The sequence below is a fragment of the Pseudomonas migulae genome (assembly GCF_043225285.1).
In the GTDB taxonomy this organism is placed as follows: domain Bacteria; phylum Pseudomonadota; class Gammaproteobacteria; order Pseudomonadales; family Pseudomonadaceae; genus Aquipseudomonas; species Aquipseudomonas migulae_C.
Genome location: NZ_CP171224.1, coordinates 5,013,465 through 5,239,740 on the forward strand (window position 1 = coordinate 5,013,465; position 226,276 = coordinate 5,239,740).

204 protein-coding genes, 2 tRNA genes, 3 rRNA genes and 1 pseudogene (2 of these 210 only partly in view) are annotated in these 226,276 nt (G+C 60.1%); 120 read left to right on the plus strand and 90 right to left on the minus strand.

The features are described 5' to 3' along the window. Positions 1-278, minus strand: partial view of an ATP-binding protein gene (locus ACF6ZU_RS22995; protein WP_392887272.1) — the beginning only. 2,548 nt of this gene lie to the left of the window's left edge; only the first 278 of its 2,826 coding nucleotides appear in the window; the start codon lies at positions 276-278; its stop codon lies off the left edge, out of view. Positions 279-753: 475 nt separating this feature from the next. Here ACF6ZU_RS22995 and ACF6ZU_RS23000 point away from each other — a divergent pair, with 475 nt between their 5' ends. The 3 genes from ACF6ZU_RS23000 to ACF6ZU_RS23010 all read left to right on the plus strand — a co-directional run bounded on the left by ACF6ZU_RS23000 (position 754) and on the right by ACF6ZU_RS23010 (position 3,701). Further along, positions 754-1,329, plus strand: a complete 576-nt coding sequence (locus ACF6ZU_RS23000) for a flavodoxin family protein (RefSeq protein ID WP_392887274.1) — start codon at positions 754-756, stop codon at positions 1,327-1,329. Positions 1,330-1,362: 33 nt separating this feature from the next. Further along, the gene (locus ACF6ZU_RS23005; RefSeq protein ID WP_392887276.1) at positions 1,363-2,187 is read left to right on the plus strand and encodes an alpha/beta fold hydrolase; all 825 of its coding nucleotides are present in this window, start codon (positions 1,363-1,365) and stop codon (positions 2,185-2,187) included. A gap of 71 nt (positions 2,188-2,258) precedes the next feature. After that, positions 2,259-3,701, plus strand: coding sequence for a catalase (locus ACF6ZU_RS23010; RefSeq protein ID WP_392887278.1), 1,443 nt, complete (start codon positions 2,259-2,261; stop codon positions 3,699-3,701). Here ACF6ZU_RS23010 and ACF6ZU_RS23015 read toward each other — a convergent pair. Further along, positions 3,698-3,904: a hypothetical protein gene (locus tag ACF6ZU_RS23015; protein WP_392887280.1), complete on the minus strand. Its 207-nt coding sequence runs from the start codon at positions 3,902-3,904 to the stop codon at positions 3,698-3,700. The two genes, ACF6ZU_RS23010 and ACF6ZU_RS23015, sit on opposite strands and share 4 nt — an antisense overlap. Before the next feature lie 86 nt (positions 3,905-3,990). Next, positions 3,991-4,407 (minus strand): helix-turn-helix domain-containing protein, encoded by a 417-nt coding sequence (locus ACF6ZU_RS23020; protein WP_392887282.1) that lies wholly within the window; start codon positions 4,405-4,407, stop codon positions 3,991-3,993. Positions 4,408-4,614: 207 nt separating this feature from the next. On the opposite strand from ACF6ZU_RS23020, the gene ACF6ZU_RS23025 reads away from it, so the two are divergent. The 6 genes from ACF6ZU_RS23025 to ycaC all read left to right on the plus strand — a co-directional run bounded on the left by ACF6ZU_RS23025 (position 4,615) and on the right by ycaC (position 10,494). Further along, positions 4,615-5,598 carry an MBL fold metallo-hydrolase gene (locus tag ACF6ZU_RS23025; protein ID WP_392887284.1) on the plus strand — a complete coding sequence of 328 codons (984 nt, stop codon included), beginning with the start codon at positions 4,615-4,617 and terminating at the stop codon, positions 5,596-5,598. A 31-nt stretch (positions 5,599-5,629) separates the two neighbouring features. Continuing rightward, positions 5,630-6,550, plus strand: a complete 921-nt coding sequence (locus tag ACF6ZU_RS23030; RefSeq protein WP_392887286.1) for a LysR family transcriptional regulator — start codon at positions 5,630-5,632, stop codon at positions 6,548-6,550. A 415-nt stretch (positions 6,551-6,965) separates the two neighbouring features. Beyond that, on the plus strand, positions 6,966-7,382 hold the full coding sequence (locus tag ACF6ZU_RS23035) for a DoxX family protein (RefSeq protein WP_392887288.1): 417 nt from the start codon (positions 6,966-6,968) through the stop codon (positions 7,380-7,382). Next, complete coding sequence (locus tag ACF6ZU_RS23040) at positions 7,375-7,965, plus strand: antibiotic biosynthesis monooxygenase (protein ID WP_392887290.1); 591 nt, start codon at positions 7,375-7,377, stop codon at positions 7,963-7,965. Before ACF6ZU_RS23035 ends, ACF6ZU_RS23040 begins: the two co-directional genes overlap by 8 nt. Next, entirely contained in the window at positions 7,962-9,800 is a 1,839-nt protein-coding gene (locus ACF6ZU_RS23045) for an amidohydrolase (RefSeq protein ID WP_392887292.1), read from the plus strand. Before ACF6ZU_RS23040 ends, ACF6ZU_RS23045 begins: the two co-directional genes overlap by 4 nt. Positions 9,801-9,867: 67 nt before the next feature. Then, positions 9,868-10,494: an isochorismate family cysteine hydrolase YcaC gene (gene ycaC / locus ACF6ZU_RS23050; protein ID WP_392887294.1), complete on the plus strand. Its 627-nt coding sequence runs from the start codon at positions 9,868-9,870 to the stop codon at positions 10,492-10,494. Between the two features lie 126 nt (positions 10,495-10,620). On the opposite strand, the gene ACF6ZU_RS23055 is transcribed toward ycaC, so the two are convergent. Both ACF6ZU_RS23055 and ACF6ZU_RS23060 read right to left on the minus strand, forming a co-directional pair. Next, on the minus strand, positions 10,621-12,054 hold the full coding sequence (locus tag ACF6ZU_RS23055; RefSeq protein ID WP_392887295.1) for a mechanosensitive ion channel domain-containing protein: 1,434 nt from the start codon (positions 12,052-12,054) through the stop codon (positions 10,621-10,623). 183 nt (positions 12,055-12,237) lie between these two features. Then, positions 12,238-13,257, minus strand: a complete 1,020-nt coding sequence (locus ACF6ZU_RS23060) for an alpha/beta hydrolase (RefSeq protein ID WP_392887297.1) — start codon at positions 13,255-13,257, stop codon at positions 12,238-12,240. A 157-nt stretch (positions 13,258-13,414) separates the two neighbouring features. Between ACF6ZU_RS23060 and ACF6ZU_RS23065 the strand changes: the two genes are divergently transcribed. Continuing rightward, a complete protein-coding gene (locus ACF6ZU_RS23065) occupies positions 13,415-14,311 on the plus strand; it encodes a LysR family transcriptional regulator (RefSeq protein ID WP_392887299.1) in 897 nt (298 codons plus the stop codon). Positions 14,312-14,447: 136 nt separating this feature from the next. Here ACF6ZU_RS23065 and ACF6ZU_RS23070 read toward each other — a convergent pair whose 3' ends face one another. From ACF6ZU_RS23070 to gspG, 3 genes are all read right to left on the minus strand, one after another. Continuing rightward, positions 14,448-15,071 (minus strand): hypothetical protein, encoded by a 624-nt coding sequence (locus ACF6ZU_RS23070; RefSeq protein WP_392887300.1) that lies wholly within the window; start codon positions 15,069-15,071, stop codon positions 14,448-14,450. A gap of 150 nt (positions 15,072-15,221) precedes the next feature. Next, entirely contained in the window at positions 15,222-16,409 is a 1,188-nt protein-coding gene (locus tag ACF6ZU_RS23075) for a type II secretion system F family protein (protein ID WP_392887301.1), read from the minus strand. Between the two features lie 12 nt (positions 16,410-16,421). Beyond that, positions 16,422-16,871, minus strand: coding sequence for a type II secretion system major pseudopilin GspG (gene gspG, locus ACF6ZU_RS23080; RefSeq protein ID WP_392887302.1), 450 nt, complete (start codon positions 16,869-16,871; stop codon positions 16,422-16,424). Positions 16,872-17,065: 194 nt separating this feature from the next. On the opposite strand from gspG, the gene ACF6ZU_RS23085 reads away from it, so the two are divergent. The 20 genes from ACF6ZU_RS23085 (at position 17,066) to ACF6ZU_RS23180 (ending at position 39,689) form a co-directional block, all read left to right on the plus strand. Continuing rightward, on the plus strand, positions 17,066-17,674 hold the full coding sequence (locus ACF6ZU_RS23085) for a lytic transglycosylase domain-containing protein (RefSeq protein ID WP_392887304.1): 609 nt from the start codon (positions 17,066-17,068) through the stop codon (positions 17,672-17,674). A 324-nt stretch (positions 17,675-17,998) separates the two neighbouring features. Beyond that, positions 17,999-23,833: a manganese-oxidizing multicopper oxidase MnxG gene (gene mnxG / locus ACF6ZU_RS23090; RefSeq protein WP_392887307.1), complete on the plus strand. Its 5,835-nt coding sequence runs from the start codon at positions 17,999-18,001 to the stop codon at positions 23,831-23,833. A gap of 243 nt (positions 23,834-24,076) precedes the next feature. Further along, positions 24,077-26,029: a cytochrome D1 domain-containing protein gene (locus tag ACF6ZU_RS23095; protein ID WP_392887309.1), complete on the plus strand. Its 1,953-nt coding sequence runs from the start codon at positions 24,077-24,079 to the stop codon at positions 26,027-26,029. Positions 26,030-26,042: 13 nt separating this feature from the next. Further along, a complete protein-coding gene (locus tag ACF6ZU_RS23100) occupies positions 26,043-26,699 on the plus strand; it encodes an SCO family protein (RefSeq protein WP_392887311.1) in 657 nt (218 codons plus the stop codon). Beyond that, entirely contained in the window at positions 26,696-27,316 is a 621-nt protein-coding gene (locus ACF6ZU_RS23105) for an SCO family protein (protein ID WP_392887313.1), read from the plus strand. The genes ACF6ZU_RS23100 and ACF6ZU_RS23105 overlap by 4 nt, the downstream gene beginning before the upstream one ends. A 10-nt stretch (positions 27,317-27,326) precedes the next feature. After that, positions 27,327-28,877, plus strand: coding sequence for an ABC transporter substrate-binding protein (locus ACF6ZU_RS23110; RefSeq protein ID WP_392887315.1), 1,551 nt, complete (start codon positions 27,327-27,329; stop codon positions 28,875-28,877). Between the two features lie 15 nt (positions 28,878-28,892). Beyond that, entirely contained in the window at positions 28,893-29,855 is a 963-nt protein-coding gene (locus tag ACF6ZU_RS23115; protein WP_392887317.1) for a peptidylprolyl isomerase, read from the plus strand. A gap of 222 nt (positions 29,856-30,077) precedes the next feature. Further along, positions 30,078-30,611 (plus strand): response regulator, encoded by a 534-nt coding sequence (locus ACF6ZU_RS23120; RefSeq protein WP_392887319.1) that lies wholly within the window; start codon positions 30,078-30,080, stop codon positions 30,609-30,611. An 83-nt stretch (positions 30,612-30,694) separates the two neighbouring features. Beyond that, positions 30,695-32,401, plus strand: coding sequence for a GspE/PulE family protein (locus ACF6ZU_RS23125; RefSeq protein ID WP_392887321.1), 1,707 nt, complete (start codon positions 30,695-30,697; stop codon positions 32,399-32,401). Next, complete coding sequence (locus ACF6ZU_RS23130) at positions 32,382-33,185, plus strand: hypothetical protein (protein ID WP_392887322.1); 804 nt, start codon at positions 32,382-32,384, stop codon at positions 33,183-33,185. The genes ACF6ZU_RS23125 and ACF6ZU_RS23130 overlap by 20 nt, the downstream gene beginning before the upstream one ends. A gap of 1 nt (position 33,186) precedes the next feature. After that, positions 33,187-33,732 carry a PilN domain-containing protein gene (locus ACF6ZU_RS23135; protein WP_392887324.1) on the plus strand — a complete coding sequence of 182 codons (546 nt, stop codon included), beginning with the start codon at positions 33,187-33,189 and terminating at the stop codon, positions 33,730-33,732. Further along, a complete protein-coding gene (locus tag ACF6ZU_RS23140) occupies positions 33,719-34,267 on the plus strand; it encodes a GspMb/PilO family protein (RefSeq protein WP_392887326.1) in 549 nt (182 codons plus the stop codon). Before ACF6ZU_RS23135 ends, ACF6ZU_RS23140 begins: the two co-directional genes overlap by 14 nt. Further along, positions 34,267-34,782 (plus strand): hypothetical protein, encoded by a 516-nt coding sequence (locus tag ACF6ZU_RS23145; RefSeq protein WP_392887328.1) that lies wholly within the window; start codon positions 34,267-34,269, stop codon positions 34,780-34,782. The genes ACF6ZU_RS23140 and ACF6ZU_RS23145 overlap by 1 nt, the downstream gene beginning before the upstream one ends. Next, the gene (locus ACF6ZU_RS23150) at positions 34,779-36,614 is read left to right on the plus strand and encodes a secretin N-terminal domain-containing protein (protein WP_392887329.1); all 1,836 of its coding nucleotides are present in this window, start codon (positions 34,779-34,781) and stop codon (positions 36,612-36,614) included. The genes ACF6ZU_RS23145 and ACF6ZU_RS23150 overlap by 4 nt, the downstream gene beginning before the upstream one ends. Positions 36,615-36,616: 2 nt before the next feature. Further along, a complete protein-coding gene (locus tag ACF6ZU_RS23155) occupies positions 36,617-37,090 on the plus strand; it encodes a type II secretion system protein (RefSeq protein WP_392887331.1) in 474 nt (157 codons plus the stop codon). Positions 37,091-37,094: 4 nt separating this feature from the next. Further along, the gene (locus tag ACF6ZU_RS23160) at positions 37,095-37,469 is read left to right on the plus strand and encodes a type II secretion system protein (RefSeq protein WP_392887333.1); all 375 of its coding nucleotides are present in this window, start codon (positions 37,095-37,097) and stop codon (positions 37,467-37,469) included. Next, positions 37,444-37,983 (plus strand): type II secretion system protein, encoded by a 540-nt coding sequence (locus tag ACF6ZU_RS23165; RefSeq protein WP_392887334.1) that lies wholly within the window; start codon positions 37,444-37,446, stop codon positions 37,981-37,983. The genes ACF6ZU_RS23160 and ACF6ZU_RS23165 overlap by 26 nt, the downstream gene beginning before the upstream one ends. Then, positions 37,980-38,369, plus strand: a complete 390-nt coding sequence (csgE, locus tag ACF6ZU_RS23170; RefSeq protein ID WP_392887335.1) for a curli production assembly/transport protein CsgE — start codon at positions 37,980-37,982, stop codon at positions 38,367-38,369. The genes ACF6ZU_RS23165 and csgE overlap by 4 nt, the downstream gene beginning before the upstream one ends. Further along, the gene (locus ACF6ZU_RS23175; RefSeq protein ID WP_392887337.1) at positions 38,366-38,800 is read left to right on the plus strand and encodes a curli assembly protein CsgF; all 435 of its coding nucleotides are present in this window, start codon (positions 38,366-38,368) and stop codon (positions 38,798-38,800) included. The genes csgE and ACF6ZU_RS23175 overlap by 4 nt, the downstream gene beginning before the upstream one ends. A 31-nt stretch (positions 38,801-38,831) precedes the next feature. Continuing rightward, positions 38,832-39,689 carry a CsgG/HfaB family protein gene (locus tag ACF6ZU_RS23180; RefSeq protein WP_392887339.1) on the plus strand — a complete coding sequence of 286 codons (858 nt, stop codon included), beginning with the start codon at positions 38,832-38,834 and terminating at the stop codon, positions 39,687-39,689. A gap of 851 nt (positions 39,690-40,540) precedes the next feature. Here ACF6ZU_RS23180 and ACF6ZU_RS23185 read toward each other — a convergent pair. From ACF6ZU_RS23185 to ACF6ZU_RS23200, 4 genes are read right to left on the minus strand one after another with little or no spacing between them, the layout of a single operon-like run. Then, positions 40,541-41,986 (minus strand): curlin, encoded by a 1,446-nt coding sequence (locus ACF6ZU_RS23185; RefSeq protein WP_392887341.1) that lies wholly within the window; start codon positions 41,984-41,986, stop codon positions 40,541-40,543. Between the two features lie 28 nt (positions 41,987-42,014). Then, positions 42,015-42,476, minus strand: a complete 462-nt coding sequence (locus ACF6ZU_RS23190) for a curlin (protein ID WP_392887342.1) — start codon at positions 42,474-42,476, stop codon at positions 42,015-42,017. A gap of 59 nt (positions 42,477-42,535) precedes the next feature. Beyond that, the gene (locus ACF6ZU_RS23195) at positions 42,536-44,785 is read right to left on the minus strand and encodes an Ig-like domain-containing protein (RefSeq protein ID WP_392887343.1); all 2,250 of its coding nucleotides are present in this window, start codon (positions 44,783-44,785) and stop codon (positions 42,536-42,538) included. Between the two features lie 35 nt (positions 44,786-44,820). After that, positions 44,821-46,167, minus strand: a complete 1,347-nt coding sequence (locus ACF6ZU_RS23200; RefSeq protein ID WP_392887346.1) for a hypothetical protein — start codon at positions 46,165-46,167, stop codon at positions 44,821-44,823. Positions 46,168-47,183: 1,016 nt separating this feature from the next. On the opposite strand from ACF6ZU_RS23200, the gene ACF6ZU_RS23205 reads away from it, so the two are divergent. The 6 genes from ACF6ZU_RS23205 (at position 47,184) to ACF6ZU_RS23230 (ending at position 56,128) form a co-directional block, all read left to right on the plus strand. Then, entirely contained in the window at positions 47,184-47,396 is a 213-nt protein-coding gene (locus ACF6ZU_RS23205) for a hypothetical protein (RefSeq protein ID WP_392887348.1), read from the plus strand. Positions 47,397-47,641: 245 nt separating this feature from the next. Then, positions 47,642-49,090 carry a sensor histidine kinase gene (locus ACF6ZU_RS23210; protein WP_392887349.1) on the plus strand — a complete coding sequence of 483 codons (1,449 nt, stop codon included), beginning with the start codon at positions 47,642-47,644 and terminating at the stop codon, positions 49,088-49,090. Between the two features lie 185 nt (positions 49,091-49,275). Next, positions 49,276-52,083 carry a multicopper oxidase domain-containing protein gene (locus tag ACF6ZU_RS23215; RefSeq protein WP_392887351.1) on the plus strand — a complete coding sequence of 936 codons (2,808 nt, stop codon included), beginning with the start codon at positions 49,276-49,278 and terminating at the stop codon, positions 52,081-52,083. Next, positions 52,080-53,123: an SCO family protein gene (locus ACF6ZU_RS23220; protein ID WP_392887353.1), complete on the plus strand. Its 1,044-nt coding sequence runs from the start codon at positions 52,080-52,082 to the stop codon at positions 53,121-53,123. Before ACF6ZU_RS23215 ends, ACF6ZU_RS23220 begins: the two co-directional genes overlap by 4 nt. A gap of 100 nt (positions 53,124-53,223) precedes the next feature. Continuing rightward, positions 53,224-54,720: a sensor histidine kinase gene (locus ACF6ZU_RS23225; RefSeq protein ID WP_392887355.1), complete on the plus strand. Its 1,497-nt coding sequence runs from the start codon at positions 53,224-53,226 to the stop codon at positions 54,718-54,720. Next, the gene (locus tag ACF6ZU_RS23230; RefSeq protein WP_392887356.1) at positions 54,689-56,128 is read left to right on the plus strand and encodes a sigma-54-dependent transcriptional regulator; all 1,440 of its coding nucleotides are present in this window, start codon (positions 54,689-54,691) and stop codon (positions 56,126-56,128) included. The genes ACF6ZU_RS23225 and ACF6ZU_RS23230 overlap by 32 nt, the downstream gene beginning before the upstream one ends. Here the strand turns inward: ACF6ZU_RS23230 and ACF6ZU_RS23235 are convergent. Continuing rightward, entirely contained in the window at positions 56,119-56,511 is a 393-nt protein-coding gene (locus tag ACF6ZU_RS23235; RefSeq protein WP_392887358.1) for a hypothetical protein, read from the minus strand. The two genes, ACF6ZU_RS23230 and ACF6ZU_RS23235, sit on opposite strands and share 10 nt — an antisense overlap. Positions 56,512-56,681: 170 nt before the next feature. Between ACF6ZU_RS23235 and ACF6ZU_RS23240 the strand changes: the two genes are divergently transcribed. The 6 genes from ACF6ZU_RS23240 (at position 56,682) to ACF6ZU_RS23265 (ending at position 62,844) form a co-directional block, all read left to right on the plus strand. Continuing rightward, complete coding sequence (locus ACF6ZU_RS23240; RefSeq protein ID WP_392887361.1) at positions 56,682-57,494, plus strand: class I SAM-dependent methyltransferase; 813 nt, start codon at positions 56,682-56,684, stop codon at positions 57,492-57,494. Between the two features lie 174 nt (positions 57,495-57,668). After that, positions 57,669-58,337 (plus strand): ABC transporter ATP-binding protein, encoded by a 669-nt coding sequence (locus ACF6ZU_RS23245; RefSeq protein ID WP_392887364.1) that lies wholly within the window; start codon positions 57,669-57,671, stop codon positions 58,335-58,337. A gap of 1 nt (position 58,338) precedes the next feature. Then, a complete protein-coding gene (locus tag ACF6ZU_RS23250) occupies positions 58,339-60,810 on the plus strand; it encodes an ABC transporter permease (RefSeq protein WP_392887365.1) in 2,472 nt (823 codons plus the stop codon). Next, on the plus strand, positions 60,800-61,867 hold the full coding sequence (locus ACF6ZU_RS23255) for a lipocalin-like domain-containing protein (protein WP_392887367.1): 1,068 nt from the start codon (positions 60,800-60,802) through the stop codon (positions 61,865-61,867). Before ACF6ZU_RS23250 ends, ACF6ZU_RS23255 begins: the two co-directional genes overlap by 11 nt. Positions 61,868-61,930: 63 nt before the next feature. Further along, positions 61,931-62,173, plus strand: coding sequence for a hypothetical protein (locus tag ACF6ZU_RS23260; protein ID WP_392887369.1), 243 nt, complete (start codon positions 61,931-61,933; stop codon positions 62,171-62,173). A 92-nt stretch (positions 62,174-62,265) separates the two neighbouring features. Further along, on the plus strand, positions 62,266-62,844 hold the full coding sequence (locus ACF6ZU_RS23265) for a hypothetical protein (RefSeq protein ID WP_392887371.1): 579 nt from the start codon (positions 62,266-62,268) through the stop codon (positions 62,842-62,844). 326 nt (positions 62,845-63,170) lie between these two features. Here the strand turns inward: ACF6ZU_RS23265 and ACF6ZU_RS23270 are convergent, their stop codons facing one another. The 7 genes from ACF6ZU_RS23270 to ACF6ZU_RS23300 form a co-directional block, all read right to left on the minus strand. Continuing rightward, a complete protein-coding gene (locus ACF6ZU_RS23270; protein ID WP_392887373.1) occupies positions 63,171-64,274 on the minus strand; it encodes a DUF6708 domain-containing protein in 1,104 nt (367 codons plus the stop codon). Continuing rightward, positions 64,271-65,374 carry a DUF6708 domain-containing protein gene (locus ACF6ZU_RS23275; RefSeq protein WP_392887375.1) on the minus strand — a complete coding sequence of 368 codons (1,104 nt, stop codon included), beginning with the start codon at positions 65,372-65,374 and terminating at the stop codon, positions 64,271-64,273. The genes ACF6ZU_RS23270 and ACF6ZU_RS23275 overlap by 4 nt, the downstream gene beginning before the upstream one ends. Before the next feature lie 36 nt (positions 65,375-65,410). After that, the gene (locus tag ACF6ZU_RS23280; RefSeq protein WP_392887377.1) at positions 65,411-68,731 is read right to left on the minus strand and encodes a toxin VasX; all 3,321 of its coding nucleotides are present in this window, start codon (positions 68,729-68,731) and stop codon (positions 65,411-65,413) included. Next, on the minus strand, positions 68,728-69,627 hold the full coding sequence (locus tag ACF6ZU_RS23285) for a DUF4123 domain-containing protein (RefSeq protein ID WP_392887379.1): 900 nt from the start codon (positions 69,625-69,627) through the stop codon (positions 68,728-68,730). Before ACF6ZU_RS23285 ends, ACF6ZU_RS23280 begins: the two co-directional genes overlap by 4 nt. After that, a complete protein-coding gene (gene tssI / locus ACF6ZU_RS23290; protein ID WP_392887380.1) occupies positions 69,620-71,662 on the minus strand; it encodes a type VI secretion system tip protein TssI/VgrG in 2,043 nt (680 codons plus the stop codon). Before tssI ends, ACF6ZU_RS23285 begins: the two co-directional genes overlap by 8 nt. Before the next feature lie 131 nt (positions 71,663-71,793). Beyond that, complete coding sequence (locus tag ACF6ZU_RS23295) at positions 71,794-72,309, minus strand: Hcp family type VI secretion system effector (protein WP_007919523.1); 516 nt, start codon at positions 72,307-72,309, stop codon at positions 71,794-71,796. 157 nt (positions 72,310-72,466) lie between these two features. After that, the gene (locus ACF6ZU_RS23300; RefSeq protein WP_392887385.1) at positions 72,467-72,697 is read right to left on the minus strand and encodes a hypothetical protein; all 231 of its coding nucleotides are present in this window, start codon (positions 72,695-72,697) and stop codon (positions 72,467-72,469) included. A 23-nt stretch (positions 72,698-72,720) separates the two neighbouring features. Here ACF6ZU_RS23300 and ACF6ZU_RS23305 point away from each other — a divergent pair, with 23 nt between their 5' ends. Beyond that, a complete protein-coding gene (locus ACF6ZU_RS23305) occupies positions 72,721-73,398 on the plus strand; it encodes a type 1 glutamine amidotransferase domain-containing protein (protein WP_392887387.1) in 678 nt (225 codons plus the stop codon). 58 nt (positions 73,399-73,456) lie between these two features. Here ACF6ZU_RS23305 and ACF6ZU_RS23310 read toward each other — a convergent pair whose 3' ends face one another. The 3 genes from ACF6ZU_RS23310 to ACF6ZU_RS23320 form a co-directional block, all read right to left on the minus strand. Next, positions 73,457-74,833, minus strand: coding sequence for a VOC family protein (locus ACF6ZU_RS23310; RefSeq protein ID WP_392887389.1), 1,377 nt, complete (start codon positions 74,831-74,833; stop codon positions 73,457-73,459). A gap of 110 nt (positions 74,834-74,943) precedes the next feature. Continuing rightward, positions 74,944-75,900, minus strand: coding sequence for an alpha/beta fold hydrolase (locus ACF6ZU_RS23315; RefSeq protein WP_392887391.1), 957 nt, complete (start codon positions 75,898-75,900; stop codon positions 74,944-74,946). Positions 75,901-75,922: 22 nt separating this feature from the next. Then, positions 75,923-77,377 (minus strand): flavin-containing monooxygenase, encoded by a 1,455-nt coding sequence (locus tag ACF6ZU_RS23320; RefSeq protein WP_392887393.1) that lies wholly within the window; start codon positions 77,375-77,377, stop codon positions 75,923-75,925. 193 nt (positions 77,378-77,570) lie between these two features. Between ACF6ZU_RS23320 and ACF6ZU_RS23325 the strand changes: the two genes are divergently transcribed. Continuing rightward, complete coding sequence (locus ACF6ZU_RS23325) at positions 77,571-78,644, plus strand: diguanylate cyclase (protein WP_392887395.1); 1,074 nt, start codon at positions 77,571-77,573, stop codon at positions 78,642-78,644. A 27-nt stretch (positions 78,645-78,671) separates the two neighbouring features. On the opposite strand, the gene ACF6ZU_RS23330 is transcribed toward ACF6ZU_RS23325, so the two are convergent. From ACF6ZU_RS23330 to ACF6ZU_RS23355, 6 genes are all read right to left on the minus strand, one after another. Further along, positions 78,672-79,310, minus strand: coding sequence for a transposase (locus ACF6ZU_RS23330; protein ID WP_392887397.1), 639 nt, complete (start codon positions 79,308-79,310; stop codon positions 78,672-78,674). Then, on the minus strand, positions 79,307-80,086 hold the full coding sequence (locus ACF6ZU_RS23335) for a hypothetical protein (protein WP_392887398.1): 780 nt from the start codon (positions 80,084-80,086) through the stop codon (positions 79,307-79,309). Before ACF6ZU_RS23335 ends, ACF6ZU_RS23330 begins: the two co-directional genes overlap by 4 nt. Positions 80,087-80,468: 382 nt before the next feature. Further along, positions 80,469-80,648: a hypothetical protein gene (locus ACF6ZU_RS23340; RefSeq protein WP_392887399.1), complete on the minus strand. Its 180-nt coding sequence runs from the start codon at positions 80,646-80,648 to the stop codon at positions 80,469-80,471. Between the two features lie 604 nt (positions 80,649-81,252). Then, positions 81,253-82,122, minus strand: a complete 870-nt coding sequence (locus ACF6ZU_RS23345) for an oxaloacetate decarboxylase (RefSeq protein WP_392887401.1) — start codon at positions 82,120-82,122, stop codon at positions 81,253-81,255. Positions 82,123-82,274: 152 nt separating this feature from the next. Further along, a complete protein-coding gene (astA, locus tag ACF6ZU_RS23350; RefSeq protein ID WP_392887402.1) occupies positions 82,275-83,309 on the minus strand; it encodes an arginine N-succinyltransferase in 1,035 nt (344 codons plus the stop codon). 55 nt (positions 83,310-83,364) lie between these two features. Next, positions 83,365-84,381, minus strand: a complete 1,017-nt coding sequence (locus tag ACF6ZU_RS23355; protein WP_392887403.1) for an arginine N-succinyltransferase — start codon at positions 84,379-84,381, stop codon at positions 83,365-83,367. Positions 84,382-84,916: 535 nt separating this feature from the next. Between ACF6ZU_RS23355 and ACF6ZU_RS23360 the strand changes: the two genes are divergently transcribed. Together ACF6ZU_RS23360 and cobF are read left to right on the plus strand one after the other, a co-directional pair. After that, a complete protein-coding gene (locus tag ACF6ZU_RS23360; protein ID WP_392887405.1) occupies positions 84,917-85,486 on the plus strand; it encodes a histidine phosphatase family protein in 570 nt (189 codons plus the stop codon). Between the two features lie 2 nt (positions 85,487-85,488). Beyond that, complete coding sequence (gene cobF, locus ACF6ZU_RS23365) at positions 85,489-86,244, plus strand: precorrin-6A synthase (deacetylating) (RefSeq protein WP_392887407.1); 756 nt, start codon at positions 85,489-85,491, stop codon at positions 86,242-86,244. 108 nt (positions 86,245-86,352) lie between these two features. On the opposite strand, the gene ftrA is transcribed toward cobF, so the two are convergent. After that, entirely contained in the window at positions 86,353-87,327 is a 975-nt protein-coding gene (ftrA, locus tag ACF6ZU_RS23370; RefSeq protein ID WP_392887409.1) for a transcriptional regulator FtrA, read from the minus strand. A gap of 101 nt (positions 87,328-87,428) precedes the next feature. Between ftrA and ACF6ZU_RS23375 the strand changes: the two genes are divergently transcribed. Then, entirely contained in the window at positions 87,429-87,857 is a 429-nt protein-coding gene (locus tag ACF6ZU_RS23375) for a rhodanese-like domain-containing protein (protein WP_392887410.1), read from the plus strand. A 94-nt stretch (positions 87,858-87,951) separates the two neighbouring features. Here the strand turns inward: ACF6ZU_RS23375 and ACF6ZU_RS23380 are convergent, their stop codons facing one another. Beyond that, on the minus strand, positions 87,952-88,590 hold the full coding sequence (locus tag ACF6ZU_RS23380) for a type 1 glutamine amidotransferase (protein ID WP_392893888.1): 639 nt from the start codon (positions 88,588-88,590) through the stop codon (positions 87,952-87,954). 174 nt (positions 88,591-88,764) lie between these two features. On the opposite strand from ACF6ZU_RS23380, the gene ACF6ZU_RS23385 reads away from it, so the two are divergent. The 3 genes from ACF6ZU_RS23385 (at position 88,765) to ACF6ZU_RS23395 (ending at position 91,757) form a co-directional block, all read left to right on the plus strand. Continuing rightward, a complete protein-coding gene (locus ACF6ZU_RS23385) occupies positions 88,765-89,544 on the plus strand; it encodes an ABC transporter substrate-binding protein (protein WP_392887412.1) in 780 nt (259 codons plus the stop codon). A gap of 203 nt (positions 89,545-89,747) precedes the next feature. Continuing rightward, positions 89,748-90,860 (plus strand): succinylglutamate desuccinylase/aspartoacylase family protein, encoded by a 1,113-nt coding sequence (locus tag ACF6ZU_RS23390; protein WP_392887413.1) that lies wholly within the window; start codon positions 89,748-89,750, stop codon positions 90,858-90,860. A gap of 180 nt (positions 90,861-91,040) precedes the next feature. Continuing rightward, positions 91,041-91,757 (plus strand): alpha/beta hydrolase, encoded by a 717-nt coding sequence (locus ACF6ZU_RS23395; protein WP_392887415.1) that lies wholly within the window; start codon positions 91,041-91,043, stop codon positions 91,755-91,757. A gap of 3 nt (positions 91,758-91,760) precedes the next feature. On the opposite strand, the gene ACF6ZU_RS23400 is transcribed toward ACF6ZU_RS23395, so the two are convergent. The 4 genes from ACF6ZU_RS23400 to ACF6ZU_RS23415 form a co-directional block, all read right to left on the minus strand. Then, positions 91,761-92,321, minus strand: coding sequence for a hypothetical protein (locus tag ACF6ZU_RS23400; RefSeq protein WP_392887417.1), 561 nt, complete (start codon positions 92,319-92,321; stop codon positions 91,761-91,763). 70 nt (positions 92,322-92,391) lie between these two features. Then, positions 92,392-92,718, minus strand: coding sequence for a putative quinol monooxygenase (locus tag ACF6ZU_RS23405; protein ID WP_392887419.1), 327 nt, complete (start codon positions 92,716-92,718; stop codon positions 92,392-92,394). A 28-nt stretch (positions 92,719-92,746) separates the two neighbouring features. Next, the gene (locus ACF6ZU_RS23410) at positions 92,747-93,421 is read right to left on the minus strand and encodes a glutathione S-transferase family protein (RefSeq protein ID WP_392887421.1); all 675 of its coding nucleotides are present in this window, start codon (positions 93,419-93,421) and stop codon (positions 92,747-92,749) included. A gap of 84 nt (positions 93,422-93,505) precedes the next feature. After that, complete coding sequence (locus tag ACF6ZU_RS23415; RefSeq protein ID WP_392887422.1) at positions 93,506-94,297, minus strand: hypothetical protein; 792 nt, start codon at positions 94,295-94,297, stop codon at positions 93,506-93,508. 157 nt (positions 94,298-94,454) lie between these two features. Here ACF6ZU_RS23415 and ACF6ZU_RS23420 point away from each other — a divergent pair, with 157 nt between their 5' ends. The 3 genes from ACF6ZU_RS23420 to ACF6ZU_RS23430 all read left to right on the plus strand — a co-directional run bounded on the left by ACF6ZU_RS23420 (position 94,455) and on the right by ACF6ZU_RS23430 (position 96,708). Beyond that, on the plus strand, positions 94,455-94,988 hold the full coding sequence (locus ACF6ZU_RS23420; RefSeq protein ID WP_392887423.1) for a chalcone isomerase family protein: 534 nt from the start codon (positions 94,455-94,457) through the stop codon (positions 94,986-94,988). Positions 94,989-95,102: 114 nt separating this feature from the next. Beyond that, entirely contained in the window at positions 95,103-95,450 is a 348-nt protein-coding gene (locus tag ACF6ZU_RS23425; RefSeq protein WP_392887425.1) for a hypothetical protein, read from the plus strand. Continuing rightward, positions 95,389-96,708, plus strand: a complete 1,320-nt coding sequence (locus ACF6ZU_RS23430) for an Nramp family divalent metal transporter (protein WP_392887427.1) — start codon at positions 95,389-95,391, stop codon at positions 96,706-96,708. The genes ACF6ZU_RS23425 and ACF6ZU_RS23430 overlap by 62 nt, the downstream gene beginning before the upstream one ends. Before the next feature lie 85 nt (positions 96,709-96,793). On the opposite strand, the gene ACF6ZU_RS23435 is transcribed toward ACF6ZU_RS23430, so the two are convergent. After that, positions 96,794-97,696 (minus strand): LysR family transcriptional regulator, encoded by a 903-nt coding sequence (locus tag ACF6ZU_RS23435; RefSeq protein ID WP_392887429.1) that lies wholly within the window; start codon positions 97,694-97,696, stop codon positions 96,794-96,796. 110 nt (positions 97,697-97,806) lie between these two features. Here ACF6ZU_RS23435 and ACF6ZU_RS23440 point away from each other — a divergent pair, with 110 nt between their 5' ends. Both ACF6ZU_RS23440 and ACF6ZU_RS23445 read left to right on the plus strand, forming a co-directional pair. Then, entirely contained in the window at positions 97,807-98,559 is a 753-nt protein-coding gene (locus ACF6ZU_RS23440) for an SDR family NAD(P)-dependent oxidoreductase (protein ID WP_392887431.1), read from the plus strand. Positions 98,560-98,581: 22 nt separating this feature from the next. Beyond that, positions 98,582-99,184, plus strand: coding sequence for an NADPH-dependent F420 reductase (locus ACF6ZU_RS23445; protein WP_392887434.1), 603 nt, complete (start codon positions 98,582-98,584; stop codon positions 99,182-99,184). Between the two features lie 182 nt (positions 99,185-99,366). On the opposite strand, the gene ACF6ZU_RS23450 is transcribed toward ACF6ZU_RS23445, so the two are convergent. From ACF6ZU_RS23450 to ACF6ZU_RS23460, 3 genes are read right to left on the minus strand one after another with little or no spacing between them, the layout of a single operon-like run. Beyond that, entirely contained in the window at positions 99,367-100,548 is a 1,182-nt protein-coding gene (locus tag ACF6ZU_RS23450) for an acetyl-CoA C-acetyltransferase (protein WP_392887437.1), read from the minus strand. 11 nt (positions 100,549-100,559) lie between these two features. Beyond that, the gene (locus ACF6ZU_RS23455) at positions 100,560-101,225 is read right to left on the minus strand and encodes a CoA transferase subunit B (protein ID WP_008021761.1); all 666 of its coding nucleotides are present in this window, start codon (positions 101,223-101,225) and stop codon (positions 100,560-100,562) included. Positions 101,226-101,261: 36 nt separating this feature from the next. Then, positions 101,262-101,960 (minus strand): CoA transferase subunit A, encoded by a 699-nt coding sequence (locus tag ACF6ZU_RS23460; protein WP_157713071.1) that lies wholly within the window; start codon positions 101,958-101,960, stop codon positions 101,262-101,264. 263 nt (positions 101,961-102,223) lie between these two features. Between ACF6ZU_RS23460 and ACF6ZU_RS23465 the strand changes: the two genes are divergently transcribed. Then, entirely contained in the window at positions 102,224-103,123 is a 900-nt protein-coding gene (locus ACF6ZU_RS23465) for a LysR substrate-binding domain-containing protein (RefSeq protein ID WP_392887441.1), read from the plus strand. A 117-nt stretch (positions 103,124-103,240) separates the two neighbouring features. Here the strand turns inward: ACF6ZU_RS23465 and ACF6ZU_RS23470 are convergent, their stop codons facing one another. Together ACF6ZU_RS23470 and ACF6ZU_RS23475 are read right to left on the minus strand one after the other, a co-directional pair. Then, complete coding sequence (locus ACF6ZU_RS23470; protein WP_392887443.1) at positions 103,241-104,083, minus strand: NAD-dependent protein deacetylase; 843 nt, start codon at positions 104,081-104,083, stop codon at positions 103,241-103,243. A gap of 131 nt (positions 104,084-104,214) precedes the next feature. Continuing rightward, positions 104,215-105,261, minus strand: coding sequence for a class I SAM-dependent methyltransferase (locus tag ACF6ZU_RS23475; RefSeq protein WP_392887445.1), 1,047 nt, complete (start codon positions 105,259-105,261; stop codon positions 104,215-104,217). A 399-nt stretch (positions 105,262-105,660) separates the two neighbouring features. Between ACF6ZU_RS23475 and ACF6ZU_RS23480 the strand changes: the two genes are divergently transcribed. From ACF6ZU_RS23480 to ACF6ZU_RS23490, 3 genes are all read left to right on the plus strand, one after another. Further along, positions 105,661-106,995 (plus strand): acetamidase/formamidase family protein, encoded by a 1,335-nt coding sequence (locus ACF6ZU_RS23480; protein WP_392887447.1) that lies wholly within the window; start codon positions 105,661-105,663, stop codon positions 106,993-106,995. 143 nt (positions 106,996-107,138) lie between these two features. Then, the gene (locus ACF6ZU_RS23485) at positions 107,139-107,978 is read left to right on the plus strand and encodes a DUF692 domain-containing protein (RefSeq protein ID WP_392887449.1); all 840 of its coding nucleotides are present in this window, start codon (positions 107,139-107,141) and stop codon (positions 107,976-107,978) included. Continuing rightward, positions 107,971-108,726: a DUF2063 domain-containing protein gene (locus tag ACF6ZU_RS23490; RefSeq protein ID WP_392887451.1), complete on the plus strand. Its 756-nt coding sequence runs from the start codon at positions 107,971-107,973 to the stop codon at positions 108,724-108,726. The genes ACF6ZU_RS23485 and ACF6ZU_RS23490 overlap by 8 nt, the downstream gene beginning before the upstream one ends. Positions 108,727-108,862: 136 nt before the next feature. On the opposite strand, the gene ACF6ZU_RS23495 is transcribed toward ACF6ZU_RS23490, so the two are convergent. The 5 genes from ACF6ZU_RS23495 to ACF6ZU_RS23515 form a co-directional block, all read right to left on the minus strand. Then, a complete protein-coding gene (locus ACF6ZU_RS23495) occupies positions 108,863-109,810 on the minus strand; it encodes a phosphatidate cytidylyltransferase (RefSeq protein ID WP_392887453.1) in 948 nt (315 codons plus the stop codon). After that, positions 109,807-110,406, minus strand: a complete 600-nt coding sequence (locus ACF6ZU_RS23500; RefSeq protein ID WP_392887455.1) for a lysophospholipid acyltransferase family protein — start codon at positions 110,404-110,406, stop codon at positions 109,807-109,809. The genes ACF6ZU_RS23495 and ACF6ZU_RS23500 overlap by 4 nt, the downstream gene beginning before the upstream one ends. Further along, complete coding sequence (locus ACF6ZU_RS23505) at positions 110,393-111,025, minus strand: CDP-alcohol phosphatidyltransferase family protein (protein ID WP_392887457.1); 633 nt, start codon at positions 111,023-111,025, stop codon at positions 110,393-110,395. Before ACF6ZU_RS23505 ends, ACF6ZU_RS23500 begins: the two co-directional genes overlap by 14 nt. A 116-nt stretch (positions 111,026-111,141) precedes the next feature. Further along, positions 111,142-112,449, minus strand: a complete 1,308-nt coding sequence (locus ACF6ZU_RS23510; RefSeq protein WP_392887459.1) for an ATP-binding protein — start codon at positions 112,447-112,449, stop codon at positions 111,142-111,144. Further along, a complete protein-coding gene (locus tag ACF6ZU_RS23515) occupies positions 112,446-113,186 on the minus strand; it encodes a response regulator (RefSeq protein ID WP_392887461.1) in 741 nt (246 codons plus the stop codon). The genes ACF6ZU_RS23510 and ACF6ZU_RS23515 overlap by 4 nt, the downstream gene beginning before the upstream one ends. A gap of 306 nt (positions 113,187-113,492) precedes the next feature. On the opposite strand from ACF6ZU_RS23515, the gene ACF6ZU_RS23520 reads away from it, so the two are divergent. From ACF6ZU_RS23520 to ACF6ZU_RS23530, 3 genes are all read left to right on the plus strand, one after another. Beyond that, positions 113,493-113,753 carry a DUF2790 domain-containing protein gene (locus ACF6ZU_RS23520; protein WP_392887463.1) on the plus strand — a complete coding sequence of 87 codons (261 nt, stop codon included), beginning with the start codon at positions 113,493-113,495 and terminating at the stop codon, positions 113,751-113,753. A 48-nt stretch (positions 113,754-113,801) separates the two neighbouring features. Further along, positions 113,802-114,056: a hypothetical protein gene (locus ACF6ZU_RS23525; RefSeq protein ID WP_392887466.1), complete on the plus strand. Its 255-nt coding sequence runs from the start codon at positions 113,802-113,804 to the stop codon at positions 114,054-114,056. 143 nt (positions 114,057-114,199) lie between these two features. Further along, positions 114,200-115,411: a cytochrome c biogenesis protein DipZ gene (locus tag ACF6ZU_RS23530; RefSeq protein WP_392887468.1), complete on the plus strand. Its 1,212-nt coding sequence runs from the start codon at positions 114,200-114,202 to the stop codon at positions 115,409-115,411. 28 nt (positions 115,412-115,439) lie between these two features. Here the strand turns inward: ACF6ZU_RS23530 and ACF6ZU_RS23535 are convergent, their stop codons facing one another. Beyond that, positions 115,440-116,417, minus strand: a complete 978-nt coding sequence (locus tag ACF6ZU_RS23535) for an AraC family transcriptional regulator (protein WP_392887470.1) — start codon at positions 116,415-116,417, stop codon at positions 115,440-115,442. Positions 116,418-116,598: 181 nt separating this feature from the next. Between ACF6ZU_RS23535 and ACF6ZU_RS23540 the strand changes: the two genes are divergently transcribed. Together ACF6ZU_RS23540 and ACF6ZU_RS23545 are read left to right on the plus strand one after the other, a co-directional pair. Next, complete coding sequence (locus tag ACF6ZU_RS23540; protein WP_392887472.1) at positions 116,599-116,868, plus strand: DUF4242 domain-containing protein; 270 nt, start codon at positions 116,599-116,601, stop codon at positions 116,866-116,868. A gap of 33 nt (positions 116,869-116,901) precedes the next feature. Continuing rightward, complete coding sequence (locus ACF6ZU_RS23545; protein ID WP_392887474.1) at positions 116,902-117,714, plus strand: class I SAM-dependent methyltransferase; 813 nt, start codon at positions 116,902-116,904, stop codon at positions 117,712-117,714. Positions 117,715-117,959: 245 nt separating this feature from the next. Here ACF6ZU_RS23545 and ACF6ZU_RS23550 read toward each other — a convergent pair whose 3' ends face one another. The 3 genes from ACF6ZU_RS23550 to pcsA all read right to left on the minus strand — a co-directional run bounded on the left by ACF6ZU_RS23550 (position 117,960) and on the right by pcsA (position 120,266). Then, positions 117,960-118,886, minus strand: coding sequence for a universal stress protein (locus ACF6ZU_RS23550; RefSeq protein ID WP_392887476.1), 927 nt, complete (start codon positions 118,884-118,886; stop codon positions 117,960-117,962). Between the two features lie 264 nt (positions 118,887-119,150). After that, a complete protein-coding gene (locus tag ACF6ZU_RS23555; RefSeq protein WP_392887478.1) occupies positions 119,151-119,537 on the minus strand; it encodes a DUF488 domain-containing protein in 387 nt (128 codons plus the stop codon). A 6-nt stretch (positions 119,538-119,543) separates the two neighbouring features. After that, on the minus strand, positions 119,544-120,266 hold the full coding sequence (gene pcsA, locus ACF6ZU_RS23560; protein WP_392887480.1) for a phosphatidylcholine synthase: 723 nt from the start codon (positions 120,264-120,266) through the stop codon (positions 119,544-119,546). Positions 120,267-121,444: 1,178 nt separating this feature from the next. Between pcsA and ACF6ZU_RS23565 the strand changes: the two genes are divergently transcribed. Further along, complete coding sequence (locus tag ACF6ZU_RS23565) at positions 121,445-122,164, plus strand: tellurite resistance TerB family protein (RefSeq protein ID WP_392887482.1); 720 nt, start codon at positions 121,445-121,447, stop codon at positions 122,162-122,164. Positions 122,165-122,231: 67 nt separating this feature from the next. Here ACF6ZU_RS23565 and ACF6ZU_RS23570 read toward each other — a convergent pair whose 3' ends face one another. Continuing rightward, positions 122,232-122,672, minus strand: a complete 441-nt coding sequence (locus ACF6ZU_RS23570) for a cupin domain-containing protein (RefSeq protein WP_392887484.1) — start codon at positions 122,670-122,672, stop codon at positions 122,232-122,234. A gap of 193 nt (positions 122,673-122,865) precedes the next feature. Here ACF6ZU_RS23570 and ACF6ZU_RS23575 point away from each other — a divergent pair, with 193 nt between their 5' ends. From ACF6ZU_RS23575 to ligD, 3 genes are read left to right on the plus strand one after another with little or no spacing between them, the layout of a single operon-like run. Further along, positions 122,866-124,239, plus strand: a complete 1,374-nt coding sequence (locus ACF6ZU_RS23575; RefSeq protein WP_392887486.1) for an iron-containing redox enzyme family protein — start codon at positions 122,866-122,868, stop codon at positions 124,237-124,239. 10 nt (positions 124,240-124,249) lie between these two features. Beyond that, positions 124,250-125,233 carry a methyltransferase gene (locus tag ACF6ZU_RS23580; protein ID WP_392887488.1) on the plus strand — a complete coding sequence of 328 codons (984 nt, stop codon included), beginning with the start codon at positions 124,250-124,252 and terminating at the stop codon, positions 125,231-125,233. Positions 125,234-125,244: 11 nt separating this feature from the next. Beyond that, positions 125,245-127,803, plus strand: a complete 2,559-nt coding sequence (ligD, locus tag ACF6ZU_RS23585; protein WP_392887490.1) for a DNA ligase D — start codon at positions 125,245-125,247, stop codon at positions 127,801-127,803. Between the two features lie 108 nt (positions 127,804-127,911). On the opposite strand, the gene ACF6ZU_RS23590 is transcribed toward ligD, so the two are convergent. After that, positions 127,912-128,196 carry a DUF3303 domain-containing protein gene (locus tag ACF6ZU_RS23590; RefSeq protein ID WP_392887492.1) on the minus strand — a complete coding sequence of 95 codons (285 nt, stop codon included), beginning with the start codon at positions 128,194-128,196 and terminating at the stop codon, positions 127,912-127,914. Positions 128,197-128,398: 202 nt separating this feature from the next. Beyond that, on the minus strand, positions 128,399-128,800 hold the full coding sequence (locus ACF6ZU_RS23595; RefSeq protein ID WP_392887494.1) for a hypothetical protein: 402 nt from the start codon (positions 128,798-128,800) through the stop codon (positions 128,399-128,401). A gap of 298 nt (positions 128,801-129,098) precedes the next feature. Between ACF6ZU_RS23595 and ACF6ZU_RS23600 the strand changes: the two genes are divergently transcribed. The 5 genes from ACF6ZU_RS23600 (at position 129,099) to ACF6ZU_RS23620 (ending at position 134,072) form a co-directional block, all read left to right on the plus strand. After that, complete coding sequence (locus tag ACF6ZU_RS23600; RefSeq protein ID WP_392887496.1) at positions 129,099-129,596, plus strand: hypothetical protein; 498 nt, start codon at positions 129,099-129,101, stop codon at positions 129,594-129,596. Between the two features lie 395 nt (positions 129,597-129,991). Beyond that, the gene (locus ACF6ZU_RS23605) at positions 129,992-130,549 is read left to right on the plus strand and encodes a polysaccharide biosynthesis/export family protein (RefSeq protein ID WP_392887498.1); all 558 of its coding nucleotides are present in this window, start codon (positions 129,992-129,994) and stop codon (positions 130,547-130,549) included. Between the two features lie 26 nt (positions 130,550-130,575). Further along, positions 130,576-131,691 carry a hypothetical protein gene (locus ACF6ZU_RS23610; RefSeq protein ID WP_392893890.1) on the plus strand — a complete coding sequence of 372 codons (1,116 nt, stop codon included), beginning with the start codon at positions 130,576-130,578 and terminating at the stop codon, positions 131,689-131,691. A gap of 20 nt (positions 131,692-131,711) precedes the next feature. Next, positions 131,712-133,271, plus strand: coding sequence for a GumC family protein (locus ACF6ZU_RS23615; RefSeq protein WP_392887500.1), 1,560 nt, complete (start codon positions 131,712-131,714; stop codon positions 133,269-133,271). A gap of 69 nt (positions 133,272-133,340) precedes the next feature. Continuing rightward, positions 133,341-134,072 (plus strand): CpsD/CapB family tyrosine-protein kinase, encoded by a 732-nt coding sequence (locus ACF6ZU_RS23620; RefSeq protein WP_392893892.1) that lies wholly within the window; start codon positions 133,341-133,343, stop codon positions 134,070-134,072. 44 nt (positions 134,073-134,116) lie between these two features. Here the strand turns inward: ACF6ZU_RS23620 and galE are convergent, their stop codons facing one another. From galE to ACF6ZU_RS23635, 3 genes are read right to left on the minus strand one after another with little or no spacing between them, the layout of a single operon-like run. Next, on the minus strand, positions 134,117-135,094 hold the full coding sequence (galE, locus tag ACF6ZU_RS23625) for a UDP-glucose 4-epimerase GalE (RefSeq protein ID WP_392887502.1): 978 nt from the start codon (positions 135,092-135,094) through the stop codon (positions 134,117-134,119). A gap of 44 nt (positions 135,095-135,138) precedes the next feature. Beyond that, positions 135,139-137,739, minus strand: a complete 2,601-nt coding sequence (locus tag ACF6ZU_RS23630; protein WP_392887504.1) for a glycosyl hydrolase family 5 — start codon at positions 137,737-137,739, stop codon at positions 135,139-135,141. 4 nt (positions 137,740-137,743) lie between these two features. Continuing rightward, the gene (locus tag ACF6ZU_RS23635) at positions 137,744-139,279 is read right to left on the minus strand and encodes an O-antigen ligase family protein (protein WP_392887506.1); all 1,536 of its coding nucleotides are present in this window, start codon (positions 139,277-139,279) and stop codon (positions 137,744-137,746) included. Positions 139,280-139,379: 100 nt separating this feature from the next. Between ACF6ZU_RS23635 and ACF6ZU_RS23640 the strand changes: the two genes are divergently transcribed. The 14 genes from ACF6ZU_RS23640 to ACF6ZU_RS23705 all read left to right on the plus strand — a co-directional run bounded on the left by ACF6ZU_RS23640 (position 139,380) and on the right by ACF6ZU_RS23705 (position 155,202). Further along, positions 139,380-140,762: an oligosaccharide flippase family protein gene (locus tag ACF6ZU_RS23640; protein ID WP_392887508.1), complete on the plus strand. Its 1,383-nt coding sequence runs from the start codon at positions 139,380-139,382 to the stop codon at positions 140,760-140,762. Positions 140,763-140,972: 210 nt separating this feature from the next. Beyond that, positions 140,973-142,415, plus strand: coding sequence for an FAD-dependent oxidoreductase (locus tag ACF6ZU_RS23645; RefSeq protein WP_392887509.1), 1,443 nt, complete (start codon positions 140,973-140,975; stop codon positions 142,413-142,415). Positions 142,416-142,546: 131 nt separating this feature from the next. After that, positions 142,547-143,674: a glycosyltransferase family 4 protein gene (locus ACF6ZU_RS23650; protein ID WP_392893894.1), complete on the plus strand. Its 1,128-nt coding sequence runs from the start codon at positions 142,547-142,549 to the stop codon at positions 143,672-143,674. A 102-nt stretch (positions 143,675-143,776) separates the two neighbouring features. Continuing rightward, positions 143,777-145,153 carry an oligosaccharide flippase family protein gene (locus tag ACF6ZU_RS23655; RefSeq protein ID WP_392887511.1) on the plus strand — a complete coding sequence of 459 codons (1,377 nt, stop codon included), beginning with the start codon at positions 143,777-143,779 and terminating at the stop codon, positions 145,151-145,153. Positions 145,154-145,274: 121 nt separating this feature from the next. Next, on the plus strand, positions 145,275-145,892 hold the full coding sequence (locus ACF6ZU_RS23660) for an acyltransferase (protein WP_392887513.1): 618 nt from the start codon (positions 145,275-145,277) through the stop codon (positions 145,890-145,892). Continuing rightward, positions 145,885-146,841: a glycosyltransferase family 2 protein gene (locus ACF6ZU_RS23665; protein ID WP_392887515.1), complete on the plus strand. Its 957-nt coding sequence runs from the start codon at positions 145,885-145,887 to the stop codon at positions 146,839-146,841. Before ACF6ZU_RS23660 ends, ACF6ZU_RS23665 begins: the two co-directional genes overlap by 8 nt. Before the next feature lie 8 nt (positions 146,842-146,849). Continuing rightward, positions 146,850-147,374, plus strand: coding sequence for a serine O-acetyltransferase (locus ACF6ZU_RS23670; protein ID WP_392887517.1), 525 nt, complete (start codon positions 146,850-146,852; stop codon positions 147,372-147,374). Positions 147,375-147,405: 31 nt separating this feature from the next. Next, a complete protein-coding gene (locus ACF6ZU_RS23675) occupies positions 147,406-148,383 on the plus strand; it encodes a glycosyltransferase family 2 protein (protein ID WP_392887519.1) in 978 nt (325 codons plus the stop codon). Between the two features lie 7 nt (positions 148,384-148,390). Beyond that, positions 148,391-149,392, plus strand: a complete 1,002-nt coding sequence (locus ACF6ZU_RS23680) for a DUF535 family protein (RefSeq protein ID WP_392887521.1) — start codon at positions 148,391-148,393, stop codon at positions 149,390-149,392. A gap of 11 nt (positions 149,393-149,403) precedes the next feature. Continuing rightward, positions 149,404-150,606, plus strand: a complete 1,203-nt coding sequence (locus ACF6ZU_RS23685) for a glycosyltransferase (protein ID WP_392887523.1) — start codon at positions 149,404-149,406, stop codon at positions 150,604-150,606. Beyond that, positions 150,603-151,790: a glycosyltransferase family 2 protein gene (locus tag ACF6ZU_RS23690; protein ID WP_392887525.1), complete on the plus strand. Its 1,188-nt coding sequence runs from the start codon at positions 150,603-150,605 to the stop codon at positions 151,788-151,790. The genes ACF6ZU_RS23685 and ACF6ZU_RS23690 overlap by 4 nt, the downstream gene beginning before the upstream one ends. After that, a complete protein-coding gene (locus ACF6ZU_RS23695) occupies positions 151,790-152,524 on the plus strand; it encodes a WecB/TagA/CpsF family glycosyltransferase (RefSeq protein WP_392887527.1) in 735 nt (244 codons plus the stop codon). The genes ACF6ZU_RS23690 and ACF6ZU_RS23695 overlap by 1 nt, the downstream gene beginning before the upstream one ends. 353 nt (positions 152,525-152,877) lie before the next feature. Continuing rightward, positions 152,878-154,020 (plus strand): hypothetical protein, encoded by a 1,143-nt coding sequence (locus tag ACF6ZU_RS23700; RefSeq protein ID WP_392887529.1) that lies wholly within the window; start codon positions 152,878-152,880, stop codon positions 154,018-154,020. A 57-nt stretch (positions 154,021-154,077) separates the two neighbouring features. Beyond that, a complete protein-coding gene (locus tag ACF6ZU_RS23705; RefSeq protein ID WP_392887531.1) occupies positions 154,078-155,202 on the plus strand; it encodes a glycosyltransferase 61 family protein in 1,125 nt (374 codons plus the stop codon). A 988-nt stretch (positions 155,203-156,190) separates the two neighbouring features. On the opposite strand, the gene ACF6ZU_RS23710 is transcribed toward ACF6ZU_RS23705, so the two are convergent. From ACF6ZU_RS23710 to ACF6ZU_RS23720, 3 genes are all read right to left on the minus strand, one after another. Next, a complete protein-coding gene (locus tag ACF6ZU_RS23710; RefSeq protein ID WP_392887534.1) occupies positions 156,191-157,615 on the minus strand; it encodes an undecaprenyl-phosphate glucose phosphotransferase in 1,425 nt (474 codons plus the stop codon). 266 nt (positions 157,616-157,881) lie between these two features. Next, a complete protein-coding gene (gene grxC / locus ACF6ZU_RS23715; protein WP_392887537.1) occupies positions 157,882-158,133 on the minus strand; it encodes a glutaredoxin 3 in 252 nt (83 codons plus the stop codon). A 29-nt stretch (positions 158,134-158,162) separates the two neighbouring features. After that, positions 158,163-158,681: a carboxymuconolactone decarboxylase family protein gene (locus ACF6ZU_RS23720; RefSeq protein ID WP_392887539.1), complete on the minus strand. Its 519-nt coding sequence runs from the start codon at positions 158,679-158,681 to the stop codon at positions 158,163-158,165. A 134-nt stretch (positions 158,682-158,815) separates the two neighbouring features. Here ACF6ZU_RS23720 and ACF6ZU_RS23725 point away from each other — a divergent pair, with 134 nt between their 5' ends. Next, positions 158,816-159,631, plus strand: a complete 816-nt coding sequence (locus tag ACF6ZU_RS23725) for a cupin domain-containing protein (protein WP_392887541.1) — start codon at positions 158,816-158,818, stop codon at positions 159,629-159,631. 198 nt (positions 159,632-159,829) lie between these two features. Here the strand turns inward: ACF6ZU_RS23725 and ACF6ZU_RS23730 are convergent, their stop codons facing one another. Beyond that, positions 159,830-160,648 carry a hypothetical protein gene (locus ACF6ZU_RS23730; RefSeq protein ID WP_392887543.1) on the minus strand — a complete coding sequence of 273 codons (819 nt, stop codon included), beginning with the start codon at positions 160,646-160,648 and terminating at the stop codon, positions 159,830-159,832. Between the two features lie 157 nt (positions 160,649-160,805). Further along, positions 160,806-161,984 carry a GGDEF domain-containing protein gene (locus tag ACF6ZU_RS23735; RefSeq protein WP_392887545.1) on the minus strand — a complete coding sequence of 393 codons (1,179 nt, stop codon included), beginning with the start codon at positions 161,982-161,984 and terminating at the stop codon, positions 160,806-160,808. 276 nt (positions 161,985-162,260) lie between these two features. Here ACF6ZU_RS23735 and ACF6ZU_RS23740 point away from each other — a divergent pair, with 276 nt between their 5' ends. Then, on the plus strand, positions 162,261-162,740 hold the full coding sequence (locus tag ACF6ZU_RS23740) for a VOC family protein (protein WP_392887546.1): 480 nt from the start codon (positions 162,261-162,263) through the stop codon (positions 162,738-162,740). Between the two features lie 29 nt (positions 162,741-162,769). Here the strand turns inward: ACF6ZU_RS23740 and ACF6ZU_RS23745 are convergent, their stop codons facing one another. Next, entirely contained in the window at positions 162,770-164,113 is a 1,344-nt protein-coding gene (locus ACF6ZU_RS23745; RefSeq protein WP_392887547.1) for an MFS transporter, read from the minus strand. Positions 164,114-164,532: 419 nt separating this feature from the next. Between ACF6ZU_RS23745 and ACF6ZU_RS23750 the strand changes: the two genes are divergently transcribed. The 4 genes from ACF6ZU_RS23750 (at position 164,533) to dld (ending at position 170,231) form a co-directional block, all read left to right on the plus strand. Beyond that, the gene (locus tag ACF6ZU_RS23750; protein ID WP_392887549.1) at positions 164,533-165,564 is read left to right on the plus strand and encodes a TRAP transporter substrate-binding protein; all 1,032 of its coding nucleotides are present in this window, start codon (positions 164,533-164,535) and stop codon (positions 165,562-165,564) included. Next, a complete protein-coding gene (locus ACF6ZU_RS23755) occupies positions 165,561-167,444 on the plus strand; it encodes a TRAP transporter large permease subunit (protein ID WP_392887551.1) in 1,884 nt (627 codons plus the stop codon). The genes ACF6ZU_RS23750 and ACF6ZU_RS23755 overlap by 4 nt, the downstream gene beginning before the upstream one ends. A gap of 13 nt (positions 167,445-167,457) precedes the next feature. After that, complete coding sequence (locus ACF6ZU_RS23760; protein ID WP_392887552.1) at positions 167,458-168,252, plus strand: SDR family NAD(P)-dependent oxidoreductase; 795 nt, start codon at positions 167,458-167,460, stop codon at positions 168,250-168,252. A gap of 254 nt (positions 168,253-168,506) precedes the next feature. After that, the gene (gene dld, locus ACF6ZU_RS23765) at positions 168,507-170,231 is read left to right on the plus strand and encodes a D-lactate dehydrogenase (RefSeq protein WP_392887554.1); all 1,725 of its coding nucleotides are present in this window, start codon (positions 168,507-168,509) and stop codon (positions 170,229-170,231) included. Positions 170,232-170,339: 108 nt separating this feature from the next. Here dld and ACF6ZU_RS23770 read toward each other — a convergent pair whose 3' ends face one another. From ACF6ZU_RS23770 to ACF6ZU_RS23795, 6 genes are all read right to left on the minus strand, one after another. Continuing rightward, positions 170,340-171,668, minus strand: a complete 1,329-nt coding sequence (locus tag ACF6ZU_RS23770) for an OprD family porin (protein WP_392887556.1) — start codon at positions 171,666-171,668, stop codon at positions 170,340-170,342. Between the two features lie 115 nt (positions 171,669-171,783). After that, positions 171,784-172,179, minus strand: coding sequence for a PPC domain-containing DNA-binding protein (locus ACF6ZU_RS23775; protein ID WP_392887558.1), 396 nt, complete (start codon positions 172,177-172,179; stop codon positions 171,784-171,786). Next, positions 172,176-172,727 carry a hypothetical protein gene (locus tag ACF6ZU_RS23780; protein ID WP_392887561.1) on the minus strand — a complete coding sequence of 184 codons (552 nt, stop codon included), beginning with the start codon at positions 172,725-172,727 and terminating at the stop codon, positions 172,176-172,178. Before ACF6ZU_RS23780 ends, ACF6ZU_RS23775 begins: the two co-directional genes overlap by 4 nt. Then, positions 172,727-174,304, minus strand: a complete 1,578-nt coding sequence (locus ACF6ZU_RS23785; RefSeq protein ID WP_392887562.1) for an acyl-CoA synthetase — start codon at positions 174,302-174,304, stop codon at positions 172,727-172,729. The genes ACF6ZU_RS23780 and ACF6ZU_RS23785 overlap by 1 nt, the downstream gene beginning before the upstream one ends. Continuing rightward, positions 174,301-175,470, minus strand: a complete 1,170-nt coding sequence (locus ACF6ZU_RS23790) for an acetyl-CoA acetyltransferase (protein WP_392887564.1) — start codon at positions 175,468-175,470, stop codon at positions 174,301-174,303. Before ACF6ZU_RS23790 ends, ACF6ZU_RS23785 begins: the two co-directional genes overlap by 4 nt. A gap of 244 nt (positions 175,471-175,714) precedes the next feature. Further along, the gene (locus ACF6ZU_RS23795; RefSeq protein ID WP_392887565.1) at positions 175,715-176,623 is read right to left on the minus strand and encodes a LysR family transcriptional regulator; all 909 of its coding nucleotides are present in this window, start codon (positions 176,621-176,623) and stop codon (positions 175,715-175,717) included. A 152-nt stretch (positions 176,624-176,775) separates the two neighbouring features. Between ACF6ZU_RS23795 and ACF6ZU_RS23800 the strand changes: the two genes are divergently transcribed. Together ACF6ZU_RS23800 and ACF6ZU_RS23805 are read left to right on the plus strand one after the other, a co-directional pair. Continuing rightward, positions 176,776-177,846 carry a sigma-54-dependent Fis family transcriptional regulator gene (locus ACF6ZU_RS23800; protein WP_392887566.1) on the plus strand — a complete coding sequence of 357 codons (1,071 nt, stop codon included), beginning with the start codon at positions 176,776-176,778 and terminating at the stop codon, positions 177,844-177,846. Positions 177,847-177,933: 87 nt separating this feature from the next. After that, on the plus strand, positions 177,934-178,716 hold the full coding sequence (locus ACF6ZU_RS23805) for an SDR family NAD(P)-dependent oxidoreductase (protein WP_392887567.1): 783 nt from the start codon (positions 177,934-177,936) through the stop codon (positions 178,714-178,716). Between the two features lie 47 nt (positions 178,717-178,763). Here ACF6ZU_RS23805 and ACF6ZU_RS23810 read toward each other — a convergent pair whose 3' ends face one another. The 4 genes from ACF6ZU_RS23810 to ACF6ZU_RS23825 all read right to left on the minus strand — a co-directional run bounded on the left by ACF6ZU_RS23810 (position 178,764) and on the right by ACF6ZU_RS23825 (position 182,144). Further along, on the minus strand, positions 178,764-179,702 hold the full coding sequence (locus ACF6ZU_RS23810; protein ID WP_392887569.1) for an AEC family transporter: 939 nt from the start codon (positions 179,700-179,702) through the stop codon (positions 178,764-178,766). 69 nt (positions 179,703-179,771) lie between these two features. Continuing rightward, on the minus strand, positions 179,772-180,569 hold the full coding sequence (locus ACF6ZU_RS23815) for an SDR family NAD(P)-dependent oxidoreductase (RefSeq protein ID WP_392887571.1): 798 nt from the start codon (positions 180,567-180,569) through the stop codon (positions 179,772-179,774). 60 nt (positions 180,570-180,629) lie between these two features. After that, positions 180,630-181,418 carry a phytanoyl-CoA dioxygenase family protein gene (locus tag ACF6ZU_RS23820; protein WP_392887573.1) on the minus strand — a complete coding sequence of 263 codons (789 nt, stop codon included), beginning with the start codon at positions 181,416-181,418 and terminating at the stop codon, positions 180,630-180,632. Between the two features lie 27 nt (positions 181,419-181,445). Further along, on the minus strand, positions 181,446-182,144 hold the full coding sequence (locus ACF6ZU_RS23825; RefSeq protein ID WP_392887574.1) for a GntR family transcriptional regulator: 699 nt from the start codon (positions 182,142-182,144) through the stop codon (positions 181,446-181,448). Between the two features lie 102 nt (positions 182,145-182,246). Between ACF6ZU_RS23825 and ACF6ZU_RS23830 the strand changes: the two genes are divergently transcribed. After that, positions 182,247-183,278, plus strand: a complete 1,032-nt coding sequence (locus tag ACF6ZU_RS23830) for a TRAP transporter substrate-binding protein (RefSeq protein WP_392887576.1) — start codon at positions 182,247-182,249, stop codon at positions 183,276-183,278. 114 nt (positions 183,279-183,392) lie between these two features. Here the strand turns inward: ACF6ZU_RS23830 and ACF6ZU_RS23835 are convergent, their stop codons facing one another. From ACF6ZU_RS23835 to ACF6ZU_RS23845, 3 genes and pseudogenes are all read right to left on the minus strand, one after another. After that, on the minus strand, positions 183,393-185,519 hold the full coding sequence (locus tag ACF6ZU_RS23835; protein WP_392887578.1) for a TonB-dependent receptor family protein: 2,127 nt from the start codon (positions 185,517-185,519) through the stop codon (positions 183,393-183,395). A 129-nt stretch (positions 185,520-185,648) separates the two neighbouring features. Further along, complete coding sequence (locus ACF6ZU_RS23840) at positions 185,649-185,948, minus strand: hypothetical protein (RefSeq protein ID WP_392887580.1); 300 nt, start codon at positions 185,946-185,948, stop codon at positions 185,649-185,651. Between the two features lie 87 nt (positions 185,949-186,035). Next, positions 186,036-186,389: pseudogene (locus ACF6ZU_RS23845) on the minus strand (LysE family translocator); the annotation flags it as partial. Positions 186,390-186,593: 204 nt separating this feature from the next. On the opposite strand from ACF6ZU_RS23845, the gene ACF6ZU_RS23850 reads away from it, so the two are divergent. The 7 genes from ACF6ZU_RS23850 (at position 186,594) to ACF6ZU_RS23880 (ending at position 193,560) form a co-directional block, all read left to right on the plus strand. Then, the gene (locus ACF6ZU_RS23850) at positions 186,594-187,193 is read left to right on the plus strand and encodes a DUF4157 domain-containing protein (RefSeq protein WP_392887582.1); all 600 of its coding nucleotides are present in this window, start codon (positions 186,594-186,596) and stop codon (positions 187,191-187,193) included. Between the two features lie 395 nt (positions 187,194-187,588). After that, a 16S ribosomal RNA gene (locus ACF6ZU_RS23855) occupies positions 187,589-189,125 on the plus strand. 82 nt (positions 189,126-189,207) lie between these two features. Further along, a tRNA-Ile gene (locus ACF6ZU_RS23860) sits at positions 189,208-189,284 on the plus strand. Between the two features lie 28 nt (positions 189,285-189,312). Next, positions 189,313-189,388, plus strand: a tRNA-Ala gene (locus tag ACF6ZU_RS23865). A 235-nt stretch (positions 189,389-189,623) separates the two neighbouring features. Beyond that, a 23S ribosomal RNA gene (locus tag ACF6ZU_RS23870) occupies positions 189,624-192,515 on the plus strand. 145 nt (positions 192,516-192,660) lie between these two features. Then, positions 192,661-192,776 (plus strand): 5S ribosomal RNA (rrf, locus tag ACF6ZU_RS23875). The 16S, 23S and 5S rRNA genes sit together here with 2 tRNA genes alongside, the layout of an rRNA operon. 88 nt (positions 192,777-192,864) lie before the next feature. Further along, positions 192,865-193,560 carry a tRNA (adenine(22)-N(1))-methyltransferase gene (locus tag ACF6ZU_RS23880; protein WP_392887584.1) on the plus strand — a complete coding sequence of 232 codons (696 nt, stop codon included), beginning with the start codon at positions 192,865-192,867 and terminating at the stop codon, positions 193,558-193,560. Positions 193,561-193,565: 5 nt separating this feature from the next. Here ACF6ZU_RS23880 and ACF6ZU_RS23885 read toward each other — a convergent pair whose 3' ends face one another. The 4 genes from ACF6ZU_RS23885 to ACF6ZU_RS23900 all read right to left on the minus strand — a co-directional run bounded on the left by ACF6ZU_RS23885 (position 193,566) and on the right by ACF6ZU_RS23900 (position 196,064). Continuing rightward, positions 193,566-194,018 (minus strand): hypothetical protein, encoded by a 453-nt coding sequence (locus ACF6ZU_RS23885; RefSeq protein ID WP_392887585.1) that lies wholly within the window; start codon positions 194,016-194,018, stop codon positions 193,566-193,568. A gap of 101 nt (positions 194,019-194,119) precedes the next feature. Then, positions 194,120-194,959 carry a glutathione-dependent disulfide-bond oxidoreductase gene (gene yghU / locus ACF6ZU_RS23890; RefSeq protein WP_392887587.1) on the minus strand — a complete coding sequence of 280 codons (840 nt, stop codon included), beginning with the start codon at positions 194,957-194,959 and terminating at the stop codon, positions 194,120-194,122. Positions 194,960-195,017: 58 nt separating this feature from the next. Continuing rightward, entirely contained in the window at positions 195,018-195,320 is a 303-nt protein-coding gene (locus tag ACF6ZU_RS23895; protein WP_392887588.1) for a DUF1330 domain-containing protein, read from the minus strand. Positions 195,321-195,395: 75 nt separating this feature from the next. Beyond that, positions 195,396-196,064 carry a type 1 glutamine amidotransferase domain-containing protein gene (locus tag ACF6ZU_RS23900; protein ID WP_392887590.1) on the minus strand — a complete coding sequence of 223 codons (669 nt, stop codon included), beginning with the start codon at positions 196,062-196,064 and terminating at the stop codon, positions 195,396-195,398. A gap of 145 nt (positions 196,065-196,209) precedes the next feature. On the opposite strand from ACF6ZU_RS23900, the gene ACF6ZU_RS23905 reads away from it, so the two are divergent. Continuing rightward, positions 196,210-197,118, plus strand: coding sequence for a LysR substrate-binding domain-containing protein (locus tag ACF6ZU_RS23905; RefSeq protein ID WP_392887592.1), 909 nt, complete (start codon positions 196,210-196,212; stop codon positions 197,116-197,118). 5 nt (positions 197,119-197,123) lie between these two features. Here ACF6ZU_RS23905 and ACF6ZU_RS23910 read toward each other — a convergent pair whose 3' ends face one another. Further along, positions 197,124-198,077, minus strand: a complete 954-nt coding sequence (locus ACF6ZU_RS23910) for a LysR family transcriptional regulator (protein ID WP_392887594.1) — start codon at positions 198,075-198,077, stop codon at positions 197,124-197,126. A 122-nt stretch (positions 198,078-198,199) separates the two neighbouring features. On the opposite strand from ACF6ZU_RS23910, the gene ACF6ZU_RS23915 reads away from it, so the two are divergent. The 4 genes from ACF6ZU_RS23915 (at position 198,200) to ACF6ZU_RS23930 (ending at position 202,318) form a co-directional block, all read left to right on the plus strand. After that, positions 198,200-198,940 (plus strand): AzlC family ABC transporter permease, encoded by a 741-nt coding sequence (locus tag ACF6ZU_RS23915; RefSeq protein ID WP_392887595.1) that lies wholly within the window; start codon positions 198,200-198,202, stop codon positions 198,938-198,940. Then, entirely contained in the window at positions 198,937-199,263 is a 327-nt protein-coding gene (locus ACF6ZU_RS23920) for an AzlD domain-containing protein (RefSeq protein WP_392887598.1), read from the plus strand. Before ACF6ZU_RS23915 ends, ACF6ZU_RS23920 begins: the two co-directional genes overlap by 4 nt. 159 nt (positions 199,264-199,422) lie before the next feature. Next, entirely contained in the window at positions 199,423-200,835 is a 1,413-nt protein-coding gene (locus tag ACF6ZU_RS23925; protein WP_392887601.1) for a DUF1254 domain-containing protein, read from the plus strand. Between the two features lie 31 nt (positions 200,836-200,866). Then, positions 200,867-202,318, plus strand: a complete 1,452-nt coding sequence (locus ACF6ZU_RS23930; RefSeq protein WP_392887603.1) for a DUF1254 domain-containing protein — start codon at positions 200,867-200,869, stop codon at positions 202,316-202,318. Positions 202,319-202,453: 135 nt separating this feature from the next. On the opposite strand, the gene ACF6ZU_RS23935 is transcribed toward ACF6ZU_RS23930, so the two are convergent. Then, positions 202,454-202,726 (minus strand): hypothetical protein, encoded by a 273-nt coding sequence (locus ACF6ZU_RS23935; protein ID WP_392887606.1) that lies wholly within the window; start codon positions 202,724-202,726, stop codon positions 202,454-202,456. A gap of 522 nt (positions 202,727-203,248) precedes the next feature. Between ACF6ZU_RS23935 and ACF6ZU_RS23940 the strand changes: the two genes are divergently transcribed. From ACF6ZU_RS23940 to ACF6ZU_RS23955, 4 genes are all read left to right on the plus strand, one after another. Continuing rightward, positions 203,249-205,105, plus strand: coding sequence for a hypothetical protein (locus ACF6ZU_RS23940; protein ID WP_392887608.1), 1,857 nt, complete (start codon positions 203,249-203,251; stop codon positions 205,103-205,105). Between the two features lie 497 nt (positions 205,106-205,602). Then, a complete protein-coding gene (locus ACF6ZU_RS23945; protein ID WP_392887610.1) occupies positions 205,603-207,441 on the plus strand; it encodes an AAA family ATPase in 1,839 nt (612 codons plus the stop codon). Further along, complete coding sequence (locus ACF6ZU_RS23950; protein ID WP_392887613.1) at positions 207,438-208,358, plus strand: sensor histidine kinase; 921 nt, start codon at positions 207,438-207,440, stop codon at positions 208,356-208,358. Before ACF6ZU_RS23945 ends, ACF6ZU_RS23950 begins: the two co-directional genes overlap by 4 nt. After that, entirely contained in the window at positions 208,339-209,769 is a 1,431-nt protein-coding gene (locus tag ACF6ZU_RS23955; RefSeq protein ID WP_392887615.1) for a phosphotransferase, read from the plus strand. The genes ACF6ZU_RS23950 and ACF6ZU_RS23955 overlap by 20 nt, the downstream gene beginning before the upstream one ends. Before the next feature lie 341 nt (positions 209,770-210,110). On the opposite strand, the gene ACF6ZU_RS23960 is transcribed toward ACF6ZU_RS23955, so the two are convergent. Beyond that, a complete protein-coding gene (locus ACF6ZU_RS23960) occupies positions 210,111-211,016 on the minus strand; it encodes a LysR family transcriptional regulator (RefSeq protein ID WP_392887617.1) in 906 nt (301 codons plus the stop codon). A 109-nt stretch (positions 211,017-211,125) separates the two neighbouring features. On the opposite strand from ACF6ZU_RS23960, the gene ACF6ZU_RS23965 reads away from it, so the two are divergent. Next, positions 211,126-211,965 carry a hypothetical protein gene (locus ACF6ZU_RS23965; protein ID WP_392887620.1) on the plus strand — a complete coding sequence of 280 codons (840 nt, stop codon included), beginning with the start codon at positions 211,126-211,128 and terminating at the stop codon, positions 211,963-211,965. A 154-nt stretch (positions 211,966-212,119) separates the two neighbouring features. Beyond that, the gene (locus tag ACF6ZU_RS23970; RefSeq protein ID WP_392887622.1) at positions 212,120-213,088 is read left to right on the plus strand and encodes an ABC transporter substrate-binding protein; all 969 of its coding nucleotides are present in this window, start codon (positions 212,120-212,122) and stop codon (positions 213,086-213,088) included. A 53-nt stretch (positions 213,089-213,141) separates the two neighbouring features. Here ACF6ZU_RS23970 and ACF6ZU_RS23975 read toward each other — a convergent pair whose 3' ends face one another. Next, the gene (locus ACF6ZU_RS23975) at positions 213,142-213,798 is read right to left on the minus strand and encodes a glutathione S-transferase (RefSeq protein WP_392893896.1); all 657 of its coding nucleotides are present in this window, start codon (positions 213,796-213,798) and stop codon (positions 213,142-213,144) included. A gap of 171 nt (positions 213,799-213,969) precedes the next feature. Between ACF6ZU_RS23975 and ACF6ZU_RS23980 the strand changes: the two genes are divergently transcribed. Beyond that, complete coding sequence (locus tag ACF6ZU_RS23980; protein ID WP_392887624.1) at positions 213,970-214,542, plus strand: TetR/AcrR family transcriptional regulator; 573 nt, start codon at positions 213,970-213,972, stop codon at positions 214,540-214,542. A 65-nt stretch (positions 214,543-214,607) separates the two neighbouring features. On the opposite strand, the gene ACF6ZU_RS23985 is transcribed toward ACF6ZU_RS23980, so the two are convergent. After that, positions 214,608-216,017, minus strand: coding sequence for a DUF1254 domain-containing protein (locus ACF6ZU_RS23985; protein ID WP_392887626.1), 1,410 nt, complete (start codon positions 216,015-216,017; stop codon positions 214,608-214,610). Between the two features lie 410 nt (positions 216,018-216,427). On the opposite strand from ACF6ZU_RS23985, the gene ACF6ZU_RS23990 reads away from it, so the two are divergent. Both ACF6ZU_RS23990 and ACF6ZU_RS23995 read left to right on the plus strand, forming a co-directional pair. After that, complete coding sequence (locus tag ACF6ZU_RS23990; protein WP_392887627.1) at positions 216,428-217,618, plus strand: patatin-like phospholipase family protein; 1,191 nt, start codon at positions 216,428-216,430, stop codon at positions 217,616-217,618. A gap of 144 nt (positions 217,619-217,762) precedes the next feature. Then, positions 217,763-218,062 carry a hypothetical protein gene (locus ACF6ZU_RS23995; protein WP_392887629.1) on the plus strand — a complete coding sequence of 100 codons (300 nt, stop codon included), beginning with the start codon at positions 217,763-217,765 and terminating at the stop codon, positions 218,060-218,062. 141 nt (positions 218,063-218,203) lie between these two features. Here ACF6ZU_RS23995 and ACF6ZU_RS24000 read toward each other — a convergent pair whose 3' ends face one another. Together ACF6ZU_RS24000 and ACF6ZU_RS24005 are read right to left on the minus strand one after the other, a co-directional pair. Further along, the gene (locus ACF6ZU_RS24000; RefSeq protein WP_392887631.1) at positions 218,204-218,599 is read right to left on the minus strand and encodes a VOC family protein; all 396 of its coding nucleotides are present in this window, start codon (positions 218,597-218,599) and stop codon (positions 218,204-218,206) included. Positions 218,600-218,995: 396 nt separating this feature from the next. Further along, entirely contained in the window at positions 218,996-219,910 is a 915-nt protein-coding gene (locus ACF6ZU_RS24005) for a LysR family transcriptional regulator (protein WP_392887633.1), read from the minus strand. A gap of 107 nt (positions 219,911-220,017) precedes the next feature. Here ACF6ZU_RS24005 and ACF6ZU_RS24010 point away from each other — a divergent pair, with 107 nt between their 5' ends. Next, positions 220,018-221,130 carry an alkene reductase gene (locus ACF6ZU_RS24010; RefSeq protein ID WP_392887636.1) on the plus strand — a complete coding sequence of 371 codons (1,113 nt, stop codon included), beginning with the start codon at positions 220,018-220,020 and terminating at the stop codon, positions 221,128-221,130. Further along, complete coding sequence (locus ACF6ZU_RS24015) at positions 221,121-221,663, plus strand: ester cyclase (protein ID WP_392887638.1); 543 nt, start codon at positions 221,121-221,123, stop codon at positions 221,661-221,663. Before ACF6ZU_RS24010 ends, ACF6ZU_RS24015 begins: the two co-directional genes overlap by 10 nt. 79 nt (positions 221,664-221,742) lie before the next feature. Here the strand turns inward: ACF6ZU_RS24015 and ACF6ZU_RS24020 are convergent, their stop codons facing one another. From ACF6ZU_RS24020 to ACF6ZU_RS24035, 4 genes are all read right to left on the minus strand, one after another. Next, positions 221,743-222,765 (minus strand): transketolase family protein, encoded by a 1,023-nt coding sequence (locus ACF6ZU_RS24020; RefSeq protein WP_392887640.1) that lies wholly within the window; start codon positions 222,763-222,765, stop codon positions 221,743-221,745. Further along, positions 222,762-223,610 (minus strand): transketolase, encoded by an 849-nt coding sequence (locus tag ACF6ZU_RS24025; protein ID WP_392887642.1) that lies wholly within the window; start codon positions 223,608-223,610, stop codon positions 222,762-222,764. The genes ACF6ZU_RS24020 and ACF6ZU_RS24025 overlap by 4 nt, the downstream gene beginning before the upstream one ends. 17 nt (positions 223,611-223,627) lie before the next feature. Continuing rightward, positions 223,628-224,926: an MFS transporter gene (locus ACF6ZU_RS24030; protein WP_392887644.1), complete on the minus strand. Its 1,299-nt coding sequence runs from the start codon at positions 224,924-224,926 to the stop codon at positions 223,628-223,630. Positions 224,927-225,024: 98 nt separating this feature from the next. Continuing rightward, complete coding sequence (locus tag ACF6ZU_RS24035; protein WP_392887646.1) at positions 225,025-225,774, minus strand: SDR family NAD(P)-dependent oxidoreductase; 750 nt, start codon at positions 225,772-225,774, stop codon at positions 225,025-225,027. Positions 225,775-225,973: 199 nt separating this feature from the next. Here ACF6ZU_RS24035 and ACF6ZU_RS24040 point away from each other — a divergent pair, with 199 nt between their 5' ends. Then, positions 225,974-226,276: the beginning of a LysR substrate-binding domain-containing protein gene (locus tag ACF6ZU_RS24040; protein ID WP_392887648.1), read on the plus strand. 612 nt of this gene lie beyond the right edge of the window; 303 of the gene's 915 nt are visible here — the first part of the coding sequence; it begins with the start codon at positions 225,974-225,976; the stop codon falls past the right edge of the window.

Consider the following 226,276-nt stretch of genomic DNA (forward strand, 5'->3'; position numbering starts at 1 on the left):
ACGATGTAGCGCTGACCGGCCTGACCATCGCCGAGGGCCTTGCGCAAGGCGGCCATGTGCACCCGCAGGTTGATGTCCTCGACCACGCTTTTGGGCCAGACCCAGGCGATCAGCTCTTGCTTGCTGACCACGTTTCCGGCGTGTTCCAGCAGGATCAACAGAATGTCCATGGCACGCCGACCCAGGCGCAGGGGCTGGTCGGCCTCCATCACCAGACGTTGTCCGGGATAGATCCGGTAGGGGCCGAAATGGAGGGCCTGTTCGGGTGGAAGGGTCAACGGGTTGCTCCTGCTTGCAGCCGTCTGGTACGGGGGTTGTGAGCATATTCGTCAGGTTTGTTCATTCGCGCAATGCGCTGGCCAGCTGACTGCAGGGTGTTCACCTGGACTGGCGGTTTCCGATCCTCAACGTTCTTCGCGGTTTTACTGGGCGCGGTGCGGGTGCCCAAGGCGTCGGGGTTTTTGGCGCGCCAGGGAAAATTAACAACGTTTAACTCGTGCAGGGTCTGGTCTACGCCCAAAACTCCAGCACCGCAACTGCTCAACCTGTAGGAGCCGGCTTGCCGGCGATTGCGATGTACCAGTCGCCGACAACTTCGACTGATGCACCGCAATCGCCAGCAAGCTGGCTCCTACAAGGGTTTTGGGGATGTTCGCTAGAAGTGATGGGCTGTCAGGCCGCCATCGCGAGCAGGCTCGCTCCCACAGGGGGCAGTGTTGTGAAAGGGGATTTATTCGTCATGAGGACGACGGAATGAGCAACGTAGTGGTGGTCTATCACAGTGGCTACGGGCACACCCGTGTCATGGCCGAGGCCGTGGCCCAAGGCGTCGAGCGGCACGCGGGCAGCACCTGCCAGCTGATTTCGGTCGAGGACGTCGAGCAGCACTGGGAGCGCTTGCACAACGCCGACGCGATCATCTTCGGCGCGCCGACCTACATGGGCAGCGCCTCGGCAGCGTTCAAGGGTTTCATGGAAGCCACCGCGGCGTTCTACCTCGCCCAGCCCTGGCGCGACAAGCTCGCGGCGGGCTTCACCAATTCCGGCTGCCTGTGCGGCGACAAACTCAACACCTTGCTGCAGATGGCGGTGTTCGCCGCGCAGCATTCGATGATCTGGGTGGGCCTCGATCTGCTGCCGGCGCGCTCCGGCACTGGCGTGTTCGATGGCCAGCTGAACCGCCTCGGCAGCTCGCTGGGCGCCATGGCGCAGTCGAACGTCGAACAGTCCCCCGAATTCGCTCCACCCGCCGAAGACCGCTGCACCGCTGCGCATCTGGGCGAGCGCGTCGCGCGGCTGGCTGAACGCATGAGCCACTCACCGGTTTGATTCACCCCCAACCCTCGCTACGGAGACATTTGCATGAGTACGTTCACGACCCGAGACGGCACCGAGATCTACTACAAGGACTGGGGCACCGGTCAGCCCATCGTCTTCAGCCATGGTTGGCCGCTGAACGCCGATAGCTGGGAATCGCAGATGATCTTCCTCGCCTCGAAAGGCTATCGGGTCATCGCCCACGACCGTCGCGGTCACGGTCGCTCCAGTCAACCGTGGGCCGGTAACGACATGGACACCTACGCCGATGACCTGGCGCAACTGATCGAATTGCTGGACCTGAAAGATGCCGTGCTGTTCGGCTTCTCCACGGGCGGTGGCGAAGTGGCGCGCTACATCGGTCGCCACGGCACCGGGCGTGTGGCCAAGGCGGGGCTGATTTCCTCGGTGCCGCCGCTGATGCTCAAGACCGAAGCCAACCCTGGCGGCCTGCCGATCGAAGTGTTCGACGGTATTCGCCAGGCATCCCTGGCCGACCGTTCGCAGCTGTACATCGACCTCGCCAGCGGTCCGTTCTTCGGCTTCAACAAACCCGACGCCAAACCTTCTCAGGGCATGATCGACTGGTTCTGGATGCAGGGCATGACCTCTGGCCACAAGAACGCTTATGACTGCATCAAGGCGTTTTCCGAGACCGATTTCACCGAAGACCTGAAGAAGTTCGACATCCCCACGCTGGTGGTGCACGGCGACGCGGACCAGGTGGTGCCGATCGAGGCCGCCGGCATTGCTTCGGCAAAACTGGTGAAAGGTTCTACGCTGAAGGTCTACCCCGGCGCGCCCCATGGCTTGACTGACACCCACAAGGATCAGCTCAACGCTGACCTGCTGGCGTTCCTCAAGGGTTGATGTGCCCTCGGCGCGGGCGTAGATCCGCGCCGTTCCTGCTCCTGATGAGCCGAATCCTTCGAGTACAGACCATGAAAAAGCTGACCAACGCCACCGGCGCACCGGTGGCCGACAACCTCAATATCCAGACCGCCGGCCCTCGTGGACCGGCGCTTTTGCAAGACATCTGGCTGCTGGAAAAACTCGCGCACTTCGACCGTGAACTGATCCCGGAACGCAGGATGCACGCGAAGGGGGCGGGGGCCTATGGCACCTTCACGGTCACCCATGACATTACCCGCTATACCAAAGCCAATATCTTCAGCGCAGTGGGCAAGGAAACGCCGCTGTTCGTGCGCTTTTCCTCGGTGGCCGGCGAACGCGGCGCGGCGGATGCCGAGCGTGATATCCGGGGTTTCGCGGTGAAGTTCTACACCGACGAAGGCAACTGGGACATTGTCGGCAACAACACGCCGGTGTTCTTCTTCCGTGATCCGCTGCGTTTCTCCGACCTCAACCACGTGGTCAAGCGCGACCCACGCACCGGCCTGCGCAACGCCACCAGCAACTGGGATTTCTGGACCCTGCTGCCCGAGGCGCTGCACCAGGTGACCATCGTGATGAGCGATCGCGGGATTCCCACCAGCTTCCGCCACATGCACGGTTTCGGCAGCCACACCTTCAGCCTGATCGACCGCGACAACAAACGCGTCTGGGTGAAGTTTCATTTTGTCTGCCAGCAGGGCATCGAAAACCTCTCGGACGCCGAGGCTGAAGCGGTGGTCGGCAAGGACCGCGAAAGCAATCTGCGGGATTTGTACGAAGTCATCGAGCAGGGCAATTTCCCGCGCTGGAAGCTGTGCATTCAGGTGATGACAGAGGAACAGGCCAACACCTACCGGCATAACCCGTTCGACCTGACCAAGGTCTGGCCGCACGGCGAGTTTCCACTGATTGACGTGGGCGTGATGGAGCTCAATCGCAACGCCGAGAACCACTTCGCCGAGATCGAGCAGGCGGCGTTTTCGCCTGCCAACGTGGTGCCGGGGGTGAGTTTCTCGCCGGACCGCATGCTCCAGGCGCGGCTGTTTTCCTATGGCGATGCCCAACGTTATCGCTTGGGGGTGAATTTCAATCACATCCCGGTCAACGCGCCACGCTGCCCGACCCATAGCTACCATCGTGACGGCGCCATGCGCACCGACGGCAACCTGGGAGGCACCGCCAGTTATTTCCCGAACAGTGTGGGTGAGTGGCAGGATTCTCCAGAGTTGTCTGAACCGCCGCTGCCGCTGGAAGGGTTTGCCCAACACTATGATCACCGGCTGGAAGAGGATCATTACGAGCAGCCGGGGAATCTGTTTCGCTTGCTGGATCCGGTGCGCAAACAGCTGCTGTTCGACAACACCGCACGGGCCATGAACGGCGTGCCGCAGGCGATTCGTCAACGCCATATCGACAATTGCACCAAGGCTGATCCTGCGTACGGGTTTGGCGTGGCCGAGGCGTTGGAGCGGTTGGTGCCGTTGGGTTAGCACGCGATCGGCTTGCCGGCGATGGCGTCCGCAAAATCGCTATCGCCAGCAAGCTGGCTCCTACAGATTTTGCGTGATGCCCAGATCCCGAACATTCCCCCGCCCCCTGTAGGAGCCGGCTTGCCGGCGATGGCGCCCGTGAAATCGCCATCGCCAGCAAGCTGGCTCCTACAGATTTGCAGCGTGCCGACTTTTTCGAACATTCCCCCGATCCCGTAGGAGCTGGCTTGCCGGCGATGGCGTCCGTGAAATCGCCATCGTCGGAACGCCGCCCGCAGCAAGCTGGCTCCTACAGATTATTGCGCGCCAGCGGGCGTACGGCCCGGCAGCGCCAGGCGAACGGGTTGATGCCTTCGCTGCGGGTGAAGATGTGGCAGAAGTGCGCCTGATCGCAGAAGCCGCATTCGAGGCTGATCTGGGTGAGACTGAGGTCGGTGCTCTGGATCAATTGCTTGGCGCGGGCGATGCGCTGCTGGCGAATCCAGTCCTGGGGCGAGAGGCCGGTGCTGCATTTGAAGGCGCGGGAGAAATGACTGCGCGAGAGCGCACAGGCTCGCGCCAGTTCGGTCACTTCGACGGTCTCGCTCAATCGATCCAGGATCAGCTGCTTGGCCAGGCTTTCACGCCACGGGGTCAGGCCGCCGGTGGTTTTCTTTGGCGTTTCAGTGATTGCCGCGCGAGCGGCGTTTTGCTGGGAATGAGCCATGACAAATGTCCGTGTCGGTGAGCTTCATTCTTGGTCGCGGCGCTCTGACCGGCGAGTTAAACGTTGTTAATTCTGCTGCTGTGCAACGGCGCACAACATCGCTAACTCAGCACATTGCTGCAATTTCCAGGACGTGTTGGCGTGCATGATCGGTGTCATTCGGCGGACCCTAGGGGCTGCTTTTATGACTCGATCAAAGGTGACGGCATGAAACATTCTCTGGTGGGCGCGTTGGGCCTCGCGATGGCCTTGGTGTCAGGAATCTCTGCGGCTCAAGCGCCGGCGCAAGTCGGCACCCAGGCGCCCGGCTACTTCCGCCTGGCGGTGGGCGACATTGAGGTGACGGCACTGTTCGATGGCTACAACGACCTGTCGCCGAAACTGCTCAAGGGCCTGACCCAAAGTCAGATCCGTGCGTTGCTGGCTCGTCGCTCGATTGAAACCCCCGGCGTACAAACCGCGTTCAACGCGTTTCTGGTCAACACCGGCAAGCAACTGATACTCGTCGACACCGGTGCCGGCCAGTGCATCGGCGCCACGGCCGGCATGCTCTCGGACAACATGAAAGCGGCGGGTTACGAGCCTTCGCAAGTGGACACGATTCTGCTGACCCACCTGCATCTGGACCATGTCTGCGGACTGGTCGATGGCGAGAAAAAACCGATATTCGCCAATGCCACGGTCTACGCGGCGAAGGCAGAAGCCGATTACTGGCTCGATCCTCAGGCGCTGGCCAAAGCCCCCGAGGGCGCCAAGCCCTATTTCAAGATCGCCCAGGATTCCACGGCACCCTATGTCGCGGCGGGGCGTTTCAAGACGTTCGACGCCGGCCAGTCGCCGGTGCCGGGTGTCGAGGCCACACTGGAAAGCGGGCACACGCCGGGCAGCACCACGTATCGCTTCACCTCCCAGGGCCAGAGCATTCTGTTCATGGGCGATCTGGTGCATAACCTCGCAGTGCAGTTCCTGCATCCGGAAGTCTCGATCGGCTTCGACGTCAACAGCCAGCAAGCGATCAAAAGTCGCGCCAAAGTGTTCAGCGATGCCGCAGCGAGCAAGACCTGGGTGACCGCCGCGCACCTGCCGTTTCCGGGCATCGGTCACATCGCCGCAGAGGGCAAACACTTTCAGTGGGTACCGGTTGAATACGGCCCGTACAAACGTGCGGCCAAAGTTCCGCTGATCGAGTAAAGTCCGAAGCCCTCACAAGGAAACCGTGCCTATGAACCGTAACGATCTGCGTCGCGTCGACATGAACCTGCTGGTGATTTTCGAAGCATTGATGTTCGAAAAGAACCTGACCCGTGTCGCTGAAAAACTGTTCATGGGCCAGCCGGCCGTGAGCGCGGCGCTGGGGCGGTTGCGGGATCTGTTCGACGATCCGTTGTTGTTGCGCAATGGCCGGGGCATGGAGCCGACCGCGCGGGCGTTGGCGATTCTCAAGGAATTGCAGCCGGCGATGGATGTGATTTCCGGGGCGGTCAGCCGCGCGAAGGAATTTGATCCGACGACCAGCTGCGATGTGTTTCGCATTGGTTTGTCGGACGACGCCGAGTTCGGTTTGTTTCCACCATTGTTGCGGCAACTGCAGGAAGAGGCGCCGGGGATCGTGGTGGTGGTGCGTCGCGCCAACTACCTGCTGATGCCGGCCTTGCTGGCCTCGGGAGAAATCTCCGTGGGGGTGAGCTACACCACGGATTTGCCGGCGAATGCCAAGTGCAAGAAATTGCGCGACATTCCCTGCAAGGTGCTGCGCGGCGACAAACGCCCCGGGACGCTGACCCTCGACGAATATTGTGAACGACCGCATGCCATGGTGTCGTTCTCCGGTGACCTGAGCGGCAACATCGATCTGGACCTGGCCAAGGTGGGCCGCAGCCGTCGAGTGGTATTGGGCGTGCCGCAGTTCAGCGGGTTGCGTGCGTTGCTCGCGGGCACTGAAATGATCGCCACCGTACCGGATTATGCGGCGTGCGCCCTGGTGGAAGGGTGTGCGTTGCGGGCTGAGGACCCACCGTTTCCCATCGATGCCGCGCAGCTGTCGATGGCCTGGAGCGGGGTGCACGACAACGATCCGGCGGAGCGCTGGTTGCGCTCGCGGATCAGTGAGTTCATGTCCCGGCCTCTACCGCTATCTGCCTGACCGTGGCGGCCTTCGGGCCGACACCATTCTCCCCGGTGTAACCGCTCCCCCTGTAGGAGCCGGCTTGCCGGCGATGGCGATTTCACGGACGCCATCGCCAGCAAGCTGGCTCCTACAGTTGATCGGTATTCGACGGGCCATTGTGGGAGCGAGCCTGCTCGCGAAGGTGGCTTGCCAGCCAACCAAATTCCTCCAGATATACCCAATCCTAGTAGGAGCCGGCTTGCTGGCGATGGCGGTCTCGAAAACACCACACCCTCCGAAATTTTTCGCCAGCAAGCCGGCTCCTACAAGGTCTGTGCGATGCCTGTGAAAAAGAGCACGTACATTCAATTTTCCCCACCTCGCTCCCTGCATTATCGAATGACGTCCCGGCGCTCTGACGCCGGTGGTTTTTCATTCGTGCAGGTACCCCATGAACGCTTCGCGATGGGATCAACGGGCTCAGGATACCGGGCTGCTTTTTTTGCGGGTCAGCGGCGGTTTGTTTCTGCTATGGGTGCACGGTTTGCCCAAGCTGCTTAACTACAGCGCTCAACTGCAGGTCATCGAAGACCCTTTTCACCTCGGCGCGAACGTCACGTTGATGCTGGCGATATTTGCCGAGGTGCTGTGCCCGCTGCTGATCATCGCCGGGATGTTTGTACGGTTGGCGTGCCTGCCGATTTTGTCTGTGCTGCTGGTCGCACTGCTGGTCGTGCACCCGCAATGGAGCCTCGATGAAGGGCAGTTCGGCTGGCTGCTGTTGATCCTGTTCACCAGCCTTCTTATCGCCGGGCCGGGACGGCTGGCGCTCAATGTCCGATTCGCCGGAGCTTTGCGTTATGCCTGAATCTCATCCTTTCGAAGAAGTCGTGACCCTGGTCATCAAGCACCGGGTCAAGGCCGGTTTTGAAGCACCCTACGAAGCCTGGCTGCGCAATATCGTCAGCATCGCCGGCAAGCAGGACGGGCACCTGGGCGTGGACGTGATGCGCGGTAAAAACGCCGGGCTCGACACGTACACCTGCGTGCTTCGCTTTTGCTCCACCGACGCCATGCAGCGCTGGCTCGATTCGCCGCAGCGCCTGGAGCTGGTCAAGGAAGCCACGCCGATGCTCGCCGATGGCGACCAGACCGAGGTCAACCCGGTCAAGGAATTCTGGTTCGCCCCGCAGGCTGAAACCGGTTCGCCGCCGCCGCGCTGGAAGCAGGCCATGGTGACGTTGCTGGTGATCCTGCCGCACACCTTGCTGGTGCCGCTGATCTGGGGCCCGCTGCTGCGGCTCAATGCATTTCTGTCCAATTACGTGGTCGCCACGTTCCTGATCACGCTGACCATCGTCGTTTCGGTGGTGTACCTGTTCATGCCGATGGCGACGCGTTTGTTTGCGCCTTGGCTGTCCCCCTCCACTCAGCCCAAGGAAACGCGATGAACGCCGATCTGATTTTGTTCAATGGCCAATTTCATACCGTTGACCGTGAAAACCCGCGCGCCAGTGCTGTCGCCATCCGCGATGGCCGCTTCGTCGCGGTCGGCACCGACGCCGAAGCCATGGCCCTGCGCGGCTCCGGCACCCAGGTCATCGACCTCAAGGGCCGCTGCGTCATTCCCGGCCTCAACGACTCGCACTTGCACCTGATCCGTGGCGGCTTGAACTACAACCTCGAGCTGCGCTGGGAAGGCGTGCCGTCGCTGGCCGATGCGTTGCGCATGCTCAAGGACCAGGCCGATCGCACGCCCACGCCGCAATGGGTGCGCGTGGTCGGTGGCTGGAACGAATTCCAGTTCGCCGAAAAGCGCATGCCGACCCTCGAAGAGCTCAACCAGGCCGCACCGGATACCCCGGTGTTCGTGCTGCACTTGTACGACCGCGCCTTGCTCAACCGCGCTGCGTTGCGCGTGGCCGGTTACACCCGCAACACGCCGAACCCACCGGGTGGCGAGATCGTCCGCGACAGCAACGGCGAGCCGACCGGCATGCTGGTGGCCCGTCCTAACGCGATGATCCTGTACTCGACGCTGGCCAAGGGGCCGAAGTTGCCGCTGGAATACCAGGTCAACTCGACCCGCCAGTTCATGCGCGAACTCAACCGTCTCGGCCTGACCAGCGCCATCGATGCCGGCGGTGGTTTCCAGAATTATCCGGACGATTACCAGGTGATCGAGCAGTTGGCCAAGGACCAGCAACTGACCGTGCGCATCGCTTACAACCTGTTCACCCAGAAGCCGAAAGAAGAGCTGACCGACTTCAAGAACTGGACCAGCAGCGTGACCCTGCACCAGGGCGATGATTACCTGCGACACAACGGTGCCGGGGAAATGCTGGTGTTCTCGGCGGCGGATTTCGAGGACTTCCTCGAACCGCGTCCGGACCTGCCGCAGACCATGGAAGATGAACTGGAGCCGGTGGTGCGCCACCTCGTCGAGCAGCGTTGGCCGTTCCGTTTGCACGCCACCTACAACGAATCCATCAGCCGCATGCTCGACGTGTTCGAGAAGGTCAACCGCGACATCCCGTTCAATGGTTTGCCGTGGTTTTTCGACCACGCCGAAACCATCACCCCGCAGAACATCGAGCGGGTGAGGGCGCTGGGCGGCGGCATTGCGATTCAGGATCGCATGGCGTTCCAGGGTGAATATTTCGTCGAGCGTTACGGTGCCAAAGCCGCCGAAGCCACGCCACCGATCAAACGCATGCTGGCCGAAGGCGTGCCGGTCGGCGCCGGTACGGACGCAACCCGGGTGTCGAGCTACAACCCCTGGACCTCGCTGTACTGGATGGTCAGCGGTCGCACCGTCGGCGGTCTTGAACTGCACGCCGAGGGGCTGTCCCGGCAGACCGCGCTGGAACTGTTCACCCATGGCAGTGCCTGGTTCTCTTCCGAGCAAGGCAAGAAAGGCCAGATGAAGGTCGGCCAACTGGCTGACGTCGCCGCCCTGAGCGCGGACTTTTTCAGCGTCGACGAAGAAGCGATCAAGTGGATCGAATCGGTGTTGACCGTTGTCGGCGGCAAGGTGGTGTACGCCGCCGGAGATTTCGAAAAACTCGGGCCGGCCAGCGTGCCGGTGCTGCCGGACTGGTCGCCGGTGGTCAAGGTGCCGGGTCACTGGCGCCCGACCTCGCCGATACAGGCGCAGGTTCACCATTGCAGCGGCCCGTGCGGCGTGCATGCCCACAGCCACGAAAAGGCGCGTTTGTCGAATGCGCCGGTCAGCGATTTCGCCGGTTTCTGGGGCGCCTTCGGTTGCTCGTGCTTCGCCTTCTGACAATCAGACAAGCGCCGGCCCTGTGGGTCGGCGCGCAATGTAATACCCATCCATCGAGGAGTTTCACATGAGCAACGTTCCTTACAAGCGCCTGAACAAAGACGATGCCGTTGTCCTGCTGGTCGACCACCAGACCGGTCTGATCTCGCTGGTTCAGGATTTCTCGCCGAACGAATTCAAGAACAACGTGCTGGCCCTGGGCGACGTGGCCAAGTTCTTCAAGCTGCCGACCATCCTCACCACCAGCTTCGAAAGCGGCCCGAACGGCCCGATGGTTCCCGAGCTGAAAGAGCAGTTCCCGGACGCGCCGTACATCCCGCGTCCAGGCCAGATCAATGCCTGGGACAACGAAGACTTCGTCAAGGCCGTCAAAGCCACTGGCCGCAAGCAACTGATCATCGCCGGTGTCGTGACTGACGTTTGCGTGACTTTTCCGACGCTGTCGGCGCTGGCCGAAGGCTTTGAAGTGTTCGTGGTGACCGACGCTTCGGGCACGTTCAACGAAACCGTACAGCAAGCTGCCTGGGCGCGCATGGCGGCGGCGGGCGCTCAACTGGTCAACTGGTTCTCGGTGGCGTGCGAGCTGCAGGGCGACTGGCGCAACGACATGGAAGGCCTGGCGAACTTGCTGTCACCGCGCATTCCTAACTATCGCAACCTGATGAACAGCTACTCCGTACTCACCTCGAAGTAAGTCCGCCCATCCCCTGTGGGAGCGAGCCTGCTCGCGATGGACTCGAGGACGCCGCGTTTATCCTGGTAAAACGCGTTACCGTTAACGACCATCGCGAGCAGGCTCGCTCCCACATTTGGATTTGCGTCATGCCTGGCGTTTTTGCAGCCAGCTCAGGAATCCGCCTTTCTTGATTGGCACCGGTTTCGCCAGCAACGCCAGCCGGCTGTTCTGTTGCCGGACCGCCTGCAACTTGTTCAACGCCCGACCCACTTCAACCCGCTGCTCCATGCAGTGGCGGGTCAGGGATTTGTCGATCCGGTAGATGATGCACGACGTCAACGCGGTGAATGTCGCTTGCGACGGCGTGTCGGTGAGGATGCTCTGTTCACCCATGACCTCGCTCGGTCCCATGCGACCGGCCTCGGTTTGCCCGGCACCGTCCGGCACAGTCGCGCTGACCACCCCGGTGGCGATGACCATCAGGCTGTCCGGCACTTCGCCCAACTCCAGCACCACCTGACCGGCCGTGTACTGCTGCGCAACCATCGATTGCGCCATTTGATCGCGCTCGTCCTCGCTCAGGGAACGGAAGACTTTCACCTCGTCCAGCAAGGCCCGCGCGCGGGTCGTCGGTTCGATTACGCCGTCGAGCTGCCGGGAAATACCCGCCGCTTCGAGGTGCCGATGGGCGAGGTCGAACAGTTGATTGCGCACTTCGCTTTTCTTGCCGAGCTCGGCGATGAAACCGCTGGCCACGTATTCGGACATGGTTTCGCCGGCCTCTTTCAGCACCGCTTTCGGCGCCGGATTGAGCAGCAGGCTGCTGCTGCCCTGGAGCGTGCGATCCAGTGCATCCAGCACCCGACGCGGGCGGATGTGGTTCGGCACCTGGATGCTGATCGACACGCCATGCATGTTGCCGGGGCGGCTGAGGTTGACGATCTTGGCCTTGGCCGCGACCGAGTTCGGCACCACCGCCGTACTGCCGGCGCTGGTCAGCAAGTGAGTGGCGCGCCAGTCGATGTCGAGTACCTTGCCCTCGACGCCGTCGATCACGATCCAGTCATCCACCTGATACGGCTTGGTGGTGTTGAGCACGATGCCGGAAAACACGTCGCTCAAGGTGCTTTGCAAGGCCAGGCCGACGACGATTGCCACCACGCCGGAGGTGGCCAGTAGACCTTTCACCGGCAGTTCCAGCACATAACCGGCGGCGGCCACGATGGCGATCAGAAACACCAGTGCGCCGATGACGTCCTGCAACAGCCGACCGCTGTGACCGATGCGGCGCATCAGCACCAGGCCGATGACTTCGGTGAGCACGCGTGCGGCGTACAGCCACCAGAGAATTCCCAACGCTGTCGCGCCCAGTTGCGCCACGCGATCGTCTGCCAACAGTGGCGCCTGCAACGGGCTGACGCCGGCGTTGATGATCACCGCGCTGAACATCAGGAACAGCGCCAGGCGCACACCGACCCGGGCAACGCGATGCTTGAACGGCGCGACGTGCCAGAGCACGGCGTCGATCACCAGCAGCAAGACACTCCAGGACAGCAGATGACCGTAGATGAGCGACATGGAAAAACTCCGGAATAGATGTTTTTGTAGGAGCCAGCAAGCCGGCTCCTACAGGGGATCGGGTTCACAAGGTCAAACTGTAGGAGCGAGCCTGCTCGCGATGGAGGTTAACGATAAAGCGTTCATTCAGGCTGCCCGCGTTATCGTTGGCGTCCATCGCGAGCAGGCTCGCTCCCACAGGACTCAGTTCAGATGAGTCTTGAGCTCCAGCGCGGCCTGACGCACCGCCGCTTTCACTTCCGGAATCTGGCTCAGCGGGTTCAGCAGGCCAAAGTCGTGGATCATGCCGTTGTAGCGCACCGCCGTGACCGGTACACCGGCCGCATCGAGGTGGCGGGCATAGGCTTCGCCTTCGTCACGCAGCACGTCGAACTCGGCGGTTTGCACCAGGGCGGCAGGCAACCCTTTGAGCTGTTCGGCGCTGGCCCGCAATGGCGAGGCATGGACCTGCGCACGCTCGGCCTGATCGGTGGTGTAGTTGTCCCAGAACCAGTTCATCATGCCCTTGGTCAGGAAGTGCCCCTCGGCAAATTGCTGGTACGAGCCGGTGTCGAACCCGGCGTTGGTCACCGGCCACATCAGCAACTGGAAGCGCAGCGCCGGGGTTTTCTGTTCCTTGGCCATCAACGCCACGACCGCGGCCATGTTGCCGCCGACGCTGTTGCCGGCTACCGCGAGGCGCTTGCCGTCGACGCCGATGTCCTTGCCATGTTCGGCTACCCAGCGGGTCGCGGCGTAAGCCTGGTTGATCGCGGTCGGGTAGTGCGCTTCCGGCGACGGGGTGTAATCGACATACACCGCGACGGCGCCGGAGCCGACCACCAAGTCGTGGATCAGACGCTGGTGAGTCGGGTAATCGCCCAGCACCCAGCCCCCACCGTGGAAGAACATGAACACCGGCAATTCACCCTTGACCTTGGCCGGACGGACGATTTTCAGGTTGATGGTTTGCCCGTCGACCTTGATGGCGCGGTCGCTGACGTCTACACCCGACAGGTCTACCTTCACCGAATTCTGCGCACCGGTCAGTACCGCGCGAGCGTCTTTCGGGCTCAGCTGTTCAAGCGGCTTGCCACCCCCGGCGGCGAGTGCTTCGAGGAACGCCTGGGTGTTGTGCTCGACGCCCGGGCTGCCCGCGGCAAAAGCGTTGCCAACGGCGAGGGCGAGGAGGGAAGCGGTCAGGGTTTTCTTGACGAGGTTCATGGGGTAAATCCTTTTTAGTTAGTTAGAAGTTGATTACCTAAGGGTCAGGTGGCTGCTGGCATTTCAGGCCTCAGCAACACCGTGGACACAGATTAATAGGGTGCCTGAAAGGGAAAAAGCCGCTATAAAGCGTTTAACTGTCAACCAAGGCGTGACAATGAACCCGTTCGAAGACATGCGTATTTTTTGCCAGGTGATGGACTCCGGCAGCTTCACCGCGGCGGCCGATCAATTGGGCCTGTCGAAGCAGTTCGTCAGCCGGCGCCTGATGCAGCTGGAAGAGCGTCTGGGCGTGCGTTTGCTCAACCGCTCGACACGGCGGCTGGACGTGACGCCGCTGGGCCAGAGCTATTACGAATCGGCGCTGCGCCTGCTCAGCGAAGTCGAGCAGGTGGAGCAGGGCATCGCCGGGCAGACCACCGAGCCGCGCGGGACTATCCGGGTGAGTGCGCCGTTGTCGTTTGCGCTGGCGCACCTGGGGTGTCTGTTGCCGGTGTTTTTGCAGCGCTATCGCGAGGTCACCGTGGAGGTGGACTTGAGCGATCGCCCGGTGGATTTGCTCGGCGAGGGATATGACCTGGCGTTGCGCATTGGCACCCTGGAAGACTCGACGCTGATTGCCCGGCGCATCGCCTCGATCCAGCGGGTGTATTGCGCCAGCCCGGCTTACCTGGCGGAGCGCGGGACGCCGCTCAAACCCGAGGACCTGCACGCGCACGACTGCCTGCCGTACGGGCATGGTCGTCAGGTGCAGTGGCGTTTTGCGGGGCAGGGCAAGCCGCTGGTGGTGAATGTCACCGGGCGGATGCGGGTCAACAACGGGGAGCTGCTCAAGGATGCGGCGATTGCCGGGATGGGGATTACCTATCTGCCGACGTTCATCGTCGGGGCGGCGCTGAAGGATGGACGGCTGGTGCCGGTGCTGGACGAGTTTCGCACGGATCCGCTGACCTTGTCGGCGGTGTACCCGCAGCATCGCCAGCGTTCGCGACCGGTGCAGGCGTTGGTGGAGTTTTTGCGTGAGCGGCTGGATCAGCGCGAGGGCGGTCTCTAGGTTCACACAATCCTTGTAGGAGTGAGCCTGCTCGCGATAGCGGTGTATCAGTCAACATAGTGTTATCTGACAAACCGCTATCGCGAGCAGGCTCACTCCTACATTGGATTTAGGGTGGTCTTGAGATCAGCGGTGATCAGGACCTTCTGTCATCCCCCGGTTCGCCACCGACGTGCACGCCGCGGTCATCGCCGATTTCACCGGCGCGGTGAACGCCGTGGTCATCACCGATTTCACCGGAGCGATGAACGCCGTGGTCATCGCCGATTTCGCCGGCGTGATGCACACCGCGGTTGTGGCCGATTTCGCCGGCATGGTGAACCCCGCGGTTATGGCCGACTTCACCGGCATTGTGAACGCCGTGATCGTCTCCCGGTTCGGCATGGGTGCCGCTGCGACCGGATGAGGCGGTGTTGCCGGAATGTCCCGAGCCATGGTCGCTGCTGCTGTGACCGCTGGCGCTATTGCCGCCGCTTCCACTGTTGCCGCCACTGCCGCTACCACCGTGACCGCCGCTGTTGCCGCCATTGCCGCTTCCGCCGTGACCGCCGCTGTTGCCGCCACCACCGTGACCGCCGCCATTGCCGCCACCACCGTTTCCGCCGCCGCCGCCACCACCGCTACCACCGCCACCACCGCCACCACCACCATCCTTGGCCTGAGCGCTCGATACGCCGGACAGGCTATCCGGAATCAATACGGTAGACGCCGACAGGACCGCGCCAATCGCTACTGCCAACAAGAGCTTGTTGATGTGCATGTCGTTCTCCGTTTTCTTATTCAGGTTGGAACGTTGATGAACACTGCAACGTGCTGATCGATTCAGTGGGAGAACACCGCAACGCGCGGATTAATTCAGTTGCAATGTCGTTGAACGATGAACGGTACAACTCGACCTTGTCCCAAGGGTTCAGTGAATGCTCGAGGCCAGTTCGAAAATCGGCATGTACATCAGGATCACGATGACCCCGATCAGCAGGCCGATGAAGGTCATGAGCAAGGGCTCGAACAGGCGCACGAACCATTCGATCCAGCGGCTGATTTCCTCGTCGTAGAAGTCGGCGCTGCGTTCCATCATTTGCCCGAGGTTGCCGGACTGTTCGCCCGCCCGCAGCAGGCGCAGGGACACCGGGGTGACCAGGTGGTTGAGTTCCAGCGCGGCCGACAGCGATTGCCCCTCGCGCACCCGCTCGCAAGCCTGGTCCAGGCGTGTGCGGGAGGCCACGGTCAACAGGCCGCGGACCATGCCCATGGCCGTGACGAGCGGGATGCCGCCCTGCAGCAGGATGCCCAGCGAGCGGTAGAAGCGCGCCAGTTCGTACATGAATATTCGCTGGTGGACCGCCGGGAGTTTTTCGATCACCCGGTCCACGCCCCGGCGAAAGGCCGGTTGGCGTTGCAGGAAGGCGAGGGCGACGATGATCGCCCCCAGCCCGCCGAAAAATTCGAGCTGGTGGGCATGCAGGAACATCCCGCTGCTCATCAGGATCTGCGACAGCCACGGCAGGTTCGAGCCCAGCCCTTCGAACACCAGGCTGAAGCGCGGCACCACGTAGCCCATCAGGAACAGCACCACGCCACCGCCCACCACCAGCAACAGCATCGGGTAGATCGAGGCGCTGACGATCTTCTGTCGAACCTCGTCCATGCGCTGGCGATAGCTGACATAGCGGCCCAGGGCATCACCCACGGCGCCGGTTTTTTCGCTGGACTGCACCAGTGCCACGTACAGAGGCGGGAACACCGCTGACAGTTGACCCAATGCCTGGGAGAACGATTTGCCCTCGTACAGCAGGCGCACCAGTTCACTCAAGGTTTTGCGGGCCTGGGGCGCGGTTTCCTTTTCCGCCAGGCTTTCCAGGGCATCGATCAATGGCAGGCCCGCGTTGAGCAGGGTGGTCAGTTCCTGGCTGAACAGCACCAGGTTGAACGACTCGCGCTTTTGCAAACGCAGTGCCCGCCAGTGCCGCTCGGCTTGCAGGCTGAGCACCCGCAAGCCCTGGTCTTCGACGATGTGCCGGGCTTCGCTGTCCCCTTGGGCCTCGACGGTCATCGAGACCACGCCGGCCTTGCCCACGGCCTTGAGATGAAAGCGCATGGTCGCCTCCCGTCACTGCCAGCTGGTGACTTCGGCGTTTTCGCCTTCGCCGCCGGGTTGGCCGTCCTTGCCCATGGACAGCAAGTCGTACTCGCCGTTTTCGCCGGGGTAGCGGTAGGTGTAGTTACGGCCCCACGGGTCCTGGGGCAGTTTTTTCTGCAGGTACGGGCCCGTCCAGCGAGTTTCGTCGCTGGGTGCGGTGACCAGCGCCTGCAAACCCTGTTCGGTCGACGGGTAGTGGCCGACCTCCAGGCGGTACAGGTCCAGTGCCTTGCCCAGGCCTTCTATTTGCGCCTTGGCCACTTTCACTTCGGAGCGGCCCAGCTGGGCGAAATACTTCGGCGCGACGATGCCGGCCAACAACCCGAGCACCACCAGCACCACCAACAGTTCGAGCAGGGTGAACCCGCGCTGGGTTCGCGGTGAACCGTTACGCAGGGCACAACACAGACGCTGATTCATGATGACCTCACACAGTCGGCAGAAGGGTCGCCCTGCGGCTCATGCAATTGCCATGCTCACCCCCACTCACCTTCCTGAGACCCCCGTAATACGGGGCTTTTGTCTTCCGGCACAGTGCTTGCGTATGGCTGGTTTACTACCGGCCATTGGGGCATTACCCCCATTTTTCGGGGTCGGTCAGGGGAGACAGAAGAATGAAAACACTCACCACAGGACTGCTCGGCTGTGTGTTGTTGGCAGGCACAGCCCAGGCCGATGTATTCGTTTCCTTGGACAGTAAAGGCAGCTACGTCTTGTCCAATGTCCACCGTCCCGGTCGCGTCTATGAACGGGTGATTCATGAGCCCGAAAAGGCGCTGGTCAGCCTTGATCAGCAGCCGCAATTGATCGCCACCCGACCCTATGCCGAGCTGGTCTCGGCGGCCGCCACGGCCAATGAATTGCCGGCGGCGCTGTTGCATGCGGTGATCCAGGCCGAGTCCCACTACGACTCGGGCGCAACGTCAGCGAAAGGCGCGGGCGGGCTGATGCAATTGATGCCCGACACCGCCCGCGAGATGGGTGTGGCCAACGTCTACGACCCCAAGGCCAACATCCAGGGCGGGGCCAAATACCTCAAGCGCCTGATGACCCTGTTCGACAACGACATCGCCCTTGCCGTGGCGGCCTACAACGCCGGACCGCAAGCGGTGCTGAGCCGTGGCGGGGTGATCCCGCCGTTCGCCGAAACCCAGCGTTACGTGCCTAGCGTGCTGCGCCAGTACCGCCGCTTGCAGGGCCTGGCCGAGGATGCGCCGCTGTGATGGGGGGTTGGCCCCACATGTGGGGAACCACGCCTTGCACGAAATCCCATTGTGGGAGCGAGCCTGCTCGCGAAGGTGTGTCATCCGACTTCTCTGCTGCTGACACACCTTCGCGAGCAGGCTCGCTCCCACAGGGTACAGGCGTTTCAAAGTGGAATTGGCGTCAACCCGAAAAGTGGGGATTGGGTGGGGAATATCCCCCGACTTATCAAGTCGTTTACATAAGTGCATGAAAAACAAACATATTATTTATGGCATAGGGATTGCTCTGGGGGATTTGTCGAGAACCATTCCCTGTGAGCACCCACAGCGAGGCCCATGATCATGACCGGCATACCCCACGCTCATCACTTGGTTAACCTGCTGTTATTTCTTGCGCCGCTGCTCGGCATCGAGCTCGCTGAGGCCGCGGTGCGCTGCGAGCGCAATCTGGTGGCGAACGTCGTGGCGCTGGACCAGCCGCTGATGTTCAACCGCCTCGGCGCACAGAACGCCAACGGCATGATGTTCGCCCTGCGCCGTGACGTGGTCGATGACCATGACATGCCGCTCTCCCAGGGAGGCGCGGCGGTGCCGGGCAAGGTTTCGCTGCGGCCCGACAAGCGTCCGCGTCCGCTGGTATTGCGCGTTGCCGCCGGTGACTGCCTGACCGTCAACCTGCAGAACCTGCTGGCCTATCAGGCCAACCCCGGCAGCCACGACGATGGCGAGGAAGAAGAAGGAGAGATCGAAGGTGAAGTCGAAATCGGCGCAGCCGAAGACTTCAAGGTCGACGAGCAAGTCACGGACCGGCATGTCGGCTTCCAGGTCAATGGCATGCAAGCGGTCAACAGCATCGACGACATCTCGTCCTACACCGGGCGCAATGCCAATACCCTGGTGGCCCCCGGTGCGAGCCGTTCCTATACCTTGTATGCCGAGCGTGAAGGCGCATTCGCGGCCAGCAGCCGCGGCGCGACGTTCGGTGGCGAGGGCGATGCAGGCAACGTGGCCAACGGCCTGTTCGGCGAAGTGGTGGTCGTGCCCAAGGGCGGTCGCACCTATCGCAACACCCTGACTGAAGAAGAAATGCGTCTGGCCAGCACCGGCCGCACCCCCGCCGGGCAACCGATTGTCGACTACCAGGCCCGCTACCCGCAGCGCGAACCGTGGATTCGTGAAGGCAAGGCCGGTACGCCGATCATCAACATGGTCGACGGCAATGAAATCATCTCCAGCGAGAGCGACGCGATTGTCATGGGCAGCAACGCCGACGGCAGCTTCCCGGCGTCGACCTATCCGCTGGAAGCCATCGGCAAACGCAACCCCGCGCTGCCGAACCGGCTGGAACCGTTCCGCGATTTCGCGTCCCAGTTCCAGGATGAAACCGCTGCGACCCAGGCCTTTCCCGCGTACTGGGAAGACCCGGTCATGGCCCATGTGCTGGAACCGACCCGCGACTCGTTCATGATCAACTACGGCTCCGGCGGCATGGGCGCCGAGGTAGTCGCCAATCGCCTGGGCGTCGGGCCGATGCACGATTGCCTGTCCTGCGCCTACGAAGAATTCTTCCTCAGTTCCCATACCGTTGGCGACGTGGCGATGCTGGTGGACGTACCGGCCAACGCCGGGCTGGAAAACATCCGTCCGGGCGAAACTCCTCGCGCCGATCAGGTCGGGGTCAAGGCGACGATGGCGCTGTATCCGTCGGAGCCGGCCAACGTCAACCACAGCTACATCGGTGACTTCGTCAAATTCCGCAATACCCACAACGGCCACGAGCAGCACATCTTCCACCTGCACGGGCATCAGTGGCTGTTCAACCCCAACGATGACAACTCCGACTACGTGGACGCCCAGGGCATCGGGCCGGGCGCCGGCTACACCTATGAAATCGCCAACGGCGGTTCGGGCAACCGCAACCGGGTGGCAGGCGATGCGATCTATCACTGCCACTTCTATCCGCATTTTGCCCAGGGCATGTGGAGCATGTGGAGGGTCCACGATGTGTTTGAAGAAGGCACGCGGCTGGAAGTCTCGCAGCAAGGTGCCGACGGTTATCACAGCGAACCCTATGCGCTGCGCAGCGGCAAACCGGCCGCGGGTGCCCGGGCTTTGCCCGATGGCGAGATTGTCGCCGGCACGCCGATTCCCGCTGTTGTGCCGTTGCCGGGCAAGGCCATGGCGCCCATGCCTGGCAAAGTCGCGGTCGTGCCGAAAATCGGCGAGACCCTGGTTGCAGCCAATGACGACGATGATGAAGAGGAGGGCGACGATGACGACGGCGAACACCATGGCGGTGGCGCTCAGGCCATCGGCTCCCTGGCGCTGGTTGACCGCAGTGAAGCCAACCGCAATGCCGACGGCAGCCTGAAAAACCCTGGTTATCCGTTCTGGATCGGCGGCATGGAAAGCTCGGTCGGCCAACGCCCGCCAACCCCGCCGCTGGACATGCTCGACGCCGCCAAGGCCCAGGCCTTGAAAGGCAGCGGCAATGCCTTGTGGGCGAACCTCGATCCGGCGCAGTCCGGTGGTTGGGACGGCGGTCTGGGGCGTCATTCCCTGGACGGTTTCTCCTCCGGCGGCGAGGCGCACACCGTGACCACTTCGCTGGATTTCTCCAAGGAAGTGACCCGCGCCAAGCCGCTGTACCTGCCGGAAGAGGGCACCGAAGTGGAACAGGCCGCCATGGCTTTCCACGCGAAAAAAGATCACCCCAGCTTTGCCGTGCTGCCTGGCAATCAAATCGTTGCGCGTGCCTTCCGCACGAACGGTGCGTTACCTACCGCCGGTGCGCCGTACTACGAACCGTGCATGGACGACCGGCAAAAACGCCTGACCAGCAACGCCGGTATCGGTGAGTTTGCCAGCGGCGAACGGCTCGACGGCATGTCTTACAGCGGGTCCTCGACCTTCACGGCCGACCGTCCACGGGTCTACAAAGCGGCGAACATTCAGTTCGACGCGGTGTACAACAAGGTCGGTTATCACTTCCCGCAAGCCCGCATCCTGGCACTCTGGGAAGACGCCTGGCCGGTGATTACCAAGCAGCGTCCGCCAGAGCCTCTGGTGATGCGCATGAACACCTTCGACTGCGTGCAGTACCAGCAAACCAACCTGGTGCCGGCCATTTATGAAATGGACGACTACCAAGTGCGCACGCCGACCGACGTGATCGGCCAGCACATTCACCTGCCGAAATGGGACCTGACGGCGGCCGACGGTTCGGCCAACGGCTGGAACTACGAGGACGGCGTGCTTTCCCCCGGTGCGGTGCAAGAGCGCATCCACGCCATTCGCGAGTTCAACCAGTGTGAAAGCGCCGATCCGCGAGACGGCACGGCCGCCTGCCCGAAAGCCAAAAACCATCCGTACTTCGGTCAATTCGGCCGGGCGGACTGGGTCGGGGCGCGCACGGCGATGCAGCGCTGGTTCGTCGATCCGGTGATCAACACCAAAGGTGTCGACCGTGGCCTGGGGACCATCTTTACCCACGACCACCTCGGCCCATCGACTCACCAACAGATCGGTCTGTACGCCACCGTGCTGGCCGAGCCGGCCGGCTCGACCTGGTTCCACGCTGAAACCGGCGAGCCGTTGTACAGCGGCGCGCGTCAGGACGGCGGGCCAACTTCGTGGCAGGCAGTGGTGTCCACCGGTGACCTGGATGGCGACGGCAAGAACGACAGCTTCCGCGAGTTCTTCCTCGAGTACAGCGACTTCCAGCACGCCTATGAAGCCGGTGTGTATGTGGGCGCCGGCCCGAATGGCGTGCCGAACCCGCAAGCCTTCCCGGCCACCGCGGACAGCTTCCGCTACGCCATCAATCCGCCGGTGCGCAACAATGCCAGCACCTTGCTCGATGGCATCATCGAAGTGCAAGGCGGCATGGTGCCGGGTTGCCCAAGCCGGCCGTGCCCGCAAGCGATCTCGGTCGATGATCCCGGCATGTTCGTGGTCAATTACCGCAACGAACCGCTGGCCCTGCGGGTGTATGACCCGAACAAGGTCGGCCCGGACGGCAAGCGCGGCATGCAGGCCGACGGCCTTGGTGGCGACCTCGCGTACGCCATGCAAAGCCGCACCGACCGGGCGATTCCGGCGATGAACCTGGCGCCCAACCTGGTCACTGCGGCCACCGGCCCAACCGGCGGCACCACCTTGTTCCCGCCGCACATCAACCGTGGCGGCGCCGAACCGGGCGACCCGTTCACGCCGATGCTGCGTACCTACACCGGTGACAACGTGCGGTTGCGGGTACACGCTGGCGGTCATGAGGAGGAGCACAACATCACCTTGCACGGGGTGAAATGGCTGCAGAGCGGTTCCGGCTTCGGCAACAGCTCCAACTCCGGCTGGCGGGCGTCGCAGATGGTCGGCATCTCCGAGCAGATGGGCTTCAATGCGCCGGTCTCGATGCTCTCCAGTTCGGCGGCGACTACCGGGGATTACCTGTACTCGATGGACGCTTCCATCGAAGGTTACTGGAACGGCATCTGGGGCGTGATGCGCAACTACACGGCCCAGCGCAGCGACCTGTTCGCCGTGCCGAACAACCCGAAACCGGCGGGCATGCGCAACACCGTGGCATTCGATGGCTCTTGCCCACGGATCAGCGCCAACCCGAATGGCATCGGCACCCGGCCAACCGTGCAACGCAACTATGAAGTGGTGGCAGCGCTCGCCAACGACATCTTGCGCAATCCGTTGAACCTGACCATCGGCGATCCAGCCGGCGTCGGCCAACACGTCGGTGGGCCGTTGAATGCGGCGGGTGGCACCCTGGTGTTCAACTCGCGGCCGGTCAATATCCCGCAGGTCACTGTGGTTGATCCGGAAGATGGCGAGACCATCACCATCGGTGGGCAGAGCGGGCCGTTGCATGATCCGACCGCGATTCTGTATGTGCGCAAATCCGACCTCGACCCGAGCACCGGCAAGCTGAAAGCGGGTGTACCGGTAGAACCACTGGTATTGCGCGCGGCAGCGGGTGACTGCATTAACGTCACCCTGGAAAACCGCTTGCCGATGATCATGCCTGATCTGACCCAGACGGCCGTGATGCAAGGCTTGGTCAAGCGTGATCGCAACAGTGGCCAGGGCTCGACCATCTTCACCAACAACCTGATTCGTCCGTCCAGTCATGTGGGTTTCCATGCGCAGCTGCTGTCGTATGACATTACGAAATCCGACGGCACCAACGTGGGCGCCAACCCGATCCAGACCGTGCCACCACGGGTCGGCAACACCGGTGCATATCCGACGCGTACTTATCAGTACTACGCCGGGCATCTGGAGCGTGAAGGCAAACCGATCACGCAACTGGGCCGCAGCGTCGACAACATCAACGCCACGGCGGTGGAGTTTGGCGGGTTGAACATCACCCCGGCGGACCTGATCAAACAACCGCAAAAAGGACTGGGTGGGGCGATGAGCATTCTGCCGATCGGTGCGACCTGGGTTGAGGACGCGCGTAAAACCAACGCGACCGTCACAGCACCGGGGCAGGCTGTTTACCGCGACTTTGCGATGGTCTGGCAGAAAGCGTTGAACATACGCTGGGCCAACGGTCGGCCGGTGGAAGGTATTGCTGCCGAAGGTTTCGGGGTTCCGACCGATCCGCAGGACAACTCGAGCATGGCCATCAATTACAAGGCAGAGCCGCTGTGGTTCCGCTTTGGGCTGGCGCCGGATGCGCCGTTCGGTCACGCCGACGGTGCCGGTTACGGTGATATGCCGAACGCGCACATGGCCTACAGCAATGCGCTGATCGGCGGCGACCCACAAACGCCGGTGCTGTATGTGAAACCGGGGCAACCGTTCCGTACGCACATCCTGATGCCGAGTGGTGGCAGCCGCGGTACGACGTTCCAGCTGGACGGTCACGTGTGGTCGGTCAACCCGTTCCAGTCGGAGAAGAGTGACACCGGTGGTTACCCGATGAGTACGCCAGGCGTGGGGTCGGTGCGGTTTGGCTACAACCCGATGTCGATGTACATCGGCGCCCGTGAAAGCGTCTTGCCGGCGGCGCACTTCAGCTTCATGCACCCGAGCGCCGGGGGCAGCAACGCGATACCGGGCGACTACCTGTTCCGTGATTACGCCGCCTACGGCAACACCGCCGGGCTGTGGGGATTGCTGCGGGTGACCAATGAACCCGAACCGGCGCCGGCGCCATAGGCATTGAACGACGCTGACCTGTAGGAGCCGGCTTGCCGGCGATGGCGGCCTGGAGGGCGATGCAGGGTTTGAGGCCCTCATCGCCGGCAAGCCGGCTCCTACAGGGGATCGGGTTCACAAGGTTCCAAATTGTAGGAACCGGGTTCACAGGGTTTCAAATTGTAGGAGCTGCGATGCGGCGGCCCGACTTGCCAGCGATGGCGTCCGTAAGACAGGCACAGATCTGTAAGGGGAAAGGCTGATATGAACAGAACTATTGGAACTGCCGGATGTGCGCTGGTTGTCGCCGTGGCGCTGCTCTGCCTGGGCGTCTGGCGCACGGCGCCCTCGGCCATGCTCAGCGAGGTAGCGCTGCCAGACACCTGGAGCGGCCAGACCCTTGAGCGCGACGGTGTCTCGGTCGGGCTGGAGCTGCGTTCATTGGCGGGGGACGGCGTACTGCGTGAAGGCGAGTTCGCCGACGTGCTGTTCCGGGTCAGTGACAGCACCTCGGGCCAACCCCTTTCCGGGGTCAACCCCGGTGCGTGGCTGGACCCGGAAGCCGTTGCCGCCGACCAGGCCCAGGGCCGTGAAAAGAGCTGCAAGTCCCGGGTCGGGGTGTTCCTGAAATCAACCATCGGCGCACGCCCGCTGCTCGACCTGAACAGCTACTTCCTGCTGGTGATGAACCGCGACGCCAGCGTCTCGGTGGTCGATCCATCGGTCTCGGTGGGCGGCATCACCAGCACGCTGGCGCGCATCGACATCAAGCAACCGCCGATGGACTGGGTCACGCCGAAAGACAACAAGCGGGTATTTGTGTCGATGCCCACCGCCGGTGAAGTCGCCGTCATCGACAGCGAGCAATTCAAGGTGCTCGACTCGGTGGCGGCCGGCAGCAACCCGGTGCGCCTGGCCTTGCAACCGGACGAGCGCCTGTTGTGGGTCGGCAACAATGCGTCGACGGCCGAAGCGTCCGGCGTCACCGTGATCGACAGCCAAAGCCTCAAACCCCTGAAACACCTGGCCACCGGCCGCGGCCATCACGAAATCGCCTTCAGCAAGGACAGCCGTTTCGCCTACGTTAGCAACCGCGACGACGGCACCCTGAGCATCATCGACATCGCCAGCCTGACCATCGACAAGCAACTCAAGACCGGCTCGAACCCGTTGTCGGTGGCGTACTCGCCGCTGTCCGGCGCGGTGTACGTGGCCGATGGCAAGGACGGCACCATCACTGTTGTCGATGCCGCGAGCCAGTCGGTGCGTCGGGTGATCAAGGCCAAACAAGGCCTGGGCCCGATGGGTTTCAGCGCTGACGGGCGTTTCGGCATCGTGCTCAACACCCTGGAAAACCAGGCCTCGGTGATCGATGCCGCCACCGATTCACTGATCCATCAACTGGACGTCTCCGCCGAACCCTACCAAGTGGTGTTCACCAAGGCCTACGCCTATGTGCGCGGGCTGGCGTCGCCCAAAGTGACGATGATCAACCTGTCATCGCTCGGTGAAGGTCGTCAGCCGATCAGCCAGGGCTTCGAAGCCGGGCCGCAAGCGCCACGCCTAGCCGGCGACCTGCCACTGGCGTCGAGCCTTGCGGTGTCGCGGGATGACAACGCGGTGTTCGTGGTCAACCCGGTGGACAACACCACCTATTTCTACGCCGAAGGCATGAACGCGCCGATGTCCGGCTACCCCAATCGCGGGCAGGTGGCGCGAGCGGCCATGGTCATCGATCGCAGCCTGCGCGAAGTCGAACCGGGGCTGTACAGCGCACGGATCAAACTGCCCAGCGCCGGACGTTTCGACGTGGCGTTCCTGCTCAACCAACCGAACATCGTCCATTGCTTCACCGCCCTGGTTGAACCGGACAAAAGCCTCGCCCGGCACCCTGGCGTGCCTAAAGTCGAGTTCCTGCTCGACAAGTCCACCGCCGAAATCGGCAGCCCCTACACCGTGCGTTTCCGCATCGTCCAGGGCCAGCACAAGACGCAGCGCAGCGGCGTGAAGGATGTTCAGGTGCGTTACTTCCGCGCGCCGACCTCGCATGCCCGGGAAGTCGCTGCGCTTGAGGTGGCCAACGGGATCTATGAAGCCCCGGTGACCCTGGAGCGGGACGGCGCCTGGTACCTGCACGTACGCGCCGCGTCCCTCGGCGCCGGTTTTGATGACAAGACTTTTGCCAGCGTTCGGGTCCTGCCCGGCGATGCCCACTGAAGAGGAAATCGACATGAACCGATTCGCACCCCGTGGACTGCTGACGTTCTGCCTGTTGGCCGCCGGTATCGGGCAAGCCCTGGCGCACTCGGCGGATGAACATGCCGGGCACGAAATGCCGGCCAAAAGTGCCCGCGCCGAAACGGCCCAGGTCAAATTCGCCGACGTGGCGCTGGTGGACCAGAGCGGCAAGCCGGTGCGCCTGGAAAAAGACCTGGTGACCAACAAAATCGTGGTCATGAGCTTCATCTACACCAGTTGCACCACGGTCTGCCCGGTGGTGTCGTCGATCATGGGCAAAGTGCAGAAACAACTGGGGGCGCGGGTCGGCACCGAGGTGCAACTGGTGTCGATCAGCATCGACCCGCAGCGCGATGACGCCGAACGTCTGAACGACTACGCCCGCAACTTCCAGAAGGGCCCGGGCTGGAGCTGGCTGACCGGCAGCACGCAATCGATCAACGCCACCCTCAAAGGCCTCGGCACTTTCAGCGGTGACTTCAAGAATCACCAGCCGCTGATCCTCGTCGGCGACGGCAACAGTCGCCACTGGACGCGCTATTACGGCTTCACCGACCCGGCCGTGCTGACCCGGGAAGTGGAAAAACTCAGCGGCCAGCGCAATGCCCACGCCAAGCACACCGCCATCGCCATGGAGCAGCAACCATGAGAGCCACCGAGTGGGTTGCCCTGAGCCTGTGCTTCTGGATATTCAGCTCGATGGCCTTCGCTCACGAAGACCACGAAAAACCTGCGCCCACCGTGGCCGCCGCCCAACCGGCGGGCGGCACGCGCGATGCGAAAACCTGGTTTACCGACACGCCGCTGCAGGATCAGAACGGCGAGACCCTGCGGTTCTATAGCGATGCGCTGCACAACCGCGTGGTGCTGTTGAACGTGATTTTCACCAGTTGCACCGATGCCTGTCCGCTGATCACCCGCAAGCTCAAGGAGGTGCGTGAGTTGCTGGGGGACAAGGCGGACGGCATTACTTTCATTTCCCTTACCAGTGATCCGCTGCGGGACACGCCGGCGGTACTCAAGGCTTACACCTTGAAGCAGGGCGTCAATGGGCCCCACTGGCTTTTTCTTACGGGCGACAAGGCCCAGATGGACCTGGTGCTGGGGCGTATCGGGCAGATCGTGCCGACGCCCGAACAGCATTCGACGCAACTGATCGTGGGTGACGTGGCCAACAAACGCTGGAGCAAGATTCGTCCCGATGCCCCGGCTGCCGCCATTGCCCAGCGCTTGCAGTTGCTGACAATGCCCGTGGCCGGCCGCTGAGCCCCGCACCATGAAAGCCTCCCTGATCCTTGGCCTGTTCCTGATCGGCAGCCTGCATTGCGCCGCCGCGACGCTGCCCTTGAGCCCTGACGAAAGTGCCGGCAAACGGCTGTACCGCGAGGGTGTGTCGGGCAGCGGTGAACCGATCATGGCGCGGGTCGGGGCGTCGGGCATGTTGCTGCCGGCGACCAGCCTGCCGTGCGCCAACTGTCACGGCAGCGATGGTCTGGGCCGCCCCGAAGGTGGGGTGCGCCCGCCGGAGCTGAGCTGGTCACGACTGACCGGCCCCTACGGCCAACGGCAAATCAATGGCCGCAACTACCCGGCGTACACCGAAGGGACCCTGGCGCGGGCGATCCAGGAGGGACGCGATCCGGGCAACAATCGCCTCGACCCGGCGATGCCGCGGTTCGTGCTGTCGATGAACGATCAGCGCAACCTCACGGCCTACCTCAAACGCCTGGCCGATGACCGCGATCCCGGCCTGACCCCGGACAGCCTGCACCTGGGCACGTTGCTGCCCAGTCAGGGGCCGTTGGCCGAGGAGGGCGCGACGGTGGCCGCGGTACTCAACGGCAGCGTGGCGCGAATCAACAAGGCGGGGGGCATTCATGGCCGGCAGTTGCGCCTGACGATCCTCGATCCGGGACCGGACCGCTTCAGTGCCGAGCGGGCGCTGGATCAGTTGATCGATCAGGAGCAGGTGTTCGCACTGATCGCGCCATTGGCTCCGGCACTCGACTCGCAGATGGCTTCGCGTCTGGAGCAGGCGGGCATTCCGCTGATCGGCCCGCTCTCGCTGCAAGGCACCGCACAAGCCAGTCGGCAGATTTTCGAGCCGATGCCGGGGGTTCGCGAGCAACTGATCGCCCTGGCCGATTACGCCTCCGGCAGTTTGCGCGTGCTCCAGGGGCCGACGCTGATTACCTACACGGACGACCCCGGCCAACAGCTGGCGGCGCAGACCCTCGGCCAGTACCTGCAAGATCACGCCTGGCAGAATGTCAGCCTCAAGGCTTACGACGCAGCACAGGGCGAACTGCCGTTGGGCTCGCGCTCGGTGTTTTATCTGGGCTGCGGCGGCGACTTCAGCCTGCTCGCCGCGCGGTTGCAGACAGCGGGGCAGGTGCCGTACCTGTTCGCCATGTCGAATCAGGTGGCGGGAGACCTGTTGCAGGTGCCCAGCGGTTTTTCCCGACGGGTGTTCCTGTCCTATCCGTTCGTTCCCAGCGACTGGACCCGGGCCGGGCGCCTGGCCCTGACCCAGGTGCGCGAACAGCAAGGGCTCGGCGGCCAGCACTCGGTGCTGCAAGTCGGCGCGTTCAGTTCGATGCTGCTGCTCAGCGAAGGCATGAAGCAGGCCGGGCGCGACGCCAGCCGCGAGAAGCTGATCAATGCGCTGGAAGGCCTGCATGACTTCGATACCGGGCTGACCCCGCGGCTCAGCTTCGGGCCGGGCCGTCGCCTGGGCCTGAACGGCGCGCATATCGTCACCGTGGACTTGCCCGACCAGCGTTTCTATCTGGTCGCCCCTTACAAATCCGTTACCGCGACACCCTGACCGGAGGCCTCGATCATGACGCTCAAGACTCTGATGGTCCTGCTGACCCTGATGGCCCTGTGGCTGCCCATGGCGTTCGCCAGCAATGGTCCGGCCGCCGCGCGGGTCAATGGCGAAGAGATTTCCGAGTTTCGCCTCGAGCGCTATTTTGCCGAGTACCTGGAGGACCAGGGCCGGGCGCTCGGCAGCATTCGCAATCCCAAGGCCTACAAGCAACTGCGGCAAAAGGCCCTGGACGCGCTGATCGACCGCGAGCTGCTGTGGCAGGAGGCGGTGAAGCGCGGCGTGGTGATCAGCGATGCCGTCGTGCAACGCCAGGTTGAACAGACCCGGCAGGCTTTGGGCGGAACCGAGAGGTTCGCCCGGCGCCTGGAAGACGCCGGTTTCGACGAGGCCGGTTTTGTCGAATACACCCGTCAGGAACTCGCGGCCCAGCAGGTGTATGCCGAATTGACCCGCGTCGACGGCCCGGACGAAAAGCAGGTCCGCGCGTTTTATGAGGAGCACCGCGCCGAGATGAACCGGCCCGAAGCCGTGCAGGCGCGGCACATCCTGATCAAGGTGCCGCCGCAAGCCGATACCGCCACAGTCGAAGCGGCACGGCTACGCTTGGTAGAGATGCAAGTGAAAATCAGCCAGGGTGAGGACTTCGCCAGCGTGGCCCGCAGCGGGTCTGAAGACGCTTCGGCTAGCGAGGGCGGAGATCTGGGCTATTTTCCACGTGGACGCATGCTGCCTGAATTTGAAGCAACAGCGTTTGCCCTGGCGACGGGGAAGGTGAGTGAACCGGTTCGCACACCACTGGGCTGGCACTTGATAAATGTACAGAACCACTCGGAGGCAGCCGATGTCACAGAGGAGCAGGGACTTGCGATGGTCAGGGCGTTCCTTGCCCGACAGCAACAGGCCCAGGCTCGTCTCGAGGTTCTGGCGCAATTGCGGTCGAGCAATCGAATCGAACGGATTGACGACGAATGAAGCTTCCCCCCCAATAGTGGGGAAAAGCTTCAGGCCCATTCCGTGTGCGTCCCCGCCTTTGGGGGAGGCTGTACTCGGGCGAAAAGGCTTTTTTATGAAAATCAAACACATGCAGCGGTGAAACAACCGGCGATCAGCCTGGCATGAAGTGTGCGTTAGCCTCGGTAAGGCGGGCACTTTGCCAGGTTCGGAAATCGGACCTGCGGTTTCAAGGAGTCCACCTTGTTAAACAAAGTACTGGTTGTCGAAGACGAACAGCTTCTTGCCGAAAACCTCAAGGATTACCTTCAGGCGCAAGAACTGGACGTCCGGATTGCACATGACGGTGCGACGGGTATCGGCGAAGCCGAACGGTTTGCACCCGATGTGATGGTGTTCGATTACCGCTTGCCGGACATGGAAGGTTTTGAGGTGCTCGATGCCATCCGCCGGAACAGGAATTGCCACTTTGTGCTGATTACCGGGCACCCGACCGCTGAAGTCTGTGAGCGGGCCCGGCAACTGGGAGTCAGCCATATCCTGTTCAAACCCTTTCCGTTGGCGGAATTGGCCCGTGCAGTCTGCGATCTTCTGGGGATGGAGCGCGAACCCAAAGCGGGCGTGGGCACATCCGAAGGTTTCGTCGAACGACGCCAGAGCAGGACCGAGAGTTTCCCGCTGCAGTTGTACGACGGCAGTTGGGTGCTGGCGGATCGTCGACGAAGTACCTCGACGGCCATGGCACCAGACGACGAACAATTGCTCACCGGGGAGTAGTGGCGCGACAAGCCGTTGCGGTAATGCCGTAATTGCTCGCCGCGTCGACAGGGCTCAAAGCCCCCGGCGTTGGAGAGCAAGCCATGGACCGTCTATCCCTTGCCGTTGAACCGGCGCAGTTGGAACCCGTACCGTCGCGCTTTTCCAGTGAGCAATTGGCCCAGGCACGATCACTGGCCGCCAGTTCCGGCGAACGGATGCTCGAAGCCCTTGGGGAATTGTGCGAACTGGCCCCCATGCCCTTCATCCAGTGCCTCGGCGCCACCCTGCATTACCCGGTGCTCGACACCGACAACCTGTTCAAGTCCACTCCCGTATTCGATCGGGTCACCCTGGCCCAATGCCTCAAGCGCGAATTCATCCTGCTACGTCACGACGATGCGGTGATCGGTGTGTTTGCCGACCCCTTCGACACGTCGCGCCTGGCCTGGATCGATGACTGCCTGCACGGCGCGCCGCTGTACCTGGTGCATGCCGACGACCTGAAGGCGTACCTGGCGCGGCACGAAGAAAGCTTCCACGCGGTGGAATCGCTCAACGCCCAGGCCGACGCCAACATCGAAACCGACACCCTGCAAAGCCTGTCACTGACCAGCATCAGCGAGGACGCCAGCGTCGTCGTCAAGCTGGTCAACTCGACCCTGTACGACGCCTTGAAAATGCACGCCAGCGACATCCACCTGGGCACCACCGGCACTGGCCTGGTGATCAAGTACCGCATCGACGGCGTGCTCAACAACATCAGCAAGATCCAGGGCAGCGAGTTCGCCGAACAGGTGATCTCCCGGGTCAAGGTCATGGCCGAACTGGACATCGGCGAGAAACGCGTGCCCCAGGACGGTCGTTTCAAGATCGGCATCAGCGGCCGGCAGATCGACTTCCGGGTGTCGATCATGCCGAGCATTTTCGGCGAAGACGCGGTGTTGCGGGTGCTCGACAAACAGGACCTGGCGGACAAGGTCTGCGGCGTGCAATTGCAGGCGCTGGGCTTTGAAGACGAAACCCTCTGCCAACTGCGCAGGCTGGCCGCCGAACCCTACGGCATGGTGCTGGTGACCGGCCCCACCGGCAGCGGCAAGACCACCACGCTGTACGCGATGATCACCGAGATCAACCACGGCGTGGACAAGATCATCACCATTGAAGACCCGGTGGAATATCAACTGCCGGGCGTGCTGCAAATCCCTGTGAACGAAAAGAAAGGCCTGACCTTCGCCCGCGGCCTGCGCTCGATCCTGCGCCATGACCCGGACAAGATCATGGTCGGTGAAATCCGCGACCCCGATACCGCGCAGATCGCCGTGCAATCGGCGCTCACCGGGCACCTGGTGTTCACCACCATTCACGCCAACAACGTGTTCGACGTGATCGGCCGCTTCACCCAGATGGAAATCGACCCCTACAGCCTTGTTTCCGCACTCAACGCCGTGCTGGCCCAGCGTTTGATTCGCCTGGTCTGCACCACGTGCAGCGCCCCTTGCCAGCCGAGCGATGATGAACTGCGCGACTCGGGGCTCGATCCGCAAAAAGTCGGTCACTACCACTTCGTGCATGGCAAAGGTTGCGGCCATTGCCGCGGCACCGGGTACCGCGGGCGCACGGCGATTGCCGAGCTGCTGCACCTGGACGACGAGCTGCGGCAGATGATCGTCGAGCGCCAGCCGATCTCGAAAATCAAGGCCCATGCGTGCAAACGCGGCTTGCGCCTGCTGCGCGAGTCGGCACTGGAACTGGTTCAGGAAGGGCGGACCACGCTCGAGGAGATCAATCGTGTCACTTTTGTCTCGTGATCGTTTTATCGCCGTCATCGGCGCCAGTGGGGTCGGCCTCGGTCAGCGCCGGGGCAATGAAACCCTGTGGCTGGGCAGCGTCGGTTTCATCGACGAAGGCTTCCATGCCTGGACCGTGGCGCTGGACACCCTCGACCATCTGCTGGCCGATCACACCCGCGCCGGTGCCGAGTTGAGCGTGGTGATTTCCGGGCACTTCAGCCGCTTCTGCCTGGTGCCCTGGAGCGAGCAGATCAGCCGCCCTGACGAACTGCTCGGTTTTGCCCAACTGTGCTTCGAAGACCTGTACGGTGCGCCGACTCAACCCTGGGCCCTGGTGCTCTCGGCAGAACCAGCGGGTTACGACCGGATCGCCAGCGCACTGCCACAAGATTTGCTGGCCCGCCTGCGGACCCTGGTCAGCGCCCGTGGCCTGCGTTTGAAATCGGTGCAGCCGTACCTGATGGCGGCGTTCAACCACTTCGACAAAAGCTTCAATGCCGGCGACTTTCTGTTTGTGGTCGCCGAGCCGGTGCGCAGCGTGTTGCTGCTGGCCCGGGAAGGTCGCTGGACCTCGGTGCGTTCGGTGGGCAGCAGTGACAGCGACGCCGCGCTGAGCGCCTTGATCGGTCGCGAAAGCCAGTTGCAGGCCTCCACCAGCGAACGTCCCCTGAACGTCTACCTGCATGCCCCGGCGCGCATCGACGTGCAACCCGACGTACCCGATGTGCACTTGCGCACCCTCGAAGAAGGCCGGACACCCGTACGCGATTGCCTGTACGTGATGTCCCGGGCGGTGGCCTGACATGCGCGCCCTCAACCTCGATTTTCAGCCGCGTCGCCGCTCGGGCCCGTTGGGCTGGAGCCTGCTTGCCGGCGGCGTGGCACTCGCGCTGACCTGCTTGCTGGTTCAGCAACACCTCAGCGAAGAGATCGCGCAACAGCAGGGTCACCTGCAAACCACGCAACGCGTCCTGACCGGCGACACCGGCGCCAAGGTCAGCCTGACCCCGGCGGAAACCCGCGAGCAGGCACAGAACCTGGCCGAGATGCGCAAGGTCTCGCAGCAACTGCGCCGGCCCTGGGAAAGCCTGTTCGCCATGCTCGAAGCCATGCCGCGGGACAACATCGCCTTGCTGACCCTGACGCCGGACGCGCGCAAGGGCCAGGTACGGATCAGCGCCGAGGCGAAAGACCTCGATGCGATGCTCGATTTTCACCGTCAACTCGAAGCCAGTGACGAGCTGTCCGATGTGTCGCTGCTCAGCCACGAGATCGTGGCCAACGTGCCGGAGCACCCGGTGCAATTCAACCTGTCGGCTAGCTGGGAGATTGGCGATGCGAATCCCTAGATTGATCGTCCACGAATACCTGCAGGGCCTGGGCGTTCCCGGTCTGGCGGGGCTGGCGATGCTGTTGCTGGCGTCGGTCTATGGCCTGGCGGGCCTGATGCACGACTGGCAATCGCTGCAACAGCTCAGCCAGCAGACCCGTGATGCCAGCGACTACCTGGCCAAGGTCGAAGACGGCAGCATCGCCGCACCGGTGGTACCGCAACGGCAGCTCGATGATTTCCGCAGCAAGCTGCCGTCGCAACCTCAGGCCACCGTTGCCATCGACAAGATCTACGCGCTGGCTGCCCAGGAGCACATCACCCTGGCGCGCGGTGAATATGCCCTGGGCATCGACCCCAAGACGCACCTGGCGCGTTATCAGATTCTGCTGCCGGTGCGTGGCAGCTACCCGCAACTGCGGCGCTTCCTGCATGCCTTGCTCGGCCAGTTGCCGGCGGTGGTGGTGGAGGACGTGGAGTTCCAGCGCAAGAAAATCGCCGACACCGACCTGACCGGGCGGATCCGCATGACCCTTTACCTGTCGAGGTCATGATGAATACCAAACGCGTAGCAGGATGGGTGGGGTTCTTCGGCGTCGCGGCGGCGCTGGCCTGGTTGCCCGATTACTTGATGCCGGCCGATGAGGGCGATGCCAGCGTCGCCGTGGTCGCCCCGGGCAGCAGCAAAACCCGTGGCGCGCTGCCTGCCGCCCCGGCGGCGGGTAAACCGTTGGTGGTGAAAGACCTCAGCCCGGCCGGCGACCTGTTCGCCGCCCGCAGCTGGAAAGCCGCACCGGTCCTCGCCAGTGTCACTGAGCAACCCGTCAACCCGGTCCCGGTGGTGCAAGCCCCTGCTGTACCACCGATGCCTTTCCAGTTTGTCGGGCGCATGGATGACCGTTCCGATCTGCAAGTGTTTTTGCAGAACGGCGAAAAAATATACGTCGTACGCAAAGGGGATGTGATCGACGAAACCTGGCGGATCGAGGGCATTTCCGATGCGGAACTGAGCCTGGTCTACCTGCCTTTGCATTTGTCCCAGACCTTGTCTGTGGGGAGCGCGCCATGAACAGATCCCGTTTGATGATGAGCCTGTGCCTGTGTGCCGGGCTGGCCGCGTGCAGTTCGGCGCAGGTCGCCAACAAAGAGGCGTCCGAGCTGACGGAGCAGGGACAATACGAAGCCGCGCTGGCGCGTATCCAGGAAGGCTTGCGCGAAAATCCGCGCGATACCGATCTGCACCTGGCACTCAATACCACCCGCGTCAAAGCGATCAACGCGCTGTTGACCGAAGCCGACACCGACCGTTCGCGCCGGGATTTTTCCGCCGCGCGGGTGAACTACAGCCGGGTGCTGACCATCGAGCCGAACAACCGCCGTGCCCAGGATGCGATGCGCCAGCTCGACTACATGCGCAGCCTGGATGAAAAACTCGAACTGGCCCGTGGCGACCTGCGTCGCGGCGACATCTACGGTGCCGATCGCCAGGTCAAACAGATCCTCGAACTCGACCCGAAAAATGAAGGCGCCCTGGAACTGCAAAGCAACATCCGCCTGGTCCAGAGCCGCAACGTCATCCCGTATCCACAACTGCGCACACGCCTGGAACGGCCGGTGACCCTGGAGTTTCGCGACGCCAACCTGAAAACCATTTTCGAAGTGCTGTCCCAGGTCGCCGGGTTGAACTTCATCTTCGACAAGGACCTGCGCCCGGACATGAAAGCCACGATCTTTGTGCGTGACGTGCGCATCGAAGACGCCGTGGAACTGCTGCTGCAACAGAACCAGCTGCATCAGAAAGTGGTGAATGAAAACACCTTGCTGATCTACCCCGACTCGCCGCAGAAGCTCAAGGATTATCAAGAGCTGGTGATGCGCACGTTCTACCTGACCAGCATTGATGCCAACACCGCGCTGAACATGGTCAAAACCATGCTCAAGACTCGCGATGTGTTCGTCGATGAACGCCTCAATACCCTGACCATGCGCGACACCGAAGACGCGATCCGCATGGCGGAAAAACTCCTGCAGTCGCAGGACCAGTCCAACCCGGAAGTGGTGCTGGAAGTGGAGGTGATGGAAGTCGCGACCCAGCGGATTCTCGACCTCGGCCTGCAATGGCCGAACACCTTCGGTGTGGTCAACAGCGACGGTTCGCCGGTGTCGATTCTCGATCAATTGAAAGGCATCGACTCCAGCCGGATCACCATCTCGCCTTCGCCGCAGGCCAAGATCAATGCTCAGGACAACGACATCAACACCCTGGCCAGCCCGACCATTCGCGTCAGCAACCGCGAGCAGGCGCGCATTCACATTGGTCAGCGCGTGCCGATCATCAGCGCCACCTCGGTGCCGTCGACCCAGGGGCCGGTGATCACGGAAAGCGTCACCTACCTGGACGTCGGTCTGAAGCTGGAAGTGCAGCCGACCGTGCACCTGAACAACGAAGTGGCGATCAAGGTCGCTCTGGAAGTGAGTAACGCCACGCCGCTGGAACCGACCCGCCAGGGCACGATTCCGGTGCAGGTCGACACCCGCAACGCCCAGACCACCCTGCGCCTGCATGACGGTGAAACGCAGATCCTCGCCGGCCTGATGCGCAACGACCATGGCGCCACCGGCAACAAGATTCCGGGCTTGGGCGACATCCCTGGCCTGGGCCGGTTGTTCGGCAGCAACAAGGACAACGTCAGCAAATCGGAACTGGTGCTGTCGATCACCCCACGGATCGTGCGCAACCTGCCGTACCAGAGTCCCTCGGACATGGAATTCCCCACCGGCACCGAAACCAGCATGCACATTCAGGCCCCGGACCGCCGCATGGAAGCACCGATTCAGAACGAACACATCGACCGGCCGGTGGCGGCGGCGACGACCCAAGTATTTATCGAGAAGCCTTGATCATGAACGCCTCGCAACGCGGTTTTACCCTGATCGAAGTCGTGGTGACGCTCGCCCTGGTCGGCCTGTTGGCCGGCATGGCCGCGCCGCTGACCGAGACCGTGGTGCGCCGGGGTAAAGAACAGGAACTGCGCACCGCGCTGTACCAGATCCGCGATGCCATCGACGCCTACAAACGCGCGTTCGATGCCGGTTACATCGAGAAGTCGCTGAACAGCAGCGGTTATCCACCGAACCTCAAGGTACTGGTGGACGGCGTGCGCGATGTGCGCAGCGCCAAAGGTGCGAAGTTCTACTTCCTGCGTCGCGTGCCCCATGACCCGCTGCGGCCGGTCAAGCGTGACGACGAAGGTGGCTGGGGCTTGCGCTCCTATGACAGCACGGCTCAAAACCCGCGGGAAGGCGAGGACGTCTTTGACGTTTACTCCCAGGCACGCGGCAAGGGGCTTAACGGCATCGCCTACCGGGAGTGGTGAGCTTATGCGTCGGGAAAAGGGGTTTACCCTACTGGAATTGATGGTGGTCATGGCAATCATCGCGACCCTGATGACCATCGCCTTGCCGCGCTATTTCAATAGCCTCGAGACCTCGAAAGAGACCACGTTGCGCCAGAGTCTGTCGGCGATGCGCGAAGCGCTGGATCACTACTACGGCGACACCGGGCGCTATCCCGATTCGATCGATCAGTTGGTGGAGCAGCGTTACCTGCGCAATCCACCGATGGACCCGATTGCCGAACGCAAGGACCTCTGGGTGTTGGTCGCGCCACCGGAAGGTGTACCGGGCGGGGTCGCGGATATCAAAAGCGGAGCGACCGGGAGGGCGCGTGATGGCAGCCTTTATTCCGAGTGGTAAACCGGCGGGTGAGGGTGGTTTCACCTACCTGGGCGTGCTGTTCCTGATCGTCGTGATGGGCATGGGCCTGGCCAGTGCCGGCGAGTTGTGGGCCACCGCGTCGCGCCGTGATCGGGAGCGTCAGTTGCTTTGGGTCGGCACCCAGTACGCCCAGGCATTGCGCAGCTATTACCGCAGTTCGCCGGGGCTGGCGCAGTACCCGAAAGCCCTTGAAGACCTGCTGCAGGACGAGCGTTTTCCTAACCCCAAACATCATCTGCGGCAGCTGTATCCGGACCCGATTGGTGGTGGCGAGTGGAGTTTGATGCGCGGTTTCGACGGACGCATCACCGGCCTCAACAGCGCGTCCACGGACAAGCCTTTGAAGCAGGCGGATTTTCCTACCCAGTGGTCGGATTTCAACGGCATGGCCAGCTACAAGGACTGGCAATTCGTCGCCGAGAAAGCCTTCCTCGATGGCACCTCGGGGCCTGCCAAGGGCCAGTCGAAATCAGCCCAGGCGTTGCAGCCATGAACCGCTTCTGTGTGGCCGTGATCCTGATGCTGGCGTCCGCTGCGGCCCCGGCCGGCGAAGAGGACGAAATGATGGGTTTCATCGTCGATGACACGATCTCGCACATCGGCCACGACTTTTACTACTCGTTCAGTGAACGCCTGCGCGCCACCAGCCCGATGGATTTCAACCTGGTGGTTCGCGAACGACCTTCGGCACGCTGGGGCGCACTGGTGACCGTGGAATATCAGCAGCGTTTGGTTTACCGGCGGTTTCTGCCGCCGAACACCGTGGAACTCAAGGACGAGGCCTATGACGCCGCCGACTGGGTTCGCGGGCAGATCGTCCAGCGCAAGCTGGAAGCCATGTTGCAGGACACAACGGACCTTGAGAGGGACGAATTATGAAAACAAAAATGTTCTCGCAGCGCTCCGGGCTGTCATGGGCGGGGCTCTGCCTGCTCGGGCTCGGCAGCTGTGGCCTGGTCCAGGCCACGGAGCTGGTCTACACGCCCATTAACCCGTCGTTTGGCGGCAATCCGTTGAACGGGACCTGGTTGCTCAACAATGCCCAGGCCCAGAACGACTACGACGATCCCGACTTGAAAAAACGCACGGCCGCGGCCGGGACGTCGGCGCTGGAGCGGTTCACCAGCCAGTTGCAGTCGCGGTTGCTCGGGCAGTTGCTCGACAACATTTCCGCGGGCAACACGGGGAGCCTGACCACTGACGCTTTTATCGTCAACGTCGTCGACGACTCCGGGCAGTTGACCATCGTCGTGACGGACCGAGCGACCGGTGAAGTCTCGGAAATCCAGGTGAGTGGCCTGGCCCCTTGACGGGGATTCGGGTGGATGGGGAGTGAAGGACATGAAAAAAATAATCTTGCTAGGGCTGATGTTGGCGACATTACAAGGGTGCAGTCTGCGCGAGCCGGTCGGGGCTGAGCAGGACACCGAAACCCCGACGCTGACACCGAGGGCTTCGACCTATTACGACTTGATCAACATGCCGCGACCCAAGGGCCGGTTGATGGCGGTGGTCTATGGTTTTCGCGACCAGACCGGTCAGTACAAACCGACCCCGGCCAGTTCGTTTTCGACCAGCGTGACCCAAGGTGCGGCGAGCATGCTGATGGATGCGTTGCAGGCCAGCGGCTGGTTTGTGGTGCTGGAGCGCGAGGGGCTGCAGAACCTGCTGACCGAGCGCAAGATCATCCGCGCCTCGCAAAAGAAACCGAATACGCCGGTGAATATCCAGGCTGAATTGCCACCGCTGCAAGCGGCGAACATGATGCTGGAGGGCGGGATCATCGCCTACGACACCAACGTGAAAAGCGGTGGGGAAGGGGCGCGCTACCTGGGCATCGACATTTCCCGGGAGTACCGCGTGGATCAGGTCACGGTGAACCTGCGGGCGGTGGATGTGCGCAGCGGGCAGGTGCTGGCGAATGTGATGACCAGCAAGACCATCTACTCGGTCGGACGCAGTGCCGGGGTGTTCAAGTTCATCGAGTTCAAGAAGTTGCTGGAGGCGGAGGTCGGGTACACCACCAACGAGCCGGCGCAGTTGTGTGTGCTGTCGGCGATCGAGGCGGCGGTGGGGCATCTGCTGGCGCAGGGGATCGAGCGGCATTTGTGGCAGGTCGCAGGGGACAATTCGCCTCAGAGCAGCGAGACGCTCGACCGTTACCTGACCCAGAACAAGATCGTGCCTGAAGAGGAGTGAACCTGAGCGAGCTGGTTTTGTTTCTCATGCGGACCCTGGCGGCCTGATAGCCGACCAGGCTCTGCATATTGTGGGAGCGAGCCTGCTCGCGAAGGCGCCCCGACAGCCAACCCACTCTCGCGGCTACCCCCGCACCCACTGTAGGAGCCGGCTTGCCGGCGATGGCGCCCAGACAGCCAATCCACATCTCGCGGATGTATCCGAAACCCCCTGTAGGAGCCGGCTTGCTGGCGATAGCGCCCTGACAGCCGACCTATCTCTTGTTGGCCGCGTACATATCCATTCCTGCGGTAACGGCCACCTAGGGTTTCGCCCTTACGGCGAGTCCCTTTTGTCAAACGCCACAAAAGGAACCAAAAAGTCTTGCCTCAGCGTCCGGCCCCTCGCTTGGGCTCGGCGTTCCCTCGCTCCGGTCCTGCTCCGTGGGCGGCTAGCCCGGCATCCATGCCGGGCTGCCCACTGCGCAGAACCTCCACTCGGCCTCCCGAAGGGGCGGGCAGATCAAGATCAAAAGCTGCAGGCGAGCTAACGCTCGGCCTGATGAGTGGTGAGAAGCAAAGGCGTACGCGATTCCGTGTAGGAGCGAGCCCTGCTCGCGAAAAACGTCCAGGCACCGCGCTCATTCAGACAACCCGCGTCATCGTTAACGTCCATCGCCAGCAAGCTGGCTCCTACAGTGTTGACCGTGTGAACCCGATTCCCGTGTAGGAGCCGGCTTGCTGGCGATTGCGGCCTTATTGGCGGTGAGGATCTGAAGCCATCATTGCCAGGGAGCCATCCCCCGACAAAAAAAAGCAGGCACAAAAAAACCGCGATCCCCACAAAGAGATCGCGGTTTTTGTTCCTCGCAATTACTGCTGCAACACCGCCGCCCGGTTATCCGTGCCCAACTGTTGAATGGTCGCCATCTGGGTCGTGCCGCTCTGGTCAACCGTGGCAATGTTCCCGGTGCCGCCCTGGGTCACGTAGGCCACGTTCATGGTATCAGCCTGTTTCACAGTGATCTGGTTGTCGCTGCCCCACTGTGCAGTGTTCGCCTGGTTGCCGGTGCCTTCCTGGTTGAAGTCGGTGCTGTTGCCGGTACCGTTGCTGCTGCCTGAGGCCAGGTTGTTGGAGCCGCGCTGGTCGGCGATGAGGATGTTGTCGCTGCCGTTCTGGTCGAAGTACAGCTCGTTGTAGTTCTCGGTCTGGCTGACCGTGGTTTTGTTGCCGGTCCCTGTCTGGTTGGTGGTCATGATGTGGCCGACGCCGTCCTGGGTGAAGTTGGCAATGTTGGCGCTGCCGGTCTGGTTGATGGTTGCGCGCTGGTTGCTGCCGAACTGGCCGCCTTTTTGCGGACCTTTCCAGTTGCTCGCGTAGACCTTGTTGTCGCTGCCCACCGACGTGGCGTTAAGTGTGTGACCTTCGCCGGTCTGGTAGGTGAAATGCGTGTTGCCCGTACCGGTCTGGTACAGCGCGATGGTCGAACCGGTGGATTCGAACTGGTCGGCATAGATTGCGTTGAGGTCGCCAACCTGGAAGACCTGGGCCGTGTTGTTTTCACCGAAGCTTTGGTCGACCACGGTTTCGTTGGTCATGCCGATCTGGTCCACGGCGGCGGTGCTGCCGGTCTGGCCGTCCTGCCAGACTTCGGTGCCGTTGCCGTCGCCGAGCTGGTTGATGGTCAGGTTGCCGCCGATGCCGTTGCGCTGGTCGCCGTAGGCATAGTTGTTGGTGCCGTTCTGGTTGATGTCGATCTGACCGCCCATGTGGAAGATCTGTTCGGCGGTGGCGTAGTTGGTGCTGCCGTACTGGATGATCATCGCGTTATTGGCGGTACCGATCTGGATCTGTTCGATGTTGGCTTCGTTGCTGTCACCGAACTGGAAGGTCTGGCCCGTCGTGCCTTCCTGGCTGTCCTGATAGACGAACGAGAAGTTGCCGGTGCCTTCCTGTTGTTGTCGCACTTCACCGCCACCTACGCCGATGGACTGGCTGGCATGGCTGGTGTTGAAGGCGCCGCTCTGTTGCTGGGTGATCTTGCTGTTGTCTTCGAACAGTTGCTCGGCGTAACCGGCGTTGAATTCGCCGCTCTGCAACTGGTCGATGGTGCTCGTGGCCGTATCCTGCACGGCCGCCGCGTCGTTGCCCTGGCCAAGTTGCTGCTGGAAGGCGGAGCTGAACGGTGCCTGGGTCTGCTTCACGTCAGCGACGTTGGCGGTACCGGTCTGGTCCTGGGTGGAAAGGCTGTCGTCGGCCAAGGCCTGGGCACTGACAATGACCAGGATGGCGGCGGTGAGGGGCGTCAGTTTGAACATGATGAAACCTCCAAGGTGGTGCAGTGCTTTAGCGGTATTGTTTGACCGAGACGCTCATCCCGTTCCCCGACTGGCTCACGGCGCTGGAAAGCCCCGTGCCGGCCTGATCGATGCTGGCGTCGTTGTTGTTGCCGTTCTGGGAAATCTGCGCGCGGTTCTGGCTTCCGGTCTGGGTGATCGAGGCCGAGTTGCCTGAACCTTGCTGATTGATCATCGCCATCAGGTCGCTGCCTTGCTGCAGGATGTAGGCTTCCTGATTGCTGCCTGACTGGACGATGGTGCCGAGCAACGACTGACCGTTCTGTTGCACGAGCGCCACGTTGGCCTGGCCGTTCTGATTGATCAGCGCTTGCTGGCCAATCGGCGGTGGCAACTCGCCGAGGTCGGCGCCGAAAGCCAGGTCGTCGTTGTCCATCAAATCGTCGGCGCGCGCACCCGCACTGCTGCAAAGCAGAAGCAGGCAGAGCAGGGCGGCGGTCGACGTTTTCATGGTGTTGTCCTTGGGTAAGAGGCCGGCCCCATCAACCACGTGGCTGATGGGGCGAGGACTCAGTTGGAGATCACCGCTACCGAGCGGGTGGTGCCTTGGGACGAGGTGATGGTGGCGGTCGGGTTCGCCGACGGAACCACCGTAGTGGTGTTGTTCACCGTCAGCCGCCAGCGACCGGTCACCGGCACCGTGGTGGTGCCCAGGGTTTGCAGCCCGGTCGGGGTGGAAACCTGAACGGTGATGGTGTTGCCGGTGGTCACCGACGAGGTGCCTGCGAAGTCCCAGGTGAAGCGGTTGTTGGAACGCGCCGAGACCGTTGCCGTCGTGACCGCGAAGGTTTCTGCCGGTGGCCGTGGCGAGACTTGCACCGTGACCGTGGCTGGCGACGCCGATACCGCACCGAAGTTGTCCCGGACGAAGTAGGTGAAGGTCGTGGTGAACGCCGTGGTCACGGTGGCCGGTGGGGTGTAGGTGAGCACGGTGCCGTTACTGCTGACGCTGCCGCGGTTTGTCGGTGGTTGGGAGAAGCTGGCGATAGCGAGCGGCAAGTTGCCTTCCGGATCGGTGTCGTTGGCCAGCACGCTGATCGGCACCGCTACGCCCAGGGTTGCGACGCTGTCAGCGACGGCCGTTGGAGCCTGGTTAGGCGCTACGGTAATGGTCACTGTCGCCGGGGTGACCGAAGCCAGGCCTTTGATGTCTTGAGCCTTGTAGGTGAAGGTCGCGGTCAGTGGCGCATTGACCACGGCCGGTGGGGTGTAGACCACCGCTGTGGTGCCGCTCAATGCCACAGTGCCCTGGCCTGGAGCTGGTGGGGTCAGCGCGGTGATGCTCAGCGGCACGTTGCCGTCCGGGTCGCTGTCGTTGGCCAGCAGGGAGAGGGTGATCGGCACGCCGAAGCTGGTGCTGGCGTTGTCGGCCACGGCGAGCGGCGCCTGGTTTTCACCGGTGTTCGGTGCCGTACCGACTACGACCACAGGTTCGGTGTCGTTGCCGCCAGCGGCGGATTTGATCGTGACACTGGCCGGTGGCTGTGCCAGATCAGCAACGGTCAAGCGCTGCAAGGTCCCGGTTTTGGTCAGCCGTCCGTAGCCTTGGGCGACCATGTCTGGCACCTGCACTTCATCCGTCGAAGTGGCTTCGATCAGCAGGCTGTGATTGCTCCAGTTGTAGCGTGCGGTCTGGATTTTCACGATGTCGGTGACTTTGCTCGACACTGCCGTTGGCCGGTTGGTGCCACTCGGGTCGGTAGCGGTGACCACCACCACGGGTGGAACGGTGCTGCCGGTCAGGTGCTGGGCAAAGAACTGGCCGGTGTTGTCACCGGTCATGCTGACCAGGCAAGGCGACTGCGGTGGTCCGGGAACCAGCGGCACGGTTTCGCGGAAGCACAGGCTCGAGCCGTTGGTTGACTTGCCGAAGACTTCTACCCGGGTACTGCTGGTGCCAGGACCTGTAGAGGTGCGGCGGTAAGTGGCGCGGCCGATTTCCACCGGGGTCTGCGCACGGCTGTCGAGGATTTTGCCGGACACGGTAAACAGGGTGGTCTGGATGGTCCCGGCCGGGCCCTGGACCCGCAGGAAGTTGTTATTGAACGGGCTGCCGGTGACCGCTTCAGAAAGGTTCGGATCGCCCACGAACCGCTCGATGGCGCCGGTGTCCGGGTTCACTTCGGTGTACGGACCATTGACGCTGCGCAGGAAAGGCCCGACGTCGCCATTGAGCGCACCCGAGAAGTTGCCCGGTGCGCCGATACCGATGTCGCGGGTGATGTTGATCGCCCGACGGCCCGGTGTGGTGACGTTGACCGTTTCCACGCCGTACGGGTGGGTGATGGTGTAGGTACCCGCGACCGGCACGTTCACCCGCAGGCGAATCCGCGCGAAGCTGGCCTGGTCGCCATCGATCGGGTCTTCCGCCGTGAAGGCCGCTTCGATCCCGGCCACGTAGGCATCCACGCCATAGCCGCCGACATCGTTGATGCTGGTCTCGGCGAGAAACCAGAACGCTTCCGGCGGCCAGTTATCCGGGAACACCATCGGCAGGGTGTCGTCGAAGAAGCCCGGTTCCGGGTTCAGGATGCACATGTAGGACGGCGCGCCAGGCGCACTGGGTACCCGCGAGCTGGTCGCCCGCGACTGGCACAGTTCCAGCGACAGCAGATCGCTGTCCTGATACCACATGGGGAATTTCCCCGTGGCGAAGGTGTAGGGGCCGGTATCGACGGCAGAGAGTTGCGCGAACGCACTGCCGGACAACGAGAGAGTCAGCCCGAGCGCGTTGAGCGCGAAGCGTGGCCACTTGTTCATGATGCCTCCTGATGCGGATCTGGGCATGAGAGCGTTCATTGCACGATGACCACTTCTTCGGTATCGGTGCCGCCATTGGATGACGTCACCCGAACCTTGGCCGGTGGAATCGGCGAGATGCCGGTCGACAGCGATTTCTCTGCGCCGTTGCCACTGAGGGCGCCGATGGCGACACCCGTGCCGGAGGTGACGGTGAGTATCGGTGGCGATGTTTCATCGCTGGTCGACGCCACGACTGTGATCTGCCCGCTGTTCAGGCTGTACTCGGCCCGTGAGATCACCACCAGGTCGGTCAGCGGCATGGTCAGGGAGGTCGGTGTGCTGGTGGGGATGGCCAGGTGGTTATCGGCTGTCACCAGCAAGCTGCTCGGCAACGTCGGGTTGGTGGCCGATTGGGCGTACCAGTGGCCGGTGGTGTCGGCTTCGGTCATGTTCAGCACCGGGCTGTTGCTGTCCACGGTCACGGTGGCCGGTGGCGGCGGGGCCAGGACAAACACATCCTGCTGGGCCACCGGCGCGCTGCTGCCCGCCTTGCGCGAATAGGTGCTGCGTTCGGCGATGATCGGAGTGGGGCGGGCCACCGTCGACAACCGGCCGGAAATGGCCATCACCGTCGTGCGCAAGTCCAGCCCGTTAGGCCCTTCGATGCGGATGTAGTTGGTGTTGAAAGGACTACCGGTGAACGCCTCTTCGATGTTCGGATCGCCGACGAATTTGTCGGCGGAACCGGTGACCGGGTTCGTCTCGGTGTAGGGCCCGTTGACGCTGCGCAGGAACGGGCCGATGTCAGACTTGAGTGCGCCGTCGTAGGTTTTCGGCGTGCCGATGCCGATGTCGCGGGTCATGTTGATCGCGCGGCGCCCGGGGGTGTCGACGTTGAAGACGTCGACGCCGTAGGGGTGGGTGATGACATAGGTGCCCGCCGTGGGCACGTCGACCCGAATGCGGATCCGGCCGAAACTGACCTGGTCGCCTTCCACCGGATCTTCAGCGGCGAAGGCGGCTTCGACGGCGCTGACGTAGGTCAGGTCGATGCCCCGGGCCGCGTCGACGATGGAGCCGTCGCCGGTGAACCAGAACGCTTCATCGGGGAAGTTGGTCGGGAAAACGATGGGTTGGGTGTCATCGAAAACCCCGGGCGTGGGATTCAACAGGCACATGTAAGCCGGCGCACCGGGTGCGCCGGCAACCCTGGAACTGACTGCCTTCGACAGGCAAAGATCAAGGGTCCGACCATGGGAGTCCTGATACCAGGAAGCAAAGTTTCCGTTGGCGGGAACATAGGGGCCGGGGTCGACAGCAAACAGCGCAGCCTGGGCGACGCCTTGAGCCAGAGCGGACACGACCAGAGCGATCGCGGTTTTGGACAGTAAAGGGTGCATGAGTATTCCCTCTATCAGAGACCTGCCCCGTGGGGATGGGTCAGTTGAGGACGCTTCGGCAACTTCCATACCAATCACGGAAAAACTCCGGCAGAGGCCCGGCGCTGCGGCGTGTCACGCATTTACGGAGGTCTCGACCGCGAACCGGCCAACGGGCAACTGTCCCCAGCATTGGGGGTAGGTGGGGGCAATGGGGAGGGGGGATGTCTACGGGGGACACCGATCAACTGTAGGAGCCAGCTTGCTGGCGATGGACGTCAACGATGACGCGGGTTGTCTGGATGAACGCGGTGCCTGGGCGTTTTTCGCGAGCAGGGCTCGCTCCCACAGGGGATCGGGTTCACACGGTCAAAAATTGTAGGAGCCAGCTTGCTGGCGATGGACGTCAACGATGACACGGGTTGTCTGGATGAACGCGGTGCCTGGGCGTTTTTCGCCAGCAAGCCGGCTCCTACAGGGATCGGGTTCACACGGTCAAAACTGTAGGAGCCAGCTTGCTGGCGATGGACGTCAACGATGACGCGGGTTGTCTGGATGAACGCGGTGCCTGGGCGTTTTTCGCGAGCAGGGCTCGCTCCCACACGGGGATCGGGTTCACACGGTCAAAACTGTAGGAGCCAGCTTGCTGGCGATGGACGTCAACGATGACGCGGGTTGTCTGGATGAACGCGGTGCCTGGGCGTTTTTCGCGAGCAGGGCTCGCTCCCACACGGGGATCGGGTTCACACGGTCAAAACTGTAGGAGCCAGCTTGCTGGCGATGGACGTCAACGATGACGCGGATTGTCTGGATGAACGCGGTGCCTGGGCGTTTTTCGCGAGCAGGGCTCGCTCCCACACGGGGATCGGGTTCACACGGTCAAAAATTGTAGGAGCCAGCTTGCTGGCGATGGACGTCAACGTTGACGCGGGCTGTCTGGATGAACGCGGTGCCTGGGCGTTTTTCGCGAGCAGGGCTCGCTCCCACACGGGGATCGGGTTCACACGGTTGAAATTGTAGGAGCCGGCTTGCTGGCGATGGACGTCAACGATGACGCGGGTTGTCTGGATGAACGCGGTGCCTGGGCGTTTTTCGCCGGCAAGCCGGCTCCTACAAGGGATTGGGTTCACACGGTCAAAACTGTAGGAGCCAGCTTGCTGGCGATGGACGTCAACGATGACGCGGGTTGTCTGGATGAACGCGGTGCCTGGGCGTTTTTCGCCGGTAAGGGATTGGGTTCACACGGTTGAAATTGTAGGAGCCAGCTTGCTGGCGATGGACGTCAACGATAACGCTGACTGTCTGAATCAACGCAGTGTCTGGGCGTTTTTCGCCGGCAAGCCGGCTCCTACGGTTTGATCGGGGCATCAGCGGAAACGACATGGCATTCAATTCCGCGGGGCGATCAAGGGTGGGGAAAAAGTGGGGACCCAAGGTCGGGCAAACCACCATGAGTGGGCTATAACCAATGGGGGGAATCGCCGAGAAGTAGCCCATGAACATGCCGACACAAACACTCCAGTCCGAGGAGGGCGACATCCGCCTGAGCTCGCGCAAGCAGCCATTCAACCTGCTGCGCTGGTTTTCGCTCATCAGCATGGCGGTGATCGGCACCGTGGCCGTGGCACTGGGCGCCGTGTCCACGCGATTCGTGATCACCGAGAGCGTGCAGCGCGACGCCTTGCTCACCTCGCAGTTCATCCAGGCGATCGCCTCGGCCGAAGTGCGCCACGTCTCCATACCCAATGTACGCACCATGGGCGAACTGCTGGACCCACGCCAGGACCGCAACTTTCCCGACGTCGACCCGCTGGCACGCGCCAATGCCCGGGGTGAATTCCTCGACCACATCGAACACTTGCCCGACGTGATCCTGGCCAACATCTACGCCCCCGACCGCATGGTGATCTGGTCAACCAACCCGGCCCTGATGGGCACCACCATCGAAGCCGACGAAGACCTCGACCACGCTTTCGAATTCAAGACCCCGGTGTCCGCCAGCTACCACGACGTGGACGAGGCGCGCATGGAGCAGAAGTTTGTCACGCCGCCGGAATACATCTTCATTGAAAACTACATCCCGCTGTTCGATGCCGAAGGCAAGAACGTCACGGCAATGGTCGAGATCTACAAGGAACCCAAGGACCTGATCGAACGCATGGAACGCGGTCTGGTGCTGATCTGGCTGGCCACCGCCATGGGCGGCGGCCTGATCTATCTGGGGCTGTACTGGATCGTGCGGCGGGCGGCGATTCTGCTCGCGGTGCAACAAAAACAACTGATCACCAACGAAACCTTTGTCGCCCTGGGCGAGATGTCGTCGGCGGTGGCCCACAGCTTGCGTAACCCGCTGGCGACCATTCGTTCCAGCGCTGAACTGGCGCTGGAATTCGACAGCGGCCCGGCGCACAAAAACATCTCCGACATCATTGGCCAGGTTGATCGCATGTCGAAGTGGGTCAGGGAATTGCTGCAGTCCCTGCGCCCGCTGAACGACGAACCTGAACCGGTGAACCTGGTGGCAGCGTTGCATGACAGCCTGCTGGCGTTCGAACAGCAGATCGCCAAGGCGGGGGTCAGCGTGGTGTTCGAGCCCCAGGAAACGCCGATGGTCCTGAGTCAGCAAATGCAGTTATCGCAGATCCTCAACAGCCTGCTGGCCAATGCGCTGGAGGCCATGGACAGAGGCGGCACACTGACCATCACCCTGGAACCGAGCGGCCCCCGAGGCGTCAGTGTGGTCATCAGCGATACGGGCAAAGGCATGAACGAGGAACAACGCAGCATGGCCTTCCGGCCGTTCTTCACCACCAAGCAAGGCGGGCTCGGTGTCGGGCTGGTGCTGGTCAAGCGGATCATGGAACGCTGTGGCGGCCATGTGAGCCTGGAAAGCCGGGAGGGCGAGGGCACTTGCGTCCGTCTGTCGTTCAAGCGGCTTCCCTGAAAACGGGGGTGAACTTTGCCCGTTAGCGGGTGTCATTCCCCAGTCTTTTTTTCGGGTATGGCACATTGATGTTGATAAGCCATTGTTTTTTTGGTGATTAATACTTTTGTATAAAGTTGTTACAAATCTGGCGAGTTCCTTGCAAAACCCCCATCACCCCCTTCATGACTTCGAGGCGGCTGGTGATGGACAGAAAAGCGCGGCACCCCTTCAAATGGTTTGGCCTCCTGACGCCGCTGAGCGTCCTTCTGACAATGACGCTGGGCACAGCGACACTCCGCGCCAGCCCCATCGATGATGAGCGACAGCCCGAACCGACCGACCCTTCAGCGTACTACGACGAACCGGCTGACGAAGCCGCGGCGCTGAGCGCCATCCTGACCATGCCCGAGGCCAACGAAGACTCCTTCGATTTGCCTGATGGCGTCAAAGGTACGCGCGATACAACGCGGGTCGAAAACAAGCTGCCACCGGCGCAGCAGACCAGTTTCAATTACCCCACCAATGGCAAGCCGAGCCCGTTGTTCGGCGCTCTGCCGTTCACCCAGCAGATGGTGCTGTTCGAGGAGTTCGGACCGGAAAAACTCGACCCCACCACCCCGGCGGCACCATTGCCGTTTCCACCGGCGGCCATCGGCCCGCTGCCGCAACAGGACCCCACCAGCGCGGCGCGCAGCGCGCCACCGAGCGTGGCCCTCGATACTTTCCTGCGCCAACCGGGGCTGACGCCGTTCCCCAGCCAGTACTCCAACGTGGTGGACCGCAACCCGTGGCAGGCGCAGATCGAATATTTCCTCAATCGCCACATTGGCTCGTCCGCTGAAGGCCGGCCGCCAGGAAAGGGCTGGTCGCATCAGCGCTGGAACGAGTTCTACCCGCAACTGGCCTACAAGACCGTGCAGACCGGTGCGCGAGTCAACGGCGGTTTGCGCGATGACCGGCAAATGCACCACTACGCCGTAGGCGAGTTCGGCCCCGGCGGTCTCTACCACAACGTCGCGGGTGTGCCGGCAACGGACGGTACGGCCAAGGGCGTCGATGCGCGTTTCCACCCGAACATGCCGGTGCAGAACCACAACTCGGTGTGGACCTTCGACGGCACTTTGCCGCCCAAATTGTTGATGGTGCGTTACGGTCAGCCGGTGTTGATGCGTCATTACAACGGCTTGCCGATCGATCCGTCCGCCAACATGGGCTTCGGTCTGCACACCATCAGCACCCACGAACACAACGGTCACGCACCGGCGGAAAGCGATGGCTATGCCAACGCGTTTTTCTTCCCGGGGCAGTACTACGACTATCGCTGGCCGATCCAGCTCGCCGGTTACGACAGCATCAACACCAAGGCTGAAGATCCACGAGCTGCGTTCCCCTGCTCGCCGGGCGAAACCCTGTGGACCAACGACATGAGCCCCAGTCTCAAGACCTGCGACCACGGCACGATCAAGATCCGTGGCGACTGGCGCGAGACCATGAGCACCCACTGGTTCCACGACCACATGCTCGATTTCACCGCGCAGAACGTCTACAAGGGCAACGCGGCGATGATGAACTACTACAGCGCCCTGGACCGCGGCAACGAATCGGTGAACGACGGCGTCAACCTGCGTTTCCCCAGCGGCAGCGCCTTGCCGTGGGGCAACCGCGACTACGACGTCAACCTGGTGTTCGCCGACAAGGCCTGGGATGCCAATGGTCAGTTGTGGTTCAACCCGTTCAACACCGACGGCTTCCTCGGTGACCAGGTGCTGGTCAACTGGCAATGGAAACCGACCCTCGATGTGCGGGCCCGCAGCTATCGGTTCCGCATGCTCAACGGCTCGGTGTCGCGGTACTACAAACTGGCGCTGGTGCGGGAAATCAAGGGCAGCAGCGGCGAGTTCCAGGGGCCGAAAGGCTCGGGCGTTTCTTATGCCCGGGTGCCGTTCCACATGATTGCCAACGACGGCAACATCATGGAACACAGCGTGCCGTTCGACGGCACCATGGACCTCGACGCCGACGGCGACAAGCAGAACCACAACGCGATCCTGCCTACTCAGGGCATTGCCGAGCGGTTCGACATCATCGTCAATTTCGCCAAAAGCGGGATCAAGCCGGGGGACAAGGTTTTCTTCGTCAACCTGCTGGCTCACGACGATGGCAAAGGCCCGAAAGAACCGATCTCCCTGGCCGACGTGCTGTCCGAGAAATACCTGGCGGTGATCAAGCAAACGAGCAAAGGCCCGCAGTGGGACCGGGGTGATCCGGCCGTGGGCAAGGTGTTGCAACTCAACGTCAAGGCCTACACCGGTCAGGACCTGGCCATGGACCCGGCCGCGTATGAACCGGCGAAACCGGGCAAGGCTGAAGGCCTGGTGATGATTCCGCTGAAAATCCACCGCGACAATGCGGCCGACAAGGTCCTGCTGTCCCAGGCCCGTCACCGCACCTTCACGTTCGGCCGTTCCGACGGCACCGATGAAGCACCGTGGACGGTCAAGACCGATGGTGGCTTCGGTTTCCACATGGACCCTCGGCGCCTGAATTCGGCGACCCAGTTGAAAACCGGCCCGACCGATGCCGGCGTCAGTGGCTTCGGCACCCTGGAAGTCTGGAACATCAAGGCCGGCGGCAAGGGCTGGAGCCATCCGGTGCACGTGCACTTCGAGGAGGGGATCATCCTCAGTCGCGGCGGCAAGGCACCACCGGAATGGGAAAAATGGGCACGCAAGGACGTGTATCGCATCGGTTCGGAAAACGATGGCCTGGACAGCGTCGAGATGGCGATCAACTTCCGCGAATTCGCCGGGACCTACATGGAGCACTGTCACAACACTCAGCATGAGGACAACTCGATGCTGCTGCGCTGGGACATTGAAAAACCCGGGCAATTCCAGTTGATGCCGACACCGTTGCCGAGTTGGGATGGCGTGCGTTACGTCAATTCCGCCGCGCTGCCGACCTTCCGCAATGGCGATGGCTTTGGCCCGCAAGTTAAGGTGCAAAGATGATCCGCCGGGGAGCCGACAAGCCACCGCATACGCCGCGCTCCCGCGCCCTGAGCATGCACCTGATTCTGCTACTGGTGACGTTTCTGCTGGTCAGTCAGGTGCTGCTCGCCCATGAGGGCGCGCTTGAAACTGCCGTGCCGCCGACCGAGTCGGCGACACCCTGGGGCGGCGATTATTTCCCCAACACCCTGCTGACCGACCAGGACGGTCGGCAGGTGCATTTTTTTGATGACCTGATCAAAGACAAGGTGGTGGTGATCAACTTCATCTTCACCTCGTGCAGCGATTCCTGTCCGCTGGAAACCGCGCGCCTGCGTCAGGTGCAAAAGCTGCTTGGCGACCGGGTGGGAAAAGACATCTTTTTCTACTCGATCAGCATCGATCCCTTGAGCGATACCCCCGAAGTGCTCAAGACCTATGCCCAACGGTTCAAGGTCGGGCCGGGCTGGCAGTTTCTCACCGGGGAATTCGACGCCGTCACCGACCTGCGCAAAAAACTCGGGCTGTTCATCGAGGGCGTCGATAACGGCCGCAACAAGGACCACAACCTGAGCCTGATCGTCGGCAACCAGGGCACGGGGCGCTGGATGAAAGCTTCGCCGTTCGAAAACCCGTGGATCCTCGCCGATCAATTGGCCAACACCTTGCAGAACTGGAAGCACGCCAGTGCCGAAGAAAGCTACGCCAATGCGCCGGAAATCCGCCCGCCGAGCAACGGCGAAGAATTGTTCCGTACCCGCTGCGCGTCGTGCCATAGCCTTGGCCCGCAAGACGGGCAAGGCATCGGCATGCGCAGCATCGGCCCGGACCTGATCGGCGTGACCCGCCAGCGCAATCCGGCGTGGCTCAATCGCTGGATCCGCGAACCGGATCGCATGCTGGCCGAAAAGGACCCGATTGCCCTGGAACTGTTTCAGCGCTTTGACAGAGTACCGATGCCCAACCTGCGGCTGGACGAAAAATCCGCGCAGTCCATCGTCGAATTCCTGCAGGAGGAAACCGATCGTCAGCAACCCTTGCAAGCCGCGCAGGTGCCGTAGCGGCTAATTACAATCATTGAGCCATCGGGCTTGAACAATGCCACCTACACTGATCCGAAACTCCACTGAAAGGCTCCATGCCGGAACCCGGGAAGCCACCATGCAGATACTGGAACAACCAAAAGTACCTGCGCCGTCGAACACGCTGGCGGGGGATAGCTCGGGCTGGCGTGGCCGTTTCAACCTGCTGCGCTGGTTTTCCCTGGGCAGCTTTCTGATCATCGCCGGCGTCGCGCTGGCGCTGGGTTACATTTCAACGCGTTTCGTGGTCGAAGAGAGCATCGAGCGTGATTCGATGCTGACCGCGCAATTCGTCCAGGCCATCGGCGATGCTGAAATCCGCCACGCGTCGATCACCCCGAAAAGAACCATGGGCGAAATGCTCGACCCGCGCCAGGATCACGCCTATCCCGACGTCACCCCGGAAGCCCGGGCCGCTTCGCGCACCGAGTTTCTCGATCACGTGGACCATCTGCCGGACCTGCTGTTGGCCACGGTGTACGCCCAAGATCGCACCGTAGTCTGGTCGACCAACCCTGAACTGATCGGCGTGCGCATCGAAGACGACGAGGAACTGGACGAATCCTTCGAAATGAAGGAGCTGGTGTCCACCAGTTACCACGAGATCGATGAAGAACGCCCCGAACAACGGCTGCTGCGGGAACCTGAATACCTGTTCATTGAGAACTACATCCCGATGTTCAATGCCGACAAAAGCAAAGTGATCGCCATGGTCGAAATCTACAAGGAGCCGGCGGACCTGGTGGAGCGTATCCAGCGCGGCTTCAAGGCCATCTGGTTCGCGACGTTGCTGGGTGGCGCGGCCATTTACCTGGCGCTGTTCTGGATTGTGCGGCGGGCGGCCAAGCTGCTGGAGAGCCAGCAAAAACAGCTGATCGCCAACGAAACCTTCGTGGCGCTGGGGGAGATGTCCTCGGCCGTGGCCCACAGCTTGCGCAACCCGCTGGCGAACATCCGCTCCAGTGCCGAAATGGCCCAGGAAATCGCCAGCCAGAGCGCGCAGAAAAACATCGGCGACATCATCAATCAGGTCGATCGCATGTCGCGTTGGGTTCGAGAGTTGCTGGTGTCGTTGCGGCCAGTGAATGACGACTACGAAGCGGTGGACCTGATGCTGGCCATCGACGACACCCTGAGCGCTTTCGATGCGCTGATCAGGCGCTCCAACGTTGAAGTCCGCTTCACGCCACAGGTCTGCCCACCGGTCGTCAGCCAACAGGTGCTCCTCACGCAAATTCTCAATAGCCTGTTCGCCAACGCCCTGGAAGCGATGCCCAAGGGCGGCGAATTGAGCATACAGGTCGAGTCGCCGCGCCCCGGGCACGTGCGCATGACCTTGAGCGATACCGGCAAGGGCATGACCAAACAGCAGCAACAAATGGTCTTCAAGCCGTTTTTCACCACCAAACAAGGCGGGTTGGGCGTCGGCCTGGCCCTGGTCAAACGAATAATGGAGCGCTTCGAGGGCTCGGTCGAACTGACCAGTCAGGAGCAGGAAGGAACCCGCGTCAGTCTCAACTTTAAAGTGGCAACGGGAGGGGAATATGGAGCACAGCATTCTGCTGGTCGAGGATGACGAACTCCTCGCCGAGAACATTCAGACCTACCTTGAACGCAAAGACTTCGAGGTGACGGTCTGCCACTCGGCTGAAGAGGCGCTGGAGCAAATGAGCACGTTTGCCCCGGATGTGGTGCTGACCGACAACTCGCTGCCGGGCATGAGCGGTCACGATCTGATCCAGAAGCTGCGCATCAGCGCGCCGGATCTGAAAGTGATCATGATGACCGGTTACGGCAATGTCGAAGACGCCGTGGTGGCGATGAAAGAAGGGGCGTTCCATTACGTCACCAAGCCGGTGGCGCTGCCGGAACTCAAGTTGTTGCTGGACAAGGCCCTGGCCACCGACCGGATGGAGCGCACCTTGTCGTTCTACCAGGAACGCGAAGCGCAAAAGTCAGGCGTCCAGGCCCTGATCGGCGAATCAGGCCCCATGCACTACCTGAAAAACACCATCGGGCAGTTGCTCGACGCCGAGCGCCGAATGGCCAACGCCGATCTGCCGCCCGTGCTGGTGGAAGGCGAGACCGGCACCGGCAAGGAACTGGTGGCCCGGGCGCTGCACTTTGACGGTCCGCGCAGCAAGGGCCCGTTCATTGAATTCAACTGCGCGTCGATTCCGTCCAACCTCGTGGAATCGGAGCTGTTCGGCCATGAGAAGGGCGCCTTCACCGATGCCAAGGACCGCCGCGTCGGCCTGGTGGAAGCGGCGGATGGCGGCACGCTGTTTCTCGATGAAGTAGGGGAAATGGACCTGCTGCTGCAAGCCAAGCTGCTGAAGCTGCTGGAAGACCGGACGATTCGCCGGGTCGGTTCGGTGAAGGAGCGCAAGGTCGACCTGCGGGTGATCAGCGCCACCAATTGCAACCTCGAACAGATGGTCCAGCAAGGCAAGTTCCGCCGCGACCTGTTCTTCCGCCTGCGCATCATCTCGATCAAGGTGCCGCGCCTGTATGCCCGGGGCGAAGACATCCTGTTGCTGGCCCGGCATTTCCTCGCCGTCCACGGCAAGCGCTATGGCAAACCGAACCTGCGTTTCAGCGATCAGGCCGAGGAGCTGATGCTCGGCTACAGTTGGCCGGGCAACGTGCGCGAATTGCGCAACATGCTCGAACAGACCGTGCTGCTGGCTCAGAGCGACATCGTTGCCGCCCACCAGTTGAACGTCTGCATGAGCCTGGTGGATGAGCCGCTGGCGATGCCCGAGATCTCACATCACCATCACCACAGCGAGCCACGCCCGGTCTACAACGGCACAGAGTCGATGAACCTGCCGGAAGTGGAGCGCGACATGGTGCGCAAGATGCTCGACAAGACCGACTGGAACGTCACCAAGTCCGCGCGCCTGCTGGGGTTGAGCCGCGACATGCTGCGTTACCGGATCGAAAAACTCGGCCTCGCGCGCCCGGACAAGCGTCAGTGGTAGACCGGCGTCGCCTGCCCCTGTCGACTGAGACAGGCCAGCAGGCAGGTCGGGTCGACGACTTCTTCGTTGACGTAGACACCGCGCTCCTCGTCGTAGGAACGGATGAACACCCGAACGGTCGCATCCGCGACCGTCGGCAACCGTGAGTCGGAGAACACGTGCTCGCTGGAAATCGGAATGAAATCCAGCGGTGCCGTGGGGATGTACGAGCGTGGCGGCACCGAGCTCAGGGTCGGCGGAACGGGATGGGCGAACGGCTGGTTGTTGCCGTAATAGTTGAACTCGCTGCTGTACTCGGACGGCGGCGTCAGTTCATCGGCGTGAACGGCCGTGGTGGCGGTCAGGCAGAGGGCGAATAACAGCGGCATGGCGGTGTGTTTCATGGCGGCACCTGCGAACTCGGTATACACGCATTTCCCCAAGGCCATTAACTATAGCCGTCGTACGTGTGCGTTGCCGGCTTACAACATTCCAACAAACGCCACATGGGTTTTCATCAAGCGCTGATCTAGACTCGGGCCGGTTTGAATCAACCCGAATTCTGGAGCGTGCAATGGAAATGCCGACAAAAGAAACCGCCATCGCCAGCAATCGTGATGCGTGGAATGACTCTGCCCGACACCACCGGGACAATCCTGAATGGCCGTCATTACTGGAGGCCGTGGCACTGGGCGACTTCAGCTGTATCGACGAGACGTTGCGCGGTGTGCTTGAGCAGGTCGGCGTCGACGGCAAGGACGTGGTGCAACTGGGCTGCAACAATGGCCGCGAAAGTCTTTCGCTGTTTGCGCTGGGGGCCCGCAGCGTTGTCGGTGTCGACCAATCGGCGGCGTTTCTCGAACAGGCCCGGGAGCTGGCAACCCGTTCGCCCCACGCACCTGAATTCATAGAGGCCGACATCCACCGTCTCCCGACCGAGCTACATGCGCGATTCGACGTGGCCCTGATCACCATCGGCGTATTGAACTGGATGCCGGATATCGGCGAATTCTTCCGCCACGTCGCCCGCACCCTCAAGCCCGGTGGCGCGCTGGTGGTGTACGAAACCCACCCGTTCCTGGAAATGGTCGACCCCGAGTCAGACGATCCTTATCGCCTGGCGACCTCCTACTTTCGCAAAGAACCGTTCGTGCAGGACCAGCCGATCGTCTACGAAGGCAAGATCGAACAGCCGGCGGCGACGTCCTACTGGTTCGTCCACACCCTCGGCGAGATATTCACCGGCGCCATTGAAGCGGGGCTGCAGATCAGCCATTTCAAGGAGTATCCGCATTCCAATCGTGAAGAGCTCTATGACCGTTACCAGCAACGGGAGGCGCAGTTGCCGTTGTGTTTTACGTGGGTGGGGGTGAAGCGCGGCCAGTAAAATGAGTTGCCTCCTTCGCGAGCAGGCTCGCTCCCACACTTGATCTGTGCCATTGGGAGATCCAATGTAGGAGCGAGCCTGCTCGCGAAGGGCCCTGGCATTCAGCGCAAAATTGAGATCTGCCCCAACCCGGCAGCTATCCTTTGCCCCATATCCCCTCAAACAGGTCCCCCCATGCTTTCGGTCCAAGGCGTCTTCAAAAGCTACGCCACTCCGCAAGGTCCGCTGCCGGTGTTGCAAGGTGTCGACCTGACGCTGAAACCCGGCAGCAGCCTGGCGCTGATGGGCGAGTCGGGCAGCGGCAAAAGCACGTTGCTGCACCTGATCGCCGGGCTGGACAAGGTCGATCGCGGCAGTATCCGCAGTGGCGAGCATCAGCTTGAACGGATGAGTGAAGGGCAACTGGCGAACTGGCGGCGCACCGAAATCGGCCTGGTGTTCCAGCAGTTCAACCTGATCGGCAGTTTGCGCGTGGAGGACAATCTGGCGTTCCAGGCGCGGCTGGCGGGACGGCACGATGCGCGCTGGCAGGCGCATCTGGTCAAGCGGTTGGGGTTGGGAGATGTGCTGCGGCGTTATCCGGAGCAACTGTCCGGCGGCCAACAGCAGCGGGTCGCATTGGGTCGGGCGCTGGCCTCGCAACCCAAACTGCTGCTGGCCGACGAACCCACCGGCAGCCTCGATGAAGCCACCAGCGATGAAGTGTTGAAGTTGTTGCTGGAACTGCTCGACGACAGTCCGACCACGTTGTTGATGGTCACCCACAGCCCGCGAGTGGCGGCGCGGCTGGCGGAGAAAGTGGTGCTGCAGCGCGGTCGTCTGGCTGACGCGGACGAGCGCTGAGGTGCGGGTTTTTCGCGAAACCCTGCGCGCGCTGCTCAGTCACTGGCGACAGCACCCGGTGCAGTTTTTCAGTGTGCTGACCGGGCTGTGGCTCGCCACCAGCCTGCTGACCGGGGTGCAGGCGCTGAACAGTCAGGCCCGGGAAAGTTACGCGCGGGCCAGTCAGTTGATTGGCGGCGAACCCCAGGCCAGCCTCAGTGCGCCCGGCGGTGGGACGTTTGCCCAAGCGCTGTTCGTCGAGCTGCGACGGGCGGGTTGGCCGGTGTCGCCGGTGTTGCAAGGGCGGCTGACGCTCAAGGGGCACGAAGACCAGCGTTTGCAACTGATAGGCATCGAACCGGTGTCGTTGCCCACCGGTTCCGCGGTGGCTGGACGGGCGTTGGCGATCGAACAGGTCGTCGAGTTTTTCAGCCCGCCGGGCAGCACCTGGATTTCGCCGCAGACCTTGCAGGCCTTGGGGTTGCGCGAAGGCGATCGCCCTTACAGTGTGAGCGGCGTGGCCTTGCCGCCCCTGCGCGTGCAAACCGACATGGCCCCCGGTTTGTTGCTCGTGGACATCGGCTTCGCCCAGCAGATTCTCGGCCTGCCGGATCAACTCTCGCGTCTGCTTCTGCCCAAGGATTTCACCGCGACACTGCCGGAACGGTACAAGGGGCAGCTGCAATACAAGAGCAGCGGCGAAGAGAACAACCTTTCGCGCCTCACCGAAAGCTTTCACCTGAACCTCGATGCCCTCGGGTTTCTCTCCTTTGTCGTCGGCCTGTTCATCGTTCACGCGGCTATCGGGCTGGCACTGGAGCAGCGTCGCGGCCTACTCAGAACCTTGCGCGCCTGCGGCGTCAGCGCGCGCCGGTTGATCGCATGCCTGGCGATTGAATTGGGCGCACTGGCGCTGATCGGCGGTCTGTTTGGCGTGGTCAGCGGCTACTGGCTGGCCAGCGTGCTGTTGCCGGACGTCGCCGCCAGCCTGCGCGGCTTATACGGCGCCGAGGTGGCGGGGCAGTTGAGCCTCAGTCCAACGTGGTGGTTCAGCGGTATCGGCCTGAGTTTGCTCGGCGCGTTGCTGGCCGGCGCCAACAGCCTGGTGCGCGCAGCGCGTTTGCCGTTGCTGGCCCTGGCGGATCCGCAAGCCTGGCATCAGGCCCACGCGCGCTGGTTGCGACGCCAGGGGTGGGTCGCGGCGTTGGCAGGGCTGATCGCGCTGCTGGCGTTGGTCTTCGGCGACAGCCTCGCCAGTGGATTTGTGCTGATGGCCGCACTGCTGATCGGTGCTGCGCTGGCCTTGCCGGTGGTGCTCAACACCGTGCTGAACCTGGTGCTGCATCGCAGCCGTTCCGTGCTCGGCCAGTGGTTTCTCGCCGATTGCCGCCAGCAATTGCCAGCCCTGAGCCTGGCCTTGATGGCGCTGCTGCTGGCGCTGGCGGCGAACATCGGCGCCGGCAGCATGACCGCCGGTTTTCGCCAGACATTCAGTCACTGGCTCGAACAGCGGTTGACCGCCGAGCTGTACATCAATCCGCAAAACCCGGCCCAGGCCCGAGAACTGCAAAGCTGGCTCAAACAGCAACCCGCCCTTGGCGCGGTGCTGCCCAACTGGCAGGTGTCGATCCAGTTGCAGGGATGGCCAGCGGACGTTTTTGGCGTGATCGATCACCCGACCTATCGCCAGCACTGGCCGCTGTTGGAAGCCCTGGGCGATAACCCGTGGGACCGGCTGGCCAAGGACGACGCGCTGATGCTCAGCGAGCAACTGGCGCGGCGCCTGAAAGTCCGTCTCGGCGACCACCTCACGCTGCCTACGCCGACGGGGCCGTGGTCGCCGCGGATCGTCGGGATTTACGCCGACTACGGCAACCCCAAGGGACACATCCTGGTCAACGTCGACCACCTGCTGCGTGGCTGGCCCCAATTGACGCCCAATCGCTTCAACCTGCGCATCGAACCGCCGCTGATTCCGGCATTCCTGAAAACCCTGCAGACCCGCTTCGCCCTGGACGACAGCCGCATCGTCGATCAGGAGCGGCTCAAGGGCTGGTCCACCCAGGTTTTCGAACGCACTTTCGCCGCCACCGCCGCGTTGAACAGCCTGACCCTCGGCGTCGCCGGTGTGGCGCTGTTCATCAGCCTGCTGACCCAGAGCCAGAGCCGCCTCGGACAACTTGCACCGCTGTGGGCACTGGGCGTGACGCGCCGACAATTGATGTTGCTCAACCTAGGGCAAACCTGGTTGCTGGCGGTGCTGACGCTGGTGCTCGCGTTGCCGTTGGGCATCGCGCTGGCGTGGTGCCTGGACACGGTGATCAACGTTCAGGCTTTCGGCTGGCGCCTGCCGTTAATGGTATTCCCGTTGCAGCTGTTGCAGTTGATGGGGCTGGCGTTGCTTGCGACTTTGATGGCGTCGGCGTGGCCGCTGTACTCGCTGTATCGCACGCAACCGGCGGATCTGCTGAGGACGTTTGCCCATGAGGATTAAGCTTGGCGCGTTGCTGCTGATGCTGTTGTTGAGTGGTTGCGATAACTCGGCACCGGTTGAAAAAGGCTTTGCGGGCCTTGGTAATGAAGCCGCCGCATTCACCCCCGTGGTGCCTGGGCGGGAGTTCAGCTTTCCCGCCGATCACGGTCCCCACGACGGTTTTCGCATCGAATGGTGGTACGTCACCGCCAACCTCAAGGACGATCAGGGTCGCGAGTTCGGCGTGCAATGGACGTTGTTCCGCAGTGCATTGAACGCCTCGCCCGAAGTGCCGGGCTGGGAAAACCAGACAATCTGGCTGGGCCACGCGGCGGTGACCTCGGCGACGGCGCATTACGCCGCAGAACGCTATGCCCGTGGCGGCGTCGGCCAGGCCGGGGTAAACGCGCAGCCGTTCAATGCCTGGATCGACGATTGGCAGTTCGGCAGTCAGGGGCCGGATGGACTGGTCGATCTTCAACTTAGCGCGCGTGACAAGGGATTCGGTTATGCGTTACGACTGACGTCCACGCACCCGCCGGTGTTGCAGGGCGACAAAGGTTTCAGCCAGAAATCCGAACAGGGCCAGGCGTCGTACTACTACAGCCAGCCGTTTTTCCAGGCCAGCGGTACGCTGGACATCGACGGCCAGACGTATCAGGTCAGCGGCCCGGCGTGGCTCGACCGCGAGTGGAGCAGTCAGCCGCTCACCGCCAACCAGAGCGGTTGGGACTGGTTCTCCCTGCACCTGGACAGCGGCGAACAGGTAATGCTCTACCGCATGCGGCAGAAGAACGGCGAGCCGTACCTCACCGGCACCTGGATCGACGCGAAAGGGCAGACGCAGTTACTGCATGCCGCCGATATCAGCCTCACCCCCCAAGACACCGCCAACGTCGCCGGCCGTTCGATGCCAGTGCGCTGGTCGATCAGGATTCCAGCCAAACAACTCTATATCACCATCACCGCGCTCAACCCCAACGCCTGGATGGATTTGCGCATTCCCTATTGGGAAGGACCGGTGCGCCTCAGCGGCAGCCACGGGGGGCAGGGCTATCTGGAAATGACGGGTTACTGAGCCGGAACTCTCGGCAACGCGGCGTCCTCCTAATTCAACAACGCCCGTTCACAGGAGCCCGCCATGAGTGACGACCTCACACCACCCGACCTCGCCGCGTGGCAGCGGCTGTTCGAAGACAAGGCCTACTGGCAGCAATCCCCCGACGCCCATTACGCCGAACTGTTGCGAGTGGCCGACGATTTGCTGGGGCAGGGCACCATCGACCTCGACCAGTGGCAGGCGCTGAAGGACAAGGCCGAACAATCACACAAAGACTCGCCCGCCGTGAACGTGGCTAACGAAGTCGACGATCCCGAAGCCTGAACGCGAACAGCGTCTATGCTCACTGGCACGCACGGCGCTGACACTTGATGTCGAGCCGTGCGCTGCCATCCATCACAGGGAGCGTACCGCTTATGAAACTTCACGCACTGACCAAAGCCATCACCCTCGCCACCGTGCTGTCTGCCGCCAGTTTCAGCGTCATCGCCGCGGACATCCCGCTGTCCGCCGTCGTGGAAAAGGACCAGGTCACCACCAAAGTCCTGGCCGTCGACGCTGCCAAACACCAGGTCGTCCTCGAGGGCGCTGAAGGCCGTCAGGTTCATGTACAACTCACTGACAAGGCCAAGAATCTGGACAACCTGAAAGTCGGGGACAAGGTCGACATCGAAGTGACCCACTCAGTCGCCTCTTACCTGGACACCGACGTCGACAAAGGCTTGCCAGGCTCCACCGAACGCACCGGCGAAATCCGCGCCACCAAAGACAACCCCAACCCGGGCGGCGAGGCTTACCGTCAGATCCAGGTCCAGCTGAAAATCACGGCCATCGACCTGAAGAAAAACCAGGTGACCTTCGAAAACCCGGCGGGCCAGTCGAAAACCGTCAACGTCGAAAGACCTGAAATCCAGAAAAAACTGAAGGATTTGAAAGTAGGGCAGAGCGTTGTCGTGACGTACACCGACATCTTGAAAGTGACCACTCAGCACTAAAGTCGAGTATTAACTCTATACATTGATTGCTCTTGTACAACTTACGTGTACAGGAGTAATCAGTTTTATGGCCTAACTGGTGAGTTTAAGGGATGTATGTAATTCATATTTAAGATGTCATTCAATCATTGCTCAATAAATTTCATGTTATAGGCGCGGACACAGGCGGAAAGTTCTATTAAAATACCCGCCGTTCGCCCAGTGGCAGGGCTCTTTACCAGTGCATGGATTGCCGAGGCCATTACACTGGGCGGACACCTTTTTTCGGGGTTCATTAGATCTCTAAAGCCTACCCTTGGTGATTTGTAATTTCTGCAACGCCACCTCTAGATCGCCCGTTTTCCGTTGTTAGTTTTTCGATCAGAGTTCTTGCTGGCATCGAAGTACGTCATGAAGTTCTCGCCCTGGGCAAAGGCCTTTTCAATTTTTGCGCTTTGCAGAATCAACTCGGTACTCGGTTGTACCCATTGCTCCGGTGGCAGTGGTTTCGACCAGTCGGCAATCGAATTCGGCAGGCTTTTCATGCTGTAGCCATGGTCCCACTCGGCGACCCAGTAAGGGAAACGCCACCACGTGATGACGTGGGACAGATACCACCAGCCAACACCAATGACCGAACGCTCTTTGTGCCGATACTCTTCGTGCATGTCAGCACGTTCTTGATCGAAGGTGTGGCGGCCTTCGTAAGGTGCCACGCCGGGGCAGTATTGCGGTCCTTTTTCCATATAAACGCGGATCGCTTCCCACTCGCTCAAACCATGGATGGGTGTTGCTACGCTTTGGTTTACGAAATGTACTTTGTCGAACTTCGGGTCATCGAACGACATGCCTAAGGTGTAGGTGCTCACTATGCCTACGCCGGTTGAGCCGGTACTGATCGATATCCAAGCGACCAGTTCTTCCCATGGCTGGATGACGGGTTCGTCGTAGTTGTTGGGAAAAAAGCAGACTTCGCGGCGTTGGCGGTTGAAGCGTATGGGGCGGGTTCGGGATTTGGTGAGTGTGGAACTGATGACAACATACACCCCTAAAACTGCTGCACCGGCGGTTCCCCAAGCGCCGATGGCGGCGCCAGTGGGGAAAAACTCCATGAAAATGTATATAAATGTTCGGCCGTAGGGATCGCCGATACTCATCAGACCTGCGATGAAAGGTCCTACTATCCAACTGACAATCAACAAGAGCATCGCGCTCGCGATCATAACTCTGGTTTGAAAAGCTTTATTGAAGTTACTACTACCTACATCGAGATAAGCATCGTTGATTTCAATAAAACATCCGCCTAAGTCCATGGGTGTCTGCCCAGTAGGGACGGGTAATGGTGAAAAAAATACTGCCTCACCGGTAGCGAAATGTCGGGACTCACCGGCAGTAGGGCGCTGGTTTTTCAAGTCCCACCGATCAACGGGCTGATTGATTTCTGCGCTCATAAAGCCGAGTTATCTACTGACTCTTTTGTCCGGGCTTCATTTAAGTTTGTGTTGAAGTACGCCATGAAATCCTGTCCTTTAGCGAAGGCGTTTTCGATCTTGGCGCTTTGCTCTTTCAAAGCTTGGCTCGGCTTCGCCCACTGCTCAGGCGGTAGAGATTTTGACCATTCAGCAATGGATTCAGGCAGAGACTTCATGCTGAAACGATGGTCCCATTCCGCGACCCAGTACGGAAAACGCCACCAGGTGATCAGGTGTGTCAGGTACCACCAGCCAACGCCTAATGCTGAACGCTCGTTGTGCTGGTATTCCTCATGCATGTCTTGTCGTTCTTTATCGAAGGTGTGGCGACCTTCATAGGGTGCTTTGCCAGGGCAGAACTCCGGGCCTTTTTCCATGTAGACACGTATGGCTTCCCATTTGCCTAGTCCATGAATAGGAGTCATGACTTCCTGTGTTAGAAAGTGCACCGTTTCGGCCTTGGGATTATCTATGGCCATGCCAAAGGTGTAGCTACTGATTACGCCTACTCCTGTAAATCCGGTACTGACGGAGATCCACGCAACCGTGTCTTCCCAAGGCTGGATCACCGGTTCGTCGGAGCCCTTCGGGAAGTAACAAACCTCTCGGCGTTGACGGTTAAATCGAATAGGCCGGGTACGGGCTTTGCTTCTTGTGGTGCTGATAATCGCGTACAGGCCAATCAGTGCTGCTCCCCCTCCACACCAGAGCGCTAGTGATATTCCGAACTCAAAAAAATCGTTGAAGTAAAACCAAAAGCTTCTGCCGAATGGATTTATGAATGCCGCGAAGCCCATCAAGGTTGGGAGAACAAATAGGCAAACGATAACTACGACTGTCGGGAGTGACACAGCTAATCGTGCTTGGAAAGACTTGGTGAGATTGCTGCTGCCCAAGTCCAGATAGGTGTCGTTGACTTCAACAAAACTACCGCCGAGATCCATTGGGATTTGCCCGGTAGGAACTGGCAGCGGTGAGAAAAATAATGCTTCACCTGTGGCAAAACGACGAGTTTCCCCTGCCGTGGGACGGTGGTTTTTGAGGCCAAGTTCGACTTGCTGTTCAGGTTTGGATGGCATGCAATTCAACCGAAGAAATGTAGGCGGGTTAGGCAACTAAAGGGAGTCGCTAGTTATTAGCAACCAAGGGGCATCCGTGGTACGCGTCTTTAACACAGACACTGATTGGAGGAGTTTGCCATTCTGCGCGTTTAGGGTCGTGGTTTCGAATCGCTTCTCTCGGAAAGATTTATCACCGGCTACGGGGTGGTAGCGTAAAACGACGGCAAGGCCATGCTGGGCGTTAGCTTCGTGTTGGAATATTTCCAAGCCCAGCTTGAGAGGTTCGTCCGGGGCACCTAGCAGATTGAGTTGATAAAGCAATGGTTCGCTCCACGCTTCCCAGTCATTGCGCTGATGGTTAGTCAGCCAGTAAGCACTGAGGCCGAGACTGACGTCTTCCAGATCATTGGCTGTCATCCCCGGTACGCTCAAGATGGCCATGGGCTTGCTGTTTACTTGCTGTAGGGCTATCTGCGGAGCGGCAGTAATATTTGCTAACATCAAACGCTCCTCCGCAAGACTTCGGTTTGCGCTCTGCTTGCCCCAAGGACCTTTAAGCAGCCATTTATCCAGTTCAGTCTTATTATTACGGTTGTATAGCCATTCACCACCCAATTGGAGTCCTGTCAGGACTAGGCCAATCAGGTTGGCCCGTGCTGCGACGCTGAGCAATTTACCGCCAGCCGTAACCCATGCGAGAGCGCGCGCCTGGCTTACATTCGTCATAGCTTCAAACGTGTATTGAACTGTTCGTGCAGTTGCCCAGCCATTGACAGCTAGTTGGCCGGAGTCCCCAGCCAGCGTCATGCTCGCCCCAGCTAGCTTGGCGCCATCTCCCGACCGTAAAGCTTCGGTCCACCTCGCGGCAGACCCTTTTTCTCCGTACAAACCCGTGCCTGCGGCAATAGCGCCAAAAAGGTATGAAAACGGCCCCAATACTCCTGTAATTTTGCCTAATTTGGCTGCTAATCCGATTTTAGCTGCGGCACTCGCATAGTTTTCAATTGCGACAGAAAGGCCGGTAATGGCAATTCCTTGAGCTGCGGCAATAGTCCCCCCAATCATTGAAAAAAAAGCATTTGCTACAGCCAACTTGTCGGAGAAGTCCGCTTCTTTTTTTCTAGCAAATTCACTATAAACAGTCGCAAAGCTGATGATTTGCAGAACCGCTGCCGCTGAAGAAAACAAATCCCCTCCAGCTGATGCGAAAACCGCCTTGCTTATTCCTTTGGAAGGGCGCTTGAGCCGATAGTCATCGGCCATCCGCTCAAACTCAAGCACCTGAGCATTGTTAAGCCCTTTGATCTTGAAAGCAGCCTTACCCGGCCCGTCACCAACAGGGCTCATGGCCTGAGCTACCCGCCCTTCAAGTGGAGCTACCGTCTGCTGAATGGCTTTGCGGCGGGATACCAAAGTTTTGTAACCGCCTTTTGGTGACCTGCCTTTACGTTCGTCGGCCAGGGTTTGCCGAATCTGATTTTTCAGCGAGGTCATTTGCTGGCGCAGATCTGTCAGTTTGGCTATATCAGCTTTGAACGCGGCAATTTGATTCGCAGAGGCAAACTCCAACGTAATACCTCCCTTACCGAAGGCTCGCAGAACATCTATCCAGGCCGAGCCAGGAATTTGGCGCAATACTTTTGCTGGATCTAGCGGCTGACCACTGCGTAGCGCTTGCATGGCCTCATCCAACGCTCCTGCCAGGCGTAATTGCTTTGCCGGTTCATACGCCGTGTCACGCAACTGACCGAGCACAATGCCGTTTTCACTCAACTGCATTGCTGCTGCGAGATTCTGAGTGAGCAAATTGCCAAATTTTCCGCTGAGTGCCTGTGCACCTTGATAGTCGTCCTTGACCATATAGGTATCGCGCAGGGACTTAATGAAAGATGTAACCTTTGCGTGCATGTCCTTCTGATCAGTCAAGCTCAACGTAAAGAAGGTTGGTACGGTAAAACCCGGTTGTTTCTCAAGCAAATCGGCAAGCTTTTCAGTCGCTTTATCCGTCCGGCAAATATCTCTCATACAGGCATATTCAGTAGCGAGAGTCGTGTCGAGTTGATCGCCAAATTTTGGGTCGAAATACCAGGCTGAGCGTTGGAAGCGTTCTTCACTGATCAGACTCGCGCGATCGTCACTGATCAGATCCAGCCGTTTGTTCCAACGACTGAGTTGGGCGCGTTGCTGTTTCAGAAAAGCTTCCATAGCGGGCCGATCGATCAGATCGTTGATGCCTTGTTGTCCCATTTTCGCGCCGTCGAGCGCGTCATCCGCATTGTCCTCGATGGTCTCGATCAGGTCTTCGTACTTGGAATGCAAAGGTCCAAGACTCGTACGCATCCGTGACTTTGAAGCTGCAATAGCCCCGCGATGCGTACCTGCACCGGAATACTGGGTTTGATTTTTAACGTTGACGTAGTCGACGATGGATTGCCGCTGTTCTTCGCTTGTTTCGTCTTTGAGTTTGGCAAAACGAGGGTCGCCTTGGGCGGCATTCAGAATGGTTTCGCCGGTTACGGTGTACAACGATTCAATGTAGCAACCAAACACATACTTCTTTTGATTGGCTTCAGCATCACTCCAGTCGCTGATCCAGCCAGTGACCAAATCCTGATGCTCAGCAAGATCGCGCAGCACACCTAGGTCATCCTGTACGACCAAGTACAGATGGTCACGCTCGTTTTCTGCCTTGACTTGCTTTTTGAGCGCGCCCAACTGAGTTTTCTTGAAGTGCGACGCTTGCCCCCAGAGATAGTCTTTGCTTTCCTCAGGTTTGGCACCCGTAACCGCCGGCTCCTTACTCGGCTGCTCCGCGACCTCCGCAATCCACTTCTCCGCCTGACTCGGCGTCAACAGATTAGCCGCGCCTTTCTCCGGATCAGCCTTGGTCAGGTCCACTGCCTGCATGAAGTATTCACGCTCGGACTTGTGCTTGATGACCTGCGCGCATTTGGCGGCGGTCCATTGCACTTCGGAGTAGTTGACGTAGAGCTTGCTCAAACGCGGGAAAACCAATACGGCTTCGCCCACGTTGCTTTCACGTTTGTTGGCGGTGATTTCGCCTTTTTCCCACAGCAGTTGGGTCACGATGCCGTTCTGGATGCGGTATTCGTGCATGACGGCTTGAGGTTTCTTGTCGACGATGACGTAGAGCCATCCGTCGCGGATCAAGCGAATGCCCAATGGGCGGGAAGTGGTTTTGTAAGGCATCGCCAATGCGCTGGACGGGTCGAGTCGTTCGACCAGACCGTAGCGCAGAGGGATGAGCTGGATCTTGGCCTTCATCAGGGAGCAACCGCCCATGGCGCACTTGCCGTCGTCTTGGCTTTTTGCAACGTTGTTCGGGCTTTTGCCGGCCGATGTTGGCGTGGTCATCCTTGATTCCTGTGCAGGGTTTCGGCCCGTTCCTGGGCAATATCAGCGACCCGTTCGAGTCGCTGAGCGGGCGTTTGTTCCGACGGGGACTTGAGTATTGCGTCCAGGTCCGGATGCTCCTCCAGCGCTCGCTCACCGAGGAACCCGTGAATGTTGGCGTAGAGGGTGATGTCGAGTTCGGTGTTGAAGCCGCGATCGTACGAGGTCGAGGCCAATGCGTGCAGGTGTTCCCAGCGGTGCAACGGCATCGATTGTGCCTGATAGGACGGAAAGTATTCGTGCATGTGTTGGTCGAGGCGCAGGACGATGCTGCGGAAATTCACTTCGTCCAGTTGGCTGAGTTGCTCGTCGCTCAAGCGGTAGCGTTTGCGGTGGTTGGGCTCGGGGGCGTTGCCCGGTCGCTGGTTGATGTGCCAGCAGCCCAGTGCCGCGTCGGCGGCGGCGATCTGTGAGCAAGGGCCAAACAGGGTAGGATCCTTGAGGCTCTCGGCGTGGCTGAGCAATGCGTGGGCCACGGCTGGGTCGGCGATGCGCAGCAGGACTTCTTCACCCTGAGGGTGCATGACGCTGGTCAGCCAGCGGAAGTGCTCGACCATTTGCGCCCAGGTTTGATCGCTGAACACCAGGTAGCCCCATTCCTGGCGGGGCTCAGCCAGAAACTTTGCGAGGATGGGATTGTTCTGGGTTTTTATCTGGACAAGGCACGGCGAGACGTCACCCAACTCGGCCCACTGCGTGCCGAGGTAGAGTGGCTCGAACACCGGATCGTCCGACCATTGATAAATGTGCTGGGGCAGTTTTTCGACGCTGACGCCATCCAGCAGCAAACCGACGGTGCCATTCCACGGCAGGCCTTGGGGCAATCCGTTTTCCAGTGGCCAATCGGACTTAAGCATTTTGTGCCTCCAGCTTGGCCTTCTCGCAGATCGCGCAGATCGGCTTCTTCTGCATCAACGCTTGCCGCTGTGCGGGCACCAACAATTGCCCGGCCTTGTCCGCATCCGCCTGCTTCAACGGCCCCGGCAACAACGGCGCGGCCCCCGTCCCACTGCCCGGACTGCCGCCGGAGTTCATGTTGATCGCCGGCCCGCTCATCGTCACGCCACCGGCGTCGATCTTGATGAAGCTGCCGCCGCCGATCAGGGTCAGTTCGCTGCCGGCTTCAAGCACGACTTTCATGCCGCTGCTCAGGTGGATTTCCTGGCCGGCCTCGATGAATTGCCCGGTACCGATCTTGATGTGCTGGTTCACGCCCACGGTCAGGTGGTCGTTGGCGCAGGTTTCGACTTTGCGGTCTTCGTAAACGGTGTGATGTTCTTCGGCCTTGAACTCGCTGTAGCTGTTCTTCTCCACGGTGTCGTGGCGTTCGTTGCCGACGCGGATTTTCTGGTCGTGTTCGACGTTTTCGTCCCAATCGCGCTGGGCGTGGAGGAAGATCTGTTCCTGGCCTTTCTTGTCTTCGATGCGCAGTTCGTTGAAACCCGCGCCACCGGGAGAGCTGAGGGTTTTGAAGGTGGTGCGGGTCTTGTTCGCCGGCAGGGCGTAGGGGACGACATTTTCCTTGTGGTACAGGCAGCCGCTGATCAGCGGTTGGTCGGGGTCGCCTTCGAGGAAGGTGACCAGCACTTCCATGCCGATCCGCGGGATGGCGATGCCGCCGTAGTGAGCACCGGCCCAGGCGGAGGAGACGCGCAGCCAGCAGCTGGTCTTGTCGTCGGCCTGGCCTTCGCGGTCCCAGTGGAATTGCACTTTGACGCGGCCGTACTGGTCGCAGTGGATTTCTTCACCTTTGGGGCCGGTGACCACGGCGCTCTGGCTGCCGAGAATGCGCGGCTTCTTCTGTGTCAGCGGCGGACGGTTCGGCACGTCCCACGGGGTGGCCTGGAAGCGGTTGCGATAACCCTGATGGAAGTCGTCCTTCAGATTGGTGGTGTTGCTGGTGACCGATTCTTCCAGCACCTGCGGCTGTTTGCCTTCATGCAGGACTTCGGTCAGCAGCCACAAGTCGTTCCACTTGGCTTTCGGGTGTCGGGTCAGGGCCAGGAAGTGGCCGCTGACCAGCAACGGCTGATCGCTTTTGCCTTCAGCCAGCTGGAAGTCGCTGCGATGACGTTCGAGGGCACGTTTGGCCAGGTGCTTGCCGCGCTCACGGTCGACGAAACGACCGGGGTAATCGTAGTCCTCGAGATCGGGCAGGGCGTCGCCGCGGTTTTCGCTTTCAAGGGTGAGTCGTGGCTTTTCGAAGTCGTAGTCGCGGCGGGTGATGCGGCTGGTGCGGGTTTCCAGGCGCAGGTCGAAGCGCTTGATCACCGGGTCGTTGGCAACCATGCCGGAGTCTTGCTGGTAGGCCACGGGGGCGAGTTTCGGGAACACCGTCTGGTCATCGCCGAACATCAGTTTGTGGGCCGTGGCGCTGTGCTGGAAGTGGTAGTGGATACCTTCTTCCTCGCACAGGCGCTGGACGAACTGCAGGTCCGATTCATCGTACTGGACGCAGTAGATACGCTCGGGATAAATCGCCCCGACCTTGAATTCGTAGGCGTTGCTCTGGATGCCGTGCTCTTCGAGGACCTGGCCGATGATTTTCGGCACGGTGAGGTTCTGGAAGATGCGTTGATTGATGCGGTGCGCGAGGTAGGACAGTTGCGGGCGCAGGGTCACCGCGTAGCGGGTCAGGCGTTTGCCGGAATCACCCTGGGTCGCGCGATAGATTTGCCCGTGAATGCCGCTGCCGTCGGGCGAGAGCTGCAAAAAGGCCGGTTTGTGCAACAGGGTTTCGAGGTCCAGGGACGGCTTTTCACTGACCAGTTCCACCTCAAACACAAACGGCTGGCTGATGGCTTCCCGGCCTTGCAGGGACAGGACCTGGAAGTCGCTGGAAAGCCCTTCGATAGTCAGGGCAAAGTGAGTCTGATTGGCCGGCGCGAACATCCCTTGTTCCTCGTGCTGTGGAGCGGCGTTCGTCGACAACCGCCAGGCGGTTCAACGCACGCGAAATTCTGGAGGGGCGTAAACAACATCGACCAGCAGAGCTGGCCGATGCTTGTAACGATCAGCCGTAATTAAACGACTGGAGCACGCCAATCATCGGAACCCGAAGTACCGGATACTTCGTGGGTCCAGGTGATTTTGCGGTAGGTGAACTGCACTTCTTCCAGGTGGGTGAAGTGCGAGTTGCCTGGGTCCTGGCAGTTGTGCATTTTGTTGTTGATGGCGACGATGATCGCGTCTTCCAGTTTGGTGGTGTAGTAGTGCTCTTGAGTACCTTGAGCCGAAGTACGGAACCACTGGATAACGATTTCGCTCATGCGCTCGCCGGAGGTCAGGGCCGCCTGCAGCAGTGGCGAAGCCTTGTCGTAGACCTTGGTGATCACGACTGGCTTGTGGACGCGCTGACCGGTCGGTTGGCCGGATTGCGGGTCACGCGGGATGATCACGTCGTGGCTGAAAGCCTGAACCATGACCTGGTCTTCGTGGCCTTCCTGGTAGGTGTTGCCAACGGAGTCGGCGGTGAAGGCGCCGGCAGTGATCAGGCCTTGTTTTTCGCCAGTGACGGACATGTACGCTGGTGTTGCCATGGATGCTCTCCTTGCTGAAAAAAGTGAGGTGCCCGGGAGGCGGTATCGCCCGGTGGGTACATGGTTGTTATCAAGGTCCGTGCCAGAAAGGTTTAAAGCTTTATAAATCATGGTCTTGCGATGGGATTTTGTCTGCGGGAAGCTTTTCGGGCATCAATCATCGTGGGATGTGCGCAAGAAGTTGCGCAGTGCTGCGCAACTTCTTGCGCACCGGGTTCAACCCCCTGATAAACGGGGTATTCAGCACTGAAGATGGGACGAACCCAATAACGGATTGCGCAACTTCTTGCGCATCAAGGCGGCTGGCCATCGCTGAGTGCGACAGCGTGAAAGGTGCAACGAACGGCGCAGCCCGGTGGTCAAACCCTGCGCTGAGGTAAATGAACATTTCCCGACTTCAAGGAGCGCGACATGAAAATCCTGATGGTTCTGACGTCCCACGATCAATTGGGCGATACCGGTAAGAAAACCGGCTTCTGGCTGGAAGAATTCGCCGCACCGTATTTTGCTTTCAAGGATGCCGGCGCTCAGCTGACGCTGGTTTCACCCAAGGGAGGCCAGCCGCCGCTGGACCCCAAAAGCGACGAGCCCGACGCACAAACCGCGGCCACCGATCGCTTCCGCAAAGACTCCGCAGCCCAGGCTGCCTTGGCGTCTACCGCGCTGCTGAGCAGTGTGCGAGCCGAAGATTACGACGCCGTTTTCTACCCCGGCGGCCATGGCCCGTTGTGGGACCTGACCGAAGACAAGAATTCCATCGCGTTGATCGAGGCGTCGTACAAGGCCGGTAAACCGGTAGCGTTGGTCTGCCATGCGCCAGGTGTGCTGCGCCACGTCAAGGGGGCGGATGGCCAGCCGCTGGTCAAGGGCAAGCGGGTGACGGGCTTCACCAACTCCGAAGAGGAAGCGGTGCAGCTGACCAATGTCGTACCGTATCTGGTGGAGGACATGCTCAAGGAAAAGGGCGGGATTTACTCCAAGGGTGATGACTGGGCGAGTTACGTGGTGACCGACGGGTTGTTGCTGACCGGGCAGAACCCGGCATCGTCCGAAGCCGCGGCGCAAGCGCTGCTGACGAAACTGAAATAATCACGATTGCCCAAAACCCTGTAGGAGCCGGCTTGCTGGCTCCTACAGTACGTGGTGATCAGCGCAGCGCTGCAATGGATTCCTCAATCGAGCGCCGCTGCGTCTCGGCATACAACCCCAGCTCATCGATGGTCGGGCATCCCAGCGCCTTCTCGAACGCATGCCGGTTCGAGTGCTCGCCATAGTGGGTTTGCGCCGCATCCCCCAGGTTCGACTGAAAAATCCCCGCCGCACTGACCGGCAGGAAATCTTCGTACACCAGCGGTTCCACTCGCAGATAGCCGTTGCCGAGCAAATCCTCCAGCGCCGCTTCCCGAATGCCCACCGCCGACAGGCCTTTTTCCGTCACGAAGTAGCGGAAGTACGCCAGTCCCTGTTGGCGCATGCCTTCAAAGGTGTCAGGGAATTCGCCAAAGTGCTGCGTCATCAGCGCGTTATAGCGTGCAGCATTGCCTTCATTGGGGAAGTCCTTGAGTTCGTCGCGGGCGGCGTTGAGCAAGCGGTCATAGAGTGCCCGACCCTTGGGGGTGAGCGCCGCGCCGCGCTGCTCGATCTCACCGAAACGTGCGCTGTGGCTGCCGCGGCTTTCAGCTTGATCGGTGAACGCAACCGGTTCGTCCAGGGCCTTGAAACTTGTCTGGCGCAGCAGGATCGGGCACTGCCGGCGGGGCGGGCCTTCGATCACGGCTTTGGGGGTGATGTCGTGGGCCGGCATTTGTGCCTGGACGATGTCGATGTCCAGGGTGCGCGGTGTCAGGTGGTTGATGTGCGGGCCTTTGAACGCCACCACGTCAGCGATCAAACGATGCTGGGCGCTGAGCTGCTGGTATTGTTCGGCGGTAACGGTGGCGCTGTGATGCCAGCGGAAGGTTTCCAGCGCCTGCAACACGAAGTCCTGCGCGTCCTGCTCGCTGAGCCCGCCCTCGGCTTCCGCACGTTCGATGAGGGTCAGCGCCGAGGGGGTGAAGATCGTGCGTTTATCCAGCACCGATTGCGCAAAGGCGCGCAGCTCCGCGTCTTCGATCAGCTCCAGGCGCAGCAGCGAGGTAAACACCCTGAACGGGCTGACCTGCAACGCTGCTTCATGCACCGCGCGAAACGCCGTGGAATGCACCGGAACGCCGGCCGGCGTCAGGTCGTAATAGCCGACAGGCTGCATGCCCATCACCGCGAACAGGCGGGCGAGGGTGGCGAGCTCATTGGCCGTGCCCACACGAATCGCGCCATGGCGCTCCATGTCCAGGCGCTGGATTTCGCCGGTGCTGTCCAGCTGCCGGGCGATCTGCGGGTCGCTGTCCAGCACATGGCGGTTGGTGTGTTCCACCAGCTCCATCAGCGCGCCGTACAGCGGCACTTCTTCGCGGTACATGTCGGACATCGCTTTGGAGAAGCGTTGGCGGATCAGGTCAGGGCTGACAAAACGTGGGTGGCTCATGAAAAGATTCCAGGCGCGGTGACGTGAAGGATGGGAGAAAAGATCGCAGCCTTCAGCGACGCCGACAAACGAAGAATCTTACGGACTTCATTCTGCAAAGGACTGCATCCTCAGTGCATCCGCTGGTCCTGAGGGCTTTCCAGGCGCTGGGATGCCAAAAACTCCCGATACAGCCGCGCCGAACCGGCCGGTGCCTCGACCATCGGCATATGGCCGACGCCTTCCCAGATTTCCACCCGCAGGTCTTCGATACCTTTGCTCCAGACCGCCACGCTGCTGACGTCGATCAAGCGGTCCTTGCGCCCCCACAGCAACAGCGCAGGGCACTTGATGTCGGCCAGTTTCGGTTCCATCGGCGGGCTGGCACGAAAGTCTCTGAAGATCTCTTCCAGTTCATCCCGTGACTGCTCGTAACGCTGGGCGATGGCGTCCAGCACGACGCCGGGTACCCACGGCGGCTCGGCCATGGTCATGGCGTAGAAACGCCGGAATTCTTCGCGGGAGTTGATCAGGAACGGGTTGTGCCCCTTGGCCAGATGGCGTTCGAGGTCGCTGACTTCGGGGGCGGTGACGCCCGCCGGGTCGATCAGGGCGACCGAGGCAATACGGTCCGGGTAAGTCGCCGCGAGCCACGCGGCCATGTAGCCGCCCATCGAATTGCCGATCACATGCACCTTTTCGACGCCGCAGACGTCGAGCAACTGGATCATCCGCTTCGCCTGCAGCGGAATGTCATAACCGCCACCTTCCTTGAAGCCGGTTTCGCCATGCCCGGCGATGTCGGGAATGATCACCCGATAGGTGCCGACGAAATGCCGGGCGAAGCGCAGCCAGATATTCTTGTCGGCGCTGTAGCCATGAAGCATCAGCACGCTGCTCGACGCTTCGTACGGCCCGCCTTGCCAGGTCGAAACGGTCATTTCGGCAATCGGCACGACAATCTTGTGCAGCCGGTACAGCTTGGCTTCGGCCGCCATGTTCAAGTCATAGAGCCAGTAACCGATGGCCGGGTAGCTCAACCAGCTCCAGGCCGCGAAAACCGCGAGTGCGACAACCAACAAAAGCATCAGACGTCTCCCTTTTCTCTGATCAGGACAGGATGTGGTCGGCGGGTTTCAGCGTCCGGGTCAAGCGGTGGTAGCTGAAACTGAACCCTGGAAACATGGCGATCACATGGCCGCTCCTGCTTTGATACCAACTGTGGCAGCCTCCGGACTTCCACACCGTGCGTTCCATTTCACGGTGGATCATTTCAGTGTAGGTACGTTCTGCCTCGGGGCGTACTTCGATGCTGCGCAAACCCTGTTCTTTGAGCGTACGAATGCAATCCAGAATGTAGTTCATCTGGGATTCGATGATAAACAGCGCGGAAGTGTGGCCGATCCCGGTGTTGGGGCCGGTGACGATAAACAGGTTGGGGAAGTCCGGCAGGCTGGTGCCGAGGTACGCGCGTGGATAGGTCGCCCAGAAATCCCGCAGCTGCTTGCCGTTTTTTCCGCTGACCGGGTAGGAAATCACCCCGTCGGTGGCGTCGTAACCGGTGGACCAGACGATCAGGTCCACGTCGATGTGTTGGCCGTCCCGGGTGACGATGCCGGTTTCATCGATGGCCGCGATGCCCTGTTCACGGCTGTGCAAGGTCACATTGTCGCGGCCGAGCGCCGGGTACAGGGTGCTGGAGACGATGACCCGCTTGCAGCCGATGGCGTAGTCCGGCGTCAGTTTTCGTCGGAGTTCCGGGTCGGGCACTTGCCGTTTGAGGAAACGCAAAGCGTGTTGCTGGACCATGCGGATCGCCGGTTTCGAGTATTTGAAGGCAATCACCCGGGTTTCGAATTGCCAGTAAATCATCCAGCGCAGCAGTTTGTAGGCGGGTTTAAGGCCCAGCAGCCAGCGCTGGAACGGCCCGAAGGCACGGTCGCCCCGGGGCAGCACCCAGTGTGGAGTGCGCTGGAAAACATGCAAATGCGCGACGTCCGGGGCGATGGCCGGAATAACCTGCGCCGCGCTGGCGCCACTGCCGACGATGGCGACGCGTTTTTGCCGGTAGTCGTAGGAATGATCCCAGTTGTTGGTGTGAAAGGTTTTGCCCTTGAAGCGTTCCTGCCCTTCGAAGTGTGGGACGACCGGTTGGCTCAGCGGCCCCGTGGCATTGATCAGGAACCGCGCGTAGAACGTGCCTTTGGCGCCGGTGTGCACGGCCCAGTGTTTGGTGGCGTCGTCCCATTCGACGTGTTCGACATTCGCTTCAAGTTCCACTCTGTCACGCAGGCCGAATTGATCCACCACGTACTGCGTGTATTGGTGGAGTTCGGCCTGTTCAGCGAACATCTGCGTCCAGCGATAGGGTGCGAAGGACAACGAATAGAGCGGCGAGGGCACATCCACGGCTGCGCCAGGGTAGGTGTTCTGGCACCAGGTCCCGCCGAAGAAGTCCCGTCGTTCCAGCAGGCGAAAATCATCGATGCCTGCCTTGAGCAAATTGATCGCCGCGCACTGCCCGCCGAAGCCGCTGCCGATGATCAACACCTGGAAAGTCTGCATGGGCCGCCTTTTTAATCGTTGCCTGTTGAATCCTCCCTTCATGTATAGCCAAACATTCGGCGCACGCCTCGCGGTAATACCGGGATATTCAGGGTGCCGGCCGGTGATGGCTATTTGACGTCGCCCTGTTAGACTCCCAGCACACCTGAAAACCCGGTGTGAGCAGGATTCATTCAGTGGTACAGAGGCTCCTATGGGAAAAACGGGAGGAAAAGGACTTTCACTGGCGAGGAGGCTTTACGCATCGCGAACCCTGGGGCTGATCCTGGGATTGTTGTGTGTCGGCGCAGCAATGTATCCGCTCGATCCGGCACCGTGGGTCTGGGGGTTGATGGTCATCAACGGTGTTTTCTGGCCGCATGTTGCTTATCAATGGGCGCGCCGGTCACCGGTTCCCTATCACGCCGAACACCGTAACCTGTTGGTCGATGCTTTTCTTGGTGGCGTCTGGGTCGCGGCGATGCAGTTCAACCCACTCCCGAGCGCGGCGACGCTGGCCATGATGGCGATGAACAACGTCGCGATTGGCGGCTTGCGGTTCATGCTGGCCGGGGCCGCTGCGCAAGTCCTCGGGATCGGCGCCGGTCTTGTGGTTTTTGCCCCGGCGTTCGTCCCCGAAACCAGTCAGTTTCAGCTCTATGCGTGTTTACCGTTGCTATGCCTGTACCCGATGGCCCTCGGCTGGATCTGCTTCCGTCAGGCCTCCACGTTGGGCCGGCACAAGCGCGAGTTGCTGGCCCTGAGCCGCACCGACAGCCTGACCGGACTGCTGAATCATGGCGCCTGGAAAGACCAGCTGGAAGTCGAATTCCAGCGCTGCAAACGCCAGCATCAGGGCGGGGCGATCGCGCTGATCGACATCGACCACTTCAAAGCCATCAATGACACCTATGGCCATGTCGCCGGGGACATTGTGCTGCGCCAGTTGAGCAAGATGCTCAAGCAGAACCTGCGGGCGACCGACGTAGCGGGTCGTTATGGCGGTGACGAGTTTTGCGTCATCCTGCCGGACCTTGCGCTTGATCATGCGGCGGTCGCCATGGATGCCCTGCGTGATCGCTTTGCCACCCTCGGTTACGAGCAGAGCCCGGCATTGGAGGTCAGCCTGAGCATTGGCCTTGCCGCTTTCAACCCGGCGCACAGCGAAGCAATGCTGTGGCTCAACGACGCCGATCAGGCGCTCTACGAAGCCAAGTCCACCGGGCGCAACCGCGTTATCTGCAGCGGCGATGGCACCTCCCGTCATGAACTGCTCGATTCGGTCTAAAACCCTGCACAAATCCGTCGCAGGAGATCACCCCGCCCCCAGCAACGACAATGTGTGTTCGTAGAACGCTGTTTCCTGTGTCGCGATGCCGGGATACGTGGGCAAGAAGTCCTCGTCGAAACACCAGGCCTGGGCGGTGGTCGTGGGGGGCGCATGAATGATCAGGCTCAATGAAGCAGACATCTCCCGGGGCGGCAGTTGCCGGTGTACTTCGTAATACGGTTGCATGTGCAGCACTTCGCCCAGGGCGAGTTTTAAAGTTGTTTCTTCGCCCAAGGGAGGGCGAATACCGGCGCGTAATGGCTGCTGGTCCAGGATCTTGCGTTGAACGGTGGTGTAACCATCGCCGCTGTAACCCACCGCGTAAATCTCGAAATCGTGGCTGTGGTTTAAGTGGTAGATGAACGTTTCACTTTCGTCGTGGCTCGACACTGGAGCCCAGAAACCCAGGCGGACACTGTAGGCGTCCGAGGAATGCAGTACAAACGCGTAGGCGTTGTACAAACTGTTCTTGGTGCTGTATCCGTCACGCTGAAGGGTGTTGTAAAGATGTTCGCTCAGTAACGTTCGGTTGGTGGCGAGTTCTCGAAGGTCCGCGATGATGCGTGATTGGTCATGCTGAAGGTCGTACGTGTTCATGCGTTCGACAAAGCGGGTTAATTTCATGCCATCTCACCCATGTGCTGATCCAGCAGGTCATTGAGTCGGGTGTTTTGCAGTTTTCTTAACAGCGGCGCATAGCCCAGTGCTGTGGCCGGATTGTCCCGATGAATCATCTGGAATGCCTTCCAGGCGACAGCGGGGTGATAGTGGTAAATCAGCTCCTCGGCCACTTTTCTCGCGCCGGGATCCCGGGCCGCTTCCAGCAATTCCAGGCTGACCAGGTAGCGGGCAGCGCTGTTGTCATGGGGGAACCAGCCGATTTTCTGTAATGACATGCGATCGAAAACGCCAATGTCGGCGCTTCTGTCAGGAAAGTTGAGACTGCCGATGAATGCCGGATGTCCGGCGTCTTCCGTATTGCTGTCAAACAGGGTGGTTGTACCGTCGATGAACAACGGGTTGTTGGTATCGACGATGACCTGCTCACCGCGAGTCAGATGTTCCTCTTCGAGTGTGTACAGTTGAATGGGGAACGACGCTGCGTTGATCGCAAATAAAACACTGTTGCCAGGCACGGAGTAGAGTTGCTCGGGCGCCGGGGCGTTGTCTGGTGCCTTGAGACTGATATTGCCGCTTTCGTTGCAATGCAAAGTTAATGTGCCCGTATGGGTATTGGTCAGTTTCATGATCTTGGCACAATGAGACGGATCAAAAACGAGTGCTGTCTTTTTAGGTAACTGCTCTGCCAGATTTTTTATCTCGATATTCATATTGAGTGCCTTGATGCCCGTAATAAGTTGTGCTGGCGTCAAGTCACGGTTGAGCAGTGTTTTTATCATGAGGGCTTCGTCTTTATTTTTATGAGGTGGAGCGGGTTGTGTTGCTGTTTTTTTGCCGTTCTTTTTATCAAATACCGTGACCGTTAGCGGACGTCAGCAGCTAAACATGGTGCCCACCGACGTCCAACTAAAAAGTAGACAGTGCTGTCAGGCAGTTTCGGATATTTCGCTCAATTGCCAGTAGCACTTGATTTGGTGGAGGTTGCCAACATTAAGCCGGGGTGTACTTCCCCAGCAGTCGATGACGTGGTGTTTTTTGATCGGCACCGGTATGACGTTTTTTTCCGCGTGAAAGAGTGGTGTTCTGGACCAGTGGGTGTCTGAAGTTTGCATTGAGTCCTCGCTATTCCGGGTTCTAAGGCTGGAGTCAGCTATAAGAATTTCAGTTCTTGTCCGACAGGTTCCAGAATTTCTTGATTTCGTGGAGGTTACCCAGGTTAAAACGCAGACCGTCTGGCGTGGGGCAGTTGGTCTTGGATTCGCAGACTGTCGGTGTGGTGATGATGTTGGCGCCAGCGTGTAACAGGGCAGCATTTTGCCAATTACCAGTGACAGGTTTCATGGGCGTTCCTTGTTGTTTTAGATTGATAAAGGTTATGCGTGTCGCGGTAAAGCTTCAGGCAGACATCAGGTTTGTTGTCACTAATGCCTGCAATTGTTGAAGAAGTGGGTGCTTTATTTGACGTCGTGGATTATTTGGTCGAGTCGTCAGTCACGTTCCAGAATTGCTTGATTTCATGAATGTTGCCCATGTTGAAGCGGGGCATAACACCACTGCAGTTAATTTCGTTGTCGGATTTTGCTGGCGTGGTGATGACTTTGTTTTCGCAGCGTAGTAAGGGGGGCGGTTTGCCAGTTTCTGGTTGTCATGGGTATTTCCTTTTTTATTTTGAGTTGGGTCATTCAGTGTCAATCCAGCCTGGAAATAGCAATGCTGTTGTTTTCAGGGTTGGAAGTCTTTGTGTTTGACGGTTTTAAGATAAGGGGGTGCGATATTTGATATCAACTATTGAGTTGTTATCAGATATTGGTGTTTGTTTGAGGGTGTGTATTTTTAGCAGGAACAACTGATAGCCATTGCGCACGAATCCCGTGCAACCCTGCCGGTGACATTGCGTCTACCGGCCGAATCACACGATGCGTCAGGAGCCGAAGTCAGTGAATCCTTATTCCTTGACGCTCATGAACTCCTCCGCCCAACGGATGTATTCCTCGGGCTGGGTGTAGGTATGCGTCAGTTCGGTCGCGCTCAGGTCTGACGTCTGGGTGAAGATTTGGCGTTGTTCGCGCAGGCTGTCATACGTTGCCTTGATCGCCGCGAAGTAAGCGCCATGCCCGTCAATGGTGACCCGTACACCCAGTTCGGCCAGGCGATCATCGTCGCGCAGCAGCGGGTTGCCGTAGGTGACCAGCATCAGCGGAACGCTCAGGTGCTCGGCGATCTGTTCCAGATGATCGAAGTCACGCACACCGACCATGCAAATCCCGTCAGCACCGGCTTTCTGGTACTGCTGGGTGCGGCTGATGACTTCCTGCACCGGCAGGATCCCGGCATTGGTGCGAGCGATGATCGCCATCTCGGTATCGACCCGTGCTTCCAGCGCCGCGCGAATCTTGCCGACGCCTTCGGCGACGCAGATCAGGTCGGTGGACTTGCGGCCGAATTGCGCGGGCAGCAACGTGTCTTCGATGGTCAGGGCGGCCACGCCGGCGCGCTCAAGTTCGACGATGGTGCGCATCACGTTGAGCGCGTTGCCGTAGCCATGGTCGGCGTCGGCGATGAACGGGAGTTGAGCAACGCGGCCGATGCGGGTGGCTTGCTCGGCGAACTCGCTAAGGGTGATCAGGGCAAAGTCGGGGGCACCCAGGACCTGCAACGAGGCGACCGAACCGCCGAGGATCCCTACTTCAAAACCCAGGTCCGCCGCGATGCGTGCCGACATCGGGTCGAAAACCGATGCGGTGTGATAGCACTTGTTGGAAGCGAACAGTTCACGGAAATTGCGGCGCAAATCCTGATGGGAAAGCCTGGACATATAAGTTCCACCAATACAAAGGAATGGAAGGGCTTGAGCAAGAGTGTCAACGCCGAAGATACAAAAGGCTATCACGCCACAGGGGGGAGAATGATGACGATTTTGTCGGGCAGGCTAATCGGAAGCGATCCTGTGAGGAGGTCGCACGCCTGTCACGCGGCGACCGCCTGCTGCTGTTGATTGAGCAACGGCACCGCGCGGACCGAGTCGCCAGGCTGCAATTGCAGGCGCTTGGCGGTAAGCCGGTCAACGATCAGGCTGTTGCCCACCAGACGGGCCGGGGCGGCGGTGATGCGGCAGTTTTCCAGTCGGCGATTGTGGATCAGCCAGACCGGAGCCTGCTCGTCCGGCGTGCCGATGGCCAGTATCAGCGCCTGGCTGTCACGCACGGTGCGGATTGTCGACAGCGGCGCCTCGATGACCGGACCGGCGTCGAAGATATCGATGTACCCTTTGTGGGTGAACCCTTCGGCCGTGAGAATTTTCAGTGCCGGCTCGGTATTGGGATGAGCCTTGCCGATCACCGCCTGGGCCTGCTCGGTGAGGAGGCAGGTGTACAGCGGTTGGCGAGGCATCAGTTCGGCAATGAACGCTTTGCTGCCCAGGCCCGACAGGTGGTCCGCGTGGCTGAACTCCATTTTGAAGAAGTGTCGGCCCAGGCTGTCCCAAAACGGTGAGCAGCCTTGCTCGTCGGCGCGACCACGCAATTCGGCGATGAGCTTGTCGCCGAACAGATGGGCGAACTCGGCGACAAACAGCAAGCGTCCCAGCGACAGCAACCGACCATTGCTTCCCGTGCGTAGATCCGGGCGCAGGAACAGGGAGCAGAGTTCCGATTGTCCGGTCATTTCGTTGTTCAGGAACAGCGTCGGGATCTGCCGTTGGATGCCGAGGTCCGGTGACGAACTGACCGTCAGCCCGACCCGATAGTTGTACCAGGGCTCGCGCAGGCCAACGGCCCCTGTCAGTGCGCTGACACCCACCAGACGCTGGTCGTCGTCTTCGAGCACGAACAGGTAGTCCGCGTCGGCCCGCTCGACCTGTTCGGCGAATGTCCGCTGGGCCCAGCGCAGCCGGTGGGCGAGGCGGTCCTCGTTGGCGGGCAGGGTGGTGAGCCCCGGACCGGCCTGCCGCACCAGTGCCAACAAGGCTGGCAGGTCGGTGACGTGTACCGGGCGGACGATCATGGTGCAGTTCCTTCTGCAGACGGGTTTGCCCGCCGGGCTTGGGGCCGGGACATACTCACAGGGCGACCACCCGGACCTGATGGCCTTCGGTCACGTTCAGGGCGGTGCACATCTCGGCGCTCAGGGCCACGGGGCGTCCGGCGTTGTAGTCCAGGTCGGCGACGATGGCGCGATACTCCTTCAACGAATCGTTACTCACCAGATAGCGACCGTGAGCATCGATGTCCTCACTGATTGTGGCCGTATCGGTCCGGCTTTGCGCGATGGAACGGATGCCGGCCAGGCGCGCGTACAGGGTTGGCCCGCCGTCGAACAGGTCGATGTAACTGTTGGTCTCGAACCCCTCGCGTTCAAGGATATCGAACGCTTCCTGGCCATCGGGGTGGATGCGCCCGATGCAGTCCTGCGCCGCCTGGGGCAGCATCGGCACGTAGATCGGGTATTGCGGCATCAGCTCGGCCAGGAAAGTGCGGCTCTCCAGCCCGCAGAGACGCTCGGCCTCGGGATAGGGCAAATCAAAGAAGTGTTTGCCCAGTGCATCCCAGAATGGCGACTGGCCTTCGTCGTCGCTGTAACCGACGATCTCGGTGATCACCGCTTCGGCAAAGCGCGGCGCGTGCGCGGCGATGAACATCAGTCGGGCCCGCGACAGCAGTTCGGCGGCCGGTGTGCCCACGAACGCTGCGTCGATGTGAAAGCCCCGCAACAAGGTATGGCCATTGAGGTCCTGGCATAACGACAACGCCGGCACGCCGTGTTCGATGTTCAGCTCCCGCGAGGCACTGGTGAAATGGCGGTTGCGCAGACTGTAGAAGGGTTCGTTGAAACCGGCCGTGGCGAGGATTTCCGAGCAGCCTGCCAGACGCTGACGGGGCAGGTCCTCCAATACGAAAAAGTAGTTCTCCGGGCCCTGATTGTGCACGTCTTTATCGAATGAGGCGCAGGAGTCCAGAATCCGCTCGCGCAAGCGTTCGGTATCGTCTGGCAACGAGGTGACGCCGACCAGGCTTTCGCGCGCCAGCCGCTGTAGCTGGGGCAGGTCGGTTAACTCCACTGGGCGTAAGACCAGCATGGATGCACTCCTGTATCAAAGGGTTCGGCATTGGGCACGAACCTGACTATCACTGTCGGTTTCCACGCATTGAATCGGCGGTCGCCTGATCGCCTGGCGCCGCTCTTTTTTTCCAGTCAGCCATTATTTGAAGAAGCACCGCATCGACACAGGGTGTGTTGAGTGGCCGGTCGGAATTCTGACAACGGAGGCGGTGGTTCATAACGCTGGAAGAGGTATCCGGGCTCCTGCTGGATGGGGAAGAGTGTTTATGTTTCTTGATCCGTTACGGCAGTATTTATTTAACCCGCGCCACATGTCTAGTGAATTTTTGCCTGGCCCTTTCAGCCCCAAAACGGGGCGAAAGGGCCGTGCGTTGGGGCTTACACGGATGTCGATCAGCCTTGTAGGCCCTCGCTGACATTGATGTCAGAGAAGGCCGTTTTTCTAGGACGACCGTTGTAACGAAATGCCCCCATTCGCCTTTCTTGCGGCACAATTGCCCTCGGATAATTGACCTGATGCCGTTTCTCTTCCTTCAACCGAGTGATCTTTCGTGCTGGCGACCCGTTTAACCCTGATGTGCCACGCTCGAACCGTCGCACAGAAATTGGCGTGTTTTCCTACGGATGAGCCGGTTGAGATGGATTGGCAGTCGGCAGAGGGTTCGCTTCGCTCCCGTTTCAAGGGAACGCCGCGCCTGGTCAGCGGCCCGGAATTGCGAGCCCGACAAACCGCTGCGTTGTTCGGCGCCGAGGTGGAAATCATCGAAGCGCTGAGGGATTGCGATTTCGGGTGCTGGAAGGGGGCGCGAATCGACGATCTGCAGAAGTCCGATCCCGAGTCGCTGCAGGCCTGGCTCGACGATCCACAGTCGGCGCCACACGGTGGCGAATCCGTGGCTCAGCTCGGCGAGCGAGTGGGCGCTTGGCTGTCCATGCTGGAAGCCACACCGGGACATATCGTTGCAATCACCCACCCGTTCGTCATTCGCGCGGCGTTGACGCACGTGTTGCAAAGTCCGGCATTCAATCTGATCGATGTCGAGCCACTGTCAGCCATCGAGCTACGGTTCAATGGTCGCTGGCGCCTGCGTTTGTCGGGCACTGGCCTTGAGGGTTTCTGATAATGAAAAAACTGATGATCATCGGCATCGGTGCCGGCAACCCCGACTACATCACGATGCAAGCCGTGAAGGCGTTGAACCGGGTTGATGTGTTTTTCCTGATGGACAAGGGCCAGAGCAAAGACAAGCTGATCGACCTGCGTCGCGAGATTTGTGAACGCTATATCAACGACCACGACTATCGCTTCGTCGAGGCCCATAGCCCGGAGCGCGAGCGTGGCGATGTGGACTACAAGGCCAGCGTAGAAGATCTGAACCTTGCCAAGCAGCTGACCTTCGAACGGCTGATCAATGAAGAAATGTCCGACGGCGAGTGCGGCGGATTCCTGGTGTGGGGCGACCCGGCGCTGTACGACAGCACCATTCGAATCCTGCAGGCGATTCTGGCGTCGGGGCGATGTGCCTTCGAGTTTGACGTGATCCCCGGCATCACCAGCGTTCAGGCGTTGGCGGCGCAGCACAAAGTGCCGCTGAACCGCATCGGGCGTTCGATTGAAATCACTACGGGCCGGCGATTGGCGGCGGGGCAGGTGAGTGATGCCGACAGCCTGGTGGTGATGCTCGACGCCGAAGATTCCTACCATCAGGTGGAGGATCAGGAGACGGAGATCTATTGGGGCGCGTATCTGGGGACGCCGGATGAGATCCTCATCAGCGGCCGGCTCAAGGACGTGGCGGATGAGATTGAGCGGGTACGCAAGGCGGCGCGGTTGGCCAATGGGTGGATCATGGATACCTATCTTTTGCGCAAGCCTTGAGTTCTTCTGTGTCTGGGCGGGCGCCATCGCGAGCAGGCTCGCTCCTACAATTGAAATGCATTCCCCCTGTGGGAGCGAGCCTGCTCGCGAAGGGCCCGCAAACACAGCTCAAAAATGTGCTCTGACCTCCCGCCCAAACCGCTCCCGATACACCGACGGCGGCACACCGACGACATTGCGAAACGCCACCCGGAAGCTTTCCACCGAGCGATAACCGCAGCGTTCGGCAATCTGTTCTGTGTTCTGCCCACTGCTTTCCAGCAACTCGCGAGCCCGCGCCAGGCGCTCATGCTGCAACCAGGACTTGGGCGAAAAACCGGTGGCTTCTGTAAACCGGCGCAGGAACGTCCGTTCACTCATGGCCGCCTCACTGGCCAGGTCGCGAACCTCCAGCGGGTCATGCAAACGTTCCCGGGCCCACTGCATCACGCGTGAAAGATCGCTGCGCGGCGTAGGACTGACCGGCGTCGGAATGAACTGCGCCTGACCGCCGGTGCGTTGCGGCGACATCACCAGCCGCCGTGCCACTGAGTTGGCGACTTGCGTGCCGAAGTCCCGTGCCACCAGGTGCAGGCAGGCGTCGATGCCGGCCGCGCTGCCGGCCGAGGTAATCAGTTGGCCGGAGTCGACGTAGAGCACGTCCGGGTCCACCAGAATGTTCGGGAAACGCTCGGCCAGCTCTGCGGCGTAACGCCAATGGGTGGTGGCGCCGTGACCGTCGAGCAAGCCGGTTGCCGCCAGCACGAACACGCCCGAGCAGATCGACAGCAACCGTGCGCCCCGTGCATGGGCCTGGCGCAGGGCGGTGACCAACTCTTCCGGCACCGGGGCACTGCGATCACGCCAGCCCGGAATGATGATGGTCCGGGCGTCGGCGAGCAGTTCCAGGCCGCCGTCCGCCAGCACCTGAATGCCGCCCATGGCGCGCATCGGGCCCTGGTCCACGGCAGCGATCCGGTGTGCGTACCAGGGAAATTCGAACTCGGGCCGCGCCAGGCCGAAAATCTCCACGGCGATGCCGAATTCGAATGTACAGAGGCCGTCGTAGGCGAGGATGGCGACCAATCCAGGGGTGGGCTGCATTTGGCGGAAAGTTCCCGGTGAGTGTCTTGTGCGCCACTTTAGCCGCAAGTGCGCCGCGGATAAAGTCGTCTCACACCCACCGAGACTCTGGAGTACGCCCCATGACCAGCCTGGTTCGCCTGATTCCCGCCGCCCCATCGGCCATTGCCCTGATGCATTTCAGCAACCGTCTGACCTTTGAAACCGATTGTTCCGACGTTCACAGCAGCCAGCAGGCAGGCGATGTGGATTTTGTGCTGATGGACGTACGCGGTCCGCTGGCGTTCGAGCGCGGTCACGTGCTGGGTGCGATCAATCTGCCGGGACGCTTGCTGACCGCCGAGGCGTTGGCCGGTTATGCCAAATCCACGCTGTTCGTGGTGTATTGCGCCGGGCCACATTGCAACGGTGCCAACAAGGCGGCGGTGAAGCTGGCGGCGCTGGGTTACCCGGTCAAGGAAATGATCGGCGGGGTGACCGGGTGGCTGGATGAAGGGTTTGTGCTGAGCACCGAGGTGCAACGACCAACCGCCATTGGCTGCGACTGCTGATCCAGTCCGTGTAGGAGCCGGCTTGCCGGCGATTGCGGTCGTTCAGACGATAGACGCGTCGAATCATCCACCGCCATCGCCAGCAAGCTGGCTCCTACAAATTTGCAGTGGACCACCAATCATCGAGCGTCGCCTCAAGCCATTGAAATACGGCGGCATGCGCGGCGCTTTCCGGCTCGCCCCGTGGCAATGGCGATTCATCCCCAAAGTGCTTATTCAGCGTTGCCACCGATTCGGCATTCCACTCCGGATGAAACTGCAACCCCACCCGCGCAGGCCCCGCGCGATACATTTGCTGCGCGCATTGATCGCTGCTCGCCAGCAGCTGCGCACCGGGCGGCAGGTCGATAGCGTCTTCGTGCCATTCCAGCACCTTCAATACCTGGCCATCGGCAAAGCAAACTGGCGTCCAGCCGGTTTCGGTCCGATCCATCCTGCGCACGTTCCCGCCCAGGCTTAGCGCCAGCAGCTGCGCCCCCAGACAAATCGCAAACACCGCCGCGCCCTGATCGAGGCATCCCGCCAGCCACTGACGTTCCGCGCCCAACCACGCCGGCCCGGCGTTGGATTCATAAGGGCCGCCCAACAAAATCAGGGGTTGTGCACTGACGGGCGGCAACTGGCCCAGATCGGCGCGAAAGACATTCAGCGTCAACCCGCGCGACCCGGCCCACTCGGCAATCGCGCCCGGACCTTCGGCGGGGTGGTGCTGGATCAGGTTCAGTCCGCGAATCTCATCGTTCATTCAGTTCGCCTTTTTTATAAGTATTTGTCGCTTATGCACAATTTACCCGCCTGAAGCCGCTCTAGACTGCCGGCCACTTCGGTCTTCTCCAACAAAAAAGCTCTGACCGAAAGCTACCAATCGAACGCTGCCAATAAAAGTCTCCGCACACGGGAGTTATAAATGAAGAAGCTAGTGATGTTCGGTGCCCTGGCACTGTCGATGTTGTCCCTGACCGCTGTGGCCGATGACGCCAAGCCGATCCGCATCGGTATCGAAGCCGGTTACCCGCCATTCTCGATGAAAACCCCTGACGGCAAGCTCACCGGTTTCGACGTCGATATCGGCGATGCGCTGTGCGAACAGGCGAAACTGAAATGTGTGTGGGTCGAGCAAGAGTTCGACGGCCTGATCCCGGCATTGAAGGTCAAGAAGATCGACGCGATCCTGTCGTCCATGACCATCACCGACGACCGTAAGAAGAACGTCGATTTCACCATCAAGTACTACCACACCCCGGCGCGCTTCGTGATGAAGGAAGGCACCGACGTGAAAGACCCGCTGACCGAGCTCAAGGGCAAGAAAGTCGGTGTACTGCGCGCCAGTACCCACGACCGTTTCGCCACTGAAGTGCTGCAGCCGGCCGGTATTGTCCTGGTGCGTTACGGCTCCCAGCAGGAAGCCAACCTGGACATGGTCTCCGGTCGCCTCGACGCGATGCTGGCCGACTCGGTCAACCTCGACGACGGTTTCCTGAAAACCGACGCAGGCAAGGGCTTCGCATTTGTCGGCCCGACCTACGAAGACGCCAAGTACTTCGGCGGCGGCGCCGGTATCGCCGTGCGCAAGGGTGATACCGAGCTGGCGGACAAATTCAACACCGCCATCACTGAAATCCGCGCCAACGGCAAGTACAAGCAAGTGCAGGACAAGTACTTCAATTTTGACGTTTACGGCGAGTAATCCGGCCGTATAAGAAAGTGGCAACCGTGAAGGCGGTTGCCACTTTTTTTATGTTCTCTTTAATGAAATGAGAACCCTGTAGGAGCGAGCCTGCTCGCGATAGCGGTGTATCAGCCAACATTTGTATCGACTGACACACCGCTATCGCGAGCAGGCTCACTCCTACAGGGGATCTCTGTGTTTTGATATTCAGGAGTCGTTTCATGCAACGCATCGACCACCCATTGCCCTGGAGCCACCTGGGCACCGAACGCACCCTCAGCGTGTTTCGTTACGGCACCGGCGCGCGTAAGGTCTACATCCAGGCCAGCCTGCACGCTGACGAATTGCCGGGCATGCGCACCGCCTGGGAACTGAAAAAACGCCTGGCCGAACTCGAATCCCAGGGCCAGTTGCAAGGGGTGATCGAACTGGTGCCGGTGGCCAATCCCATCGGTCTGGACCAACACCTGCAAGGCAGTCACATGGGCCGCTTCGAGCTTGGCAGCGGCAAGAATTTCAACCGCTCGTTCGTTGAACTGAGCGCGCCGGTCGCTGAACTGATCGGCGATCAGCTGGGCACCGATGCCCAGGCCAACATTGCGTTGATTCGTCAGACCATGGGCCAAGTGCTCGATGATCTGCCTGCACCCAAGTCGCAGCTGGAAGCCATGCATCGCTTGCTGTTGCGCCACGCCTGTGACGCCGACATCACCCTCGATCTGCATTGCGATTTCGACGCGGCGATTCACATTTACGCCTTGCCGCAACACTGGCCGCAGTGGCAACCGTTGGCGGCACGCTTGAAGGCCGGCGTGGCGCTGCTGTGTGAAGACTCTGGCGGCAGCTCTTTCGACGAGTCCTGTTCTTCGCCATGGTTGCGCCTGGCCAGGGCTTTCCCCGAGGCGGCGATTCCACCCGCGAATCTGGCGACCACACTCGAGCTGGGCAGCATGGGCGATACCCGCGTCGATCAGGCTCAGGCCAACTGCGAGGCCATTCTCGGGTTCCTCGCCGAGCAGGGTTTTATCAAGGGCACCTGGCCGGCGGCACCGAGTGAATGCTGTGAAGGCATGCCGTTTGAAGGCACGGAGTACCTGTTTGCGCCGCATCATGGCGTGGTCAGTTTTCTGCGCGAGGCCGGTGAATGGGTGGAGCAGGGCGACGCGCTGTTCGAGGTGGTCGACCCGTTGCATGACCGCGTCACAACCGTGCGCGCCGGCACCAGTGGCGTGTTGTTTGCGATTGATCGCGGGCGCTACACGCAGCCGGGTACGTGGCAGGCGAAAGTCGCGGGGCGTGAGGCGATTCGGGTTGGCAAGTTGATCAACGACTGATCGGAATGCTTTGGTGTCGTTGATATTGTCATCGCGAGCAGGCTCGCTCCCACAGGGGAATGCATTTCAACTGTGGGAGCGAGCCTGCTCGCGATGACGGTATCAGCAGCTCCGCGAGTGCATCGGCAGCAGGAGATGTTAGGCTCAACCCCGAATCCTGCGCTCTGTGAAGGAAGGTTTATGTTTAAGGTTCTCGCTCTGCTGACACTCCTGGCGTCCACCGCCGCCCACGCTGAAACCCCGCTGCACACCGATCTGCCGCTCAAGTACCTGGAGCAGGCCCATCCCGATTCCGTCAATCAGCCCCTGGTTATTTTCCTCCACGGCTACGGCAGTAACGAACAGGATCTGTTCGGCATCAAGGATGAGTTGCCGGCCCGATACAACTACCTGTCGGTGCGCGCGCCGATCGTGATGGAAGAGGGCAGCTATCAGTGGTTTCGCAAGAAAGGGGAAGGTGCCTACAACGGCGAGACGGATGATCTGAAGGCCGGCGGCAAGGTCTTGCTGGACTTCGTCGCACAGGCGGCGAAGAAATATCACACAGAGCAGAACAAGGTTTACCTGGTGGGCTTCAGTCAGGGCGCGATCATGTCCTACGAGGTCGGGCTGCGTCACCCTGACGCTGTGGGCGGGATCGCGGCGTTGAGCGGGCGGATCCTGCCGGTGCTCAAGTCTGAACTCAAAGCCGATGAAAAACGCCAGCAGTTGGCGATTTTCATCGGGCACGGCACCGCGGACAAACGTCTGCCGTTCAACGACGGCACCGAAGCGAACAGCCTGTTGCAAAGCCTGTCACTCAAACCTGAGTTTCATGCCTACCAAGGCGTGGGCCACAACATCAGTGCCGAAGAAATGCAGGACCTGAACGCGTGGTTACAGCGCCTCAACCCCTGAGCCTTACTTGCCGGAAACGATCTGTTTAACCAGAGCCTCGTGGCCCGCATTGTCGCTGAGACGGGAAATCACCTGAACCAGCGCCATACGGGTGCCCGAGGCGGCCATCAGCGTGGTATCGAGGGTTTTGCCACCGCCCTGGGTGGCGATGCTGTCGAGCTGGCGCAGACCTAGGCCTGTGCCTTTCTGGGTCAGGCTTTTTTCACTGAGCTTGGTGAAATCAGGCAATGCCTTGGCCTGTTGGGTGGCGAAGTCGGCCGAGGTGCCGTCGAGGAAGCCACCGTCGTTGTCCTTGACGTTGGCGCCACCGGGGATGGTGTTTTCAGCGGCGATGACCACGGTTTTGGTGGTCTCGTTGGTGTACATGGTGCCGCTCGCGCCAGTCGCGTCCGCCGGAAGCGGATTGGAAACGAAGCCCTTGGGCAGGGTGAACTTGAATTTTCCGCCCAGCATCGAGACGTTCTGCGCCGGCGCTGTCTCTTTAGCCGCCTGCGCATTCAAAGCCCCCAGGCTGGCAACCGCAGCCAGCAGCAGGACAACGGCTTTTTTACTCAACAAAAACATTCTGAATCTCCAGGGATGATCGCGCTTTGAGGGCGATCATCCCATGGAATCCTTTTTGTAGCAGCTGCGTTCAGACGGCGCGGCGTGCTGGATAGCTCTCGATCACATCCAGAAACTCGATCCGGCGATCGCTGGCCAACAACTCCGGCAACAGCTGTTCATAGTCCTGGCGATACGGCTTGCTCAGGTGGCGCGCGATGAAGTCTTCCTTGCTGCAATTCCAGGTTTCGTAGAGCACCAGGGTGTTCGGCTCGTCCTGCAACTGGTGGACCCAGGTGTTGACGAAGTCCGGCTCGGCCGACATCTGGTGAACCACGTCGAGCAGGCGCTCTTTGGTTTCGGCGAAACGTTCCGGTTTGGCTGGCAGGTAAACGATAAACGCGACTTGATCACTCATTTCATCACCTTCGCATGCGGGGAATGGGTTACTGCGCCTGGTTCTGCGGGAACAGGTTGCGACGGGTTTCTTCGTCGAATTCCGCTTTCAGCACCAGCTTCTCTTTGAGGCCGTGAGCCCGCACGGCCGCAGGGCGGGCGCTGATTTCGTCGAACAGGCGCTTGACGTTCGGGTAGGCCGCCAGGCCATTTTCGCCAAGGATGTACGGCGCGTAGTTGGCCCAGCCCCACAACGCCATGTCGGCGATGCTGTAGGTGTCGCCGGCCAGGTATTGATGGTCGGCCAGGCGCTCATCGAGTACGCGGTAATGACGCTCGACTTCTTTCAGGTAGCGGTTTTTCGCGTAGGCCAGGTCTTCCGGTGCGTGGTGCAGGAAGTGCACAGCCTGGCCGGAAAATGGCGACAGGCCGGTGGCGATGAACATCAGCCACGACAGCAGTTCGGCCTGGCCGGCGACGGTTGTCGGCAGGAATTGCTGATGTTTTTGCGCGAGGTGCAGCAGGATCGCTTGGGAGTCGAACACGGTGGCATCGCCATCGACCAGTGCAGGTACTTTTGCGTTCGGGTTGATCGCCAGGAAGGCTGGCTGGTGTTGCTCGCCCTTGAAGGTGTCGACGCCGATCAGCTCGTAGGGCGTTTGCAGTTCTTCGAGCAGCAGAGCAACTTTCATCGGGTTTGGCGAAGGGTGGAAAAAGAATTTCATGGTGTAGGCCTCAGTGAGTGGTTGGTCGGTAACTGAGGCTTATGGTGGGCGAAACCTGTTCGATTGACGTACGGGGTTTTTGTTCTACTCGTTCGAAATAGTTGAACGGGTTGTCGGCGTTGCCACTGGTTTGGCCAGCAGGCGCCGGGTGACGCCGAGCATGGCCACGGACACTGCGACGCCCAGGCCGAAAGCCTTCAGACCCATGCCTGGCAAGGTCAGCGCCAGGACCAGGCAGAACGCGCTGAACGAATACATGCCGGTGGCCGTGGCACGCAACAAGGCTGCGGTGAACGCCGGGCCACGGGTTTGCTGGGAGAACACCGCCATCACGCTGCCCAGTACCGGGAACACCGCGAGCAGACCGCTCCAGCGTTCGCCGACGGTACTGGCCAGCCAGGTGACCGCGAGCGTGAGCAGGGCGCCGGCAATCATGCGCAACAGCAATTTGTCGGACTTGGGCGCCGGTCCCGAAACGATCGGCTGCACCTTGGGAAACAGGTATGGCGCCGCCAGGAGCGCGGTCGCGGCGGCGATCACCGAGAAGGTCAGCGACGGTGGAATCACCGACAGGACCACGGCAGCCGTCGCCCAGACCAGCAGCGAAACCACCAGCGCCCAAGGCCATCCGGACCGTTGTGCGACCTGGGCATAGGTCACGCAGAAGGCAATCATCGCGAACATCGCGGATAACGCCGCCGTCGCCGATTGCGCGGCGAACACTTCGCCTTGCTCGATGGCGAGGAAGAACAGAATCGGCCCGACCACCACCGGCAGCCCCGACAACCACCCGGCGACGCTCGGCCCCCAGCGCTTGCCCGCGAGGGAGATCAGTAGGAGAAATCCGGGAATGACCAGCAGTTTGAGCAGCAGCACGAAGGCGCCTCCGACCTGTGTGAGGCGGCAACGTTAGCACTGCCGCGGACAGATTGCTGCAAGGATTGTCGATTTTTGTATACAAAGCTGCATGCTTGTACCGCAACGCATTTTGCGTATAAGTATCAGCATCCATTCGCGCTGAATCGAGCCGATCATGAACCGTCTCCACTCACCTTTACGTCATGGCCTGTGGCTGTTGGTTTTGCTGGGCGGCCAGGCATTGGCCAATTGGCAGGACACGCTGCCCGGGGCGCGGATCATTGGCACGGGCGAGTTCCGGATGTTCGGGTTCGACGTCTATAACGCGCGTTTGTGGAGTGCCGCGCAGCCGTTTGTGAGCGACCAGCCGTTTGCCCTGGAGCTGATTTATCAGCGGCGGATTTCCCGGGAGGATCTGGTCAAGGCCAGCGTCAAGGAGATCAAGCGTTTGTCGGGGACGTCGGTCAGTGCCGGGCAACTGGCGCAATGGCAGGCGCAGATGCAGGAGGCGTTCGTCGATGTGGAGGCCGGGACCCGGCTCACCGGGGTTTATCTGCCGGGGCAGGGCGCACGCTTTTTTGTCGGCCAGCAGTTGCTGTACGAAGTGAAGGATCCGGTGTTTGCCCGGGTGTTTTTTGATATCTGGCTTGATCCGCGTACGAGCAATCCCGAGTTGCGGGAGCAGTTGTTGGGCATTGCCAAGCCCTGAGCATCACCGCGATTGCATTTGATCTTGTAGGAGCAAGCTTGCTCGCGATGGTCGTTAACGATAACGCGTGCTTCCTGATTAAACGCGGCGCTCTTGAATTAATCGCGAGCAAGCTTGCTCCTACAAGATCAAGATCAAGATCAAGATCAAGATCAAGATCAAGATCAAGATCAAGATCAAGATCAAGATCAAGATCAAGATCAAGATCAAGATCAAGATCAAGATCAAGATCAAGATCAAGATCAAGATCAAGATCAAGATCAAGATCAAGATCAAGATCAAGATCAAGATCAAGATCAGGAGCAAAAGCAATCACGTTGTTCTTTTGCGTTTTGCCGGTACACCGAAAAGCGCGAAACGTCTAAGCTGCCTCCTCCCGCCGGTTTTCTGGAATGTTCGCGTGAAATTCACTTTGCCCAAAGTTGCCACGGCGCCGTTTTGCCCGCCGGAAGTGGCCGGTAGCGTCGCCGTTGATCCTCGCGCGTCATTCTTCAAACGTGTCTTGCGTTTCGCCGGTCCGGGCTTGCTGGTGTCGATCGGCTACATGGATCCGGGCAACTGGGCTACGGCCATCGAGGCTGGGTCGCGTTTCGGTTACAGCCTGTTGTTCGTGGTGCTGCTGGCCAGTCTGGCGGGGATGGTGGTGCAGTGCCTGTGTTCGCGCCTGGGCATCGCTACCGGGCGAGACCTCGCGCAATTGTCCCGCGAGCGCTACAGCACGCGGACCGCGCGTACGCAGTGGGTGCTGGCGGAAATCTCGATCATCGCCACCGACCTCGCCGAAGTGCTCGGCTGTGCCCTGGCGTTCCACCTGCTGCTGGGTTGTTCGCTGACGGTCGGCATTGCGCTGACGGCGTTCGACACCTTGCTGGTGCTGGCCCTGCAAAACCGAGGCTTCCGTCGACTCGAAGCGATCATGCTGGTGCTGGTGAGCACCATCGGCGTGTGCTTCTTCGTTGAACTGCTGTTGATCAAGCCTTACTGGCCGGACGTCGCTCGCGGGTTCACGCCGTCGCTGTCCGCCATCGGCGATGCTGCGCCGCTGTACCTGGCCATCGGCATTCTCGGGGCCACGGTGATGCCGCATAACCTGTACCTGCACACGTCGATCGTGCAGACCCGGATGATCGGCAAGGATCTGGCCAGCAAGCAGGACGCGGTGAAACTGGCGCGCATCGACACCATCGGTTCCCTGGCGCTGGCGCTGCTGGTCAACGCGGCGATCCTGATTCTCGCGGCAGCGGCCTTCCACAAGACCGGTCATACCGATGTAGTGGACATCCAGGACGCTTACCACTTGCTCGATCCACTGGTCGGCGGCGCCCTGGCCAGCGTGCTGTTTGGTGTGGCCTTGTTGGCGTCGGGCCAGAGCTCGACGTTTACCGGGACCATCGCCGGGCAGGTGATCATGGAGGGTTACCTGAACCTGCGGATTCCTTGCTGGCAGCGGCGCCTGATTACCCGAGGGCTGGCGTTGATCCCGGCGTTTATCGGCGTCTGGCTGATGGGGGATAACGCGATCGGCAAGTTGCTGGTGTTGAGCCAGGTGGTGCTGAGTCTGCAGTTGCCGTTTGCGTTGTATCCGTTGATTCGCATGACCAATGACCACAAGTTGATGGGGCCGTTTGTGAACCGGCTGCCGACGCGGGTGTTGGCGTGGGGGTTGTTTGCGGTGATCAGTGGGGCGAATAGCTGGTTGATTTTCCAGTTTTTGGGGTGATTGATCGGGCCTCATCGCGAGCAGGCTCGCTCCCACAGTTGGACTGCATTTCCCTGTGGGAGCGAGCCCTGCTCGCGATGAACGATTACACGGTACCTGCCTGAAATGCATTAACGACAAAATCGATAAACACCCGGGTCTTGGCCGGCATCAACGTTCGGCTCGGGTAATACAGCGAGATCGGCCCCGCATCGGCGTGCCAGTCCGGCAGCAGCCTCACCAGTTCCCCACGCTCAATGTTTGCCGCCACGTCCGGCAGCACCAGCAGCGTTACCCCCAAACCCAGTACCGCCGCCTCGCGCATGGCCGCAGGGTCATTGAGCACGATGCTCTCGCTCAGGCTGGCCGACGCTTCATGCCCGGCGCCGTCCTGCATGACCCACTGCCGAATCCGCCCGGTGCGAACGCCGCGCATGACGATGCCGTCGAGCCGATGCAAGTCCGCAGGGCTGTCGGGCAACGCGCGCCCGGCGAGGTAAGCCGGGGAGGCCACCGCCACCACATGCGCCGCCGCCAATGTGCGCGACACCACCCCCGGCGTTAATTCGAAACCGCCGCCAATGGCCGCGTCATAGCCCTCGGCAATCAAATCCACGGGGCGGTTTTCGAAGTGCCATTCCGGGCGAATCAACGGATAACGCGCCAGAAATGCCGGCAGCAGCGGCAGGATATGGCCTATGCCAAAGGTCGGTGCAAGGCTCACTTTCAACACACCCGCCGGCTCGCCCCGGTCGGTGGTCACCGCGCTGATCGCCGCCTGCAATGCTTCAAGATTGCCACCGATGCTGGCGAGGAAACCTTCCCCGGCTTCGGTCAGGGACAGCTTGCGGGTCGAACGCTGGAACAGCCGTACGCCGATGTTGCGTTCGAGCATCGCCACGTTGCGACTGACCGCCGCGGGCGTCAGGGCGAGCAAGCGCGCTGCGGCGGAGAAGCTTCCGGTCTCGGCGCTGCGCACGAAGGATTCGAGGTTGGCGAGGGTTTCCAAGGTTTACACCTGCTATCAATGCTTGAAGATGATTCAAGCCATTACCCGCTAATCAAGGGCTAATGGCAAGCGCAGTATTCACTCCATCCCAATCACGGAGTGACACATCAATGACAACTTCCCACCTTCCTCTGGCCGGCAAAACCGCTTTGGTGACCGGCGGCTCACGCTCGATAGGCGCTGCGATTGCCAAGCGTCTGGCCGCTGACGGCGCCAACGTCGTGCTGACGTTCAGCGCCTCGCCGAACAAAGCGTTCGAGGTGGTGCAAGCCATCGAAACCGCAGGCGGTCGCGCCTTGGCCGTCGCGGCTGACGCCGGTGATCCGGTGGCGGTGCGTGCCGCCGTGACGCGCACGATCGAGGCGTTCGGCAGCATCGACATTCTGGTGAACAACGCCGGCATCGCCCTCGGCGGACCGATCCAGGACATCAGTTTCGACGACTACCAGCGGATGATCGCGGTCAACGTCACCGGCGTGTTCGTCGCCACTCAGGAAGCGGCGCGGCACATGAAGGCGGGCGGGCGGATCATTCACATCGGTTCGTCGATGACTCACTACGCCGCGTTCCCGACCGCTTCGCTGTACACCCTGACCAAAGGCGCCATCGCTGGTTTCAACCGCAGCCTGGCCCGTGATCTCGGCCCGCTGGGCATCACCGTCAACACCGTTCACCCCGGCCCGACCGACACTGACATGAACCCCGATGGCGGCCCGGTGAGCGAAATCGTCGGCCCTGGCATCGCTGTCGGGCGTTATGGCAAACCCGAGGAGATCGCCAATGTCGTGGCGTTCCTCGCCAGCCCGGAAGCGGCGTTCGTGACCGCTGCCGACATCATCGCTGACGGCGGCTTCACCGCCTGATTACTTTTTTGAGGAGAGCATCATGAGCACAATCGGAATCATCGGCGCCGGCGCTATCGGCGCAGCGTTTGCCCGCGCGCTGTCGCGGCAAGGCATTGAAGTGGTCATCGCCAACAGCCGCGGGCCGGAAACCCTGGCGTCGCTGGTGGCAGAACTCGGTCCGACGGCACGCGCCGGGACCCGTGAAGAAGCGGCAGCACAGCCGATCGTTCTGGTGGCGGTCAACTGGTCGAAGTTGCCGACCGCACTCGCGGGGCTGCCGGACTTCGGCGGGCGCATCGTGATCGACGCCAACAACTCGATTGAAGCGCCGTCGTTCAAGGCCGTGGATTTGCAGGGCCGTATGTCTAGCGAAGTGTTCGCCGAATGGGTGCCGGGGGCGCGGGTGGTAAAGGCGTTCAATCACCTGGCGGCGCGTTTGCTGGAGAGCGATCCGGCGGCGGAGGGCGGTCGACGGGTGCTGTTCGTGTCGGGCGATGACGCCCAGGCGAAAGCTCAGGTGGTCGCGTTGACCGAGCGTTTGGGGTTCTTCGGGATTGATCTGGGGGAATTGAGTGTCGGCGCGCGACTGGTGCAGTTTCCGGGCGGTCCGCTGCCGGCGTTGAACCTCGTAAAATTCGCCTGAACGCAAACCCTGTAGGAGCCGGCTTGCCGGCGATGGCGCTGGAACAATCGACATTGATGTCGCCTGACACGCCGCTATCGCCGGCAAGCCGGCTCCTACAGAAATGCTCCCTCGCTCGAGAGTGAGGGGTGTTGCCGGACGGCGCGGATCTTCGTGGGTCCCCGCACCGCCCGTTTAACGCTTTAAACCCGTTCCAGCGCCAGTGCCACGCCCTGACCGCCACCGATGCACAAGGTGGCGAGGCCTTTCTTGGCGTCACGCTTGATCATCTCGTGCAACAAGGTCACCAGCACACGGCAACCCGAAGCACCAATCGGATGGCCGAGGGCGATGGCGCCGCCGTTGACGTTGACCTTGTTCAAGTCCCATTCCAGGTCCTTGGCCACCGCCAGGGATTGCGCGGCGAAGGCTTCGTTGGCTTCGATCAGGTCCAGTTGATCGATGGACCAGCCGGCCTTGTCCAGGCAACGGCGCGTGGCCGATACCGGGCCGATGCCCATGATCGCCGGGTCCACGCCCGCGTTGGCGTAAGCCGCGATTTTTGCCAGCACTGGCAGGCCCAGGGCCTTGGCTTTGTCCGCGCTCATCAGGATCACGGCGGCGGCGCCGTCATTCAGCGACGAGGCGTTGCCGGCGGTCACCGAACCGTCTTTCTTGAAGGCCGGTTTCAGTTTGCCGAGGGACTCGGCGGTGGTGCCGGCACGCGGTTGCTCATCGGTGGCGAAGGACAGCGGATCGCCCTTGCGCTGTGGAATCAGGATCGGCGTGATCTCGTCGACAAAACGCCCTGCTTCGATAGCGGCCGTGGCTTTCTGCTGCGAGGCGGCAGCGAAAGCGTCCTGCTGTTCGCGGCTCAGGTCGTACTTCTGCGCCAGGTTCTCGGCGGTGATGCCCATGTGGTAATCGTTGAACGCATCCCACAAACCGTCGCTGATCATGGTGTCGACGATTTGCGCGTGACCCATGCGCAGACCGGTGCGCGCGCCCGGCATCACGTAGTTGGACAGGCTCATGTTTTCCTGGCCGCCGGCAATGATCACCTCGGCGTCGCCGCAGCGGATGGCCTGGGCGCCCAGGTGCAGGGCCTTGAGGCCCGAACCGCAGACCTTGTTCAGGGTCATTGCCGGGACGGCGAACGGCAGGCCGGCCTTGATCGAGGCCTGGCGCGCAGGGTTTTGCCCGGCGCCGGCGGTCAGCACCTGGCCCATGATCACTTCATCGACTTCAGCAGGGTCCAGGCCGGTTTGCGCCAGCAACTGGCGGATCACCGCAGCGCCGAGGTCAACCGCGGACACATTGGCCAGCGCACCCTGGAAGCTGCCGATGGCAGTACGGGTGGCGGCGACAATGACGACTTCTTGCATGGAATGATTCCTCACTGGGCAGCGAACTGCATTTCCGGAACGTGGTCCGGCACGATCAGTTTACCGGCGGTCTTGGCGACGATCTCTTCGACGCTGACGCCCGGTGCACGCTCTTTGAGAATGAACGCGCCGTTTTCGATTTCAAGGTACGCCAGGTCGGTCAGCACGCGCTTGATGCAACCGGCGCCGGTCAGCGGCAGGCTGCATTGGGACAGGAGCTTGGACTCACCGTCCTTGGACGCGTGGGTCATGATGACGATGATGTTGTCGGCGCCGGCCACCAGGTCCATCGCACCGCCCATGCCCTTGACCAGTTTGCCGGGGATCATCCACGAGGCGATGTTGCCTTGCACGTCCACTTCAAACGCACCCAGCACGGTCAGGTCGACATGACCGCCGCGAATCATCGCGAAGGACTCGGCCGAGGAAAAGATCGACGCGCCGATGCGTGCGGTCACGGTTTGCTTGCCGGCATTGATCATGTCGGCATCGATGGTGTCTTCAGTCGGGAACGGACCCATGCCCAGCAGGCCGTTTTCCGACTGCAGCATGACTTCCATGCCTTCGGGAATGTAGTTGGCGACCAGGGTCGGAATGCCGATGCCGAGGTTCACGTAGAAGCCGTCCTGCATTTCGCGGGCGACGCGTTGAGCCATTTGTTCGCGGGAAAGTGCCATTGTTGTTATTCCTTCATTCGGTCCGGGGGCAGGGGATCACTTACGCACGGTGCGCTGTTCGATGCGCTTCTCGAACGTGCCGCAAATGACCCGGTCGACGTAGATGCCAGGGGTGTGGATCTGCGCCGGGTCCAGCTCGCCGGGTTCGACGATTTCTTCGACTTCGACCACGGTGATTTTGCCGGCGGTGGCGGCCAGCGGGTTGAAGTTCTGAGCGGTGTGGCGGTAGATGACGTTGCCGAAATGGTCGGCTTTCCAGCCTTTGACGATGGCGAAGTCACCGGTGATGGATTCTTCCATCAGGTACTTGCGGCCCTTGAATTCGCGCACTTCCTTGCCTTCGGCGACCGGAGTGCCGACACCGGTGGCGGTGAAGAATGCCGGGATGCCGGCGCCGCCCGCACGCATTTTCTCGGCGAGGGTGCCTTGGGGGGTCAGGATGACTTCGATTTCGCCTTTGAGCAGTTGCTCTTCGAACAGCTTGTTTTCGCCGACATAGGAGGCGACCACTTTGCTGATCTGGCGGTCGGTCAACAGCACGCCGAGGCCGAAACCGTCGACGCCGCAGTTGTTGGAGACGACGGTGAGGTCGCGTGTGCCCTTGCGCTTGATCTCGGCGATGAGGTTTTCCGGGATCCCGCACAGGCCGAAGCCGCCGGCGATCACGGTCATACCGTCTTCAAGACCTGCCAGAGCTTCCTCGTAGGAACTCACGCGCTTGTCGAAACCTGCCATATGCACCTCTTTTATTCTTTGTGGGCGGCTGGCTAGCCGTATGGGTTGAAGTGTCTCGCCGGGGGATTTATTTGTTAAGTTGATTTTTAAGGTTGATTGATAGATAAAACTCACCAATAAACCCTGTAGGAACGAGCTTGCTTGCGATGATCGTTAACGAAAACGCGTGTTGATTGGCTTAATGCGGCGCCCTTGAGTCCATCGCGAGCAGGCTCGCTCCTACAGAAGAATGCCTCTGTGCCCATTACTGGAGCAGTTCAACCATGACAGTCAAGCAGATCAGGGCTTTTTTAGCCGTGGCCCAGAGCCTGAGCTTCGCCGTCGCCTGCGAACGCCTACACCTGTCGCAATCGGCGTTGAGCCTGACCATCAAGGCGCTGGAAGAAGGCCTGGGCGGGCGCTTGTTCACTCGCAACACGCGCAATGTGGCGCTGACCGCCGAGGGCGAATCCCTGGTGCCACTGGCCCGGCGCCTGATCGCTGACTGGGATAACGCCGAGGATGAGCTGCGCCAGCGTTTCACCCTGCAACGCGGGCGGGTGACGCTGGCGGCGATGCCGTCGTTTGCCGGCAACCTGCTGCCGCCGATCCTCAAGACGTTTCGCGCGCGGTACCCGAAGGTCAATGTCACGGTGAACGACGTGATCAACGAGCAGGTGCTGGAAATGGTGCGCGACCGCCAGGTCGAGTTGGGGGTGGCGTTTGAGCCGACCCAGAGTTCGTCGCTGGCTTTCACGCCCTTGTACATGGACCGGTTTGTCGCGGTGGTGCCGCTGGATTCGCCTTTTGCGGAGCGCGCAGACATCGATTGGCAGACGCTGCTTGAACAACCGTTTATTACCTTGCAACGACCGTCCACGGTGCGGGTGATGCTGGAAGAGCACTTGCAGGCCCGCGGGATGAAGTTGCCGGTGGAGTTCGAGAGCCATCAACTGGCGACGGTCGGCAGGATGGTCGCCAGCGGTCTGGGCGTGAGCGCGGTCCCGGCGCTGTGTGCCGGGCAGATGCGCGAACTGGGCGCGCGGTGCATCACGTTGCACGACCCGGTGGTGGAACGGGCGATTGGCGTGTTGACCAAGCCTGGGGTCGAACTGTCGGCGGCGGCGCAGGCGTTGTTCGATATTCTCAAGGAAGAAAACCTGGGCGAGCGTCTCGCCCTCTAATTTACGGTTGTCCCCAATCCCGTAGGAGCCGGCTTGCCGGCGATGGCGTCCGTGAAGGCGCTGCAGGATTCAAGACCGCCATCGCCGGCAAGCCGGCTCCTACAAGGTTGTGTGGGGTCAGGGTGTGAGGCGCTGGGCCAGCAACGGCAGCAGTTTTTCGCAGGAGGCTTCTATCTTCATATCGAGGAGGTCATCCGCCCGGGTCTTGCCGAGGTTGATCGCCAGCAACGGCTTGCCCTGATCCGCCACGGCCCGGCACAGACGAAACGCCGAATACGCCATCAACGAAGACCCGACCACCAGCAACCCCGCGGCTTTTTCCACCGCTGCCATCGCCTTGGCCGCTGTGACCTGCGCCACGTTCTCACCGAAAAACACCACATCCGGTTTCATCCGCTCGCCCGCGCAGTGCGGGCAATGCGGCACCTGAAACCGCGCCTCGAACGCAGAATCGAGCAAGGTGTCGCCATCCGGCGCCTGCACCGCGTCGACGCCGGCCAGGTAAGGGTTCTGCGCTTCCATCACTTTCTGGATCGAATCACGCTCGCTGCGCTGCCCGCAGTCCAGACACAGCACCCGGTGCAGGCTGCCGTGCAGTTCGATCACGTCGTGGCTGCCGGCCTGGTCGTGCAGGGTGTCGACGTTCTGGGTGATGAGCCCGCTGATCTGTCGGCTGCTTTGAAGGCTGGCGAGGGCTTCGTGCGCCACGTTCGGCTGGGCCAGGCGCACCCGCGGCCACCCGAGCATCGCCCGCGCCCAATAACGCCGCCGGGATTCCGGGGCTGAGAGGAATTCCTGGTACATCATCGGTTGCCGGCCGCGACGTACGCCCTGGTTGTCGCGGTAGTCCGGAATGCCCGACGGGGTGCTGATGCCGGCACCGGTCAGGACCACAAACGGTTGGTCGGTCATCAACTGCTGAAGCCGGTCGAGTTGTTCGCGGGTGCGGCTGTCGAGCATGTTCAACACTCCGGTGGGCCAGGGGTGTTTGCAGGGTAGCACTGCCGATCACCCTTGTAGGAGCCAGCTTGCTGGCGATGGCGATCTTACGGACTCCATCGCCGGCAAGCCGGCTCCTACAGGTTTGGGGGTTACTTACGGGCTTCGAGGATCAGGTTGAACGGGGTTTCGGTCGCCCGGCGGAACGTCTTGAACCCGGCCTCCGTGAACACCTTGCGCAATCGCGCTTCACCGGCCTGCGCGCCGAGCCCGAGGCCGACTTCCTGGGACAGCGAATTGGGCGTGCAGATGAACGTCGACGCGGCGTAGAACAACCGGCCAACCGGGGTGACGTTGTCGTCGAGCTTGTCGTTGGCGAACGGCTCCACCAGCAGCACCGTGCCGTCCGGTTTCAGCGACTCGTAGGCATGTCGCGCCGCGCCCACTGGGTCGCCCATGTCGTGCAGGCAGTCGAAGTAGCAGATCAGGTCGTAATCGTCGCCGGGGTAGCTTTTCGCTGTGCCCTGGAAGAACCGCGCCCGACCAGCCACGCCGCCTTCTTCTGCGCGCTGGGTGGCGACGGTGACGGACGGTGCGTGATAGTCGAAACCGACGAACCGTGAGTCCGGAAACGCCTGGGCCATGATCACCGTCGAGGCGCCATGCCCGCAGCCCACGTCCGCGACCTTGGCGCCGGCTTCCAGTTTGGCGACCACGCCTTCCAGCGCCGGCAACCATTCGGCGACCAGATGCGCCTTGTAGCCAGGGCGGAAGAACCGCTCGGTGCCGTTGAACATGCACGGATGGTGATCACCCCAGGGCAGGGCGCCATTGCCGCGCATGGCTTTGACCAGTTTGTCCTTGTCATGGAAAAACGACGCGACCACCCCGATACCGCCCGCCACGTAGACCGGGGAGTCTTCGTTGGCCAGCGCCAGGGCCTGTTCTTCCGGCAGGCGGAACTGGCCGTCGCGGTGTTCCATGTAGCCGGAAGCGGCGTGGGCGCTGAGCCATTCGCGCAGCAGGCGGGCGTTGCAGCCGGTTTTGTCGGCGAGTGCTTCGGGGCTGATCAGCTGGCTGTCGGCCATGGCCCGGTACAGTCCGAGCTCTTCGCCGAGGATGACATTGGCGAGCATGGCCGCGCCGCCCATGTCGTTCACCAGTTTGCCCATGAAATCGTTGAGTCTGGCCTCGTCCATCACGTGTGCTCCTTTGGCAGGATCACGGTCCAGAGGCAGGTTTTCCGAGGCTTGCGCCTCTGGGCGGTGGTCGCAGGAATGAACAGGACGGAGTGTGGTCCTGTGTGCGTTAAGTTTAGTCCGGGCCACCTGCGTCGCCGTCCGGAGTGACGAAAGAAATCTTTGACCCGACACCGAACCCCGTAGGAGCCGGCTTGCCGGCGATGGCGTCCTTGAAATCGCCATCGCCGGCAAGCCGGCTCCTACAGAGTTCAGTGGTGTGTGTATCTCACTGTATCCAGCTCCCTTCTCGATACAGTTTCCGGCATTACCCGACCATCCCCGAACACAGCCCAGATACAAACCTGCGATCAACTGTCCAGGCCGTTTGGCACCCTATACACCGTGAAGGGGACAACAATGACCACGCTCCTGCCTGAAACCGACCTGCAATCCACCCCCGTCAACCGCCTGCGTGTTGACCAATACACCAACGGCCTGATCGGCCCGAGCCAGCCGATGCTCGGGCCTCTGGCCGATGGCGGCACCCTGATCACCGGCACGCCGCCGGGCTGCTGGGGGCCGATGATTACGCCCGCCTTCGAGGGCGGCCATGAAGTCACGCAACCGGTGGCCATCGCCGGCGCTGAAATCGGCGACGCCGTGGCGATCAAGATCAAAAGCATGCGCGTCACCTCGCTGGCCACGTCTTCGGGCGTGATGAGCTTTGTCGAGGGGCGCTACAACGGCGATCCGTTCGTGTCGAAATTCTGCAGCAAATGCGCCACCGAACACCCGGCCAGCCACGTCGAAGGCATCGGTGAGGATTCGATTCGCTGCAACAACTGCGGCGCCGAAGTCAGCGCGTTCCGTTTCAGCCACGGCTACGTCATCGTCTTCGATGCGCAGAACCAGGTCAGCCTGACCGTCAATCAGGACGTGGCCAACCAACTGGCGGGCAATGCCTCGGAAATGTCGGCGCTGCCGGAGTTCGCCGCCCAGCATTCGATCCTGTCCCTGGCCCGCGCCGACATTCCTGGGGTCGCCGCGCACATGCGCCCGTTCCTCGGCAACATCGGCACCACGCCGTCCCGGGATTTGCCGGACTCGCACAACTGCGCCGATTTCGGCCAGTACCTGATCGGCGCGCCGCACCGTTTCGGCATGACCCGCGAGGAACTGCACGCGGCCAAGACCGACGGCCACATGGACACCAACTCGATCCGCGAAGGCTGCGTACTGATCTGCCCGGTGAAAGTGCCGGGGGGCGGGGTCTACATGGGCGACATGCACGCCCAGCAGGGCAACGGTGAAATTGCCGGGCACGCCACCGATTGCTCCGGGGAAACCGAAGTCCAGGTCGAAGTGATCAAGAACCTCACTCTGGAAGGCCCGATCCTCCTGCAAAACCTCGACGACCTGCCGCCCATGGCCCGGCCGATGAACGCCACGCAACGGCAGAAAGTCCGTGAGCTGGGCGAGCGCTGGGGTCAGCATGACATCGAAGACAGCGGCCCGATCACCTTCATCGGCAGCGGCGAAAACCTCAACGTCGCGGTCGAGAACGGCCTGAAACGCGCCGCGTCGGTCACCGGCCTGCCGTACGACGAAGTGCTGAACCGCGCGACCATCACCGGCTCCATCGACATCAGCCGCTTGCCCGGCACCGTGCGCGTGACGTTCCTGTGCCCGATGAACGTGCTGGATCGCATTGGCATCGGCCATCTGGTGCGCGAGAAATACGACCTGGCGTAACGCCCGGCGGCGGGTCTGTACCGAAGTGTGTACAGACCCGCCGACGTTACAAACCCCGCGATTTTCTGCCAGCACGCAACACAGACCCGATACACCGCTCGGCTTAACTGTGATTACGTTCTGACTACCTTGAGATCGATACCATGCAGACTCCCATCACCTCAGCGAAAGCGACCGTCGGGCTTGGCCTGCGTCGTGGTTTGATGAAGGACCTCCAGGCCGCCCCGGCGGGCGATTTCGACTTCCTTGAAGTCGCGCCGGAAAACTGGATCGGCATCGGCGGCGCCCATGGCGCGGCATTGCGGGCCTTGGCCGAGCGTTATCCGTTGTCCTGTCACGGCCTGTCGCTGTCGCTGGGTGGACCGGCGCCGCTGGATGTCGCTTTTCTGCAAGAAGTCCGGGTTTTTCTCGATCAATACCAGGTGCCGCTGTACAGCGAGCACCTCAGTTACTGCAGCGATGACGGTCATTTGTACGACCTGTTGCCGCTGCCCTTCACCGAAGAAGCGGTGCATCACGTCGCCGCGCGCATTCGCCAGTCCCAGGACATCCTCGGCCGGCGCCTGGCGGTGGAAAACGTCTCTTACTACGCCGCGCCACAGCAGGACATGGACGAGCTGACCTTCACCAACGCGGTGCTGCGCGAAGCCGACTGTGACCTGTTGCTCGACGTTAACAATGTGTACGTCAACTCGATCAACCACGGTTTTGATCCGCAGGCTTTTCTGGCGGGCATCGATTCCGGGCGGGTGGTGGCGATGCACGTGGCCGGGCATTTCGATGAGTCCGACACCTTGAAAATCGACACCCATGGCGCGTCGGTGAAACCGGTGGTCTGGTCGTTGCTGGCCGAGGCTTACGCCCGGTTCGGCGCGCAACCGACGTTGCTGGAGCGGGATTTCAATTTCCCCGCGTTCGCTGAACTGGTCGCCGAACTGCAAACCATCCGCCGCCTGCAGGCCGAGGGGGTGACACGTGGATAAATCAGGCCTGTTTCAACAGCAGAACACCCTGGGTCGATATCTTCGTGACCCCGATCACTGTGCGCCGCCGGCCGGGATGGATGTGGCACGGGCTCAGGTTTACCGCGACCTGATTTTCAACAACCTGTCGATGTTGCTCAGCGGCACGTTTCCGGTGCTGATCAAGATTCTTGGCGACGAGCACTGGCGTTCGCTGGTGCGCCTGTTCCTGCGGGACTACCGCGCACACACGCCGAAATTCGGTGAGATCGCCGAGGAGTTTGTCGGGTTTCTCGCCGCGCAGCCGTCGGCGCTGAACGATGGGCCGTGGCCGCCGTTCATGGTCGAGCTGGCGCATTACGAGTGGGTCGAGATGGCGTTGCAGCAGTCCGAGGCCGAGCCGTTGCCGGCGAGTGATGTGGGCTTGCTGCTGGAGCGCCCGTTGCAGGTTTCACCGCTGGCGTGGCCGTTGGCGTATGCCTGGCCGGTGCAGTTGGTCGGGCCGGATTATCACCCCGAAGCGCCACCGGCCCAGCCGACGTTGCTGCTGGTGCGTCGGGTCGAGGACTGGAGCGTGAAGTTTTCCGAATTGAGCCCGTTGGCGTGGCGGCTGCTGCAGCGGGTTGGTGAGTTTCCACAGTTGAACGGGCGTGAGCAGTTGGAGGGGTTGGCCGTCGAGGCAGGCGCCGCCGGCTCGCAGGATTTCATCGACAGCGGGGCGGCTTTGTTGCGGCAGATGCACGGCGAAGGAGTCATTGGCCTGCACTGACACCTGTAGGAGCCGGCTTGCCGGCGATGGCGGTGCAACATTCAACATTGAGGTGCCTGACACACCGCTGTCGCCGGCAAGCCGGCTCCTGCAGGTTGTGGTGTGTCAGGCATCAGGGGTGTGTCAGTGTTGGTGGTTACGGGGCGGAGAAGAAGTACCGCGTCAGGTGGAAGAAGATCGGGGCTGCGAAGCAGATCGAGTCCATCCGGTCGAGCATGCCGCCGTGGCCCTTGATCATCGTGCCCCAGTCCTTGGCGCTGAGGCTGCGTTTGATCGCCGACATGACCAGGCCACCGAGGAAACCCATCACCACGATGACAAGCGACATCAGCAGCGACTGCCAGAAACTGAATGGCGTCATCCAGAACATGCACCCGCCAATCAGCGTGGCAGACAGACCGCCACCGACCAGGCCTTCGACGGTTTTCGACGGACTCACCAGCGGCGCAACCTTGTGCTTGCCGAAGAGTTTGCCGAACACGTACTGCAACACATCACTCAGTTGAACCACGAACACCAGATAGAACAGCAACAGTGCGTTCTGGCCCTGGAAGCCTTGCAGATCGAGCAGCAACAGCGCGGGCGCGTGGCTGATGCAGTAGACGCAAATCATCACCCCCCACTGGATTTTTGCCGCCCGCTCCAGAAAGGCGTCTGTGTCCTGGCTCAGCACCGCAATCGCTGGCAGCAGCAGGAACGCGTACACCGGAATCAACAGCGTAAACAGTGAATACCAATGCGTGCCGATCAATACGTACTGCAGCGGAATCAGTATGAAAAAAGCCGAAAACAGCGCGTTATGGTCGCCGGGCCGCGTTGGCGTCAGGGTGATGAACTCCCGGAGCGCGAACAGTGAAATGAAGCCGAACAGAATGACCGTCGCATTCCCGCCCAACAGGTAGGACACGAAGAAAATGATCACCATCCCCCACCAGGCATTTACGCGCTGGTTGAGGTTTTCGATGGTCGAGATCGAGCTCTCGGTCTTGGCGCGCCCGGCCAGCAGGCGACCGGTGAGCGAGGCCACCGCGAGCAGACAGGCAATCGCAAAAAAGAACCACAGGAACTTGGTTTCAAGAGTCATTTCGACAGCCTCACAATGGCGTCACGGGCGCGTTCAAGGAAGGGCTGTTTTTCTTCTCCGGCAATCCGCTCCAACGGGTTGCCGATGCGGATCGTACAGATGATCGGCAGCGGCACGTGTTTGCCCTTGGGCATAGAGCGGTGCAGGTTTTCCAGATAGATCGGCACCAGGTCGACATCCGGGAAGGTTTCGCTCAGCCGGTAAAGCCCCGATTTGAATTCGCCGGGCAATGCCTGGCTGGACCGCGTGCCTTCCGGAAAGATGATGATCGAATGACCGGCGCGCACCACATCGAAGATAGGTTCCAGCACGTTGACGCCGGGCGCGGGGTTGCGGTCGATCAACACCGCATTCAGGCCTTTCTGCGAGATGTACGACAGGAAACGGTTCTTGCCCCAATAATCCTTGGCCGCCACCGGTTTCACGTTCACCCGTGCCTCGGGAGGCAGGGCCGCAATGATGGCGAGGGTGTCCATGTGGCTGGTGTGGTTGGCGAAATAAATGCGCTGGCGCGACAGGTCCGGCGGGCTTTCCCAGCGGGCCGTGACGCCAATCAGGAAGCGAAGAACGGAAATCAGCGCGTTACTGATCCACATGAGCGGCCCCTTTCAGTTGTCTGGCGATGGCCAGCGTGCGCGTGACGCAGGTGGCGGCGGAGCCGAGGGTGATGATGATCAACGCCATCAGCAGCACGTAGTGACTGGCGTAAACGCTCGCCTCGACGGCATTCAGCAGCAGCCCGACCGTCATGACCGCCATCCGGTGTTGCTTTGCCATCGGGCCTATGAAGCTCTGCGGCAGGCCGATCGAACCGCCGAACACCCGGACGTAGGCCGTCAGTGCCGCGAACAGCGCCGCGCACCAGCCAAGGTCCGGCCAGCCAATGGCATAGCCGAGCCCGACCAGCAGCAGGCTGTCGGCGATCCGGTCCGGGAATTCGTTGTAGAGACTGCCAATGTCGGACTTCTTGCCGCCCTCGATCGCAACCATTCCGTCGAAGAGGTTGCACAGCAAGCGCAGTTGAATGCCGATGGCACAGAGGAGGGAGCCGGCAATGCCGTTGTCGATGTTGAGCGCCGCGATGCCGACGAAGGCGAAGGCGATGCTGGCCACGGAGATCTGGTTGGGGGAGAGGTCCCTTTTCACCAACCGGTTGGTGATGTATCGGGCCCATCCCGCAGAACGCGTCTTGATGGGTCTTCTGTTTTCATCCATTTGCAATATCCATATCACTTTGTAGGAGCCAGCTTGCTGGCGATGGGCGCTAACGATAACGCGTTTATCCAGATAACACGCGTTATCGTTAGCGCCCATCGCCGGCAAGCCGGCTCCTACAGGGTTTTGGCGGGGAGCTTCAGCTCTGCGCAGAGGCCGCCGCCCTCACGGTTGCTCAGGGTCAACGACCCGCCAAGGGCCAGCGCCAGTTGCTGGGCAATCGCCAGGCCCAGGCCGGTGCCGCCGGTGCTGCGGTTGCGGGAGTTCTCCACACGGTAGAACGGCTCCATGACATGGGCCAGTTCGTCTTCGGCAATCCCGGGGCCACGGTCCATCACCTTCACCGACAGTTTGCCGCCAGGCTTGGACTCCACCTGCAACTCCGCCGCACCGGCGAACTTGAGCGCGTTGTCCGTCAGGTTCACCAGCACCCGACGCAAGGCGTGGGGGCGGGTGTCGATCACGGTGTCGCTTTTGCCGCTGAGCTGCACGTCCTTGCCCATGTCCTGATAGTCGAACACCAGGCTGTCGAGGAACGAATCCAGGTTGGTGCGGCGGCTCTCTTCGGTGGCGCCGTGGACGCTGCGGGCATAAGCCACACCTTCACGCACCAGATGCTCCATCTCACCAAGGTCATTCCACAGTTTTTCTTTTTCGCTGCAGTCGTCCATCAACTCGGCACGCAGTTTCATCCGGGTGATCGGGGTTTGCAGGTCGTGGGAAATCGCCGCCAGCAGTTGCATGCGTTCTTTCAGATAGGCCGCGATCCGCGCCTGCATCTCATTGAAAGCCATGGCGGCATGGGCGACTTCGGTCGGGCCTTTTTCATCCAGGTGCACCGGGTGGGTATTCGGGTCGAGGTTTTCCACTGCCTCTGCCAGGCGGGTGAGCGGGCGGATGGCGATGCGCACCGCCAGCCAGGTGCAGAGGATCATCAGCGCCAACTGGCCAAGCAGAACGATCGGCAACCATGGCGACAGCGGCACCATCGAAGGGCGCACGTCGATGGTCACGGGGCTGCCGTCGGCCAGCTTCAGGTGTACCTGGAAGTGTTTGATCGGGCCGGGAATGTCGGTCACGGTCATCGGGTAATCCTTGCCGATGGCGTCCTTGATCGAGGTCACTGCAATCGGCGTGTCGCGCATGGCCGTGCCCGGCGAGCCTTCATCGAGCAAGTAGCGGTAGTTGCGCCGCTCCAGCTGTTGCAACCAGCTCATGCGCTCTTCGGCCGGCAAGCGGTCGAGGATGGCGATGGAGGTCGAGACGTCGGTTTCCAGGTTGCCCAGCATGGTGTTTTTCGCGCTTTCGTAGCGCTCGTAATACTGCGCACCGAAGGACAGCGCCTGCGCCAGAATCAGGCCGATCAGAAAGATCAGCGACAGCCGCGAGGCGAGGGTGCGGGGCCAGTGCATCGAGAGCTTCATGACGGCGCACCGAGGACTTCGACCGGCAGGGAGAACACATAACCCTCGCTGCGCACGGTCTTGATGTAGGCCGGTTCGCGCGCGTCGTCGAGCAAACGCTGACGCAAGCGGCTGACCAGCAAATCGATGGAGCGGTCGAACAGATCGGCGTCGCGGCCCTGGGTCAGGTTCAGCAACTGGTCGCGGTTGAGCACCCGTTGCGGATGATCGAGGAACACCCGCAACAGCCGGTATTCCGCGCCGCTGAGGGCGACCATGGTGCCGTCGTCGTCGAGCAGGTGGCGGGCCGAGGTGTCCAGGCGCCAGCGACCGAAAGCCAGCAGGCGACCGCTTTCGGTGACCACCAGGTTCGGCGGCAACATCCGTGTGCGGCGCAACACCGCGTTGATCCGCGCCAGCAGTTCGCGGGCGGCGAACGGCTTGACCAGGTAATCGTCGGCGCCCATTTCCAGGCCGATGATGCGGTCGGTTTCGTCGTTGCGCGCGGTGAGCATCAAGACCGGCGTGGCCTTGTGTTTGCCGGCGCGGATCTCGCGGCACAGCATCAGGCCATCGTCGCCCGGCATCATGATGTCGAGCACGATCAGGTCGACCGGCGTGGTCTCCAGGAACGAACGCATCTGCCGACCGTCCGCGACGACGGTGGTGCGCAGGCCGTTCTTCTTCAGGTAGTTGCCTACCAGCTCTCGAATCTCGCGGTCATCGTCGACGATGAGGATGTGATCGACATGTTCCATGGGGCCAAGCCTCTGTAAATGGGGGATGACGCACAGTCTATCGAGCCTTTGCCCGCTCGCCCGCTGCCCTTTGTATTGCAGTGTATCTGGTGCGTCGACGGATACACATGGACGCAAAAACCTCGAATTTCCACGGTTTTGTATCGCTCTGTATCGGCAGGCCACTCTGATACTTACCGATTTACACGCGCCGGTTTTCGACACAGACGAGATACCTCGGGGCTTTCTAATAGGTTCCATCGAGGCAAACCCAACCGCCTCGGCTCAATTGAACGACCTACCCATTGAAGCCTTGAGGAAACCGCCATGAACACCAAAGCCATCTACGCCGCTTGCCTGTTTGCCGCCCTGAACATCTGCACCTTGTCGGCCCGTGCCGAAGCGGACGTCAGCGCCAAAACCTACAGCTACGGCACGCACCTGGACATCAAGAAAGTCGTGTCGCTGACACAGGACGCTTCGAACACCTGCGGGATTGTCGATGCCCAGCTGACCTACCTGGATTCCCAGAACAAAACCCAGGTCCTGGACTACCGCAAATTTGCTGACTGCAACTCAGACAACTGAGTCCTTCGCTGACCGATTGCCAATCCCCCTTGAGACAGGAAGAACATCATGAACAACGTCACTCGCTACTTGACCGCCGCTGCCTTCGCCCTGGCCGGCGCCGCTGCCCACGCCAACGCCGCCGTTGAACAAAGCGGCTGCGGCAGCAGCACCTGCTTCCAGCTGACCCCGGTGAACGAGCAGGGCGCCCACGACTTGCTGGTCCAGGACGGTTCGGACCGTACGCCGCAAGGCCAAATGGTTGCCGAGAACGGTAGCAGCCGCACGCCGCAAGGCCAGCTGCTGGATGAACAAACGGCCTGAAGCCACACCGTCCCCTGTAGGAGCCGGCTTGCCGGCGATGACGGCAGCACATTCAACATCGATGTGACTGAACGATCGCAATCGCCGGCAAGCCGGCTCCTACAAGGACGTGTTGCCACCCTTTAATGTAATAGGTGACCCCCATGTTCCTGATCGCTTTCCTGGGCGGCATATTGACCGTCCTCAGCCCCTGCATCCTTCCGGTCGTGCCGTTCCTGTTCGCCGGTGTCGACCGCACGCGCTCGTCGATCCTGCTCACCCTCGGCGGCATGGTCCTGACCTTCGCCCTGATCTCCAGCCTGGCCGTGGTCAGCAGCGAATGGGTGATCCAGGCCAACAACACCGGTCGCCACGTCGCCCTGATCGTCATGGGCCTGTTCGCCCTGTCACTGATTTCCGCGCGGATCGGTGGCTGGCTGGCGCGTCCCTTCGTACTGCTGGGCAATCGCCTCGACCCAAACACCCGCAAAATGTCCGGCCCGCTGGGTTCGGTCATGATTGGCGTCGCCACCGGTCTGCTCTGGGCCCCGTGCGCCGGGCCGATCCTGGGCGTGATCCTCACCGGTGCAATGCTGCAAGGCGCCAACGCGCAAACCAGTCTGTTGCTGGTGGCCTACGGCTTGGGCAGCGCGCTGTCCCTGGGCACGCTGATCTTCGCCGGTCGCGGCCTGGTCAATCGCTTGAAAGCGTCGATCCCGGTCACCGGTTGGTTGCGTCGCGGTGCCGGGTTCGCTGTGCTGGCCGCGGCAGTGGTGATTTCCACCGGTGCCGACAAGACCCTGCTGGCCGGCATTTCGTCCGAAGGCGTCAGCAGACTGGAGAAAGGTGTACTGGAAAGCGTGCCGAAAGTGGTGGATTACCTGGTCAGCAAGGTCAAGGCCGACTCGATGCTGGACAATGCCCAAGGCCCGATGCCGTCGCTGTCCGGCGCCGTCGAATGGATCAACTCGCCAGCGCTGAGCAACGACTCGCTCAAAGGCAAAGTAGTGCTGGTGGACTTCTGGACCTACGACTGCATCAACTGCCAGCACACCCTGCCGTACGTGAAAGACTGGGCGAAGAAATACGAGAAGGACGGTCTGGTAGTAATCGGCGTCCACACTCCGGAGTACGGCTTCGAGCGCATCATCGGCAACGTCAAGGATCAGGTGAAGAAGCTCGGCATCACCTACCCGGTGGCCATCGACAACAACTACACGATCTGGCGCAACTTCGATAACCAGTACTGGCCCGCTCACTACCTGATCGACGCCAAGGGCCAGGTGCGTTACACCCACTTCGGTGAAGGCAGCTACGACACCCAGGAGCAAGTGATCCAGCAGTTGCTGCAGGAAGCCAAAGCACCTGCCGCCTGAATCACCCCGCAACTCAATGGCTCACAGGCTACGCGCCTTGGGCCATTGTCTTTTTCTCCTGGCCTCGCCGCCATGCCGCGGGCGGTGCGCCGAACTCACGTCGAAACGCGCGGCTGAACGCCGTGTCCGTCTGGTAGCCGACCTCTTCAGCGATCCGCAGCAACGAGCTGTTACTGCTGCGTAACAGATTGGCCGCGAGCAACATCCGCCATTGCGTCAGGTACAGCATCGGCGAAATCCCCACCAGTTGTTGAAAGCGTTCCGCCAATACCGATCTTGACGTGCCGGCGGTGCGCGCCAGTTCATCCAGGGTCCAGGCGTGACAGGGTTTGGTGTGCATCGCATTGAGCGCGGCGCCGACGATCCGGTCGCCGGCACCCGCCAGCCAGCCGGTTCGACCTTCACCCTGTTCGTGCATGTACAGGCGCAGCACCTCGATGAACAGCACCTCGGCCAGTTTGGCCAGTACGCCTTCGCCGCCGGGCCTTGGCGAGCGTGCTTCCGCCAAGGCGTAACGCACCGACGATTCCAGCCAGTTGCCGGCATCCGAGCCGCGTACATTGACCCGCACGATGGCCGGCAAGCCGGTCAGCAACATGCCCGCCAGTCGCGTATCGCACGCCAGATAACCGCACACCAGCCGCGTCACCGCGCCGCCTCCGCCATAGCTCAATTGTCGCGGACGACGCGCCAGCACCACGTCCAGTCGTGCACCTGAGGCGGGTTTCAGACCGGGCTCGGAGCTCATGCGGTGGGCATCGCCCTGGGGAAACACCACCACGTCGCCGGCGGTCAGCAGCAGGGGCGGATCATCGCCGAGTTCGACGTAGCACTCGCCCTCGGTGATCAAGTGGAAGATCACCACCCGTTCCGCGCCGGGCTCCAGAAAGGGCGCGGCGGTGTCGGCACTCGGCGACTGGTAGCACCAGGGCGCGGTGAACCGGGCGTTGATGAAAATGGCGCCGACCAGGCGGACGACGCGCAGGGTCTGGGACAGGGCATCCATGGGGCTTTTCCCCTGTTGGCGAAGTGTTTTTGATTGTGAGCCTGTCTCGGCGTAACGCAAAACCTCCGGACGATCGGGCAGGGTTGACCGACGATCGGGCAGGACGCCTCCGGCCAGCGGCGCGATAGTGGACCCACAGGGCGACAGACCCTGTCATCAATAACAAGAATGAGAGGTTGCCATGCCAAAGTTCGTCATAGAACGCGAGATTCCAGGCGCTGGAACACTGTCAGAAAGGGATTTGAAAGCCGCTGCGCAAAAGTCCTGCAGGACGTTGCGCGACCTGCCTGAGGTGCAATGGCAGCAGAGTTATGTCACCGCAGACAAACTCTACTGCGTGTACCTCTCGCCCAACGAGGAGTTGATCAGGGAACACGCCAGGCAGAGCGGTTTTCCGGCCAACAGTATTTCCCGGGTCACCACCATCATCGATCCCACCACGGCAGAATAAGCCGGGGATGCAGTCTGTAACGGAGCGGATTTAATGAGTACACCCATTGATCTCACTGCCCTGAAAAACCGTCAGATGGCCTCCTGGGCCAGTGGCGACTATGCCGTGATCGGCACCACCCTGCAGATTGTCGGCGAGCAGCTCGCCGAAGCCTGCGACCTGCTGTGCGACGAGCGCGTGCTGGACGTCGCCGCCGGCAACGGCAATGCCACGCTGGCCGCCGCGCGTCGGGGCGGGCATGTCACGTCCACCGACTACGTGGCCGCACTGCTGGAGCGCGGCGAAGACCGGGCCCGGGCAGAACGCCTGGAAGTGACCTTCCAGGTGGCCGATGCCGAAGCGCTGCCGTTCGAGGCGGGGAGCTTCGACCTGGTGCTGTCGACCTTCGGTGTGATGTTTGCCCCGGACCAGCCCAAGGCCGCCGCCGAACTGGCGCGGGTTTGCCGCCCAGGCGGGCGGATCGGCCTGGCCAACTGGACACCGGAAGGCTTTGTCGGCCAGATGTTCAAGACCCTGGGCCGCCACCTGCCGCCACCACCGGGAGCGCAGCCGCCGTCGAACTGGGGAAGCGAGGCATGGTTGCATTCGCAGTTCGATGAGCGGGATTTCCTGCTTCAGGTGACACGCCGGTTCTTCAACTTCCGTTATCGCTCGGCGGCGCATTTCATCGACACGTTCCGCACCTGGTACGGCCCGGTGCACAAAGCGTTCGCGGCGTTGCCACCGGAAGGGGCGAAGGCGCTGGAAGATGATCTCACCGAGTTGATCAACCGCCTGAACCGAGCGGGAGACAAGTCGCTGGTGGTGCCGAGCGAATACCTTGAAGTGGTGATCACAAGGCGCTGACGCACACTTTGTAGGAGCCGGCTTGCTGGCGATGGAGTGTCAGTCGACATCTCCTTGGCTGGCATACCATCGCCAGCAAGCTGGCTCCTACAGGGTTTTGTGTGAATCCCGGCACTCCCGATCCCTTGTAGGAGCCGGCTTGCCGGCGATGGCGTCCCAGAGGGTTGTACAAATTTCAAGACCGCCATCGCCAGCAAGCTGGCTCCTACAGGGGGGCGTGTGAAGCTAGACGAGCCTGCGTTCGCTTATTCGTCCAGCCGTTCGGTGTACACCACCCAGACACTGCATGGCATTTTGTACAGCAGGTGTTCCACCGTGCTGCCGATCAGCCGTCCGAGGCCGCGATGGCCGATCCTTCCCATGACGATCACGTCGATATCAAAGGCGTCGGCATAGCGCGTCAGGACTTTGGCCGGGCTGCCCATGATCATGTGCCGCTGCTGCGGGGCGATGCCGTTGCGTTCGGCGAGTTCGTGGAAAGCTTCTTCCTGGCAATCGAACAGGGTCCTGGCCTTGGTCGAGGAGAAGAACGCCGAACCGTTGTCGAAGCCGAACTCGTCGGCGCTGATGGACGACAGGTCGTAGGCGTACACCACGTCCAGCTCGGCGTTGCAGGCGCTCGCCAGTTTCGACGCTTCGTGAAGGATGCGGTCGTTGAAGCTTTTATAGTGATCGTCGCGATGGAACGGGTCGACCGCCGCCACGATCCGCCGGGGCAGGGCATGTATCGCGTGACTGACGAAATGCAACGGCACCGGGCATTCGCGCAACAAATGGACATCGAGAGGGGTGAACACGAGGCGTGACAGCCTCGACTGATGTTCCAGTGCCTTGATCAGCACGTCCATGGGCTGTTCTTTGAGGTGAATCAGGATTTCTTCCAGCGGATGTTCGACCCACGTCACCTCGGTGGTGACCTGCACGCCGATCTTGCGCAGAGGCCGGGCCTGGTCCTCAAGCCATTGCCGGTGTCGGTCGATGTAACCGAGGCGCATCTGCTCAAGGGCTTGTTCATTGACCAGGCTGGCGGTCGCCAGACCTTCCAGATAATCGAACGCCACGATATGCAGCGCCGCGTCTTCAGCCTTGGCCAGCGCCGCGGCCCGGTCGAAGGCGGGGCTGTGTTCCATCAGGGGTGAGGCGACCAGCATGAAACGTGATTGCTCAGACATGACAAACCTCCCGTGAATCAACGAGCAGGTGCGGCATCTGCCGGGACTCAACCGCCCGAGATGCATTCATTCGACAGGCATTCAATCCTTCAAGTATTGACCATGATCAAGCGGCTGTCCGTCAGAGGGGCGTTCGTGCGCTAACCCCCTCCCGACAACCACGCGCACCCTTGTAGGCGCCGGCTTGCTGGCGATGGCGTCAGTGAAATCAACGCAAAATTGAAGGCCGTCATCGCCGGCAAGCCGGCTCCTACAAAAGATGCTTTAAACAACCTTTGCGTCGCGTGCCACCAGCAACTCACGCAAAACGGAGCGATGGCAGTGCGCCTCGTCCTCGCAGTAGCACCCGACGGCCATCGAAGTCTGATGGGATAGAGCGGCCAGCAAGTCGAGCAACTGGCTGGCGGCGGGATGATTCATCTCAGCCTTGAACTTGCGCCGAAACCCGTCCCAGGCCTTCTCGTCTGCCGCAGCTTTCGCTTCTGCCACCAGCTCCGCACTGGGCGACAGCAGCGGTTGCCACACATCATAAAAGTCACGGCTGGCAAACTCGGCCTTCGGCACGCCCCTTGGCGGGCGGCGCACAGTGCCGAGGCGCAGCCCTTCACCAGGCCGGCGCGGGGAACCGGGTTGCACAATATGGATGGGCATGACGATTTACCGGTGCCGCGAGCCGTCAAACCACTCCAGTGCTGTACGCCAGATGCAGATCCCCAGGAAGTACGCGGACATCAGCAGCCACAGCCCCATCACCAGCGGGTTGATCACCGGGTGGTTGATCACCAGCGACAAGCTGCACAGCAGCCAGATGGCGGTTACGGCGATGTTGATCGGCATGAACCGGCGTACGCGGAACGGGTGCAGGAACTTCATCCGGGTCACGGTCAGCAGCGCCAGGCCGATGACGGTGAGCAGGGTGATCCATGGCGACGGGGCGATGATGTACAGGCACAGCGCGACCACGTTCCAGGCGGCGGGGAAGCCCTGGAAGTAGTTGTCCTTGCTTTTCATGTTGACGTTGCAGAAACAGAACAACGACGAGACCAGGATCAGCGACACGGTCAGCAGCAACGTGTAGTCCGGCAGGGGAATGTAGCGATAGATGAACAACGCCGGAATGAACACATACGTCAGGTAATCGATCACCAGGTCGAGGATCGAACCGTCGAAACTCGGCAGCACCGACTGGACATTGACTTTGCGCGCCAGCGCGCCATCCAGCCCGTCGACGATCAGGGCGACGCCCAGCCACAGCAGGCAGTTGGTGGGCTGGTTTTCCAGCAGGGCGAGCGTCGCGAGGAAGGCGGTGACCACGCCCGTGGCAGTAAAACCATGGGCGCCCCATGCTTTGAGCCTGGCGATGTGTAGGGTGGATATCACGGGGGCGTTCTCCAGAAAGTGAAGCAAGCCAGTCATCACCCTCGTTGATCGAGGGCGGCGGCGAACCGGGTCGGGGTTGCAGGTATCGACCGGGAATTCGCGAATAAGGTTCACCGTTTGTAAATCTTAGCTGGGGTGGCAAAAAATACTCTGGATTAATGTTTGTGCTGGTCGGTGTGCATATCCATTTCTGCGGTAACGGCGACTGGCGGTTTCGCCCTTACGGCGAGTCACTTGGAAGAGCGCCAAGTAACCAAGCGCTTTTGCCCCTTTCGTTCGGTGCCTCGCCCAGGCTCGGCATTCCCTCGTTCCGGTCCTGCTCCGTGGGCCCGCCGCCATCGGCCATCCATGGCCGGGGGCGGCTACCGCGGCATCCTTGCCGCGGTGCCCACTGCGCAGAACCTCCACTCGGCCTCTCGAGGGGGCGTGCACCGCAAGATCAAAAGCCAAGGCGAGCTAACGCTCGGCCTGATGAGTGGTGAAAATCAAAAGCGTACGCGGCCCCCTGTAGGAGCCAGCTTGCTGGCGAAAAACGCCCAAACACCGCATACATCCAGACAGCCCGCGTCATCGTTAACGACCATCGCCAGCAAGCTGGCTCCTACAATTTTGATCGTGTGAACCCAATCCCCTGTGGGAGCGAGCCTGCTCGCGAAAAATGCCCGGGCAACGTGTGAATCCAGACAGCCCGCGTCATCCTTAACGTCCATCGCGAGCAGGCTCGCTCCCACAGGGGGAATGCGGTCAAGCGGAGAGCCAGGTCGGCTTTAAGGCCGCCTCGGCGGTTGTGGCGGTGGTCGCCCCCTCGAGAGGCTGAGTGGAGGTTCTGCGCAGTGGGCAACCCGGCATGGATACCGGGTTAGCCGCCCCCGGCCATGGATGGCCGATGGCGGCGGGCCCACGGAGCAGGACCGGAGCGAGGGAATGCCGAGCCTGGGCGAGGCACCGAACGAAAGGGGCAAAAGCGTTTGGTTACTTGGCGCTTTTCCAAGTAACTCGCCGTAAGGGCGAAACCAATAGCCGCCATCACCGCAGCAACGGATATGTACACCAACCCCCCAATAACCAACTTCAGTATTAAAGAAAGGACAGAGACGTCAGCCAAACGGTAATGGCGCAACCGCGTACGAGGACTATCGTTGCCTGACTGGATAACTCCAACCGATGAGGACGTCGTCATGAACACCAGCGATTTGCTCGAACAACTCCTGCGAGCCGGACAAGGCTCGATGACACAGCAGGGAGGCGGCGCACCTCAAGGCGGCATCGGCGGCGGCCTGGGTGGATTGCTCGGCGGCCTGCTCGGCGGCGGTGGCGGTGGCGGCGCAAACAGCGGCCTGGGCGGTTTGCTCGGAGGTTTGCTGGGCGGTGGCTCAGCTTTGGGCGGTTCGACCCAACAGCGCTCGGGCGGCGGCACCAACTACGCGGCGCTGGCGTCCCTGGGCATGATGGCTTTCCAGGCCTATCAGGCGTGGCAACGCAGCCAGGCAGCGGCACCGCAACAGGCGCCGCGCACCGTGGATCTGCTGTCCGGCCCCGAAGTCGAGGATCACAGCCATGCCGTCCTGCGCGCACTCATTGCAGCAGCCAAGGCCGATGGCCGGATCGATGATGCCGAAAAACAGATGATCAGCACGGAAATCGGCCGCCACACCGATGACCCGGAGCTTCAGCAATGGCTGGATGACGAAGTCGCCCGGCCGCTGGATGCCGCCGATGTCGCGCAGGCGGCGACGGACCCGGCGATGGCGGCGGAAATGTACCTCGCCAGCGTGATGCTGGTGGACGATCAGCAGGACGCCGAGCGCAGCTACCTGGATGAACTGGCGGCGGCGTTGCAGATTGATCCGGAATTGCAGGTGCACCTGGAGCAGCAGGCCAAGGGTGGTGTTGCTTAAATCTATCGCCAGCAAGCTGGCTCTTGTCGGAGCCAGCTTGCTGGCGATAGCGCCCTCGAATCCTGCATCAACCTTTCGGAACCAAAAACGTAACCCCATGCGCCTCGGCAATCTCCAGTATCCGCGGTAAATCCTCCGGCATCCTCAACCGATCCACCGCCGCAAAAAACCGCCCACCCCGGGGATCGGACACCACGCCGATCATCTTAGCCGTCGTGCTGACATTCCGGTAAGCATGAATCGTCCCGCCGGGAATATGCACATAACCGCCCGCCGAAACCGTGGTGGCAGTGCCCTCGACCGTCACTTCCACCTGGCCGTCAATCACATAGAAAGCCTCATCCCAAGGATGAAAATGCGCGGGTGGGCCGCCACCCTGAACACCTTCCTGAATGTGCATCTCAAAGGGTTTACCCGGATCGCCGCCCGCGAGAATGGTGATCGCCTCGCCAACGACATTGACCGGTCCCGGGGTTTGGTCGGGCCGGATGACGTGAACCGTTCGCATGATTGCTCTCCGGAGGGGAACCCACACCGCTTGAGTATATTCACTCCCGTTCACGCCGGCTGCGGCGGTGCAGGCCCGTCTGTCAGGGCATTCTCAACCCCGATTGAATTTTTCTCCGGGCCAATCGCTCTGCTGATGTAGAGACGTGTTGATTGAGCGTCCTGCCATTGCCCCAAGAGCGAGAGATGCGCCCATGACTGCCTTGACACGCCTCGAAACCGGACACGCCGTCCCGACCACCGGAAGCCTGAAGCATTGCTATGAACAGCTGCTGCTGGGCGACGATGCAGAGCAACGCCGGGCACTCGCCCGATCCGTTCTGGAAACCCAGCTGCAACGGGCGGCGGACCTGCCCAAGGAAATGCCGGAGGACGTGTCGGCCCTGCAATCCTTCGTCGAACAGCACTGCGCCGACGTCGCACGCCAGTACGCGGATTACCTGAGCGCGCGCAAGCAAGGTGGTCCACGGCAGTTCTTCAGCAACAAGGCGCACGCGCTGTATTTCCTGCAAGCCGTCAGCCCGACGAAGCTCGTGGACGGGGCCTGGTTGTACGGCCTGTTGCCGCGCTGGCGCGACCCGCGTTTCGAAGGGCTGATCGGCACTTACCTGGAAGAACTGGGTGAGGGCAACCCGGCGCAGAACCATGTGGTGATCTACCGAAAACTGCTGGCAGAGCTGGGTGTTGACGGCACCGGCGCCATCGAAGACGAACGTTACCTGCAAGGCGCCATTCAACTGGCGCTGGGCGAAAGCGCCGACGCCTTTTTGCCCGAGGTGATCGGCTACAACCTGGGTTACGAACAACTGCCGCTGCACTTGCTGATCAGCGCCTATGAACTCGCTGAACTGGGCATCGATCCTTACTACTTCACGCTGCACGTGACGATCGACAATGCCAGCACCGGGCATGCGCATAAAGCCGTGCAGTCGGTACTGCAACTGCTGCCGATTGAAGGTGATCGCGAAGATTTCCTGCGCCGGATTTCGCTGGGTTACCGGCTCAACGACCTGGGGCAGGGCAGCCGCGCGATCATCGAATCGTTCGATCTGCATGCTGAAGTGCTGCGCATGCTGGAGCGCAAACGTCCTTTCGGCCAGCACATGCATTCCGACTATTGCCGGTTTGAAGGCAAGACAGTCAATCAATGGCTGTCGGCGCCGGAACAACTCCCCGGTTTCCTCGCCGCCTTGGAAAACAAGGGCTGGATCAAACGTCATCAGGACCCAAAGCAGAGCCGCTTCTGGCAACTGATCCAGGGCGACGGCGCAGCGATGTTCGGTGTGTTCAGCCCTTATGAAAAACAACTGTTGCACGACTGGATCGCCGGCGACTGGGCGCCAGAGCATTCATCGCCCGCGTTTCGTCGCGGCACACCTGGCGCAGTCGAAGCCGACCTGCCCGCCGATGATCCCGATATCCAGGCCCTGCAATCCGCGCTCGAAGGACGGGCGGCCCCCGAGCAAATGCAGACGTTGATCCCGTGGCTGTCCGCCCATCGACACGCCCATCCTGCCGGCCTGATGGCGACACGTCGGTTCATCGAACTCAAATCCATCCTGCGCTAGGGGGCCCGGCATGAATCTGGAACAACAGTTGAATGCTGCCGATCTGGCCTTGCTGCAATTGGGACGGCGCTTGCAGGCCGACGGTTATCGCTTCGTCACGCCAACTCCGCTCACCCACCAGCGAGTCAATGACCGCGCGTTCGGCCAAAGCGCCCGCACGCTGCGCGAAGTGTTCGGCTGGTCACGGTCGTTCGAGCCGGGCCTGTTGTCCGCGGACGAACAGCGCCAATTGCAACAGGCGGGGGTGCTCGAAGAGAGCAATGGCCGGCTGAAAAGCCACGTGCGCTGGTCCAGTCTCGATGACTTGCTGTTCGTGCATTCCGGGTTCCCCACCGACAGCGCCGACGCCGTGTTCTTCGGTCCTGACACCTACCGTTTCGCCCAATTGATTCACCGCCATCTGCAACAGAATTTCGCGCCCATCAGGCGCGCCGTGGACATTGGCTGCGGCGCGGGTGTCGGTGCCATCGTGATTGCCCGTGCGCGAAGGGACGCCGAGGTGCTGGCGGTCGACATCAACCCGGCGGCGCTGCGCCTGACGGCAGTGAACGCCGCGCTCGCCGAAGTGGCCAACGTCAGTATCGAAGCCAGTGATGTGCTGCAGGATGTCGATGGCAGTTTTGACCTGATCGTCGCCAATCCGCCCTACATGGCCGATCCCGCCGAACGCGCCTATCGCCACGGTGGCGGGGCGTTGGGTGCGCAATTGTCGGTGCGGATTGTCGAGCAGGCGTTGAACCGGTTGAACCCCGGCGGTTCGTTGGTGCTGTACACCGGCGTGGCGATGGTCGACGGTTGTGATCCATTCCTCGCCGCGTTGACGCCGTACCTGGACACGGCGCGGTTTGGCTGGATCTATCACGAAATCGACCCCGACGTGTTCGGCGAAGAGCTGTTGACGCCCGGCTACCAGCGGGTGGAGCGGATTGCGGTGGTCGCGTTGGTCGTGACCCGGATCGGACCGGGCATTGGCGGCCACGTCGAGTCAGCCTGAGGGAGTAAGCCATGAGCAAGAATCTGGATGACTACAACCGCATGCGCGATTTTTCGGCGACCTCCGAACCGGCCGCCAAACACCCGGCCAGGAAAACCACGAAAGATCACGCCTTGCAGTTTTGCATCCAGAAACATGACGCCTCGCGCCTGCATTATGACTTTCGCCTGGAACTCGATGGTGCGCTGAAAAGCTGGGCGGTGCCCAAAGGCCCGTCGCTGGACCCCAAGGTCAAGCGCCTGGCGGTGCACGTCGAAGACCATCCGATTGATTACGCCACGTTCGAAGGCAGCATTCCCGAAGGTCATTACGGTGCCGGTGACGTGATCGTCTGGGACCGTGGCGTGTGGATTCCCCAGGAAGACCCGGCCAAGGCCTACGCCAAGGGCAAGCTCAAGTTCGAATTGCAGGGCGAAAAGCTCGGCGGCCTGTGGAACCTGGTGCGCACGCACATGCCGGGCAAGCAGGAACAGTGGTTTCTGATCAAGCATCAGGACAGCGCGGCCAAGCCTGAAAGCGATTACGACGTGGTCACCGCCGAACCGGACAGCGTGCTCAGTGACCGGACTCTCGTGCCAAAACAATCGAAAGCCGCCAGCAAGCCAAAACCCATCAAGAAACCGGCGCGCAAGGTGGCGGCCCAGACGAAGTCGGCGCAACTGACCGGCGCGCACAAAGCGAAACTGCCGGACCTGATCAAACCCGAGCTGGCGACGCTGGTGGAGAAGGCTCCGGATGGCGAGTGGAGCTATGAGATCAAGTTCGACGGCTACCGGATCATGGCCCGCATCGATCATGGCGAGGTCAGGCTGTTCACCCGTAACGGCCATGACTGGACGCACAAATTGCCCAGGCAAGCTGAGGCGCTGGCGGCGCTGCAACTCGAGTCCGCCTGGCTCGACGGCGAAATGGTTGTCGCCAACGAGCAGGGCGTGCCGGACTTCCAGGCGCTGCAAAATGCCTTCGACTCGGGTAACAGCGGCAACATTCTTTACTACTTGTTCGACATGCCTTATCTCAATGGCGTCGACCTGCGTGAGGTGCCAGTCGAAGAGCGGCGGGTAGCGCTGGCGACCGTGCTCAAACCCGGTGAAGACCCGTTGTTGCGATTCTCCGACGCATTTGCTGAAGAACCGGAGGCCCTGCTCAACAGCGCCTGTCAGATGCGTATGGAAGGGCTGATCGGCAAGCGCTTGGGATCGGCTTACGTGTCGCGGCGCAGCAGCGACTGGATCAAGCTCAAGTGCAAACATCGACAAGAGTTCGTGGTGGTCGGCTACACCGATCCGAAGGGGTCGCGCCACGCGTTTGGCGCGCTGCTGCTGGGCTTGCATGACCGGGACAGCGGTGAGCTGCGTTACGCCGGCAAGGTGGGCACCGGCTTCAATGAGATGACACTTAAAAGCATTTATGAGCAACTGAAGCCGTTGCGGGCGAAGAAGCCTTCGGTGGTCAATCCACCCAGCGGCTTTGACGCGAAAGGTGTGCACTGGCTCAAACCCGTTCTGCTGGCGGAAATCGCCTTCGCCGAAATGACCAAAGACGGTTCGGTGCGTCATGCCGTGTTCCATGGCCTGCGCGACGACAAACCGGCCAAAGACATCACTGAGGAGCGCCCCAACGTGGTGAAGAACAAACCTGCCGCCAAAAGCAAAGCGGCACCGGCCCCGTCACAACTCGGACTGGGTGAAGGCAAAGTGCGGATTACCCATCCCGACCGGGTCATCGACGCCAGCAGCGGCACCACCAAAGTGCAACTGGCGGAGTATTACGCCAGTGTCGCTGAATGGATACTGCCGGAGTTGAAGGACCGTCCCGTGGCATTGGTTCGCGCGCCGGACGGCATTGCCGGCGAGCTGTTTTTCCAGAAGAACGCCGAGCGCCTGGCCATTCCGGGTATCACTACGTTGGACAAGGAACTCACCGGCCAGCCGATCATGATCATCAACAGCGCCGAAGCCTTGATCGGTGCGGTGCAGATGAGCACCGTGGAGCTGCACACCTGGAACGCCACCTCGGCCAATCTCGACAAGCCCGACCGCTTTGTCCTCGATCTCGACCCGGACCCGGCGCTGCCGTGGAAAAGCATGGTCGAGGCGACACAACTGACGCTGTCGGTGTTGGATGAGCTGGGGCTCAAGGCGTTCCTGAAGACCAGCGGCGGCAAAGGCATTCACCTGGTAGTGCCGCTGACCCGCAAGCTGGGTTGGGATGAGGTGAAGGATTTCAGCCATGCCATCGTCAGCCATATGGCCAAGTTGTTGCCGGAGCGGTTTTCCGCAGTGTCGGGCCCGAAGAACCGGGTAGGGCGAATCTTCATCGACTACCTGCGCAACGGCCTCGGCGCCACGACGATTTGTGCCTACGCCGCGCGCACTCGCGAAGGGTTGCCGGTGTCAGTGCCGATCTTTCGCGAAGAGGTGGGCGAGCTCAAGGGCGGCAATCAGTGGAACATCCACACTGTGCATGAACGCCTCGCTGAAGTAGGGAATGAGCCCTGGGCTGATCTGAGGAAAACCAGGCAGAGCATCACTGCCGACATGCGCCGGCGGGTCGGCATGAAAAAATAGCTCTCACCGCCGCTCTTGCGGGAGCGAGCCTGCTCGCGAAGAGGCAATCCCAGTCGACACCAATCCCGCCTGAGACAATGCCCCACAGGCTCGCCATACCGGCCTCGTTTATTGTTTGCCGGCGACGACCGCCGCCAGCAGCGGCGCAGCCTGTTCATCGGTGAGCGCCGCATGGACGTGCATGTCCATCAGGTCATTCCATTGCAGCACCCACTTCTGAATCAGTACGACGTCATCGGTTTCGGCGACGCCAAAACCGGTTGAGCCGCCAACTGCATGCCAGCGGCCCAACATTTTGACGCCTGCGGGCGGTGCCCCCTTGGTTTCAAGGAAGCGCTTGATCACGCTGTTACGGTTTTCCGGGCAGATCGACCAACTGACCATGAATAACATTTGCCACCTCCTGCTACGGACTGGCACCTGTTGCTCTTCGCGCGCCTGGCTGGCGCCGGGACCACGGCCACGCCTGTTTCCCTCTCATCCTGACGGGGTAGAAACCATTTCTCCTGGAGAAGGCATAGCAGCGCGCGGCGGTTCGCGTATGACCGCTGATCCTCTTTCGTGGCAGTGGAAAAGGCGGCAGGGCGATCGGCCGTCAAGCGTCGCGCAGCAGGTCGTTGGCGTTCAGCAGTTCGTAGGCGATTTCCGGGCGCTTCTCCAGACCGTGGCGGATGGCGGTCGGGATTGCCTGGCGGGTTTTGCGGCACAGGCCCGGCTGTTCGCCGATGGTGATGGCGATACCACGCATGGTGCGGACTTCGTTGAAACCGGGTGCGATCTCTACCCGGATGCCCAGTTGCTCGAACATCCGCTGCTGCATTCGTTCGAGGTCGCTCAGGCTCTGGAGGTTTTCCAGGCGTTCGATCAGGCGTTTTTCCTCGGCACGCGTCAAAAACAGGATACGCAGATCCGCGCCCGGTGTTTCCAGCAGCGGTTCACGCTCGCAGGTGCAGGCACCGGGCGGGCAGGGTTGGCGGATCGGCAGCGAGGTTGTCATAGCGCTCAATCATAGAGCGCCCTGCGACGATTTGCCCATAGCCTTTTATGACAGGTTCGCGTCATTGAGGCAGGGGGAAAAAAGCCACTTCTGAAGCAATTCATAGGCATAGCGCGCCCATCCTCGAACGGCCTTTAACGTCGTTAATTTGACGCCATCTGCTACGGTTTTTTATTTTATTTTATTGTCGTGACGGGCTATTGACGTACTGGCTATGTGCTTATAGTCTGCTTCAAAACCGGTAGCGATTCCTTCGTCCGACAACAGAAAAAACCTCAGTGTGCAGGGAGGCGGTCTTATGCGTAAGTCACTTGTCCTAAAATGCGTTTTGTTGTCGGTGCTCTTTAATGGTGCGGCGATTGCCACTGCGCAGGCGAGCAATTTGGCCCATGAAATTAGTCGCATAGGCAATTCCTGCGAAGAATCCGGTGCTCAGGTGGGCATGGCCGTTGAAAAACAGGGTGGGGCTCCCTTTACTGTCGGTGAGGGCCTCGGCGCTCCAACTTCAGTCGGTGATACTTACTTCACCGATAATACAAAAGATCAGTTAAACAGCCTCGTTGAGTCGGCTTCCAAAGTGGGGGCGACCGTCAATAGTTCTTCCTGCGACGGATTAATGGCGGAACTTGCCAACAGCAAATTCGCGGCGAATACAGATGCGCAAAGTAAGGTTCTGGGTGGTGTATCCGAAGCCTTCGTCAATCAACCGAACGCGGTTTCGCTGCCTGCAGCAGCCTGGTTGTTCTCGTCCGCACTGTTGGGTTTTGTAGTGGTCGCCAATCGCCGGAAGGTTTAATGGCGTTACGCTTTTGTTGATGACTATATATAGCAAGGGCAGTAGCGCTTGATATCAATTTGATACTTTTATAGTGGCACCGTAATAAAAGCTTTATTGAGTGTGTTTGGCGATGTAGTTGCTGAATGACGGACTCTGAAGATTAGGGTGCTATTAATTTGGCGTACAAGCATCGGGGGCAATATGTTTGATTACAAGTTGCTGTTATGTAAAAAACTCCCTTTCCCGATGCCTGCCATACAGGCCGTTCTCTCCTTGGGCCTGCATAAACTGGCCGCCGTCAAACTCGAAAAACCGCTCCTTCAACGTTTCCTCGACGTGAGCATGCGTGAGCGTGATTTGCTCCCGTTTTTGTGCAAAACTCCTTGCAAGGCTATCTAGGCGGAGGGATCCCGATGTTGCGTTTCTGGTTACCAGTGGTCTGCGCACTGGCAGTAGTACCAAACATTTCCAATGCGGCCGAAAACGACGCGGCTTACCGGCTGAGTCCGGGTGACAAGCTTGCGGTTTCCGTTTGGGGCGAAGACAAGCTCAAACAGGATGTCATCGTTCTTCCCAACGGCAGCATTACCTTTCCATTGGCTGGGCAGGTCGACGTAGCGGGTCTGGATACCACCGCTGTCGAAGAAAAAATTGCCGCCAAACTCGTCAAGTACATACCTGATCCCCAGGTGAGCGTCGTTGTCACGGGCACTGAAGGCAATCTTGTCTACGTGCAGGGCAAGGTGCTGAAGCCCGGCAGTGTCCATCTGACAGGCCGGACGTCGGTGCTGCAGGTGTTGAGCATGGCGGGCGGACTCGACAAGTTTGCTGCCAAGAATGACATCAAGGTCGTACGGCTCAATGGGTCGAAACAACAGATCCTGCCCGTCGATTACAGCGAGTTGATGTCCGGTAGCGACATGACCACCAACTACATTCTAGAGGCCGGCGATACGCTGGTAGTGCCTTAGCCTTGCGCGATGTTCGGGGGATTATCGTGCATACGCTGAGGACGACCCGGATTGCAACGGCAATCCTGATCCTGCCTTGTTCTGGTATGGCGCAGGCGGCTGTCTGGCAATCGTCCATCGCGGTGCCTTCGACGGTCGAGTACGACAGCAATCCGACGCTGGCGACCAGTGGCGAGAAGGGCGTGACGCGTACCATCATCGCGCCCGATTTCAATCTCGTGGGGACGTCCGGCCGGGATGAATTCCAGTTCGGCCTCGGCGTGTACGTCGTGCGTTCGTCCGATACGTCAATTGTCACGGACCGTGAAGATCCCCGGCTGAAGCTGGGGTGGCAACGCGAGACTGAAACCGGCGCCTTCGGGCTGACGGCGAGGTATGAAGAAAGCTCGACGCTGTCCTCGACGGTTCAGGAAACCGGCGTAGTCGTTCCCGATGGCACGCAAAAGATGACGTCGCTGGAGGGCAATTGGCGCACGGCGCTGAGCGAGCGCGGGACCCTGTCTAACGACATCGAATACAGGCACGTCACTTACGACATTGATTCACTGACCAATTATGACGAGCTGTCGAACCGCGTGAGCTATACCTATGCGTGGAGCGAGCGCATGGAGCTGTTCACCCGTTTGGGCGTGAAGCGCTATGAGCCCGATAATGGATTGACCGCGGTCTCCTCGAACAGCTACACCCCCGATGTCGGCATGAACTATCAGTTCTCCGAGCGGCTCAGGGGGACGGTGTACGTGGGGGTCAATGAGGAATCCAATGCGGACAGCGGTCCGAGTGCGCAGGGCGGTCTGAGCTTGAACTACAGCGGTGAACGTGTGGATGCGGGCGTCGACGCCAGTCGAAATACCATTGCCAGCGGTGACGGTGGTTTCGTCGAGGTGGATAGTTTGAGCGGTATCTGGAGCTATGCCATCGATGAGACCCGACGCGCCGGTTTTGCTGCCTCCTGGCAAGACTCCAAGGGCCAGACGCCTAACACCCTGCGCAATTACAGCGCCTGGTTTAGTCAGGAGCTCTCGCCTTTTTGGATCGCACGCCTATCCTACACATACAAAGAGCGCCAGCAGGATAGCTTGCCGGATGCTACTGCAAACGTCGTCGGGTTGACGGTAACTTACAGTTACCCCGGTTTCTGAAATTCTGTTGTGTGAGAAATATGGCCTCTGAATACGAAATGTCGGTCAACGACTACATCGCTATCATCAAGCACCATGCTCTGCTGTTGATCATCAGCGGCGCGGTCATACTCGGTGCGTGCGTTGCAGTCGCAATCTCCCTCCCACCCACGTTCGAGTCATCCGGCACGATTCTGATCGAATCGCAGCAGATCTCGCCTGATCTGGTCGCCGCGAACAACAACACCTTTGCCGACGAGCGCATCGAAGTCATTCGCCAGCGTGTGATGACCCGTGAAAATCTGGTTGCGATCATCGACAAATACAATCTGTTCTCTGCGTCGGGCCGGCAACTGAGCGTTTCCGATAAAGTCGAGGAGATGCGCAACGCGATTGGCGTCACGCTCGTCAGCGCTGCGGTCAAGGGGCGCGGTGAAGTGACGATCGCGTTTCGTCTTTCCTTTGAGGATCGTTCGCCAGAAATCGCCAATAAAGTGGCTAACGAACTGGTCACGCTGTTCCTGAATGAGAACATCAGGCAGCGCACCGAGCGCGCCAGTGAAAACACCGAGTTCGTCAAGCAAGAGGCCGACAAGCTCGAGGTTGCCCTGAACGCCCAGGACAATCTGGTGGCGGACTACAAGCAGAAGCACAGTGATGCGCTGCCCGAGCACCAAGAGTTGCGCATGAGCATGTTGGCGCGCGCCGAAACCGAGCTCAAAGAGGTCGAGCGTGATTACAAGTCGGCTCGTGAGGAACTGCGTTTCAACGAGTTGGAGCTGACCTCCGCTGCTGCGGGCGTGGCCAAGCCCGGTGCAGTTGCCGCCGCTGACAAGCCACAGGATCTGGGCAGCCTCAAGGCGGAATATGCCCGTTTGTTGACGCTGTATACCGAAGCTCACCCCGATGTGCGTGCCGTGAAACGCAAGATTGCCGCACTTGAGGCGAACAAGTCGTTGGCGGGAAGTTCGGCCGCGCCTGTCAGCATGGACGTAGCCAAGGCTCAGACGCAGATCGCCGCCACCCAGGCGCGTATCCAGTCGCTGGCCGATCAGAAACAGCAGACGCTGAAGAAAATATCCGAGTACGAAGCACAGATTATTGAAACGCCTCAGGTCGAGCGCGGCCTGATCACGCTGATGCGCGATCATGAGAACGCGAAGAAGAAGTATGAGGAAATGCGCGCCAAGGAAATGAGCGCAAGAATTTCCGAAAGCCTGGAACAGGAAAACAAAGCCGAGCGGTTTGTTCTTCTCGAATCACCACTGATGCCCGAAAGGCCGATCAAACCGAATCGCAAGAAAGTGGTTGCGATGGGGCTGGTTCTCGCCCCCGTGGGCGCCGGTGCACTGGTGATGCTGCTTGAGCTGATCAGCCCGCGGGTACGAGGTGCGGAAGCACTGGCCAGCGTGCTGGGCAAACGTGTATTGGTCTCCATTCCCTACATTCACACCCGAGCGGAACTGGCACGCCGCAAGCAATGGCGAGTGCGATTGCTCATCAGTGGACTCGTGATTTTCGCGATCTTCCTGGTGCTGCTGCACTTCCTCTACATGCCCCTGGATCTTTTGATTTTCAAAGCTCTGGGCCGGTTTGCATAAGGAATTATAGTGATGGACATTATCAAGCCCGATGCCGACAAGGCCGAGCAACCGACCTCGTCGAAAGCGATGACACCGACCGGGCAGTCAGCGGGGCTGAATGCGCTCAGTTACGTGCAAACCAAGGTTGTCCCGTTGCGCCCCGACCACCTCGAGCGCCACCGCATTGTCGCGTACAACAAGAATTCGAACATGGGCGGGGCTTTCGATCTGCTGCGTACGCAAGTTCTGAAAATCATGGAAGAGAATGGCTGGCGCACGCTGGCCATCACCTCGCCAACACCCGGGGCCGGCAAGACGGTGCTGGCCATCAACCTGGCAATGAGTATCGCGCACCACACCACCAAGACTGCACTGCTGGTGGACTTCGATTTGCGTCGTCCTACGGTGGGGGCTTGCCTGGGCTTGCCCATGGAGCAATCGCTCAACGAACTGCTGAGCAATAAAGCCGAGCTGCATGATGTGCTGGTCAACCCGACCTTGCCGCGCTTTGTGGTTCTGCCGACTCGTGAGCCGATCCCTCTCTCCACCGAGGTGCTGTCATCGCCAGAGGTGAGTGACCTGGTGTCCGATCTGCGCGAACGCTACAACTCGCGGATCGTGATTTTCGACCTGCCGCCCATCCTGAGTTCGGACGATGTCATCACCGTCCTGCCGAAATTCGATTGCGTGTTGCTGGTGGTTGCCAATGGCATGAACAGCAACAAGGAAATCGAGGAAAGCCTGCATCACCTGGGGGCTGCCAATCTGATTGGTACGGTGCTGAACAAGGCCGAACCGCAAAACCGCTCTTACTACTAGAGCGTCACCCCCTGGCGCCGGGCATTACGCGACAGCGCTGATGCCTAGTGCCAAGGGTGTTTCCTTTCCCAGGCCCATGCGTGCGTCACGATCTGTTCGAGTGACGCGTACTGCGGTTGCCAGCCAAGAATTGCGTTGGCCCTTTTGGGGTCGGCTACGAGGCGTGGCGGATCCCCGGCGCGGCGCGGCGCATAGCTTACATGGATATCCTGGCCCGTCACCCGGCGTGCGGTGTCTATCACCTGTTGCACCGAAAATCCTTGGCCGTTACCGAGGTTGAACGCCGTGCTTGCTCCGCCAGCCAACAGATAATCTACGGCCAGTGCGTGTGCTGCGACCAGGTCGGCGACGTGGACGTAATCGCGAATACAGGTGCCATCGGGCGTGTCGTAATCCCGACCGTAGACGGTGATGGACGCGCGTCGACCAGAGGCTGCCTGCAGGATCAGTGGCAGCAGATGGGTTTCCGGTTCATGGCGTTCACCCAGCTGGCCTTCAGGGTCTGCGCCGGCGGCGTTGAAGTAGCGCAGACAGACCGACTTGAGGCCATAGGCGCGATCGAAATCCTCCAGCACCTGCTCGACCATCCACTTGCTGCGGCCATAAGGATTGATTGCAGCCTTCGGGTGGTCTTCGTCGATCGGCACATACACCGGGTCGCCATAAACGGCAGCGGTGGAGGAAAAGATGAAATTCCTGACGTTCGCACGAACCATGGCTTGCAGCAGCGTCAGGGTGGCGGACAGGTTGTTTTGATAATACTTGGCCGGCTCGGTAACGGATTCGCCGACCTGTATGAATGAAGCGAAGTGGAACACCGCGTCAAAATGATGAGCGGCAAACAGATCGTCAAGGGCCTGTGAGTCGGCGATATCCAGTTCGACCAGCTTCCCGCCCGTCAATGCGCTGCGATAGCCCGTGGAAAAATTGTCGGCGACCACCAGGTCGTGGCCGGCGCGCAGCAGCTGTTTGACCATGTGCGAGCCGATGTAACCTGCGCCACCCACCACCAAAAAATTCATCCTGTCCTCCTGGAGCTAATACTGTGCAAACGCACATTCTGACATCAGCGAGCAGCACTTTTCCTTAAAAACAACCAGCCGGATGCCTGCTGTCCATCGAACTTGATGGTGTAGCGGCCATCCGCGTAGGTGGCGGGCAGCTTTTTCAGTTGCGCGGTAAACAACGTCAAGCCCGGCGGTGCCTGAATGCTCAGCGAGCCGGCCAGTGGCTCCACATAATAGGGTGGTCGTTCTTCTTCATTTGGAACGGCGCGGGCACCCAGCGAAATCATCAGGTCCTGGGATTGGCCCAGAGGCGTGTCGTTCAGGCTTTGCACCACCACACTGGCGTTCGCAGTCGTCGCATTCACTTGAATGTTGCCGAGGCTGATCGACTCGCCACCGATCCAGCCGGTGGCTGCCTGGGTACGCGGCGTGTTGATGGTGTAAACGCCGCGTTTCCAGTTGCGCTTCAGTTCACCGGTGTCGGAAATGGACTCGCTGGCATTGGCGTCCAGCAGCGACTGGCCAGGATCATGAAACACCTGGGCATCGCTCGCGCTCGCACCCGTCTGCAGCCACGGCAGTTCCGGTGTCTGTGGCATGGCGATTTGCAGTTTGCCTTTCTCCATGGCGGTGCGCAGCAACACGGAGTCGGTGGGTTTGATCGATTGGTTGAACAGGGTTGCCGGCGTCGGCGCGAAGACATAGGTGGTCTTCGCCTCACTGACGTCGCCGCGGCGGTAAAGCAGGGCGGCGGCGGGGAGGGTGGCCAGCAGCGCAGGGTCGTTGTAGGCGTTCCAGTTGCCGACCGTCATCCACCCACCGGTCATTCCATCCTGGGTGTAGGCATATTGCATCAACGCATCCCAGCCCTGATAACTGGCGGTGCCGGCCATGTAGAGGGGCACCGAGTGGCGATCGGGTGTCGGAAAGGGCTCGCTGTTCCACTCGGTGACGGTCAGTGGTTTGCCGGTCACCTGGCCGGCGCCGATCCAGTTGACGATGCCGGGGGTGGTGAGCGGGTTTTTCTCGAGCTGGCCCACGCCGCCGTAGCTGTGGACGTCGATGATGTCGCCGGAGGTCAGGGCCGGCAGGGCGTTGAGGCCATCTCCGCCCCAGCTGCTGGTCGTGGCGATGGGCACCTTCACGCCCAGATCACGCATGTGCTTGATCATGTCGACGTTGAAACGTCGTTCCAGATCGTTGAGGAACATTTTCGAGGGGCCAAACTCCCAGGCGCGCCAGGTCTGGTTTGCGGACAGTTTGTGCTGGCTGGCAAACGCCTGTGCCTCGGCCATGTAAACCTTGCTGTGCTTGGGCACGTCCTTGTCTGGCAGCAACGCATTGCCAAAGTGATTGGTGAGGTCGTTTTCGTTGGTGATCAGCATTGCGGCGATCGCCGGATCGTCTTTGTAGGCGAGGCCGGTGAAGGTGTTGACGTGGGTCAGGTAGTCCGCCGCGAAGCGCTTCATCGCTTGTTGAATGGTGATGTTCACATAGTTATAGCCTTTGAGGCCGGCGTTGCCATGTTCATCTTTTGGCATCTCTTCGAAGCCATAAATGTTGTCTTTGGCCGTAAACGCTCGCTCGACGTGCATGTCGAGCCAGACATAAATGCCCTCGTCTTTCAGGCACTTGATCCACCAGTCGAGTTTTTTCAGCGACTCCGGGCTGGGGCGTGAGGTGTCAGGATTGGGCGCTGCGCCGAAAATATTCGGGCCGACCCACGGGGAATCATGGTGGTGCAGACGCACGAGATTGAAACCCAGTGCGGACAGGCGTTTGGCCTGCAGCTTGATCTCATCCTCCGGCGTGCTGAACAGTGCGTAAGCCGACACGTTGGTGCCCCAGAAGCGCGCCGGCGTATTGTCGGCGAACACCAGCTGCTCGCCGGAGGCTTTGACGAAGCCGCGTTTGCCGGCCGGTTTTTCGCTGGCGTTCAGGAAGGTCAGGTCGACCGGCGAGGTCTTCCAGTCGATCTTGTCGGTCGGCCAGGTTTTTGGATCGGCCAGGCCAAAACGCTCGCTGGTGGTGGGGCCGAGGGGCACGTCACCGGAGACGGTCAGGGTCGCCTTGAAGTTCTGGTGGCCGGGCTTGATCGAGTCTTTGTAGAAAAAAGCCCGTATTTCAGAGCCATCGCCCGGTTCAAGGAATACACGCGCCAGCGCCGGCTCGAAACGCATTTCGACGCGTCGGCCTTGTGCATTGCCCCAGGCCCAACCCTTGTTGTCGGCCAGTAAGACCGGCTTGCCCATGTCCCCGTTGAACAGCGCCGGGTCGAAGTTGAACACGAAACCGCCACCGATCACGTCCGGCTTCGCACTGCGTGCGTCCAGGGCGACATCCCAGGTCAGTTGCTGCGCACCTTCCTTCCGGATTTTTGCAGCCAGATCGAAATCCAGCGTCTGGTTCTGGCCGACGAGGGAGTAGTTGTAGGGGGCGTTGGTCGTGAACTTCGTTGGAAAAGACGTCCAGCCGTAGTTGCTTTCAAAGAACACGAACGAAGACGCCATGGCGGGGCTGCCGCCATACATCAGGGTGGGCAGGCCGCTTTTTTCATCGACACTGGCGACCCAGTCGGAAGCCCAGGTGTTCAGTGGCCAGACAACAACAGACAACAAAACCGGAAGCAGCAAGCGGGTGCGGCGGAAAAAATGGGCCATGGGTTTACCGGAGTTGGAGGTGGGCACTCGCAGTGACTGCAGGCGAGGTGTGTTTGCTGCGCTTGAGGTTTCGCGCCATCTGGGCATAAGCAACGCCCAGTCCGGCAACCGACCAGTACACCACGGGGATCACCGTGATGCTGCTGACGGTAAAGATGGTGACCAATATGCCAGCGAGCGTCGCGAAGAGTGCTCGTCCAAGCCGACGCATTTCATCGTCTTTGTTGGGGAACGCGCGCATGCCCTTGCGAATGCCGTACAGCGCCGTAGCGAAAAAGCCCACGAAAGCCGCCAATCCAATCAAACCGTAGGAAAGCGCCACGCCTAGGTAGGTGTTGACGATGTCGATGATCCCTTCGCCCTGAATCATGGACTGCATTTCGGGCGTGTTGCGGTAGTCAAAGGCGCCCAGCCAGAGGTTGCGCTGGATAACGATCATGGAGTTGTCGAGCAGGCGTTCGCGGTAAGTGATGTTCTCGACATCCACCGAACCAATGAACGGCAGCAGGTCCAGCACTTTTTGCCCGCCGGGCACGATCGCCAGCACGGGGAGGGCGAGTACGCCGACCAGCGCCAGCAGCATCAGGCGTTTGACCGCGCTCCTGCCGGTGGCGATGTAGACCATGAGCATCGCCGCTGCACCAATCCACGGACCACGGGACAGCGGCGCAAACAGTCCGCCGGCGAGCAGGAGAGCACCGAGGCGTTGCTGAAGGCGACTGCGCACGCCTTCCTGCAAAAACAGGTAGAAACCGATCGCCGTGCTGATGACCAGTCCCAACGCAATCGCCTGACCGGTGGTGACGCTGGCCCTTAGCAAGCCCCCTCGGCTCAGGTAGCTGGACATTTCCCATTCCATGCCCAGGGCATTGATGAGTGCGCTGTAGAGCAGCCAGTTGCGGGCAAATTCGAAAAGCCCGATCAGTGACATCGCCATGGCCGCCAGGACGAAGGCCAGCAGCGCATCCTTGAAGTCGCTGAGGTTTTTCAACGCCCGGCTGGCGACGTAGTAAGGCAGGAAAACGTCGGTGAACTGGTAGAGCGTCTGGCGCAACGTGTCGGTGACGGTGGTTTCGCGCAGTAAAAGCAGGCTCGTCATGATCAGGTAGGCGGCCAGCAGCTTGTCTGGCCAGGTACGCCCGAACCCCAGTGTGTCGGCTCGCCTGCGCAATGAGAAAAACGCTGGCAGCAGGACGCACAACGCCAGCAGCCGAACATAGTTGAGGTCGAAAAAATAATTCATCAGGCCGAAGCCGGGAATTCGCGCCTGGGCTGGCGGGACCAGGAACATCAGAATAAAAAACAGTGAAACGGGGTTATGTTCGCGTTTTTGTGCGACGCTCAGGATGACCGTCGTGACGGCTGCATACACCCAGAAACTATGGGAAATAAAAGCCAGGATGGTCAGCACGAACCACAGATTGCGCCGACGGGTGAAGTCGTTTTGAGGAATCAGATCGACTGCCGCCCGGCGTGCCATGGCAAAGACAACGCCGGCAAGCACCAGGATGACGACTAACGCGCGAATGTGTTCAGGCATGGGTTATCTGGCTTGCTTGATGGGTGAATGACAGATACTAGTAGAATGGCAAAGTGCGACTATAGTACCTTTTTGTGTCATTGAGTCCGGGGTTGTTGTGATGCCGCCAGCTGATTTATCGCCATCGTTGAGCCTGCGCAGGCGAGCAATATTTGCCGGGGTGTGGAATCTGGGGGCGCTGGTGACGTCTCAGGCCATTCGCCTGGGGGGCAATCTGATCATGGCCCGTCTGTTGATGCCGGAAATGTTTGGCATCATGGTCATCGCCACCACCGTCTCGGTGGTCCTTCATTTGCTGTCCGATGTCGGCTTTCGCCAGAACATCATCCAGAGTCCGCGGGGCGACGATCCGGCGTTTCTCAATACCGTGTGGACGGTGCAAATCATTCGGGGCTTCATCCTTTTCGCCTTCACATTGCTGATCGCGGGATTATCCTGGTTCACCCAACTTATCCATATGTGGTCGGAACATTCCACCTACGCCGCACCGCAGTTGCCGTTGGTGCTGGCCGTGACGGGGATTTCCGCGATCATCTACGGCTTCCAGTCGACCAAGGTCGATGTCGCCGTTCGCGACTTCCAGCAGAAAAAGGTCGTGCTCGCCGAGTTCGCGTCTCAACTGGCCGGCCTGCTGGTGATGCTGGTCATCGGTTATTTCACCCGGTCGATCTGGGCGCTGGTGGGTTCCGGCCTGGTCGCCGCTCTGGTCATGACGCTGCTTGGACATTTCTGGTTTCCGGGGGCGCCCAACCGCCTGCACTGGGATCGCTCGGCGCTTCAGGAAGTGGTGGTCTTCGGCCGTTGGATGTTGCTGTCTTCGGCGGTGGGCGTACTGGCCATGAACGGTGATCGCATCTGGTTCGGCGGCACCATGTCGGCCAATGAACTGGGGGTCTTTTCGATTGCCGTGCTGATCCTCGGTGCGCTGCAACTTGGCATGGCAAGGTTGCTCGGCGCTGTGGCACTGCCAGCCTTCAGCGAAGCGGCCCGAACCAATGACATCCCGCGGCTGCATGTCTTGTATGACCGCTTCAAATTGATGTTCGATCTGGTCTCTCTGTTTCTCTGCGGGTTTTTCTGGGTCATCAGTCCGCTGCTGATCAGCCTTTTGTACGATGAACGTTATGCCGACGCCGGCCACATGCTGGCTATTCTTTCGTTGTCTTTTTTCACCTGGCGCTTCGCCGTGGCGCACCAGGTCTGGCTGGCCCTTGGGCTTACAAAGTACCAGGCCATGGATAACATCATCCGTGCCGTCTCGTTATGGGTGTTGTTGCCGCTGTTGCTGGCGATGGGTGGCGTGGAGTATGCGATCTGGGGTGTCGCCCTGCATGCCTTGCCAACGTTGATTCTGGTGGTATACGTCAATCGCAAGGTCGGTTTGTTCAATCTCAAGCGTGAACTCATCGTCCTGCCGATGGCGTTGGCAGGACTGGTGTGCGGGGAAATGGTGCTGGGGTTGGCCGACTGGTTCTTACATTGATATCGGGGAGCTTTGAATCATGAATGAACTTGATTTGAGTACCTCTGCGATGGACCGCAGAGAGTTCCTCCAGGCGTGTGCCTTGTTGAGCCTTGGGGGGCTCATCTTTGGATGCTCAGAGGCCGTTGCCCGGCCTGCCGTCGTGAAGTCCGAATACATTGTCGTCAACGGATGGGTCCTGCCAGCCCAGCACTTTCAGCCAGCGCAAACATGATCAAAGACTACCAATCGCACAAAGAGCTGCGTGATTTTTATGACGTCTGCATCATCGGTGCGGGGCCGGCCGGCATTACGCTGGCCTTGCGTTTAGCCGGTAAGGGCAGACGCGTGCTGCTGCTGGAGGGCGGGGGGCACGAGTATTCGCAAAACTCGCAAAACCTCTATCTGTGCCCATCGACCGGCCTTGAGGTCTACGCAGAGGAAACCCGTCTGCGTTATCTGGGCGGGACGTCCAATCACTGGTCCGGGCGTTGCCGTCCTTTCGAACACTCGGATTTCAGCGTGGCGCCTCCCGTGAACATGCCCGGTTGGCCCATCGCGTTTTCCGAGATGGAGCGTCATCTGCCGCAAGCCATGGCGATTGTGGATCTTGTGCCGCAATCCGCCTTCAAGGCCATCAACGCGTCGCTGGACGGTGCCGACTTTGAAGCGGATCGTTTCCTGCTCAGCCCGCCGACGCGGTTCGCGCAGAAATACGCCAGGGAGCTCAACGAGACCGAGGGGCTTGATGTCTTCATCAATTGCAACTGCGTCGATCTCGAGTTTGACAGCAAGTCCGGGCGCATCGCGACGATCGTCGTGTCGGACTACGAATTGCGTCAAGAGCGAGTCAAGGCAAAACAGTTCATTCTGGCGACGGGTGCGATCGAGAACGCCAGGCAACTGCTCAACAGCGAGTCGCTGGTAGCGGGCGGCATCGTCAGAGAGGACGGACTGGTCGGCAAATGTTTCATGGAACACCTGAATGTCGAGCTCGGTACCTTCATCCTGAAAGACGGGCAGGAGAAGAATTCGCGAGAGTATTTTACGACCGATGCCTTCGTCATGGCGCACAAGGCCGGTAAAGGGAACGTTGCCATCTCACTGGTATCAGAAGTCAAAACCTACGGGCGAATGGCGGCGATCAAGAGCTTTTTCGAGAACCTCGTCTGCGATGTGGGCGTTGAGCAAAAGATCGAATTCATTACCAAATTTGACTGCCCTGGCGATGGCGTGATCGGCACGTTGATCGAGCAGTTCCCCAACCCCGGCAGCCGTGTTTCGTTGCTCGCTGAGCGAGATGCATTGGGGATGCGCAAGGCGACGGTTCACTGGGAATTGAGTCCGGCAGACCGGGATACCGTCAAATCCATTGGCCTGGAAATGGCCAAGTGTTTCGCTGACACCGGGTTGGGCCTTGTCAAACTGGAGCAGTGCGTTTATGACGAGACGGTGCCATTGAAGGTCAACCCCCATGCTCATCACATGGGGACCACGCGGATGGCGGCAGCACCGGAGTTCGGGGTGGTCGACGAGAACTGCAAAGTGTTCGGCGTCGAGAATCTTCACATCGCGGGCAGCAGCGTCTTTGCGACGGGAGGTGCGAGCAATCCGACGATGCCGCTTTTGCAGCTCGCACTCAGGCTGGCTGAGCATATGGAGACTATAAGTTAGGTGTATTGGTTTTTTCCTGATTGATGCTCGTCTGGATGTGGCTTGATAAAAAGTTGCCTGGCTGGATGTGTATTGGAATTTAGTAGCCAGCCTCCGGTGTTCAGGAGGGAAATGGAGATAGTCTTTTGAAAGTGACTTTTGTATTGAGCGTGGCGAGCATGTCGGGCGGGATTCGCGTCGTTACTATCTACGCCGAGGCATTGGTCAGAGCCGGACACGAAGTGACCCTCGTTTCGCTGCCTTATCCTGCCATTCCGCTGCGCCGAAAGATCAAGAGCTTTGTCACCGGTAAAGGCTGGCTGGAAACCCCGGTCATTCCATCCTATCTGGACGATATGGATCTCGATCACCGTGTGGTCGAGAAATACCGGCCGATTGTGGAGTCGGATGTTCCGGATGCCGACGTGGTCATTGCCACCTGGTGGGAAACGGCTGAATGGGTCAATGCCCTGAGTCCGGCCAAGGGCGAGAAAGTGTATTTCGTGCAAGGGCATGAGGTGTTTCCTTTCTGCCCGATCGACAGGGTCATGGCAACGTACAAAATGCCCCTGCACAAAATCACCATTTCCCAATGGCTGGCGGACTTGATGCGCGTGGAGTATGGCGACGCTGATGTCGATCTGGTTCCGAACAGCGTCGATCACCAACAGTTCTTCTCTACACCAAGGGCGAAACAGCCGCGCCCGACCATCGGTTTCCTGTATCACGAAACGCCATTGAAGGGGCTCGACGTGACGCTCGAAGTCATTTCGGCGCTCGAGAAAAAATACCCGACGCTGCGTGTCATTTCCTTTGGCAGTTTTGCGCCCACGGGGTTGTTCCCCTTGCCGGCGAGTGTCGAGTTCCATCTGGCTCCGGATCAGGAGCATATTCGCGATCTCTACACACAATGTGATGTCTGGCTCGCATCAAGCCGCAGTGAGGGCTTTAATCTGACGGCAATGGAAGCCATGGCCTGCAGGACGCCGGTGGTATCAACGCGGACCGGATGGCCGATGGAAGCAATATCCAGTAAAAACGGTGTGCTGGCAGATATCGACGATACTGACGCGCTGACTGCGGGCGTCGAGCATCTGTTGAATCTGGATGACTCGCAATGGCGTACGGTTTCAGAAGCGGCGTTTGAAACCGTGGCGTCGAGTTCCTGGGAGAAATCCGCAACATTGTTTGAAGCGGCGCTTGGCAAGGCGATTGGAAAGCGTTTGTCCGAGAAGCGGATCGCTACGCCGCAGCCTTCTGTCGTGGCGGGGCGGGGGTGATGATCGACGTTGCCTGCGCACTCGGCCGTTTCACCTTTATAAGCAGAATGGCAAAGTGCGGCTGTCAGACTTTTTCTTGTCCTTTAGTCCGGGGTTGTTGTGATGCCGCCAGCTGATGTATCGCCATCGTTGAGCCTGCGCAGGCGAGCGATATTTGCCGGGGCATGGAATCTGGGCGCACTGGTGGCCTCTCAAGGCATTCGTCTGGGCGGCAACCTGATCATGGCCCGTCTGCTGATGCCGGAGATGTTCGGCATCATGGTCATCGCCACCACAGTCTCGGTGGTGCTTCATCTGCTTTCCGATGTCGGTTTTCGCCAGAACATCATCCAGAGCCCGCGGGGCGACGATCCGGCGTTTCTCAACACGGTGTGGACGGCGCAGATCATCCGGGGGTTTGTCCTTTTCGCCTCGACCCTGCTGATTGCGGGCTTCGCCTGGTTCGCCCAATACATCCACATGTGGTCCGAGCACTCCACCTATGCGGCGCCGGAGTTGCCGTTGGTGCTGGCCGTCACGGGCATTTCCGCGGTCATCTACGGTTTTCAGTCGACCAAGGTCGACGTGGCCGTTCGCGACTTCCAGCAGAAGAAAGTGGTGCTCGCCGAGTTCGCGTCCCAGATTGCCGGATTGCTGACCATGCTGGTGATCGGTTATTTCACCCGCTCGATCTGGGCGTTGGTGGGCTCCGGATTGATCTCCGCCCTGGCGATGACGCTGCTCGGTCACTTCTGGTTTCCGGGGTCGCCCAACCGTCTGCACTGGGATCGTTCCGCGCTCCAGGAACTGGTCGTCTTCGGCCGCTGGATGCTGTTATCGTCGGCAGTGGGCGTGCTGGCCATGAACGGTGACAGGATCTGGTTCGGCGGGAGCATGTCGGCCAGCGAACTGGGGGTCTACTCCATTGCCGTGCTGTTTCTGGGGGCGTTGCAAATGGGTATGCAGCGGCTGCTCGGGGCCGTGGCGCTGCCGGCGTTCAGCGAGGCGGCACGGGTCAATGACACCGCGCGGCTGCACGCACTGTATGGCCGCTTCAAATTGATGTTCGATCTGGTCTCGCTGTTTCTCTGCGGGCTGGGCTGGGTCCTCAGCCCGTTGCTGATCCATCTTCTGTACGACGAGCGTTATGCCGGCGCAGGGGATATGCTGGCGATTCTTTCGCTGTCCTTTTTTACCTGGCGCTTTGCCGTGGCGCATCAACTCTGGCTGGCCCTGGGGCTGACCAAGTACCAGGCGATGGACAACATTATTCGCGCGGTCTCGTTGTGGGTGCTGTTGCCATTGTTGCTGGCCGTGGGCGGTGTGAAGTACGCGATTTGGGGGGTTGCCCTGCACGCCTTGCCGACATTGATCCTGGTGGTCTACGTCAACCGCAAGGTGGGCTTGTTCGATATCAAGCGTGAGCTCGTTGTCTTGCCGATGATCGTGGCAGGCATCGTGTGCGGGGAGTTGGTGTTGCGGCTGGCGAACTGGTTTTGACCACAGGCGACAATGGTCATGCCGGACGGCGGCGCGGGGGCTACGCTTAGGGGCACGAAACAAGAATCAGGGGACTCGAACCCTGGCGCAGGCGTTTATTTGAATTTTTGGGGCTGACAGGATGATTGGTCTACTGAAGCGCGCTATCGCTCATTTTGCCAGGAACACGGGACGTGGAACCTCGCTCTATAAGCGGCTGTGCAAACCGGACGGTTTTGAATGGGCTCATTTCCTGGTTCGTTGGAGATCCTTGCACTCCATCGGTGAAAACGTGTGGATCAATGTCGGGTGCAACATCACCGACCCTTCACTGGTGCGCCTCGGCAACAATGTCGGTTTATCCGATTGCACGCTGATCGGGCACGATGCCTCGGTCGCGCTTCTCAACGTGCGCTACGGGACCAAACTGGATTCCGTCGGCCCGATCGACATCCTCGATAACGTATTCATTGGCCACGGCGCGATCATCCTGCCGCGGGTGAAGATCGGTCCGAATGCGCTGGTCGCTGCCGGCGCGGTGGTGCTTCGGGATGTTCCGCCCGACGTCGTGGTCGGGGGCAACCCGGCCAGGGTGATCTGTACGCTGGAGACGTTGTTGAAGAACGTTGAAGAGCGATGCGCCGAATATCCGTGGATCGACCTCATCCGCGAGCGTAACGGTGAATTTGACCCGGTCCTCGAATCGAAGCTCAGAGTCATGCGAGCTGAATACTTTTTTGGTGAAAAATCCAATGGCTAGTGCTCCCCTGGACGTGTTGGTCGTTAACTACAACACCGCGGGCCTGTTGCAGCCCATGTTCGATGCGTTGCGCCAGCCCGACAAAACGGATCAGGCGCGCTATCTGGTGGTGGACAACGCCTCTGTCGATGACTCGCTGGAATGCCTGGCCGCTGTTTGTCCCGAGGCCTTGTTAGTAGCCAATGAAGACAATGTCGGTTTTGGTCGTGCCAACAACCAGCTGGTTGAACACCTGCAGGGCAAATACGCGCTGTTGATCAATACCGATGCCTTCGTGGCCCCGGATACCCTGAACAAGACCCTCGACTACATGGAGGCGCACCCGGATTGTGGTGTCCTCGGCGTCCGGCTGGTGGGTCGGGAGGGCGACTTGCAACCCTCGTGTCGCTATTTTCCGACGCCGTTGAACGTCTTTCTTTCACGCGCCGGGCTTGAGCGTTTTTTCCCGATGGTCAAGAGAGTCGATGACATGGCGTGGGACCATGGCTCGGTCCGCGAGTGCGACTGGGTGCCTGGCTGCTATTACCTGATTCGTCGTGAAGTCATCGACAAAGTCGGCCTGTTCGACCCGCGCTATTTCCTTTACTACGAGGAAGTGGATCACTGCAAACGCGTGAAGCAGGCGGGATGGAAGGTGGTTTTCTACCCGCACACCACCGTAGTGCATATCGGTGGCGAGAGCGCCAAGTCGGTGGATGAACTCAATGTGGCCAGCCGGCAGATTCCCAAACTGCAAATCGAAAGCGAACTTCTGTATTTCCGCAAACACCACGGTGTAGCGGGTTTGGCCTGGCATATGTTTCTCGTGTGCCTGGGTGACCTGATTCTGGCGCTCAAGGCTGTCTTGAAAGGCCGCGGCCGGGCCGCCATCGGTGCGTGTTGGGAGCATGTCCGGGTCACCTGGGCACTGTTGCGTGACACCAAATTCGCTAGCCAACCAACACGGTAGAGTCATTTATGTTCGAAAACATACGCGCGGACTTGCGTGCCTATGAAGGTGACTGGGGTGCTCAGGGCTTCTGGGTGATGCTGGTCTACCGTTTTGGGCGCTGGCGCTACGGGGTGCGACCGGCCTTGTTGAGGAAGTTGTTCTCGTTTATCTACAAGGTGCTCTTCAAGCTGGTGCAGATCGTGACGGGTATCGAACTGCCGTGCGAAGTGGTGGTTGGACGCAACTTTGTCATCGATCATTTCGGCGGAATCGTCATCAGTGGCTACGCGCAGTTTGGTGATGACTGCCGGATTCGCAACGGCGTCGTCGTGGGCCTGAAGAATGTCCAGGAACCCATCGCGCCGGTCATCGGCAACAACGTCGATATCGGCTCCGGGGCCAAGGTGCTGGGCAATATCCGCATTGGCAACAACGTGGTGATTGGCGCCAATGCCGTGGTGTTGATCGACGTCCCGGATGACTCCATCGCCGTGGGCGTTCCCGCGACCATCAAGAAACGACAGCCCGTACAGCCAAAGGAATGCTCATGAACGTTTTCGGTTGCCAGGCAAGGTGAACGCCTTGGTCAATGGCATTGGGGTCGTGGTGATCGGCCGCAATGAGGGCCAGCGGCTCGAGCGTTGCCTGGCGTCGCTGATCGGTGCGGCGGACGCAATCGTCTATGTCGACTCCGGCTCAACCGATGGTTCGGTGGCGATGGCCCGGGCGCTGGGGGTTGCGGTGGTCGAGTTGGACATGACGATCCCGTTCACGGCGGCCCGGGCCCGCAACGAAGGGTTCGCCTGTGTGCAAGGCTTGCTGCCGACGTTGCGTCATGTGCAGTTTGTCGACGGTGATTGTGAGGTTGTCGCCAGCTGGTTGCCCCGGGCCCAGGCTTTCCTCGACGCGCGGCCCGAGGTGGCGGTGGTCTGTGGCCGACGCCGAGAACGCTTTCCCCAGCGCTCGATTTACAACCTGATGTGTGACATCGAATGGGATACGCCGGTGGGAGAGGCCAGGGCGTGTGGCGGTGATGCGTTGATGCGCGCGGATGCCTTCGCCGACGTCTCCGGGTTTCGCGCCGACCTGATTGCCGGCGAAGAGCCGGAGTTGTGTGTTCGTCTACGGGCGAAGGGTTGGAAAGTCTGGCGCCTGGACGAGGAAATGACGTTGCACGACGCCGCCATGACCCGATTCGGCCAATGGTGGAAACGCACGTTGCGCGGTGGCCACGCGTTTGCCGAGGGTGCATCGCTGCACGGGGCAACGGCCGAGCAACACTGGCGACGTGAATCGCGTCGGGCCTGGTTCTGGGGATTGGGTGTGCCGCTGGCAACGCTGGTCGCCTGTGCAATGGTGGGGGCGGCGGGGCTAGTGTTGTTGCTGATCTATCCATTGCAGGTGGCGCGTCTGGCCCGCAGGGGAGGCAGATCGACACGGGAGAACTGGCTGTTGGCGTTCTTTCTCGTGTTGGGAAAATTTCCCGAGATGCTCGGGCAGGTCAAATTTCTTTTGAACAGATTCGGCGCCGGCAAGACGGCCTTGATCGAATACAAGTGAGGCGTTCATGGATTATTGGCTCACCCTCCGAAGCTTGTTGAGGCTCAACATCGGCATTACGCCGAGGGCCGTGAAAAACCAGCTCAAGGTCCCGCTCCTGGTGGCGAATAACCGGCCGGCCCTCGAGCTTTTTTCGTCGCGCATGTCCAAGTCGCTGGGCGCGAACGGCCTGCAAACCCTGGGGACGGATTGCCTGGGCGTCGTTCAATGGCCCTACGTCAGCAAACGATGGGATGCCGAGGAACGGCTGAGTGCCATCGCCTCCCATTACGAAGTGGTGACCAAGAGCTGCCCGAAACTGGTGTTGTCGGGGCGCAATCAAAGCCTGACCGTGGCCGACTTGTCCGAGTGGGCGGCGGATTGCTCCCTGGTGCTGGACCGTCCGAAATGGTTCATGCGCGAAGGGGAGTTGGTGCTGAACCTGTTTCAGGCTGACCTGCGAATTGCCTCGCTGGCCTTCACGCTGCGTCACAGTGATGCCGGCGTCGGCCTGTTCATCGGTGCCGTCCAGGGCATTCACAAAGGCGTGGACAGTGACACGTCCCTGACCATCTACCGTGATCTGACCAAGGCGTTCGAAGGCCTGCGCCCGAGAAGCCTGCTGATCGAAGTCATCAAACACATGGCGGTCAGGCTCGGCGTCGACAAGCTCTACGCCGTGACGGATGAGTTTCGTCATCATCGTCACCCGTATTTTGGCGCGGAAAAATCTCAGGAACTGGCGGCCAACTACGACGTGATCTGGTTGGAACACGGGGCGACGCCGTCCGAGCACGAAGACTTTTTCGAGATTCCCCTGGCGCCGTCCATCAAGCCGCTCGAAACCATTGCCGCGAAAAAACGCGCCATGTACCGCCGACGTTATGAGTTGCTGGAGAGCACGTTCAAGAAAGTCGACAACCTGTTGATCGGCAGCGGCGCAGCGATTCCCGCCACGCAGGATGATGCCGCCGATATACGTGCTGGCGGGGCAACGCCCACCGCCGTCACCACCCCCAACGATCTTTAAGTCCGGTCCCTATGCGCATCGCCTACTTCATCAATCAATACCCCAAGGTCAGTCATAGCTTTATTCGTCGCGAGATTCTGGCGTTGGAACGCCAGGGCTTCGAAGTGCAGCGCATTGCCTTGCGTGGCTGGGACGGCGAGTTGGTGGATGCCGAGGACATGTCCGAACGCGACAAGACCCGCTACGTGCTGGAGGGCGGAGTCAAAGAGCTGTTGTTGCCAATGCTGCGGGTATTGCGGGCGACGCCGGGACGTTTTTTTTCGACGCTGTGGCTGGCATTGCGCATGGGCCGGCGCGCTGATCGCTCCTGGCCGTACCATCTGATTTATCTGGCCGAGGCGTGCCGTCTGCTGCCGTGGTTGCAGGCATTCGGCGCCGAGCATGTGCATGCGCATTTCGGCACCAACTCCACTGAAGTGGTGATGCTCGCCAACGCGCTTGGCGGGCCCGCGTACAGCTTCACCGTGCACGGTCCGGAAGAGTTCGACAAACCGCAGTTCATTCATCTGGGCGAGAAAGTCCGGCGCGCGGCGTTTGTCGCGGCCATCAGTTCCTATGGCCGCAGCCAGCTGTTTCGCTGGGTCGATCATGGGCACTGGGCAAAGGTGAAGATCGTCCATTGTGGGTTGGAGCGAGCGTTTCACGATGTGCCGGCGACGCCGGTGCCGTCCGTGCCACGGTTGGTTTGTGTCGGGCGCTTGTGCGAGCAAAAAGGCCAGTTGTTGTTGCTCGAGGCCGCTCGAATCCTTGCGGCGAAAGGTGTGGCTTTCGAAATCGTGCTGGCCGGCGATGGCGAAATGCGCGAACAGATCGAAACCCTGATTGCCCGGCATGGCTTGCAGGCACAGGTCCGGATTACCGGCTGGATCAGCAGCGAGCAGGTGCGCGCGGAAATCCTCGCGGCGCGGGCCCTGGTGTTGCCGAGTTTCGCCGAAGGCTTGCCGGTGGTCATCATGGAAGCCATGGCATTGCGCCGCCCCGTCCTGACGACTTATGTGGCAGGCATTCCCGAGTTGGTCCGGCAGGGTGAGAACGGCTGGCTGTTTCCCGCTGGCACCGTGGAGGAACTGGCGGCGGCGCTGGAGGACTGCCTGGCGCAACCTGTCGAAGTGTTGCAGCGAATGGGCGAGGCGGCGTATCAACGGGTGCTGGAGCGGCACGACATCGATACCGAAGCGGCCAAACTGGCTGATTTATTCAAGGCGCAAGCATGATCACATTACTGGGCTGGTTGTTCAGCGTCGTGTTGGTACTCATCGTACTGCCGGTGTTGGTGCTGTTTGTTCAGGTGTTGCTGGCCTGTCTGCCTGCGCGGTCGCAACGGACCCCGCAGGGCCCGCGACCACGGGTGGCAGTGCTGGTGCCAGCGCACAATGAATCCTCGGTGATCATTGCGACGATCAACAGCATTCGCCAGCAACTGCTGGAGGGCGATCGTCTGGTGGTGGTGGCGGACAATTGTTCCGACGACACGGCGGCGGTAGCCCGCGCGGCTGGCGCCGAGGTGGTAGAACGCAGCAATGACGAACTGCGCGGCAAAGGTTATGCGCTGGAGTTCGGCACGCGCCATCTGGCGGGCGATGCGCCGGACGTCATGATCGTCATCGATGCCGATTGCCAGTTGGGGGAGGGCACGCTTTCGCGCCTGGCCTTGCGCTGCATCGATTCCGGGCGGCCGACCCAAGCACTGGATCTGATGCACGCGCCAGCCGGTGCCGGGTTGAAAGTCCAACTGGCCGAATTTGCCTGGTGTGTGAAAAACCGGGTGCGACCGCGAGGCTGGACGTGGCTGGGTTTGCCCTGCCCGCTGATGGGCACGGGAATGGCTTTTGTCTGGAAGGACCTCGCGTTGATCGAGTTGGCCAGCGGCCATATCGTCGAAGACCTGAAGATGGGGCTGGATTTCTGCCGCGCCGGCAAGCCGCCGCTGTTTTGTCCCGATGCGCTGGTGACCAGTTATTTCCCGCGCAGTGACGAAGGCCTGGCCAGTCAGCGCACGCGCTGGGAGCATGGTCATCTGGGGGTCATCCTCGGGGATGCGCCAAAGTTGTTCGTGGAATCGTTCCGCCGGCGTAACTGGAGCCTGCTGGCGATGACCCTTGATTTGTGGGTGCCGCCCTTGGCCCTGCTGACGCTGATCCTGGCCGCGGGGTTCATCCTGTCATGGCTGATTCTGCTGCTCGGTGGCCCTTCGGCACCGGCGGTCATTTCTACCGCCGGGATGGCCATCCTGGGTGTGACGATCCTGCTGGCCTGGAGCCAATTCGGTCGCGCAATCATCTCGTTTTCAACATTGATGTATGCACCGTTCTACGCGCTGAAGAAAATCCCTCTGTATCTGGGGTTTCTGCTCAAGCGCCAGGTCGAGTGGGTGCGCTCGAAACGGGATGATCATTGATGAGCGCGTTGACCTGGCTGCGCCGTTGGCAAACGATCGTCCAGAAACTGCGGGTGGTCAGCGATTCTGCTGACGAACAGGCATTGATTGAAGCGTTGTCCAGAACGGAAGCGGCAACCGTTGTTGGATTCGTCAATGCCCACGCCATGAACCTGGTGAGCGCTAACGCCGACTATTACGACGCACTGTCGGCGGCGGACGTGTTACTACGCGATGGTTCCGGCATGGCCATCCTGTTTCGCCGGCTCGGCCGGGAACCCGGGCTGAACATGAACGGCACCGATCTGATCCCGAAATTACTGGCCGCCTTCAAGGGGCGGCGCGTGGCGTTCTGGGGAACGGAAGAGCCGTACCTTAGCAACGCGGTGCAGCACAGCGAAGCGACGTTCGCGGTTGATGTCGTCTCCGCCCACCATGGTTTCGACCCGGTGGAAACCTACTTGAACCTGGCCCGGCAATATCAACCGGAACTGGTGGTGCTGGGGATGGGCATGCCCAAGCAGGAAGCCGTCGCGGCAAGGCTGGCGGCCAGCGGCGAGCCTTGTCTGGTGGTCTGCGGCGGGGCGATCCTCGACTTTCTCGGCGGCAAGGTTAATCGCGCTCCACAGTGGATTCGCCGTCTCGGCTGTGAGTGGGTGTTCCGCTTGGCCAGTGAGCCGAAACGACTGTTCACTCGCTACGTGGTGGGCAATCCGATGTTCCTGTTGCGCACGTTGATCTGTAAAAAATCCTGACAGGGCAGGCGCCCCAAAAACACCTCTGAAATATCTTGCAAAACTCTCGGCCAAGATCTTTACTCAGCCTAGGTCATCGACTTGGCGGGTGTATTAAAGATTTTTTCTTCACAAGGATTATTGACGGCTTAATGGCGTCAGAAAGTCTTGATTCCAGGGAGGGAGTTGCGAGTTTTTCGCAAGAAGGAAAGCGTGGCACGCATTCAAGTGAAGTGGCGAACCCTACAGATACCTAAGTTACGGTTTGCCGTGGAATTTGAAGAAAGTGCATCATCGTCGAGCGCTCATGTCCGGTATTTAGTTTGTTGATTTTCAAACTCAGATGAACTTACTTGGCGTGTGTTGATAAATAAATGAAAGAGCAGATCGTCACAATATTGCGCAAGCTAATATCGCCATCAATGCGATTCGAGCTCCGGAAAGCTCTCGCCTGGTTGTGGGATATTGGCACGCGAGCCTGTTTCTGGCGCTGGGAAATTGTCAGGTTCAAACTGCGCGAAGACAGTGCATATGACATTCTTTATGCCGGCAGAAAAAAACAACGGGAATTTGTGAAAGTTCTGCTGGGCGGTCAAGCTCAAGGGAACGAAACCCGGCTGAAACTGCAAAAGTCTGATCACACTGTACTGGTCAGCGATATACCGACATTGGGCGCTTTATACGTGCCTCAATACCTGAGCGCGGTGGTGCCGCTCAGCAGATCGATTGACGAGATCACAGCGAAATACAACGCCGAATTACGTCGCAACCTGCGCAAGAACCGCACACGCTATCGGCTCAAACAAGCGTTGAACGATGACGAAATCGAAATTGCCGACCGGGACATGCTTCAGCCATATGCCCGGGCGAGACACGGTTCGGCGGCCTCGCAAATTGCCACGCAAGAGGTGCAACGGGTAGCGAAAACGGCCGGGCGACTCGATCTGGTGTTGCTGGAAGATGAGGTCGTTGCCTGCCACCTTGGCTGCGTCGTTACCCGTGCCGGGAAACGCTACTGGAGCACCGTGCGGTTCGGCTACCCGGACACGGTATTTTCAGACAATAAAAAGTTGCGTGAAATCAACTCGATCACCACCTTTATGGCACTTGAGTGGGCGATTGAGAATGGATTCGATTATTACGATATCGGCACTTGCCTGGCCCGCCCGGATGACGGGCTTCTGGAATGGAAGAGAAGGCGCGGTGGCGATGTTGATACCCTCGGCAACTATGGCTATTTGTTTATTCAATTGCCAAAAGTCGGGGCGGCTCGGTTTCTTTGGGAAACACCTCTTTTTGCTGTCGAAGGCAAAAAGTTAACACTTCATCTGGGCGTGCCGGACGGTCCGAGTGACGAGGAAGTTGCCAACCGTTACCGCGAAATGGGTTTCGGCGGTTTGTTCAAGATATATATCCATTGCGCGAGAACACCGGGAGACGCACTCCTCGATACCTTGCGGAGCCGATACAGCCACTTGAAGTCTCCCCCTGTGCTGGAAAGTATCGTATCCACATGAACCAGTTGCTGATTGAAAACAGTAACTTGGTGTCGTCGTGTTTGAAGGGGTGGATGTATGTCGGGATTTAACGCATTGACCAGTGGCAGCCCCTTGAAGTGGAGTCTTGCGGCGTATAAACACCTGTTCAAGACCCGTGTCACACGCAAGCCGTCGTTACCTCTCCAGAGTCTGGCGGTCAAAACCTGGGAGATCGCGCCGGGCTCGAGCGCCATAGCCCCGCCGGCGTTCTTCCTGCCCAATCAGCTCGAGCGTGTGACGGGCTGGGAAGAGGCGCTTTTTTTTCCCAACGAGCACCCGCGTCGCACCATGGAAGGCACCGGGCCCGTTGAGCATGGGCCGACCCTTGGTTTTCTGTTGAAAGATGTCTGGATGATCGATGGCGCCCTTTACAAAGGCAATGCCAAATCCTGGCTGACGCCGGGTGCCGGACGATTTCCGGGGATCCGCGTGGAACACGAAATCGATCGCGGTGCGCTGTATTGCACGATGGGCGGCAACAAATGGTTTGGCTCCTGGTTGATGGATGATTGCCTGACCTATCGGCTGGCTTGTGACGAAGGCGTTCCCGTGACGACGGCGCCATTTGCCGACAATACTTCTGTCGCCCGAAACGGCATCTTGCACGCCCCCGGTTATGAGCGATGGCTGGACATGAGTCCCGTTCGTTTGCGCAATGCATTTTTCCGTGAGCTGGTGATCTTCGATGACCTCAGCCAGAACCTGAACAAGCACCTGCGTTTCCGGGCGATGGGTGAACGATTGCTGGCGCACGTCAGTGTCAATGCTCACCCGGGTGTGTTCATTCTGCGGGGTGGCACGGGTGAATTGCGCCGGTTACGCAATGAAATGGAAGTGGCCGAACGCCTGCGTGATCGTCGGGGGTTTCGCATTCTTGATCCGGCAAAGTCCGATGTTCCGACCATCGTGGCGGCCTGCGCCGGGGCGAAAACCGTGGTGGGTATCGAGGGCAGTCATCTGATCCATGGGGTGAACGTGCTGCCGCCAGGTGGTTCGCTGCTGGTGTTGCAGCCGCCCACTCGTTTTCTCTGCTTCTTCAAATACCTGACGGATCGTGATCACCAGAAATTCGGTTTTGTGGTCGGTATACCTGAAGGTGATGGTTTCAGAATCGACCCGGATGAGGTTGAGCGTACGCTGGATCTTTTTCCATTGTCATGAGCTGGGGTTAGGTGTTTGTGGGAGCCGGTTTGCTGGCGATGATTATGTATCGAGGGTGTACATATCCATTCCTGCGGTAACGGCCACTTATGGTTTCGCCCTTACGGCGAGTCACTTGGAGAAGCGGAACGCCGCCCGGCGCCAAGTAACCAAGCGCTCTTGCCCCTTTCGTTCGGTGCCTCGCTAAGGCTCGGCATGCCCTCGTTCCGGTCCTGCTCCGTGGGCCCGCCGCCATCGGCCATCCATGGCCGGGGGCGGCTAACCCGGCATCCATGCCGGGTTGCCCACTGCGCAGAACCTCCACTCGGTCTCTCGAGGGGGCGACCACCGCCACAGCCGCCGAGGCGGCCTGATAGCCGACCTGGCTCTCCGCTTGACCGCATTCCCCCTGTGGGAGCGAGCCTGCTCGCGATGGACGTCAACGATGACGCGGGTTGTCTGATCGCACGCGGTGTCCGGGCATTTTTCGCGAGCAGGCTCGCTCCTACAGGGCATCGGGTTTTCTGATCGAGCGAATTCCACTGTGGGAGCTGGCTTGCCAGCGATGGACGCCAACGATGACGCGGACTGTCTGAATGAACGCGGTGTGTTGGCGTTTTTCGCGAGCAGGCTCGCTCCCACAGGGGATTGGCGTACTGCCTTTGATTTTCACCACTCTTCAGGTCGAGCGTTAGCTCGCCTTTCGCTTTTGATCTGGCTTTTGAGGTGCACGCCCCTCGAGAGGCCGAGTGGAGGTTCTGCGCAGTGGGCAACCCGGCATGGATGCCGGGTTAGCCGCCCCCGGCCATGGATGGCCGATGGCGGCGGGCCCACGGAGCAGGACCGGAGCGAGGGCATGGCGAGCATTAGCGAGCCACCGAACGAAAGGGGCAAGAGCGTTTTGGTTACTTTTCGCCGGGCCGCGCAGGTTTTTCAAAAGTGACTCGCCGTAAGGGCGAAACCAATATCCGCCGTTACCGCAGAACCGGATATGTACTCCATCCAAAGCCTAATAAGCATGCTTCCCGGAAAACGCAAAAACCGTACGCACAAGAATCACAAAGTCGAGCCAGAGCGACCAGTTGTTGATGTACTCGATATCCGAATCAACCCGCCGAATCATCTGGTCAATCTCCCTCGTCTCACCGCGCAAACCCCGCACCTGAGCCAGGCCTGTAATGCCCGGTTTAATGTTGTGGCGCGCAAAGTAACCCGAGACGTCAGGCGAATACTGCACATCGTGTTGAATCGCGTGCGGTCGAGGCCCCACCAGCGACATTTCCCCCATCAACACGTTAAACAGCTGCGGCAGTTCATCCAGGCTGGTCCGCCGGATAAACGCGCCAACCCGAGTGACCCGTGGATCATTCTTCTGCGCCTGTTTAACCACACCGTCCGCCGGTTGATGGGTCACCATGCTGCGGAATTTCCAGATGCGGAAGGACTCACCACTCCAGCCCATGCGCTCCTGACGGAAGAAGATAGGCCCCGGGCTGTCGAGCTTGATGGCGATGGCCACAGCCAACAGGAAGGGCGTCGCAAACACCAGGATCAGGAACGCCAGGACCTTGTCTTCAAGGTTCTTCAGAAACAGGCGCATCCCCATCAGCGGGGTTTCCGACAGGGTCAGCACAGGAATGCCGGCAATTTCACGAACGCTGTGGTTGATCAGGCGCAACGAGAAAATATCAGGGACCCAGTTCACCGAAATGTGTTTATCGAACAGCTTCAGATAAACATCCTGGATAACCTCTGACCCGCCCAGAGGCGTAACGAAGTACACGGTGCGGATGGCGTGTTTGACCACCAGTTCATCGAGGTGGGAGATATCCCCGAGTATCGGCAGGCGATGCTTGCCGTCCGCCGGCTCCTTGCCGCGGTCGTCGTCCGCACCAATCAACACGCTGCCGACAATGCGCTCGCCCAGCCAGGGGTTATTGCTGATTTTCTTGTACAGGTAACTGGCGAGTTCGCCCGAACCGATGATCAGCGCATTTTCCAGTTGCGTCGGATGAGCCAGAAACTTCTTTTGCATTTCCCGGGTGGCTAGGTGCAACAGCAACTGGGCGAAGTAGCCAAGCACAAACAGCTCGCCCATCAACAAGCGCGAATACACCTCGCTTTGCTTGGTCAGGAACGCCATGGCTACCAGAAAACCAAAGGTGGCCGTCCATGCTTTCAGCAGCTTGAAAGCCTTGACGGTAAAGCCGACGTTGCTGCGGTAAATGGCATAGTGGTCGTAGACGACAGCCAGGGCCCCGAGCAGCAACAGGAGCATGATGACGTAGTCTTGCGAGATGAAACCGATGTGATAGTTGATCAAGAACCAGGCGACGCCGGTGACCGCAACGCAATCGAGACCGGCTTGAACGACGACACTGCTACTGCTTCTACGCTGGAGAACGGAACGGGTACTGTTAGGCTCAAAAATCATGCTTGGACCTCATTTGCTTTCCTTCGCGCTCGATAATGACGAAATGCAGGTCAATCAACCCTCCCGCGATAGCCCTGGCGTCACCGCAAGCCACTCATACTCATCACACGTCATCCATCGCCGAAATCTTCGGATCAGGGTAGATGGAGACGTGTGCTATCACTTTAGCAGTACTGCGTGATCATTCACTGTATTGCAGCGGTTTGATACAACATCCTTGTCAAAAAATGAAGCCCGTCACGCCGTGCGACGAGTAAAAATCAAACTCAGGCCAGCATCGACAACAAACCTCCCTGGCGATCCAGTCTGGCCAGGTCGTCGAACCCTCCGACATGGGTGTCGCCGATAAAAATCTGCGGCACGCTTCGACGCCCGCTACGGCTGAGCATCTCCTGGAATTTCCCCGGTTCGGACTGAACGTTTATTTCCCGGGCGGTGACACCCCGGCTGGCCAGCAACGCCTTGGCGTTGCGGCAATAAGGACAGGTGTCGGTGGTGTAGAGCGTCACGGTATTCATCAGCTGTACTCCTTGATGGAAGGTCTCGTTCAAGCATCGATGGCAGGGAAGTCGATGTCGGTCAGGGCCACGTTGTTGAGGTAGTTGGTCAAGGTTTGCGAGGCCACATGGGCGATCACTTCAACGATTTTCGCGTCGTCGATGCCGGCAGCCCGTGCCGCGTCAATCTGCTCGCTGCTCAGGTGGCCGCGGCTTTCGGTGATCTGACGGGCGAGGGTGGCAAAGGCATTGAGTTGGCCGTTGCGGGCGTCGAGGATGTCTTGGGACGATAATCCGGCCTTGCCGGCAAACAACGTGTGGGCGGCCAGGCAGTAGTCGCAGCCGTTGACCTGGGACGTGGCGAGGAAGATCGCCTCTTTTTCCGTGGCGCTCAGCGAGGTTTTACCGAGGGTCGCCGATTGTTGCAGATAGGACGTCAGCACCGCCGGTGCGTGGGCCAGGGTCTTGAACACGTTGGGCAGAAAGCCGATTTTTTTCTGCACGCCTTCCAGCAGCGGGCGGGTAGCGTCAGTGGCGAGTTCGAGGCTCAGGGTATTGATGCGGCTCATGGTGATTCTCCGTAGATGTCGGCGCGGTATGCGCTGGGTACGGGGTCCATGCTAATGACCAGGGCTGGTCTATTGGCGGCAAATCGTCGAGGATATGCGACAGATCGTCCAGATTTGTTCCCGGGAGCGCCTTCATGGATCGTTTATCCACCTTGCTCAGTCATTTCGGCGTCAGTGCCGGCACCTTCCACAGCGGCACGTTCTGCGGCACCACGGCGTTTGACGGCGAGCAGGCCTGCGGGCACCTGCATCTGCTTCGCGCCGGTGAGCTGACGCTCAAACTGGCCGATGAGCGTGACCTCCAGCTCAACAAGCCCACGCTGATCTTCTTCCCCAGGCCCTACCGTCATCGCCTGTTTGCCGCCGACGCGTCCGACACCCAGCTGGTGTGCGCCTCACTTGATTTCGATGGGGGCGCGGGCAATGCGCTGGCGGCGGCCTTGCCCGATTACCTGGTGCTGGACCTGGAAGAGGCGCCGACCCTGGCGGGCACGCTTGACTGGTTGTTCAACGAAGCCTTCGACGGTATTTGCGGGCGGGAAGCGATGATGGACCGCCTGTTCGAAGTGCTGGTGATCCAGTTGCTGCGGCATATCCTGACCAACCGCGAACAAAGCCCCGGTCTGATGGCCGGGCTCGCCGATCCACGGCTGGCGCGCGCCTTGAGCCTGATGCACGACACACCCGCCAAGGCCTGGACCGTGGCCGAGTTGTCGGCGGCGGCCAACATGTCCAGGGCAAGTTTTGCCGAACACTTTCGCCAGGTGGTGGGGCAGACGCCGGTGGATTACCTGGTGAGCTGGCGCGTCAGCCTGGCGCAGAAACGCTTGCGTGAAGGCAAGTCGATTGCCCTGATTGCCGATGAAGTCGGCTACGAAAGCCCTTCGGCACTGGCCCGGGCGTTTCGCCGCAAGACCGGGGTCAGTCCGCGGGAATGGGGGCGTCGGTAGTCCACGGCCGCGATCTGTAGGAGCGAGCGAGCTCCTACAGGGGGATTGTGTTTTTCCAGTGGTATCGGCGTTGTGAATGCATCCGACCAGACACCCGAAAACCTGTAGGAGCTGGCTTGCCAGCGATGAGGCCCGTTAAATCAACGCAACATTCAAGGCCCAATCGCCGGCAAGCCGGCTCCTACAAAATCGGCGGTGTCACGAAACCAGTGACTGCAGCTTTTTCATGATCCCGACGCTTGGGTCGGCGTTTTTGACTGCGCTGGATTGTTCGCTGTCGGATCCGTCCGTCACGATGCCCGCGAGGATTTCAGCCAGGTTGTGGAAGTGTCCGGTTTTCTTCTCGGCGGGGTCCAGGCTCGAGCTCTGGTTCAGCGCCGCTTCCAGCGACAGATGCTGGGACAGCCACTCGGGCGTGGCTTTTTCTTCGGGGCTCATGTTGTCCATGAAATCCAGGGCGGCGCGGGCCCGGCCGTAAGGGTCGTTGAGAAACGGGTCTTTCCAGTTTTTTTCCTGATCCGCCGGGCCGCTGTAGTAACCGGTGGCGAGGCGCCCTTGCTGGCGCATCAAGGCTTGTGCCGAAGCTTGTTCCTCAGCGGTGAAAGCACCGCCCTGATTGGTCGCGACGGCATTCAGCGAGCGTCGATCGAGATCGCCCATCAGCCCGTTCCGGTCTTCATCGCTACCGGTGTACGGTTTGCCGCTGGCTTTCATCTGCGCGTACTTTTCATCCATGCGCTTGCGGGCGTCGGTGGCCACTTCGGCAAACGTCTTGTCCTTGGAACTGGAGACCGCGCCCGGCTTGGAGGCGCCGAGGACGAGGGCGTCGGCGTTCATGCCCGCACGCACCGGGAAGAACGGCGCGTTGCCGGCAATCGAATTGCTGTAGGCGGTCGAGGTGCTGGACAGGCTCACCGAATCTTCATTCGGCGTCTTGGCCGGATCGTCCTGAGCCACCCGTTGTTGCTCAGTCTGAGCCGCAGCCTTCGCCTCGACGGCAGAGGTGTAGGCCGACATTGCCGCATTCGTTGAGTTCGAAGTTGAAGCCGTGATCATTGTTCTTCCTTGGCGAGAGAGGCTCGCAGATGGCCGCAGTGGGACGCTTTGTGTCGGACAAGATACGCACTATTTGTGAACCTATCATTCATACATACGTATCAAGACAACTGCCGCATCAACGGGTAGGTGACAGCGCGCCGCTGGCCAGGGTCCGATCCACCAGGCGAAGGCTGTTGCGTCCGCCGCGCTTGGATTCATAGAGCGCGGTGTCGCCTTGCTCGATCAAGGCCGCCAGACTCGCCGGCGGCTGGTCGAACAGGTTGGCGCCGATGCTCAAGGTGACCGGTTCAGGTGTAGCGAATGCCTGTGAAGCCGCCTGGTGAAACCGATCCCGCAAGACGTTGCCCAGCCCGACGATTCGCTCACTCGACGCATCATTCAGCAGGATGACGAACTCGTCACCGCCCAGCCGAGCGGCCAGCGCGCCGTTGGGCAACACCGAACGAATCATCTCGCTCAGCGAAATCAGCAGCCGGTCACCGGCGGTGTGGCCGTAGAGGTCGTTGACCAGTTTGAAGTTGTCGATGTCGATCAGCAGCAGCGCGCCCGGTCGCGTGCCGGAGACGTCCTCCAGCAGGCGCGGCGCCCGCACTTCGAGGGCGCGGCGGTTGTACAGGGCAGTCAACGGATCGCGCGCCGCCAGCCGTTCGATCCGTTTCTCTCGCCGGTAGCGCTCGGTGCCGGTCATCGAGAGCGCGATCAGCATGATCGCCATCGCACCCTCGACCAGCGAAATCTGGATGATCTCGCCGCGAAAGGCCGCCAGATCGATCAGCGTACCCGGCACCACCACCGATATCGCCTTGATGAGATAAAACAGTCCGTGGGTCAGCAGCACATAACGCAACTGCACCGCGCCCACGCTCAATGACCGGCCATGGGGACGCAGGAGGAAGCTGGCCCTGAGCGTCGGCAGGGCGACCAGCAGCGAATTGGCCACCAGCATGAGCTTCGACCACGACGGTTCGTCCGGCAGCAACAGCATGGCCAGCCAGGCGACGAAAATCAGGTACCAGGCACGCGACAGGCGCACTTGGGTAAACCGCGCGACGCCCAGCAGGAACAGAAAGTGCGCCGTCACTAACAGGCCGTTGGCGAACCAGATGCCGATCAGCAATAGACCGCTGATGCGCAGCAGGGCGAGGGTCGAACCCACGGTGATGGTGGCAAACCCTGCGCTCCAGAACAGCAGCGAAGGTTCGCGAATGCTGCGCCACTCGATCGCCAGATACAGCGCGGCTGCCGCTGCGAGGGCGATAGAGAGGGTCAACATCGTTGGAGGGTCGAGCGCCATAGCCGAACTGGTTTGCCTGATCTGTGGGAGAGGGCTGTGATTGTAAGCGTTCGAGGCTGTTTTTCGCAGGGCCCGTATATCGCGCTGTCGATTTCCCGGTGGCTGGTTCGACTAGGGTTAAGGGATGCGCCTGATCGTCGGTGTTCACCCTGGCGCACTCGGTCACCACGCCGGCGGGTGTTGTGATCAGCCGCTACGAGCGCCGCGGCAAAGTGCGTACGGGAACATTCGAAGACGTTTAGCAGGAAAACCCGCACATTCTTTTGGAGAACAAAAATGCTCAGCAAAAACACGATTTGCCTGTGGTACGACGGCAGCGCGCTGGACGCCGCGACGTTCTACGCCGAAACATTTCCGGACAGCGCCGTGAACGCTGTCCACCGTGCCCCCAGTGACTATCCGTCGGGCAAGAAGGGCGATGTCCTGACGGTGGAATTCACGGTGATGGGCATCCCGTGTCTCGGTCTGAACGGCGGGCCGCAGGTCAAGCACAACGAGGCCTTTTCGTTCCAGGTGGCGACTGACGATCAGGCCGAGACGGACCGCTTGTGGAACGCGATTGTGGGGAACGGCGGTAGGGAAAACGTCTGCGGCTGGTGCCAGGACAAGTGGGGATTGTCCTGGCAGATCACCCCGCGGGTGCTCTCGGCGGCGATCAGTGATCCCGATCCCGCCGCGGCCAAGCGTGCCTTTGAGGCGATGATGCAGATGGGCAAGATCGACGTCGCGAAGATTGAAGCGGCGCTGAAGGGCTAGCCAAGCTTCACAAACCACGAGGGTGAATTTCACCCTCGTGCTGCCGCAGGCACCCCGGCTTCCTTTTCTCCCGACGCAATATCGTGCAGGGAAATCTTCGAGGTCTCGGGCAACGCCAGGCCACCCGCCAACGCCAGCACGGCAATGGCAATCAGGTAATACGCCGGCGAGAGATTGCTGCCGGTGGTGCTGATCAGCCAGGTCGCCATCAGCGGTGCGGTGCCGCCGAACAGGGTGTAGGCCATGTTGTAGGTGATCGCCGACGCGGTGTAGCGAGTGCGGGTCGGGAAGGTTTCCGAGAGCAGCACGGCGGTCACCACGTTACATAACACGGCGCCAATCGCCAGGAGCATGACGCCGACGATGGAGGCCGCGAACGAGCCGGAGCTGGCCATCATGAACGATGGATACACCGCCACGATCAACAGCGCGCAGGCGGTCATCACCGTCTTCCGGCGGCCGACCCGGTCCGAATACAAACCGGCCAGCGGGCACATCAAGGCGGCGAAGATCAGCGCGATCAGCGACACCAGCAACGCCGTCGCACGACTCAGGCCGCCGGCGACCTGCAAGTAGGTCGCGAAGTAGGTGGTGAACATGTAGAACGACAGCGCCGTCAACGAAATGAACGCACCCAGGTAGCAGATCGCCGAGCCATGGTTGCGCAGGGTTTCCTTGAGCGGGGAGTGCGCGACGGCATGTTGTTCGGTCACGGCCTGGAACGCCGGGGTTTCATCGAGCTTCCAGCGCAGGTAAAGACCGACCAGGCCCAGCGGCGCGGCAATCAAAAACGGCAGGCGCCAGCCCCAGCTGCCCATGGCTTCGGCCGACAATGACGCCTCGAGTGCGTAAGCCACCACGGCTGCCGAGGCAAACGCGGCAAAGGTCGACACCGGAATGAAACTGCCATACCACGCCCTCTTGTCGCTGGGCGCGTGTTCCATCAGGTACGCGCAGGCACCGGCATATTCGCCGCCGGCGGAAAAACCCTGGGCGCAGCGGATCAGGCTCAGCAACACCGGCGCCGCGACACCAATGGCGGCGTAGGTCGGCAACAAGCCAATCAGCGTCGTCGCACCCGCCATCAGCAGGATGGTCATTGCGAGTGTGCGCTTGCGACCGATGCGGTCACCGAGCATGCCGAAGAACAGCCCGCCCAGTGGCCGAAACGCAAAGGCCACGGCGAACACCGCAAAGGTTTTCAGCAACGCCACGCTGGCATCGCCGCTGGGGAAGAATTGCTGGGCGATGGTCGTCGCCAGGAAGCCGTAGACGGCGAAGTCAAACCACTCGACGAAATTGCCGATGCCGGCGGCGACAATCACTTTTCTCAGGGTTTGCGGGCTGACCTGCTCTGTCGCGGCGCTTGTCATGCGGAACCTCGATGTCTCATGGGTTAGCGTTCGATTATCGCGGCAGCGGCTGAAACGTCTCAGCCCAAAAGTGTCGTCCGCATAGTCAGGACCGACGGGCGGACCGTGCAGCTGACGTCGTCGACGAGAGGGGATGACCTGTCTATTACAAGTGTCGCCTGCGGGGGAGGGCGACAGTTTTATGGGAGACACGTGTTACATCTGCAGCGACTTGTGCTGTCCCCGAGCAGCAGTCGATACATTTGGTAAAAATACGTTTTTATCCATGTAATACATGGGCTTGGCTAAAAAATTCAGCACCGGTTCAAAGTGCCCGAAGCTTTTTTCTGCGCATGGCACCTGAATTGCTTTATCACTTGCATCCAGTCCCCGGCCACATGGCCATCGATCAATAAAAACAATAATGTCAGGAGAACCCAATGAGTGACTTTTCTCGCCGCAATTTTCTCAAAACGGCCTCACTCGCCTCTGCTGCCGTAGCCGCCGCCGGGCTTGGTCTGTACAGCGGCAAGAGCCAGGCCGCCGAGTTCAAATTGAAATTTGCCAACAACATGCCCATCACCCATCCGATGAATGTGCGTGCCCGGGAAATGGCCAAGGCCATTCGGGAAGAAACCAACGGCGCGGTACAGATCCAGATTTTCCCCAGCAGCCAGCTCGGCAGCGATACCGACACCCTCGCTCAGGTTCGCTCCGGCGCGGTGGACATGTTTGCCCTGTCGCCGGTGATCCTCGGCACGCTGGTGCCGTCGGTGCAGATCAGCGCAATCGGTTTTGCCTTCAACAATTACGAGCAGGTGTGGAATGCCATGGACGGCGAGCTGGGTGCCCATGTGCGCGCCGAGATCGCCAAGACCGAAACGCTGTTTGCATTCGAGAAAATCTGGGACAACGGCTTTCGGGTGACCACGACCAGCAGCCGTCCGATCGTCACGCCCGATGATCTGAAGAGCATGAAGCTGCGCGTACCGCCCAGCCCTATCATCATGTCCATCTTCCGCGCCTTCGACGCTGCGCCCACCAGCATCAACTTTTCCGAGGTGTATTCGGCGCTCCAGACCCGCATCGTGGAAGGCCAGGAAAACCCGCTCACCCTGGTCTCGTCGGCGAAGCTGTACGAAGTGCAAAAGTATTGCTCCCTGACCAACCACGTCTGGGACGGGTTCTGGATGCTGGGCAACAGTGCTTCGTTCAAACGCTTGCCTGCGGACCTGCATGCGGTGGTCAGCAAGCACATCAATGCGGCCGTGGTTGCTCAGCGTGATGACCTGGCCAAGTTGCAGAGCAGCATCCGCGACACGCTCAAAGAGAAAGGCCTCGACCTGGTGGAGTCCGCGCCGGAACCTTTCCGCCAGCGGCTGCAAAGCGCCAACTACTACGCCGAGTGGCATGAAAAGTTCGGTGATGCCGCCTGGACCATTCTCGAAAAATACGCCGGGAAACTCGCATGATGAGCGCGCCAGCGGCACTGGCCTCCACTAGCACCATGCGTCTGCCGGCCCGGGCGCTTGTCTGTCTGAACAGAGGGTCCATGCATGTGGTCGGGGCGATCACGGTGGCCCTGATGGTGATCGAAACCTGCGTGCTGCTGGCGGGCGTGATCTCCCGCTACGTGATGCACAGCCCGTTGATCTGGGCCGACGAACTGGCTTCTTCGCTGTTCATCTGGCTGGCCATGTTCGGTGCGGTGCTGGCCCTGGACCGCGGCGAACACATGCGCATGTCGGCGCTGGTCAACAAGCTGCCCGAGGCCTGGCGTGGTTTCTGTGAAACGCTGTCGGCGCTGGTGGTGTGCCTGTTCGTGGTGATGATCATCTCGCCGGCGATGCAGCACTCCCACGAGCAGATGTCGATCACCACCCCGGCGCTGGGCATCCCGGACGGCTTGCGTGCGGCGGCCCTGCCGGTCGGCGCGGTCCTGATGCTGTTGGCGGCGGTGTCGCGCATGGCGCGGTTTTCCACGGTGCGCCAGTTCATGGCCGGGGTCGGCGTGGTGACGCTGGTGGCCGCTGTGTTGTGGTTCAGCCAGCCGTTGCTGGTGGGGATCGGCAACTACAACCTGATCGTGTTCTTCCTGGCGTTGCTGGGTGCCTGTGTGTTCGGCGGCATTCCTATCGCCTTCGCGTTTGGTACGGCCACCATGGCTTACCTGGCCTTGGTCACCCATGCGCCGTTGTCGATTGTCGTCGGCCGAATGGACGAGGGCATGTCCCACATGGTGCTGCTGGCGGTGCCACTGTTCGTCATGCTGGGCGTTGTGCTGCAACTGTCCGGCATGGCGCGCACGCTGATCGACTTCATGGCCTCGTTGCTCGGCCATGTGCGCGGTGGCTTGCAGTACGTTTTGCTGGGGGCGATGTTTCTGGTGTCGGGGATCTCGGGTTCCAAGGTCGCCGACATGGCTGCGGTGGCACCGGCGCTGTTCCCTGAAATGAAGAAACGCGGTTCCGAGCCCGAAGAGCTGGCCGCGTTGCTGGCGGCCACCGGGGCGATGACCGAGACCATTCCACCGAGCCTGGTGCTGATTACGATCGGTGCGGTGTGCAGCGTGTCAATCACGGCGCTGTTCATCGGCGGCCTGATGCCGGCGGTGGTTGCCACCGTGGTCATCGCGCTGGTGTGCTGGTGGCGCTCCCGCAAGGAAGCGATGCCTACGGTCAAACGCGCGCCGCTGTCGGTTATCGGTCGTACCTTCCTGATTGCCTTGCCGGCGCTGGCGCTGCCATTGCTGATCCGCGTGGCGGTGCTCGAAGGCGCGGCTACCGCGACCGAAGTGTCCACCATCGGTGTGGCTTATGTGGTGATGGTCGGGCTGGTGATGCACCTGTTCATGCGCCACATCGAGTTCAAAAAGGTCTACCCGATGATGCTTGAGGCGGCGGCCTTGTCCGGGGCCATCCTGCTGATTATCGGTATGGCATCGGCCATGGCCTGGGCCCTGACCCAATCGGGTTTTTCGGCCGCACTGGTGGACCTGATCAGCGAGATTCCTGGCGGCTCCATCGGCTTCCTGATCGTCACCATCATCGTCTTCGTGGTGCTGGGCAGCGTGCTGGAGGGTATTCCGGCGATCGTGCTGTTCGGCCCGCTGATGTTCCCGCTGGCGGAAATGCTCGGTATCCATCCCGTGCACTACGCCATGGTGGTGATCCTGGCGATGGGCATCGGCCTGTTCGCACCACCGCTGGGTGTCGGTTTCTACGCGGCCTGCGCGATCAGCAAGGTGTCGTCCGATCACGTCATTCGACGGGTCTGGGGCTACCTCGCCGCACTGATCGTGGCGCTGATCATCGTCGCCTGTTTCCCATGGATTTCCATCGGTTTCCTCTAAGAGAGCTTTTGTCATGAATCAATTAGCGAACAAGCAAGCTCCGACCCCCTTTGAACTGGGGCGCGTCGCTCTGGTGACCGGCGCGGCCATGGGCATCGGCGCAGCCATTGCCGAACGACTGGGACACGATGGACACACGGTCGTGGTGGCCGACATCAATCTGGCGGCGGCCGAAGAAATGGTCGCCGGGCTCAAGGTCCAGGGCATCGAAGCGCTGGCGCTGGCGATCGATGTGGGCGATGCGGATTCCATCGCTGCAGCGTTTGCCGAGATACAAGCGCGTTTCGGCCGCTGCGATGTGCTGGTCAACAATGCCGGTATCGCCAGGACCCAGGCGTTTCTCGAGTGCGACCTCGGCGACTGGCAGCGCGTGCTGAATATCAACCTCACGGGCTCGCTGCTTTGTGGCCAGCACGCGGCGCGCCTGATGAGCGCCAATGGCTGGGGGCGAATCATCAACGTCGCCTCCATCAGCGGGATGCGCGCGAGCATGGGCCGCACGGCTTATGGCACGTCCAAGGCGGCGATCATCGGGTTGACCCGGCAGATGGCGGTCGAGCTGGCCGAGTACGGCATTACCGTAAATGGAATCGCGCCGGGCCCGGTGGACACGCCCTTGACCCAGACACTGCACTCGGTGACGACGCGCAATTCCTACGTCAAGGCCGTGCCGATGCGGCGTTATGGAACACCCGCCGAAATGGCCGGGGCCGTGGCTTTCCTGGCCTCTGACGATTCGTCCTATATCAGCGGCCATGTCATCCCGGTCGATGGCGGGTTCATGGCGTCGGGCATCCTCGACATTTGAGCGGGGGCAACGACGACGCTCAACCATGACGCCTGGCTCGCCCGCGTGCCGGGCGACGCCAGCCTGTCATGTGTCTCCCCCGGCGCGGCTATTCACCGCCGGGTGACGACCGTCCCTTCCTGAAAATTTCATCCTTCTTCAACGGCCCGGTTCACGGGGTGCGTGAACCGGATCGAGTCCATCCCACGCTCCGAATCTCCCTCGGAAAGAACAATAACGACCGCTCGATTGAGCCCATACCTGCGGAATGACTGATGAACGCTATCGTCCCCCCTTTGCCTCAACCTCTCGTCCCCGAACTCATCGCCAACCTGAAAACCATCGTCGGTGACAGCCATGTCTTGACCGATGCCAACGACACGGTGCGCTTCCGCCAGGGCTTTCGATTCGGCAAGGGCAATGCCGTTGCCGTGGTGCGCCCCGGTTCGCTGCTCGAACAATGGCGCGTGGTCAAAGCGTGCGTGGCGGCCGATATGATCGTGATCATGCAGGCGGCGAATACCGGGTTGACCGGTGGCTCCACGCCGGACGGCGGCTATGACCGCGACGTGGTGATCATCAGCACGTTGCGCATGCGCACGGTGCAGGTGATCGAGCAAGGGCGGCAGGTGATCTGCTTTCCCGGGTCGACGCTCGATCAACTGGAAAAGGTGCTCAAGCCGCTGGGCCGCGAGCCGCACTCGGTGATCGGTTCATCGTGCATCGGTGCTTCGGTCTTTGGCGGCGTCTGCAACAATTCCGGTGGTTCGTTGATCCGGCGAGGGCCGGCGTACACCGAGATGGCGCTGTACGCCCGGCTAGATGCAGAAGGGCAGTTGCAGCTGGTCAATCATCTGGGGGTGAAGCTGGGCGATACACCCGAGCAGATCCTCGGCAATCTGGATGCCGGCCGTTACCACGCCTCCGACATCCTGGCTGACGCCGGGCGCGGCTCCGACCACGGGTATGCCGACCATGTGCGTGCCGTCGATGCCGACACGCCGGCGCGGTTCAATGCCGACCGGCAGCGCTTGTACGAAGCCAGCGGCAGCGCCGGCAAGCTGGCCGTGTTTGCGGTGCGCCTGGACACCTTCGTCGCCGAGAAAGACACCGCGGTGTTTTACATCGGCAGCAACGACACCGCCGATCTGACCCATATCCGCCGGCACATGCTCGAACACTTCGAAGAGTTGCCGATTGCAGGCGAGTACATGCACCGCGACGCGTATGACGTGGCCGCGCAGTACGGCAAGGATACCTTCCTGATGATCCATCACCTGGGCACCCAGCGCCTGCCGAAGATGTTCGCCCTGAAGGCCCGGGTGGATAACGTGCTCGGCCGGTTTGCCTGGCTGCGTTCGAACCTGTCGGACCGTGTGTTGCAGTGGGTCGCGGGACGCTTTCCCGACCACTTGCCCAAGCGCATGGCCGACTACCGTCAGCGTTATGAACACTACTTGATGCTCAAGGTGTCGGCCGCCTCGGTGGCGTCGACACAGGCGTATCTGGATGAGTTGTTCGAAGGGCGCGAGGCCGATTTCTTCCGCTGTACGGCCGAGGAGGGGAGCAAGGCGTTCCTGCATCGGTTTGCGGCGGCCGGGGCGGCGGTGCGCTATCGGGCGATTCATGACGAGACGGTCGAAGACATCGTCGCGCTGGATATCGCCCTGGCCCGCAATGACCGGGAATGGTTCGAAAAACTCCCCGATTCCATCGAGCAACAACTGATCTTGAAGCTGTATTACGGGCACTTTTTCTGCCACGTCTTCCACCAGGATTACATCGTGCGCAAAGGCCACGACTGCACGGCGGTGGAACATGAAATGTGGGCGTTGCTGGATGATCGCGGGGCGGAGTATCCGGCGGAACATAACGTTGGCCACCTGTATCCGGCGAAGGCCGAATTGAAGGCGTTTTATCAGCAACTGGACCCGTGCAACACCTTCAATCCAGGCGTCGGCAAGACCTCCAAATGCCGGCATTGGCAGGGCGAGGCCTGAGTAGACAGAACAAAAAAGCGGCGTGCTATCGATAGCACGCCGCTTTGGGTTCAGCAAAGATCACGTCCATGGAACAAGGGGGCTCACGACCGCTGAGCCCCCTCTCGATCAGAACAGCGCCAGGGTGTAGCTGACCGCTACGCGGTTCTGGTCCTGGGCATATTCGCTAGGCACGCCGCTGCGCAATGTGCCGTTGCGCCAGCTGAAACCGACGCCTTTGAACGTCCCGCTCTGCACCACGTAATCGAGGGCCAGGTCGCGTTCCCATTCTTTCTCGTCGCCACCGCTGGCCATGCGGATGTTGGTGCCCTTGAGGTAGGTGACCGACGCCACCAGCCCCGGCACGCCCATCGCGGCGAAGTTGTAGCCGTATTGCCCGAATGCCGTGCGTTCGCCCGCCCGGGTGAAGCTGGTGACCAGGCGGTCGGTGAACAGGTAAATACTGCTGCCCGCCGCACCTTCGTTGGTGTTGCCCTGGTTGAGCTGCACGAAGTTGCCGCTGTCGGACACACTCTGGTAACCGAGCAGGAACGAGTTGCCGCCCAGCGCGTAGGTAAACATCGCGCTCCAGGTGTCGTTGTCGATTTTGCCCGCCGTATCGCCCAGGCCACTGACCCGGTATCCGGCGGCGCGACCCGCGGCGGAATCGTTGCGGCCATCGGCGTCGGTCTTGAAGTAACGCAGGTCGGTGGTCAGCGACTGGCCCTCGCCCAAGGGCAGCACATGCACCAGCCCGCCGAAATGCTGGACGTAATAGTCTTCGAGTTGGGCTGCGTAGTATTGCAGCGTGAGTTGTTTGGTCAGCTTGTAGTCGGCACCGGCAAACAGGAACTCGTTGCTTTGCTGCGTGCCGCCAGCGACCGCGAGCCCCGAACGGTTGGTCGAGCCACGGCCCGTGGCGTGTTCGAGGCGACCGCCCACCAGGGTCAGGTTCTCCACTTCCTTGGAGGTGATCATGCCGCCTTCGAAGGTTTGCGGCAGTACGCGACCATCGTTGGCCACCAGGATCGGCAACTTGGGCTGCAGCGTTCCGTAGCGGGCTTCAGTCTGGGAGAAGCGCATCTTCCCGGTCAGCCCCAGGCGGCTCCAATCGTCCACGGCGCTGCCATCGCTGTCATCGGGAATCATCGAGCTGCCGCGGTGGTTGCCTTGGCCGCCATCCAGGCGAACACCGAGCAAGCCGAGCGCGTCGACGCCAAAACCGACGGTGCCATCGGTGTAGCCGGACTTGTAGTCGAGGAAGAAGCCCTGCGCCCATTCCGCTGTCTTGCTTTGCCCGGCGGGACCGGCACGATCACGGTAGTCGTTGTTGAAGTAGTAGTTGCGAAAACCCAGGGTGGCCTTGCTGTCTTTGACAAAGTCAGCGTGTGCCATCGGTGCAAGGGCAACCCCTGTGGTGGCGAGCATGGACAGTCGAACGAAAGGAATTTTTTTCATTGTTGTTTTCCTGATGGGCGTGGCAATACGATCGAAAGGCCACGGGCCAAGGGCTGCGAGGCAGCCCTCATCACGCGGTTCCGATTTTTTTGTTATGGGGTGAGGGGTGAACGGGTCAGTCGGGCAGCCACTCCTGGAGTGTCAGCTCGATCGTGATGAAGGTGAGGTTTTTGCCGCGTTCCAGGCGACCGGCGTAAAGCTTGCCATCGGCATCGGCGATCACCGCCTGCAGACGGCTTTCACCGGGCACGATTTCGCCGCTGATGCTGAGGATTTCCACGCCCGGGCCTTCGACATGGATCTGGATCATCCCTTCGCGACCCAGGTAGCTGAGCTGACCGTCGATCAAACTGCCCAGGCCGCCCCGCACCACGGCCAGATGAATGCCGTGCTCTGCGCACAAGGCCTCGGCGCTTTCGATAAGGTCTTCGTTGGGCTTGAGACGGGCGATGACCAGGCGCCCCAGCCGGCCGCCCTGGACCAGCGATTCTTCGGTTACGGCGACGTTCATGACACCTCCTGGAGAACGGGATGAAGCAGGTTGAAGTGGGTTTCCGCGTCCGGTTGCACCTGATAGGCAACCTGGTCGAACAGGCAGAGGCGAATCGTCAGCGGCTCACTGCCCACGATCAGTTTGTCCAGCACCAGATGCCCGCCGTGATGCTCGCCATTGCGGTCCAGAAAACCGGCATGGCAATGCAGCAATGGCGCCCCTTTGGCGTCGCGCCCCACGGTGATGGCGCCGCTGATAAAGGTGATGTAGCCGTCCAGGACCACCGGTTGCCCGTAGTCGAAAGGACGTTGGGGTTTGTGGGTGGCGATCATGCGGTGGTAGCTCAGGTGCGCGGCACCGCCAGATATAATGCGGCCCACCGCGCTGCCGTAGCGTCGACCTTCGAGCGCACTGAGCACGCCCGCGGCGACGTTGCTGGCCAGCGGCAGGACGATGCGCAGCTCTTCGCTGTGCGGCACCTCCAGGTCCAGCAACCGCGGGGACAGGGAAGGGCCTTCGTGGATAAACGTGCGCACGCCGGCACGTTCAGCAAAATGAGGCGTCATCAGGCGACCTCCTGCCGCTCTTCGAGCAGCGCGCGGATCTGTTTCTTGACGATCTTGCCGTAGCCCGACTTGGGCATCTCTGCCCAGCGCACGAATCGCTTGGGCCATTTGTAGCGGGCAATACGCGGTTCGAGGTACGCCAGCAGTTGTTCGTCGCTGACCTCGGCGGTGGTGACGATGACGGCATAACCGGACTCGCCCCATTTCGCGTCGGGCATGCCCAGCACCGCGGCTTCGGTCACCGCCGGATGGCTGAGCAGGGCTTCTTCGATCTCCCGGGGATACACGTTGGAACCGCCGGAAATGTACATGTCCGATGCCCGACCGGTGATGAACAGGTAGCCGTGTTCATCCAGATGACCGAGGTCGCCGGTGTGGAACCAGCCAAACTTGAAGCAGCTCTCGTTGGCCTTCGGATTGTTGTAGTAACCGCTGAATACCGCTGGCCCGCGCACACAGATTTCACCGTCGACGCCGGTGGCGAGTTCGTTGCCCGCCTCGTCGAGAATGGCCACTTGCATGCCGGTTCGCGGGTAACCGCAGCTGCCGACTTTGGCGTTCGGCGAGTCTTCGCTGTCATGGCAGTCGGCGGGCAGCACGGTGATGTTGCCGGTCACTTCGCCCAGGCCGTAATACTGCACCAGGACATTGCCCAGCTTGTTCAGGGCATGGCGCTGGTCGGCGCGATACATCGGCGCGCCGGCGTAAATCATGTGTTGCAGACTGCTGTGGTCATAGCGGTCGACGGCATCGCTTTCGGTGAGCATCTTGACGATGGTCGGCACGGTGAACAGGTTGTCCACGCGGTATTCCTGCACCAGGCGCCAGGCCTCGTCGCAGTCCAGTTTGTCGGTGGCCGGCAGGATGCAGGCGGCGCCCCGGGCAACGTTGACCAAAGCATGGATGCCGGCGCCGTGGGACAGCGGGGCGAGCACCAGCGAACGCGAATGCTGGTTCAAGCCCGGCATCAGGTCGGCGATGTGGTTGGTGATGACAAACGCCATCTGGCCGTGGGTCAGTACGCCGGCCTTGGGGTGGCCGGTGGTGCCTGAGGTGTAGAAGAACCAGAGAGGGTCGTGGTACGTCACTTCGGCCGGGCGGAACGCCGTGTGCAGCGCGCGGCCTTCATCGAGCAACTGGTCGTAACCCAGCTCGCCGTCGCGCGGCTGACCGATGGCGATGACCGTTTGCAGGCTGGGCGATGCTTCGCGCACGGCGTCGACGTAATGTTCGAGGCCCTCGTCATACAGCATCGCCACCGCACCGCTGGAACTCCCCAGATAAGCAGCCTCCACCGGGGTGATCCGCACGTTGGTCGGGACCCACACGGCACCGAGGCGAAAGGCGATCCACGCGCTTTCGAACAGCGGCAAATTGTTGCGCGAATGCACGAGCAGTTTGTCGCCTTTGCGAATGCCGCGCTCGCGCAGGGCGGCGGCGACGCTATCGACCCGCGTGGAAATTTCTTTCCAGGAATGTTCGCGGCCGTTGCGAATGAAGCCTGGCGCATCCGGATAGCGACGGGCGATCTGATTGAGGATTTCCCCCAGGTTCATGACGTTGTCGATGCCCATCATTGCACGGTCTCCAGAATGCTCACGTAATTGGTCACCGCCGCGCCGCCCATGTTGAACACCCCGGCGCGATCGGCCTTGGCCAGCTGCATGTCGCCGGCCTGGCCGGTGAGCTGCATGGCCGCCATCACGTGCATGGACACGCCCGTGGCACCGATCGGGTGGCCCTTGGATTTGAGGCCACCCGACGGGTTGATCGGCAGGCGACCGTCCTTGCGGCTGATGCCTTCGGCGATGACGCGCGCGCCTTGGCCCCGTTCGGCCAGGCCCATGGCCTCGTATTCCAGCAATTCGGCGATGGTGAAGCAGTCGTGGGTCTCGACGAGCGACAGGTTGTCGAGGCTCAGCTCGGCGAGTTGCAGCGCCTGCTGCCAGGCGCGGGCGGCGCCTTCGAAGTAGGTGGGGTCGCGTTTCGACAGCGGCATGTAATCGTTGACCTGCACGGCGGCACGGAAGCGCACGGCATGGCGGCGATCACCCACCAGGTCTTCGCGGCTGATCACCAGCGCAGCCGAGCCATCGGTGATCAGCGAGCAGTCGGTGCGTTTCAGCGGGCCGGCCACAAACGGGTTTTTTTCCGACGGAGTACGGCAGAAGTCGTAACCGAAATCCCGGCGCATGTGGGCGTACGGGTTCAGCGCGCCGTTCGCGTGGTTCTTCGCGGCAATCATCGCCAGCGCATCGGACTGGTCGCCGTAACGGTCGAAGTAACTTTGCGCAATGTTGCCGAACACACCGGCAAAGCCGCCTTCAATGTCGGCCTCTTCCTTGGCGTAGCAGCACTTGAGCAGGATCTTGCCGACCTCGGCGGTGGGCAAGGTGTTCATCTTCTCGAAGCCCACCACCAGCGCGTGTTTGCTCTGGCCGCTGAGCACGGCCTGCAGCGCCGAGTGGATCGCGGCGGAACCGGTGGAGCAGGCGTTTTCCACGCGAACCGAGGGAGTGAAGCGCAGTGATGGAATATGGTTGGCCAGCAGCGCGGAAGGAAAATCCTGGTACAGAAAACCGGCGTTGAAATGCCCCACATGAACGGAGTCGATTTGCTCCGGGGCGATGTCAGCGTGGGCCAATGCGCCCAGTGCAGCCTCGGCCATCATTAACTCAGGATCGAGTTGGTCGAACTTGCCGAATGGCGAGTGATACCAGCCAGTGATAACAGGCGATCGCATAAGGTGTTCCTTGCGTAAAGGGTGTTCGCCAGAGGGATAGCAAGAGCGGTGCCAAGGACTGGCGAGGAAGGTGCAGGCCTTATGGGGCGGGCGTTTTCGAGGTTTTAACGACGCCCGCGACGATGTCGCCATGGGCTGTGGCGGGAGACACTTCGGGAGACACCTGTCGCTTCAGAAGCGTCGCTTGAAGGCGGTGTTTGTGAAGCAGGAGGCAAGCGGCGAGATCGGGATCACTCGCCGTTTTTCAACTCATCAACTCTTCACTGGACGCCTGGGCGCAGGCTTCCTGCGCGCTTTCAATGAAGGTCGCGATGCAGGGGTTGTAGTTGTCCGCTTTCCACACCGCCACGACCTCGATCACCGGTGCATTGCGCAACGGTTTGAAGGTGGTGGTGGCCAGGCGCATGTTGCACATCGAGCGCGGAACGATCGCAATCCCCAACCCTTCGCCCACCAGGTTGACGATGGTTTGCTGCATGTTGATTTCCAGCCCGATGTTCGGGGTGACACCGTGCTGCAGGCAGAAGTTGAAGATCATGTCATGCAGCGCCGGCGCGATTCGCCTTGGCACGATGATGAAGGTTTCCCCGGCCAGCTCCTGGGGGTCGATCGTGGCATGGGTCAGCAGTCGATGGCCCGGCGGCAGCACAACAGTCATTTTTTCCCGGTAAAGGGTCACGGTTTCGAGCCCGGTGCAGTCCTGCGGGCGGTACATGATAGCCACGTCCTTGTTGCCGCTGCTGATGTCCTGTGCGAGGTCCAGCGGCAAGGTCTCGGTCAGCTTGAGCCGCACTTGCGGAAACTGCGCGGCGTAGCGCCGTGTGATCGCCGGCGTGACGCTGTAGGCCGTCGACATCATGAACCCCACGGACAGCTCGCCCGCCGCACCTCGGGCTGCGGCCTGGGCATTGCGCTTGGCCTGCTCGAGCGCGGCGAACACCGTGGCGGTGTCCAGGTAAAAGCGCTGGCCGGCCTCGGTCAACTCCACCCGCCGGCGCGATCGGTCAAACAGCTTGACCCCCAGTTCGTCCTCCAGCAAAGCGATCTGGCGCGACAACGGCGGCTGCGAGATATGCAGGCGATCGGCAGCGCGGCCGAAGTGCAGTGTTTCGGCGAGGGTGCGGAAATATTGCAAGTGACGGAGCTCGATCATGATGCTCTCAAAGGTATCAATAGATGATTTATTATGGATTGGAAAATATAAGTGTGCGTGGTTATTGTCGTTGAACGCCATATCGACAACTGCATCACAAGTGCGGCAAGTCGACATAGTCACAAGCTATACAATAATAAAAGGTGACGCTGATGCCTTCTGTATACGAACACACTTCGTTTACCCAAGCCCGTTCAAACTCCGTTTACCCTGAATGTGACATTGCCCACGATACCGACCCGCAAGTGCGCCAGGCTTTCCGCCGCGCGCTGCGCCTGATGGAGCGCGGTATCGCCGTTCTCATCCAGGGTGAAACCGGCACCGGCAAAGAGGTGCTGGCCCGTGCGCTGCACGAGCACAGTCAGCGCCGCGCCGCGCAGCTGGTCGCCCTCAATTGCGCATCCATCCCCGAAACCCTGATTGAAAGCGAGCTGTTCGGCTATTCGCGCGGTGCGTTTTCCGGTGCCTTGCCGGGTGGCAAAAAGGGCAAAGTGGCGCAGGCCGACGGGGGCACCTTGTTCCTCGATGAAATCGGAGACATGCCCTTCGAGCAGCAGACCCGCCTGTTGCGCGTAATCGCCGAGCGCGAGATCACCCCGCTGGGTGCCGACCGCAGCGTGCCGGTGAATTTCGCGCTGATCTGCGCGACCCACCAGTCCCTGACGCATCTGGTGGAAAACGGCAGCTTTCGCGAAGACCTGTTCTACCGCATTGCCACCGGCGTCGTGCAATTGCCACCCCTGCGCGAACGCACTGACCGTGCCGAGCTGGTGTGCAGCATGGTCGCCACCGAACTGCCCGGCTGCGATCCGCGCCAAGTGGTGGCTGCCGATGTCTGGGCCTTGTTGGTCGGGCACTCCTGGCCAGGCAACCTGCGGCAGATGCGGGCGGTCATTCGCTATGCGTGTGCGGTGAAGGAGGGCGCGCGCATCCAGCGCTGTGACCTGCCCGCTGATTTCCTCGCGCAAACCGCTGATCTGCCTTCGCCACCGTTGCGCGCAGACGCGCAGAACGTCACGCCGATTCGCCAGGGCAGATTCCCCGCGGCACCTCAAGGGGAGCGCGAAGACGTCCTTGGCGTACTCGTCGATTGCCGCTGGAACATGACGGCTGCGGCCCGAGCCCTGGGCATCTGTCGGCCATCGCTGTACCGCGTGCTGCGACGGCTGAACATTGCCCCGCTCAAAGACCAGTTGGCGCTGGGTCGCTACGCCCCTTCCTGACTGTTTCACCGCCTGACTTTATCGAAAACCGGCCATTCCCTGATTATCGGGAAGGCCGACCTGCGTCCAGATCAAGGGATAACAATAATGAATGCTTCTGCCAGTTTTGCGCCGATCAGCTTTTCTCTCGAGGGCCGTAATGCACTGGTGACCGGGGCCGCTCGCGGGATCGGCTATGCCATCGCCGTCGCCTTGGGCCAATGCGGCGCGAGCGTCGCGATCTGTGACCTCGACCATGCCGCCGCCGAGCGCGCCGCCGCGCAGTTGGGTGAGTTGGGTATCCGTGCGATCGGCCTGGGCGTGGACGTTGCCGACGAGCAGCAAGTGGATGCCATGGTCAGCCAGGTTGAGCGAACGCTGGGGAGCGTCGATATCCTGGTCAACAATGCCGGTATCGTCTCGACCTTGCCGCTGCTGGAAGTCAGCGCAGCCGAATGGAAGCGCGTCATGGCGATTGACCTGACCAGCGTCTTCTACTGCGCCAAGGCCGTATTGCCGGGCATGATGGCCCGCCGCGCGGGACGGATCATCAATATCGCGTCGGTCGCTGGCAAGCGCGGGGGCGGGCTGCTGGGCAACAGTTGTTACGCCGCAGCCAAGGGTGGCGTGATTGCCTTGACCAAGGGGCTGGCGCGAGAAGCCGGGCCGTTCAACATCACCGCCAATGCGATTTCGCCGGCGTTGACCGAAACCGACATGACCAGCGCCCTGAGCGTCGAAGCGCGGGCTCGGGTCTTGGCTGACATGCCGCTCGGACGCGCAGGCACGCCGCGGGATATCGCCGCCGCCGTGTGTTTCCTGGCGTCGGAGGCGGCAAGTTTTGTCTCTGGTGAAATCATGGACGTGGACGGTGGGTACATGCGCGATTAGCCGGGAGCATGCGCTGCAGGGTGGATCTTGCCCTGTAGCGCTTGCATTTATTGACGAGGAATCCACGCCAGGATCACCGACACCGTCAGCAACGAGCACAGCGTTGAAATCAGGATCGTGCGCGACATGGTGTTCGCCTCACGACCAAACAATTCCGCGAGCATGAACGGCCCGTTGCCCACGGGCAAAGCGCTGAGCAGCAGCGCCGCCCACGCCCACATCGGCGGCAACTCGAACACCCAGAACACCAGCACGCCGGTCACCGCCGGCTGAACCAGCAACTTCATCGTCACCAGCATGCCCAGGGTCTGGCGGTTGACTTTGTGTGCGTGGGTCGCCGCCAAAAACAGGCCGATGGAGACCAGCGCGCAAGGGCCTGCGGCGGCGCCGAGAAACTGGAACAACTGCTGCACGCCAGTGGGCAGCGCGACGCCGCTCCACGCCACCATGCAACCCAGTACCGGGGCCACCATGATCGGGTTGCGCAGCAGGGAACCGCCGACCTTGGCCAGCGTGCGGCCCAGGTGCTTTTCGCTCTGGCGAAACATCTCGATCATCACAATCGCCAGGGCAAACAGCAGGCAGGCGGTCATCAAGGTTCCGATGATCGCCGGTGCAATGCCCGCTTCGCCGAAGGTCAGCAAACACAGGGGAATGCCTAGAAAACCGGAGTTGGGGTAGGCGGCGCCCAGCGCATCGATCGTGGCGTCGATGAAGTGAGCCTTCTTGCGCAGCCGCAGCCATAGCGTGGCCAGGAACACCACGGCCATGCCCAGGGCAAAAGCGGCGACGAAACGCAGATTCAGTGCCTGCACCGAGGCCAGTCTGGACATCGATTCAAACAGCAGCGCCGGCAGCCCGAGGTAGATCACGAACCGGTTCAGCTCAGTGGATGCGTTCGGCCCCAGGATGCCGCGTCGACGGCAGAAGAAACCGACAAAAATCAGACTGAAGACGGGAAAGGCAACATTGAAAATGGCGAGCATCGCCGCACATGTCCTTACCGCTGCGGCGAACCACAGCAGATTGAGAAGAGAGAAAGCGGGGTGAGCGGATCAGGCGCAGCGCAAGGTCAGGCCGCCATCGACCACCAGGTTGGTGCCGGTGATGTAGCGCGCGGCGTCGGAGGCCAGGAACAGCGCCGCGTTGGCGACATCCCAGGCATCGCCCATGAAACCCATGGGGCATTGCGCGTGGCGCGTGTCGAGCATGGCTTGAACCTCGCCGCCGTAGGCTTTGGTCAGTGACGCGCTGACCATCGGCGTGTTCATGAAACCGGGCGACACGCAATTGGCGCGGATGCCCAGCGGGGCGTACTGAATGGCCACGTTCTGGGTAAAGGCAATCATCGCCGCTTTGGTCGCTGAATAGCCGACGTAGGGGAAGCCCAGCCAATGGGTGGCGGCAATCGAGGCGATGTTGACGATGGCGCCGCGCTTCTGTGCTTCCATCACCGGCAACGCGTACTTGCAGGTCAGGAAAAGGCTGGTCTGGTTGACGGCCACCAAGCGGTTCCAGCTCTCTTCGCTGGCTTCCACCGGGCCGCCGGTTTCGGCGATCCCGACGTTGTTGTGCAACACATCCAGACGACCGAAATGATCTTGCGCCGCCTCGACCATGCGACGCATGTCGGCGGAGCTGGAGACGTCGCCCGTGAACACTTCGCAGCTGCCGCCTTCTTCGCGAATGAGGGCGCACGTGGCCTCGGCCGATTGTGGATCACGGTCCACCGCCAGTACCCTGGCGCCTTCGCGTGCATACAGCACCGCCGCCGCCCGACCATTGCTCCAGCCTTCAGCGATAGCGCCGGCGCCCGTGACGATTACAACTTTGTCGCGCATGGAATCGTTCATCGTTGTTGTCCTTATATGGCGATGTCTACCCGCCGAAAACGCTTCGGCGGGTATCGGAATTCAAGCGACGTCTTGCTGGAATTCGTCGAGGCAGCTGTCGTCCAGGGTCTGGATCGGTGTGAAGTCGCGGTGAGCGATGTAGTCCGGACGCTTGAATTTGCGGATCGCGTTCTCCACCGAGTTGGTGGTGACATACAGCGTGTTGCGGTCCCAGGGCGACAGGTTGGGCGACGAGGCGTGCACCAGCGTGCTCTGGAAAATCAGGACCGTCCCGGCGACGCCCTTGGGTGCGACGATCCCTCCCTGCTCAACCAGTGCCGACACCTTGGCATTGTCCAGGGTCCACAGCGGATAGCTGGTGGTCGTCACGTCGTGGCTTGCGTCCAGACGACCTTGCTTGTGGGAGCGGGGGATGAGCATCAGCGGGCCGTTGAACTCGTTGACGTCATCGAGAAATATCGCCACGTTCATGGCCCGGGCCTCGGGCATGCCGTCATCCTGGTGCCAGGTGCCGAAATCCTGGTGCCACTGCCAGATATCGCCATTGAACGCGGCTTTGGCGTTGATCTTGAATTGGTGCATGTACACGTCGCTGTCCAGCAACTGCCGCGCCGGTTCGATCAGGCGTGGATGGCTGGCCACCCGGGCGAATACTTCATCGAAGGTATGGGCGGCGAACACGGTGCGCACCACGCCGCTTTTTTCCTTGATCACCTCGTCACGGTTCATCTGGTACAGCGCCGGAAGGCGGGATTTCATCAAGGCCGCTTCCTGTTGGGAAAACAGGCTCGGCAGCAGGATGTAGCCTTCTTCGTCATAAGCTTTGATTTGTTCTTGTGTCAGCTTCATGAGTGTCTCCAAGGGTGAGTCCGCAGGTCAGGCCTGCTTCAGTTTTGTCGCGTGTTCCGAGTCCTCCAGAATCCGCGCCAGGTGCTCGGCGGCGCTTTCGGCGTGCTGTTGGGCAAGCCGTCCCGCCAATTCCTCATCGCCATCGAAAATGGCGGACAAGATCGCTTGGTGCTCGTCCCAGACGCCTTCGAAGGTGCGGACGTCATTCTGAAGAATCGAGCTCATGGTCCGGCGAATGTGGTGCCAGTGCAGGGCGGTGGTCTGGGCGATCACCGGGTTGCCGGACATTTCATAGATGAATTTATGGAAGGCCATATCGAGGCTCACCAACGTACGGGTGTCGTTGGAGGCTGCTGCCGCCCGGCCTTGGCTGACCAGTTTGTCGGCGATGGATTTGAGTTTTTTTGCGCCGTCCTGCCGGCTCAGTCGTGCGGCGTTGCGGGCCGCGAGTGCGTCGAGGGCGGCGCGCACCTGGTACAGCTGCACCAGTTTTTGCGGGTCCAGTGGCGTGACGATCACCCCTTTGCGGCCGTGGTCTTCGATGAAGCCTTCGCGCTTGAGAATCTGGAAGGCCTGGAGAATGGGCTGGCGCGACACCCCCAGTTGGGCGGCCAGGCCTTCCTGCGTGACGCGCTCATTGGGTTGCAGCGTTCCCTCGCAAATGGCGTCCAGGATGGCGTCATAAACCTGTTCGATCAGTTGCGCCGGGGTATCGAGCTTTTGCATGGGAAAGGGTCCTGTTTCCGTGTTCTGTATACAGACTACAAATCCATCGCTATGCTGTCAACGCACTCTTTTATCCATAACAAAATCAAGTGGAGAGTCACCATGACCGGCATCTCGCGTCGCAGATTTGTCCAGACCCTGTCCCTCGCCTCAGCCGCCTTGCTGGCCACAGGGTCGGGCCTGTACAGCGCAAACAGTCGCGCTGCAGAGTTTCGATTGAAGTTCGCCAACAACCTGCCGCTGAACCACCCGATGAACGTGCGTGCCCGGGAGGCCGCCAAGCGCATTGCCGAGGAGTCCCAGGGCAGTGTGGCGCTACAGGTGTTTCCCAGCAGCCAATTGGGCGGCGACACCGACATGCTTGCCCAGGCGCGCTCCGGGGCCATCGACTTCTATGCCGGCCCGCCGGTGATTCTGGGCACCCTGATACCGGCCGCGCAGATCAGCGCAGTGGGTTTCGCGTTCAAGGATTACGATCAGGTGTGGGCGGCGATGGATGGCGAACTGGGCGCGCATATCCGCGGCGAGATTGCCAAGAGCGAGGTGTTGTTTGCCTTCGAAAAAATCTGGGACAACGGCTTTCGGGTCACCACCACCAGCAGCCGGCCGATTGCGACCCCCGCAGACCTGTCGGGAATGAAACTGCGCGTCCCGCCAAGCCCGATCATCATGTCGATGTTCCGCAGCTTCGATGCTGCACCGGCGAGCATCAACTTTTCCGAGGTGTACTCCGCATTGCAGACTCGTATCGTTGAGGGGCAGGAGAACCCGCTGACCTTGATCTCCTCCGCGAAGCTGTATGAGGTGCAAAAGTATTGCTCAATGACCAACCACATGTGGGACGGGTTCTGGATCCTGGGAAATCAAGCCAAGTTTGCCGGGCTGCCCGCGTCGGTGCAGGCGCTGGTGTCCAGGCACATCAACGAGGCCGGGGTGAACATGCGCGCCGATCTGCGCACGATGCAGCAGGACGTCATCGCGGTGCTGAGCAGCAAAAAGCTGATCCTGAGTAGCGTGGCCCCCGATGCTTTCCGCCAGAAACTGCGCGATGCCGGTTACTACTCGCAATGGCGCGAGACGTTTGGAGAGAAACCCTGGGCGTTGTTGGAGAAAATCAGCGGATCCCTGGCTTGATCGACTCGGGCTTCGAACGCCATGGTTTGATGTGAGGCCAACGCTGCCGTGCCCTCAGCGGGCACGGTGAGCCTCATACTGTTGTCCTGTGCCGACCGCCGAGGTGGCAGCGTGTCAGCGCAAACTCCATGACACGCCAACATACGCCGCCAGTCCTTCACCCGGCGTCGAGCGTGCCGCGTCCAGACCTTTGTCGTCATACCCCGGCGTGACGGTGGCGGCGTAGTGTTTGTTGGTCAGGTTGCGCACGTCCAGCCAGGTTTGCCAGTCGTTCTTGGCAGCGTTGTAGCCCACCGTCGCACCGAACAGCGCGTAGGGATCGGCGTAGTAACTGTTGGCGTAATCGACCGCTGTTTTCGACACCCACTGCGTATTGAGCGCCGCGAAGAAACCCAGGGGCCAGTCGTAGCGCAGTTCGCCCTGGTAATAGTGCATCGGCAGGCCCGGCAGGCGGTTATCGCCGAAGCGATCGTCGTCGCGGTAGTGGAAGTCGCTGAAGGTATAGCTCTGGCGCAGGCTCAATTGGCCGCCGCCCTCCGGCGACCACAGGTTGCTTTGCAGGCTGGCTTCCACGCCCTGATGCACGGTGGGGCTGGCGTTGAGTTCGTAAGGCGTCACCGCCGTCGCATCCGGCAACACCGAGAGCAATTCATGCTGCACCTGGGCGTAGTACCAGGCCAGGCTCCATTGCCCGATCGCGCTGTCGCCGCGACCGCCGAGTTCCAGAGTGGTCGCCGTCTGATTCTGCAGTTTGATCGGGTCGCGCTGGGCGCCGGTGGCGACGCCGCTGCCGGCCGGGAATCGAACGTTGGAGCTGTAGATCAGCGACCACGGGTGCGGTGCTTCGACCGAGCGGCTGAGGTTGCCGAACAATTGCACGTCCGGCGTGAGCTGGTAGCGCAGCCCCACACGCGGCGCGTAGTCCCAGTCGTTGAGGCTGGTCTTGCCGCCACCTTGCGGATAAGTGACGGCGCTTTCGCGACGGGTATAAATCGCGGCGAGGCCGGTGGTCAGCCACAGGTCATCGGCGATCTCCAGGTCGTTGCCCACATGCAGGACAGTGTCCGAACCCTGGTAAGTGAAATTGCGAATGTGCGTGCCCGGCGCGTAGCCGGCGGTGTTGCCGGTGGGGATGCGCACGAGCTCAGTGGCGCCGGCATTCGGCAGGTGTTTGGTCACGCGCAGCCCCGCCGTGCTGCGGCTTTCCAGGCCCCAAAGGGTGTCGCGACGCTTGTAGTCGAACGTGCCGCTGGCATCCGTGTAGGCGACTTTCAGGCGGTTGGGGCCTTCTCGCAGGTCCATCGGATAGTCGTGATAGACCAGGCCGGTCTGGATGCTCGAATCGTCATCGATGTAGTAAGTGGTCTTGTTGCCGATGAAGGTGCTGCCCGGCTGTTCGCGACGGTCGTCCCGCGCCACGTAGGCGGGGTTGGCCGCCCGTGGATCGTGCTCGATGGAGCGTTTGGTCACCCGCCCCGCGAGGTCGTTGTCGGTCTGGCGATAGCGCAGGTAAAAACGCGTTTCCAGCTGCGGGTTGAAGCGATAGCCGAAGTTGGCGATGACGCCCTGGCTCTCGCTGGCCGTGTGATCCTGATAACCATCGGCACGGGCATCGGTGGTGGACACGTAGTAGTCGAAATCCCCCAGCACCTGCCCGGAACTGACCTGACGCTGCTGATAACCGTGGCTGCCGGTGACGTAGCGCACCTGCAACAGTGGGGCGTCGTAGCCGGTGTGGCTGACGTAATCGATGGCACCGCCCAGGGCCAGTGCGCCCCGATCGAAACCGTTGGCGCCGCGCAACACTTCCACGTGGTCGAGCCACAGCGGCTCCAGCAATTCATAAGGCGTGCCCCCCGGGCCGGTCAGCGGCAGACCGTCGAGCATGGCGTACAGCCCCGAGGCATGGGCGCCCGGTGCGCGGTTGATGCCCGATCCGCGGATCGAGATCTTTACCCCTTCGTTGCCCGCCGACTGCGCATACACGCCCGGTTGATATGCCAGCACATCCTGGTTGCTGGCGACGCGGCCCTGCAGCGGGCGGCGCATGTCGACCACATTGGTGCCGCCCGGCACCTGGGCAAGGCGCGCCTTGGCGTCCTCGATCGTCTGGTCTTCGTCGCTCTGGTCCTGCGCCTGAATCAGCACTTGCCCCAATTCCAGGCCTTGGCTCTCGGCCATGGCCGGACAGGCAAGCGCGAGCCCCAGCAACGCGGTGGGCAGGGATTTGGGCGAAGGCATTGAGAAACTCCAGACGTGCGGGAACGGGCAGTGAAGAAGTGCGACGTAAGGAGGAACGAAGTAAACACATGGCAGTTTTGTTTTTTTGCACAGGCGAACGAGCGTCGGCAGGATTCCCCGGAGCGGCGCCTAGTTTCTGCACTCGGCCAGCACCACCTGGCAGGTGTCCGGCGTGCCGCCGGATCGACCGGCATAGCGAATGCAATTGTTCATCGATTTCTGCCGCGCGATGCTCAAGGTAGCGCCCCACGCGAGACCGCCTTCGCCGGAGGAGGGGAGCGCTTTGGCATAGCAATTCGAGCCGATGCTGGCGGACGCATAACGCGCTGTGGTCGATTTACTCGAGCATCCCGCGAGCAGAGCGAGGTTGAGGGCGAGCAGGCAGGGCAGAAACCAGGACGAGCATTGGCGTGCTGTTTGGCCGGGCATCGCGGTGACCCCTTGAGGCTGGCAGCGTGGGTGTGACTTGATAAGAATAGTCCGCAGGCGGATGTCTGGAATCGCCTTTCGGCGGAGTTAGCGCCATACCTGCTCGGTGAACAGAACAACCGCAATGACGATCATCGCCGCACCGGAGAAACGGCTGACAAAACGAGCCGCAGCGGGACGCGCTTGCAGCACAACCTGTGAGCCGAATCCCACCAGCAGAGAGATAACGCCGCAACTGACTGTGTGAATGAGCCCCAGCGCAATCATCTGCATCGGCACAGGCCAGACGGCGGTCGTGTCGGTGAACTGAGGCAGCAGCGCGAGGAACAGCAGGAACACTTTCGGATTCAGCCCGCTCACGCAAAGTCCCTTGAGTGCCCAGCGTTTCCAGGAGCCCGACGTCTGTAGGTCATCAGCCTTCGGGGTAGCGGGGCGGGCAAGAGTGCAGCGGCGCACGTCAACGCTGGTGATGAAACGGGTGGTGCAGGATCGACCGTTGCCGTTGTGATTCGTGAGCGCCATTCTCGGTTGCCCCGGATCTTCCGGTATGAAGGGGCAGGGTAGGACCTCCTCTATATATAGAGGCCGATAGCGATACGCTAAAGTTAGGCGAGTCGTTGACTGACTGTTTGCTTGGAGGGCTCGATGCCGCCCATCACCACACGCCTGGTGGCGCTGTCAGTGTTTTGCCTGACGCTTGCTGTGCAAGCCATCGCCAGCGCCTGCCCGGCGGGGGAGAAAGAAGTGTGCCTGGACGGCTGCATCTGTCTTCCTGATCTGGGGCAAGTACTGGGGTCGGTGCCTGATGACATCTATCAGATGGCCGCGCCCGCGCTGGCGTCTTGGCTGACCCAGGCCCGCACTGAAGCTGCCAGCGCTGGCGTCCAATCGATTCCACCACACATCCGTGAGCAATTGCTGCGCTGGTATGACCCCGTCGTCCTTGATGCCGCGCGCTATAAAGTCAGTGACAACGACCAATTCAGCGCTGCCACCGCGATGCTGCGAAATCCCGATGTCGGTGCCGTGACGTTGATCGACATCATTCTCTTCCGGGATGCTGAAACCGCTGAGCAGGACATCGTGCTCTGGGCTCACGAGCTGAAGCATGTGCAGCAGTTCCAGGAATGGGGCGTAGAAGGATTCGCCCAGCGCTATACGCAAGACTTCAACGCGGTGGAGGCGCCGGCTTATGCCATACAGGCTGAAGTCAGGCGATGGGTGCGGGAGGGGGTATCTAATTGAGTGGCCCTTCTATCTATATAGAAGGCGTCGTTGGATCTGAAAAACATATCGAAAAGAGGTGTTGACACTAGTGAGTAACGCTGTAGAATTCGCCTCCCGCTAACGAGAGATCGGAAGCGCAAGTGGTTGAAGTTGCAAAGGAAACTTTGAAAACTTCTGAAAATAACCGCTTGACAGCAACAGGGGCTGCTGTAGAATGCGCGCCTCGGTTGAGACGAAAGATCTTAACCAACCGCTCTTTAACAACTGAATCAAGCAATTCGTGTGGGTGCTTGTGGAGTCAGACTGATAGTCAACAAGATTATCAGCATCACAAGTTACTCCGCGAGAAATCAAAGATGTAACCAACGATTGCTGAGCCAAGTTTAGGGTTTCTTAAAAACCCAAAGATGTTTGAACTGAAGAGTTTGATCATGGCTCAGATTGAACGCTGGCGGCAGGCCTAACACATGCAAGTCGAGCGGTAGAGAGAAGCTTGCTTCTCTTGAGAGCGGCGGACGGGTGAGTAATGCCTAGGAATCTGCCTGGTAGTGGGGGATAACGTTCGGAAACGGACGCTAATACCGCATACGTCCTACGGGAGAAAGCAGGGGAGCTTCGGGCCTTGCGCTATCAGATGAGCCTAGGTCGGATTAGCTAGTTGGTGAGGTAATGGCTCACCAAGGCGACGATCCGTAACTGGTCTGAGAGGATGATCAGTCACACTGGAACTGAGACACGGTCCAGACTCCTACGGGAGGCAGCAGTGGGGAATATTGGACAATGGGCGAAAGCCTGATCCAGCCATGCCGCGTGTGTGAAGAAGGTCTTCGGATTGTAAAGCACTTTAAGTTGGGAGGAAGGGCAGTAAATTAATACTTTGCTGTTTTGACGTTACCGACAGAATAAGCACCGGCTAACTCTGTGCCAGCAGCCGCGGTAATACAGAGGGTGCAAGCGTTAATCGGAATTACTGGGCGTAAAGCGCGCGTAGGTGGTTTGTTAAGTTGGATGTGAAATCCCCGGGCTCAACCTGGGAACTGCATTCAAAACTGACAAGCTAGAGTATGGTAGAGGGTGGTGGAATTTCCTGTGTAGCGGTGAAATGCGTAGATATAGGAAGGAACACCAGTGGCGAAGGCGACCACCTGGACTGATACTGACACTGAGGTGCGAAAGCGTGGGGAGCAAACAGGATTAGATACCCTGGTAGTCCACGCCGTAAACGATGTCAACTAGCCGTTGGGAGCCTTGAGCTCTTAGTGGCGCAGCTAACGCATTAAGTTGACCGCCTGGGGAGTACGGCCGCAAGGTTAAAACTCAAATGAATTGACGGGGGCCCGCACAAGCGGTGGAGCATGTGGTTTAATTCGAAGCAACGCGAAGAACCTTACCAGGCCTTGACATCCAATGAACTTTCCAGAGATGGATTGGTGCCTTCGGGAACATTGAGACAGGTGCTGCATGGCTGTCGTCAGCTCGTGTCGTGAGATGTTGGGTTAAGTCCCGTAACGAGCGCAACCCTTGTCCTTAGTTACCAGCACGTAATGGTGGGCACTCTAAGGAGACTGCCGGTGACAAACCGGAGGAAGGTGGGGATGACGTCAAGTCATCATGGCCCTTACGGCCTGGGCTACACACGTGCTACAATGGTCGGTACAGAGGGTTGCCAAGCCGCGAGGTGGAGCTAATCCCATAAAACCGATCGTAGTCCGGATCGCAGTCTGCAACTCGACTGCGTGAAGTCGGAATCGCTAGTAATCGCGAATCAGAATGTCGCGGTGAATACGTTCCCGGGCCTTGTACACACCGCCCGTCACACCATGGGAGTGGGTTGCACCAGAAGTAGCTAGTCTAACCTTCGGGAGGACGGTTACCACGGTGTGATTCATGACTGGGGTGAAGTCGTAACAAGGTAGCCGTAGGGGAACCTGCGGCTGGATCACCTCCTTAATCGACGACATCAGCTGCTCCATAAGTTCCCACACGAATTGCTTGATTCATTGAAGAAGACGATAAGAAGCAGCCCGAAATTGGGTCTGTAGCTCAGTTGGTTAGAGCGCACCCCTGATAAGGGTGAGGTCGGCAGTTCGAATCTGCCCAGACCCACCAATTTTTGTGTGGGATCCTGTAGCAATACGGGGCCATAGCTCAGCTGGGAGAGCGCCTGCCTTGCACGCAGGAGGTCAACGGTTCGATCCCGTTTGGCTCCACCACTACTGCTTCTGTTTGTTGAAAGCTTAGAAATGAGCATTCCATGGTGACATGGTGAATGTTGATTTCTAGTCTTTGGCTAGATCGTTCTTTAAAAATTTGGGTATGTGATAGAAAGATAGACTGAACGTTACTTTCACTGGTAACGGATCAGGCTAAGGTAAAATTTGTGAGTTTAATCGCGAATTTTCGGCGAATGTCGTCTTCACAGTATAACCAGATTGCTTGGGGTTATATGGTCAAGTGAAGAAGCGCATACGGTGGATGCCTTGGCAGTCAGAGGCGATGAAAGACGTGGTAGCCTGCGAAAAGCTTCGGGGAGTCGGCAAACAGACTTTGATCCGGAGATGTCTGAATGGGGGAACCCACCTAACATAAGTTAGGTATCTTAAGCTGAATACATAGGCTTAAGAAGCGAACCAGGGGAACTGAAACATCTAAGTACCCTGAGGAAAAGAAATCAACCGAGATTCCCTTAGTAGTGGCGAGCGAACGGGGACTAGCCCTTAAGTGGCTTTGAGATTAGCGGAACGCTCTGGAAAGTGCGGCCATAGTGGGTGATAGCCCTGTACGCGAAAATCTCTTAGTCATGAAATCGAGTAGGACGGAGCACGAGAAACTTTGTCTGAATATGGGGGGACCATCCTCCAAGGCTAAATACTACTGACTGACCGATAGTGAACTAGTACCGTGAGGGAAAGGCGAAAAGAACCCCGGAGAGGGGAGTGAAATAGATCCTGAAACCGTATGCGTACAAGCAGTGGGAGCCTACTTTGTTAGGTGACTGCGTACCTTTTGTATAATGGGTCAGCGACTTATTTTCAGTGGCGAGCTTAACCGAATAGGGGAGGCGTAGCGAAAGCGAGTCTTAATAGGGCGTCTAGTCGCTGGGAATAGACCCGAAACCGGGCGATCTATCCATGGGCAGGTTGAAGGTTGGGTAACACTAACTGGAGGACCGAACCGACTACCGTTGAAAAGTTAGCGGATGACCTGTGGATCGGAGTGAAAGGCTAATCAAGCTCGGAGATAGCTGGTTCTCCTCGAAAGCTATTTAGGTAGCGCCTCATGTATCACTGTAGGGGGTAGAGCACTGTTTCGGCTAGGGGGTCATCCCGACTTACCAAACCGATGCAAACTCCGAATACCTACAAGTGCCGAGCATGGGAGACACACGGCGGGTGCTAACGTCCGTCGTGAAAAGGGAAACAACCCAGACCGTCAGCTAAGGTCCCAAAGTTATGGTTAAGTGGGAAACGATGTGGGAAGGCTTAGACAGCTAGGAGGTTGGCTTAGAAGCAGCCACCCTTTAAAGAAAGCGTAATAGCTCACTAGTCGAGTCGGCCTGCGCGGAAGATGTAACGGGGCTCAAACCATACACCGAAGCTACGGGTATCACTTAGGTGATGCGGTAGAGGAGCGTTCTGTAAGCCTGTGAAGGTGAGTTGAGAAGCTTGCTGGAGGTATCAGAAGTGCGAATGCTGACATGAGTAACGACAATGGGTGTGAAAAACACCCACGCCGAAAGACCAAGGTTTCCTGCGCAACGTTAATCGACGCAGGGTTAGTCGGTCCCTAAGGCGAGGCTGAAAAGCGTAGTCGATGGAAAACAGGTTAATATTCCTGTACTTCTGGTTATTGCGATGGAGGGACGGAGAAGGCTAGGCCAGCTTGGCGTTGGTTGTCCAAGTTTAAGGTGGTAGGCTGGAATCTTAGGTAAATCCGGGATTCTAAGGCCGAGAGCTGATGACGAGTGTTCTTTTAGAACACGAAGTGGTTGATGCCATGCTTCCAAGAAAAGCTTCTAAGCTTCAGGTAACCAGGAACCGTACCCCAAACCGACACAGGTGGTTGGGTAGAGAATACCAAGGCGCTTGAGAGAACTCGGGTGAAGGAACTAGGCAAAATGGCACCGTAACTTCGGGAGAAGGTGCGCCGGTGAGGGTGAAGGACTTGCTCCGTAAGCTCATGCCGGTCGAAGATACCAGGCCGCTGCGACTGTTTATTAAAAACACAGCACTCTGCAAACACGAAAGTGGACGTATAGGGTGTGACGCCTGCCCGGTGCCGGAAGGTTAATTGATGGGGTTAGCTAACGCGAAGCTCTTGATCGAAGCCCCGGTAAACGGCGGCCGTAACTATAACGGTCCTAAGGTAGCGAAATTCCTTGTCGGGTAAGTTCCGACCTGCACGAATGGCGTAACGATGGCGGCGCTGTCTCCACCCGAGACTCAGTGAAATTGAAATCGCTGTGAAGATGCAGTGTATCCGCGGCTAGACGGAAAGACCCCGTGAACCTTTACTATAGCTTTGCACTGGACTTTGAATTTGCTTGTGTAGGATAGGTGGGAGGCTTTGAAGCGTGGACGCCAGTTCGCGTGGAGCCATCCTTGAAATACCACCCTGGCAACTTTGAGGTTCTAACTCAGGTCCGTTATCCGGATCGAGGACAGTGTATGGTGGGTAGTTTGACTGGGGCGGTCTCCTCCTAAAGAGTAACGGAGGAGTACGAAGGTGCGCTCAGACCGGTCGGAAATCGGTCGTAGAGTATAAAGGCAAAAGCGCGCTTGACTGCGAGACAGACACGTCGAGCAGGTACGAAAGTAGGTCTTAGTGATCCGGTGGTTCTGTATGGAAGGGCCATCGCTCAACGGATAAAAGGTACTCCGGGGATAACAGGCTGATACCGCCCAAGAGTTCATATCGACGGCGGTGTTTGGCACCTCGATGTCGGCTCATCACATCCTGGGGCTGAAGCCGGTCCCAAGGGTATGGCTGTTCGCCATTTAAAGTGGTACGCGAGCTGGGTTTAGAACGTCGTGAGACAGTTCGGTCCCTATCTGCCGTGGACGTTTGAGATTTGAGAGGGGCTGCTCCTAGTACGAGAGGACCGGAGTGGACGAACCTCTGGTGTTCCGGTTGTCACGCCAGTGGCATTGCCGGGTAGCTATGTTCGGAATAGATAACCGCTGAAAGCATCTAAGCGGGAAACTAGCCTCAAGATGAGATCTCACTGGGACCTTGAGTCCCCTGAAGGGCCGTCGAAGACTACGACGTTGATAGGTTGGGTGTGTAAGCGCTGTGAGGCGTTGAGCTAACCAATACTAATTGCCCGTGAGGCTTGACCATATAACACCCAAGCAATTTGACTACTCGAGAGAGCATCAGATTGCGGTGTGTGAAGACGAAACGAACCGAAAGTTCGAGAGAAACACACAAACTATCGCATACCCAATTCGCTGGAACGTCGCAAGACGCGTCAGCTCAAGAATTTCTTGACGACCATAGAGCATTGGAACCACCTGATCCCATCCCGAACTCAGCAGTGAAACGATGCATCGCCGATGGTAGTGTGGGGTTTCCCCATGTGAGAGTAGGTCATCGTCAAGATTAAATTCCGAAACCCCAATTGCGAAAGCAGTTGGGGTTTTGTTTTGCCCGCAGGAAAGTGCCAAACACCCGTGAAAAGGATCAGCAGTTGAACGAACAGACATTGTCCCAGCGCCTGGAACGGGTAGCGACGCATGTACCCGCAGGTGCGCGCCTGGCCGATATCGGCTCGGACCACGGCTACCTGCCGGTGGCATTGATGCGCCGTGGCGCGATCGCGTCGGCGGTGGCCGGCGAGGCCGCATTGACCCCGTTCCGCTCGGCCGAACGCACCGTGCGGGAGAATGACCTGGGCCAACAAATCAGCGTACGTCTGGCCAACGGCCTCGCAGCGATCGAACCGTCAGACGAGATCACCGCAATCAGCATCTGCGGCATGGGCGGCGAAACGATCCGCGACATCCTCGACAGCGGCAAAGCCCGCCTGAGTGGCGACGAACGCCTGATCCTGCAACCCAACGGCGGCGAGCAACCCTTGCGCCAATGGCTGATGGACAACGACTACCGGATCCTCCACGAGGAACTGCTGCGGGAAAACCGCTTCGACTACGAAATCATCGTCGCCGAGCGCACCGGCCCAGTGAAGTACACGTCCGAAGAACTGTACTTCGGCCCACTGCAGATGCAGACACGCAGCCCGGCGTTCCTGTCCAAGTGGCAGCGTATCCTGCGAGAAAAGCACAAAACCCTGGCCCGCTTCGAGCATGCACGGCAAGCCGTGCCAGAAGAGAAGGTGCAAGAGATCGTCGACCAGGCCCGCATGATCACCGAACTACTGGTTTAAACAGGCTACTTCACCGCGCCTTGTTGCTTGATGTCACCGCAAAAAATATCCACGTTGCCACTGTCCGGTGCCATCCGCACAACGATGGAGTAATCGCCGGTAAGCAGGGTGGACAGCGCAACAGGCGCGCTTCTCGAGAAAGACCAGCCGCTGACCGCCTGGCGTTCAGTGGTCACCTTGTCATTCATCGCATAGGCCACTTGCCCGGGCTGCTGGCAGCTGCCTTTATTGATGAAAGTATAAAGACGCAACGGCAGAATGGCGCCGGTGGGAGCGCCGCTGATGAAGAAACTCAGACCGGTTTTGTCACCCCAGTCTGCCAGTGTGACATTGCCGATCTGACCGGCGTTATGCCGGGTCGCCGCCAAAGGAATGGACGTCCCGTGACCGGACGAAGTGGTGCAGCCAGCAAGGTTGGCCGTGATCACAAGCACGGCCAGTGAGGGAAAGAGCTTCATGGCGAACCTCCTGTTGAAGAACTGCGACGGAAGACTATTCGGTATAGGCCATTAATCGCCTGTCCGGAGTTGCCGAAAAGAAAATATCCGTCGCAATGCCTTCAGCCCAGGTCCTGCGCCTGATGCCGCTCAGGCACCTGGCTCTCCTCATCGCCCCACGTCCGGTTGACCCGTTGCCCACGCACGACCGCAGGCCGATTGGCGATGTCCTCCGCCCAGCGCTGAAGATGGGTGTACTCATGCGCCGAGAGAAACTCCGCCGCCGAATACACGTTGTCCCGCACCAGCTGGCCGTACCAGGGCCACACTGCAATGTCGGCAATGGTGTAGCGCTCGCCCGCCAGGTACGGGCTTTCGGCCAGGCGGCGGTCGAGGACATCCAATTGACGCTTGGCTTCCATCGTAAAGCGGTTGATCGGGTATTCGAGCTTGTCCGGGGCGTACGCGTAGAAATGCCCGAAACCACCGCCCAGGTAGGGCGCCGCACCCATCTGCCAGAACAGCCAGTTCAGGGTTTCAGTGCGACCCGCCGGATCGGTGGGCAGGAACTCGCCGAATTTTTCCGCGAGGTAAAGCAGGATAGAGCCGGACTCGAACACGCGAATCGGCGGCTCGGCACTGCGGTCCAGCAGCGCCGGGATTTTCGAGTTCGGGTTGATCTCGACGAAGCCGCTGGAGAACTGGTCGCCCTCGTTGATGCGGATCAGCCAGGCGTCGTACTCGGCGCCGGAATGCCCCAGCGCCAGCAGCTCCTCCAGCAGGATGGTGACCTTCACGCCGTTGGGCGTGGCCAGCGAATACAGCTGCAACGGATGCTCGCCGACCGGCAACGTCTTGTCGTGAGTCGGGCCGGCAGTGGGGCGGTTGATGCTGGCGAACTGGCCGCCAGACGGCGCGTTGTTTTTCCAGACCTTGGGTGGAACATAAGACGCTTTGCTCACGGAAACTACCTCATAGACTGTTGGGCACGCGGAGCTCACACCACCCACGACCGGGCGGCTAGGCGGGTGTCACGTCGCTGCCCTCGACCAGCAGCATCCGATACTGCGCACCCTTCATGCGATGCTCGCGCGCTTCCTGATAGACCGGACTGTTGTACCACGCGCGCGCGGCGTCCATGTCGGGAAAACGCAAGATGGCCACGCCCTCCGCCGACGGGCCTTCCAGCACATCGAGCTGGCCGTAGAAGGCGAGGCGGGTGATGTCGTGACCGTCACGGGCGGCCGGGGCCTTCTGCGCGTATTGCTGCATTTGCGCTTCGTCGGTGGTGGTTTCGCGGATGAAAATAACATAGGCGGACATGCTGAATTCCTCAATGAACGGGGGAGTTGGATCGCGCCATCGACAGCCTGGCGCGATCACTGCTATCGCTGATGTTCAGCGCAACGCTTCAACCATCGCTTTTGCCAGCGCACTGCCCGATGCCGGGTTCTGCCCCGTCAGCAGGCGACCGTCGACCACGACCTTTTCCTGCCACGCCGCTGCCGACGAATACTCGGCACCCTCGGCGCGCAACGCATCTTCCAGGTTGAACGGCACGTCAGCCTGCGCATAACCGGACTCTTCTTCGTTGGAGAAGCCCGTCAGCCGGCGACCACGCACCAGCGGCGTGCCGTCTTCCAGCGTGGCGCCGAGAAAGGCTGCCGGGCCATGGCACACCGCAGCAACGAGCTTGCCACCGTTCCAGGCGCGCTCGACCGCACGCTTCACGTCCGGGTCGGTGGCGATATCCACCATCGGGCCCAGGCCACCGGGAAAGAAGATCGCGTCGTAGTCGAGCACATCCACTTCCGACAATTTGCGGCTGCGCGACATGCGGCGGATGGCGGCGCTGTTGCGGAACGCAAGCTGCGCAGGATCGCTTTCGTCATAACCATCTTCCGGCGGCGTACCGCCCAGTGGCGAGGCGTATTCCACCGCCACGCCCGCTTCGGCGAACACTTCGTACGGATGAGCGACCTCCGGGAAGAAGTACCCGGTGCGACGGTTGTTCGGGCCGATTTCGGCGGCGTTGGTCAGGATGAACAGAACGTGTTTGATGCTCATGGTTAGCGCCTCGACGATGAATGGGTTAGGGCCTTTCGGTTGAGCTAACTGTGCGTCAAAGGCAGATATTCGAGAAATTTACTTACTTGATGTTAGATATTCATCTGGCATTATGACTGCCACGCCATCCCGCCCGTGGACACTCATGCGCTACGATCTCAACCTCCTGCCGGTCTTCATCGCGCTCATCGAAGAACGCAGCGTGACCCGCGCGGCATTGCGCCTGGGCATCACGCAGCCGGCGTTGTCGAACGCGCTGAACCGGCTTCGGGAAACCTTGAAAGACCCATTGTTCATCCGTGAGCGATACGGCATCAAACCGACCCAGTTTGCCCAGGAGATCGCGCCGACGATTGCCGAAACCCTGGCCAAACTCGACGAGGTTTTGGTCGGCCGCCAGCATTTCGATCCAGCAACCGCGACCCGGCAGTTGAACATCGCGGCGAACAGCTACGTCGAGATCGTGCTGATGCCGGCCATCATCGCCCGGCTCGGGCAGTTGGCCCCCGGCATCAAAATGTCCATGACGCCCTTCGGCAATGACCTGGCGGAAACCGGCGTGATCTCGGGCACCACCGACATGGTGCTCGGCCGCATCATCGACCCGCCCGACAACCTGATCATTCAGCATTTGCTGGACGACGGCCTCGCGTGTGTTGTGCGCGCCGACCATCCCGATATCGACAACACGATGTCCCGCGAGCAATACGAGCAGCTGCGCCACGTCAATGTTCAGCCACCGGGGCGACTCAGGGCCGGGGTGTTTCAAGCGCTGGAGCGGCAGGGGCTGCGCCGCGATCTGGCGATTTCGGTCACGCACTTTCTGGCGGTCCCGGAAATCATCGCGGTCACCGACTACTGCGCGACGCTGCCACGGCTCATTTGCAACCAGATCGCCAAGGACCCGCGACTCAAGATTGTGCAGGCGCCGGTAGACCTCGGCACTTTTCCCGTGGAGATTGCGTGGCATGTGCGTTATCGCAACGACCCGGCGCACAAATGGTTCCGGCAGTTGCTGGTGGAGGCGGCGTCCGGGCTATCCGGGCCGCGCTGATTTCTTCACTTGAATTGCGCGATCAGCCAATCCCTCAGACGAACACACGCCGGATCGTCCGCCTTCTTTTCGTTGACCATCAGGTACTGAAGCGCCTCGCTGAAGGTCAGCTCTTCCTGCACCGGTCGAACCAGGCGCCCCTGACGGATCAGGTGCCGCACCAGATGATCCCAGCCCAACGCGATCCCTTGATCATCCAGCGCCATCTGGATGAGCAGGGTGTAGTCGTTGCTGCTGAAATACTGCGCGTTGTCCGAGCCGGGGATTTGCGCGTACTGGGACTGGAGCGCGAACCACACGTTCCAGTCCACCTGCTCGGACAATTGCGAACGACCATAGGGGTTGAGGTCCAGCAGCACACTGTTGCGCATGCCTTCCAGCGTGCCCAGTTCCGGATGCGCCTCCAGATAACGGGGCGTGCACACCGGGTAGACGACTTCATGAAACAGCGGGGTCCGCACATAACCCGGGCCCAGATCAACCGTCTTGGTGATGAAAATGTCCGGTGTTGTGCCGGGCTCCATGCCCTGGAAATGCTGGGTGGTGATGACGTTCAGGTCCACGTCCGGATTGGCGCTGAAAAAGTCTTTCAGCCGGTGCGACAACCAGAGCCCCGAGAGTGCAGGGGAGCAGCACAGGGTCAGCGTGCGCTTGTCGCTTTTCTCCCGGCGAATCCGCTCGGTCGCTTGAAAGATATTCAGCAGCGACAATTGCGCCGCGTCGAACAGTGCCGTTCCCGCAGCAGTCAGCTGGATGTCCCGGCCGCTGCGGATGAACAGCTCGGTGCCCAGATGGGTTTCCAGGTCGCGGATCTGACGACTGATCGCCGCTTGCGTGACGCACAAGGCTTCAGCGGCGCGGGTGAAACTTCGATACTTGGCGGCGGCCACAAACGACCTCATGGCCTTGAACGAGGGCATCGCGATCAGGGCCTGATCAGGCCGCATGCTGTTAGCCATAACAAAAACTGCCTGTATGCTCGTAAAAAAAGTCGGTTCTACCGGTCGGTCGCCCGGCCCACACTGTAGGCACGATGCACGGCGGATGACCAGCCAGCAACACGCTAAAAAAAGGAGAAGAAATGCGGTACCTGACAGGCAGGCAAGCGTTCATGCAAGGGGTGAGGGTGCTCATGCCCATGGTGCCCGGCGTCATTCCGTTCGGCCTGCTGACCGGGGTCCTGGCGACCAACATGGGCATGTCGCCGGGTACGACCATGGGCATGACGCTGCTGTTCTACTCCGGCTCCGCGCAAATGGTCGCCCTGCAACTGATGCATACCGGCGTGCTGCCGATGGCGATCGTGGTCACCGCGCTGGTCATCAACCTGCGGTTCATCATGTACAGCGCCTCGCTCGCGCCGCACCTGCATCATTTGCCCCGACGCTGGACATGGCCGCTGTCCTACATGCTTTCCGACCAATCCTACGCGCTCTGCACACTCAAACTGTCTTCCGGCGAGCTGGGGCGTTTCGCCCATCATTACTACGCCGGCACCGCTTTTTCGATGTGGCTGTCGTGGCAAGTTTCGGTGCTGGCCGGCATCTACCTGGGCGCGAGCATCCCCGATACCTGGTCGCTGGGCTTCGCCATTCCGCTGTCCTTCCTGGCGCTGCTGGTGCCCGGCATCCGCAACTCGGCGAGCCTCGGCGCAGCGGTCGTCGGCGGGCTGATCGCCGTCTTCGCCATCGACATGCCCTACAACCTCGGATTGGTCACCGCGTCCCTGGGCGGCGTCATCGCCGGGTTGTTGATCGAGAGCCTGCGCAAACGCGAGCTGAACACGGTGCCGGCCCACGACATCGAGGGGGAAGCGCCATGAGCGACTGGTCCTTGTGGGGCATGTTTCTGGTGATCGGCCTCGGCACCTTCGCCATGCGCCTGTCGTTCGTCGAGCTCTATGGCCGGCTGCGCATCCCGCCACTGCTGAGCCGCGCCTTGGTGTACGTGCCGGCCAGCGTCCTGTCGGCACTTGTTCTGCCTGCCGTCGTGTATCCCAACGGGCATGGTGCATTCGTGTTCGACAACCCACAGATCCCCGCCGCGATCATCGCTGCCTGGGTGGCGTGGAAGACCCGCAATACGATCCTGACGCTGATCGCGGGGATGGGCGCTGTCTGGTTGATCAAGTTCCTGGTGGCCTGAGCCGAAGCGAAGGCTGCAACCATTCGGCGATGAAAACGCGAAAAAGCCAAAGCCCGTTTGACGAGGCCAAACCCTGTGCCTAGGGTTCTTGCAGGCATTCAGCCTTGGGTTGGTGTTTCAGACGGACCCGTCGCGTTCTCTCGTGAAAGGACACTGATTATGTCTGCATCGCGCAAACTCGTATTTTGTATCCTCCCGTTTTGTGTCGCGCTCGGCAGCGTAGCGCTCTCGCAAGCCAGCACGCCGGATTTGCTGCTCAATACGCCCGCAACACCCGATGCGGTAGAGAAGGGGCTCAAGGCCGATGGCTACAGCCTGGCTATCTCCGCCTACAACTGGGGGTATCCGCTGGTGCGCATGGAGAGGGTGGCGCGCGAGTACACCAGCGTCCCGTCACCCAGGCCCGATACCAGCTATCGCGCGGGTTTGAATCAGATCGGTTGGGCCACCGCTTTGGCCTCCCCGGCCGCCAAGGACATGCCCACCGCCAATAACGACACGTACTACATGAGCGCGGTGCTTGATCTGACCGAGCCCTATCTATTGACCGTGCCCGATACCCATGACCGCTATTACGTGGTCGATGTCTTCAACATGTGGCAGGAACTTGAGCATTACATCGGTCGCCGTACCACTGGGACCAAGGCGGGCAAATACGTATTGGTGCCGCCCGGCTGGAAAGGCACGCTGCCCAAGGACGCCAAGCGCCTGGACGTCTCGACGAGCAAGGTCTGGCTGTGGGGGCGGTTGCATGTCAAACAGGGCGAAGACGTCGCCCCCGTGCTGGCCCTGCAAAAAAAATTCAGCATCGCGCCCCTCAGTGGCAAACCGCACAAGGACCAGACGCTGCCGGCCCTTCCACAGACCGGCGATGACGAGCTTGGTTTTTTCACTGAACTGGCCGCGGCGCTGAAGAGCAATCCGGTCAAACCCGCTGATGCGGCCTTGTTCGCGCAGTTTGCCCGCATCGGCCTGACAGACAAGGGCTTCGCCCCGGACAAACTCAATCCCGCTACCCGACAGGGTTTGATCGAAGGTCTGAAGGACGCGCCCTACGTCGCCATCGCTTCGCTCGCCAGCACGTCGTCGGTGCGCAGTGGCTGGAACTGGGTGACCGGGCTGGACAGCTTCGGTTTCAACTACCCGTTGCGGGCGATGATCGCCGGTCCTTATCTAGGAGGGCAGGGCGAACATGAGGCGATGTACCCGATTCGTTTTACCGACAGCAATAACCAGCCGCTCAGTGGCGCCAATCAGTACGAAGTCAAACTGGCGTCGCCGCCACCCGTGGGGGCGTTCTGGTCGCTGACGATGTACGACGCCAGCGACAAGATGCTGGTCGACAACGAGATCGGTCGCTACAAAGTCGGCACCGACACACCGGGTCTGAAAACCGCCGCGGATGGCTCGATCACAATTCCCATCTCCCACAGCAAACCTCAGGGTGAAAATGCCGCGAACTGGCTGCCGGCACCGGAGGGCGGGTTTTACGTGATTCTGCGTTTGTACCAGCCATCGGAAGCCATACTTTCCGGCCAGTGGGTCATGCCACAGCTGAACAAGGTCAACTGAGACGGCCTCACCGAACGTCCAGGAGCAGAAGATGAAAACTCGCACGTCGCTCATTGTCGGGGCCGGCCTGTTGACGTGGATGGCGTGCGCATCCGCCCAGACCTTGCCGCAAGGCGGGCAACCCCCGGCGGACGCCAAGGCATCGGTCTCCGACTTCGACTACCAGATCAAATACCAGCGCGCATTCGAGGCCGTGCTCTGGGGCATTCCCGCTACCGCCATCTACAGCTTCCGCCGCGCGGCGGTCGATGAACTGGGGCTGAAGGACAACGACATCATCGCGTACTCGTCCACGGCCACGCCCAAACTCGAAGCGATCACCGCCAACAGCACCACCCCCTATATCTCGGCCTTCACCGATTTACGCAAAGGCCCCGTGGTGCTGGAAGTGCCGGTGGCTGGCGCGCAGGGCAGTGTCTACGGCCAGGTCGTCGATGCCTGGCAACTGACCATCGCCGATGTCGGCCCCTCAGGCGTAGACAAGGGCAAGGGCGGCAAACTGCTCTTCACGCCACCGGGTTATCAAGGGGCCATCCCTGCGGGCTATATACACATCGCCTCACCCAACTACCGGATTGCCCTGGCGTTTCGTTCCGTTCCGGCCCCGGGCAAAAGCGTCGCGGACGCCTACCAGTACGCCCAGAAGCTGCGCATGTATTACTTGTCCGAAGCTGGAAGCCCGCCAAAGCAACGTTTTTCCGACCCGCTCAACGAGCGCTACCCGACCTTGCCGCGTTATGACGAAGGATTTTTCGACGACCTGCAGGCCATCGTCAGCGTCGAACCGGTCAAACCGCAGGACAAGGTCATGATGGCCATGCTGGCCTCGCTGGGCATTGAACAGGGCAAACCCTTCACGCCTGACGCGACCACAAAGCGCGCCATGCGCCAGGCCGCCATCGATGCCTGGTTCTACCTGCAACAGTGGTTCGACAACTTCCCCAAAGACAGGCTGTATTGGCCAGACCGGCACTACGCCTCCTTGTTGATGACCGACGCCAACAAGACGTTCTCGTTCGTCGATGACAATCGCGTCGACCTGATCAACCGCGCCGCCGAGTATTTCTGGTGCACCTACATGCCCAAGGCCTTGAGCGACACACCGGCCACCCAGTACATGATGGCCATGGCCGACAAACAGGGAAAACTGCTGGAGGCCGGCAAGCTGTACAAACTGGACGTTCCGGCACAGATGCCGGTCAAACAGTTTTGGGCATTGACCGTGTACGACCGCGCCACGATGTCGTTCATCTACAGCGACACCAACCGCACCACCTTGTCCTCCTATGACCTGGCCAAGATGAGGAAAAACGCCGATGGCGGTGTATCGATTTATGTGGGGCCGAAACCGCCAGCAGGGCTGGAGTCAAACTGGATTCCAACGGCCGGGAAGCGGCCTTTGCCGGCGATGCGGTTCTATGGGCCGACTGAAGAAATGAACAACAAGACCTTCAAGTTGGCGGATTTTGAGTTGGTTGAATAAGGGGGGGGGCGGACATGGGTCGATTCCTGGGTTGTGCCCGCTTCTGGTCGAAAACGCACAAGATGTCTGTTGCAGAGCAACGAGGTCAGATTTTTTATCCCGGAACAAAAACGGGCGCATTCAGCGCCCGTTTTTTTATGCCGTCGCCTGAGCCCGTAAGCGCCGGCCAATCACATCCATCAAGTCGCAGCCGTCGCGTAACGGGATGGCCAGCAGTTGGGAAAAGTCTTTCAGCACCACCGTGTCGCAACCGAGCTCGGCGCGGAAGGCGATGTTTTCCAACACCTGAGTGACCGTGCGGATTCGGTAGTCAGCGGCGGCTTGCAGCACGTCGAGTGGGGCTTCGGTGTCGATGAGTAGGGAGGCGGGGATCAGGTCGATTCCGGTGAGGGGTATGTATCTAGTCATTTTGGAGATCTCAGTTTGATGGGCTCAAACTCTGTGATCAGGTCGCCAAACCTGAGTCGCCATTTTGGGCGACTGGGTGGACTATAGGCTGCGTTGGAAGGGTGGGGAAGGTGAGGGATTCTGAGGTTTTTGTAGGAAATTTGTGGTGGTCCTAGGACTGTTGCGTCTCTCCCGTAGGCGGCAGGCATCGGCCAAGAACGGTCATCGGTTGACTACGATCGCTGGGCATATTGATCTGCATTGAAGGTAGTGGCTGCCGTGCTCGATGAGCAGCTGCTAAGTGAGCTCCTGCAGCAACCCCATTCACCCGGAATTCTGTACGCCCTCACTAATAATTGTGCGCCTCGCTGGTGGAAGCGTTCGACTTTAAGCGTAGTTGCAGGTGGGTACCCATCGGCGTAACTTGAAACAAGCCCTCGACGAAAGCTAGCCAAGGTCGCGAAAACCGCCACCGCGGCTGCTTTCGAAAAGGAACTTCAATCAGTGCAATCGCCATGGCCATTGCGCGGGTCGGAGAAGAATATGAAAAAGCGCGCTCAAACGGGCGGGCGCAATGCCCTACCCATGACAGTACACAACGTTGGATTCCTTCTCGATCGACTTGGGCAGGACTGTGCCCCGCTGCAGTTTCTGAGGGAGCTAACCCAAAACTCGCTTGATGCCATCGCTCGAACCGGAAGGCCCGGCCATATCACTTGGGACGTTGACTGGACCATTTACGACCTCGGCGATGTCATGAAGCTGTCGATCATTGATTGCGGCGACGGAATGACGGGTGAAGAGATGCAAAAGTTCATCAACCAGCTTTCCTCTTCTGGGTCCGAACAATCACTTACCAGCAATTACGGCATCGGCGCGAAGATTTCCGCGGCAACTCGAAATCCTTACGGAGTGATCTATCAGTCCTGGAAGAAAGGAGATGGATTCCAAGTCATTCTCGAAAAGGACCCGGATATGGGCGAGTATGGGCTGCGACAATGGGAACTGGCTGACGGCAGTTACTCCCACTATTTACCATTGGCGGACGAATTTAAGCCGGACGAAATATCTGAGTCGGGAACCAAAGTCATCTTGCTGGGGAAGTTCAAGGAAGAAAACACAATGGCTCCGCCGGCGGAGGCCGCAGCCCCATCCCGTTGGATTTCTAAATATCTGAACACGCGGTATTTTCAGTTCCCAAGCAGTGTCACCGTGAGGGCGCGTGAGGGTTGGGATTTTCCGAGATCTGACTCGGATCGGCATATCTTGCGGACGATCACCGGGCAGCGGCCTTACCTAGAGGCCCATGCTGAGATGTCCGGAGTGCACGAGCTTACAGGCGCACGGATTCATTGGTGGATTCTTAAGGATGAGCCCGCCATCTCGAGCAATTCCGGATTCATCGAGTCCGGAGGGCACGTTGCTGCTCTGTATCAAAATGAGCTCTATGATCGCGAAACTGCACGTGCGGGTACCGCAAAGCTGCAAAACTTCGGCGTCCTGTTCGGTACTCGATTTGTAGTTCTCTATGTAGAACCTATTGCTGTGCCCGGGGTAAATCTGACTACGAACACAGCCCGCACTTCGCTTCTGCTCAACGGCTCGCTACTCCCGTGGGCCGATTGGGCTTACGAGTTCCGTCAGTGCATGCCTAAGCAACTGGCAGAGTTCATTCGTGAAAAGGGTTCATCATCTTTCGACCAAGATCACGTTAAATCAATCAAGGAACGGCTCAAGGGCATTATCGACCTGTATAAAGTTAGTCGGTACCGCCCGAATCCTCAGGGAATATATCTCTCAGACGAAAGTTCACGCGCACCTACCGGCCCCTCTTCAGACTCAGGCCATAAAGGCAAAGGAGGTGGCGGCGTAGGTAGAACCGCTTCTGGTGGTGATGCTGTCGGGTTCCGGGATGGTGAGCTCGGAAATATTTACCATTTATTCGAAAAGAAAGGTGGTGTACCTAGCGATAAGGCTGAAACTGACCCCTTTCCAGTCGTACAGTGGGTGTCGCTCCGCGATGGGACGCGCGACGAAAATGAGATGGAGGACCGGGCTGCTCGTTACCTGCCGGAGCAGAACATCCTTCGCGTGAACGCCGATTTTCGAGTGTTCACAGACATGGTCCTTCGCCTCTGCAAGGAAAGGAAGGACGCGCCGGATGGGACCATAGATGGGGTGGTTACGGATGTAGTCCACACATGGTTCGAGCAGGCCTTGATTGAGACTGTCATTGGACTCCAACAGCTCAAGGGCAGTAAGGAGTGGGGGCCAGATCCAATGGACGTCGCGCTATCCGAGGAAGCCTTGACGGCAACCGTCATGCAGCGATACCACGTGCACAATCAATGTCGCCGCGATCTGGGGGCGAAACTTGGTAAAGCACTTCAAACGGAGTAATGCAACGTCTGCGGCTCGAGGCACAACAAAGGTTTCCAGTGTAACGTTCACGCCTACATCGTGGCCACACTTGGACTGGGGCGTTAGAAACCGCTTTTGGCCATTTTCTGCCTTTCGCCAAGGGCAGCAATCGGCCGGAAGCAGCCAGTCGTGACATGCAGAAAACTGCTAGAAACTGACTGTGTAAACACCTGAAATCAGATATAAGGCAACTGCTGGTGATTGCGTCCTACAAGCGGAGAAACGGCCAACGGTTTTCTGTGCTTGCCTAGCGTAACGTTCCGAAGCTACACAGGGGGAACCTAGACGCCGTAAAGGCTGAGCTGTAGCTTTGCGTAGCAGAGAAAATCAAAAAAATCACGACCGGACCTGTCTTGTGCGTTAGTTCACCAGGCGTGTTGCTAGGATTGAGCACGGGTACATGGCTTGAAGCAATGTGGGAAGCAGGCGCTTGGGTCGGTTGTCGAATCGACATTTTCGTAACGCAGGAGTTTTCAGTGGACATCGAGCGACTACAAGTTGAAGGCGGATTTCTGGATGGTCTGGATCTTAGGTTTTCCGATGGCCTTAATGTAATCATCGGCGCGAGGGGCACTGGAAAGACTTCGGTAATCGAATTAATTAGGTATGCATTTGCTGCTCGCAGCCACACCGTGGAAGCCAAAAATCGTTCGCTTGACCACGCGAGGGCAGTGCTGGATGGCGGAGAGGTGACCGTCGTGTTAAATGATTTAATCGATGACGTCACCGTTTCGCGCACTGCTGACGAAGATCAGCCACGCTCAACTGCTCGTTTCGTTGCGCCGATTGTACTCTCTCAAACTGAAGTCGAAACTCTAGGGCTCAGCGATGCGGGACGTCTCTCACTGATTGATGGATTTATCAATGGGCGTACGAGCATGGCTGCTAACGAAGCCTCGGTGATTAGTTCGATAAAAAGTATTTATAAAGAGGTAGTGGCGGTCGAGACAGAGATCTCTTCATTGTCAGAGGAGGTCATTAAGGTCCCGAGCTTAATTTCGCAGGTGCAGGATTTTGAGCGGCAGCTTCGGGAGCTTCAGGGAGATTCGATTGAGGTGGCAAAAAAACAGGCGGAATCTTCACTTCTTACCGAAGAGCTTGCAGCCGCATCTGCTCGTGAAGACATAGTGGCTCGCTTTGAAAATCATGCTTCCGAATGGAAAAGGAAGTTAGATGAGCTGCTTTCTGAAGATTATGGCCCAGATGTATGGCTCGGCGAGCCAGACAAAGATCCAGTTAGTGACCTTCGCAGCGTATATGAGCTTGCCATTTCGAAAATTCTGGACGCCTCGAAAACCTTTGAGCAGATTGAGGACGTGTCTAAATTGCGGCGAGAAGAGATATCCTCTAAACACTTTGAGGTGGAGCGTAAAGCTAGAATCTTACGACTGGAGCTTGATAAAGTTTCTGAGGGTACCGGGGCATTGAGTCGCAACATATCGATCATTAAAGCGCAGATTGCTCAAATTAATACCCGCGAAAGCTTATTGGGAGAACGTCGGAATAGGTTGGGAGCTCTTCGCAAGCGACGTGATGAGGCGGCAAGTGAGTTGGAAGAGCTTCGACTTAAGCGTTACGCGCTTAGATGCGAAGTGGCGAATGCCATTAACCAAGCTCTTACTCCCTATATAAAAGTAGAAGTCGAACAGTCATCTCAGTTGGGGGAATACTCTAAGGCGCTTACTGACGCACTCAAGGGTAGCGGCATTAAATATAATGATCTATCCTCGAAAATTTCAGAAAATATTAGTCCTCGAGAGCTTGTTAAGGTCGTTGATAACGGTGGATTTGAAGATCTGTCAGATTTGGTGGATATACCGAAAGAACGTGCAGCTAGAGTGGTAGCGCAGTTACGGGATTTCGGCTTGGCTGACATATTGACTTGCGACGTCCAAGATGATGTTAGCATGAGCCTTCTCGACGGCGTTGACTATAAGGAAGTTTCCGCTCTCTCAGCTGGTCAGCGGTGCACAGTTATTCTATCCATTGTATTGCAGCACTCTGAAAGGGTGTTGATAATCGATCAGCCGGAAGATCATTTAGATAATGCTTTCGTGGCTAAAACAATAATAAAAACTCTGAACAGTCGAAAGGGGCGAGGGCAGATAATTTTGTCAACACACAATGCCAACATTCCTGTGTTAGGTGAGGCAGATTTAATCATTGAATTGACGTCTGATGGCAGAAACGGCTTTGTCCAAGTCAATAAACCCCTAACCCATCCGGAGGCGGTTAACGCTATTACTACTGTAATGGAAGGGGGGGCAGAAGCGTTTGCCACCCGTGCGAAATTTTATCAAGAAAATTCATTGTGATTACCCGGGAACAGGCGGTTGCTTCCCTGTTCAGCAACTCAGTTGATGAAAGGCTGGAGGCCGCTCGCTATTTTTCCAGGGCCGCAGAAGTGACTGACGCTTCTCTGCTCTTGCGGGCGCTTGCGAAGGAGAACGCTCGATGGGTAAAGCGCGCACTTCAGCGAGCTATGGATCGGATTCAGGTTGGCCCACCAAAGCAAGATGTGGCGACCATTGATGAACCCGTTATTGAAAACGATTCTGAACGGTTGGTTAAAGACCTGCGAGCACAGGCTGTAGACGAGGTTTCCCGAACTATTCTGCATGAATTTTCTCCGCTTATTGGATCTCTGCGGCTCGTGGCAGAAATGGAGGTTGAAGCATACGAAACATCTCGGACCAAGCACTGCGTAGAGCGTTTAAACGGTTTATTGGAAGCAGTGGGGAACCTGAAAAAAGCGGCATCTACGCCCTCATACAGCGAGTTTGATCTGTCAGAGCTAGTTGCTGAATGTGTAGCGGTTTTGAATATTTCGAACGAAGAAGTAGTTTTACGGGTTGCCGGTATAAAGCCTTACATGGTTCAGGCCGATCGCGACTCTCTGGGATTAGCTATCGACAATGGGATTAGAAATGCTGTTGAGGCGGTCAGAGAATTTTCAACACTTGACCCAGCAGAAATTCTAATAAATTGGGGGCCAGCCGGCTCTGAGAACTGGCTTGCAGTTCTTGATTGCGGAGCGGGTTTTTCAGAAAATCCTGAAGAAGCTTTCAAACTTGGTGTTTCAAATAAGGATGAACATTTTGGTTACGGGTTAACCACAGCTCAGCTGTCGATGCGTTCAATGGAAGGCGATGTTTTTGTCTCAAACAAAGCCGAGGGTGGAGCAAGATTTGAACTGAGGTGGTATAGGGATTATGCAAATATTATTCGTTGAGGATAATTTCTCTTACGCAGATACACTGGTTTCAGTGGTAAACGAGAAATTTCCCGGGGTGTCATGGGATGTAATCGATAACTCTGGTTCGGCTGAGGAACTACTAGCGCATAATTTTTACGACCTGGTGATTCTTGATCTTTGTATGCCGAGCATCCCGTCTGGGCTTGAGAAGAACGTTGAGAATGGTCAGAAGCTATTTTATTTGATTCAGCAGCTTATGCCGGGAACACCAATCTATATTCTCACCGGCTCGGACTTGGACAGTTTTGCCACAGGGCTTTCGCGACATGGAGAGAGGGTTAGACTTTGGGGGGCTGAAAAAGAGTTTCCAACCGTATTGTATTTTAGAAAAAACAAAACACCTGAACTCATCGAAGAGTTATCAGGTGTTTATCATGAGATCTTATCTGTCAATGCTATTCCTATTAATACAAGGGGCAAGGCAATAGTGTTTGCCAAAGGACAAGAGCGAGCCCTAAAAACATTTGTGCGAAGTATGGGTGGGGTTGATGGGGTTTACTATCCCCTAAGTGGTTTGTCTGGCTCTTTGGTAGGGCGGATAGAGGTTAGAGATGCTCGGTTGAATATTATTGGGGCGTTCGTCGCTAAGCTTGGACTTTCTTCAAAGATCCAGAAGGAAAATGAGTCGTACGCACGTCATGTTAGGCTCTTGCCTATCAATAGTTTCACTCCTTTGTTATCTGGGATAGATAAAGGTTTGAAAGAATACAGTGCAATATTTTATACGCTCGCTGAAGGTTATAAGGAGACTCTGTTCGAAGTCGTGCGTCGCGATACTTTGGCTGCGGTCAGGGTAATCCAGCAGGTCCGGGCTAGTTTGGAGCGGTGGAGTGCTGTTCGAGAAGTTTCAAGAGTTTCTGTTGGTGAAATACGAAAGGCAAAGCTTAAAGATGATAGTTTTGATGCGATAATCGAGCAATACGGTTTAGAAGAGATACGAGATATTGAGAGTATTTATGTGAGTGTTTCCTCTTCTTGTATTCATGGGGATTTGCATGGTGGAAATATTCTCGTAAACCACGCTGGAACGCCTGTTTTAATTGACTTTGGTGACGTAGGTTTTGGCTATACAGGGTTAGATCCTATAACTTTGGAGATGAGTCTTATTTTTCATCCTGATTGCGTATCATCTGGAGTGTCGCAAGAAATGCGATCTTTTCTTGAGCATTGGCCAGTAATTGATGGTTACTGCCAAAATAATCCATTTGGCAATATTGTAAAATATTGTCGAGATTGGGCTTATGACATAAGCGGAGATGATCGATCTGTTTTGGCTGCCGGTTACGCTTTCGCAATAAGGCAACTAAAATATGATACCGTTAACTCTGATGAAACTGTCGCGCTTATAATCCGTATCGCTAATGCATTAAAGGAAGGTGGGCAGTAAGCTGTTGTTGTCTAGTGCTGTTGATGTTTCTGTTTTTAAGGACTTCCCGTAAAACGGTAATTATTTGCTGGGTGAGTATTATCCCTCGGCCAATCGCTTGAGGTAACGTCAGGTTGTAAGCGGTTTTCATAACGTGCGTTTGAACATCTATATAGGTTTTTACATAGGTTATCGACGGTCTCTAGTTTTCATTAAATTTATCTCACCGTTCTTCTTCAAACTTAAGAGTAAGTCACCGCCACTTTCGTTCTCGGGTTCAAAGTCCGCTCATGGCCGAAAGCAGTCTGCCGTGAAAGGCTGTAATTAATCAAAAAATGCAATTTCCAAGCATTAGTTATGCATCAGCCAAGCTCCGCAGCATTCCCAATCCACCCACTCAACTCCCTAACCATCCGATTAACCTCCCCATCCTCCCGCTCCGAAGGCCGAACAATCGCATTCCAAGCAATATCCAACCCATCATTCAAAGCCGCCCAAGCCAACTCCCCACGCTCAAGACTCGGCGTCACCAAATCCCGCTGCAAAATACTGATCCCATACCCCGAACGCACCAGTTCAACAATCGCCTCGATCAACTCCACCGTAATCATGCGCCTCGGCAAAATGCTGGCCGGCGCAAAGAACCGGTCATATTCCCAGCCACTCGCGCGGTCGGTTGAGTACGTCACCAGGTTGTAGGTCTTGAAGTCTTCCGCGTAGATGTTTTTCCGGCCCGCCAGGGGATGGTCGGTGGCCATGATTGCGATCAGGTCGTCGCGGAACAGCGGCAGCTTGGCGACGCCGCTCGGGACCATGCCGTCGTCGATGATGGAGACGTCGAGGCGGCCTTGCATGAGGCTGGCGTAGACGTCGTTGCGGGGGACGGTGACGAGGGTGATTTCGATGTCGGGCCGCAGGGTTGAGTAGTGTTTGATGAATTTGGGAATCCAGCGGAACGGGCCGTAGGAGGTGACGCCCATGCGGACGAACGCGGTGACGCCGCCGGCCATGGAGCGGGCTTCGGATTCGGCTTCGTTGAGGATGGCGATGATGTCTTTGGCGGCGCGTTCCAGGCGCACGCCGGCGGGGCTGAGTCTGAGTTTGCCGCCGGAGCGTTCTGTGAGGTTGACGCCGAGTCGGCGCTCGGCTTCGCGGATGCGGTGGCTGACGGCGGAGGGGGTCAGCCATAGGCGCTCGGCCACGGCCGTGACCGAATCGACTTCGGCGAGGGTTTGCAGCATGACCAGGTGATCGAGGGTCAGTCTCATGGGGTTTCGACCTGAAAATAATTCACAAATTTGCGTAAAATTATGAGCGTGACTTGTTTTTGGTGGCGATGCAATCTGATTCCAGAAGAGCCACCGGAGACCAACAATAATGACTACCTTGCCTTTCACACCTGCGCCAACCCTGGGCGACATCGTCGATCTCGAGCGTTATCCGATTACCGATCGCGGCAGTGCCGCTTACCTCGCACTGGTCGCTCACAGCCAGTCGTTGCTGGGGGAAGAGGGCGTTGCGATCTTCCCGGGTTTTGTTCGCGACCCGTCGGTTGTGGCGATGGCGGAGCAGACCCTGGCGCTGCACTCGCGCATGTTTCACTTTCGGGAACACCACACGGTTTATTTCAAGCCTCAGGACGAGAGCGTTGATGCGCAGCATCCGCTGCGACGCTTGATGAACACGGCCAAGGACACGGTGGCTTATGCGGATATTCCGGCTGAGCATTTGATTCGGCAGATCTATGGATCGGACGATGTGCTGGCGTTCATCAAGGATGTGTTGGACCTGGACGCGCTCTATCGCCATGCCGACCCATTGGCCGCCCTTAACTTGCAGGGCTTCACGGCGGGGCAGGAGCTGGGTTGGCATTTTGACCGGTCCGACTTCAGCGTCACGCTGTCGCTGCAGGCGGCGAGTGCGGGCGGGGATTTTGAGTACGTGCGCATGCTGCGCAATGAACACGACGATTGTTATGACGCGGTCCGGGCGTTCCTCGATGACCCGCAGACGCAGCAGATTGAGGTGCTGCCGCAAGTGCCCGGCACGCTGACGTTGTTCCGGGGTCGCTATTCGTTGCACCGGGTGACGCCGGTGGAAGGCGAGCGGTTGCGGCTCAACGCGGTGTTTGCGTATGTGGATCAGCCCAATGTCGAATTCAGTGCCTATGCCCGGCAGTTGTTTTACGGGCGCACCTCGGTAGACCCGGCCGTTTAAGTTTTACCCATAACAATAAAAGCCGTTGCTTCACGCCTTCGCCTTACGTGTTTGCGCGCGTACGCGTCCATGCTGAATAAGATGGGCTCGTTTGTTCCTGTGCCGCACACAACAGTTCGCTGCCCCCAACAATAATGATTCGGAGCGTCTGATTATGAAAAACAGGAAGAGTTTGCTGGCCTCGTTGCTCACCCTTGGCCTGCTGGTTGGCAGTGCTTCAAGCCAGGCCTCGGGATGGTGCGAGTCGGGCAAGCCGGTGAAGTTTGCTGGCCTGAACTGGGAGAGCGGGATGCTGCTCACCGACATCATGATGATCGTGCTCAAGGATGGTTACGGCTGTGCAACGGACCAGTTGGTGGGCAACACCATCATTCTGGAGACCGCGCTGGCCGGCAACGACATTCAAGTGTTTGGCGAAGAGTGGATGGAGCGCAGCGAAGTCTGGAAAAAAGCGGCGGCGGCCGGCAAGGTCATCGGGGTTGGTGCGCCGATCATTGGTGCGACCCAGGGCTGGTATGTCCCGCGCTATGTGGTCGAAGGCGACGCCAAGCGTAACCGGCCGGCGCAGGCACCGGAGCTCAAGAACGTTGCCGATTTGAGCAAGTACGCCAAGGTTTTTCATGATGCGGAGGAGCCGTCCAAAGGCCGTTTCTACAACTGCCCGGCGGGCTGGATTTGTGAGCAGGATAATACCGAGATGCTCAAGGAATACGGTCTGGAAAACACCTTCACCAACTTCCGCCCGGGCACCGGTGCGGCATTGGATGCGGCGGTGCTGTCCAGTTACAAACGCGGGGAGCCGGTGCTGTTTTACTACTGGTCACCGACGCCGCTGATGGGGCAGATCGACGCGATCCGGCTGGAGGAAAAGGCCGGCTCCAACAAGGACGTGGTGACCATGGTCGGGCTGTCCAAGGTGTTCCATGAACAGGCGCCCGAACTGGTCGCGGTCCTGGAAAAGGTCAACATTCCCATCGATCTGCTGAATCAGAACCTGGCGCGCATGACCCGGGAACGCATCGAATCGCCGAAGCTGGCGAGGATGTTCCTCAAGGAACACCCGGAAATCTGGCACGCCTGGGTGGATGAGGGCGCAGCGAAAAAGATCGAGGCCGCGCTTTAATCCGCCTCACGGCATCTGCCATCCGGGTTCTGGATGGCAGATGCCCCTTTCCCTCAGCGTTGCGGCGCACCCCGCGCCACCATCGCTCGCCATTCCTGCACGCTCGGTCTTTGCTGCATCCGGGCGTGCCATTCGCGCAACGCTTCGCAGTCATCCGGCACGTCAAGTTTGACCAGCGAGGCGAAAATCATCCCGGCCAGCACCGTAATGTCGGCCATCGAAAACGTGCCGCCGGCAACGAAAGGCTGACGTTTGAGCAGGCCATCGAAATAGCGCATGCCCCTGATCGCCTTGTCGCGCATGCGGTTGCCCCATTCGGCGTTTTGATAGAGCTCGACGTGTGGTCCTAGGCCCGGCGTGGCGTGATGGAAATACACGCTGACCGCATCGAGAAACTCGATTTCAGCGCGCTTGGTCATCATGTGGATCAGGCCTTTTTCTACCGGCGTTTGCCCGGTCAGGGTGGGGCTGTCATCCAGTGCGTCGAGGTACTGAGTGATGGCCGTGCACTCTGCGATGAGCGTGCCGTCGTTCAGCTCCAGCACCGGCAGCGTGCCGGAGTAATTGATGGCCAGAAACTCCGGTGTCTTGTGTTCGCCAGCCCACAGGTCGACCGACACAAACTCGATGCGGGACAGCATGTTTTTCTCTGCCAATGCGATGCGCACACGGGCGGGGTAGGGACCGTCGAACCAGTCGTGGATCTTCATCATCGGGAGCGCCTGCGGTTTTGAAGAGGTCATTGCATTCACCTGCCTGTCAATTGGTAGGCAAAGAGTGGGCGCTTGATTTTGTACTGTCAAGCCCTACCTGTCAGTTGGCAGGTAAGCGAGGTGCGCGTAGTATTCGCCGCATTGACGGGATGAGTTGAGGGCACGAACGTGAGCGAAAACGCGCGGGAAGCGATTCTGGCGGCTGCGAAAACGGCAGCGCAGAAGCATGGCTACAGCGGCATCAATTTCCGAAGCATCGGCGAAGTGGTCGGGATCAAAAACGCGAGCATTTACTACCACTTCCCAAGCAAGGCCGACCTTGGCGTTGCGGTCGCTGAGCGCTACCGGCAAGACACCGCCAGCGTCCTGCAAGGGATACGCGAGTCGAATCCCGATCCCCTTCGTTGCCTGGAAATTTACCCGTCGATCTTTCGGACATCCCTGGAAAACGACAACCGGCTTTGCCTGTTCAGCTTCATGGCGGCGGAGTACGAGGACTTGCCCGAGGAGGTCAGAAACGAGGTCAACGCGTTTGCAGACGTCAATGTGATGTGGCTGGCACAGGTGCTGGCTGACGCCGGCATCGGCAGCGAAGCAATCTGTGAAAGACGCGCCCGCGCCATTTACACCTCGGTTGCCGGCGCTCAATTGATCGCCCGGCCCCGGCTTGATATCAGCCTGTTTGACGACCTGATCCTGAGCTATCGGGATGCGGGGTTGATTCCGACAGCGCAGGGCTGAGTGAACAGGCCTGCAAGTCTGATCACACGACCCCAGTCGGGCACCAGCAGTCGACCAACGCTGTTTTACATCCGCTTGACCGCAGGCGGATTCCATTTGCCGGTGAGCGCGTCGGCCTTCGGGCCATAGAGACGCATGGTCAGATTGAATGGCCCTTCGGGCGCAGGCAACCAATTGCTTTCCTTATCAGCACCAGGGCTCTCGTGCTGGAAGTACAGGTCGAGAGACCCATCAGCATTACTCTTGAACGGCATCCAACTGCTGACGGCAAAGCGATTGAGCACGTTCCCGACCTGGAAGCCGTCGTTGTCGTACAGCGTGACAGACCAGAACGCGTTGACCGGTGGGGTATCCCCCTTGTCGAAGTGGAGCGTGTATTTGTTGGCACCGTTGAGGGGTTTGCCAGTGTCGTCAGTGAGGTTCAACGGGTAGATCGCATCCTCTGGAAGGTTGGCGCCCAGGCCTTGTTGCGCGACGATCGCGCGCTTGAGGTAGTAGTTGCCGTAAACCCCCATCGTATCGGTGTTCATTGACCAGCCATTGCTGATTCTGGCGAGCGTCGCCACCTTCCACTTCATGAGCGCTTGCGCTTCGGCCGGTACGGTCTCAAGCGCTTGCCTCAGCGCCGGATTGATCGTGTCCATATCAAAGCTCTTGCCGGGTTCGATGCCGATTTTTTTCATCTGCGCCACGATGGGCTGGTCAGTGCTGTGAGTGGGATTGAGTTTGAGCAATTCGGCGGCATAGGCGAAGTACTGGGCGGCGGACATCGAGTCGATCTGAACCTTGGGTGGCGTTTTCATATCCACGCTGGGGTCGATCTGCACTGTCGTCGGCTCTGTTGCTTTGCCCCAGTGTGAGAGTGGGGTCACTTTGTAACCGGCCTGAATCTTTTGTACTGCCGGGTAATCCGCTTCCCCGTCTGTTTTGGTACGGCCAATGATCCAGACGTAAGGTGTCGGTGCGCGCAGGTGCGTGAACCCCTGCGCAACCGTTCCGTTCCAGCCGGGCGGGGTCACCAGGAAATCGCCCGCTTGGGTACCGGTTGTTCGCCAGCCGGGAGACGCAAAGACATCCGTCCACATGTCGAGCATCGGCAAAAGGTAGAAGCGTCCATCGGTGTCTGGTGCGGAGATCACCACGGGTTCCTTGGTAAGGTCCAGCCACGCGGTGGAGTAGAGCGTGTCAAAGTTGGGGCGCACCACGCCCTTGAAGTCGGCGGGTGGATACTTGGGCAGGTTCACGAACATATTCATCGGGCCTTTGCCAATCTCCTTGCCGGGCTCAATGTTGGTGAACTGTTTGCGGGTGAGGTCCATCGACAACAGGGGATAGAGGTAGGTGTAAACATCGATGCCAATGGAGTGTGCCTGTTCAGGGGTCATTTCCGAATCGGCACACCTCCCCGACAACGGGGTCAGAGCGAGTAATGCAGACGCACAGGTGACGGCTCTCAGCATGTTGATGTTCAGCATTTTGCTTGTCCCCACGGCCTTGAACAGTGAGTTGGGTCATTGAGGTTTAGCACAAGAACTAACTCGATACCCGCCCGCCAGTCATCCCTTGGCAAGAGCCGGAAGCCACCGGCTGCATTGGAGCGAATCGGGTTTCAGGCAGATGCCGACGACTGGTCGATGCAACAGCTGTGTAGGCAGAAGGATTGTTGCAGAGGCATCAGAAAATTCGGGTCCATGACACCGAAAGCCAATACACGCTGATGTGGGATCACTGACCGAAAACAGACGCTTGGTGCGTGCGCACAAGGGTGTATGTCACTACGCTCAACCGTAAAGCAACTCGCAGTCTTCTCTGGCACCAGGGGTAAGGAATTGTCGTCCAACAATGACCGAGTCTGCTGTCGATCGGCAGAGCCGGAGGAGGCGTTTTGAAACCTTTCCCTCTCAGACCAGGCGCCTCTCTCGACCTGCTCCTGCAAGCGTGTCTGCCACGCCGGGACGCTGTTCCGCCGGCCTTGACGGATAAAGCCGTCATCCCCGGCATCCCGGATGCCCGCTACAGGCTGGACCACGACCTGACTGCGTTCATTGAAGATGCGGTTCAGTCCAACAAGCGTGAGAGCGAGGTGCTCGCTGAGGCCGGGAAACCGAACGATATCCTTCCCCTGGCGCACATGCTGGCCGTTTCCGGCGGTGGCGATGCCGGCGCCTTTGCTGCGGGCCTGATCGCAGGATGGACGACGCATGGCAGCCGTCCCGTGTTCAAGTTCGTCACGGGCATCAGCGCGGGTGCGCTGGTCGCGCCGTTTGCTTACCTGGGTTCCGAGTACGATGGCGTGATTCGCTACGTCTCCAATGCCATCGGTCCCAAAGACATTTTTCATTCGCGAAACGTGCTGACCCGTTTTGCCAGCGACGGCATAGCGGACAGCAAGCCACTGTCGCGGCTCATCGCAACCTACGTCACAGAGGAGATTCTCGGGGCCATCGCAACGGAATACGCCAAGGGACGAATTCTGCTGATTGGCACCACCGACCTTGATTCAGGGCGGCCAGTCACCTGGAACATGGGCGCGATTGCCGCCAGCAAGGCGCCGGGAGCGTTGGAGCTTTTTCGCAACATCATGCTCGCCTCAATGAGCATTCCCGGTGCCGTGTCACCGGTCATGATCGATGTGGAGGTCGACGGCCAACAGTTTCAGGAAATGCACGTGGACGGCGGGGTCATCACTCAAGTATTTCTCTACCCGCCCAGCACCATCATGGCGCTGAGCAAATCCGCCGGAGCACCTTTGCGCCACGACCGGCATTTCTATGTCATTCGTAACGGGACACTGGAGCCGCAGTGGTCCGGGACGAAGCGCCGCACATTGAACATCGGCGGTCGCGCCATCAGTGCTTTGCTGCAAACCCAGGGGATCAGCGACCTGGAGCGCATTTACCGGATGGCGCAGCAGGATGGAGCGGACTTCAACCTGGCGTACATTGGCGCCGACTTTGATGTGACGCACGATCGGAAATTCGATGGCGAGTACATGAAGCGTTTATTCGATTACGCTTTTCAGCTCAGCGCGAAGGGCTACCCGTGGCGTAAAACGCCGCACACGGAAAAACGCTGACCCCTTAAAGCCCGATGAATATTCCGGGCGATCAGCAAAGGTGATTGAAGCTACGCCGGCACTCAGCCGCCGGTCGCCTCTCGTCCCACTTTTTGTCTCCGGGCGCAAACTGCGTGGTGCGACTCTAAATGGAGGCGTACGACAATGAGCACTACCTTACTGAGCGCCATGACCGTATCGCTGCTGACCGCAGCCTGCCTGACGGCGCTTGCAGACTCATCCAAACAGCAAAACGGGATCAGCACCGCGGGCGAACCCAGCGCCTTCCAGGTCACGACAGTCTCGGCGCCCGTCGAAGGCAACGACGTTGCCGACGACGCTTCTGGATACATCCAGGCCGTCGGAAGGAATGGTTCACACTCGATGCATCCCAACGCGCCGGTAGCCGCCGAGCAATTCGCTGATGATGAAACAAAGGTGCTACGGCAAACTGAAAGTGAATAGCCTCTTCGGAGCCATTCAGACCACCGCATGAGTGCTCGAAGCCCGCAGCCGTCAACGGCCGTTGCTGGTGTGACAATCACCCAGCATGGCACCCACCTTCCGGCGTTCGCGGGCTTCGATCACTCGCACATGTCCTGCCTTCTATTTCGTCTTTTCGTCAGCCTGTGATGCCGTCGCGATGATTTCAACGGTGACGCCTGGGGCCAGTGCTACCCAGAGCTGGAAGTCACCGCCGTCGTGGGGCGCATTGACCTGGTAGTCGAGGCCGTGGGTGTTCAAGCGGTCGAGCACGGCGCGCCATTCGTCGAGGTCGGCGACGCGTAATGCGATGTGGTCGATGCGCGGCGACACTTTCGCTGCAGGTAATCCACCGGTGGCCTGGGTCAGATGAATCAGCGGTCGGCCCTGGCTATAGAGCCACGCGCCCGGCACGCGAAAAGCAGGGCGGGGGCCCTTTGTGAATCCCAGCACATCGGTGAAAAAGCCGATGGCGTTGTCGAGATCCGCGATGACGATGTTTGCGTGATCCAGATGCATGAGCATGCCCTGTGAGGCCAATGAAGTGATTCCATTGTGCAAAGAAGGCGGGCATTTGAAAATTTGGCTGGCGGTTGATGGATTATCAAAAATTTTGGAAATATCCCCATCCCTGTAGGAGCGAGCCTGCTCGTGATGGTCGTTAGCGATTACGCGTGTTTCCCGGTTAAACGCGGTGTTCTCGGGTTCATCGCGAGCAGGCTCGCTCCCACAGTGATCTGATTGGCAATGCCCTTACCCGTGCGGCTGCGGGGGTAACGCGCGTGCAGGGGCGTTTACCCACCCTTTGTGGGAGCGAGCCTGCTCGCGATGGTCGTCAACGATTACGCGTGCTTACTGGTTAAACGCGGCGCTCTCAGGTTCATCGCGAGCAGGCTCGCTCCTACAGGGGTGTGGTTAGCCCGGGGCGATTTCGCGGGAGGCTTGTTCGAAGCGTTCGCTCAAGAAGTCCAGCAGCGCCCGGACCCGTGGCGCCAGGTAGCGGCTGCGGGGATAAAGCGCGTGCACGGGCGCTTCGACCGACTGCCATTCCGGCAGGACCAGGCTCAAGCGTCCGGCCGCGAGGTCTGCGCTCACGTCCCAGATCGATTTGAGGACGATGCCGTGGCCGTCGATCGCCCATTGCCGGGCCAGCGCGCCGTCGTTGGTTTCGCGGGCAGCCTCCAGCGGCACCTTGAACAGCATCGTTTCTTCCCCGCGATGCAGGCGCCATTCGCTGGACCACCCCGACTGGCCGGCGACAATGTGATCGAACTCGGCCAACTGCTGCGGATGGTCCGGCGTGCCCTTGCGCTGCAGGTAGCTCGGCGCGGCGCACAGCACGCGGCGATTGGCGGCCAGTGGCCGTGCGATCAACGAGCTGTCCGGCGGTACACCGAAGCGGATCACCAGGTCGACATCGTCGGCGATCAAGTGCGACAGCGAGTCGGACAGCAGCAGCGCCGGCACGACCTGGGGGTAGCGGGCCGTGAACTCATCGAACCAGGGATTCAACACGTGACGGCCGAAGTCCGAGGTGGCGGACACGCGGATCTTCCCGCGAATTTCCTTCTTCTCCGCCGACAGCGCCGCCCGCGCATCGTCCAGCGCCTGCAATGCCTGACGGCAATGTTGCAGATAAATCCGTCCCTCGTCGGTCAGCCTTAACTGGCGGGTGGTGCGTTCGAACAAGCGAGTGGCCAGCGACGCCTCAAGCTTGAGCAAACGGGCGCTGGCGGCGGCGGGCGACAAGCCCAACTTGCGTCCTGCCGCAGAGAGCCCCCCCAGTTGGGCGGCGTCGACAAACAGGCGGATGGCTTCCAGGTTATCCATCATTCTTCCAGTATTTTTGAAAATCCATCAAAGACTAGCCCAATTATCAAATCAGATCCCGGATTGCAGACTGAGCCCATCCACTCATCAGCCCAGGAACTGACATCATGACAACCTTGTTTACCCCCGTTACCTTCGCCGGCCTGAATGCCTCCCACCGTGTGGTGATGGCGCCCATGACCCGAGCGCGTAGCAGCCAGCCCGGCGACATTCCCAACAGCCTCAACGCGCAGTACTACGCACAACGTGCCTCGGCGGCATTGATCGTGACGGAAGCGGCGCAGATTTCCCCGCAGGGCAAGGGTTACTCCTTCACTCCCGGCATCTACAGTGACGCGCAAGAGCAAGGCTGGCAGGGCATCACCCAGGCGGTGCATGCCGAGGGCGGTCGAATCTTCCTGCAACTGTGGCACGTGGGGCGCTTGTCCCATCCGGACTTCCATCAGGGTGAACTGCCGGTGGCGCCGTCCGCCGAACCCTTTGAAGGGCAAATCTGGAAAGTGGACCCGATCACCGGGCTGGGCGGCATGTTCGATTCCCCGACACCCCGGGCGTTGAGCCGCAGCGAGATTGCGCAGATCGTCGATGACTTTCGTCAGGCCGCCCGCCGGGCGATACGCGCCGGTTTTGATGGCGTGGAGATCCATGGCGCCAATGGCTATCTGGTGGATCAGTTCCTGCGCACCACGTCCAACACACGCACCGATGAATACGGCGGCTCGCGCAGCAACCGCCTGCGTTTTCTCAAGGAAGTGGTCGACGCGGTCAGCGATGAAGTCGGCGCCGAACGCACGGCCATCCGCCTGGCGCCGTTCCTGACCGCCCGTGGCATGGCGTGCCCGGACATCCTCCCGACCATCCTTGAAGCGGCCGAATACCTGCAAGGCAAGGGCATCGGCTACCTGCATCTGGTCGAAGCGGACTGGGACGATGCGCCGGTGTTCACCGAGGAATTCCGCCAGGCGATCCGCGAACGTTTCACTCGCCCGATCATCGTCGCCGGCAACTACGACCGTGCACGCGCCGAGTGGGTCATCAGCAAAGGCTATGCAGACCTCGTGGCTTTCGGCAGACCGTTTGTGGCCAACCCCGATTTGCCGCTGCGACTGGAGAAGGGCCTGCCACTGGCCGTGCTCGATCCCGCCACGCTGTTCGGCGGCACGGATAAGGGCTACAGCGATTACCCGGCAATCACCCAAGGAGAAACCCAATGCGCCTGATGATCACAGGCCTGTTGGCCGCGGCTGTCACTGTGTCGGGCCTGGGTCAGAGTGCGAGTGCCGCCGAACCGGCGCTTGTCACCCCGAAAGTGCTGATTGCCGATCCCGGCGCCCAACCTGAAAAGGTCCAGGCTCAGACTCTGGCAGCACGGCGTTACGCAACATTCTGGTCGACCGGCAATCCCGACTTGGCCCGCGAGGCACTGGCGCCGGACTTCATGGACCGCGCCTTGCCGCCCGGCCGGGCCCAAGGTCTGGCCGGACCGCTGGCGGCATCGAAAGCATTTCACGCGGCGGTGCCGGACCTGAATTGCGAAGTCCGGCAGATGATCGTCAGTGGCGATCGGGTAGTGTCGCATCTGCGCTTCACCGGGCACTTCACCGGTACGTTCAACGGCGTGAAAGGGCAGGGCCAGGCGGTGAATTTCATCGCCACCGACATCTACCGAATCGCTGATGGGAGGATTGCCGAAAACTGGCACCTGGAAGATAACCTGACGTTCCTGCAGCAGATTGGCGTGGTTGCTCATTGAGCGCGAGCGCATTGGGGGGCGATGGCTGACCGTCGTATCGAGCACAAAGGCACCTGTTTCCAGGTGCCGTGTTTTCCAGTCAAAGCCAGGCTTTGATTTGCGCGCAAACGGCTGGAGTTGAAATGCCGTAACGGTCGTGAAGTGTCGGCAGAGCACCGGCATCGAGGAACGCATCGGGCAAGGCGATCTGCCTGAAGGTTGGCGTCACCCCGTTGCGCAGCAACACCCCGGCAACGGCCTCGCCGAGACCGCCGATGATCGAACTGTTCTCGGCGGTGACCACCAGCCGGCCTGGCTTCCTCGCTTCGGCAAGAATGGTCTGTTCGTCCAGGGGTTTGATGGTCGGTACGTGCAGCACGGCGACATCGACGCCGTCCGCTTGAAGCGCCTTGGCCGCTTCCAGTGCACGCATGGTCATCAGGCCGGTGGAGATGATCAGCACATCGTTGCCGGTGCGCAGGGTCTTGGCTTTGCCGATTTCGAATTTGTAGCCGTATTCATCCAGCACCAAAGGCACATTCCCGCGCAGCAAGCGCATGTAGACCGGCCCCTGATGCGCGGCGATGGCGGGTACGGCCTGTTCGATTTCCAAGGCATCGCACGGGTCGACGATCATGAGGTTGGGCATGGCGCGGAAGATCGCCAGGTCGTCCGTGGCCTGGTGGCTCGGGCCGTAGCCGGTGGTGAGGCCAGGCAGGCCGCAGACGATCTTGACGTTGAGGTTTTCCTCGGCAATCGCCATGCAGATGAAGTCATAGGCGCGACGCGACGCGAACACCGCGTAGGTGGTGGCGAACGGCACGAAGCCTTCGCGGGCCATGCCGGCAGCGGCGCTCATCAGCAGCTGCTCGGCCATGCCCATTTGATAGAAACGTTCGGGATGGGCCTTGGCGAAGATGTGCAGGTCGGTGTACTTGGACAGGTCGGCAGACAGGCCGACGATGTCTTGGCGCTGATCCGCCAATGCAGCCAGTGCATGGCCGAAAGGCGCGGATTTCGTGGCTTGGCCTTCCGAGGCAATCGAGGCGATCATCGCCGAAGTGGTCAGGCGTTTCTTGATCGGTTCGGCAGTCGACGTCGGCGTGTTGGCGGCGTTGCTCATTGGGTTTTTCCTTCTTCAAGATTGTTCAGTGCCAGGTCCCATTCGTGTTCTTCCACGCGGATGAAGTGCGTCTTCTCCCGGGTTTCGAGGAAGGGCACGCCTTTGCCCATCTTGGTGTCGCAGATGATCACCCGTGGCTGAGCGCCAGGATGATTGCGGGCAGCATCGAACGCGGTGACCAATGCCTCCAGGTCATTGCCGTCGACACGCTGGGTGAACCAGCCAAACGCTTGCCAGCGATCGACGATGGGTTCAAACGACAGGATTTCACTGGAGTAGCCGTCGGCTTGCTGGTTGTTGACGTCGACGATGGCGATCAGGTTGTCGAGCTTCCAGTGCGACGCCGACATGACGGCTTCCCAGGTCGAGCCTTCATTCAATTCACCGTCCGACAGCAAGTTGTAGACGAAAGAAGGCGAGTTTTTGCGCTTGAGACCCAGGCAGGCACCGACGGCGATACCCAGGCCCTGGCCCAGCGAACCGCCAGTGATCTCCATGCCCGGTGTGTAGGCGGCCATGCCCGACATCGGTAGGCGGCTGTCGTCTGCGCCGTAGGTTTCCAATTCGTCCAGCGGGATGATCTCGGCTTCGATCAGGGCCGCATACAGGGCAATCGCGTAGTGACCGATCGACAGGTAGAAGCGGTCGCGGGCTTCCCATTCCGGGTCTTCGGGCCGGTAGCTCAGGGCATGGAAATAAGACACGGCCAGCAGGTCGGCGGCGCCGAGGGCCTGGCCGACGTAGCCTTGCCCCTGAACCTGGCCCATGCGCAAGGCGTGGCGGCGAATGTTGTGGGCGCGTTGCGCCAGCGTCATGGATGACGTGAATGCAGAATGAGCAGTCATGGTGAAACTCCAATGAATCAACGATTGACCGAGGCGGCGGGGATGCGCAGTACCAACGTGGCACCGAACAACAGGACGCCCGTGATCAGATACATGCCAATGGCGCTGGAACCGGTCTGTGTGGTGACCCAGCCGATCAGATAGGGTGAACAGAAGCCGGCGAGGTTGGCGAAGCTGTTGACCGCCGCGATGCCGGCAGCGGCGGAGACGCCACCGAGCAGCGTGGTGGGCAACATCCAGAACATCGACGTCGCGGACAGGATTCCGGAAGCGGCCAGGCAAAGACTCAAAATCGAGAGCAGGACATTTCCACCCATCAGGGCCGCCAGGCTCAAGCCGAAAGCCCCCGCGATCATCGGCACAATGAGGTGCCAGCGACGCTCACGATGTTTGTCACCGCTGCGTCCGGCATACAGCATGGCCACAATCGCGCAGAGATAGGGCAGGCTGGACAGGAAACCGATGTGCAGCGGATCGGAAACCCCCGCGTTACGCACCAGGGTCGGTAGCCAGAAGGTGATTGCGTACTGACCCATCACCACACAGAAGTAGATGCCGGCCAGCAACCACAGACGCCGGTCACGGATGAATTCGCCTACCGAGGCATGAGTGACTTTCTGCTGGTCGTCCTCGGCCAGTTCGCGGCTGATCAGTGCTTTCTCCTCGTCATCCAGCCAACTGGCCTGATGCACACCGTCCTTGAGATAGCTCAGCACCAGCAACCCGACCACCACCGTAGGTACCGCCTCCAGCACGAACATCCATTGCCAGCCGGCCCAGCCGTGCATCCCGGCGAAGTGATTCATGATCCAGCCGGAAAGCGGGCCACCGACCATGCCCGACAGCGGAATGGCGATGAACCACAAAACAGTCATGCGCGCACGCCGGTAAGACGGAAACCAGTAGGTCAGGTAGAGCAACAGTCCCGGCGCCAGACCTGCTTCGGCAACGCCGAGCAGAAAGCGCAGGGCATAGAACTGCCAGGCGGTTTCGACGAAGGCGAACAGGGCTGAGACGATGCCCCAGGTGATCATGATGCGGGCGATCCACACACGTGCACCGACCCTGTGGAGGATGATGTTGCTGGGCACCTCGCAGAGGAAGTAGCCGATGAAGAACATGCCCGCGCCCAGTCCGTAGACCGTTTCGCTGAGCGCCAGATCGTTCATCATTTGCAGCTTGGCAAAGCCGACGTTGACGCGATCGAGGTAGGCGCACAGGTAGCACAGCATCAGGAACGGCATCAGGCGCCATGCGGTTTTACGGTAGGCGTTGGAACGCACGGTCGAAACCGCTTCGAGCGACAGGGTTGTCATGATGGTCTGATCTCTTGTTTTTATTGACCGCCAGGCCATCAGGCCTGGCTGCATCGTCGATCCAGAACCGCACGGGCCGCGAGGCCCGCCAGGTGGTGTCAGTGAATCAGCATGCCGCCGTTCACATCCAGGGTGATGCCGGTCAGGTAAGAGGATAGGTCGCTGGCCAGGAATAGCGCCGCATTGGCCACATCCTGCGCCTCGCCCAGGCGACCCAACGGGATGCCGTCGATGATCGCGTGGCGGCGCTCGTCCTGCATCAGACCGCCGGTGATGTCGGTGTGAATCAGGCCAGGGGCTATTGAGTTGACGCGCACCTTGTCCGGCCCCAGTTCACGGGCCATGGCTTTGGCCAGGCCCAGCACGCCCGCCTTGGCGGCGCTGTAATGCGGGCCGCCGAAGATGCCGCCGCCGCGTTGTGCGGAGACCGACGACATGCACACGATGCTGCCGCCGGACTGCTGGCGCATGATCGGAATCACCGCCTGGGACATGAGCAGGGTGCCGCGCAGGCTGACGTCCAGCACCTTGTCGTAATCGGAAGGGCGGATGTCGAGCGTCTTGAGGGGTTGGGTGATGCCGGCGTTGTTGACGAGGATGTCGATGCGGCCGAAGTGCTCGATGATTTTCGCGACCGCCTGCCGGACCTGAGATTCGTCAGCGACGTTGGCGGCCAGACCGAGATGGCCTTCGCCCAGGGAGGCAGCGGCATCGCGAGCGGCGGATTCGTCCAGATCGAGAATCACCACACGTGCGCCCTGTTGCGCAAAGGTGGTCGCCGTAGCGCGGCCAATGCCACGAGCCGAAGCTGCACCGGTGATGATCGCGACTTTGCCTTGAAGAAGCATGGAAGAGTACCTCGGATGATTGTTTTTATGGTCGATCCACAAAGAACCGATGACTCAGCTTGTGCTTCACCCGGACCCTGAGCAATAACGCGAACTTCACTGGATGCTGAAAAAAATTCAGCACTCGCCAAGGGTCTCTTCCGGTGTTTGAATGGCTGCACGCCCGGCCCAAGCCACTTGCAGCGGAATAACAAAAATCATGAGTTCACCTGGCGATGTACCTCCGATCCTTCCACCCCTGAAAGCCATTCAGGCCTTTGAGCAGACGGCACGCTTCGGCAACGTTGCTCGCGCCGCCGAACTGCTAGACCTGACACCCTCGGCGGTCAGTCACCAATTGGCCAAACTGGAAGCGATGATCGGGCGGCAGCTGTTCCTCAGAACGGCCAGAGGGGTGACATTGACACCGGTGGGCGAGCAATACCTCACGGAGGTGTCCGGCATCCTGCACAGCCTGGCGGTGGCCACCGAACGCGCGACCAGCGATGTCAGCCTCGATTGC

What these genes read in the sequence shown, in the direction of transcription:
- ACF6ZU_RS23125 (WP_392887321.1), top strand. Translation starts at nt 30,695, where the DNA reads ATGGACCGTCTATCCCTTGCCGTTGAACCGGCGCAGTTGGAACCCGTA.
- ACF6ZU_RS23525 (WP_392887466.1), top strand. Translation starts at nt 113,802, where the DNA reads ATGAACAACGTCACTCGCTACTTGACCGCCGCTGCCTTCGCCCTGGCC.
- ACF6ZU_RS23480 (WP_392887447.1), top strand. Translation starts at nt 105,661, where the DNA reads ATGACCACGCTCCTGCCTGAAACCGACCTGCAATCCACCCCCGTCAAC.
- ACF6ZU_RS23465 (WP_392887441.1), top strand. Translation starts at nt 102,224, where the DNA reads ATGACAGTCAAGCAGATCAGGGCTTTTTTAGCCGTGGCCCAGAGCCTG.
- ACF6ZU_RS23770 (WP_392887556.1), bottom strand. Translation starts at nt 171,668, where the DNA reads ATGAAAAAAATTCCTTTCGTTCGACTGTCCATGCTCGCCACCACAGGG.
- ACF6ZU_RS23220 (WP_392887353.1), top strand. Translation starts at nt 52,080, where the DNA reads ATGATCCGCCGGGGAGCCGACAAGCCACCGCATACGCCGCGCTCCCGC.
- ACF6ZU_RS23940 (WP_392887608.1), top strand. Translation starts at nt 203,249, where the DNA reads ATGAAAAAGCGCGCTCAAACGGGCGGGCGCAATGCCCTACCCATGACA.
- ACF6ZU_RS23460 (WP_157713071.1), bottom strand. Translation starts at nt 101,960, where the DNA reads ATGGCAGGTTTCGACAAGCGCGTGAGTTCCTACGAGGAAGCTCTGGCA.
- ACF6ZU_RS23670 (WP_392887517.1), top strand. Translation starts at nt 146,850, where the DNA reads ATGTTCGAAAACATACGCGCGGACTTGCGTGCCTATGAAGGTGACTGG.
- ACF6ZU_RS23040 (WP_392887290.1), top strand. Translation starts at nt 7,375, where the DNA reads ATGCCTGAATCTCATCCTTTCGAAGAAGTCGTGACCCTGGTCATCAAG.
- ACF6ZU_RS23070 (WP_392887300.1), bottom strand. Translation starts at nt 15,071, where the DNA reads ATGCACATCAACAAGCTCTTGTTGGCAGTAGCGATTGGCGCGGTCCTG.
- ACF6ZU_RS23275 (WP_392887375.1), bottom strand. Translation starts at nt 65,374, where the DNA reads ATGCCATCCAAACCTGAACAGCAAGTCGAACTTGGCCTCAAAAACCAC.
- ACF6ZU_RS23955 (WP_392887615.1), top strand. Translation starts at nt 208,339, where the DNA reads ATGCAAATATTATTCGTTGAGGATAATTTCTCTTACGCAGATACACTG.
- ACF6ZU_RS23450 (WP_392887437.1), bottom strand. Translation starts at nt 100,548, where the DNA reads ATGCAAGAAGTCGTCATTGTCGCCGCCACCCGTACTGCCATCGGCAGC.
- ACF6ZU_RS23655 (WP_392887511.1), top strand. Translation starts at nt 143,777, where the DNA reads ATGCCGCCAGCTGATGTATCGCCATCGTTGAGCCTGCGCAGGCGAGCG.
- ACF6ZU_RS23455 (WP_008021761.1), bottom strand. Translation starts at nt 101,225, where the DNA reads ATGGCACTTTCCCGCGAACAAATGGCTCAACGCGTCGCCCGCGAAATG.
- ACF6ZU_RS23340 (WP_392887399.1), bottom strand. Translation starts at nt 80,648, where the DNA reads ATGAAACCTGTCACTGGTAATTGGCAAAATGCTGCCCTGTTACACGCT.
- ACF6ZU_RS23970 (WP_392887622.1), top strand. Translation starts at nt 212,120, where the DNA reads ATGAAAAACAGGAAGAGTTTGCTGGCCTCGTTGCTCACCCTTGGCCTG.
- ACF6ZU_RS23795 (WP_392887565.1), bottom strand. Translation starts at nt 176,623, where the DNA reads ATGATCGAGCTCCGTCACTTGCAATATTTCCGCACCCTCGCCGAAACA.
- ACF6ZU_RS23470 (WP_392887443.1), bottom strand. Translation starts at nt 104,083, where the DNA reads ATGCTCGACAGCCGCACCCGCGAACAACTCGACCGGCTTCAGCAGTTG.
- dld (WP_392887554.1), top strand. Translation starts at nt 168,507, where the DNA reads ATGAACGCTATCGTCCCCCCTTTGCCTCAACCTCTCGTCCCCGAACTC.
- ACF6ZU_RS23060 (WP_392887297.1), bottom strand. Translation starts at nt 13,257, where the DNA reads ATGAACCTCGTCAAGAAAACCCTGACCGCTTCCCTCCTCGCCCTCGCC.
- ACF6ZU_RS23850 (WP_392887582.1), top strand. Translation starts at nt 186,594, where the DNA reads ATGCCGCCCATCACCACACGCCTGGTGGCGCTGTCAGTGTTTTGCCTG.
- ACF6ZU_RS23750 (WP_392887549.1), top strand. Translation starts at nt 164,533, where the DNA reads ATGAGTGACTTTTCTCGCCGCAATTTTCTCAAAACGGCCTCACTCGCC.
- ACF6ZU_RS23230 (WP_392887356.1), top strand. Translation starts at nt 54,689, where the DNA reads ATGGAGCACAGCATTCTGCTGGTCGAGGATGACGAACTCCTCGCCGAG.
- ACF6ZU_RS23830 (WP_392887576.1), top strand. Translation starts at nt 182,247, where the DNA reads ATGACCGGCATCTCGCGTCGCAGATTTGTCCAGACCCTGTCCCTCGCC.
- ACF6ZU_RS23105 (WP_392887313.1), top strand. Translation starts at nt 26,696, where the DNA reads ATGAGAGCCACCGAGTGGGTTGCCCTGAGCCTGTGCTTCTGGATATTC.
- ACF6ZU_RS23635 (WP_392887506.1), bottom strand. Translation starts at nt 139,279, where the DNA reads ATGCCTGAACACATTCGCGCGTTAGTCGTCATCCTGGTGCTTGCCGGC.
- ACF6ZU_RS23030 (WP_392887286.1), top strand. Translation starts at nt 5,630, where the DNA reads ATGAACCGTAACGATCTGCGTCGCGTCGACATGAACCTGCTGGTGATT.
- ACF6ZU_RS23835 (WP_392887578.1), bottom strand. Translation starts at nt 185,519, where the DNA reads ATGCCTTCGCCCAAATCCCTGCCCACCGCGTTGCTGGGGCTCGCGCTT.
- ACF6ZU_RS23555 (WP_392887478.1), bottom strand. Translation starts at nt 119,537, where the DNA reads ATGCCCATCCATATTGTGCAACCCGGTTCCCCGCGCCGGCCTGGTGAA.
- ACF6ZU_RS23965 (WP_392887620.1), top strand. Translation starts at nt 211,126, where the DNA reads ATGACTACCTTGCCTTTCACACCTGCGCCAACCCTGGGCGACATCGTC.
- ACF6ZU_RS24000 (WP_392887631.1), bottom strand. Translation starts at nt 218,599, where the DNA reads ATGCATCTGGATCACGCAAACATCGTCATCGCGGATCTCGACAACGCC.
- cobF (WP_392887407.1), top strand. Translation starts at nt 85,489, where the DNA reads ATGAAAAAACTGATGATCATCGGCATCGGTGCCGGCAACCCCGACTAC.
- ACF6ZU_RS23580 (WP_392887488.1), top strand. Translation starts at nt 124,250, where the DNA reads ATGAATCTGGAACAACAGTTGAATGCTGCCGATCTGGCCTTGCTGCAA.
- ACF6ZU_RS23195 (WP_392887343.1), bottom strand. Translation starts at nt 44,785, where the DNA reads ATGAACAAGTGGCCACGCTTCGCGCTCAACGCGCTCGGGCTGACTCTC.
- ACF6ZU_RS23200 (WP_392887346.1), bottom strand. Translation starts at nt 46,167, where the DNA reads ATGCACCCTTTACTGTCCAAAACCGCGATCGCTCTGGTCGTGTCCGCT.
- ACF6ZU_RS23605 (WP_392887498.1), top strand. Translation starts at nt 129,992, where the DNA reads ATGTTGCGTTTCTGGTTACCAGTGGTCTGCGCACTGGCAGTAGTACCA.
- ACF6ZU_RS23730 (WP_392887543.1), bottom strand. Translation starts at nt 160,648, where the DNA reads ATGTCGGCCTACACCTCTGCCGTCGAGGCGAAGGCTGCGGCTCAGACT.
- ACF6ZU_RS23475 (WP_392887445.1), bottom strand. Translation starts at nt 105,261, where the DNA reads ATGGACGAGGCCAGACTCAACGATTTCATGGGCAAACTGGTGAACGAC.
- ACF6ZU_RS24015 (WP_392887638.1), top strand. Translation starts at nt 221,121, where the DNA reads ATGCGCCTGATGATCACAGGCCTGTTGGCCGCGGCTGTCACTGTGTCG.
- ACF6ZU_RS23740 (WP_392887546.1), top strand. Translation starts at nt 162,261, where the DNA reads ATGCTCAGCAAAAACACGATTTGCCTGTGGTACGACGGCAGCGCGCTG.
- tssI (WP_392887380.1), bottom strand. Translation starts at nt 71,662, where the DNA reads ATGTTCGCGCCGGCCAATCAGACTCACTTTGCCCTGACTATCGAAGGG.
- ACF6ZU_RS23345 (WP_392887401.1), bottom strand. Translation starts at nt 82,122, where the DNA reads ATGTCCAGGCTTTCCCATCAGGATTTGCGCCGCAATTTCCGTGAACTG.
- ACF6ZU_RS23335 (WP_392887398.1), bottom strand. Translation starts at nt 80,086, where the DNA reads ATGATAAAAACACTGCTCAACCGTGACTTGACGCCAGCACAACTTATT.
- ACF6ZU_RS24010 (WP_392887636.1), top strand. Translation starts at nt 220,018, where the DNA reads ATGACAACCTTGTTTACCCCCGTTACCTTCGCCGGCCTGAATGCCTCC.
- ACF6ZU_RS23160 (WP_392887333.1), top strand. Translation starts at nt 37,095, where the DNA reads ATGCGTCGGGAAAAGGGGTTTACCCTACTGGAATTGATGGTGGTCATG.
- ACF6ZU_RS23905 (WP_392887592.1), top strand. Translation starts at nt 196,210, where the DNA reads ATGCGCTACGATCTCAACCTCCTGCCGGTCTTCATCGCGCTCATCGAA.
- ACF6ZU_RS23205 (WP_392887348.1), top strand. Translation starts at nt 47,184, where the DNA reads ATGGACGTCAACGATGACGCGGGTTGTCTGGATGAACGCGGTGCCTGG.
- ACF6ZU_RS23165 (WP_392887334.1), top strand. Translation starts at nt 37,444, where the DNA reads ATGGCAGCCTTTATTCCGAGTGGTAAACCGGCGGGTGAGGGTGGTTTC.
- ACF6ZU_RS23960 (WP_392887617.1), bottom strand. Translation starts at nt 211,016, where the DNA reads ATGAGACTGACCCTCGATCACCTGGTCATGCTGCAAACCCTCGCCGAA.
- ACF6ZU_RS23500 (WP_392887455.1), bottom strand. Translation starts at nt 110,406, where the DNA reads ATGTGGATCAGTAACGCGCTGATTTCCGTTCTTCGCTTCCTGATTGGC.
- ACF6ZU_RS23025 (WP_392887284.1), top strand. Translation starts at nt 4,615, where the DNA reads ATGAAACATTCTCTGGTGGGCGCGTTGGGCCTCGCGATGGCCTTGGTG.
- ACF6ZU_RS23115 (WP_392887317.1), top strand. Translation starts at nt 28,893, where the DNA reads ATGACGCTCAAGACTCTGATGGTCCTGCTGACCCTGATGGCCCTGTGG.
- ACF6ZU_RS23000 (WP_392887274.1), top strand. Translation starts at nt 754, where the DNA reads ATGAGCAACGTAGTGGTGGTCTATCACAGTGGCTACGGGCACACCCGT.
- ACF6ZU_RS23915 (WP_392887595.1), top strand. Translation starts at nt 198,200, where the DNA reads ATGCGGTACCTGACAGGCAGGCAAGCGTTCATGCAAGGGGTGAGGGTG.
- grxC (WP_392887537.1), bottom strand. Translation starts at nt 158,133, where the DNA reads ATGAATACCGTGACGCTCTACACCACCGACACCTGTCCTTATTGCCGC.
- ACF6ZU_RS23075 (WP_392887301.1), bottom strand. Translation starts at nt 16,409, where the DNA reads ATGCGCTTTCATCTCAAGGCCGTGGGCAAGGCCGGCGTGGTCTCGATG.
- ACF6ZU_RS23135 (WP_392887324.1), top strand. Translation starts at nt 33,187, where the DNA reads ATGCGCGCCCTCAACCTCGATTTTCAGCCGCGTCGCCGCTCGGGCCCG.
- ACF6ZU_RS23375 (WP_392887410.1), top strand. Translation starts at nt 87,429, where the DNA reads ATGACCAGCCTGGTTCGCCTGATTCCCGCCGCCCCATCGGCCATTGCC.
- ACF6ZU_RS23735 (WP_392887545.1), bottom strand. Translation starts at nt 161,984, where the DNA reads ATGGCGCTCGACCCTCCAACGATGTTGACCCTCTCTATCGCCCTCGCA.
- ACF6ZU_RS23260 (WP_392887369.1), top strand. Translation starts at nt 61,931, where the DNA reads ATGAGTGACGACCTCACACCACCCGACCTCGCCGCGTGGCAGCGGCTG.
- ACF6ZU_RS23320 (WP_392887393.1), bottom strand. Translation starts at nt 77,377, where the DNA reads ATGCAGACTTTCCAGGTGTTGATCATCGGCAGCGGCTTCGGCGGGCAG.
- ACF6ZU_RS23930 (WP_392887603.1), top strand. Translation starts at nt 200,867, where the DNA reads ATGAAAACTCGCACGTCGCTCATTGTCGGGGCCGGCCTGTTGACGTGG.
- ACF6ZU_RS23565 (WP_392887482.1), top strand. Translation starts at nt 121,445, where the DNA reads ATGAACACCAGCGATTTGCTCGAACAACTCCTGCGAGCCGGACAAGGC.
- ACF6ZU_RS23895 (WP_392887588.1), bottom strand. Translation starts at nt 195,320, where the DNA reads ATGTCCGCCTATGTTATTTTCATCCGCGAAACCACCACCGACGAAGCG.
- ACF6ZU_RS23515 (WP_392887461.1), bottom strand. Translation starts at nt 113,186, where the DNA reads ATGGAACATGTCGATCACATCCTCATCGTCGACGATGACCGCGAGATT.
- ACF6ZU_RS23685 (WP_392887523.1), top strand. Translation starts at nt 149,404, where the DNA reads ATGCGCATCGCCTACTTCATCAATCAATACCCCAAGGTCAGTCATAGC.
- ACF6ZU_RS23710 (WP_392887534.1), bottom strand. Translation starts at nt 157,615, where the DNA reads ATGATTTTTGAGCCTAACAGTACCCGTTCCGTTCTCCAGCGTAGAAGC.
- ACF6ZU_RS23175 (WP_392887337.1), top strand. Translation starts at nt 38,366, where the DNA reads ATGAAAACAAAAATGTTCTCGCAGCGCTCCGGGCTGTCATGGGCGGGG.
- ACF6ZU_RS23010 (WP_392887278.1), top strand. Translation starts at nt 2,259, where the DNA reads ATGAAAAAGCTGACCAACGCCACCGGCGCACCGGTGGCCGACAACCTC.
- ACF6ZU_RS23920 (WP_392887598.1), top strand. Translation starts at nt 198,937, where the DNA reads ATGAGCGACTGGTCCTTGTGGGGCATGTTTCTGGTGATCGGCCTCGGC.
- ACF6ZU_RS23535 (WP_392887470.1), bottom strand. Translation starts at nt 116,417, where the DNA reads ATGGATGCCCTGTCCCAGACCCTGCGCGTCGTCCGCCTGGTCGGCGCC.
- ACF6ZU_RS23840 (WP_392887580.1), bottom strand. Translation starts at nt 185,948, where the DNA reads ATGCCCGGCCAAACAGCACGCCAATGCTCGTCCTGGTTTCTGCCCTGC.
- ACF6ZU_RS23255 (WP_392887367.1), top strand. Translation starts at nt 60,800, where the DNA reads ATGAGGATTAAGCTTGGCGCGTTGCTGCTGATGCTGTTGTTGAGTGGT.
- ACF6ZU_RS23225 (WP_392887355.1), top strand. Translation starts at nt 53,224, where the DNA reads ATGCAGATACTGGAACAACCAAAAGTACCTGCGCCGTCGAACACGCTG.
- ACF6ZU_RS23885 (WP_392887585.1), bottom strand. Translation starts at nt 194,018, where the DNA reads ATGAAGCTCTTTCCCTCACTGGCCGTGCTTGTGATCACGGCCAACCTT.
- galE (WP_392887502.1), bottom strand. Translation starts at nt 135,094, where the DNA reads ATGAATTTTTTGGTGGTGGGTGGCGCAGGTTACATCGGCTCGCACATG.
- ACF6ZU_RS23280 (WP_392887377.1), bottom strand. Translation starts at nt 68,731, where the DNA reads ATGACCACGCCAACATCGGCCGGCAAAAGCCCGAACAACGTTGCAAAA.
- ACF6ZU_RS23540 (WP_392887472.1), top strand. Translation starts at nt 116,599, where the DNA reads ATGCCAAAGTTCGTCATAGAACGCGAGATTCCAGGCGCTGGAACACTG.
- ACF6ZU_RS23680 (WP_392887521.1), top strand. Translation starts at nt 148,391, where the DNA reads ATGGATTATTGGCTCACCCTCCGAAGCTTGTTGAGGCTCAACATCGGC.
- ACF6ZU_RS24030 (WP_392887644.1), bottom strand. Translation starts at nt 224,926, where the DNA reads ATGACAACCCTGTCGCTCGAAGCGGTTTCGACCGTGCGTTCCAACGCC.
- ACF6ZU_RS23660 (WP_392887513.1), top strand. Translation starts at nt 145,275, where the DNA reads ATGATTGGTCTACTGAAGCGCGCTATCGCTCATTTTGCCAGGAACACG.
- ACF6ZU_RS23690 (WP_392887525.1), top strand. Translation starts at nt 150,603, where the DNA reads ATGATCACATTACTGGGCTGGTTGTTCAGCGTCGTGTTGGTACTCATC.
- ACF6ZU_RS23550 (WP_392887476.1), bottom strand. Translation starts at nt 118,886, where the DNA reads ATGTCTGAGCAATCACGTTTCATGCTGGTCGCCTCACCCCTGATGGAA.
- ACF6ZU_RS23760 (WP_392887552.1), top strand. Translation starts at nt 167,458, where the DNA reads ATGAATCAATTAGCGAACAAGCAAGCTCCGACCCCCTTTGAACTGGGG.
- ACF6ZU_RS23510 (WP_392887459.1), bottom strand. Translation starts at nt 112,449, where the DNA reads ATGAAGCTCTCGATGCACTGGCCCCGCACCCTCGCCTCGCGGCTGTCG.
- ACF6ZU_RS24005 (WP_392887633.1), bottom strand. Translation starts at nt 219,910, where the DNA reads ATGGATAACCTGGAAGCCATCCGCCTGTTTGTCGACGCCGCCCAACTG.
- ACF6ZU_RS23495 (WP_392887453.1), bottom strand. Translation starts at nt 109,810, where the DNA reads ATGACTCTTGAAACCAAGTTCCTGTGGTTCTTTTTTGCGATTGCCTGT.
- ACF6ZU_RS23145 (WP_392887328.1), top strand. Translation starts at nt 34,267, where the DNA reads ATGAATACCAAACGCGTAGCAGGATGGGTGGGGTTCTTCGGCGTCGCG.
- ACF6ZU_RS23015 (WP_392887280.1), bottom strand. Translation starts at nt 3,904, where the DNA reads ATGTTCGAAAAAGTCGGCACGCTGCAAATCTGTAGGAGCCAGCTTGCT.
- ACF6ZU_RS23910 (WP_392887594.1), bottom strand. Translation starts at nt 198,077, where the DNA reads ATGGCTAACAGCATGCGGCCTGATCAGGCCCTGATCGCGATGCCCTCG.
- ACF6ZU_RS23925 (WP_392887601.1), top strand. Translation starts at nt 199,423, where the DNA reads ATGTCTGCATCGCGCAAACTCGTATTTTGTATCCTCCCGTTTTGTGTC.
- ACF6ZU_RS24020 (WP_392887640.1), bottom strand. Translation starts at nt 222,765, where the DNA reads ATGAGCAACGCCGCCAACACGCCGACGTCGACTGCCGAACCGATCAAG.
- ACF6ZU_RS23055 (WP_392887295.1), bottom strand. Translation starts at nt 12,054, where the DNA reads ATGTCGCTCATCTACGGTCATCTGCTGTCCTGGAGTGTCTTGCTGCTG.
- ACF6ZU_RS23520 (WP_392887463.1), top strand. Translation starts at nt 113,493, where the DNA reads ATGAACACCAAAGCCATCTACGCCGCTTGCCTGTTTGCCGCCCTGAAC.
- ACF6ZU_RS23270 (WP_392887373.1), bottom strand. Translation starts at nt 64,274, where the DNA reads ATGAGCGCAGAAATCAATCAGCCCGTTGATCGGTGGGACTTGAAAAAC.
- ACF6ZU_RS23305 (WP_392887387.1), top strand. Translation starts at nt 72,721, where the DNA reads ATGAAAATCCTGATGGTTCTGACGTCCCACGATCAATTGGGCGATACC.
- ACF6ZU_RS23615 (WP_392887500.1), top strand. Translation starts at nt 131,712, where the DNA reads ATGGCCTCTGAATACGAAATGTCGGTCAACGACTACATCGCTATCATC.
- ACF6ZU_RS23405 (WP_392887419.1), bottom strand. Translation starts at nt 92,718, where the DNA reads ATGAGTGATCAAGTCGCGTTTATCGTTTACCTGCCAGCCAAACCGGAA.
- ACF6ZU_RS23400 (WP_392887417.1), bottom strand. Translation starts at nt 92,321, where the DNA reads ATGTTTTTGTTGAGTAAAAAAGCCGTTGTCCTGCTGCTGGCTGCGGTT.
- ACF6ZU_RS23140 (WP_392887326.1), top strand. Translation starts at nt 33,719, where the DNA reads ATGCGAATCCCTAGATTGATCGTCCACGAATACCTGCAGGGCCTGGGC.
- ACF6ZU_RS23505 (WP_392887457.1), bottom strand. Translation starts at nt 111,025, where the DNA reads ATGGATGAAAACAGAAGACCCATCAAGACGCGTTCTGCGGGATGGGCC.
- ACF6ZU_RS23745 (WP_392887547.1), bottom strand. Translation starts at nt 164,113, where the DNA reads ATGACAAGCGCCGCGACAGAGCAGGTCAGCCCGCAAACCCTGAGAAAA.
- ACF6ZU_RS23545 (WP_392887474.1), top strand. Translation starts at nt 116,902, where the DNA reads ATGAGTACACCCATTGATCTCACTGCCCTGAAAAACCGTCAGATGGCC.
- ACF6ZU_RS23185 (WP_392887341.1), bottom strand. Translation starts at nt 41,986, where the DNA reads ATGTTCAAACTGACGCCCCTCACCGCCGCCATCCTGGTCATTGTCAGT.
- ACF6ZU_RS23295 (WP_007919523.1), bottom strand. Translation starts at nt 72,309, where the DNA reads ATGGCAACACCAGCGTACATGTCCGTCACTGGCGAAAAACAAGGCCTG.
- ACF6ZU_RS23590 (WP_392887492.1), bottom strand. Translation starts at nt 128,196, where the DNA reads ATGTTATTCATGGTCAGTTGGTCGATCTGCCCGGAAAACCGTAACAGC.
- ACF6ZU_RS23640 (WP_392887508.1), top strand. Translation starts at nt 139,380, where the DNA reads ATGCCGCCAGCTGATTTATCGCCATCGTTGAGCCTGCGCAGGCGAGCA.
- astA (WP_392887402.1), bottom strand. Translation starts at nt 83,309, where the DNA reads ATGATCGTCCGCCCGGTACACGTCACCGACCTGCCAGCCTTGTTGGCA.
- ACF6ZU_RS23155 (WP_392887331.1), top strand. Translation starts at nt 36,617, where the DNA reads ATGAACGCCTCGCAACGCGGTTTTACCCTGATCGAAGTCGTGGTGACG.
- ACF6ZU_RS23720 (WP_392887539.1), bottom strand. Translation starts at nt 158,681, where the DNA reads ATGAGCCGCATCAATACCCTGAGCCTCGAACTCGCCACTGACGCTACC.
- ACF6ZU_RS23805 (WP_392887567.1), top strand. Translation starts at nt 177,934, where the DNA reads ATGAATGCTTCTGCCAGTTTTGCGCCGATCAGCTTTTCTCTCGAGGGC.
- ACF6ZU_RS23755 (WP_392887551.1), top strand. Translation starts at nt 165,561, where the DNA reads ATGATGAGCGCGCCAGCGGCACTGGCCTCCACTAGCACCATGCGTCTG.
- ACF6ZU_RS23570 (WP_392887484.1), bottom strand. Translation starts at nt 122,672, where the DNA reads ATGCGAACGGTTCACGTCATCCGGCCCGACCAAACCCCGGGACCGGTC.
- ACF6ZU_RS23900 (WP_392887590.1), bottom strand. Translation starts at nt 196,064, where the DNA reads ATGAGCATCAAACACGTTCTGTTCATCCTGACCAACGCCGCCGAAATC.
- ACF6ZU_RS23935 (WP_392887606.1), bottom strand. Translation starts at nt 202,726, where the DNA reads ATGACTAGATACATACCCCTCACCGGAATCGACCTGATCCCCGCCTCC.
- ACF6ZU_RS23215 (WP_392887351.1), top strand. Translation starts at nt 49,276, where the DNA reads ATGGACAGAAAAGCGCGGCACCCCTTCAAATGGTTTGGCCTCCTGACG.
- mnxG (WP_392887307.1), top strand. Translation starts at nt 17,999, where the DNA reads ATGACCGGCATACCCCACGCTCATCACTTGGTTAACCTGCTGTTATTT.
- ACF6ZU_RS23005 (WP_392887276.1), top strand. Translation starts at nt 1,363, where the DNA reads ATGAGTACGTTCACGACCCGAGACGGCACCGAGATCTACTACAAGGAC.
- ACF6ZU_RS23790 (WP_392887564.1), bottom strand. Translation starts at nt 175,470, where the DNA reads ATGCGATCGCCTGTTATCACTGGCTGGTATCACTCGCCATTCGGCAAG.
- ligD (WP_392887490.1), top strand. Translation starts at nt 125,245, where the DNA reads ATGAGCAAGAATCTGGATGACTACAACCGCATGCGCGATTTTTCGGCG.
- ACF6ZU_RS23810 (WP_392887569.1), bottom strand. Translation starts at nt 179,702, where the DNA reads ATGCTCGCCATTTTCAATGTTGCCTTTCCCGTCTTCAGTCTGATTTTT.
- ACF6ZU_RS23315 (WP_392887391.1), bottom strand. Translation starts at nt 75,900, where the DNA reads ATGCTTTTGTTGGTTGTCGCACTCGCGGTTTTCGCGGCCTGGAGCTGG.
- ACF6ZU_RS23665 (WP_392887515.1), top strand. Translation starts at nt 145,885, where the DNA reads ATGGCTAGTGCTCCCCTGGACGTGTTGGTCGTTAACTACAACACCGCG.
- ACF6ZU_RS23395 (WP_392887415.1), top strand. Translation starts at nt 91,041, where the DNA reads ATGTTTAAGGTTCTCGCTCTGCTGACACTCCTGGCGTCCACCGCCGCC.
- ACF6ZU_RS23705 (WP_392887531.1), top strand. Translation starts at nt 154,078, where the DNA reads ATGTCGGGATTTAACGCATTGACCAGTGGCAGCCCCTTGAAGTGGAGT.
- ACF6ZU_RS24025 (WP_392887642.1), bottom strand. Translation starts at nt 223,610, where the DNA reads ATGACTGCTCATTCTGCATTCACGTCATCCATGACGCTGGCGCAACGC.
- ACF6ZU_RS23390 (WP_392887413.1), top strand. Translation starts at nt 89,748, where the DNA reads ATGCAACGCATCGACCACCCATTGCCCTGGAGCCACCTGGGCACCGAA.
- ACF6ZU_RS23095 (WP_392887309.1), top strand. Translation starts at nt 24,077, where the DNA reads ATGAACAGAACTATTGGAACTGCCGGATGTGCGCTGGTTGTCGCCGTG.
- ACF6ZU_RS23150 (WP_392887329.1), top strand. Translation starts at nt 34,779, where the DNA reads ATGAACAGATCCCGTTTGATGATGAGCCTGTGCCTGTGTGCCGGGCTG.
- ACF6ZU_RS23265 (WP_392887371.1), top strand. Translation starts at nt 62,266, where the DNA reads ATGAAACTTCACGCACTGACCAAAGCCATCACCCTCGCCACCGTGCTG.
- ACF6ZU_RS23995 (WP_392887629.1), top strand. Translation starts at nt 217,763, where the DNA reads ATGAGCACTACCTTACTGAGCGCCATGACCGTATCGCTGCTGACCGCA.
- ACF6ZU_RS23355 (WP_392887403.1), bottom strand. Translation starts at nt 84,381, where the DNA reads ATGCTGGTCTTACGCCCAGTGGAGTTAACCGACCTGCCCCAGCTACAG.
- ftrA (WP_392887409.1), bottom strand. Translation starts at nt 87,327, where the DNA reads ATGCAGCCCACCCCTGGATTGGTCGCCATCCTCGCCTACGACGGCCTC.
- ACF6ZU_RS23180 (WP_392887339.1), top strand. Translation starts at nt 38,832, where the DNA reads ATGAAAAAAATAATCTTGCTAGGGCTGATGTTGGCGACATTACAAGGG.
- ACF6ZU_RS23985 (WP_392887626.1), bottom strand. Translation starts at nt 216,017, where the DNA reads ATGCTGAACATCAACATGCTGAGAGCCGTCACCTGTGCGTCTGCATTA.
- ACF6ZU_RS23700 (WP_392887529.1), top strand. Translation starts at nt 152,878, where the DNA reads ATGAAAGAGCAGATCGTCACAATATTGCGCAAGCTAATATCGCCATCA.
- ACF6ZU_RS23695 (WP_392887527.1), top strand. Translation starts at nt 151,790, where the DNA reads ATGAGCGCGTTGACCTGGCTGCGCCGTTGGCAAACGATCGTCCAGAAA.
- ACF6ZU_RS23410 (WP_392887421.1), bottom strand. Translation starts at nt 93,421, where the DNA reads ATGAAATTCTTTTTCCACCCTTCGCCAAACCCGATGAAAGTTGCTCTG.
- ACF6ZU_RS23325 (WP_392887395.1), top strand. Translation starts at nt 77,571, where the DNA reads ATGGGAAAAACGGGAGGAAAAGGACTTTCACTGGCGAGGAGGCTTTAC.
- ACF6ZU_RS23385 (WP_392887412.1), top strand. Translation starts at nt 88,765, where the DNA reads ATGAAGAAGCTAGTGATGTTCGGTGCCCTGGCACTGTCGATGTTGTCC.
- ACF6ZU_RS23190 (WP_392887342.1), bottom strand. Translation starts at nt 42,476, where the DNA reads ATGAAAACGTCGACCGCCGCCCTGCTCTGCCTGCTTCTGCTTTGCAGC.
- ACF6ZU_RS23725 (WP_392887541.1), top strand. Translation starts at nt 158,816, where the DNA reads ATGGATCGTTTATCCACCTTGCTCAGTCATTTCGGCGTCAGTGCCGGC.
- ACF6ZU_RS23285 (WP_392887379.1), bottom strand. Translation starts at nt 69,627, where the DNA reads ATGCTTAAGTCCGATTGGCCACTGGAAAACGGATTGCCCCAAGGCCTG.
- ACF6ZU_RS23445 (WP_392887434.1), top strand. Translation starts at nt 98,582, where the DNA reads ATGAGCACAATCGGAATCATCGGCGCCGGCGCTATCGGCGCAGCGTTT.
- ACF6ZU_RS23595 (WP_392887494.1), bottom strand. Translation starts at nt 128,800, where the DNA reads ATGACAACCTCGCTGCCGATCCGCCAACCCTGCCCGCCCGGTGCCTGC.
- ACF6ZU_RS23240 (WP_392887361.1), top strand. Translation starts at nt 56,682, where the DNA reads ATGGAAATGCCGACAAAAGAAACCGCCATCGCCAGCAATCGTGATGCG.
- ACF6ZU_RS23065 (WP_392887299.1), top strand. Translation starts at nt 13,415, where the DNA reads ATGAACCCGTTCGAAGACATGCGTATTTTTTGCCAGGTGATGGACTCC.
- ACF6ZU_RS23330 (WP_392887397.1), bottom strand. Translation starts at nt 79,310, where the DNA reads ATGAAATTAACCCGCTTTGTCGAACGCATGAACACGTACGACCTTCAG.
- ACF6ZU_RS23245 (WP_392887364.1), top strand. Translation starts at nt 57,669, where the DNA reads ATGCTTTCGGTCCAAGGCGTCTTCAAAAGCTACGCCACTCCGCAAGGT.
- ACF6ZU_RS23825 (WP_392887574.1), bottom strand. Translation starts at nt 182,144, where the DNA reads ATGCAAAAGCTCGATACCCCGGCGCAACTGATCGAACAGGTTTATGAC.
- ACF6ZU_RS23035 (WP_392887288.1), top strand. Translation starts at nt 6,966, where the DNA reads ATGAACGCTTCGCGATGGGATCAACGGGCTCAGGATACCGGGCTGCTT.
- ACF6ZU_RS24035 (WP_392887646.1), bottom strand. Translation starts at nt 225,774, where the DNA reads ATGCTTCTTCAAGGCAAAGTCGCGATCATCACCGGTGCAGCTTCGGCT.
- ACF6ZU_RS23630 (WP_392887504.1), bottom strand. Translation starts at nt 137,739, where the DNA reads ATGGCCCATTTTTTCCGCCGCACCCGCTTGCTGCTTCCGGTTTTGTTG.
- ACF6ZU_RS23775 (WP_392887558.1), bottom strand. Translation starts at nt 172,179, where the DNA reads ATGAACGTCGCCGTAACCGAAGAATCGCTGGTCCAGGGCGGCCGGCTG.
- ACF6ZU_RS23420 (WP_392887423.1), top strand. Translation starts at nt 94,455, where the DNA reads ATGAACCGTCTCCACTCACCTTTACGTCATGGCCTGTGGCTGTTGGTT.
- ACF6ZU_RS23045 (WP_392887292.1), top strand. Translation starts at nt 7,962, where the DNA reads ATGAACGCCGATCTGATTTTGTTCAATGGCCAATTTCATACCGTTGAC.
- ACF6ZU_RS23210 (WP_392887349.1), top strand. Translation starts at nt 47,642, where the DNA reads ATGAACATGCCGACACAAACACTCCAGTCCGAGGAGGGCGACATCCGC.
- ACF6ZU_RS23785 (WP_392887562.1), bottom strand. Translation starts at nt 174,304, where the DNA reads ATGATGGGCATCGACAACGTCATGAACCTGGGGGAAATCCTCAATCAG.
- ACF6ZU_RS23780 (WP_392887561.1), bottom strand. Translation starts at nt 172,727, where the DNA reads ATGACGCCTCATTTTGCTGAACGTGCCGGCGTGCGCACGTTTATCCAC.
- gspG (WP_392887302.1), bottom strand. Translation starts at nt 16,871, where the DNA reads ATGAATCAGCGTCTGTGTTGTGCCCTGCGTAACGGTTCACCGCGAACC.
- ACF6ZU_RS23815 (WP_392887571.1), bottom strand. Translation starts at nt 180,569, where the DNA reads ATGAACGATTCCATGCGCGACAAAGTTGTAATCGTCACGGGCGCCGGC.
- ACF6ZU_RS23530 (WP_392887468.1), top strand. Translation starts at nt 114,200, where the DNA reads ATGTTCCTGATCGCTTTCCTGGGCGGCATATTGACCGTCCTCAGCCCC.
- ACF6ZU_RS23440 (WP_392887431.1), top strand. Translation starts at nt 97,807, where the DNA reads ATGACAACTTCCCACCTTCCTCTGGCCGGCAAAACCGCTTTGGTGACC.
- ACF6ZU_RS23100 (WP_392887311.1), top strand. Translation starts at nt 26,043, where the DNA reads ATGAACCGATTCGCACCCCGTGGACTGCTGACGTTCTGCCTGTTGGCC.
- ACF6ZU_RS23820 (WP_392887573.1), bottom strand. Translation starts at nt 181,418, where the DNA reads ATGAAGCTGACACAAGAACAAATCAAAGCTTATGACGAAGAAGGCTAC.
- csgE (WP_392887335.1), top strand. Translation starts at nt 37,980, where the DNA reads ATGAACCGCTTCTGTGTGGCCGTGATCCTGATGCTGGCGTCCGCTGCG.
- ACF6ZU_RS23310 (WP_392887389.1), bottom strand. Translation starts at nt 74,833, where the DNA reads ATGAGCCACCCACGTTTTGTCAGCCCTGACCTGATCCGCCAACGCTTC.
- ACF6ZU_RS23975 (WP_392893896.1), bottom strand. Translation starts at nt 213,798, where the DNA reads ATGAAGATCCACGACTGGTTCGACGGTCCCTACCCCGCCCGTGTGCGC.
- ACF6ZU_RS23485 (WP_392887449.1), top strand. Translation starts at nt 107,139, where the DNA reads ATGCAGACTCCCATCACCTCAGCGAAAGCGACCGTCGGGCTTGGCCTG.
- ACF6ZU_RS23575 (WP_392887486.1), top strand. Translation starts at nt 122,866, where the DNA reads ATGACTGCCTTGACACGCCTCGAAACCGGACACGCCGTCCCGACCACC.
- ACF6ZU_RS23085 (WP_392887304.1), top strand. Translation starts at nt 17,066, where the DNA reads ATGAAAACACTCACCACAGGACTGCTCGGCTGTGTGTTGTTGGCAGGC.
- ycaC (WP_392887294.1), top strand. Translation starts at nt 9,868, where the DNA reads ATGAGCAACGTTCCTTACAAGCGCCTGAACAAAGACGATGCCGTTGTC.
- ACF6ZU_RS23600 (WP_392887496.1), top strand. Translation starts at nt 129,099, where the DNA reads ATGCGTAAGTCACTTGTCCTAAAATGCGTTTTGTTGTCGGTGCTCTTT.
- ACF6ZU_RS23645 (WP_392887509.1), top strand. Translation starts at nt 140,973, where the DNA reads ATGATCAAAGACTACCAATCGCACAAAGAGCTGCGTGATTTTTATGAC.
- ACF6ZU_RS23620 (WP_392893892.1), top strand. Translation starts at nt 133,341, where the DNA reads ATGACACCGACCGGGCAGTCAGCGGGGCTGAATGCGCTCAGTTACGTG.
- ACF6ZU_RS23110 (WP_392887315.1), top strand. Translation starts at nt 27,327, where the DNA reads ATGAAAGCCTCCCTGATCCTTGGCCTGTTCCTGATCGGCAGCCTGCAT.
- ACF6ZU_RS23235 (WP_392887358.1), bottom strand. Translation starts at nt 56,511, where the DNA reads ATGAAACACACCGCCATGCCGCTGTTATTCGCCCTCTGCCTGACCGCC.
- ACF6ZU_RS23300 (WP_392887385.1), bottom strand. Translation starts at nt 72,697, where the DNA reads ATGTTCATTTACCTCAGCGCAGGGTTTGACCACCGGGCTGCGCCGTTC.
- ACF6ZU_RS23800 (WP_392887566.1), top strand. Translation starts at nt 176,776, where the DNA reads ATGCCTTCTGTATACGAACACACTTCGTTTACCCAAGCCCGTTCAAAC.
- ACF6ZU_RS23020 (WP_392887282.1), bottom strand. Translation starts at nt 4,407, where the DNA reads ATGGCTCATTCCCAGCAAAACGCCGCTCGCGCGGCAATCACTGAAACG.